This window comes from Veillonella intestinalis, from assembly GCF_943193155.1.
Taxonomy (GTDB): domain Bacteria; phylum Bacillota; class Negativicutes; order Veillonellales; family Veillonellaceae; genus Veillonella_A; species Veillonella_A intestinalis.
Genome location: NZ_CALPDB010000001.1, coordinates 1 through 230686, shown reverse-complemented (window position 1 = coordinate 230686; position 230686 = coordinate 1). Strand labels below are relative to the sequence as shown.

Here is a 230686-nt window from a genome sequence, read left to right as displayed (position 1 = left end):
CCGTGCTCTCTTGTTTAGCCGAATCAGTGTCTGCTTTCTTAGGTTCTACCTCTTTCTTAGCATCTACCGCTTTATTAGGACGAACTATAATCGTTGTTTCAGGGTCATAGGTAGAATTAAAGCTATCTGTTGTAGTCCGCCCATCCTTATACGTCAATTGAACCGTTGTATTTACACTTAAGCCATCATGTCCAGCCTGTTTAACTTCTTCTTTAGTTACGGCTGGATCAATAGTTACTTGAGTCTCATGAGGAATAGCCGTTTCACCACCTACTACAACTGAAGCATTTGTTGGTTCATCAGCCGCAAAGCCCAAAATACTAATTGTCAAAGTGTCACCTATCGTATGGGCTAATACATAAATCGGATGTTCATACGGATTACTAAATACAAAGTCAATGTATCCATAAGCTACTGTTGCATCACGTCCAGCCGAAATATAACCAACTGGTGCATAATGAGGCACCCTTTCTTCAATCGTCATCCCTGATAATAAAGCAGAATTAAATAAAGTAGAGCTAACTTGACAAATTCCCCCGCCAATGCCAGGCACTAATTTACCGTCCATAAATACTGGAGCATCATCATATCCCGCTTCAGCAGTACGCTCACCAACAATTACATTAAAGGAAAACTTTTGGTGTGGCTGTATTACTACATTATTAATTTTATCAGTAGCTAATTGAATATTATGTGTACGACTTGTATCCCCAGAGTTAAAAGTAGTGCTATACGTTCCTAAAACAGTATTAATGCCCTTTAAATCTTCCGCCGTTATTTTAGGATTAGCTTGCTCATCAATTACTAAAGCTAAGGTTGTTACTTCGCCTTTAGCTAATTGTTCTTGCAAATTGGCTACCGTTTTAGCAATGTCTAAACGCTGTCCAGCAATTTCTTTATGCAGTACAACTTTGCCATCTTCTACTGTCAAATAGGCATCATGTCCACTTTTAGCAATCTCTTTATTATAGGTCTGTAGCAACGCTTCTAGGGCCGGAACATTTACATCATACACAATAGATTTAGAAACAGGCTTCACTAATGCTTGCCAACGATTAACAATATATTCTTCCATAGAAGGTTCATAGCCATAAGACATAATGCTTTCAATGGTTTTATTTACATTTGGTTTTACCCCAATATCAGCTAAGGCCACTTTCGTTTCTTTACCATTTTTCCATTTTACAGTCATATGAGTTGGTGCTTTAGAAGCTTCCGACTCTATAATAGCTACTAATTCTTCTTTATCCACTCTAGATACATCTTGTCCAGCTAGTTGCATACCTTGAATCACATTGCCTGTTGGATATAAAAAAGCGCCTGCACTAATCGATACAAGACCTAATACAGCACCTGCTATAATACCAATTTTACGTTTCATATAAACCCCCACAGCCTATTCAGCACAATAGGCTAAACATAAATCTTTAAAATACGACACTGACCCTTCACCACGACGACTATCACGCATTACTTCGTATAAACCACGTAATAATTTCGCCAAGGCACGAATTGAAATTTGTTGACTTTGACGATAAGCAAGTGTAATGGGATATGCTTTTACGTTTGACCCAGCTTCTTTAAACAATTCTTGTACCGCCCGCTCACTTAAGCCACTACTTCTACACTCACTTACCATAAGCTGTAAACGTAATTGACCTTCAATATATGACATAGCCCGTTCTACTTCTTTATTTTGTAGCATATAAGGAAATAGAGCTAATAAAGTGTTTACATCTTTTCTAAAGAGAGCTTCTTTAAATAAAAAAATATTTTTCGCTCCATAGTCACTACCATTAGCAATTAAAAAGTCCTGCGTAATTTGACCTTTTGGTGGTAATAATAAAAAATAACGATCAAATTCAGTCCGTAAAAAGCTAACTGGTACATCTTGCCAAAGTTCTAATAAATGATGAATATATTCCATCCCATCAGCACTCATAGTAAAGCCATGAGATTTACAATATGTTTGTAACCATGTAACAATTTCAGGCCCTTTTAATCGTTCACAGGCCTCATTAGGAACAGCTTTTAAGAAATCCTTATTCGCCTTTAACCGTTTATCTATTGTCTCATGATATAACAATAAAACGGGATGATTCCCATCGTAAGTTAACAACATATCATAAACTTGCTGCCACTCATCACTCACTTTTTTATTCGCTTTAGCAAAAATAGGTATATTGACCAGACAATATAAGGTTGGTTCCCCGAATAAAGAGTCTTCACTTAGTTTTTCACATATACGCCTTGCGCCCACTTCATCATTTAACATTTGAACTGTTAAATCCGAATGGACCTTTAAAAAGGCTTGCTTTTTTTCTTCTATGAGCTGTGACTCATCACCATATAGTAACTGTATCGCCATAGCTTCTCCTACAATAAAAAATCCGGGATCACAGTTGTGCCCGTAATATATCGATTTTCATCGGCTGGATCTACGTCTACTTCACTCCGTTTATTTCCATTCGACCAATACACAAGGACAGGGAAACTATTCGCTTCATCTCGATTATGAGACGTGGCTAAAACGGCATTTGTAGTTCCAACAATATATGATTTCATCTCTTTTAATTTTAGATGTTTTTTACTGTTTTGTCCATTACTGAATAGGAATCCTCCATGCGCGCCCCTTGCAATTACGGCATTAGGTTGCTCCTCAAAAATGCCATTAAAATCTCCAGTCCATTGCCCAATATAAATGTCTTCATTGATTTGACTTTTATGTAAATCCTGAAATGACCAATGCAGTGAAGTCATTAAAGGTTCTAAATTAGTGTCTTCAGTTTGCTTTACTCCCCCTAAAGAAATTTGCTGCGGTTTAGTAATCCCATAATAATGTACAGCATTAACAATGGCGCCCTGTGATACACGAGATAAGGTTTTTCCTTCCGTCGCTACATGAAGCCAACCGACTCGCCCTTTAAAAGGTTCTTCCTTTACCACCAAAAAAGCGGCGCCTTGCGATAGTGGAATTATATGAACATATACAGACCTTTGAAATATACTATGTATTGGTAATAACAATAAGGCCATAAGCCCCATGACAATCATTGCTTCGCGCCACCAATAGAGCATTCTTGATTCTGAAAAATAATAATATAAAAATCGACAACCTAATATATAAAGAGAACCTGCCATAATAGTTAAAGCGCCCCAATAATTAACAAAGCCAGGTATATTAGCAATAGAAAAATTTAAGAATAAGGCTCCTTTTAAAAGCCATGCTAGAACATTCCAACCTAATGATATATCCACTATTAAATTCATTAAAAGTAATATAGCTGCCCCTAAAATAGCTAAATCTAAAATAGGACCTACTAAAATAGCCGCTATAAAAGCGCCTAAGCCCATTAAGTGAAAATAATATAATTGCAATGGATATATCAATAATTGCGCACTTATACATAAACTTAGTGGCCCCATTACATAGGGCCACCCCTTTGGTAACCGCTGGTAGATACTACGACCAAATAACAAAATTCCATAAGTAGCACCAAAAGATAATTGAAAACTAACATCCATCAATAATAATGGCTCCATACATAATAGTACTGCAGCACTTATATGTAAGGCTTGTCGACTTTGATATAATCGCCCTTCAATAATCCCAAGCCCCATAATAATTCCCATGAGAGCAGACCTTACCACTGGTGGATTATACCCAACTATTGAGCAATATAAAATTACGAATATAATAGCGCCATAAGTCGCTCGTCTTTTACTAATACCGAGCCATGAAGCTACTACGAATAAAAAGCCAAATAAAAGTGCTACATGGGAGCCAGATACGGATAAAATATGAATTAACCCTGTTTTTGCAAATGAATCCATAATCGTTTCATCCAATGAATTATAGCCACCACCGAGTAATAAACTTTGACTCATCTCTCCAAGCGCTCCTGGCAAATGAGCCTTCAATACATCACCACATTCATAACGAAGAAACCCTAACATGCCCATTATTGAATTACTTATTTTCGTACCCCAAGGTAACTCTTTCATCGGGACAAGGCCTACCATATCACCTTCATACAAAGTCCCCATTCTATGATCAGTAATATAACGAGCTCGTAAATCAATACGCCCTTCCTCGGGCGCAAACTTTGTTTTGCTAATACTACCTTTAACCGCTATATATTGACCTGGCAAAATTTTGTTAAACAGCACTGTTTTAGACGGCACAATATAAGCAACAATAGTCCCTTCAGCTGGTAATTGACAGTTTCCAATTGTTTCTTTTTGCGGATCCATGGCAACTAATTCACCGGTTAAATGCCAATAAGAATTTCCATTTACAGTAGCTATTTCTGGTAAGTTTGTTACTCGCAAGGTATAAATTCCTGTAGCCCCCACATAATAAGGGTTAATCCCCCTATAATTATCTATTGTTTGTTGAGTTCGATACATGCCAAAGCCTAATAAACTAATTATTATTAAAATGACAACTACTAAACTATGCCATGATGTAGCGCCTGTCCTAACTAACTGATAAGAATTACTAAATTGGAACAAATTAACATAAATATACTTACTCTTGCCATTCTTTTTATATCGCTGTAATAGTAGCCAAATAAAATACCAAGAACTGTTTAATAGAACGATCATAGGATTAGTAAACTCATAAGACATTCCATAAGCTATTACAATCCCCCAGGCTGGTGCTAACCACAACAAAGCACCCCATTCTGTAATAGTAAAAAAATAGAGTCCGGCCTGAATGGCTTGTTTTAAATAGTTATATAGTATGTTAACTTTAGCCTGCACGTCATACTGCCTCCTCTATACTGTCCAATGTAGTTTAAAATTTACAACCAATCATTAAAATACTAAGCTATTAAAATAATACGTAACTCTAAATTAGTTAAATAAATCCAGTTACTACCTTACCTGTTTTAAACCGTTATATGAGGTGCTAATTTTTTAAAGGTAGCTTCACCAATTCCTTTAACCTTCTTTATGTCTTCTATAGACTTAAATAAACCACTTTGTTCTCGATAGGCAATAATTTTCTTTGCCGTTCCAGGTCCAACGCCCGATAGTTTAACTAACTCTTGTTCATTAGCTGTATTGATATTAATTTTCTGCTTCCGTAATAATTCCTCAGGATTGCCCATGAAGTTAAAGGCTACATGAATATGACTACCACTACTTGCCTTTTCAGCTAAATTAATAGTATCCACAGATGCATAAGGTAATAAACCGCCACAAGCTTGAATCATATCGCCTACAGTTTGGCCTTCCTGCAATTTATATAAACCTGGTGTTTCCACCGCACCAGTAATATACACATATTCATTATCACCACTTGATGTTTCAACCTGTTGCGATCTATTTTGTGTTTGTGTTGCTACAGCAGTGGCTTCAGTGCTATTCATTTGCGTCTCTGAATCTGTTATAATAGGCCGTAGTACCAAAAGGTACACTAAGCAAACCAGCCCAAGACAAAGGCAAAATTTTTTATGTGCTTTTATTAATTCCATATTACATTCCTCCTACCTATGGTGATGACTACTAAGAGTTTCTTTTTTATTAAAGAAACTCCTGCTAATTCACACCATTGGTATGAATTCACTCTAGGAATGTGAGTAATATAGAAGCCAGTTTATAAATTTACTTTATACTCATTTATATATATGAAAGGAAACTATCATGGAAACAATTCGTTTACAAAAATATGCCCAAGCCCTCTTAACAACAGGTGTAAATTTACAAAAAAATCAAACCTTAGTAATCAATGTAGATGTAGAAAATCAAGATTTTGCACTCATCGTGACCCAAGAAGCATATGCCTTAGGAGCCAAAGAAGTAGTCCTCAATTGGCGTTCTACAACTATTGGCAAAGAGCGTCTACTTCATGCAGCCGATGAAGTATTAGCTAACCCAGCCCCTTGGATTCCAGAATACTACAAAACCTATGTAGAAGCAGGTGCTGCCTTTTTATCTTTAATCAGCGCCAATCCGAAAGCCCTTGCAGGCGTACCATCTGAGCGCATTGCCAGTCAGTCACGCAATCTTAATAAGGTGCTCCATTTTTATCACGAAGCTATCATGGATTCTACGCTTACTTGGTGTGTAGCTTCTGTAGCCACCTTGCTCTGGGCTGAACTTCTTGGCTTCACTGGTACTAATGAAGAAAAAATTGATGCTCTTTGGAGTGAAATTTTCACTTTATGCCGGATTGAAAATGTAAGTAAGGAAGAAGAATTAGCCCCTCATTTAAAACGCTTGGAATCACGCACCAAAGCCATGAATCAGCATCATTTTCAATCACTACACTACACTTGCTCTAACGGGACGGACTTAACAATTACCTTACCTAAAAATCATCTGTGGCAAGGTGGTGCGGAAGCCTCTAAGAGCGGTATCATATTTGATGCTAACATCCCTACTGAAGAAGTCTTTACAGCCCCTCAATACGATGGTGTAAATGGTATTGTCTATAGTACTAAACCACTCATCTATCAAGGCAATGAAATCAATGAATTCCACTTTACTTTTGAAAATGGTAAAATCGTCGATTATGATGCCAAAGTTGGTCGAGAACATCTTAAACATCTCATTGAAACCGATGAAGGTTCTGCTTATTTAGGTGAAATCGCCTTAGTTGATCACTATTCACCAATTAGCCAATCTAATCGCATCTATTATGAAACGCTCTTTGATGAAAACGCTTCCTGCCACTTAGCCATTGGCGCGGCTTATCCTACTTGCTTAGCCAATAGTGATGGTCTTAGCAAAGAAGAATTAAAAAAAGAAGGCCTTAACTACTCCTTGACCCATGTAGACTTTATGATTGGACATGAGGATATGGATATAGAAGGAATTACGGCTACTGGTGAAGCCGTAACAATTATGAAAAAAGGTCAGCTTCTCATATAATAGTTAAATAAATGCAGTAAGCAAAGCTTCGTTCCGAGTTCTCACGAACAAGTCACTTAGCTTTTGCTTACTGCATTTATTGTCTTATATACATTAGTCTGACCTTTTTCATAATTATATATCTAAACCAGTAGCTATAATTCCTGTCTATATAAGAAGAAGAAAGGACTCTGATTTAGAAAAAGTCGCTTAGATTTTGCTGTCACTTCTTTTTTATTCCTTATTTAGCTAAACAACTTACCCTTCTTCTAATTTCTACTAACTTTTCCAGTAGTTGTAATCCCTTTCTATATAAGAGAGAAAAAAAGGACTCTGATTTAGAACAAAGTCACTTAGCTTTTGCTGTCCTGTTTCTTCTTTATCTACACACACCGCTGTCTTTAACGCTATACTTACTTTGCTACAGTTATTTTCTCTAAAGTAAGTAGAAAGAAGCCGAACAGTGAAATCCGTACGACTTTGTTCGTGAGAACTCGAAGTAAGGATTTGCTGTTCGGCTTCCTTTATCATCCTATTTAGAATACACGTACAGCCTCAAGCTATAGGTTAATATTCAAGGTGCGCCCTGTAGGTATATATTCACTAATCTGTACACCTGCAGTTCGTAACATACGTTTTGAGGCGATTACTTCTGGTGTATCTTTATATTTATCTTGCCAATAAATCACTTCGCGAATACCGCTTTGTATAATAGCCTTAGCACATTCATTACAAGGGAATAAGGTAACATAGATTTTACTGCCTTCCAAAGAACCGCCACGGTAATTTAATATGGCATTCAATTCACTATGAACGATATAAAAATACTTATTATCTTTGTCAGCATCACGGCCCCAAGCAAATTCATCATCACTACAACCGCAAGGCATACCATTATACCCAATGGACAAAATTTTATTATCCTCGCTAACTATGCAAGCCCCTACTTGTGTATTTGGATCTTTAGAACGCTGCGCCGCCAAAATAGCCACACCCATAAAATATTCATCCCATGTTATATAATCACTGCGTTTTGGCATGTGACACCTCCTATATTAATTCACAACTTCTAACTTTTAGAATTTAACTCACTATTTCTAACTTCTAACTTTTAAATTTAACTCATTAATTCTATTCTTATCTGACTACTTATTTATTATTGTATAAAAAAGCTCACAAAGTCAATATATTAACTTTGTGAGCTTTTCGTTTTATTTTACAACAATATTCACAATTTTATTTGGAATAATAATTACTTTAGCCACTGTTTTATCAGTAGTAAATTCTTTTACTCGATCCAAATCTAAAGCTAATGCTTCTAGTTCTGCTTTAGGCATGTCTACAGGAATTGTAATCTTATCACGAACTTTACCATTAACTTGAATAGCAATTTCAATTTCATCAATTACCAGAGCAGCCTCTTCATAAACAGGCCAATCTTGTTGATGAATACTACCTTCAAAACCAACTTCATGCCACAACTCTTCTGTAATATGTGGCGTAAATGGAGCTAAAAGTAATAATAATTTTTGTACTAATTCATTAGCTAACTCAGCTTGTACTGTTTCATGAAAGTCTTTGAACTGGTACATTGCATTAACTAATTCCATAATACTTGAAATAGCCGTGTTAAAGTTGAATTTACCATCTAAGTCTTCAGTAACCTTTTTAATTACACGGTGTAATTCACGACGTAAAGCAAATTCTTCTTTTGATAATTTTTCACTGTGTCCTTTTTTAGCCATTTGCTGATAAGCATCAACAATACGCCATACACGATTTAAGAAACGATAGGAGCCTTCTACCCCTTCATCGCTCCAATCAAGATCACGTTCTACTGGAGCAGCAAATAAAATGAATAAACGAGCTGTATCAGCGCCATATTTAGCTACAATTTCTTCTGGTGAAACAACATTGCCCTTTGATTTAGACATCTTGCTACCTTCTTTAAGAACCATGCCTTGAGTCAATAAGCCTCTAAATGGTTCATCATAGCTAACAAGACCTAAATCATGAACTACTTTTACAAAGAAGCGAGAATATAACAAATGCAAAATAGCATGTTCAATACCGCCAATATACTGGTCAACATTCATCCAGTAATCAGCTAATTTTTTACTAAACGCTTCTTTATCATTACGAGCATCTGCATAACGCAAGAAATACCAAGAGGAATCAATAAACGTATCCATCGTATCGATTTCACGATGTGCTTCGCCACCACAGCAAGGACAAGTAGCTTTTACAAAGTTTTCAGATGTAGCCAATGGAGAGATAGCACCACCGTCAAATACTACATCTTCTGGCAAACGCACTGGCAATTCTTCTTCAGGTACCAATTGTTCGCCGCACTTATCGCAGTATACTACTGGAATTGGCACACCCCAATAACGCTGACGTGAAATCAACCAATCACGCAAGCGATAGTTCACCATTTTGCGTCCAATACCACGTTCTTCAAAATGCTTAATAATGGCTTCACGAGCATCAGCAGATGTCATGCCATCATATTCACCAGAATTAATGAGCACGCCATCTTCATGAACATCACTCGTCCATTCATCAAAAGTCCAATTGTGCTCTTTGTTTTGAACAACAGGAAGAATTGGCAAATTATATTTACGAGCAAACTTATTATCTCGTTCATCGTGAGCTGGCGAACCCATAACAGCACCAGTACCATAATCAACTAATACATAGTTTGCAATCCAAATTGGAATATCTTTGCCTGTCATTGGATGTTTTGCATACGCCCCTGTGAAAAGGCCTTCTTTTTCCACCTCAGTAGAAGTACGATCAATTTCATTTAAATTGCGCACTTTATGAATGAACGTATCTAATTCGGCCTTATTTGATTTATTAGCAATTAATTCTTCCACATATGGATGTTCCGGTGCTAATACAATATAGGATACACCATAAATAGTATCTACACGGGTAGTATACACTTCAATATTTTTATTGATTTCAGGAATTTCAAAGGCAAATTGAGCCCCTTCACTGCGGCCAATCCAGTTTTTCTGCATTGTTTTAACTCGTTCTGGCCAATGATCGAGGGTATCTAAATCAGCTAATAAACGATCAGCATATTCAGTAATCTTCAAGAACCACTGTTTAAGGTCTTTCTTCTCAACCTTATTGTCACAACGCCAGCAAAGACCATCGATAACCTGTTCGTTAGCCAATACTGTATGACAATGATCACACCAGTTAACTTTAGCTTCTTTTTTGTATGCTAAGCCCTTTTTATAGAACTGTTGGAATAACCATTGTGTCCAACGGTAGTAATCTTCTTTACAAGTAGCAACTTCACGGTCCCAATCATAAGAAAGACCTAGTTCTTGTTGCTGACGCTTCATATTCTCAATATTTTCAAGCGTCCATTTACTTGGAGCAATGCCATGTTTAATAGCTGCATTTTCAGCAGGCATACCAAAAGCATCCCATCCCATTGGATGAAGTACATTAAAGCCCTTCATTTTTTTGAAACGGGCCACCACATCACCAATGGAGTAGTTACGCACATGCCCCATATGTAAGTTCCCTGATGGGTATGGGAACATTTCTAATACATAATATTTTTCCTTATTTTCATCATACTCTGTCTTAAAAGACTTATGTTCAAGCCAATAGGCTTGCCATTTTTTTTCAATATCCTGGGCTACATATTTTTCGTTCATGCCACAGCCTCCTACACTCAAATTCCTCTAAAACCTGCTCCGTATCGTTAAACTACAAGTCTTAAATTTAATTATATTACTAATTGTCAACTACCGTCAATATGAGAATATAGTCACTCTGCCTTATCCTATTTCTTTCCTTTAGGTTTATCTATTTCTTTCCCTTAGGTTTGTCTATTTTTTTAGTTTTCGTTGCTGTAAACTCTTTTGCCATATACTGACGGAACTCTGGTGTTTCAAACCCTTTGCGCCACGCGGCAAAGCCTGCTAGTTTAAGTTCAGGGATTAAATTTAATTTATACTGCATAGACATTTCATCTTCAAACCAAACTTCAGAAATTGTTGATTTTTTATTACGTAAACCGCCAGCTATCCGTGGCTCACGACCAGTTTCGGCATACGCAATTAACATTTCACCTAAATTATCATTGCCAAAACGAAGATAATTTACCTTTAACTCATCGTCCCAAGTAACACGATCATTATATTTTGTTTTAAGAGCTTCTGCTTCAGCCATCGGCAGCGTACGACTCTTTGCTGGCCCATAATGAACCTTACCATTAGCATCTACAGAGATTGTTTTCTCCCAAATACGCATATAATATGGAATCCCCAGTACCAATTTTTCAGGAGATATTTCACGAGTTATAGCCGTTGCATTTTCTTTAACCCAAGGATACGACGCAACTGGACCTGCTATTTTACTCCCTGCCGGAGTCTCATCATAAGCCATAAGAACGACATAATCTAGTAATTCACCTAAATGCTTACGATCATATACAAGCGACCAATTCTCACTATCTGAATAGCCTGTTACATCCATAGAAACAAAAAGATTGGCCTCATGTAAACGTTTCACTAAATAGGACACAAAACTTGTCAAATTAGTTTTATCTTTATAATGAATATTTTCAAAATCTAAATTATAGCCATCATAGCCATAGGTTAATGCATAGAGAACTAAATCATCACCAATGAGCGACCAAGATTTTTCATTATTCAGTATTCGGCTTGTAAAATCAGGATTGAATGTATTTGTCACTAAAGGCCATACACGATATTTTTGATCCTTGTATTGATTTACATACGCTAATTGAATATTAGGCTTTACTGTTAATCCTTTTTCACTAATGTCAAACCAAGTTGGAGATATTATGGACGTACTCTTTTTAGCCAATGGCCCTTCATATGCAGTAGTAACAAAAGGATCAAAGACCCAAGCCACAGGACCCTGAATTTCTTTCCGCTCTCCTAAAGGCATAGAACCTAATGGCGCCGATAGTTCAATCCCCTGTTTCGTCTTAGTCGCCATCACACCAATAGCCGGTGAAATACTATTCATATCAACATATAACTGCCCGTCTAGCGTAGTGGTTGCTAACTGAATCTTGCGCTGTCCTTGCCGTGTATCACCAGCATATAACATATCTCCAGCTCGCCGTGGTACAGGTAGTTGTACATATGGTTGCCCTTTTTCAGAATTTATTGGATTTAGATTTACTTGCTTATAAATCGCTAGTGGCACATAAAGATGCTTACCATCCTGTATAGCCAATTCCTCTGTTGGTGATACTTGCCCATATAATGTGCGCAATAAAATAGGCTTCGTATTTACTGCACTGAAAGTACCACTATTAGCAGTCGTGCTATCTTTCGTCACAACTACCTTTGTTTTATCTTTTGATGTAACCGCAGGGGTGGCTTCCTTTGTAACAACTGCATTACGACCTTCTTTTGTAGAAACTACATCAGTGCTTTCTTTAGTTACAACCACATTAGTATCTTCTTTAATAGTAACTACATCAGTGCCCTCTTTAGTGGCGACCACATTAGAACATTCTTTAGTTACAACCACATCAGCGGCGTCTACCGTAGTAACTCCAATAGCTAATGAAGCAATGACTAAAGCACGTAACATCTTATATTTCATAGTACATCCTTTCATTCTATCTACCATTATCTAACTTACTTTATAGTTAAAAACAACTTTAAAATAATGGTAGTTTACTCCACATGATATGTATCATAGGTCCCCAATAATTGTAAAGAAGTTGCTAAAGACCTTAGTTCTTCTAGCGCTTCCTCAATTTGAGACCCATTGTGGGCAATTTGTAAATCTAAGAAAAATTTATAATCTCCTAAGCGCCCTTTTGTAGGACGAGATTCTATTTTAACTAAATTAATTTGTCGTTTAGCAAAAATACCAAGGCATTCCCAAAGAGAACCAGGGCGAAGACCATCTAGTTCACATTGTAACGATACTTTACCTGAAACTTTAGTACTGTCAAAGCCTATTTCATAACTTGGCTTCACTAAAATAAAACGCGTTAAATTAAACGCATTATCTTGTACTTCATCGGTCAATTTAAGGAGCTTATATTGCGCGCCCATAGCTTCACCGCCAATAGCTCCTAATGAAATATCTCCTGTAGACGCCACTATATGTGCGCCCTCTGCCGTAGAGGTAGTCACATGCTGAGCCACTGGCAGTATTTCTTTTAAAAAGTGCTTACACTGTCGTAATGCTTGTGGATGCGAATAAACAGCCTTTAAATTTTGTAAATTCGCCTTAGGAAGCCCCCATACATAATGACGAATCGGCATACTAATTTCTGCTACAATTTCTACATGTTCATGGTCTGCCAAGTAATCCATCGTCGTCAAGACCGTACCACCTAATGAATTCTCTACTGGAACAAAAGCATAATCAACCTTGTTCCCCATAGCCTCTTCAATGGCTTCCTCGATAGTATGAGCTGCCTCAGTATACACAGTCCAACCTTGCCATTGACAAAGACGATGTAGTGCTTCTTCAGTAAAGGTCCCTCTAGGCCCTAAAAAAGATATCGTTTTCACATTCATCGTCTCCTCCCAATTTGCCTCGCTAATGCCATAGCCCCACTCATACAATAATTTTTATTATAACATATGCCCTTTTTATTGTCATAAGAATAGACCTCCGTTATAATGAAAGAGATATTAATTACAGGAGGTTCCTATGCATCAGTATTTATTCTATATCGGTGACTTTCCAGTCCGAGCTTACGGACTACTTTTATCGCTAGGCATTTTTTGTGCCGCTGCCGTTGGTTATTTCTTGTTAAAAAAGGATGGCCGTGGCTGGCATGTCCACATGGTGGATTTTGCCATTTATACAGGCATTGCCGGCATTATAGGGGCCCGTTTATGGGATGTCTTTTTCTTTGACTGGCACTATTATCAACATCATCTACTAGAAATTCCCTTCGTTTGGCAAGGTGGCATGGCTATTCAAGGTGGTGTTATTTTAGGTACCTTAGTCGGCATTTGGTATGTAAAACGACAAGGTATCGATCCTTGGGCATTTGCTGATATCTTTGCACCAGCCCTCATTCTAGGTCAATCCGTAGGGCGCATGGCCAATCTTATGAATGGCGATGCCTTTGGCCACCCTACAGGCGGAAATTTTGGGATTCTCTATCCTGAAACAACCTTAGCCTTTAAAACGTATGGCGCTCAGCCCCTTTGGCCTGCCGAAATCTGGGAAGGCCAAATTGATATCTTAATTTTTGTTATACTTTTACTATTCAATACAACTAAACATAAAAAAGGCCAAACTTTTGTATTATATGCTGTACTTTACTCAGCTGCTCGCTTCTTCCTAGAATTCTTGCGCGGTGACTATGTTAATCTCACTATGGGCCTAAAATCAGCACAAATGACAAGCTTAGCTGTAATAATTGTAGGCATTATCGTCTTTATTATTTTACAAATTAAAGGTAAATATGATGAGCATGTATTATTAGCCCATGAAGCCGCTGACCAAGCAGCTACTTCTAGTAATAGAGCCAAACAAACTACCAATAATCATAAAAATAATGCTACAACGACTAATAATCATAAAAATGATACTACAACAGCTAAGAAACATACTAAACGAAAATAACTACGGCTTCCCAAATTGCATACTATAGTAATTACCTTAAAAGCATATAAAGATTTCTTTATAAAATGCCCCTACTATTAGATTTATTTAGCTAATAGTAGGGGCTAATTCATACTACTTTTTAAAATGTGAGAATATAGACTCAAAATATATGTATACGACAAATTGCTTGTATTTATCACTCATCAATACTATCCTTTCAGTAAGTATATCTTTTTTACAAGAACGCACAATTTTGTAAGGTACTACCTAAAATGAAAGTATTCATCTGATTACTAATCTTAAGTTACTATGGACTCTTATATATTATTTTATATTTATTTCTTATAGTATTTCCCTATATAAACGGTTAAAGCAATTAGTGTATAAGCATCGAAGGACAGAATAAAAGGCGTCACATTAGCTACGCGCATAATTAAATGAACATGTAAGCAAATAAGTAAAATACCAAGAACAATGGCCCTATGTAGCCATCGACATAATTTGGAAGGACGTAACGTCATCATACTTACCATCGCACCTACTACAATGATACCGCCACTTATGCCTGTATATACAATCTCCTCATGCATAGAGAAGCTCATATAATAGTGTATCAAACCAAGCAATACACTCAATGGCCCCAATAGGCGATGTAAATGCAAACTAAAACCTGGCCAAACTTTCGAGGTCATTTGATTTATATAGCTAAGTCCGCTCATTAATACAAGCGCTATTAACCAGGCTACATAGGCTAGAATCGCTATATCATAACTGAGTAAATTATACGTCGTTTCCACCAAGCCTTGACTTAAAAATAGCATTAATGGTAAGGCAAACCCAACAGTAAGTAAAATAGCTACCACTAAAGTTTGTCCATAACGAGCTAAATTCATTTGTAACTCCCCCTACTTCTTCTTTTTCTTCATAATAAAACAACAATAGGCCCTCCAACGTTAACGCAATACATACTGAACCTTTGTAGGAACTACTATTAGCTTACCGCTTGAAGTTAACTCAAAGTCAAGCCTATTTTCAATCAATATTAATAATAAAAAAGCAATCAATATTATCCTTTAGCCTTCCAAAGACTTTAGGTATACTGATTGCTTTTTATTTTGATTTTTAAAACTGGTAATAACCGACAATTAATGACTAGTTACTACTGTACTATAAATAAAACTCTTATTCCTACCCAATTATAAAATGTAATTAGATAAATCTACATCCTGTACAATAGTTCCTAATCGTTCTTCTACCATTTCAGCTGTAATAGTTACATCTACTTCCTCTGCTGGTGGCGCATTAAAGGAGATATCTTGTAATAATTTTTCTAAAATTGTATGCAAACGACGAGCCCCAATATCTTCTGTTTCATTATTGACGCGATATGCCAATTCAGCAATTTTATCAATAGCTTCTTCTTTAAAGTGAATGGTTACTTTATCCGCTTTCAACAACATATGATACTGTTTTAACAAGGCTTGTTGTGGTGTTGTTAAGATTTCTTTAAAATCTTCTTGTGTAAGACTGTTTAATTCTACCCGAATTGGGAAACGACCTTGTAGTTCAGGAATTAAATCAGATGGTTTAGACACATGGAAAGCACCTGCTGCAATAAACAAAATATGTTCCGTTTTAATAGGTCCATATTTAGTATTAACGGTAGCCCCTTCTACGATAGGTAAAATATCTCGTTGCACCCCTTCACGCGATACATCAGGGCCTGATTGTCCATTACGAGCTGCTATTTTATCAAATTCGTCAATGAAGACTATACCTTCTTGTTCCGTTAATTGAACCGCACGGTCATTTACAGCATCCATATCTAATAATTTTTGTGCTTCTTCTTGGATGAAGATTTTACGGGCTTGTCCTACCGTAGTATGACGTTTTTTCTTTTTCTTAGGCAATAAATTACCAAACATTTCTGAAATATCTGTCCCCATACTATCAGGAGCTCCGTTTAAGGGCATAGCAAAAGCTTTCGCTTGCTCTTCTACTTCAATTTCAATCTCACGGCTATCCATAAGACCGTTTTTTAATTGTTCGTAGAACTGAGTCCGCTTCTCAGACATTTCTGGCGTTTCTGGCTCTTTCTTTTCTTCTTCTTTTGTTTCATCAGGATTAGCAAATAGCATTTCTAAAGGATTTGTCATCTTTTTAGAAGATTCATTTTCCTTTTTAGGCCAAAGAATTTGTAATAAACGCTTATTAGCTAATTCTTCTGCTTTTTCTTGCTGGCCTTCCATCATTTCTTCTTTGACCATACGAACAGCATTTTCTACTAAATCACGAATCATTTGATCCACATCACGACCTACATAGCCAACTTCTGTGAATTTAGTAGCTTCCACCTTAACAAAAGGTGCTTTTACCAACTTAGCCATACGACGAGCCAATTCTGTTTTACCAACCCCAGTAGGGCCAATTAAGAGAATATTTTTTGGCGTATATTCTTCACGTACATCTTCTGGTAACTGTTTAGCACGCCAACGATTACGCAAAGCAATGGCTACCATTTTTTTGGCTTCTTTTTGGCCAATAACATATTTATCTAACTCGGCCACAATCTGGCGAGGTGTAAAATTGTTACTATCCATTCAATCCTCTCCTATATCTTATTTAAGTTCTTCAACGATAACATTGTGGTTAGTGTATACACAAATATCAGCAGCAATATGCAATGCCTTTTCAGCAATTTCACGAGCATTTAAATCCGTATTACTAGCTAATGCCCGCGCTGCCGCTAATGCATAATTACCACCAGACCCAATAGCACAAATTCCATCATCAGGCTCAATAACTTCACCATTACCCGATACCAATAAAATTGTCTTGCCATCCGATACTAACAATAGGGCTTCTAAATTGCGCAACATTTTATCACTACGCCATTCTTTAGCTAATTCAACAGCACTGCGCACTAACTGACCATTATACTGATTTAATTTAGCTTCAAATTTATCAAATAAAGTAAACGCATCAGCTACAGAACCAGCAAAACCAGAAATCACTTTACCATTATATAGGCGACGAACTTTTTGGGCCGTGTTTTTCATAACTACACTTTGCCCCATTGTAACTTGTCCATCACCAGCAATAGCAATTGCATCATTACGTTTTACAGCGCATATGGTAGTGGCATGAAATTCTACACTCATTCTAAATGTCCTCCTTAAGGGTTGCTAAGGTCTCTAACGCCCGTTGAGCAATAAGACCATTTTTTTCTTTTTTCTTGCGGACCTTAGTAGGCCATGGTTCCATTATACCAAAATTAATATTCATTGGTTGGAAGTCAGAACCTTCATATTCGCTAATATAGTGACTTAATCCACCTAGTGCTGTTGTTCTAGGGAAACTAATTCCTTCTTTGCCAGCTAATACACGACTTACCTGAATACCTGCCATTAAGCCTGAAGCGGCAGACTCTAAATAGCCTTCTACCCCTGTCATCTGACCAGCAAAGAACAAACATGGATCTACTTTTAATTGGAAAAATTCATTCAATAGTGTAGGTGAATTAATGTATGTATTACGATGCATAACACCATAACGAACAAATTCAGCATTTTCTAAACCTGGAATCATAGAAAATACTCGTTTTTGTTCGCCCCATTTCAAATGGGTTTGAAAGCCTACTAAATTAAACATAGTAGCTTCTTTATTTTCTTTGCGAAGTTGTACTACTGCATAAGATTCTTCACCAGTCCGTTTATCTACTAAGCCAACGGGCTTCAAGGGACCATAGCGCAATGTATCAATACCACGGGAAGCCATAATTTCTACAGGCATACAACCTTCAAAATATTGTTCTTTTTCAAATTCTTTTAACTCTGCCACTTCAGCCGTTGTTAAAGCCTCCCAAAAGACCTTGTATTCTTCTTCAGACATAGGGCAATTTAAATAATCTGCATCCCCTTTATCATATCGCGAAGCAGCAAATACTTTATCATAATTTAATGACTCTGCGGTCACAATCGGAGCCGCCGCATCATAGAAATAGAAATCGCCAGTGCCAGTCTTTGCTTTTACTTGTTCAGCCAATGCTTCGGACATTAAAGGCCCAGCCGCTACGATAACGATTCCATCAGTAGGTAATTCAGTCACTTCTTCACGTACAACCGTAATCATAGGATGATTTGTTAAACGCTCAGTTACCATTTGACTAAATAAATGTCTATCAACCGCCAGTGCGCCACCAGCTGGAACCGCTGTAGCATCAGCACAAGCCATAATAATAGAATCAAGTTGACGCATTTCTTCTTTTAAAAGACCCACTGCATTTTCAATATTACCAGCCCGTAGTGAGTTACTGCATACCAATTCAGCAAACTGTTCCGTATGATGAGCTGGCGAAGTTCGTTGTGGCCGCATTTCATATAAGGTAACAGGAATATTGCGTTTTGCTAATTGCCACGCTGCTTCAGAGCCTGCCAAACCTGCACCAATAATCGTAACTTTCGATGTAGTCACAATAGCCTCCTTTATATTATGCTTCTGTATCAGAAGTCTTTCTTGTTTTAGATGTTTTTGATTTAGATGTTTTTGATTTAGATGTTTTAGTTTTAGTTGTTTTTAATGATTTACTTTCTTTACTTGTTGTAGCTTCTTGAGTTGTTGTAGCTTCTTGAGTTGTTGCAGCTTGAGTTGTAGCTTGAGTTGTTACTGACTCATCAACTACAGTAGCTTCTTCAGCTTTTTTCTTGCGAGTTCGCTTTTTAGGCTGTGTTGGACAGGTTTCATTAGAACAGAATTTCTTAGTTGTTCCATTTTTATATGTTTTTTCTGTCATAATGCTACCACAGGTTTCACAAGTTTCATTAATTGGCTTATTCCAGAGCGTAAAATCACAAGCCGGATAACGATCACAACCATAGAAAATACGACCACGCTTAGACTTACGTTCTACAATGGTCCCTTCTTTACATTTTGGACAGGTCACGCCAGTACTTACAGTAATCGGTTTAGTATTTTTACAATCTGGGAAATTAGAGCATGCTAAGAAGCGTCCAAAACGGCCAAATTTATACACCATTGGACTGCCACAAAGATCGCACACTTCATCACTTTGTTCATCAGCAATTTTTACCCGTTCTACTTCATTCGCTTCATCTAGCTCTTTAGCAAATACAGAATAAAACTCATTTAAAACATCTTGATAGGTTTCATCACCACTGGCAATTTCATCAAGATCTTTTTCTAAATGGACAGTAAAATCTACATTAATGAACTTTTCAAAATGTTCAATTAAGAAATCCACTACTACAAAACCAAGTTCAGTTGGAATAAACTGTTTATCTTGTTTCTCTACATAATTACGCGTCATAATCGTATCAATAATAGGCGCATATGTACTTGGACGTCCGATACCACGCTCTTCTAGCGTTTTAATTAAGCTTGCTTCTGAATAACGAGCTGGTGGTTGCGTAAAATGTTGCTGCGGATCAACAGCTGTATTTGTCACAACTTGCCCCGCTTCCATACTAGGGATTAATTTTGGCTCCTCCCCATCCTTTTTAGTATCTTCATAAACTTCAGTAAAACCTTTGAAGATAACTTTACTGCCAGAAGCTCGCAAAGTATAGTCTCCGCATGCTAATTGAGCCGTTACAATCTCCGATTGTTGTGGCGCCATTTGGCTCGCCATAAAACGATTCCAAATTAAAGTATATAATTTTAATTCATCTTTACTCAAAAATGGCTCTACCATTTTTGGCGGTAATTCTAAAGTCGTAGGTCGAATTGCTTCATGCGCATCTTGGCTACTTTCTTTCGTGCCAAAAACATTAGGTTTTGCTGGGTAATACTCTTTACCAAAATGGCTAATAATATACTCTTTCGCAGCACTTTGCATTTCTTGCGCGATTCGAGTCGAATCAGTACGCATATAAGTAATTAAACCTACATGGCCATACCCACCAATTTCAAGACCTTCGTATAAATGTTGCGCAATCATCATTGTACGCTTAGCCCCAAAATTAAGCTTGCGTACCCCTTCTTGCTGTAATGTAGATGTTGTAAAAGGAGCTGGCGCTTTCCGTGACCGTTTGCGGCGATCAACGATGAGAACCTCCGCCGTTTGTTTGGCTAACTCAGCCTGAATAGCTAATGCAGTAGTTTCATCAGGAATAGTAATCTTTTCCTGTCCTTTATGAGTCAATTCAGCCATGAAACTTTCTTTATTGGCTGTCTCATATTGCCCCTCAATAGACCAATACTCCTCAGGAATGAAGGCTTGAATTTCTCGTTCCCGCTCACAAATTAGTCGTACTGCCACTGATTGCACACGACCAGCACTAAGACCTTTACAGATTTTCTTCCACAATAAAGGACTTAATTTATAGCCAACAATGCGGTCAAGCATACGTCGTGCTTGCTGTGCATCAACCATTTTCTTATCAATCGTACGCGGCGTTGAAATTGCTTCAGCAACAGCATGCTTTGTAATTTCATTAAAAGTAATACGACATTTTGACGCTTCATCTACGTTTAAAATATACGCTAAATGCCAAGAAATAGCTTCCCCTTCTCTATCAGGGTCAGTAGCTAATAAAATAGCTTTTGACTCGTCGGCTTCAGCTTGTAATTCTTCTATTAATTTCTTACGAGTAGCCAAATTAGAATATCGTGGCACGAAACCATTTTCAATATCAATACCTAATTGACTTTTAGGTAAATCTCGCAAATGCCCCATACTTGCTTTAACTATGTAGTCAGGACCTAAAAACTTTTCAATTGTCTTTGATTTTGCTGGTGATTCTACGATAACTAATGTCTTACCATCAGGATTATACGTCCGTGGTGGCATAGTTTTAGCAAGATCGCCTACAGCCTGCATAACAGGCTTAGCTTTGCCCTTAGCTGAAACAGCTACTTTACCTTCCAAGCGACGTTCTTCTTTTTTAGTGGTAGCTTTAGCCCCTTCTTTTTCTCCTATTACAATGGAACGTTTAATGGACAAACTGATTCCTCCCGTATTCCAAGATTATATATCCCTTTGAAGCAGTACGCTCAATACACTGTTTAAGTTCTAAGTTTAACAAACTTAAATGAAGTGCTCCTTCAGAAAGATTTGTCTTCATAGCTAATGTCTCTAATGATGTTTCATGAGCATTTGATAATGATTCTAAAATCTTTCGCTCCTCCAAAGTAAAGCTTAACACACCCATGCCGTTATGGCTACCCATTTTTTGCGATATATCTAAATCTTTCGTATTCCAGTTGTATAAATCAGGCAATTGTTCCGCCTTTGTTAGTAAAGTCGCCCCTTGTGATAATAACCAATGATTCCCCACGAAGTCATCTGTCAACACATTACCTGGCACAGTATATACATCACGGCCTTCATTGTTAGCTATATCTGCCGTGATCAATGAACCGCTACTAGCTTTAGCTTCCACTACTACGACGGCCTTGGCAATACCACTAATAATGCGATTACGCATAGGAAAATGTCCTGACTGCGGTGCTACCCCTGGGCCAAACTCGGATAATAAAAGACCACCCTTTTCTTCAATTTGATGAAAGAGTTTAGCATTACAACGAGGATAACAATGATCAAGACCACAGCCCATGACGGCAATAGTACTTCCTTTTCCCTTTAAAGCCCCTTCATGGGCATACGAATCGATACCTCGAGCCCCGCCACTAACAATAGTAATGCCATAGCGAACCAATTGCGAAGCAAAGACGGTTGCCACATTACGACCATAAGGTGTACAGTTACGAGCTCCTACCATAGCCACTTGTCTAGGGTTTTGTAGGGCCGTAATATCACCACGGTAAAACAGTACTTGCGGTGGGTTAAAAATTTCTTTTAATTGGTCTGGATAGGTTTCATCTGTAATTCCTAACACTGACATATGATAGCGCTCCATTTGGTGGGCTAACCTCTCTAAATCAATTGCCAGTACACCTTTTATTAAAGCATTCTTATAACGTGTTGCCACTGCAATCTTAGGATCAATTGCCTTATCTCGGTGAATGACCGCCCATACAGTCTGAGCATCTTTATAATAGCCTAACACTTCTTTTAAAGTAACACTCCCTACATTCGGTAATGAACCTAGGGCGGCCAACATCAATCGTTCATCTTCCATTTTTTACTCCCTCAAACAGCTATATATACGAATTTATTCCCTATAATAATCTATTTCTTATATTAATAACTTTATATCTGCTAAAATAACAATCACCTCAGCAGAATTAGCTTATGCAATCATGTAAACAGAATTAGTTCATGTAAGCACCTAGTTAAATTAGCTCATACGGTAACTCAAAGCCTCTGCTATATAATCAGCTTCAACTTTAACCGATTCATGTAAGTCCGCAATAGTTCTCGCCACCCGCAAAATTTTATCATAACTACGGATACTCACTTGTAATCGTTGAAAAACTTGAGCTAACATCGTTTCCCCTACACTAGTTAATTCACAAACATTGAGTAATTGACTATGTGACAACTCACTATTTAACAAAGCCCCTGAAAGATTCTTTTGTTTCAAACACCACTCATGAAATTGTCTGGCCTGTATGACTCGGTCTCTAATAACAGCCGACGATTCATTGTCTACATGACCACAAAACTCTTCGTATCTTGGTCGTGATACTTCAATAACCATGTCGATTCGGTCTAATAAGGGACCAGACAAACGACGTATATAATTTTCACGTTGCCAAGGCGTACAAGTACAAACATGACCATCTCCGCTGTGATACCACCCACAAGGGCAGGGATTCATAGCCATTAACAAAATAAATCGACAGGGAAATGTATAATTACCTCTCGCTCTAGCAATGTGAATAACTCCTTCCTCTAAAGGCTGACGTAATACTTCAAGGACTGTGCGTGAAAATTCAGGTGCTTCATCTAAAAACAAGACCCCACTATGACTAAGTGTTAACTCTCCTGGTTTTGGAATTGAGCCACCGCCAGCCATGCCAGCTAGCGTAATCGTATGGTGAGGACTGCGAAAAGGCCGTGCTTGTATGAGTCCTTCAACTGGTAATAAACCTGCCACGCTATAAATCTGACTCACCACTAACTGCTCTTCTTCTGATAATGGCGGCAAAATCGAAGGCATAGCTCGCGCTAACATTGTTTTACCAGCACCTGGCGAACCTAATAATAATACATGATGTCCACCAGCTGCCGCAATTTCTAATGCCTTTTTAGCTATTACTTGCCCTTGCACGTCTTTAAAATCTGATAAACATTCTTTTTCCTGCCCTCTATACATGTGTTTATTGGCTAAACAAAGGGGCGTTTTTCCTGTTACCATATTTACTAATTCAGTCAGGGTATTGGCAACAATAACATCGCCACCAAACCCGCTTTTCACTTCACTACCAATACTAGGCGCTGTATATAGAGTAGTTATACCCTTAGCACGAGCCCCCATAGCCATAGCTAAACCGCCTGTAACACCTTTAATCTTTCCTTCTAAAGAAACTTCACCAATAAAAAGCGATGTCTCGGTCAAAGTTTCTAATTCGGCCTTCTTTATTTTTACGGTACGAGAAGCAATTAATATGCCCATAGCCATAGCTAAATCTAAACCAGATCCATCTTTGCGAATATCCGCTGGCGCTAAATTAATAACGATACGTCGCATAGGAAAATCAAAGCCTGCATTCCGTATCGCTGCTCTTACACGCTCCTTCGCCTCTCTTACAGCTGCATTTGGTAATCCTACAATTTCAAAACAGGGCAAGCCCGCCGCAATATCTACTTCTACTGTTACAATTTCACTTTGCAATCCCCATAGAACTATCCCCTTTGTTTTCGCATACATCCTACTACACTCCTTTTACTGTACATTTTTATGGCAATTGAATACGCTTATATTAATTAAAGCAAACTAAAAGCACCCTTTTAAATGACGTAAATGCCGCACTGTATCAGCTACCACATATACTTCCACCACATCAAAACGAACTTTCCTATTCGCCATATTATGCATAGCCATATATAAAAGCATACTTTGCCGTATATGACGCTGTTTACCTATGTTAACGGCTTCACAAGGTAAACCATATTGTTGCGTGCGGCGCGTTTTTACTTCTACAGCGACTAAAGTGTCTTCATCGTTTACAATAATATCGATTTCACCACAATGTGTACGAATATTGCGACCTACCAAAGTATAATTGTGATGTAATAAATATTCTACAGCAACCTGTTCCCCAAACTGCCCCAACTCTAATGTTGTCAACGTATACACCCCTATCTAAGAGTTTATTTGGTTCTATTTAAGAATTCCCTTTTTACACTTGACTCTTATTGTTTAAATATACTCTATTAAGTATTTACAATATCAGTTTGTTTTTATTCTGTAAAGATAGGAAACTGCTAATATTCCTTATATTTTCTAACTAACCTCCTTATTAAAACTTGACAAAATTTTTTTATTCGTTCTTTATATCTAAGAATATTTATACATAATAAATACTATTTATTTTATCTTTGCCCTATTTACCCTCTAGCAAAATAGACAATATAAAAACCAGCCCTACTGGACTGGTTCTATAAGCATCATTCTACTTATTATTTATTATTTACTACTTGTTACTTAGTATTTATTATGTACTACTTGTTATTTAGTATTTGTTATGTACTCTTGCTATCTACTATTCACTATTTATTATCACTAGGATAGGTAAAACCTACCATACTTTTAATCGGTTCAAAACTCTTACGGTGCAGTGGTGTCACACCCTGCTGTTCTAAAGCCTCTCGATGAAGCGGGGTATAATATCCTTTATGTATGGCAAAACCATAACCAGGATACTCTGCTTCTAACGACTCCATATACCGATCTCGTGTTACTTTAGCAATAATAGAGGCCGCCGCTATGGACGCACTTTTCATATCACCTTTTACTAAAGATTCTACAGGAATCGTTAAATCAGGCAATGGCATAGCATCTACTAGTACTGCTTTAGCGGGTACTTTCAATGTCCTAATCGCTTCATACATAGCTTCTCGAGTAGCACGATAAATATTAAGTTCATCAATTTTTTCAGGACTATACGAAATACAACTAACAGCTACGGCTTGAGCCATAATTTCATCATAAATTAACTCTCGTTTATGAGGCGCAATCTTTTTCGAATCATTAAGTCCAGCAATATGTGTATGGGGTGGCAAAATAACCGCCGCCACAGTGACTGGCCCTGCAATAGGACCACGGCCTACTTCATCAACACCAGCTACTTCATAAATACCTTCTTCATAAAAACTGGCTTCATAGGTATATAAAGCTTCTAAGCGCTGTACCTCTAACAGTTTTTTCTTTTGACGCATCACATAAGCACTAGCTAATTTACGAACTGATGAACGACTATCTTCTTGCGCCCATAATAATACATCAAATTCGAATCGATTTGATTCTAATAAGGCCTTAATATCTTTTACTTTTAACTGTTCAAACTCATTTTTCGTCATTCTCTACAGTATCCTCAATTACAACGGGTTCTTCCAAGACCCCATCCAAGGTTAAATTACCTAATTTTTGATTACGGTAATCCGCCAATACAATTCGACGGGCCTTATCTAAATCAACAATGCCACCACTAACCAAACAACCACGGCGACGTCCAATAGATTCTAATAACTGCTCAGTATCTTCCAATTCTTCTGGTTTAAGTTTATATCGTTCAGCTAGTAGTGCCGGATTATTTTCTTTTACTTGACGCAATAACTGCTTCATGACTGATTCTAAATCATATACATCATCTGAAATGGCACCAGTCATAGCTAGACGAGCTGCAGCCCGCTGATCCTCTAATTTAGGCCACAAAACACCAGGTGTATCTAGTAACTCTAAGTTTTTACCAATTTTTACCCATTGCTGTCCTCGTGTATGCCCAGGCTTATCCGCCGTTCGAGTTGCAGCTGCGCCAGCTAATTTATTTATCAAAGTGGATTTACCTACATTAGGAATCCCTAAAATAATCGTACGAACGGAGCGACTGCGAATGCCTTTTTTTAACCACTTATCAATAATAGGCTGAGAAAGGCGCTCTACAGCCTTCACAAGCTGTTTATTGCCTTTACCAGACTTAGAGTCAATAGCCAATACTGTCATACCTTGTTCAGTAAAATATTCAGTCCAAGCCTTCGTTTCTTTAGGATCTGCTAAATCTGCTTTATTTAATACAATAATATGAGGCTTTTCACCAACAACCTCACTGATTACTGGATTCGCACTACTCCGTGGAATACGAGCGTCCAATAACTCAATGACTACGTCAACCTTTTTTACATATTCCTTTATCATGCGCGTGGCTTTCGCCATATGCCCTGGAAACCAATGCACTACGGGAAATATATCTTGTTTCGTATCTGCCATTACTACGCCTCCAATCGTTTATCTTTACCTTAAATATATACATACAGTCTGTAATTATACTACTAATGATTCACTTACTCTTTAATAATAATTTATATATTTTACCTGTCCTTCAGTAAAATGTCGTCAAAATTATCTCTATTTTTCAACAAAATCTAAAATTATGCAATTCGTTAATTTTAAGTAAATTTATATAAAAAATATATGAATGTATTTTAGACTAATAATTTTATTCACTCATACAGCACTTTTTTATTTACTCATACAAAATAAATTCACTCAATGAATTTAAGCAATAATTTCAGACAATAATTCAGGCAATAATTTTATTAACCATTTCATTCAATACTTATATCTTCATTATAGCAAAAAATAAAGGGCTGCCATAGGCAGCCCTCTATCTTTGTAATTAGCGTTTTTCGCGAATACGCGCAGCTTTACCAGTGAGATTACGTAAGTAGTACAATTTAGCACGACGAACAACACCACGACGCATAACTTCGATTTTAGCCAAACGTGGGCTGTGAAGTGGGAATGTACGTTCTACACCCACACCAGAAGCAATACGACGAACAGTGAAAGTTTCTCGAACGCTACCACCTTGACGGTTGATAACCAAGCCTTCAAAAACCTGGATACGTTCACGGCTACCTTCGACAACCTTTACGTGTACACGAACGGTGTCACCAGCGCGGAATGCAGGAATGTCTGCACGAAGTTGTTCTTGCTCAAGTACGTTAATAATGTTCACTTTTATTTCCTCCTTATTGTAGACATTCTTACCCATACCTCATAGGCAGCGGACTATCTCAAATTAACGTTACTATTTTATCACATACTATGCTAAAATAGCAAGCTTTATTTTCACTTTTATTTTAAAGCGCTAATATTACCAATCACAGCCATCACTTCGTAAGCTAAACGAACTAATTGTAAACGATTAGCTTTAATCGCCGGATTTTCAGCCATAACCATAACTGCTTCAAAGAAATTATTAATAGCTGGCACTAAAGTTTCAGGTAAGGACACCACTTTAGCATAATCCTTAGCTTCTAACGCAGTTTGAGACATTTCATAAGCATTAATAGCTGCTTGGAATAACTCATTTTCAGCTTTATCTTCAAATAAAGTCTCATCAACCGCTGTATAATCTACCTCTTTAACTAAGTTATACATACGAGTAAAGGCTTGTACTAATTCAACATTTTCATCAATGCGATGGTTCATAATGGCTTTAGCTAACCCATCAGCCTTGGCTACAGTAACATCCGCATTAGATAACACTAGTTCAATCACGTCATGAGGAATTTGGCGATCTAAATAAATATTTTTCAAACGAAGAATAAAGAAATGAGCCAACTGAGCCACAATTTCATCATGTTTTGCTTCATCAACGCCAAGCAAAGTTAAATCTTTACGCCATACTGGTTCTAAAGAAACATCTAAAGCACTTTCACTTAGAATATTTAATACCCCAATAGTTTGGCGGCGAAGAGCAAATGGATCTTGAGAGCCCGTTGGAATTAAACCACGGCTAAATGTAGCAGCAATATTATCTACTTTATCAATAATGCTCAATACTTTACCAGCTGGAGTTTGCGGTAATATATCGCCAGCAAACCGAGGTAAATATTGTTCAAAAATAGCTTCTGCTACTTCTGGAGACTCCCTATCTAATAGCGCATATTCTTTACCAATTACCCCTTGTAACTCAGTAAATTCAGTTACCATACCAGTCGTTAAATCAGTTTTAGCTAAAATGGTAGCTCGTTCGAGTTCTACCATAGCATCTTCACCAAGACCACAAGCTTCACCAAACTCTTCGCCAAGAGCTAATAAGCGTTCTGTTTTATCGGCTAAATTACCAAGACCTTCTTGGAATACAATCTTTGTTAAGCCTTCGGAACGATCTGCTAATGCTTTTTTACGATCTTCATTAAAGAAGAATTTAGCATCATCAAGACGCGCCCGTAATACCCGCTCATTACCAGCCGCCACTACATCAAGACTTTTACTATCCCCATTACGAACCGTCAAGAACATAGGTAATAATTTACCCTCTTTAGATACTAATGGGAAATATCGCTGATGATCTTTCATTGGTGTAATAACTGCTGCATCAGGTAAATTCAAATAACTTTCATCAAAAGTGCCACAAAGAGCTGTTGGATATTCTACTAAATATAGTACTTCTTCTAGCAAATCTTCATCCCACACAATAGCAGCTTCTTTGCTAGCCGCTAACTCTTTTAGCTGTTTAGTAATCATATCACGACGTAATTCTTGGTCGACAATGACAAAATTAGCCTCCAAGTTTTGAATGTAGTCCGCAGGATGTTGCACTAAAACACCACGTTCCCCTAAGAAACGATGACCACGGCTAAAATTAGAAGAACGAACACCAGCAAATTCCACTGGAATTACTTCCGTATCTAATAAGGCTAAAATCCAACGTACAGGACGAATAAATTTATCATCTAAATTGCCCCAGTGCATGGATTTAGGAAAACTCAAGTCATGAATTAGTTGAGGCAATACTTCTGTAAAAATATCCATCGCTGCTACGCCAGCAGTTTTAGTTTCCGCATAAATATAGCCATCTTCTACTACTAAATCAGCTACATCAAGGCCTTTACCACGAGCAAAGCCAATAGCGGCTTTAGTCGGATTGCCATCACCATCAAAGGCGATACTAGCAGAAGGCCCCTTATGACGTTCACTCAATTCTTCGGACATATCAGCCACACCATCTACTAACAATGTAATGCGACGTGGTGTTCCCATAGTACGAATGCTACCATAGTTTAAATGATGTTCAGCTAATTTATTCTCTGCTAAAGTTTTAAGCTGGGCTAAAATGCCTGGCATAGCGCCGGCAGGAATTTCTTCAGCGCCAATTTCAAATAATACATCTTTTGCCATATTACTTATCTCCTTTCAACAGAGGGAATCCTAATTCTTCGCGTTTAGCTAAATAAGCTTGTGCACAAATACGAGCTAAATTACGTACACGGCCAATAAAAGCAGTACGTTCACTAATACTAATAGCGCCACGAGAGTCTAATAAATTAAAGGTATGTGAGCATTTTAATACATAGTCATAGGCTGGCAAAATGTATCCTTCACCACAAATGCGCTTTGCTTCTTTTTCATACATTTCAAATAAAGTAAATAACATCTCTGTATCCGCTAACTCAAAGTTATATGCAGATTGCTCAACTTCATTCAAATGCCAAATGTCACCATAAGTAATGGTATCATTCCATCTTAAATCGTATACATTTTCTACGCCTTGAATATACATAGCTAAGCGTTCTAAACCATACGTAATTTCAACCGATACAGGTTTTACATCAATACTCCCTACTTGTTGGAAGTAGGTAAACTGAGTAACTTCCATACCATCGAGCCATACTTCCCAGCCAAGGCCCCAAGCGCCTAACGTTGGCGATTCCCAGTTATCTTCTACAAAACGAATGTCATGATCTTCTGGATGAATACCCAAAGTCTCTAGGCTTTTTAAATATAATTCCTGAATATTATCAGGCGATGGTTTAATAATCACCTGAAATTGATGATGTTGAAATAAACGGTTTGGGTTATCCCCATAACGGCCATCAGCAGGACGACGGGACGGTTCTACATAACAAACGGCCCAAGGTTCTGGCCCAATTGCATGTAAAAAGGTCGCTGGGTTCATCGTACCAGCCCCTTTTTCAATATCATATGGTTGCTGTGAAATACAGCCTTGCTCTGCCCAAAATTTTTGGAGATTCCAAATTATCTCTTGAAATGTCATGTCCATTCCTCCTAAACTATTATCCGTTGCGGACTATAACTTCTGTTACAATACCAAGTCCCGTTTATATTGTCAACTAAAAAACGTTGTGTATTGAGAAGTAACGTATTCTAATATTTTAAAATGCTTTTGCCTTCATGTCATATAAAAATCGTAACGAACTTAACTCCTCACCTAATTGCATCGTAGCATAGGCAAACAAACCTCGCTCTAATTCTTGCCACAAGGAACGTGGTAACTGTACCACTAAATCGGGTTGCCAATTATAATTCAAAATCTCACCTAATGCTGCTTGAGCTTTTGTAGATAAATTAAACCCTGTACTACCTTTAAACTCAGCCATAAAGCGTGTCACTCCATCCGTTTGCGCATAAGCCTTAGCCGATGGAATAAAGCCAGCTATACTCAATAACTGCCAACCTAATAAAATGACCGCTAAAGGCACAGGCTTCGATTGAATTAATTTTGAAAAACGAACCACCAAATCATATAAGGCTAAATCGACTTCGCCTTGTGCAAAGGCAGAACTAATTAATTCACCACCAAAAGCAGCATAACAAATACTATCTAAATCACTTTCAATCGAGCGAATTAAATAGATGCCATCTATTTGCTGCAACTCATAGTATTCACCGTTAGGACTCAAGGTTATATATACCTTACTAAAAGGCTGTAAGTACCCAACATTTTTTAAGGTTTGCCACCGTCGCTGAGGTATGGAACAACTAACAATACCTCGTTGTTTTGTCAAGAACGTCACTATGGAATACGTTTTACGCTTACGCCGATACAATACAATAGCATCACAATTAAGCGTCAGCTTAGCCGTACTCATGAAGATTCTTCCTCAGATAGCACCGCATCATCCTTTGGTGGCGCTGGTGTGGCTTTTAAACGGGCAATACGATACCCTTGCATTTCAGTAACTTTAAAAATATAGCCTTCCACTTCTACGGTATCACCTACTACAGGCGTACGCTCTAAAATCCCGAAAATATAGCCACCAATAGTATCTTCTTCTGGATCATTAAAGTCAACATGCATTGCATATTCAACTTCATCCACTAATACTTTACCATCAAAATCAAATGTACCATCGTCATTAATCATAACTGCTGGTAAATCATTTTCATGTTCGTCTTTAATGTCACCGACTAATTCTTCGATAATATCTTCCAAACAAACAAGGCCTACCATGCCACCATACTCATCAACTACAACGGCCTGATAAATACGTCGTGTACGCATATACTGCAATAAAACAGAGAGCTTCATAACTTCTGGAATTGTCAAAATATCCCGACGCACCAAACGTAAATCCTTACGAGCCTTCTCCTTTTGTTCCATTAAATCTTTGATATGTACCAACCCAATTACATGGTCTTTATCTTCCATGCACAGAGGGTACCGAGTATGACTTGTGGCAGAAATAATCTTTAATGTTTCTTCAAAATCATCTTCCACAAAAATGCAATCCACATCTTGACGTGGAATCATAACTTCACGCGCCATACGCTCTACAAAATCAAATACATTGCCAATGAGTTCCCCTTCCACTTGGTCTAACTGCCCTTCCAAGTGACTGCGGTTAACCATCATACGTATTTCTTCTTCTGTATGAACTAAGTCCAACTCATTCTTATATAAAGTACCAAAACTTTTTAATAAAATAGCACTTACATATTGAGCCACTAAAACAAAAGGCGTAGTAATCGCACCAAGTGCCACTACAAATTTTGAGGTCCAACGCACATAGCGGATGGGAAACGATAAACCTAAGGCTTTAGGAATAATCTCGCCAAAAGTTAAAATAATTAAAGCAAAAAGAGCCAATATAATAATATCAAAGAGGCTCGTAAGCCATTCATTATCTAAGCCTAATTGCTGTTCCCACAAATCAATGTAAGGCGCAATTAAGGAACTACCTACACTGGCTAATAAAACAATAAAAAATAAAATTAAAAATTGCGTCGTATTAATAAAGCGCTCTGGTCGTTGATATAATTTGCGCAAAAAAGTTTTAGCTTCTTCACTTAAATCTTCCATATCATCTAAATGCTCTTCACTAAGACGAGCAAATGAGAATTTAGCTAATACTAAAATATTAATCATTAACAGGCAGATTACGGCTAGCCCAACTATTAACAAGCTAGCCTCAAGGGGGGTATCGATACAAATCAGTCCTTTCTATTATTCATAACCAAATTCGGAGAGCATTCCCGATTTATTACGCCAATCTTTTTTCACTTTAACCCATAAATCAAGATATACTTTTGTCGCTAATAAGCGTTCCACATCAGTACGAGCTTCAGCCCCTAATTCGCGGAGCATACTTCCTTTTTTACCGATTATTATACCCTTTTGAGAGTCTCGTTCGCAATAGATAGTTGCACGAATATACGTCGTTCCATCAGGACGTTGCTTCATTTCATCGACATCTACAGCAATGGCATGAGGAATTTCCTCTCTTGTTTTAAGAAGAATCTTTTCACGGACAATATCCGCAATAATCAAACGCTCTGGCTGATCCGTAATCATATCTTCTGGAAAGTACTGTGGACCTTCGGGTAATACAGTCTCTAATACTTGTAGTACCTCTTGAATATTATCTTTTTCTAAGGCTGAAATAGGAATAATACCTTCAAAAGGATATAAATTTTGATATTCCACAATGACTTCTAAAATTTGTTCTTTAGATAGGGTATCAATCTTATTAATGACTAAAAATACAGGTACATTTACATTTTTAAGTTGTTCAATAATAAAGTTATCCCCTGGGCCACGCTTTTCATTACCCGCTACTAGGAATAACACGGCTTCCACTTCTTTTAAAGAATCAACAGCCGCTTTTACCATAAATTCCCCTAATTTATGCTTTGGCTTGTGAATACCTGGCGTATCCATAAACACAATTTGTTTTTTCTCATCCATATATACGCAAACAATTCGATTGCGCGTGGTTTGTGCTTTATCAGAAACAATGACAATCTTATCGCCAATTAATGCATTAATTAAAGTTGACTTTCCCACATTAGGACGTCCCACTACGGCCACAAAACCCGATTTAAAATGTTTATCTTTATTCATTATATGGTGCATCCTCCCGCACATAACCTAAATTACCTAATACAAACTCTTCTTCCTGACGCATTTCTTTTTTATCCTCGTCAGTCATGTGATCATAACCTAAAATATGTAAACAACCATGGACCGTTAAATAAGCTAATTCCCGTTCAAATGGATGTCCATATTCCTTTGCCTGTTCAGCTGTTCGCTCTAAGGAAATAATTAAATCCCCTAGCAAATGGGATTCTTCTTCGCCATCCTCTTCTTCCCCTTCATTAAGGGCAAAGGAAAGCACATCAGTAGGTCTATCAATCCCTCGATAAGTTTTATTCAAGCCATGAATATATTCATTATCACATAATAAAACACTTAATTCTTCTTCATCACTGAGTCCATATACTTTGCTCACTTCAGCACATACTTTATAAATAATATCTTCATATGCTGTTTCCATCTGTATGCCTTCTGCATAACTGATTGTTACGTCCACAATACATACTCCTTTATACTGTCTTGCCTCACTATATTGAGTAATTAAATCATCAAGGTCCCCATATTCACAATCATTACTCGTTTGTCTCTTTATTCATTGCTTTAGCTGCCTCTTTAGCAATCTCACGACTTGTTTTTATGCCTTCATAGCGCTCGTAGGCACGAATAATTTTACTTACCAAATCATGACGCACTACATCTTCATCGGTGAAATGTACCATAGAAATACCAGCCAAACCTTTTAATACCTTTTCAGCTTCTACTAAACCAGAAATCATCCGACCTGGTAAGTCAATTTGAGTACGGTCACCATTAATAACCATTTTAGAATTATTCCCTAAACGAGTTAAAAACATTTTCATCTGTTCCGGTGTTGTATTCTGGGCCTCATCAAGGATAATAAAAGCATTTTCTAAGGTACGCCCACGCATATACGCAAGAGGAGCTACTTCAATGATACCTTTCATCATGAAACGATCCACTTGCTCTAAACCAAACATATCATTAAGCGCATCATATAAAGGACGTAAATAAGGATCTACTTTCTCTTTCAAATCCCCTGGTAAATAGCCAAGTTTTTCACCCGCTTCTACCGCAGGCCGTGTTAAAATAATGCGCTCTACATCACGATTCTTCAAGTAAAAAGCAGCTAATGCCACGGCTAAAAAGGTTTTGCCCGTACCAGCTGGCCCTATGCCAAAAGTAATCGTATTGCGACGAATACTATCGACATATACCTTTTGCCCTTCAGTTTTAGGAGTAATCATGCGCCCTTTAATAGTCACATTAATTGTATCTTCAAACATGGTATGCAATAAATCAGCTTTACCACTTTTTACCATTTTTACAGCCATACGAATTTGCTGCTCCGTGATGGCACTACTTTCATTATAAAGGAATACTAATTCCTCTAATACTCGCCAAAATTGATTGACAATCTCGTCCTCACCTTTCAGTTGTAACGTATCGCCACGACTCACTACTTGGCAAGGTAACTCTTCTACCATAATTTTTAAATGACGCTCTTGCAAACCTAAAATAGGGCCTGCCATTTCATATCGAGGAAACGTAAATGTTCGTTCCGTCATACACTTCTCCTTTGCTATAAAAATTTACGTACAGCTGAGCCATTTAAGTAATTACATAAATCACCTTGACGCACATCTCGTTCTTCCATGCGCCGTTCTATTTCTTCTTGAATACGCCACCAGCCCATGGACCAATTAGTAAACAAGGTATTTTCTTCTGGAGCTCGGCCAACTAAGCGCTGCAATACAATCTGTTCATCTAGATTGCGCAAAAAGGCAATTACCCGCTCAATATATTCATCAGCACTAATCAAAGTAAACTGCCCTTCTTCATACCACTTCGCCATAAGTGTGTTTTTAACAATATACAGTGCATGAAGTTTCACCTGATCAACGCCTAAAGCAGTCAACATACGGGCTCCTTCTACCGTATCAGTCATCGTATCCCACGGCAAATTAACAATCATATGGACGCACACGCTAAAACCATATCGTTTAGTGCGCAACACCGCATCAATAAATTCAGCCATGCCATGACCACGATTTATTTTTTCTAAAGTATGATAATTGACCGATTGTAAACCGTATTCTAAATATATATCGACACCATAGGTTTCTTTAATATCTTGTAGAATCTCTAAATAGGTATCATTAATACAATCTGGTCGTGTAGCTATAGCCAAGCCAACGGTGCTATCAATACAACCTGCTTCCATATAAGCCCTGAAACGCTCTGGATCTAGATAGGTATTGCTAAAGTTTTGATAATAGGGAATATATTTATACGCCTTATATTTGGGCGCAATGTGGGCAATATTTTTAACGAGTTGCTCCTGAACTGTCATAGAAGCTGGCAAATTCTCATAACCAGCTCCAATTTCACCACAGAATACACAACCACCCACGCCCGCTGAACCATCACGATTCGGACAAGTTAAAGGCAAAGCTACTGGTAATTTATATACTTTTTCACCATATTTTTCTTTTAAAAATGTAGATATTGGTCGATACCGTTTTGGTTTCGTTGTATCACTCATTAACTAGCTACTACCTCCGGTCTTACAAACGGCGTTTGCCGTTGTTTTACATCTATAATTAAGGTCACTTTGGAGAGCCCCGCTTTTTCATAAGCACACATTGACTCCTCTGTAATAGCTCCTAAAATGTGAGCTGTTCCTAAGGTTACTGTATGTTCACAATAATCTTGGCGAATTCGGCGCCATTCTACAAAACGATATGTAGGAATAAATTGCTGTACCAATTCTTCGTCTCGCCAAAAAGCCTCGCCAGCTTGCAATAATTCTTTCGTCTGCTTAGGTAAACCTAACTCATCACCACGTACCTTACCACCAAAGCTAACCAAACAATCATATTCTAATAATTCTTGACTAATCACATCATCTTGAGATTCAAAATAGGCATGCAAAAATGCCATTTGGTCGCGATCATTCAATTTACGCTGATGCAAGCCCTGTTGTAACCAGGCCTTAGTCAATTCTTCAAAATAATGAAAAGCGCTTGCTTTTTCCTTAATAAGGCGCTGGCCTAAATATCCAAATACAGTACGCAAACGCTCACTATTATAAAAACGTTCAAATACATCTTCAAAATGTTTTAAAAAGCGTATGTCCTCATAAGGCATTACATGACTCGCCAATACTTCGTACGGTGCTTTCGGATCATACACATACTCAAAATCATCACTACGTTCTAAACCAGAACCTTGCAATAACTTTAAAAAGCCAATTTGCAGAGCATGAGGCGTTAAACTAAACACATCATTAAAGGACTGCGCAAAGCGTTCATATGGCTCATGAGGTAATCCTACAATCAAATCCATATGTACGTGAGTGCGTCCCGCTTTTATAACTGGTGCAATGACTTCACAAATATGCGCCCAATTATTATACCGACGAATCGCTTTTAATGTATCAGCATTTGTACTTTGTACGCCCACTTCTATCTGCATGCGTCCTTTAGGGGCCGTACTTAACAGGGCCACTTCTTCGGTTCCCATAAGAACAGGTTCCATTTCCAAATGGAAATTTGTATTCGTATCAACATCATGCATCCACTGCATCAGTGGTAAATGATGATGTTTCGCACAGTTAAAGGTACGGTCTACAAATTTAACTTGTTTTACCTTATGGTCTACAAACCACTGTAATTCTTGAAAGGTTCGTTCTTTAGGGAAAAACCGTACCGTATTAGCATTACCAGATAAACAATATTGACAAGAAAATGGACAGCCTCGTGACGATTCATAATAAATTATCTTATGCTCCAAATCCACCATATCAGATTCATCATAAGGAAAAGGAATACTCCCTAAATCAGCTACTTCAGCTATCGTTTCAGATCCCTTAATTTTTGTTATGCCCCTATCAGCAGCCATAGTCACTGCTGCATTATTAGAAGCTAAGATATGAAGGTTGTCACTAGTCTCACGGCCTAGTAGACCCGTAATTTCAGGTTCAAACGGAGATTGATTGGCTTCAAGTCGTGCTACTAATTCAGCGAATACTTCCTCCCCTTCACCTTGTACAATATAATCAATATACGAGTGCGCCTCTAATATGCGTCGAGCCGTATAGGAAACTTCTGGACCACCTAATACGATCTTTACCTCTGGTTTGACGGCTTTTAATAAGTTTGCCACATGAAGCGTCATGTCAATATTCCAAATATAACAAGCAAAGCCAACTACATCCGCTTCATGCTCTGTCAAATCACTAATAATATCCAAAACAGGCATATTAATAGTGTATTCCACTATATCATATGCCTGTCCACGGGTACGCCCATAAGCGCGCAAATAACGCAATGCCAAGGACGAATGTATAAATTTTGAATTTAAAGTACTTAATACAACTTTCATCGATATCCTCATCATATGATCGCAGTAAACTACACTGCCACTAACATAGTTATTTCGCTTTATTATACCACAAACTAAGGCAACTATGATAGTTATAGAGGAAAGACAATACTGTTTTGCCCAAGGTTTTACATAAGCTTTACGGAAAATGAATTTGTTACCCTAATTTGTAGGTTAAAATTTCACAGTTACGAATGACTGGACAATCAAAAAATTCTGCCATCAGCTTACTAGTCGGCGCTGTAGGCTGTTCTAATACCTGAAAAAAGCCTTCATAAACAAAGCATGGGTAAAAAGAGCAACTACCGTATCAGTACCACTAAAGAGTTGCCATATAAATCCTTTCCATATATCAATATTTTCTCTTAAAATATATCAAATATATAAACTTTTTCCTTTTTTAATCGAAAATAAACGGTCTATTAGCGTATATCTCCTTTTATTATATAAACTCTCTTCTACTAGGTCAAATTAACGATAATTAATGTAGGTAAATAAAGCTATTAGTGTTACAATAAAAATACAGTTGACAAATTAAACAATTTTTTTACTAGATTAAACAAAATTGAGTGCTAAATCTTAACTAATGTATCAAAGTAAATGTTGCGTATTGACAGCACAAGCAATATGGGAACATAAAGAATATAAAAATACATTTATTTTACATACTATAATTATCCAGTGAGGTACCTATGCTAAACGAAGCCAGTCTTACCCCAGAACCAATAGAACCAAATATATTCCAAAAAGGCCGTGAATATCTACCGGCCGTGTGCCACATGGTCAATGATACAGCCCAAGGTTCGCTACCAGCGCTCCTACCTTTATTTATTACCAATTATGGCTTAACCTATGAAGAAGTCGCTATCATTATCTTTTTCAACACAGCCCTAGCTACTATAGCTCAGCCGTTTTTTGGCTATTTAGCAGACAAACGAACATTCTGGCCCAGCGTACCTATAGGTATTATGATCTGTTGCCTTAGCATATCAGCCATTGGTTTTGTCAGCTCCTATGAAAGCATTATCTTATGCTCCCTAATTGCCGGTTTTGGCTCAGCCCTCTTCCATCCAGAAGCTGCTCGATGGGTAAATGCCCTTTCAGGACAAAAGAAAGGAAAGATTATGGGCTATTTCTCTGTAGGTGGCCAAGCGGGCTTTGCAGTTGGTCCTATTTTAGCGAGTACTGCTTATATCTGGGGCCCACAAAGCTTGATTCTCTTTTCGATCATGGGGGCCCTTTTAGTTACCTTTTATTTATTAGCCAAACCTTATAAATTAGTAGCGGCTCGCCAACAACAAGCCAAACAAACCCAAACTGTAGTTGCCCAAAACGATTGGCATAGTTTCAATATACTATTTATTGTTATTGCCGCTCGCTCCATTATATTTTCTGTGTTAAATACTTTTATTCCTATTTATTGGATCACCCAATTAGGACAAAATACAGCGTCAGGCAACTTTGCCTTATCAGCCTTTTTTATCTGCGGTGTTATAGTTACCCTTATTGGCGGCACCTTAGCCGATCGCATCGGTTTTGTTAAAGTCATTCGTTATTGTTACATACTACTTGTACCAATCATGTTAGCTTTTACCCTCAGTAATGAATATTGGCTATCTATGTTACTTCTATTACCTCTAAGTTTGGGTGTCTTCTCACAATATAGCCCTATCGTTATTCTAGGCCAACAATATTTAGCCAAAAATATCGGTTTTGCCTCGGGAATTACGCTAGGTCTTGGTATCACCTTAGGCGGCATTGTAACGCCTTTAATTGGTAAATTAGCAGATATCTATGATTTGCAAACCGCTTGGCTAACCCTTAATCCAATATGCTGGCTAGCTCTATTAGCAACCTTTTTAATTACTGATATACCGCGTTTTAAACGTAAAAATAAGGAATAAAACTATTTTTATGGAACTACTAAAACTATATAAGGAGATCTCTATGATTCGAGTTGGAATAGGACAAATTGAAGTTGTCTCTGGCAACCCCCGTAAAAATAAAGAAACCATTCTCCAAGCCATAGCCTACGCTAAAGCACTACGCTTAGATTTACTTATTTTACCTGAACTAGCCATTAGTGGCTATTTAGTTGGCGATGCTTGGGATCAACCATCTTTTGTAAATGAATGTGTAAAAATGGGCGAAGATATTATAGCCGCTACGCAGAATATAGCTCTTATCTTTGGTAATGTTGGTATAGATGCAACTAAACGCAACGCCGATGGTCGCATTCGCAAGTATAATGCTATCTTCGCCGCTCAAAATGGGAAAAAAATTGCACCTCAAGAATCCCCCTATCCCTTTGTAATAAAAACATTAGACCCAAACTATCGCTTTTTTAATGAAGCTCGATATTTTACAAATCTTACAACAGTAGCCTATGAATTACAGCGTCCAATTGAAGAATTTGTGGGCCTATTACCGTTTTCTTTTAAAGGGCAACCATTTACAGTAGCACCTTTACTATGTGAAGATAGTTGGGATGAAAATTACATATTCTCCCCTACGGCAGCCCTTTATGAAAAAGGAAAAAACAGTAATACTGCTATTGATGCTTATATCAATATTTCAGCATCCCCTTTTACCCTTGGTAAAAATGAACGCCGCCATCGCTTATTTCAAGAACGTGCTAATGAATTAGACGGCCCTATTTTTTACATAAATTCAGTAGGTTTACAAAATAATGGCAAATCTCTCTGCACCTTTGATGGCCAATCTACCGTGTATACAGCAACAGGAACTATTAGTGTTCAGTTACCTGCCTACGAAGCAACGGTATATCCCGTTTTGTTGGAACAGTTAGATGGTCGCCACTTTGAGCCTGTCAATTTATTAGAAGGTAAGGCCATAAAAAAAGAGACTCTTAATATAGAGCCGCCTAATGAAATTGAACAAATTTTTAGAACCTTACAATATGGAATTCGTAGCTTTTTAAGTCAAACAGGTATAAAAAAAATAGTGATTGGTGCTTCTGGGGGCATCGATTCAGCTCTTAATGCGGCCCTATTTGCTACTATACTAGATCCAAGTCAAATATATTTAGTAAATATGCCGTCGCGCTTCAATTCTAGTGCTACAAAAGATTTAGCGGCTCAACTAGCACACAATTTAGGTTGCCACTATGCCGTGTGTCCTGTAGAAGATAGTCTCCATTTAACAACTAACCAATTAAGTGAATTGACCTTTAGTCGGCCTTCTGGTGAAACAGAAACACTGACTATCAGCTCATTTGTTAAAGAAAATATCCAAGCTCGCGATCGCTCTAGTCGTATTTTAGCTGGTATAGCAGCTGCTATTGGTGGAGCCTTTACTTGTAATGGCAATAAAACTGAATTTACGATTGGGTATGCAACCCTGTATGGTGATTTAGCTGGTTTCCTAGCCGCTACTGGGGACTTATGGAAATACCAGGTATACGGATTAGCTCAATATTTAAATAAAGAAATCTACAAGCGAGAGGTCATCCCCCAAGGTACGATTGATATAATTCCTAGTGCTGAACTCTCTGAAAATCAAGATATTACAAAAGGACAAGGGGATCCTTTACAATATGAATATCATGACCGTCTATTTCGTGCCATGATTGAACCATGGAATCGATTAAGCCCAGAAGATTTCCTCTTGGCCTATAAAGAAGATTATTTAGAAGAACTACTAACTATACCACAATCAATCCACCATTATTTTAAAACAACTCAAGAGTTTATTAATGACCTCGAGCGTTGGTGGAACTTATTTAGCGGTATGGCGGTAGCTAAACGCATCCAAAGTCCCCCTATTGTTGTAGTCAGTCGTCGTGCCTATGGTGGTGATTTATTAGAGGCACAGATGAAACCATATTATACAGATTTGTATTATACCTTAAAGAATGAACTATTAGAAAATGAACTATAATAAATCCCCTAATACTAGCTTTTTACAGCTTTATTAGGGGATTTTTATTATTCTTTAATTGTTATGTAAGTTCTATCCTATAAACCTACACAATTATAAGTAAAACACGTGTATAACTAGCTATAATTTACATACACTGCAACTCTTCTACTGCTTTTACCTTATTAATAATAGTTTTAACAATGCTTTCTAAACGGCTATTTTCTTCATAATCAGCAGGAGTAATAAAATTCACTCGATTATCCTTTATCAACTTAGTGGCCGATGCTAAACCAGATTCATTATCACGATTATATACCGCAATAGACTGCCCGCCATTCACTTTAACCAGTTTCATACACGGCACGTCAGTTAACCCGTCACCAATATATATCATATTACTAAAAGGTACCCGTCGCTTAGCTTCAGGCGTATATTGATTTAATTCTCTATCACTATGCGTGGTAATATCTAACACACCCTTATTGATGCGGAATAAAAACTGAGTTTTAGCTGTATAATTAACAGCTACCTTAGGCCATTCAATGAGTTCATTATAATCATATTTAAATTCACAGGCATAAATTTTCTTAAAATACTTAGCAACACTAGTGCCATCAATAATTTCTTTTACCCCTGATGATACGATATAATGTTCTACTTCTACCCCCTGTGAAGCACCATAAGCATTAATGCGGTCAAACCAAGTAGCTATACCAGGGAAAAACTCAATGCCTTTACCAAGACTATTAAGTGTTTCTCGGGTAATACGTACTTCATGTCGTTGACTCATTTTAACCATCATGAACATGTATGCTAAAATACCGTCCATCCCTTCACTATCAGTTAAACCATTAGCTTCTTGCCAAAATTCGGCAGGCGTCATTCCAAGCTCAGGAATAAAACCATATTCTTGCATATCTTTAGTACAAAGTGTTTTGTCAAAATCATACATTAACGCCACAATAGGCTTCTTTATTTGCTCCATAGTTTTCCTCATCTATCCACTATTGATTTACGTAGCCTGCGATTAGCTTAGTTCGTAAGCTACTGTTGAATTACATTTAAATTACTTTTGAATTGCTTTTCTAATACTTTATATACATATACAATAGCGAAAATATTGAGGAAACGCAAGCTGTTAACCAATCAAAAAACTCTCGATATAAAAATAAGTTGACATCCGCACTACAGTCTCATAGCAATTGTGTCTGCCTTATTGGCACTTCATCACAAAATCATTTCAAAAAACGCTCGGTATGAAAATAAGCTGACACCGGCACTACAGACTCTTAGCAATTGTGTCTGCCTTATTGGCACTTCATCAGAAAATTGTTTCAAAAAACGCTCAGTATGAAAATAAGTTGGCATCCGTGTTTACACGGCGAGCCAACGCTTTTCATACTGAGCGTTTATCTCCTAAAACAGTTTTCGCAAAAGCGCCAATAAAGCAACACCAATTGCGACTACACTAAACCCAATCAAAAATAAACTACCAAAAAAGAACAACACACCTAAAGCAACGGCCGCCAAGGTAGCCAACACAAGCTTTCCCTTCCAACCTAAAGAACTAAATGTATATACCTTCATCTTAGGAAAGCCTTCATGGGTGCCATAAGGCCCTTCATTCGATCCATAGGCATAGGCCTCTTTAGTTTCCTTTTGCTTAGCACGACGAATATCTTCTTCTGATTGTTCACGGCCTTCTTCATCAATGGTCATACCATCGAAAGCACGACGTTCTTCATCAGATAAGACATTCGTGTTTTTTGTTTCATAAGATTGTTTATTTTCCATAGGCAATCTCCTGTGTCCTTACTATAAGACGAGCAGATTTTTACTGATACAGCTAAATATATCAGTAATTATTTATGCTTTCAAATGTTTCTGTAATAATTCATTAACTACACCAGGGTTAGCACGGCCCTTGCTAAGTTTCATAACTTGGCCCACTAAGAAACCAATCGCTTTACCTTTACCGCTTTGGAAATCTTCAACTGATTTTGGATTATCCGCAATAACTTGTTTTACGATTTCTTCAATAGCGCCTGTATCAGTAATCTGAACAAGGCCCTCTTCTTCTACGATTTTCTGAGGATCCTTACCCGTTTCCCACATAGAAACGATAACTTTCTTAGCAATTTTACCAGAAATAGTACCTTTTTCAATTAAAGCAATCATAGCTGCTAATTGTTCTGGTTTTACTTTAGCTTCAGCGAAGGTAATGCCCGCTTCATTGACCATTTTAGATAAATCACCAAGCATCCAGTTAGCCGCTGTTTTAGCATCCGCCCCTGCTTTTACCGCTGCATCTAAATAATCAGCAGTTTCACGCATAGTAGTCAAAATATTGCTATCTTCTTCAGATAAGCCATATTCTGCTTTGAAACGAGCAATCTTAGCATCTGGCAATTCTGGTAAAGATTGACGAGCTTCTTCAATTTGTTCATCGCTGATTACGATTGGTACCAAATCTGGCTCTGGGAAGTAACGGTAATCATTTTCTGCTTCTTTTTTACGCATAGATAAAGTCATACCTTTACCATCATCCCAAGTGCGTGTTTCTTGTACAATTTCGCCACCATCTTCTAATGTTTCAGCCTGACGAACGGCTTCATATTCAATCCCTTTTTGCAAAGCAGTTAAGGAGTTCATATTTTTAATTTCTGTTTTTGTGCCTAATTTTTCTTCGCCCATTAAACGAACTGAAATATTAGCATCGCAACGCAAACTACCTTCTTCCATACGCACATCAGATACGTCTAAGTATTTAATGATGGAGCGAAGTTTTTCCACATAAGCTCTAGCCTCTTCACCAGAACGAAGATCTGGTTCAGATACGATTTCTAGAAGTGGCACACCCGTACGGTTATAGTCTACATTAGAAGAGTCAGACGTGCTAATGGTATTGCCGCTATGAACTAATTTACCAGCATCTTCTTCCATGTGAATACGAGTAATGCGAATACGACGAGTTTCACCATTCACTTCAATATCTAAATGACCATTGAGACAAATTGGTAAGTCATATTGCGAGGTTTGCCAGTTTTTAGGCAAATCTGGATAATAATAGTTTTTGCGGTCAAATTTATTAAATTGTAAAATTTCACAATTTAAAGCTAAGCCTACACGAATCGCATAGTCTACGACCTTTTTATTAAGTACTGGCAATACCCCTGGAAGTCCTAAACAAACAGGGCACACATGGGTATTTTGGTCTCCACCAAATTCAGTGGTACAACCGCAGAAAATTTTAGACTTTGTTTTTAATTCCGTATGTACTTCCAGTCCTACGACTGTTTCATATTTCATAGTGTTACCTCCCCAATGGATGCTACTTTATTACATTCAGGACGAGCTTGCTCAAAGGTATAAGCAGTGCGTAGTAACACCTCTTCACCCATAGCAGGCGCCAATAATTGCATGCCAATCGGCATACCATTGCTTGCAAAACCAGCAGGGATTGAAATACCAGGAATACCAGCCAAGTTAACTGGGGTGGTACAAATATCTTCCATATACATAGATAATGGATCATTAATTTTTTCACCAAATTTAAACGCTGTATTTGGTGCTGTTGGCGTTAATAATACATCTACATTTTCAAAAGCCGCATCAAATTCATTTTTAATCAAACGACGTGCTTTCAACGCTTTCAAATAATAAGCATCATAGTAACCAGAACTCAATACATAGGTACCAAGTAAAATACGGCGTTGTACTTCAGGTCCAAAACCTTCCGTACGCGTCTTAGTCGACATTTCAACTAAATTATCAGCTGGTACACGTAAGCCATAGCTTACCCCATCATAACGGGCTAAGTTAGAACTAGCTTCTGCTAAGGCAATAATATAATATGCGGACAAGGCATATTTAGACGTAGGCAAGCTAACTTCTACAATTTTAGCGCCTAAATCTTCATAAGTCTTTGCGGCTTTTTCAATCGCTTCGCGGACTTCACTATTAATACCATCGCCAAAATATTCTTTTGGCATACCTATTTTCAAGCCTTTTACATCGCTTACTAAGGCTTTTGTGTAATCAGGACGGTCCCCTGGAATGGACGTAGAATCACGATGGTCATGACCAGTAATCGCATTCAATACAATGGCTGCATCAGTTACATCGCGTGTGACAGGGCCAATCTGATCTAAGGAAGATGCAAAGGCAATCAAACCATAACGAGATACATTGCCATAGGTTGGTTTTAAACCTACTACGCCACAATACGCCCCTGGCTGACGAATCGAACCACCCGTATCAGACCCTAACGCCCAAATAGCACTACCAGCGGATACAGCAGCTGCACTACCACCGGAAGAACCACCTGGTACATATTCTGCATTCCATGGATTCGTTGTTTTAGCTAACGCTGAGTTTTCTGTAGACCCACCCATAGCAAATTCATCCATATTAACTTTACCAAGACTTACATAATCTTGGCTGGCTAACTTTTCAATAACTGTAGCATTATAAGGGGGCACAAAGTTTTCTAACATTTTAGAAGCACATGTAGCCTTTTGATCTTTAATACAAATATTATCTTTAATGGCGCCTGGAATACCTGCCAATGGTGAAATTGTTTCACCAGCTGCAATTTTTTCATCTACTTTAGTCGCTACTGCCAAAGCAGCTCCATGAGAGTCTGATAAGTACGCATGTACGGTTGGCTCAGTTTTTTCTTTATGAGCAATAACAGCTTTGGTTAATTCTACAGCAGATAATTCCTTAGCTGTTAATTTTTGATGTAATTCATGAATTGTCACAGTGCTTCCTCCTATTCCTGTATAACTCGCGGTACTTTGAAGTAACCATTTTCTTCTTCTGGTGCATTTTGTAATGCTAAGTCATGGTCGAGTGATGGTTTAACTTCATCTTCGCGGAATACATTTTGTAACGGCACTGCGTGAGCCATAGGTTGTACCCCATCAAGGTCCAATTCTTCTAATTCTGTTACATATGATAAAACGTCATTTAAGGCTTTTTCTACAGAGCCCATATTCTCTTCACTAATATCTAAGCGTGATAATAAAGCAATCTTCTTGATTTCGTCCCGATTGATTTTCATGCGTACACATCCTTTCATTGTATTATTATATCAAATCAGCTGTAACAATACAAAACAAGCCTACTGCCAGTCTTTAATTAAATCTAAAAACTCAGCTTCATTCATAATACGAATACCTAATGTTTCAGCTTTAGTTAATTTACTACCGGCTTCAGCACCAGCAATAAGAATGGTAGTCTTCTTACTAACCGAACCGGTAATCTTCGCCCCATGAGACGCTAGTAACTCACCCGCTTCTTTACGGCCCATACTTTCCAAAGTACCAGTTAATACAATGGTTTCGCCAGCTAATTCAGTCCCACTTGGTTCAGCTACCTCTTCTTCCATAACAACGCCTACCTTGCGTAAGGACTCAATTAAGGCTAAATTATATGGTTCTTCGAAATAAGCTACTAAGCTTTCTGCCATAGTAGGGCCTATTTCACTAACGGCTGTTAAGGTCTCCACGGTAGCATTTTGTAAGGCTTCCATCGTAGGAAAATGTTCTGCAATTGTACGCCCTGCTTTAGCGCCAATTAAGCGAATACCTAAAGCAAATAACAAGCGACCTAAGCCTCTCGTTTTCGATGCCTCAATAGCATTCAATAAATTCTGGGCTGACTTTTTCCCCATGCGCTCCATCGTTACCAATTGCTCTTCTGTTAATGCATACAAATCAGCTACTGTAGTAATTAATTTATAGGCAATCAAGCTTTCTACAATACTTGGGCCTAAACCATCAATATTCATAGCATCACGAGAGGCAAAGTGAATGATTTTCTCTTTTTCTACCGCCGGACAATGCTCATTACTACAACGAACAGCCACTTCGCCAACACGACGTACCGTAAGCGAATCACAAATTGGGCAATGACTAGGCATAGTAAATTCTACTTCACTACCAGTCCGCTTTTCAGGTAATGATTTAATGACTTCTGGAATAATTTCTGCCGCTTTATGAATCATTACATGGTCACCAATGCGAATATCTTTATCTTTGATAAAATCTTCATTATGGAGCGTAGCACGCGCCACATTCGTGCCTGACACAAATACAGGCTCCAATTCAGCCGTAGGTGTCAACACGCCCGTACGGCCAATATTAATCGTAATATCTTTAACAATCGTCTCTACTTCTTCTGGTGGATATTTAAAGGCTGTAGCCCAACGAGGGTCCTTAACGGTAGCCCCAAGTTGCTCTTGATCTTCAAAAGCATTGACCTTAATTACCATACCATCTGTATCATACGGTAGATTATGCCGTTCTTCATCCCAATAAGCAATTCGTTCAATTATCTCATCCGCTGTATGGCATACCGTATAATTTTGGTTTACATGAAAATGAAAATTGTCTAAGGTATGTAATAATTCACTTTGCGATTGGATATGAGCACCTTCTGAAGATCCCAAAGCATAGGCAAAAAAATCTAAATTACGACTAGCTGTAATAGCTGGATCTAATTGGCGTAAAGAACCAGCAGCCGCATTGCGAGGGTTCACAAAGGTAGGCAACCCTTCCGCTTCCCGTTCTTCATTGATACGCTGAAATTCTTTATGAGGCATATACACTTCCCCGCGAATTTCTATATAAGGCGGTGCCTTCTCAATCCATAAAGGTACCGATTGAATCGTGCGCACATTGTTGGTAACATCTTCACCGACGCGCCCATCACCACGAGTGACAGCCCGCACTAATACGCCATTTTCATAATGTAAATTACATGCCAAACCATCAATCTTAAGTTCCACTACATATTCTGGACGGTGACCTAAATCTCGTTCAGTCCGTTCTATGAAACTGCTCACTTCTTCATATGTGAATACATTACCTAAACTAAGCATAGGTGAGCCATGTACTACTTTTGGAAAATCTCCTTCCACTTTAGCACCCACTCGTTGAGTCGGTGAATACGAGGTAATATACTCTGGATGAGCAGTCTCAAGCTCTACCAATTCACGATACAGCTTGTCATATTCATAGTCCTCCATTTGTGGCACATCTTTAACGTAATACAAGTAACCACAATAGGACAATAATTGTTGTAGCGCATGTGTTTTAGCTTCTTCTGTAGTCGCTACAGCTAATGCCTCTCGTAAGGTTGTCATTGTTGGCATAACATATTCTCCTGCAATCTTACTTTTCTAATCGTTTTACTGGGGCAAATTGCGCCATAATTAAGCGCACACCCTGTGTAGGAAATTCAATTTTAAGTTTCAAACCTGGTCCTGACCCCTGTAATTCTAATACTGTACCATTTCCCCATTTAGCATGAACCGCTGTATCACCTACTTGCCAATCTTCAACTACAGGATTGCGTAAAGTAGGCTTAGTCACAGGGCGTGACATAACAGAAAGATGAGCTGGTACATGTCGCTGTACGTCGTCCCGAACTTTTCGTTTAGGCCGCAATTCTTCTATTAAACCTTCAGGAATTTCTTTTAAAAATCGAGATGGCAAATAACCATTAGTTCGACCAAATACAGTTCGTGTCGTTGCATTTAATACGTACAATTCTTTTTCAGCTCGCGTAATCCCTACATAACAAAGACGGCGTTCTTCTTCAATCTCTTCTGGATTCATAAGAGTCCGACTATGAGGGAATAAACCTTCTTCAAGGCCTGCTAAAAATACAATAGGAAATTCCAAGCCCTTTGCAGAATGCAAGGTCATAAGCGTTACCTTAGAATCGGCTTGTTCGTAAGTATCTACATCATTCACTAAAGCCACTTGCTCTAAAAAGTCCTGCACTGTTCCCGTTGGATTTTCATCTAAAAATACTTTAGCCACGGAAAGCAATTCACCAATATTCTCTACCCGTGCTTCATCTTGTGGATCTGTACTAAGTTCTAACTCTTTTAAATACCCTGTTTTTTCTAAAATAGACTCTAAAATTTGAAGTACATTATGGTCATCCATCATAGCCACTAAGGTAAAAATTAAAATCCCAAACTCTTCTAATTTATCCTTAGTTTTTCCTTTAATAGTAGGAATTTGATTCAACATCGTTAATGTCATAAATAAAGAATTGCCCGTTTCCCGTGCATAATCTTGTAATTTCCCTACTGTTGTGGCCCCAATACTCCGCTTTGGCACATTAATAATGCGCAATAAACTCAAATCATCAAACGGATTAAACAATACCTTCAAATAGGCCAATACATCTTTAATCTCTTTACGATCATAGAACTTAGTGCCCCCTACCATAACATATGGCACACCTCGTTTAATTAGCCCTTCTTCTAACGCCCGTGATTGTGCATTAGTACGGTATAAAATCGCCATATTACCATAAGGTACTTCATGTAAATCGTGCTGTTTAGTAATAGTTTCACTAATAAAAGCGGCTTCTTCCTGTTCAGATTGTGCTTCAAAGTGACGAATCTTAGGGCCCATATCTTGATCAGTCCACAACACTTTATCAGGGCGTCCTTCATTATTATCAATAACCGCATTGGCAGCTTCTAAAATAGTTTTTGTGGAGCGATAATTTTGTTCTAACTTAATCGTCTTACACGCAGGATAGTCTTTTTCAAAATCTAAAATATTTTGAATATCAGCACCGCGCCAAGCATAAATACTCTGATCCGCGTCACCTACTACACATATATTCTGCCATTTAGAAGCTAGTAAATGGGCTAATGTATATTGAGCATGGTTTGTATCTTGATATTCATCAATCATAATATAACGAAAACGATGACTATATTTAGCTAATACATCTGCTTTGCTTTGTAATAGTTTAACAGCTACGAGCAATAAATCATCAAAATCAAGAGCATTATTTTTGCGTAGTTCTCGCTCGTAATAGTCATAAACATCAGCTACTTTTTGACTATAAAAATCACGAGCATCCATACGAAAGTCATGCGCTAATAACAAGCGATTCTTAGCATCTGAAATAGCACTGAGCATAGCTCCTACAGGAAAATATTTGTCATCTAAATTTAATGCTTTTAATGCGCCTTTAATGACGGCTTGAGAGTCACCCGTATCATAAATAGTAAAATTTTTACTATACCCTAAAAAATTATCTAATTCAAAGCGTAAGAATTTAGCGCAGAAGGAATGAAATGTGCTAAGCCAAATACGATCTGCCAAAGAACCTACCAAATCTTCTACACGACTTTTCATTTCTTTAGCGGCTTTATTTGTAAAAGTAATTGCTAAAATTTCATAGGGATTTACCCCTTGCGCTAATAAATGAGCAATTCGATAAGTAAGAACTCGTGTTTTACCGGAACCGGCGCCCGCTACAATTAATAAGGGACCTTCCGTAGTGCGTACCGCTTCTTGTTGCTCTGTATTCAAACCATCAAATAAACTACTCATAACAGTCCTTTCCTTACTTTTAATCGGTAATGAACAAAAACGTTGCAAGAGGCAACGTTTTTGTCAATTCACACTTCAATTAAATAGCTAATCACTACTTAATTGGCTTATTTCATAGCTCCCCAAATTTGAGGAACAATTTGTTTTTTACGAGATAAAGTATTAGCGAGGAATACTTCTTGGTCTTTTGGTTCTTCGCCGAAAGCAGCTTTTACAATATGTGCTACATCACCAGCAAATAATAGATTTGTGCTTTCTTTTAGAATATCCGTTACCATAATATAAGATGCTACATAATTATTAGCAGCCCGTAATTCTTCTAACGCTTTTAATAACGCTGGTTTACGAGTCAACACATCATCAGCATTCATAGTAGATAATTGACCGATTGTAAATACTTGGCCATTAGCACTAAATTCTTTCATATCAGTACGAACAATTTTTTCATCGCTAAAATCAGATACATCAGCACCAGCTTTTAACATTTCAAGACCATATGCTTCTAAATCAACACCAGCAATAGTAGCTAATTTTTTAGCTGTTTCTACATCTTTTGGTGTGCAAGTTGGCGAACGGAATAATACAGTATCAGAAATAATAGCTGATAATAAAAGCCCTGCAATATGTTTTGGAATGTCTTGGCCATATTGCCAGTAGAAATTAGCTACAATAGTACAAGAACAGCCTACTGGCTCGTAATGAATGAAAATAGGATTTTCAGTCACTAAACCACCAATACGATGGTGATCTACGTTTTCTACGATTTCAGCGTCTTCAATATCATCAATAATTTGAACCTTTTCATTATGATCGATTAAAATTACTTTTTGTTTTTCTTTAGGTGCTTCTACATGAGAACGAACCATACCAAAATAGGTATCCCCATCAACTACTGGGAATGCACCATTATGGCCACGATCAAATTCTTTCAATTTTAAATCTGGAGAAATAAGTTGACAACCAGCTTTGGATACTAACTCGCCAGCTGTCACAGTTTTCTGTTCAAGCCAAGCGCCTGCTAATGCTTCAATCAAACGACTTGGTAAAATCACACCTACGAATTTACCATCTTTTACAACAGGAACACGATTCATATCATGTTCTTTGCGCCATGCAAGAACAGCTTCTAAATTAGCATCTGCTTCTACCGCTGGTACAGCTTCTAATACATCTTTAATGCGTACAGCAAAGCTAGTTACGATTTCAGGATGTTCTACTTTAAAATAATCGAGTACAAAGGACGTTTCCTTATTCGCAGGACCAGCACAAATTGCTTTAGCCGAAATGCCCATTTGATTTTTTAAATTAGCATAGCCTAAAGCAGAACAGAAAGAATCAGTATCAGGGCTCTTATGGCCAGTTACGAAAATCACATTTTCACTCATGTATATCACCTCATAAAATATTTAGAATTAACGAAGTTAATTTATCTTATTTATTATATCATAGATTACCCCTTTTCAGTATGGGTAAATAGAGGATGACAAAAAAATCTCCACCCAATGTATCAGGTGGAGATTTTCATTAATTTTTATTGAGCAACTACGCTGTAATCACTCTGTAATTACACTGTCATAACTATGTTTTTACTAACTAGTACTTTACTTATGTTTTAATTATAAGAACATAACAAAGTTAGCAATAACTAATGTAATACCGGCCCCTATCATTGGAATAGCGGTCCGTTTTACCAAATCAAATGGAGATATACCAGCCATACCAGAAGCTACTACAATTACAGCTGTAATTGGTGAAATTGCGCGGAACGCACTGGCAATAAAGTGCATTGGCAAAATCATAAGAGCTGCAGAAACCCCTGTAGATGCTGCAATGGATGGTACTAAGTTAGCAAAAGCGAAGAATGGCGCATTACCAGACCCCATTACAACAGAAGATACACCAATAATTGCTACCATTACTAAGGTAATACCGATACCACCAAAACCAGATGACTTAGCCCAGTTAATTAGCGCATCAATAGTACCAATCGCCATAAGACCTTTAGCAAATAATTCACCTGCTACGATAAGGCTGACTACATTTGCCATTTGACGACCCATGCCGTCAAAGTATACTTGTAAATCGGCAAGTACGGATTTACCGTCTAACGTACGTACATATTGGAAAATCATGCCAATAGTTGTACCAATTAACATAGCCATAATAATGTTCATTTTAATCCAAGAAATCCATAGGCTAGAGAAAGATAAAATTAAAGCTAATGGAATAACTGGTAAAATTGCATAATACAACGGTGCTTCAACTTTTAAGTCTTCATTTGTCATTTTGTCTTCATTAACAGTTGCTTCTTGAGCTACCACTACATGGCCATCACGTTTATCCATGTACTTTTGAGTAAAGTAATGAAGAACTGCTACTACTGGGAATACCCATAGCGCTACTGGCACTTGGAAAGAATGCCAATATGTTACTGGGTCAAGACCTGCTAATTCAGCCGCAAAGATTGTACCTGTATCACTTGGGCTCCAGTCCAAACAAAGAGTAGTAGCAATAGCTGCTGTAGCAGACAATTTACTTACACCTAATGCAATCAATACTGGATACATAGTTACCATCAATAGCATCGCTAAACCAGACGCACTATTAATAGCTAACCCAATTACCATACCTAATACCCAGCAAGCACTTAGTACGATATAAGGTGATTTTAACTTCCGTAAAGGCTGAATTGTTAATGTAACTAACGCACGGGATGCTCCAATATGATCCATATAACGTGCAAAGCCTGCTACCGCCATAATATTAAGACCTAATTTAGCTGCACGTTCACTAAATAAAATACGAATAAGTTCGAAAATATCAAAAATAAAATTCCCCGTTGCTTGTTTAGCCCCTAGAATCGTGCCATACCCTAGTAAATATGCTAATGCCAATAATACCATACCACCAATAAAGAGCACGGCTTGCGCTTTGTACCTTTTAAATACAAGGGTACCAATCCATAAAATAACAATCACTGAAATTAAAATATTCACATGCATACCTCCTTACTTTAATCACAACTTAGTAATTCTTTCAGTGTTATTGCCGATGCATGCTGTCCATCTCATACGCATACACCTAATTTTGTATACATTATATCACGAACTTATTCATCTTAATTATACTTAATATGCATAAATGACATTGACTTTTTCTAAAAATTATGAAGCATAAAACAGCTAAGTATTTCTGTATTCGCTCGTCCTTCCAACTAAAAAACGATGAGCATACCTAAAGGTATACTCATCGTTTCAAATCAAGCAGCGAAATACTCACTTCATAAACTTTCTAAAATAAGGAATTGCTGTCCATATGTAATTGTAATTGTCTATTTGGCAAGCCTAATCAATAAACTAACATATCAATTAATGCTTTTTATCTTTTTTACCAAACCCAATATTTTCAATCAAGATAAATAACATTGGGATTACAAAGATACCAAATAAAGTAGCAGAGGTCATACCAGCTACTACGGTAATCCCCATGGATACACGAGCACCGGCACCAGCCCCACTAGAAATAGCTAATGGAATACAGCCTAGAATAAATGCTAAGGATGTCATCAAAATTGGACGAAGACGAATTTTAGCGGCTTCAATCGCTGCATCAACGAAGCGCATGCCTCGTTCATCAACACGAATTTTAGCATATTCAATAATCAAAATCGCATTCTTCGCTGCTAAACCAACCAAAGTTAACAAACCAATTTGTAAATAAATATCGTTTGTTAAATTATATGTACCAGTCAAGTTAAGCAACCAAGGAATCAACGCGGCCCCTACGATACCAGATGGAACGGAGAACAATACTGCAAATGGAACCTTCCAAGATTCGTATAAAGCTGCTAACACTAGGAATACAAAGATAATCCCCATCCCTAAGATAAGAATAGTCTGTGTCCCTGCTTTAACTTCCTCACGACTTTGATCGGCCCAATCGTATGTATAACCTTGAGGCAAGTTTTTAGCGGCCTCTTCTAATGCTGCAATAGCATCACCAGAACTATACCCAGCCCCCTGAGAACCACCAATTTTAACAGCTGGATAGTTGTTAAAACGAGTAATCGTAGATACAGAAGTGGTAGCTGTTGATTTAATATAGTTGGCCACAGGATATAAAGTGCCACTACTATTAGCTACATACACATTATTATTGTTTTCAGGTGATACACGATAATCTTGCTGCGCTTGGATAACTACTTTATAGTTTTTACCAAACTCATTAAAGTCATTGACCTGAATACTACCATAGAAACCTTGTAGCGTTGTGAAAATGTCAGAAACACTTACACCATCTCTAGCTGCTTTATCACGATTAATTTCAAAATCATAAGTCGGCGTGCCATCACTATAAGTAGTATAAATAGAAGCAAACACTGGCTGTTTACGAGCTTCACCTAAGAAATCATTAACTACTGTCGCCATTTGCTCAGGTGTGTCCCCTGCTTTGTTAATAATATACATGGAGAAACCACCCGTACTACCTAAACCAGGAATTGGTGGCGGATTCATAGGTAAAATAGTTGCTTCTGGCACCGTTGCGGTAAAGCCCATCAATTTGCCAATTTTAGAATCAACATCTTGCCCTGCCCCTTTACGCTCACTCCAGTCAGCTAAGGTAGCAAACATTAAGCCACCACTTGTTTTTTGAGCACTAGATAAAATATCAAAACCAGAAATCCCTGCTTTATCAACAATATCAGAGTCCTCATTCATGAAGGCTGTAACTTTTTCAATAACATCCATAGTTCTTGAAGACGTAGCCCCTTCTGGCAAGCTAATAGCTACCATATAGTAACCATTATCCTCTGAAGGTACGAAGGCTGAAGGTAAAACTCGGAATACACCTACTGAAACAAGTACAAATCCAATTAATACAACAACTGTAAGCCATAAATGTTTAGCTAAGCGAGCTAATTGATAGCCATACCAATCACTAAAACGCTCTAAAGCATCATTAAATTTATTAAGACCACGATGAATGAAGTCTTCTTTTTCTTTAGGCACATGTGGTTTTAACATCATAGCACAAAGTGCTGGTGTTAATGTCAATGCCACAAAAGCTGAAATCGCTACAGAAACAGCTACCGTCAAGGCGAACTGTTTATAAAGAATACCTGTCATACCACCCATAAAGGATACTGGTACGAATACAGAAGCCAATACAAAGGCAATACCAATTACTGGGCCCTGTACATTTTTCATCGCTTCAATCGTAGCTTCATGTGGTTTTAAACCATTTACTTTAATTTCATATTCAACGGCCTCGATAACAACAATCGCGTCATCGACAACCAGACCAATGGCAAGTACCATGGCGAATAAGGTTAAGGTATTAATGGTAAATCCAAGGACTTCAAAGGCTGCAAAGGTACCTAATAACGATACAGGAACCGCGATCATTGGAATTAATGTGGAACGCCAAGACTGTAAGAAGATGTATACAATTAAGGCTACCAATATAAGGGCTTCCACAAAGGTATGAATAACTTCTTCAATAGAAGCTGTAACGAAGTTTGTATTATCTACAATAATCGTATATTCAACACCTGGTGGCAAATTCTCTTTTTGTTGTTCAAGAACTTGTTTTACTTTAGTAATGGTTTCAATCGCATTCGCATCACTTGTCAAAGATACTGCAAAGGCCGCCATCGGCTTGCCATCACTCTTAGCACTAAAGCCATAATCTTTAGACCCTAATTCAATATTAGATACATCTTTAAGGCGCAATAAATTACCCGTTGTATCTGTCTTAATAATAATATTACCGAACTCTTCAGTAGTCATTAAACGACCTTGAATGGTAATATTATGTGATACTTGCTGATTGCTTGGTATCGGCTCAGTTCCTAACGAACCAGCAGCGGCCTGTTTATTTTGCGAAGAAATAGCATTAACTACTTGAGCAATAGTAACATTATGCTGTGCCATCTTAGCAGGATTTAGCCAAATACGCATAGCAAAGTCAGAGCCGAACTCTTGAACACTACCTACCCCATTAATAGACTTAATTTCATCCATCATGTAGTTAGATGCATAGTTTTTCAAGAATGTCTGGTCGTATGAACTTTCATCAAGTGATTTTAACGCAAATACTAAGGACATATCGCCTGTAGATTTAGTTGTGATTACACCAACGTTTTGAACTTCCGACGGCAAAGATGCTAATGCACGTTGTACACGGTTCTGTGTATTAACTGTGTCCATATCAGCATCAGTACCTTGATTAAATTGAACGGTCAAAGAATAACTACCGCTACTACTACTGGTGGACATCATGTAGTCCATATCCTGAACACCAATAATCTGTGACTCAATAACAGAGGCTACTGTATCACTAACAACCGAAGCCGAAGCACCAACATAACTTGTACTAACACGAACTTGCGGTGGTGTAATTTCTGGATAACGTGCAACTGGCAAAGTAAACATAGAAACTAAGCCAACAATCGTAATAATCAAGGACAAAACGATGGCGAATATAGGTCGGTTTATAAAAAATTTCGACACGATATCCCCCCTTATTTACTCTTTTCTACTTGGTCTTTAGTTAGTGCTGTTGCATTAACCTTCACACCATTACGAATTTTAGTTAAACCGTCTACAACAACAGTTTCACCTGCTTTTAGACCACTTTTAACAATAGTATAAATACCTTGTGTGCCACTAGTTACAACAGGCACTTGTTTTACTGTACCAGACTCATCAACAGTATATACAAATGATTTATCTAATACTTGTGTCAACGCTTTAGTTGGTACTAAGATAGCACCTTTAATAATGTCCCCAGGAGATACAACAGAGGCATACATATTAGGTAATAAAATATGTTCTGGATTTGGGAAAGATGCTTTAAAAATCAATTGACCAGAAGAACTATCAAGGTTTTTAGCAGCTTGTACTAAAGTACCTGTATATTGGTAAATGGAACCATCAGACAAACGAAGTTGTAATGGTAGATTATCCATAGTTTGACCTTGTTTATTCTTCATGAATTCAAGATATTCAGATTCACTCATAGCAAATTGAACATATACAGGATCTACTGTATTAATCGTCACTAATGTAGTTGTCCCAGCAGTTACAAAGGAACCTAAGTCAATATCATCCATTTCTAATGTGCCATCAAATGGTGCATAAATTACAGTATCTTGTAAATTATCTTGTGCAATACGAACAGCGGCTTCATTAGCAGCTAAAGCTGCTTTTTGCTGTTCAGTAGTGCTTGCTTGCGTATCTAAAGTCTGACGTGCAATGGCATCTTCATTCGCTAATTGTTGATACCGTTGTAAATCACGTTCTGAGTTTAAATACGATGCATTCGTAGACGCTGCTGTTGCTTGTGCACTTGCTAAATTAGCTTCATATTGTCGAGAGTCCAAACGGAATAAAGGTTGTCCTTTTACGACTTGTTGACCACCTTTTACATACTTTTCAACTACATGACCCGACACACGTGCATGGATAGCCGTCTTATTCTGAGCCGTAATTGTACCATTAAAAGACGTAGCAATTTGTGTGTCTGTTGCTGCTATTTTATAAGTGTTAACAGCCACTTCATTAGGCTTTGCTTCCTCCTTGCCACATCCAGCCACTACTAGCATCATTGCTACAATAGCTACTAGAGCACCTGAAAAACGAAACTTACTCATTCTTTGCCTCCTCATTTAAAATACCATGTAATATCATATTCATCGCTTCTGATAAAATTGTAATACAATCTTCTGGATTACGATGTTCATCATAAAAAACTGTACGCACTACGCCTTTTAACATTAACAACAATACTTCAATATTTCCTGGTTTAATAATTCCCATGCGTTGTTGCTCTTCTAAAAAGCTTCCGAGTAATTCCCAGTCTCGCTCAAATACCCGTAACACATGATCTACTAAAGATGGTACTGATGCAAACATTAACCGATAATGATCACCACTTATAGCCGCATACAAATCAGACCGCACAGAAAAATATTTTTTCAACTTAGTCACACAATCTAATGTAGGGTCTTCAAGGATTTCTTTATGAAGATTATAAAAATCCTGACTTTTCTCAAATAAAATTCGTTCAATAATTTCATTCTTTGAGTGAAAATTCTCATACAACGTGCGTTTGCTAATATTTAACCGCTTAGCTAAATCATCCATCCGAAAGGATGAGCCATACAATTCTATTTCAGCTACGGCAGCTTCAAGAATTCGTTGCTTCATTGTCGCCTCCCTCACTTTACATACAAACTTACTTTCACACCAACAACATATGTTAGACATACACTACACATATACTACACAAAAATTTATAAAGTTTTTCATAAATTATAGTCAATATACGTCAAAAAAAGTTCTCAATCCATTACGCCACTAGCCCACGAAAACCGAATTGAAAACTCTAGTACCATATCTCAGTTTAACTAAAAATAATTCAAATGTCAATATCAAAAATAGCTTTCTAGCAGTATATATCAACTTTTTTCGGCATAAAAATTTTGCACAATTTAATTGACAAAAATATTTTCATCAAGTATAATAAATGAAGTAAATCGAAAAATATAGCAGTCATTACATTTTATCGATATAATCTTTGCACCTTAGTGTGTATTATCTTTTTTGATACCGTATTTTCTAGGAGGAATCTATGAGTTTTTACAATGTAACTAAAGACACAAAATTTGAAGACATTTTCAAAGGTGGCGTTGAAGCCGAATTACACGGAACTCGTGTATATATGACTTTATATCTTTTAGCTAAGGAACAAGGTTTAGACGACGTAGCCGCAGCCTTCCATGAAATTGCTGTACAAGAAGCTGAACACGCAGGTTTTTATGCCCTCTGTAATGGTGAACAAAAACCAGATTTTTGGGCTGTAGCTAAACAAATTCAACAACTGGAAGAACAAGCTGGCGATCGCTTAGACGCCCGTGCTGATGATTTACGTGCGGCTGGCCTTACAGAAGCGGCTGACCATATGAACTTTATTGCCAAACAAGAAGTAAATCACGGCAACATGCTAAAAGCCTTATTTGAAAAATATGGCAAATAATCGAGTAAATACTAATAATTCTACTAAATAATCCCTAATTTAATACATAAAAAGGTCCTCATAGATAGACGCTTACTAATGTCTTATAATCTGTGAGGACCTTTTGTATTTTATTTTGCTAAAAATAAGCATTAATATATACTAATTTAACAGGATTTTATATTATAAAAAGATTATATTTATTTTTAAAAGATAACTAAGCTAAACTATTCAATTTCAATAATTAATGCACTATTTTTAATTCATATTTCCTATATACAAAAAAATATCCTAGTTATGATACAATAAATACAATCATACTACTTAGCATTCAATTAACCAATAAATGCTTACATATAATGTTTTGGAGGATTTGTGTATGAACTGGTTACAGCAAGAACGGCTTGGCCTCGCACTCTGTGCAGCCATTGCCATCCCCTGTTATATATTAGGACAATTCTTTCCTTTGATTGGCGGACCTGTCATCGCTATATTAACAGGCATGGGTATAAACCAATTATCATTTAATCGTCAAGTCGTTAATCCTGGTATTACTTATACTAGTAAAAAAATACTGCAATATGCAGTTATTCTTCTTGGCTTTGGCTTGAATCTACAAGTTGTATTAAAAACTGGCCTAGAATCACTACCTATCATTCTTTGTACCATTACAGTAGCCTTACTTATTGCCTATATATGTTATCGCACTATGTCTATTTCTAGTTCAATGGCTACATTAATTGGTGTAGGTTCTTCTATATGTGGCGGTTCTGCCATTGCAGCTACTGCCCCTATTATAAAAGCTGACGATAAAGATATTGCCCAAGCTATTTCAGTCATTTTCTTCTTTAATGTGCTAGCCGCCTTACTATTTCCTGCACTCGGTACTTTATTAGGTATCTCACAACTATCAGGTGAAGCCTTTGGTCTATTTGCTGGAACGGCTGTTAATGACACTTCATCAGTTACAGCTACCGCCTCAACCTGGGATAGTATGTATGGTCTAGGCAATGAAACCTTAGATAAAGCTGTGACTGTAAAATTAACTCGTACATTAGCAATTATTCCAATTACCCTATTTCTCGCATTTTTAACTAATAAGCAAAACAATGCCAACAATTCAGCTCATTTAAATTCCAATACTACTATTACAGCACCAACTACCCCTTCAATCAAAAAAGTGTTTCCTCATTTTATTCTTTACTTCATTGGCGCTAGTCTTATTACGACCATGGCCTCGATGATTGGCATCTCAATTGAAATATTTACACCTATGAAAAGCTTATCTAAATTCTTTATTGTAATGGCAATGGTAGCCATTGGCCTAAACACAGATATAGTAAAATTGATTCGTAGTGGCTCACGACCGCTATTAATAGGCTTACTATGTTGGACGGGCATTACCATTTCAACTCTTTTATTACAATACAGCTTAGGGCTTTGGTAAATATCAATACAAACATAAAAGGTCCGTAACTAAATGTATTAGTTACGGACCTTTAAGATATGGTGCCGGAGGTGGGACTTGAACCCACACGGTGTTACCCGCTTGATTTTGAGTCAAGTGCGTCTGCCATTCCGCCACTCCGGCACGTTCGGAACATTAATTATTATACGCAAACTTTACAATCATGTCAATATACTTTTACAAATTATTTTTACTTTCTAATTTACAAAACTACTCACTATTTAATAGATTTATTTTTCGTGTCTATTTGACTCTTCTATTGTAGTTGTCATTTGACACGCCTACTACAGTTGTTTATAATATATACACATATATACACAACTATGACTCTACATATAAAATCATAGTTAATACACACTTGGGGACGTAATGGTTTCGACAGGGGTGCGTGTATCATAGATAGCGAGTCGGCGTTCCATGAGGCCGTAAAACGGTGGAACTTTTAAATTAAACGCAAAAGAAAACTTTGCATTAGCTGCATAAGCTACGTCTTACCTTGCTCTGCCCGTGAGCAGGGATAAGGCGTCAAACTACGGGCTCGCCTAATTTATCTGCTCAAGTAAATTAGGTTAAACCTCTGAGCTGGGTTAGTGTAGTTTGTCGTTGTACAATAGCTAACTGAGATTCTAAAACAGCGACTGCACTCGGAGAAGTCTGTGGGGCAACGCTTTTGGACAGGGGTTCGATTCCCCTCGTCTCCACCACAACTAATATAGGCAGTAGGAATAGTCATTGACTAACTCCTACTGCCTTTTTTATATTTCAAATAGTTTTAAATTCCCTATAACCTCTAATTTATCTTCTCCTATTATCCCTTTTACGTTAATAGTCTCGGCTCTGCTCTTTCATACGCCGACGAATATCTCGTTGAGCATCGCGATCAGCTATATCTTGACGCTTATCATAATTCTTCTTACCAGTTACAAGGCCTACTGTCACTTTTATTAATCCATGAGCAAAATGAAAATTCAAAGGGACTAAGGAAAATCCTTTTTCTTTTACTTGACCTAAGAGACGATTGATTTCACTGCGATGCATCAGTAACTTCCTAGTTCTCATCGGTTCATGATTAAACTGATTCCCTTGCTCATAGGGACTTATATGCGCTTGAAATAAAAATAATTCACCATTTTGAATCCCACAATAGCTATCCTTTAAATTCAAGCGACCTTGACGAATTGATTTAACTTCAGTTCCTGTTAAAACAATACCCGCTTCAAATGTTTCATGTATATGATAATCATGGCGCGCTTTGCGATTATCAGCAATTAAACTACTACTATCTTTTTTTGCCTTACTCACTACGTTCCTCCTCAACTTCCATTACTTCTTTTTACTACCTTTTTTCTTACCTTTACTGCCCTTCTTGCTCTGTTTCTTACTTTTCGATTTCTTAGCTACTTTGTTAAAAGAATCTCTACCTGATTTTTTACAACCTTTTCTATCACTACTAGTCGAAAAACGCTCTTTTTTACCAGTCTTACTGTCTTTGGCACTACTATTACGGAAGCTTTTACCTGACGAAGCTAACCGTGTACGACTTTGCAATGACTTTTGAATTAAAGTGGCTGCATCTACATCACCAAGCAAGAAATCTATTTGTTTCTTATCCTTATCGGCTTTTATAAGTGTCACTTGAACCGTTTCACCTAGATGGTATGTCCTGCCAGTGCGACGACCGACTAATAAAAAATGTTCCTCATCAAAGAAATAATAATCATCATCCATAGTGGCAATATGCACTAATCCATCAATGCCATTTTCAAGTTCTACAAACATGCCAAAAGATGTAATAGAACTAATCTTGCCTTCAAACACTTCCCCTACATAAGGTTCCATATATTGAACTTTTTTCAAATCATTAGTATCTCGTTCAGTAGCAACCGCAACTTGCTCTTGAATAGAACAATGTTCAGCTGCCTTTGCTAGGTATTCTTCAGAATCATCATATTTACTATATCCATCAGGCCAATGCAATTGCTTTTTCAAAAGTCGATGGACTATCAAATCAGGATACCGTCGAATAGGTGATGTGAAATGGGTATAACAAGCAGAGGCTAAGCCAAAATGACCCACATTAGCCGAGGAATAGCGCGCTTGTTGCATAGAACGCAAGGTCATAATCTGCGCTATTTGCTCTACATCAGTCCCAACTAAACTATCTAAAAATCGCTGAATATCCTTTGGTTCTACAGCCCCATCAGCTAAATGAAACGGTTTGCCTAAATACGTCACTACAGTCTGTAAAGCTTGCAATTTTTCTTCACTTGGTTGCTCATGAATTCGATAAATAGCTGGTTTATTCGAATCCCGTAAATAGGTAGCTACTGTTTCATTAGCAATTAACATACACGCTTCAATAATCTTTTCCGCAATGGTTCTATCTTTGCGTACAATATTAAGCGGTGTGCCATCATTGGCTAACAATATTTTATACTCAGGAAATTCAAAAGAAATAGCTCCTGATTTTTCACGCATAGCAATTAATATCTTTGCTACTTCATGTAATTCATGCACCATTGGCATAAGTGGTAGTAAATCATCAGGAATAATCTCTTCTTCTAAAGCTTTATATATTTCAGGATAGCTACAACGACGATCTACCCGAATTACCGATGGACTAATGGTAAAATCAACCACTTTGCCTGCATGGTTAATCTCCATAATACAACTCATAGCATAGCGGTCTTCCTTAGTATTTAAACTACAAATGCCATTTGACAATACCGTTGGTAGCATAGGGACTACGCGGTCTACCAAATATACACTAGTCCCGCGTTTATAGGCTTCCTTATCGAGCTCCGTATTGCCTCTTACATAATGGCTTACATCCGCAATATGAACCCCTAATTGGTAATGGCCATTAACTAACTGCTTACAACTGACTGCATCGTCTAAGTCTTTAGCATCTTCCCCATCAATAGTAATCATAGGCACTTCACGCAAATCAAGGCGCTTGCCAGTAGGTAATACGTCAAAACTTACTTCTTCAGCTTCTTTTAAAACAGGCTCTGGAAAGGCAAACGGAATTTTATGGGCTGCCATAATACAGTTAATATCTACCCCTACATCCCCTGTATAACCCAAAATTTCTTTGATTTTCCCTTCAGGACGACGTCCTTTAACATCTGGCCAAGAAGTAATCTCCACTAAGACTTTAGCGCCACTACGTGCCTCCAAAGAATCTGGCAAAGGCACATAAATATCATCACCTAAACGCTCATCATCAGGCACAACAAAGCCAAAATTCTTTTGTCGATCATAGGTACCTACAATCTCCGTATTCACATGCTCTATTATGCTTTCTACACGACCTTCTGGTCGTTGATCACCAACACGACTAAAACGCAATATATAAGCTACGACTTTATCATTATGCATAGCTCCATTACGGTCATCTGGTCCAATAGCCACTTCATAGGTGCCAGTTGGATCTACTACTAAGCCTCGCCCATTGCGCAAACTTTTATAGGTCCCTTCTACAACATTAATTTGTTTCTTGCCAGCCTTAGCCTGTGCGGTCGGTGCTGCTAATTTATAGTAATCACCACTGCGTTTTACTAATAAACCGGCCTCAGATAGTGCTTGTACTTGCTCCATAAAAGTTTCTAATTCATCAGCCCCTTTAATCCCTAAAATATAAGCAGCATCTTCTATATGATACGCTTCTGGACTAATGGCTTTGAAAAAGGCTAAAATCTTGTTTTTCATATCTTCCATAGTTTCTTACCTCTACCAAAAAAGCCTGCACAAGGCAGGCTCCCATTAATATTGATTTAAGTAAATTCCCAAGAATAAGCTTAAGGCGGCAAAAAGAATCCCTAATACGATAGTGCATTTTGATAATAAACCATCAAGACCACGAGCTTTACCACCAAATACGGAATCAGCAGCACCACTTACGGCGCCCCCCATACCAGCACTCTTACTCGATTGTAACACAACCACCAAAATCAATAAAACAGATACTACCACTTCTGCAAACATCAAGAAATTTCTCACAATTGTCATCCTTCCTATGGCTCATTCTTTTTTGCTGAATTACTACGATGCTCTAAATACTTCTCTAACTTTCGTTTCACTCGTTGTAATGCATTATCAATGGATTTAACACTTCGGTTGTATTCAGCCGCAATCTCATTATAAGACTTGCCATCTAAATACCCCATTAATACTTTACCTTCTAAATCACTTAAAATAGATCCCATTTTTTCTTCAATATCGGAAAATTCTTCACGATTAATAAATAACTCTTCAGGATCTGTACCTTGACCTTCAATCAAAACATCCATCAAGGTTCGTTCCGCTTCATCCGCATAAATAGGTTTATTCAAAGAAATATACGAATTAAGAGGAATATGTTTTTGCCGTGTAGCCGTTTTAATGGCTGTAATAATCTGGCGAGTTACACACAGTTCGGCAAATGCTTTAAATGAAGCTAGACGATCACCTTTAAAATCCCTGGTGGCTTTATAAAGGCCTATCATCCCTTCTTGAATAATGTCTTCTTTATCGGCACCAATCAAAAAATAAGATCGTGCTTTGGCGCGCACAAAATTTTTATATTTATTGACTAGATAATCCACAGCTAAGTGGTCATCTTGCTCTTGCGCTAATTTACAAATTTCTTCATCAGATAACTCCACATAACGACGATATTCATCGTTTAAGCGTTCATTAACGCACATGCCAGCCTCCACTTTCCTGTTCTAGCAGAACACAACTAATGTATCTCTCATTATACTTGATAGACCCCAGTTCTGCAAGGCTATTTATTTCCACGTCGCAAGCTTTCCCATTCCTTAGCTACTTCACCATCTAACTGGTGACCGACTTCATTCCGTTGTAAGCGCAAACTATCCCGTTTATGAAGCCCTTTATAATATCTTTGTTCATCCAATTTAGCTCGTTCTACTTGTGCTTTTAACTCTCGCGCTGAAATACGCAAAGCTCCAAATCCTAAGACTTGACTTTGTTCTGCATAATCTGATGTACATACATACACATTAGCATACGTATTTTTAAAAGTAAACACAGTCCGCTCAATATATGAATCAGCCGTTTCACCATCCGCTGTATATACTTCTAAGAAATCATCAGTCATGTATTCTTCGGCCGCACCAGAATTGGCAAATTTTCCATCAAATACCAAAATAACGCGATAGCCTTTATGCTTGCCGTAATTCTGTAAAATGCTCTTAATGCGTGACCGTGCATGTTCTAACGAGCTTTTACTAATTTTCTTTAGCTCTGGCCAAGCAAAAATCACATTATAACCATCTACAATTAAAATGTCTTCTTTCATCTTAAGACCTCATTATTGTCGCTGTCTCACCGCTTCATATAGTAAAACTGCCGCTGCTACTGATGCATTTAACGAATTAAGGCGCCCATACATAGGAATTGTCACTAAGAAATCACAGCGTTCTTTCGTTAAACGACTCAAGCCTTTCCCTTCATTGCCAATGACTAACACTAAAGGACTCGTTAAATCAGCTTGGTATAAGGTCTGTTGCCCTTCCATATGAGCGCCTAGTACCCAAAAACCTTGCTTCTTTAACTCCTCAATCGTTTGTGCTACATTGCCAACTTGCACTAGGGGTATGCATTCCAAAGCACCGGCCGATGTTTTAGCTACCGTAGCATTAATCGGTGCTGTATGACGTTTAGGAATGAGCACCGCCGTAGCACCACAACATTCTGCAGTACGGATGATAGCACCCATATTATGGGGATCTTCAATGCCATCTAATAATACTAAAATAGGTGCTTTTTCCTTTGGCCAATTTGCCAACACTTCATCTAAATCAGCAAACTTTACTTGCGCAGCCAAAGCAACAACGCCTTGATGTACAACACCATTTGCATATTTTGCTAATTGATTATCACCAACACGACGAATTTCAATTCCCTTTGATTTAGCTAGGCCTACTATCTCTTGTAGAGAACCTTGCACTTTATCATTTGCAATAAAAAGGCGCTGAATCGTACGATCAGCTTTTAACGCTTCACGCACCGCATTGCGACCTACAATATAATCACTCATAGTTATTCAGTCTCCTCTATTACATCGTATCTAATGTGTATTGAAATGCTTTCGCCATTAGCTCATGTAAACGCTCTTGCTGATTGGTTCGATACAAATACCCCAATACGGCTTCAAAGGCAGTACTCGCTCGATATTCTTGTACAGTAGCACTTTTAGGTACATGCACATTACTATTGCGAGCACGCTTCGCTACTTGTAGCTCTATATCAGTCAGTATAGACGTTTCTTCCCAAGCTTGTAATACTTTTGCCTGCATTTTAGCACAAATAAAATCTGTTACTAAATTATGTAACACTTGTACTTTCATAATGCCCGCTTCAGTCATACGCTCACGAACAAACAAAGAATATACGGCATCGCCTATATAGGCAAGCATGAGGGAATCCTCAGCGCTAGCTGTTATAATTCCCTCATGCTCCTTTATAGCTTTTAATTTTTCAATGGCCGTAGCCCGTAAAAATTGATAGCGCTTAAAGTTCACGTTTCTTCCACCGTGCCCCTTGTGGCGAATCTTCAATAACTACACCAATATTAGCCAATTCATCACGAATTGCATCCGCTAAGTCCCAAAGTTTACGTTCACGGCAATTCTGACGAACATTCAAAATAACCTGCATTAATTGTTCGTATTCTTCGGCACCAGCCCCTGCATTAGGACCTTCCCAAGCTTGTTCTAAAATACCAAGAATATCTGTCATCATTTTGAAAATAGTTTTTACTTCATCTAATGTTTTATGACATACTTTGCCATTGCAATTTTGTACAGCTTGGTAATAAATGTTAATTTCTTTTGCAAGCCCAAACATTGGAGCCCCTGCCAAAGAGGTATTAAAGTCATCAGCCATAGCATCTTCAAACTCAGCTGCATATTTACGGGCATTATTCAATAAGGCTTTTGCTTCTTCATCACATTCGCCTTCTTCTTGATTTTCTAAGTAGAGAAGATTTTCAATAGCTGTTGTCATACGTTCTAAAGACTTATTAGCTTCTTCCAAGCGTTCATCACTGAAATCCAATGGACTACGATAATGGGTACTTAATAAGAAGTAACGAAGTGCATCAGGACTATATTCTTCTAAAATATCTTTTACTAAGAAGAAATTATTCAAGGATTTGCTCATTTTTTCCTGATTAATTGTAATAAAGCCATTGTGCAACCAGTAACGAACAGCTGGATGATGACCTGTACAACCTTCAGACTGAGCAATTTCATTTTCATGATGAGGGAAAATTAAGTCACTACCGCCACCATGGAAATCAAATTCTTCCCCTAAGTATTTATTACTCATAGTGGAACATTCAATATGCCAGCCAGGACGACCATTGCCCCATGGGCTTTCCCAGAATGGTTCACCTGGTTTTGCGCTTTTCCAAAGAGCAAAGTCCATTGGATTATGTTTACGATCATCTACATCTACACGAGCGCCTGCTTCCATGTCTTCAAGGGTACGACCTGATAATTTGCCATAGTCTTCAAACTTTTCAACACTGTAGTACACATCGCCATCTAATTCGTAAGCAAAACCTTTTTCGATTAAAGTAGCAATCATGGCTACGATTTCATCAATATGTTCCGATACACGCGGATATACATCAGCATGACGCACATTAAGAGCATCCATTACATCAAAATAGGATTCAATATAACGGTTAGCAATAATGTCCCAAGATACGCCTTCACCATTCGATGTATTAATAATTTTGTCATCCACATCTGTAAAGTTCTGTACATACGTTACTTTATAGCCAATATGGGTCAAGTAACGACGAATAACATCCCAAGTAACAAACGGACGAGCATTGCCAATATGAGGATGGTTATATGGTGTTACACCACATACATAAATCTTAGCTTCTCCCTCCTTTACTGGCTTAAATATTTCTTTTTCTCTTGTCATCGTATTGAATACTTTAATTTCTCTCATCGCTACCGATGCCTCACTTCCATAAAAATATAAAAAGCCACCATCTCATTACAGAGACGGTGGCCCGCGGTTCCACTCTGTTAAGTCCTATGTAGCACTCACTCAAACGCATAACGGGCGCAACCGAATAGATCTACTGAATTCAATCTATCAACTCCCGAATGCATTTCCCTTGGCCACACTTGAACCCTTCCACCATTTAGTTCTCGCTGTAAAGCTAGTCACAAAGTACTTATTTCGTTCATCGTCTTTAATAACAATTTTTATCGATATATAGAGTATAATAGCATGAAAGACTGTTAAAGTCAATGTCTCACAAGCATATCTACACAATTTATTGACGATAAATTAAATAGAGCGCAACTAATATATCTTGGTAAAAGTGAAGCCTACTAATAATTGTAATTATAGGTATATAGTAACAGTAATAACAATAATAACAGCAATAACACTAACAACAGTAATAATTGTAATAGTAATACCAATAGTAATACCAATATGTATACTTATTTCTCTATGGACACAATATTTACAATAGTATCAACTGCCAATTGCATATGTTCTACACAAGCAAATTCATGAGGACCGTGTAAGTTTTCTACCCCAGTAAATAGATTTGGTGTTGGAATGCCCATGAAAGAAATCTTAGAGCCATCAGTACCACCACGAATTGGCTGAATTAATGGTGTAACGCCAGCTTTTTCCATAGCAGCTTTAGCTATTTCAACACATTCCATATGATCTTTAATAACATCATACATATTGTAATAGCTATCTTTAAGTGTAAGTGTAATTACGTCACGACCATATCGTTCATTTAATACCTTAGTGGCTAATTCAAAAAGTTTCTTTTTACTTTCAAACAAACCACGATCATGATCACGAATAATGTATTTCATAGTACCAGATTCAATACCTGTCTCATTACTCGTCAACATAATAAAGCCTTCGTAATCTTCAGTTAATTCTGGCACAGCAGCTTGTGGTAACATACGATCAAATTCCATAGCCAATTTATTACAATTAATCATTGTATTTTTAGCTGCACCAGGATGAACAGATACACCATGTAATTCTACTGTTGCTGCACAAGCATTAAACGTTTCATACTCTAATTCACCTAAGCGAGTGCCATCAATAGTATAAGCAAAATCTACTGGAAAATCCTTTACATCAAAAAGATCAGCGCCACGACCAATTTCTTCATCTGGTCCAAAAGTACACATAACAAGACCATGTTTTATTTCTGGATGTTCTTTTAGGTAGCGAAGACTCTCCATAATTTCTACTATGCCCGCTTTATCGTCGCCACCTAACAAAGTCGTCCCATCAGTAACAATCAAAGTCTTACCTTTGTAACTAGATAAATTAGGAAAATCAGCTACGCGACTATATAAGTCTTTATCTTTATTAAGGAGAATATCTGTACCGTCATAGTTTTCAATAATCCGTGGGGTAATATTTTCAGCATTATAATCAGCCGTATCCATATGAGCAATAAAGCCTATGGCTGGCACATCTTCCTCTGTATTAGCAGGCAACGCACCTATAACAAAGCCATTATTTTCATTAATCTTAACACCTTCTAAGCCAAGTTCTTTTAAATCAGCTGCTAAGACCTTAGCGAAGGCAACTTGTGACTCTGTACTTGGTACCGTTGTAGATGCTTCATCAGAGCGTGTGTTTGTTTTTGTGTAACGCAAAAAGCGTTCAACCATGGTTTCCATAATAATCCTCCTTAATAAAAACTATGACTACACCTTAACTATGCCCCCACGCAGTTAAGTAAATATGGAACAAATGAAAAGCAAAATTATATACCTAAAATATATACATAAAAAAGCGGGAGGTTCCCCTCCCGCAGTCAAAATTGGCTTGTCGGAAAACCAATACAGCTTGCACATTATATTTCAGTGCCCTAATTGATATGTTTAAACCAATAACAATTAATTATAGTTTGCTAATTGTTTCATCTAAACGAGCTAATGTTTTATCCTTACCAAATAAAGTAATAATATAATTTAAATCTGGGCCATGCATTTGGCCTGTTGTAGCAATACGAATCGGCATAAATACGAATTTACCTTTTAATTTAGTTTCTTTCATAATGCCTTTAATCGTTGCTTTTACTATATCTGGTGTAATTTCTTCTAACCCAGCTACTGCGTCACGGAATGCCTTAAGCACTGTTGGACAAGACTCTTCTGCTAATACAGCTTTAATATCCTCAGCATGTGCTTCATCTAACACAAACGTATCGTCAAAAATAAGCTTGGCTTCATCCTTAATCTGAGCACCAAAACTAATATGATCCTTTAAGCATACACAAAGCATAGTAAGTTTTGCTTTTTCCGCTTCATCTGGTGTAGCTGATGCATAACCAGCTTCTTGCAAATGAGGCAAGCATAATTCATACAAAGCTTCATCACTTAAATTTTTCATATAGTTAAAGTTAATCCAATTTAATTTATCAATATCAAATACAGCTGGATTTTTTGCTACACGATCCATAGAGAAGTTCTGAATTAATTCTTCAGACGTAAATAATTCTTGTTCCCCTTCTGGTGCCCAACCAAGTAAGGCTAAGAAATTATCAATAGCATCTGGTAAATACCCCAGTTGACGATATTGATCCACAGAAGTCGCACCATGGCGCTTACTCATCTTCTTATAATCTTTGCCAAGAATCAACGAAATATGACCAAAAATTGGTACGTCCCAGCCAAGAGCATTATAAATCGCAATTTGACGTGGCGTGTTAGAAAGATGTTCTTCAGCACGAATAACATGAGTAATCCCCATCGTATGATCGTCAATTACAACAGCATAGTTATATACAGGAATTCCATCAGATTTGACAATAACAAAATCGCCAACGCCATTAGATTCAAAAGACACATGACCACGAACCATATCATTAAAAGCAAAGGTCTGATTTAATGGCACACGTAAACGAACTGTATATTTGCGGCCTTCTTTTTCATAGGCTGCAATCTGTTCGTCTGTTAAATGACTACAATGACCATTATATTTAGGCGTTTCACCCCGTTCTAACTGGGCTTGACGCTCTGCTTCTAATTCTTCTTCCGAGCAATAACAACGATATGCTTTACCTTCATCCAACAAGCGCTGTGTCACTTCTCTATAAATATCAAGGCGTTCTGTTTGACGATATGGGCCGTTTTCACCACCTACATCAATACCTTCATCCCAATCCATGCCTAACCATTTAAGGGCTGCTTTAATATTTTCTTCGCTCTCCCGTGTAGAACGAGCTAAGTCCGTATCTTCAATACGAAGAAGGAAAGTACCTCCTTCTTTACGTGCCAATAACCAGTTAAACAATGCTGAACGAGCACCGCCAATATGAAACGGGCCAGTTGGACTTGGTGCAAAACGCACTTTCATCTTTGCCATGTATATATCCACTCCTTTACTATCATCTTGGCTTTCCTTTAGGGCTATCTCTATATTGAATACTATATAAAACCGTATAAAAACTCCTATACTTTGCCTTTATACAGTATACAAAGTCGCTACAGCTTGCGCGGCCAAACCTTCTAAACGTCCAAAAGCACCTAACTTCTCGTGAGTCGTTGCTTTTACACTAATAAAGTCTTCACCAATGCCTAACACATTCGCTAAATTTGCTTTCATAGCCTGAATATGAGGTTTTAATTTTGGCGCTTCTGCAATAACCATAACATCTACATTATACGCCTTAAATCCTTTTTCGTGTAGTAGCTTCACAACTTGCTTTAATAGCTCCATACTAGAAGCATCCTTGAAAGCTTCATCTTCGGGCGGGAACCAATAGCCAATATCAGGCAAACCGGCAGCCCCTAATAAGGCATCCATCAGTGCATGAATCAATACATCTGCATCACTATGCCCATCCGGACCAAATTCACTTTCAATTTGAACACCGCCTAAAATACAAGGACGTCCCGTTTTAAAACGATGTACATCATAACCAAAGCCTACACGCATCATAGGTTCTGTCACTCCTAAATACTGTTTCGCTTTTACAATATCCGCTGGGGTTGTAAGCTTACAGTTTGTATAATCACTGATTACAATATGTACTGGTTTCCCTTGATGTTCGACTAAAGATACATCATCAGTCCCCAAATAATTTGTTTTTCGTGCATACGCTTGTGCTTCTAACAGCCACTGACGTCTAAACCCCTGTGGCGTCTGCACAGCATACAACTCACTGCGCTTTAGTGTCTGTGCCACAGTCTGGTCTGATTTCACCTGCTTAATAGTATCTACTACAGGTACAGCGGCTACAGCCGCACCATATTGCTGAGCCGTAGTGGCTACAGCTGTAAATAAATCAGACTTAGCCATTGGCCGTGCACCGTCATGAACTAAAATAATTTCTGACGTTTCACTAACAGCCTCAGTACCAGCTATCACTGAATCTTGTCGTTCTGCGCCCCCAAGCACATAAATAGGTTCCCAAGGCAAATCAAGCACTGCCACTTCTTTTTGAACAGCCTCTAATTCACCATCAGCTACCACAATAATAACTTCAGTTAAATTTGGGACTTGCGCCATATGACGAAGGTTCCACTGTAATACAGAATAGGATCCTAAGCGCAAAAAGATTTTATTCGTTTCACATTGCATTCGTTTGCCCGCACCGGCAGCCAATAAAATACAACTAATCATTCTTTAGTTCCTTTCGCTTTAGCGAAAATCATTCGCCCTGCACTAGTCTGCAATACAGACGTAACCATTACATCAATAGAGGTATCTACATATTGAGCACCATTTTCGATAACAATCATAGTACCATCATCTAAATAGGCTACCCCTTGATTATCTTCTTTCCCTTCTTTAATTACCTGCACGCGAATCCATTCACCAGGAATCATAGCTGGTTTTAACGCATTAGCTAAATCGTTAAGATTTAAAATTTCAATGCCTTGTAGACTAGCTACTTTATTTAAATTAAAATCATTTGTCACGATTTTCCATTTTTTATCTAATGCTAAACGCATGAGCTTAGAATCAACTTCAGCAATATCTTCAAAATCATCATCAATCACTTTAATATCAATGAGCTCTTTCTGCTGTAACCCTTGTAAAATATCAAGGCCACGTCGTCCTCTATTTCGTTTTAATACATCGGCAGAATCAGAAATATGCTGTAATTCCTCAAGAACAAACAAAGGAACAACTAGAGGTCCTTCTAAAAAACCAGTAGCACATAATTCAGCAATACGACCATCTATAATAACCGACGTATCAAGTAACTTAGCCACCGAAATAGATTCAAAATCAGAAACAGTAACACTTGCAGTACTTTCAACGTCTTTAGGAGCTGTTTCTTTTTTCTTTTCTTTTACTATCGACCGATTTTGAAGCCAATTAGCATATAACTCAGGCCCCTTGCGAGATGCCAAACGCATACCAATATAACCAAAAATAGCACTTAAAATAATGGGAATATACGATCCAATCAAAGGAACGCGATAAAATGCCAAGCCAATAAGATTTGCTATTATGAGTCCAAAGAGTAATCCGGCTGTGCCGGCCATTAATTCTTGATTAGGTACCCGCGATAAAAGACGTTCCATATTTTTAGCTAAGCGTAATCCTTGACTAATCAGCGGCATAGCGATAAAAAAGCCAATAACAGCACCGATTAAACCACCAAACGCTAATGCTAATATTTTAATAATGGAAATGCCAAAGAACCCCATTGTCCAAAACTTCACATCAATAATCGGTTCCCATACTGGCATAAAACTATCTGTCAACATATATCCCATGATACCCACCAATAAGGCTATGACATAACGTAGAATTTTATATATCATCAATTTCACCTCCTTTCTTATCGTACTCTTCTATTGTACATTAAAATGATAAATAAATCATAAACTTCTGCACTTTTTTTCAATAAATTTAAAACAAATTTAATATCATTGTCTATAAAAGGAAAAAACACACCATATTTTATTGATTATGTAGCCAAAATTTAGCCAAAGACAAGCTTCATCGCTTCTTGCACCGTAGTAACACCATGGATAGTAATACCCTTGCGCGTTGTCTTTACTTGTTTACTATTACCTGCAGGCACTACAAATCGAGTAAAGCCCATCTTAGCGGCTTCAGCAATGCGTTGCTCAATGCGAGGAATGCTTCGAATATTACCAGTTAACCCTACCTCACCAAGTATTACCATATTAGCAGGGACTGGCCGATTTTTTAAATTAGACACAATAGCAACGGCCACAGATAAATCGCAGGCCGGTTCATTAACTTTTAAGCCACCAATAACATTTACATAAACATCTTTATTACCTAAAGTTAATCCACAACGTTTTTCTAACACAGCCAGCAAAATAATCAAGCGATTCAAATCATAGCCAATTGAGGTGCGCCGTGGCATCCCAAAAGCAGTAGTGGACACTAAACTCTGTACCTCTACTAAAATAGGACGAATCCCTTCTAAATAGGCCATAACAGCAGAACCTGTTTCTTCCTCAGTCCGCTCGGCCAATAAAGTGGCTGAAGGATTGACTAATTCAGCTAACCCTTCTTCTTCCATTACAAAAAGACCTGATTCTGAAGTCGAGCCAAAGCGATTCTTAATTCCCCGCAAAATACGGAATTGATAAGACCGTTCCCCTTCAAAATAGAGCACCACATCCACCATATGTTCCAACATACGAGGACCTGCAATATTACCATCCTTAGTTACATGACCAATAATAATAACTGGCACACTTTGCTCTTTGGCAAAGCGAAGAAGTCGCGCAGTACATTCTCTTACTTGACCCACACTACCAGGTGTCGAATCTAAGGCATCAGTAAACATAGTTTGAATAGAATCAATTACTAATAAAGCTGGTTTATGCTGCGCAGCTTCTTGTAAAATAGCATCTAAATTTGTATCAGCCATAACCGCTAATTGATTACCTTCAATGCCTAACCGTTCGGCCCTCAGTTTTAACTGCATCTGTGATTCTTCACCAGATGCATAGAGTACTTTACCGAAGCGATCAGCAACACGGCCTGAAACTTGTAATAAAATGGTAGATTTACCAATACCGGGGTCACCCCCTAATAACATTAATGCACCAGGCACAATGCCACCACCTAGTACACGATCGATTTCATCATATCCAGTAGACATGCGCGGTGAATCTTCTGTTTTAATATCAGATAAAGCCACCGGTTTGGTAGATGAACGATCTACTGGTGCATAAGCAGCCGCACCTTTAGTTGTAGTAGGTCGAACAACTTCTTCAACGAGTGTATTCCATTCCCCACATTGTGGACATTTCCCTAGCCATCTAGGCGATTCAGCGCCACAATTATTACAAAAGTAAACTGTTTTAACTTTAGCCATTATATAATCCCTTTAATAATCAAATTATTGAACTTTATTTTATATTTCCTATGGTATCAATATTGCTACATAATATAAATACCATGCCTAGATAAAAAAATCACGAACACCATCTAAATAGTATTCGTGATTTTATATGCAATATCCTTCAAACAGAAGATAAATTTTATACTTTCATGACTTTAAACAGTTCCCAGTAACCTATAAAGCTCACCAAATAGAACTATACGACCATAGTAATATCTCCATCTACCACATTGGCCTTAATAACAGAACCTTCAGGAGCTTCACCTTTTAAGATTAAATCAGAGATTGGATCTTCAATCAAACGTTGAATAGCTCGTTTTAATGGACGTGCCCCATAGGTGAAATCAGATCCCTCTTTAACTAACAATTCAAGCGCTTCTGGTGTTACTTCTAAAGTCAATTCACGTTCAGCCAAGCGTTTCATAACATCCTGTAATAAGATATTAACAATCTTATTTAAATCATCACTAGTTAATGGGTGGAAAACAACCATTTCATCAATACGATTTAAGAATTCAGGACGGAAATGCTGTTTTACAGCATTTAACGTATTTTTCTTAGCTTCTGCAAATGTTTCTGCTTCATTCTTCTTAGCATCTTCTTTATTTTTAGCAGCCAAGAAGCCCATAGCTGCACTGTCTTCTTTTAAGAATTTAGACCCCAAGTTACTTGTCATAATGATAACCGTATTGCGGAAATCTACAGTACGACCTTGATTATCTGTCAAACGACCATCATCTAGTACTTGAAGTAAAATATTGAAAAAGTCTGGATGTGCCTTTTCCACTTCATCAAAGAGGATTACACTATATGGTTTACGACGTACTGCATCGGTTAATTGGCCACCTTCATCATACCCAACATATCCTGGAGGCGCTCCCACTAAACGAGATACAGTATGCTTTTCCATGTATTCTGACATATCAAGGCGAATCATAGCATTTTCATCACCAAAGAGGTTCGCTGCTAACGAACGAGCCAATTCAGTTTTACCAACCCCTGTAGGCCCTAAGAATAGGAAGGAACCGATTGGACGTTTTGGATCTTTTAAACCAGCACGAGCACGACGAACAGCTTTAGCTACTGCAACTACTGCTTCATCTTGACCAACTACACGTTCATGAAGTTCATCTTCTAAACGAAGCAAGCGAGCGGATTCTTCTTCTGCAATTTTTGCTACAGGCACGCCACTCCATTCTGCGACAACAGCGGCAATATCATCTTCTGTAACAACAAGTTTTTCTTCATCTTCTTTACTACGTTGAGCTTGTTTTGCTTCAATTTCTTCCGTTAAACGCTTTTCTTCATCCCGAAGTTTCGCTGCATCTTCAAAGTTTTGACTTGTTACAGCTGCTTCTTTTTCTTTGCGTACATCAGCCAATCGTTTTTCCAAATCTTTAACATCAGGTGGCGCTGTAAATACTTTCATTCGCACTTTAGAAGCCGCTTCATCCATAACGTCAATCGCTTTATCTGGTAAGAATCGATCAGAAATATAACGATTAGACAATTCAACCGCTGCTTTTAAAGCAGCATCAGTAATCTTTGCTTTGTGGAAAGCTTCATAGCGGTCACGCAAACCTTTTAAGATTTCAAGAGCATCTTCTTCATTTGGCTCACCCACAAGAACTGGTTGAAAACGACGTTCTAAGGCTGCATCTTTTTCAATATGTTTTTTATATTCATCTAAGGTAGTAGCCCCAATAACTTGGAAAGTACCACGTGCTAAAGCTGGTTTTAAAATATTAGCTGCATCCATAGCCCCTTCTGAAGCGCCTGCCCCTACTAAAGTATGAATTTCATCAATAAATATAATCATATCATCATGTTTTTGAACTTCATCAATGGCTTTTTTTAGACGTTCTTCAAATTCACCACGATATTTTGCCCCAGCTAACATAGCCGTTAAACTTAAAGAAATAATTCGTTTATCTCTCAAAATTTCTGGCACATTCTGATTAACAATACGTTGAGCTAACCCTTCAGCAATAGCTGTTTTACCAACCCCTGGTTCACCAATTAGAACTGGATTATTCTTAGTACGACGGCTCAAAATTTGGATAACGCGATTAATCTCTGTATCACGGCCAATAACGGGATCAATTTTACCTTGCTTAGCTAGTTCGTTTAAATCGGTAGCAAAATCTTTCAAATCACCTAAATTACTATTGCCAACACTAGCACCATTAGCAACACCTCCATTAGGCCCTTCACCACCAGATTGTTCTGATCCATAAATACTATTAATAGCTTTCACTACATCAGAACTACGAATACCAAATTTCTGTAATACCGCAACGGCTACACCACCACCATCTTGTAAAATACCGAGCAAAAGGTGTTCAGCCCCTACATAATTGTGTTGCATGCGGTTAGCAATTTCTACCGCTAATTGCAATACTCTTTTAGTTCGTGGCGTTACATACAATTCATTACCACTGCCATTACCGCGACCTACCGCAGCGAGTACAGCTTCTTCAGTAGCTTTGCCTTCCAAACCTAAAGCATGTAATGCTTTGGCCGCTACACTATTAGATTCTTCCAATAAACCTAAAAGCAAATGCTCAGTGCCCACATAGTCATGGCCAAACTCCTTCGCTTTTTCTTGCGCAATACCAAGAGCACGTTGTGCCCCATCTGTATAACGTTCAAACATATAATCACCTCATATCTATACGACAAATCGTAACTGTTATATTTTTAAATTTGCATTATAAACTTATATTGTAAAAATTTATGCCAGTAAATTAACTAACGGGCTAAGCGATCACGAACCACTTTAGCTCGATAGCTGTCTCGTTCAGCCGCTGTCATATTTTCTTTACCTGCATATTTACTTAAAAAATTAGGTCTTGTAGTAACAACTAACTCATTAAATACATCGGCTGAATGTTGTGGTAAAACACCTAAATCCATACCTAGTTGTACATCACTAAGAAGACCTAAGGCTTCTTCACCAGAAAGACGCCGAGCATATTGCAAAGTACCAAAAGCACGCCATACTCGATCTTCAAAGGCTTCAAAATCACCATTTTTAATGGCTTCACGAGCCTTCACTTCTTCTTGTACCAATTTTTCAAGTATTTTTTGCAATTGACTAATTGTATCTTCTTCGCTAATTCCCATCGTCACTTGATTAGAAATTTGATAAATATTGCCAAGAGCTTGAGATCCTTCACCATATAAACCACGCACGGAATAGCCTAATTGAGTGATACTACGAATTAAACGATTAATGCGTCCCGTCATGGCTAACGCTGGCAAATGAAGCATTACCGATGCCCGCATGCCTGTACCTACATTAGTAGGACAAGCTGTTAAATAACCATACCGTTCATTAAATGCATAATCACATTTACTTTCAATAGCATCGTCAATTGTTAGCGCATGATCTAAAGCTTCCTGTAAGCGAAGACCGGGCTCCATAGTTTGAATTCGAATATGATCTTCTTCATTTACCATAATAGCCACTGAAGCATCATTAGCTACTACTAAGCTACGGTATGGTAATTTCTGTCCCATCTGTGGACTCATCAAATGCTTTTCCACAAGAATTTCGCGCTCAATATCCGATAATTTATCTAAACTAATGTTGGAATACTCACGCCCATCAGCGGCTTTTAAAGTGCCTAGCACACCGCGCATTAGACTTTCAACTTCTTGTAAAGAAGCCTCGTGGTTCCGATTAGTAAATTGTAAGCCTTTAAAGTTTCGAGCTAGTCGAATACGGCTGGATAATACAATATGCGAATGTATGTCACCAATAGGATCCGTACTACGTAGCCAACTACTTAACGGTTCGTCTAAAATTTTGTCTAACATAGTGACACCTCCTATTTACTTTCTTTATTTAAGGATTCTTCTAACACTTTAATTTCATCACGTAGGCGAACAGCCTCTTCAAATTGTTCAGCCTTAATTGCTTTATCCAATTCTTGACGCAAACGCTTAATTTGGTGTTTTGTCTTGAAAACGCCGGTACCACGACTTGGCACCCGACCTTCATAAGACAAAGACCCTTGTAAACGTTTTACTAAAGGAGCTATTTGTGCTTCAAAGGTTTCATAACAATGGTCACAACCAAATTTACCAGTTTGATTAAATTCACTAAATGTCATACCACATTGACTACAACGGGCCTCCTGGCGAGTATTTAATAAACTATCTGGATACAAAGTATTAGTAAAGAAGTCGTTGGTAAAAAAATCATTATCTAATAAAGAAGGGCCAAAATTCATAAACCCTTGGCTCCCAAACCCATCACTTGGCTGTTTAGCTGCACAGACATTACATAAATGCCGTTCTGTTTTTTTACCATTAACAACTCGTGTCATATGCACAGTTGCATCATTTTGTTTACAATTATCACATAACATAAACCTTATCCCTCCTTCACCATGGCTACCACTTGTTCAAATAAGCGACGAACTTTAAGTTCCCGTGTCTTACGCTCTGGTTCCTCCATTAATAAGGCAAAAGCTTCATGTAACAAGGCCGCCTCTCGTTTATGCAGTAATTTTTGTTGCATCAACTCAAATAAAGAGTTGTCTATAATTCCCATAGTTAATGGTTTATCATTTGATTCTGTAGTATCTTGTTTATGCTTTGGCGCTTCTAATAAGGCTTTTACTGGAATACGCGTAATGCTAATAAAACCACCAAGACCACGACGAGACTCTACAATAAAGCCACGGTCATTTGAGAACCGCGTACTTAATACATAACTAATTTGTGAGGGCGCACAATTAAGCTCATCAGCTAATTCATTGCGGCGTAATACAATGCCCTCTTCTTTAGCTTGCTCTTCTAACAACTTAGCTAAAATAAATTTTTCAATACGATCTGCTAAAATACCCATAAATCATCTCTCCAAACTTTTTATATATTATCGTGTTGTCTTTCATATACTACCTTCATTCTTTATTGTACTTCGGTTCAATTTGACTTTCTAATCTTTTGACCTTTTGTTCTTTCAACCTTGACTATATAATAATTGACTTTTTGACTTTTGTCAACAGAAAAAGTCAAACTTTTTATAATTTTTGACTTTTTATTTTTTTGACTTTTCAATATATTAAAAAGACGCTCTAAAGAGCGTCTTTTTGCAGCTATCATAAGCTATGTGTAATTTTTTATCGGTTAGTGTTTCCACTTGGAAACGTAGTTTACTATTGACACTAAACTAAGCCAGTTTAGCTAAGTAATTATTGTTGACGAGTACCTAAACGGGCATCCACAAACAATTGGCTAGCACGGCTGTCACCAGCAAATGTAAATTCATCTACCAAGTCACGAGCACTTGCTTCTTCTTCTACCTGTTCTGTAATGAACCAGTTTAAGAAGTTAACAGTTGCATAGTCTTTTTCTTCAGTTGCTAATGCATATAAATCATTAATTTTACCAGTGATTACTTGTTCATGTTTGTATACCATTTCAGCTACTTTCAATGGATCTGTTACTTCAACTGCTTGCGCTTTAATATCGCCTAATGTAGTTGTTTCATTACGAGACTCTAAGAAGTCAATAATTTTGAATGCATGATCCATTTCTTCTTGATACTGCAAACGTAACCAAGCGGATAAACCTTTAAAACGTGCATCAGCCATTGCCAAGGACAATGCTAAATACAAGTATGCAGAGTTAAATTCAAAAATAACCTGTTCATTTAATGCTTTTGCGATATTCTTATTCATAAAATGTCACCTAAAACCTTTCCTATATAATAAATTTTAATTTGGAAACTTAATTAAATAAGCTATAAATAATACTACTAACTTTAATTGATTCTTTATAAGTACTTATTATCGCTTACAATTTAATTATATCACATCGATAATTATAAATCTAGTCTCAATTTTCAATTTTAAAACTAATTGATAATTTGAGACTGTTTATCATTTAAAATCATTACCTTTTTTTATTCCACCTTCTATCTTTTCCTTATGTTTACTATATTCCCCTCACATTAATATAAAATGAAACACTAATGAAGAAAATAGAGCAACTCTTAATAAGCTACTCTATTTTTGATATATATTCTCATTTAAATTTATAAAATATGTTCCGTATCACTCTACTTTAATATCTAAAATTGAATGCAATAATTTTTGAGCATACTCACTTTGTACCCTACTAATATCATCTACTGATACAACTTCTTCCACACGCCCCTTATAAAGAAATAATACACGATCACACATATAGGTTACTGATGGCAAATCATGGGTAATAAATATATAGGTAAAATTATATATTGACTTAACTTTCATCAGCAAATCCATAATTTGCACTTGTGTGTGCGCATCTAAAGAGCTAATAGCTTCGTCAAATAAAACAATCTCCGGTTTTACCGCAATAGCTCTTGCTATGCACACCCGCTGTAATTGCCCGCCTGACAACTGATGCGGATATCGATCAATAAAATCAACCGATAAACCCACCAATTCTAATAATTCAATAATTTCTTTTTCGAAATCCAACTTAGTTTGCGTGCGCCGTTGCAATACAATTAAAGATTCTTTAATAATGTCACGAATCGTAAAGCGACTATTCACTGATGTGGTGTAATCTTGAAAGACTACCGACAAAAAGCCTGGGGAAACTTTATCTTTACCATATAGAGTAGTGCCGCCTAATGTGATATTACCTTCATAAGGCTCTAAAAGCCCACAAATAGCCTTGCCAATCGTACTCTTACCACTACCAGATTCACCAAGAATACCTAAACATTCACCTTTTTTAACAGAAAAAGTAACGCCATGTAATATCGTTTGGTATTCTTTTTTAAAAATCAATTTACTGTGAGGTTTCGGAAATCGCACCACCACATTATCTACTACTAACATGAGGCCCCTCCTTCAGCTACTACCGGCTTATGTAATAACTGACTATAACGATTAGCAACTGCCAGTTTTTGTTCAATCAGCATCTTTGTATATGCATCTTTAGGGTTTGCCATGATGTCCTTGAACGTTCCATAATCAGCTACTTGCCCCTGATTAAGTACCATAATTTCATCAGCTAAATGAGAGATTACACTAATGTCATGAGTAATAAAAATCATAGCTACTTCTTTAGAGTCTTTAATTCGTTTAAATTCCTTAATGATTTCATACTGTGTAATACTATCAATAGCAGTCGTAGGCTCGTCACAAATTAGTATATCTGGTTTCATTGCCATAGCCACACCAATCATAATGCGCTGTAGCATACCACCACTCAATTGGTGAGGAAACTTATTAAGAGTATCTTCTGGCTCACGAATGTGCATTTTTTGTAGAATCTCTACTGCCTTAGCCTGCCATTCGCCTCTTGGAAACAAATCATGTGCTTCAAAGGTCTCAAAAATTTGATTACCAATTTTATATAAAGGGTCAAAGCATGTCATAGGATTTTGCATAATCATGCCAATATCAAGTCCCCGTAAGGATCTTAATTCCAAGGTGGACATAGTTAACAAGTTCTTCTTTTTATAAAGAGCTTCACCAGTAATTTTAAAATCACGACTTAAAATTCCCAAAATAGCTTTAGCGGTCATACTTTTACCGCTGCCCGACTCACCTAATATGCCAAGACAAGCTCCTGCTTTTAGAGAAAAGGAAACATTCTCCAAAATTTGCTTAGACCGCTCTCGATTTTGATGGACAACAGATAAATTATTCACTGTTAAAATAGTCATTCCTGCACCTCCTTTGGATCGAGAGCATCGCGTATCGCATCACCTAATAAATTAAAAGCAGAAACTAATACTACGATAGCAACACCAGGCACCAACATTTGAATCGGGTTAACTGTTAATACATTTTTTGCCTCATTAAGCATAGCCCCCCACTCTGGTAATGGGGCCTGAATGCCTAAACCTAAGAACGATAATGTAGAAATATTAATAATTGTCCAACCTACATCTAAACTAGCTAATACAGCCATTTCAGAACTAATACTTGGCAATAGATGACGAACCATTATAAAACGCTCACTACTACCAATGCAGCGAGAATACAAGATAAAATTTTTATCTCTATATTTCATAACATTAGTCCGAATCATACGCGCATACCAAGCCCATTTAATTAGAACATTGGCAATAATAATATTTTGTACATCCACACCTAAAAGAGCAATGACCGCAAATATCATAATCTGGCTTGGAAAAGAAAGCATCATATCAACAATGCGCATAATAATTTCATCAATAATGCCTCTAAAATAGCCAGATAATAGCCCCATAATAGCGCCTAAGCCAATCGTAGCTAGCATAGTAAGTAAAGATAAAAATAGGGTTGGTCGAATGCCATAGATTAACCGTGAAAAAATATCCCGCCCCAAATGGTCGGTGCCAAACCAGTGCTCAGCACTATAAGGAGCAAATTTCATGAGAATATTGTTTTCATAAGGATCATAAGGAGCAATCCAAGGCGCAAAGATACCTGCTAAAGCTATTAATAAAATAAAAGAGCTCAAACCCACTACCATATTATTTTTTAACAATAAACGAATCATTGGGCACGCTCCTCTCTAAGACGAGGGTCAACAATGTATTGAATAATGTCAAACAATAAGTTAAAGACAACAAATAAGAAACCCACGAACAATACATAGGTCTGAATAATTGGATAATCACGATTAAAAATAGAGCTAATACAAAGTTGCCCCAGGCCAGGCCAAGCAAATACATTTTCTACTACAATAGTACCAGCAATCAACTGAGGGATACTCATACCGATGGCAATAATGCAAGTATGTAGCGAGTTTTTGAGAATATGTTTTGTCAAAATTGTTCGCTGCCGAATACCTCGCACTGTAGCATATGTTACATAGTCTTCTTTCATATTCTCGAGCATATTATTTCGAATTAAACGAATATATGTAGAAATATATGTTAAAGATACTGTAAAAGCTGGCAAAATTAAGTGCTGCCAAGATTCACTGCCACTGGTAGGCAATAAGTCTAATTTAATACTAATTACCCAAATAAGCAATAAACCTATCCAATACGCCGGCATAGAAGTTGTTAAAAACACTAAACCACGCATGATTTTATCAAACCAACCGCCTTTATATACGGCACAGAAAAAGCCGATAGGTAAACTTAAGCCTACAACAAAAAGTAGCGAAGTAAAGGCGAGTACTAAAGTGGCTGGCAAGCAGCGTTGAAACTCTCCCAATACTGTACGCGCTGGATTAATATAACTAACCCCAAAATCTAATTGCAAACATGCAATCAACCAATTAAAATACCGAATCAAATATGGCTGGTCAAGACCAAGTTCAGCACGCACTTGTGCAATGGCTTCAGGCGTTACTACAGGGGTCTGACGAATACGTAAGGCTACTTCAGCCGGATCTGATGGAATTAAATTAATGAATACGAAACATACAAATGAAATGGCCAACATCAAGGGAATAGCCGTCAATGTACGTTTTATAATATACGCCCTCATGGCAATGCCTCCCTAAATCAGAATGAGGCTATTGTAGTCACTCCTACAACAGCCTCAATAACTACCACTAGCTATGTAACTATAACTAGCTTGTTGCAAAACATCCTATTTCAAGGTTACATCTTTAAATGGCACTTCATATAAAGTTGGGGTAAAATGTAATCCTTCTACACGATTATTATAGATTGCTTTATTATTTTCATAGGTCAATGGAATATATACAGCATCTTCGTGTAAGCGCGTTAATACAAACTTATATAAATCTTGACGCTCATCTTCATTAGTAGACGTCAAAATCTTAGTAATCGCATCATCTATTTCTACTTTATCAGCCAATCCTTGTTGCGCTGCATAATCTCCATATACAGGTTTGCGCATCCCCGACAAGGAAGATTGTGGATCATACGGTAAACCCCAAGAAATATTAAATACCATATCAAAATTACCTGACTTCATATTATCTCGATAAGACTGTTCTTCTTCCCCTTTAATATGAAGTATAATACCAATTTTTTTGTATTCTGCTTGTAAAAATTCAGAAATAGCTTTTTCTGTTACACTATCACTGTTATATAACAAGTTCAGTTCTAATGGCTTACCATCTTTTGTTAAAATTCCATCCGCTCCTAATACATAACCAGCAGACGTTAACATAGATTTAGCTGTATCAACATTATATTCATATGGTTTTAACCCTACATCTGCATACGGCACAGTTGGAGCATATAAGGTATCGGCAGGCTTTTCAATGCCATAGAATACACCTTCTGAAATAGCCTCTTTATTCGTTGCATACTGTAAAGCTTGACGAACTAGTTTATCACTTAAATGTGCTTTTGTTGTATTTAAAACAATTTCACGCGTAGACATAGGGTCAGATAAAGCTACACTAAAGCCTTTTTGGTCTTTGAATTTCCGAATTCCATCAGCATCGACCATGTTTTTACCAAAGATTAAGTCCACTTCCCCTTTTTCAAGCGCTAAAATACGTGTTTGATTGTCTGGGATTACCTTAACTAAAATGGTCTTAACTTTTGGCTTTTCACCCCAATATAATTCATTGGCTTCAAAAATTGCATATTTATCAGTAACAACTTCTTTTAATTTATAAGGGCCACTACCAATATATTTATTAACACCATCTTTAGTGCTACCATTTTTCATAGCTTTTGGTGAAATCATAGCAAATGGTCGTGTTACACCAAGTTCTGTTAATAATGGGTAATATGGTTTGGTAAGGTGAATTACAAAAGTCAAATCATCAGTTGCTTCATACTTATCTATAAGACTCATCGACTCTAGCCAAGTATGACGAGATTTATTTTCAAAAATAGCGTCGAAATTTGCCTTAATTGCATGTGCATCAAGAACTTCACCATCGCTGAATTTTACATTAGGTCGAATCTTAAAAGTATAGGTCTGACCATCTTCGCTAATCGTCCAGCTTTCTGCTAATGCGGGAGCATATCCCTTATCAGTAATCTCTACTAATGTATCATAGAGCATTTCTTGGGCATACATTTCACCAGCATATAAATGGGGATTTAAGTCACGCACATCACGGAAATTAACAAATGTGAGCTGGTCACTCTTCGCACCTTGGGAGGCTTGATCACCCGTCGTTCCTGCACAGCCTAAAATGCCAAAAGCACTCGCTGTTAATAAAGCGGCACATACAAGTCGTTTTAATCTCATAGTACAACTCCTCAACTTTTTCCTTCAAAATACACTACTGTCACAAATCACGACAACTTATTTTGATAATAATTCACATTTACATCCATTGTCAATAACAGTTTGTACTATAAATTAACTATACGCAATAACTTATTTTTAATTTTAATTTTTTCGATATCAATACCACAAACCCTATAAATATAGTGTAATTATATTTATTTTATTAAGAAATATAATTAATATAATACTTTCTTCTACTTTTATAAAATCGAAAATAATTATCAAAAACTACCATTTTCGATATACTCTCAATCAAAAAAGAGAGACAAATACTGTCTCTCTTAATCAAAATTTTCAATAATTAATTTTATTATTTTTAATGAGTCCCTTTTAAATTTAATAAAATAACCCCTATAACGATTAAGGCAATACCAATAACGGCAGTAAAAGATACGTCCTCTTTCCAAATATAAACTCCAATAATAGCGGTTATCGCAGTACCAACACCAGACCAAATAGCATAGGCAATACTTAAGGGAATTAAGTTAAGTGCTTTAGATAACATATAAAATGAAGAACTCATCCCTACTACAAAGGTAAGTGATGGTATTAATTTAGTAAATCCCACCGATAATTTAAGCATTGATGTAGAAAAAATCTCTAGTACGATAGCCGCACCTAAAAATAAATAACCAACCATAAAAACCTCCTATATAATATGTTATGAATAATTGTTAATTTTATATTTTATTTTTTATTTCTTATTTCTTATTTCCTATTTCCTATTTCTTGGTTCAACTCAACCTGTTCAAGACCTTCCTTAAAAGCTTGAACAAAATTATTCATCTCCTTTAATAATTCTGCAGTTTGTTGCTCACCTAGGCTCGTCAACGTATGTGCTTCAATAGCTTGTAACTCTTTCATAATAGGTCTAAATATAACTTGCCCCTCTCTAGTCAGAGCCATACACTTTTCCCGATTATCATTATTTATGTGCATATAATAAATAAGACCTTCTCGTTCTAACCCTTTACAAATGGTAGATACTGTTTGTTTAGGAATAGCCCAATCGCTACAAACTTGGCTCTGCGTACCATAAGGGTGATAAAAAAGTGTAGCAATAACGGCTAATTTATTATAGCTAAGACCCTTTGTTTTTGCCCAAGCGGCATATAATTCTACTGTCTTTCCGAAAAAACGACCCATTGCCGTAATTTGGTCTTTCAATATACGATCCATAATTACAAATTCACTCCTTTTACACTATATTGAATGCTCAAAATACAATAAGGTATATATTACTTTTTAAGAGAATTTCTCTAATCCTAATTAGGACTAACTTCCCATTTGGAAGGTGCTATATTACGCCTCTTATAAACAACAAAATAGTCCTAATTCGTACTAAAATCATAAATACATTATAGTACGAATTAGGACTATTGTAAAGGCACGATTTAGGACCATTATAAATTAAGTATTACACAGTTTATACTCTGGTAGCCTCAATTTTAGCAATGAAATCTCGAACTTTTTGTTCAATCTCAGATATGACTAACTCAAATTCTTTATCACTTTTACCAGTTGGATCCGGCAATCCCCAATCTTCAATGCCATGTGTAAACGGTAATCTAGGACAAACTACATTGCACCCCATTGTAATAACATAGTCAACAGCAGGAATATCTTTTACTAATTTAGGGCATTGTGTTTTTTCCATATCAATATTGTACAATTTTTTAATAAGTCGAACTGCATCAGCATTAATATGGTCTTTAAGTTCAGTCCCTGCTGAATATACCTCTAAAATATGTGCCCCGTACTTTTTAGCCAATGCTTCGGCAATTTGGCTGCGACAAGAATTATGCACACATAAAAAAGCTACTTTTATTTTCATTGTAACCTTGTGACCTCTCAAATTAAATTACATGTATTTGACAACTTTTCATAGTTTCAAGTGCAGCTTCATGCTTCTCCGGAGTAACACCTGCACAACATGAACTATCCACAGTAATTGGCACTTCTGGTAAAAAGGCTTTCAATAACAACGCATTAGATACTACACAAATGTCTGTGCAAAGCCCAACTAACTCTATACTCTCAATAGGTTCTACCTCATTCAGATACTGTAAATCTTCAGCCAATTCTACCGAACCAAACTGGCCTTTGCAATATATTTTTTCAGAATCTACTTCCGTTGCTTGAAGCACCTGCTCCGCTAACTGCCAACCTTTAGTTCCCTCTTGGCAATGAGCAATTGGCAACGATTTGCCCTCTTGCGATGTTTCATAGCTTTCATCATGTGTATCCATAGTGAAATATATATCACCGCTGAAATTTGCTATCTTTTCAGCAACTTTCGACACAATACCTTGCGCTTCTTGAGTTCCTAACGAGCCGGAAATGAAATCATTTTGCATATCTACAACGATTAAAATTTGTTTTCCCATAAGATACTCCTTATCTCTATCTCCTTAGATAACACTATACATTCTACAATAGTTATAAAATCTAGGCCACTTACTAGTGCATCCTACTTACTAGTACCTCCCACTTACTAATACACACTACTCACTAGTAATGTCAAAAATACTTAGCTCTATTAGTATTTCATGACTTTCCACAATAAACATTTAAGGTAATTTAAGTATATCATAGTAAAGAAAATAAGTATTAGTATATTTAAATCTAAATTTTAATCAGTCACGCAAATTTACTAGATAAACGATTAGCGATTCTCACTAACAACAACATAATTGGCACTTCAACTAATACACCTACTACCGTTGCTAACGTAGCCCCAGAAGATAAGCCAAATAAAGCTATAGCAACCGCTACCGATAATTCAAAAAAGTTAGAGGCCCCAATCATCGAACAAGGAGCGGCCATAGAATAAGGTAGCTTTAAAAAATACGCTAAACTAAAAGTAATGCCAAAAATAAAAAATACTTGAACAATTAACGGAATCGCAATAAGTACAATATCAAGCGGCTGAGCTAAAATTTTATTTCCTTGAAAGGTAAAAATCATAATAAGAGTCAATAATAAGCCTACCATTGTATAAGGATCAAACTTAGGAATAAATTGTTCTGTTAGATAAGTTTCACCATGTTTTTTAACAATAATTTGTCGTGTAATAACACTAAATGCCAATGGCACGACTACAAATAACACAACAGACACCACTAACGTTTCCCATGGAATGTAAATATCCCCTCGATTTAAAAGAAAGCTAACTATTGGAACAAACGCTACTAAAATAATTAAATCATTACTTGCCACTTGTACTAAGGTGTAAGCACTATCTCCTTTAGTTAATTTACTCCATACAAAAACCATAGCAGTACATGGTGCTGCACCTAATAGAACAGCACCAATTAAATATTCTAATGCAAGAGCATTTGATAAAATATCCTGATAAATAATAAAGAAAAACACATAACCAATAGCATACATAGAAAAAGGCTTTACCAACCAATTAATAGTCCAAGTTAAAAATAGCCCTTTAGGATTATTACTAATATTACGCAAACTTGAAAAATCTACTTTTAATAGCATGGGATATATCATTATCCACAATAGAATAGTCACAGGTATTGATACATTATACAACTCAAGTTGCCCCAGCCATTGTGAAAATTGAGGAAATAATTGCCCCAAAGTAACACCAAAAAGCATACAAAGTAATACCCAAATTGTTAAATTCTTTTCAAAAAATGAAATACCTTCTACTTTCATAACAACCTCCTAAAAATTATAACTCTCCCATCAAATCAAAATATTTTGATTTAATGGTTATTTTTTAGTCACCCTATATTAGGGTGACTAAAATTTATAGTACATGAGTTGCATTTAACAACACATTAACTGCTCGCTGACACCCTTCAGAAGATATATGATAGAATGTCCACTTACCGTCTGGTCTACCAATTACTATCCCTGCATCACAAAGAACTTTCATATGATAAGATAAACCTGACTGTGTCAAATCAAGCTTTTCCAATAATACACAAGAACATTCTTCACCATGTTGCAAAAGTTCTAAAATAGCTAGGCGTTTTTCATCGGAAAAAGCCTTAAATATTTTAGCATTTGCCTTATGATTTAAATGACCTTTTTCTATCATATAAATTCATCCTCCTAACAAATCAAAATTTTTTGATTTGTTATTAGAATACACCTTCATTGACCCTTTGTCAATTATATATTTTACTAAATATATAAACTCCATTGCCTATATTTTCTCCAAAATATACTCCTACATAGATACTCATGCTTAAATAATTATGGTTTTATAATTTTATAGCGAGCCCAAATTGCCCCGCCGTCTTGTGGTAACACATTAATAAGCTCAAAACGTTGAGGTCTATCAGATTCCCCATTTTCAAATGCTGCAAACAAAGCAGGAGTTTTCAAAGAGCCATCAGCCGCTGCCGCTATAACAATACTGACTTCATCACACATTCCCGCCTGAATATACGTCCCCTGCTTTAGCTCCTTCTGGTGTTTCAAAAAATTTTCCCATAATCTTTCCATCTAATGATGTCAGCATATGACAAAAAATATAAGGCCGTTTCATAACTAATTCCTCCGCTGAAAAAATTAAACAAAATTATCAAATGATATGTCTTGAACAATTCCATGCATACATTAACTATAAATGTTAAAGCAAACTTCACAAGTGACTCTTAAAGATTACATAGTTATATCATTGTAATAGCCTTAAAATATTTGTTTATTTCACTTTTTAACATCTATTACTAAAAGGTATTGTCTTATATTGGAGATTTTTGTATACTAAACATGACTACAACATGAAATGGCATACAGTGCAATATTCTATAAACTGTACGTTCATAAGTCTAAGTAGTCAACCATTGTTTGGAGATATGTTTAGTGAAAAGCTGTATTTTAATTAGGAGAGTGATAGTATGAAACAGCTCATGCGTATTTTAACGGTATTATTTATCCCTTTATTTATGGCAACTTTGTATAATCCTGTAGATGCTAGTTGGCTCAGTAAAACATTAGACAAACTGGATCGTGCCTTAGGCATACCAGCTGGTACAACTACAACATCGGATGGGACTATGAAAGCTTCACAACGTGGGGAGCGTTGGATTGAAGTATCTTCAAACAAATATTATACGACCTATGTAGATCGTCGTAGCTTAGAAGCTAGTGGGCAAGCACAAAATCGTAAAGTTAAAGCACATGTAATGCATGTATTTACACCTTTAGGTTCACAGTGGATTGGTAATTCTAGTAGAGGTAATGTAAAGCCAGATGTAATTACTACTTCTATCACTAAATATACAGTAGTATATTCCACTAAAATTTATGAAGGTTCTTCTGCAGAATATTATGATATTCATGGAAATCTCATTTATGATGGTTATTTATCAGATTTTGATTCTGGGTGGAATAAATATGTCCCAATGTCCGAACACGAACAAATCAAAGATACGCTCTTTGCTATGTTCGGCTGGAATTATTAATTATCCGCCCAATTAAATAATTTTCACACACAACAAAAGGACTGAACTAGTTAACTAGTTCAGTCCTTTTACTTATAGGATTCTGGATTAGACAGCTACAGTGTACTCAATTTTTCATATCTTTTATTTTCTCTTAATTAGCTTCTTAATGAGTTTCTTCTTTAGATTCTTTCGCTCTATGTTCTTTTTCTTTCGCCAACATTTCACGGAGTACTTTTTCAAATTCTTCAACGGGCAAAGCCCCTGGTAGTGCTACTTGGTCATTAACAACAAAGAATGGCACTGCCTGAATACCATAACGAGCGGCCAAAGCTTCTTCTTCACGTACTTCGCTAGTATATTCTTCAGAAGTTAAGACAGCACGCGCCTCCGTTTCAGGCAAACCAACTGCTTTAGCAGCAGCCACTAGCACCTCATGGTCAGCTAAGGGTTTACTTTCTGTAAAATAAGCAGCATATAAGCGTTCAGCTAATGCATCGGCCATTTCATAACTTTTGCTCTGTGCCCATTTTGTTAAACGATGTGCATCAAACGTATTTGTAGACTGTGCTTTATCATACTTAAAATCTAATCCAATAGCTTGTCCCATCAAATTAATACCATTTATTTTATCCTCAGCTACTTCACGAGTTAGTCCATATTTCTGAGCAAAACGGTCAACAGTTGTAGTTTCACAAACAGTAGGTGCCGCTGGATCTAATTCAAAGGCCTTCATAATAATAGTAAAAGATATATTTTCTTCTGCTTTAATTTTTTGAATCGCTGCCTCCAAATGGTTTCGTCCAATATAGCAAAATGGACAAGCATAATCTGACCAATATATAATTTCCATACAATTCCTTTCTACTCTTACAGATTTTAAACTATTAGCTATATTTTATCTTTTTATCATTTTAATTTACTTGTATCCCCAATTACATTAGTTTTTAAATCACTTAGTAAACTACTCAAAATCACCAAATTATAATCTTAGTTACTCTATTACCATCATGAACAAAACGAATCCCCTGCATATTATCTGATAAAGGATAAAAAACTCCATAAAACCACATGTTATGACCTTCATTTACGGCATCTGGTCTACCATACAGAGCATATACTTTTTCCAAGGAATCCCCCACCGCAACACCACGATTAGTTACAGCATCACGGTTAACAATTTCTATATAAAACATCTTCTCGCTTCGTTGAAACGTACTAAATGTAATGCCACCATACGTAAGTGAGTCAATCTGATTGCCATACCAAGTAGTAGCGGAAGGTGTTCCTAAACTTCGTTGAATATCTGAAAAATCAGCGCCCAAACTAACACCAGCTATAGTTAAATCACTCTTTGGCAATGGTTTACCATAAGCCCTGCCAGGTCTCGCATTGTCATAAGTCCCTGTCATATTAGCTAAAGCACTTTTCAATTTACTTTGATGTTGTGTTGCCTCATTACTTGAAGCCGCCTGAACCCCACTAAACTCCATAGGTACCCTATTCATTATATCTAATTGCAATGCACTTAATATCCCTAAACTAAGTAATACAGCAAATACTTTTTTCATATTAGCATGGCCTCCTCTCTTAACAAAAGGTGTGATAATACTATTTTCCAATGTATCCCCTTATATAGTATTTCGACATTAAGCTAGTTTCCCCTTTAACAAACTTATAACAACCTTTCTTATAAACAAAAAGCTCTTGAAAGAGCTTTACTTTCAAGAGCCTTTAATGTTTCAATTATGCACTACGCCATTTTAATAACAACGCTGAATTAATGATAACTAATACAGAACCAGCATTATGAACTAAAGCACCAGTTACAGGATTTAAAATGCCAGGAAAGGATAATCCAATAGCAACAAAATTTAAAATCATAGCAAAGGCTAAATTCCACTTAATCGTACTCATCATACGCTTTGCTAAGGCAATCAAGTGAGGCAATTCTTTCACTTCATCATCCACGAGGGCAATGTCAGCAGCATCAACAGCAATATCACTCCCTATGCCACCCATAGCAATCCCTACATTCGACTTTTTAAGTGCTGGCGCATCATTGATACCATCGCCAATCATAGCCACATTCTGCTTAACTTGTTGACGCTGATTAATATAGTTTAATTTATCTTCTGGCAAACAATTAGCTACAATTTCACGAATGCCTAACTGACTGCCAATCGCATAGGCTGCATTTTGATTATCACCAGTTAATAAAACAGTTTGCACTCCTAAGCGGTGAAGCCGATCTACCATCTGTGCACTGTCAGGCCGTACAGTATCTGCTAGAACAAGATAGCCTACTAATGTATTAGCAATGGCAATGTAAACGATTGTACTTCCTTTATCTAAGTAGAGTTGAGCTGTTTTAGCTACACCAGGACTAATAGCAATGCCCTGCTCCGCCATTAAACGGTCATTACCAGCTAAGATTAATTGCCCTCCAATGATGCCAGACACACCGCGTCCTGGTAGCATTTTAAAATCAGAACAAGGCAATAAATAGGCTGATTCTGCCTTCCTTGAATCAACGGCACTAGCGTCTACCTTCAGTGTTGCTGCTTGCTTCTCTTTATAGGCCTTAACAATTGCCTTTCCTAATGGATGTTCTGACATAGCTTCTAAACTAGCCGTTAATTGAAAAATAGCTTGTGCCGTATTAGTTCCATATGTACTAGTACTTTCCTGTGTAACATTAGTTCCATATGTAGCATTAGTTTCATATGCAGTATTAGTTTCATATGTAGTATTAGTTCCAGATACACCATTAGCTCCATATACGGTATTAATCTTATATTCGCCAAGCGCTTTAGTCGTTGCCACTGTATTACCAACTGTTTCAATAGCAACCACAGTAGGTGTGCCATAAGTTAAAGTTCCGGTTTTATCAAACGTAACTTTTGTTACTGTAGCTAATCGTTCAAGAGCATCCCCTTCACGCACTAAAAAACCGTGCTTAGTGGCATTGCCAATGGCTGCCATAATAGCTGTTGGCGTAGCTAATACAAGGGCGCAAGGACAAAATACAACTAAAATTGTTACAGCCCGTAAAATTTCACCAGTAACCCACCAGGTTCCCACAGCAGATAATAAAGCAATAAGAACTACCCAAGTGGCCCAACGATCAGCAAGTCCCACAATCTTTGCCTTCCCCGCATCAGCTGACTGTACTAGTCGAATCATACGTTGAATAGAGCTATCTTCGCCCACTTTTGTTGCTCGCATATGAAATGCCCCAAATTGATTAACGGTCCCACTCGCTACTGTATCACCAACAGTTTTATCTACAGGTAATGATTCGCCTGTTAAAACGGCCTGATTAATAGATGTTTCACCTGAAATAATTTCGCCATCCACAGGAATGGTTTCTCCAGGTAATACGCGAAGTATATCACCAACTTGCACTAACTCCGCATCCACTAAAGTCTCACCAGATGAAGTCATAAGGCGAGCTTCTTGCGGTGTTAAATTAACTAACTTTTCAATGCCAGCCCGCGCCTTTGCTACAGTAATATCTTCTAAAAGAGCACCAATTTGCATAATAAATGCGACTTCGGCCGCTGCAAAAATTTCACCCGTTACTATAGCAGCTATCAAAGCCAACGATACCAGTACATCTGCTTTAATATCAAATTCAGTCACTAGACCAATAATAGCTTCTAAAATGATAGGGACACCACATAAAATAATCGCTACCCAAGCTATATCAAAAGGAAATGGCTGAATATCAAATAAACTAGCTAATACAGCTAAACCTGATAGCACTAAAAATACTATATCTTTTTTAATTCCACCTAATTCTAATATATACTCGACACGACTAAATACAGTCACTTCTAATTTACGAATAGCAGCTTCCATCAGTTTGCCTCCTATAGACACCCATTGCAATTAATTATTATATGTTTACATGATTAATCATTCATATATTTAGGCTAATATACCCATAGAGGTATATCCTTATACCACCAATTATATACCTATGGGGGTATAGGTTGTCAAGATATGCAATAAAAAAAGACGAAGTATACTCCAACGTATCTTCGTCTACATATCTAAATGTTACTATATTAGTATATTACTTATATTATGGCATCACTTATAATTGTATTACTGCATATTAGCAAAACGTTCTACTGCTTTAGTAAATTTATCTAATGTTTTATCTACATCCCCATGCTCTAGACCATCACGCACACAGTGACGAATATGACCTTCCAAAATAACCTGCCCAACGCGATTAAGAGCTGATTTAGCAGCATTAATCTGCGATAAAATATCTTCACATGGCACGTCTTCGTCAACCATTCTATCAATAGCCTGTACCTGCCCAATAATTTTCTTTAGACGGCGATGTAAATTATCCGCATCCATACACTGTTTCATAGGTAGCCTCCATTTTTTATATTATATTTAATGATACCTTTCAAAGCCTAGAATGTCAATAAAAAGGGCATTCTTACCCCTTTTGAATAAAAAAGAATCATCGTTAACTAACTTTTTGCTATATGTAAACAATACTTTCATAGTTAAAACAAATTACTCTCACTATAAAAAATATCGCAGTATATGATTTTTATCATCTTACTGCGATACTCTCTTTAATTCATTATTCCATTGCTTTGTATAGCTCTCACTAAACTGCATTTTAAAAGCTACCTCGCTACTTTCACTCACTACATTCTGAAATTTATATCAAATTATAGTGCTTTGTACCAGTCTTCTAGTAATTGGTTGATTAAAATTAGAATTGCCATCATAATAAAAACTTCCTTTCTTAAAATCTATTTTTACTAGATTCTATAGATTATTTCTTAACTATGATGTTATTCTAAACTATAAAGTAACTTTACAGTCAATAGCTTTTTTTGCAAAATTCCTATGAAATTTGTATGAACTTTCTAAAAAGACTTTTGTTTTTACAAGAACGCATATAAAGTATCACTAGATAGCATTACTACAGGCTTTGTAACTTATACTTCTTAGCCTCCAAAATACTCATTTTTTATCGTTAAGAGGCTTTACAGGAACTTGTAACATAGAAAATACTTCATCATGTAATTCTTCATCAAAAGTCGTATCTAAAAAGCAAGCGTCCACTACATCGCCACAAACTTCATACCCTTCATTTTTAATCCACTCGAGAAGTTTATTCAGTACCGTCACATCATTAGGTCGCCCTCGTTTATAGCGGCATACATAAGCCCCTTCTGGCAACGTAACTAATGTTGATTCGAAGCCCGTTGATTCTACAGGAATTCGAATATAACAACCTCCATCTTTTAAAGGATTGTCCGTAAGCAATGCTTCTTGTTTTAACAAAGTACCAAAACTATAAGCAGGTAAAAATTCATGACTATATAAATCACGCCACAATTCCATCGCGGTCAAATGTATATTTTGCCGATCTACCTCGCCCGTTTCAGTAGCTTGAAATGGATGAAATATAATGCTCCGTGGTTTATAATGCCGTAAAAAGGGCTTTTCTTGTGGCTGTGAAACAGCTAATACAGCTTCTTTATACATATAAAGGCGCTGTTGTAAAGCTAATCGTTTACGCCCCAATTCTTGTAATTCACGTTCAATTTTGCCCTCTTGTGCCACTAATAATTGTAACTCTACTTCAGGATTGCGTTGATTAAGATGTTGTTGAATTTCTTTTAAACTGACCCCTAATGATTTTAAAAAACATATCTCTCGCAATAAAGGAATTTGAATACGACTATAATAGCGATAGCCATTATCAGCTACATATACTGGTGAAAACAAACCAATTGAGTCATAATATAGCAATGTAGGCCGCGTTAAACCGTGTAACTTGGCCATATCACTGATACTAATTAAATCCTCATGCATACATGGTCTCCTCTCATTGATTACAATCATTGATTACAATCTATTGTAAATAACTCTTCCTTTAAATTATTTTGAAAAGCTATCTGTTATTATAGCCTGCCACATTTTTATTTATAGAAATTACTCTTATCCTTTAAAAGGGCTACTATTGTACTGATATTATAACATACTCATACTATAAAGACCCTAGATTAGAAAGATACTTCTACGCCTAATTGGTAATTGCGCCCCGGCATAGTCCACCAATCACGAGAACCACCATAGGCCACATTAGACATTTCAGCATAATATACATCAAAAATATTATTTACACGACCAAAGATGGTAAAATCATCATTCACTCGGTAATTAGAACTAATATTAGTAATCCAATAGGTGATCTTAGGGAAGAAATCTCCCTTATCATCACTTACATAACGGCCAGATCGGTCAATCACACCACGCACATCTAAATGAGCATCCCATTTTTCATCATTATAATCCAAACTAAAATTAACCGAATGCTTTGGTACATAACCATTTGCATTAGCTGCTCGATTAGACGTACCATCAATGTGCGTATATGTATAAGCTGCTGTTGCTGACAAATGTTGGGTAATCTGCTTACGTAAATCCAAACTAAAACCACGCGCCTTTTCAGAATCTACATTAGCATATTTCCAATTTATATAATTGAAATCAATTTTATCCGTGGAATGACGTGTAAAGAAGTTTACATTCCCCCATAGAGAATTACTAAATTGATGATGAACACCAAAATCGATTTCATGGCCTGTTTCAGGTTTCAAATTAGGATTTCCATAATTCTGACTAAATAGCTGATATGGTGTTGGGGCCAAGAAATATTCATTATAAGTTAAATATACATTTGTTTTATCATTCACATCATACCCCAAAGTAATATGAGGTGATGTATGAGTGCCAAATTCAGAATGATGATCAACACGAACTCCTGGCGTCAATGTCCATTTAGGTGCGAATTCCCATGTATCCTGCACATAAACAGAAGTATTACTTAATTTTTTATCACGAATCATTTCAAATGAATCACCTAAACTCCCTACTTTATCTTGCCGCCAATCAATACCACCAATTAACGTATGATTAGCCAATGCATATGTGACTTGGTCACCAATAGCAACTGTCTTAATATCCGTATTATATCCATCATAGGTAGTATCATAATGATTATGTAACATATACAATTGATGGCTTAATCGCTCATTAACTATCTGCTTCCAAATGCCACGGAACGAATCATTTGCTTCATGACCACGCCGAATATTTGTTAAATTATTATTAGAATCTGCATATTTTACATTGGCCCGATATGAATCATAAGAGAACATTACATTATTATCAGCATTAATATCACTCCCTACCATAAAAGATGTGGTATGGCTATCTAAATGCTGAGGTATAGTAAGTCCATGAGCATCTTTATAACTCCCCATCAAATCTTTTTGATAGGAGGCACGCCAATACACGTTGCCCTCTTGCCCTTCATTCATCACTTTATACTGTTCTTGATCATAACTCCCACCAATAACACGCATCGTTGTACGCATTCCTTCATCAGGAACTCTTGTAATAACATTTACAACACCACCGATAGCTCCTGAACCGTATAGTGTGGATGCAGCCCCTTTCATAACCTCAACACGACCTATGCCATCCATATTTTTCATAGTAGTCATCGGAGGATTCACACCAGCCGCATTCATATTGATACCATCAACCATGTATAATACATTGTTACTACCATTAATTCGAAAACTATTCGAATTAGTATACCCAACACCACCACTATAATTGTTAATATCAACGCCTGGCACAATACGAAGAACCTCACCTAAATTATCCTGATGTCGTTCTTGTAAATCCTCACCTTGTAAAACTGTCACACTAGCCGGAACTTTGTCAACTTGTTGTTCTGTACGGGTTGCTGTTACTACAACATCAGGTAAAATATACACTTCATCATTACTTTCAGCAGCCCACACACTTTGGCTACCTAAAGTTGTTCCCATTAAAGCTAATGTTACATATATAGTTAATACTTTTTTGTCCTTTACTACTTGTTTCATTACAAACCCTCCTAATATACAAAAACTCTTCTATTTTATCAAACTCACAGATTTCAACTTCACTGTATTTACCACAGTGAATTCATACACGTTATACACTACATACACTATTTCTTATAGCCATATATATTAGTAGCCATTGCTTCAACAGCATTAACCATAAACTGCGAATAACTCATAATCCAACGAGCATCAATAACATACACTTGTTTATTTTTAACAGCTTTAATAGTTTGCAATGCAGGATCAGTATAAATATTGGTTACATCAAGTTCTTTATACTGATCGAAACTATACACATTCGATGGTACAATAATCACATCCGGATTAATCCTCAATAAATCTTCTCGTTTACCGCTCTCACTTACGTCCAGACCCAACATAGCCGCTGCATTAGATGCATTAATAATTTGGCATATTGTGTCAAACGTGCTATTAAGACCGCCTGTTAAGCCTAACACACCATAAAAGGCTACTACTTTTTTATCGGCAACCGTACTACTAGTAAAGGCTTGAACCTTACTTAATCGCCGTTCCATATCTGTAATAATCATGTCACTCTTAGATTCCACTTGAAGGATAGCTGCCAACTCGTGAATTGTTACTTTAATTTCAGAAATTGTATGTGGCACCTTATATACATACACAGATATTTTTAAAGCCCGTAACATAGTAATCATTTCAGGATCTGCCCAATCAGGAGCAATTACTAAATCCGGTCTTAAAGCCATAATAGCTTCTGTATTTAGCTTTGTACGGTGCTTGATTTGTTTTGATTCCTCAGGAAAATTATTCGGCAAATTACCAATAGCCACTATTCGCTCTGGTCCTACTAACGAAATAACCAAATCTTCCGAACTAACACCAATAGGAATAATTCGTGAAGGTCTATCAGGAATCGCTACTATAACACCTGTTGAATCTCGTACTAAATGAGTTCCAGCCACTGCCTTTGTTTCTTCCAGCAACTTACAGCCCGTAATAGAAATAGTTAACAGGAAAATTAACAAAAATATAAAAAAGCGATTGATTGTCTTTATTCTCATAATTCATCTCGTAACGCTACAGATATATCAGCTGGTAATATATTTTCTGTTCGATATGGTTCTATAGATATCGCGTCTTTAGGAAATACAAAAATACGTTGTTGTTTAAAATAGGGGTCTTTATAAACAGCAGCGGCTAACTGAAAAGCATCTTTTAAATGACCTGCTGTCAGCACTTCTTGTGATGTACCATCAGCTACTAATTGACCTTTTGAAAAAAGTAACAAGCGAGTACAAAACTTAGCTGCTAATTCTAAGTCATGAACAACAATACAGATACCCTTCCCTTGTTCACAATACGTTCTACCTTGACGAAAAATTTCATCAGCATATACTAAATCAAGCGCAGCTGTTGGTTCATCCAATAATAAAAAGTTTGTATCTTGCGCCAATGCTTTAGCTAAAAAAACGCGTTGCCGCTCACCGCCACTCAACTCATTAACAGCACGATTACGAAGCGACCAAATCCCCACGTCTTTCATAACTTGTTCTACAATAGCTTCATCCCTTGACGTTTCATTTTGCCACCACTTTAAATACGGATAACGCGCTGTTAACACAATCTCTCTAGCTGTATAACCAAAATTTATGGTGCTGCTTTGTTGCATATAAGCCACTTGTCGTGCGATTTCTTTATCCTTTAAATTCCTTATATTATAACCATTTAAAATAACCTCACCTGCTTGTATAGGGCAAAGACCTCGCAACGATTTTAAAAATGTCGTTTTACCAGACCCATTGGGGCCAATAATACCTACAAATTCACCACTTCTAATGGTGGCAGACACATTGTGTAATATAGCTTGCCCACCTAAGGATACACTCATTTGATTAACTGTTAGTTCCATTTAAATGCCTCCTTTTTGACGAACTCGACGTAATAAATATAAAAAATAGGGGGCGCCTAATAGAGTCGTCATTATGCCGACTCGAATTTCATTAGGAGCTACTACTATTCGACCTAAGGTATCACAAAATACAAGAAATACGGCTCCAGCTAATGCAGATGTAGGCAATAAAATTCGATGATCTGGCCCAACTAAAATCCTCACAATATGGGGAATAATGAGTCCCACAAATCCAATAGCGCCACTCACACAAACAGCCGTAGCTGTAATAAAAGAAGCCAAAAACAAAAAAAGTAAACGATATAAAATAACGGGCACACCCAGTGCTTTTGCTTCTGTTTCACCAAGAACTAATACATTTAATTGGCGCCCTAACATCATCAAAATAGAACTACAAACTACAAATGGCCCCACAGCCAGCAGAACATGTTCCCACCGTCTAAAATCAAGTCCGCCTACCATCCAAAATAGAAACTCCCGCAAACGATATTCATTCATCAATGTCAACATGCCAGAAGTAAAGGCACCTAACAACATGCTGACGGCAACGCCAGCTAATAATAACGTTGCCGTTTCTATGCGTCCCCCACGTACAGTTAGCATAACTGTCACCGATACAGCTGCGAATGCGCCTACAAAAGCAAATACAGGCATATAAAACATGCCTAATGAGGTTAACCCTAATGAAATAGCTATAACAGCACCAAATGAGGCCCCTGCGGAAACGCCCATAATACCAGGGTCTGCTAAAGGATTTGAAAAAATTCCTTGCATGACAACACCTGCTAAAGCCAAAGAAGCACCTACCATAAGGCCTATCAATAACCGTGGCAAACGAATATACCATAATACAGCTTCCTGTTCTGGCTCTAATGGCAAATTTGCTCCTATTGGCATACCAAAGCCTTGAGCTAAACTCTTTAACCCTCCAATAAACGGTACTTTAATTGTTCCTACATACAAAGCGGTAAATGCTACTATAATCAATAAAATCAGTAAAGTCAAAATACTAATAAATGCTTTTCTTCTTCTCATATATTACTTCCAATTCTTTTATTGCATATCCTCAAACCTATATTTATTGCTACCAATCATCTTAATTGAAACTCTACATTTACGCTTGTTGTTGTGCTTACTGGCTCATTACCTCGTCTAGCCGGTTCAAATCGCCAAGAGTTTACTGCATCTACAGCAGCTTGATCTAGTAGTTCACTACCCGAGGAATCAACTACCCATGCAGATTCTACGCTCCCATCAGCTCCAATGGTTAAGCCTACACCAACACTACCACGAACTCCTTTATTTCTAGCCGCCCGTGGGTATCGTGGTTTTGGTGTGTAGGTCGGTACGGGACGATAAAAAGTAGTATCCACTACTTCACCATTTTCCTCCCCTTGAATACCGGGTTGATTGCCACTTTCAAAGCCAGCGCTACCGCCACTCCCATTATCTACCGCGTCACCACCGAGTGTGCTTTCTACCCCAGCCCTATCATAACCATTTTGCTTAGTATCTTGATGCTTAGTAATAATACTATCCTCATTATTACTCGTTAAAGGCTCTGAATATTCAGGTAAAGCAGCCATAGACGCGATGGTCGGTAAATTAGCCATAAATTTGCCACTACCATCCCCGCCATCACCACCACTATCAGGTAATCCTTTCGGTACTGGACGTTTAATCTCTATATAGTCCACCTCAATATGATTCTCGAGCTCCTCAAATTTTGGTGTTTCAGGCCAAGGTAACAAAGGAATTGATAGCAAAACTATGGCATGAAAAACTAAGGAGGCTATCCAAGGTTTCATCCACATATTTTGATAATTCATTAAAATCGCTCCTATCTCTCCTCAGCAGCGATTGATACTTTTTGTATGCCTGATTTTTTTACTGTATCAATAACACTGACTACGCGCCCGTAATTTACACCAGCATCGCCCCGAACAATAATAGCCAAACTAGGGTTTTTATTAACTTCTGTTTCTAAACGATGTCTTAATTGCCACTCTGGCACAGCTTCTTTTTCTAAATAAATCGTCCCATCTGCAGTCACTGTAATGGGCAAGACTTTATCCAAATTAACTTTAGAGGTAGCGGCTTGTGGCAATTGGATAGGCACGCTTTTTTGAACCACCATAGTAAGCATGCTCATCATAAAAAATACAAGCAAGAAAAAAATAATATCAATCATAGGAATAATCATTAATTTTGGTTGATGCTCTATTTTCATGGATTTAAGCTTCATGGCGATTACCTGCATTCGTATTAATTACATAGATTGATGTTGCATATTCAATATCAGCAATCAACACATTGACTCGTTGTGCTAAATACGTATGAATTACTAAAGCTAAAATAGCTACTAATAATCCTGTAGCTGTAGCAATTAAGGCCTCACCTACACCACCTGTAATAGCAAAAGGTTCACCGGACTCAATAGATAATACACTAAAGGAGCCAATCATCCCCACTACGGTACCTAATAACCCTAATAGAGGCGATAAAGTAACAATTGTCTCCAAATAGTTTAAATATTTTTTCAACTGAAATACTTCATGAGTTGCAATACTTTCAGCTACATCATTAGCTTTTAAATCTTCCGTCCGCTCCGCAATGGACTCTTTAATAATCTTACCGGCTACACCGCCGGCTTTCTCACAAATAACTTTAGCTTCTTCTAATCGATTGTATCGTAGTAGCTCAGGTAAATGCTCTTTTAACAATTCGATATTTGAAATGGCTCCTTTATAACATAAATACCGATTAACCCCGATAGCTACTGCAATGATAGAGACCAGTAAAATAGGGTACATAACTAAACCACCCTTGTGAAATAATGCTAATAAATCCACGACTATATTCCCTCCAGTCTATAGATAAAAATAAAAAGACACATCTAAGAAGATGTGTCTATAACATAATTAAGAAAATTTAAAATTCACAATTTATATTATCGCCAATCCCCTCCCCATCGCTCGTAGGTAAAACGGTGATTCTTCTATAGGCAGTTCTCCTGGCTTAGATTCATCGCTTACCTCGCCTTCCCAGATTTAACCAGTGGCAATGTGAGGTTCGCTCCTCTTACAGTGGCGGGACCGCATCGGCTTATACCGATTTCCCTATTAAGTCTAAATGACACCTATATATTCTCTATTTAATTAACTATTAACTATTAACTATTAACTATTAACTATTAACTATTAACTATTAACTATTAACTATTAACTATTAACTATTAACTATTAACTATTAACTATTAACTATTAACTATTAACTATTAACTATAGTTTATATAACTCCTGTATACCTGTCAACCATATTTCAAATTTCACTTAGTAAAAAGAAAAATTTAAATCTTAACTACCTCTTTAAATCTATACTGCGTAAACTAAGCCCTACTAATATAAAACTCAAAATCCCACAGACTATTCCCGTATAAATACCAATAGGACCATATAATGGTAAAATCAAACAACCAAAAGTTAAAATAAAATTCCCTGCACTTATTGGATACTTAGTACTAACTTTAAACCGAATGCATCGCAATGTTTTACTAAAAGGAACTACTACTAACAAACAGCTCATTACTAAATAAATAATCCAAATACATACTAATATCGGATCCTCATGATTTTTAAAATGTAAATCAATCCCCTTAGCCAACCAACTAATATACCAAGGCGACACCGCTTCATAACGCATCATATTATTATTCCTATAAGCTGATACCCATATATCATCAGTTACTAAATATCCTTGATAAGAATCTGAAATTGCTTCTTTATCTACTAATCTAAAATAATAGGTACTACTACTGGCTTTTGTTAATGCCTTAGCTGATGGAATATAAATTGACACTATTTCTTTCTCTGGATATATATTCTTAACCGCTTCAAACATTTCAGTATAAGAGTAAACAGATCCTTCAACAGATTGTACGCTAAAATATTCCTTAGCTGCTAAATTATGTTCTGAATACTCTAATTTTGAAAAATAAGAATAACCGATTAATAAACCTCCAGAAATAAACAAAACCATGCAATATGGGGCTACTATAGCCCCTAATAGCCTATGGAGTGAATAATAACCTATGGCACTCTTTTTATTACCCAATCTCAGATGTAAAAAATATCCTACAACGCAAGTAACCAAACTCATAAGTGTAAAAAACAGTAATATAATGCGCCCATAATCACCTAACCCTAAATTACTGTGCATCTTAGCCAACCAACGAGTTAGTACATTCAAATACTCATTATTATAATATCCTGATAAAAATTCATTATTTGCTAGTACCCAATCATCATTTTTGTTATAAAAATGATAACGAACTAATCCATCGTTCCCCATTTCTTTAAAACGAATCGTGAGCATCGACTTTTCAGGTCTAATGGTCATGGAATTAAGCTGTAAATTAGGATTTGCCTGTAATACTTCTTGTACTTTAATATCACTATTACGCCACAATGACTCTCCTGTATAAAGCGTTCCAAATTGATTAAAATTCACAAAAGGGATACTTCGAACCATAATCACTAGCCCTGAAACGCAAAGTAAAAAGAAAATTGCTAGGCTAACCATACCAGCATACTTATGTACTCGATACCAACGTTTCATAAATTTATCAACCTTTAATATTCATAACGAACACCTAAAGTATAAGTGCGTCCAGCCGTTGCTTCATTATCGTAAAATTCTCTATCAAATAAATTGTCAATACTGAATTTAACGGTAAAGTCTGGTGTTACACGATAGCCTACACTTGTATTAACTAAGAAATAACCATCATAGGCACCATACTCACCACCTGGCGCATTCGTATTTTGACGCGGACTCACATATTGCATATCTAATAAAGCCGTCCATTTTGCTCTATCATACGTTAGCCCTGCATGGAAAATATGTTTAGGTACACCATAATCAACTTGATTACTATAGCCAGATTGGTTTGTATTTGTAATTTCAGGGCCACTCACTTTCCCCATCTGCCAAGCATAGTTAATATAGGAACTCAAATTATCATTAAATCGATGTTCATAATTAAACTCTATGCCACGACGATTTTCTTCCCCATAGTTAATATATTGTTTGTATTTAACGATACTACTATTAGGCAAATAAAAATATGTATAAGCTACTTTATCTTTTGTTTTTACTTGGTATAAAGAAATATCTAATGTATCTTTATCCGTTAAATGACGTTTCATCCCCAGTTCCCAAGTCTTAGATATTTCAGGATCTAAATCGGGATTAGGAATTACATTCCCCATACCAGAACCACCAAAGCGATAAATATTATACAAAGCCGGTGGATTAAATGATTCACCATAGGATACATAATAATTCATCGTATCATTTGCCTTGTACTCTAATGCAACTTTAGGACTTATATGGTTATATAATTTACCTTCTGAAGTCGTGTCATATCCCTGCTTGCCACTAAGCCAGAATTTACCATCACCTTTTTTGAAACGATCATATCGAGCCCCAACAAATAAAGACCATTCATCATCAAATTTATATTCATCTTGAACGAAAACTGCTAAATTTTTTACTTTACCTTCGTCTTGTGCATATTGCTCAATAATTGAACCTTTATTATGCCAAGAAGATAAATCATAACGTTTTTGAATCATTTCTTCTTCATGATAAGAAAAGCCCGCATTAATAGTATGCTTTCCAAGATCATGCCAGGTTTTCTCAACTTCATACGTCCATTTTTTACCTGGATGTTGTGAATAATCACCAGCTCCCGTCCAATCAATACCAGTATATTTATTCGGAACTGTAGCCGATGTAAATCCATCAACTTTATCATGTACATAACTTGCTCTAGCAAAAAAATCATTAGCCCCATCTTGATACGATAAAATATGTGTATCTCGTTTATTCTCACTATCATATCCTAAGAAGTTTTTAGGAGATAACGTTATATATTTATTCTTACCAACTAATATATTCCCTTTCCAAATAGAGTTTCCCTTAGTATCATGCACATAAGTAAAGGGGTTCTTATAAGAAGACTCACTATTCGTTCTTGAATAGCTATATGTCAATACTCTATCTTGATCAAAATGATAACCTACTTTAAAACCATAATTTTCATGTTCCCACTCTTTTTCACCACGGCCTCCATACAAATAAGATCCATTACTTAATTGTTTCAAATCAGCACTAGCGTCAATTTTAGTACTCGCTTTCACTGTTTTAGCTGAAGCAGCTCGATAAAATCCACGATAACCATCCGATGAACGCTTTTCATAATTCACCCCTAAAAACCACTTATCAGATAATCTAGAGTTGACTATAACAGCTTTTTTCCAAGTATTATTACTACCATAAGATACATCGGCCACTACGGAAGTACCTACCTCAGGTGCGCCTTTTGTAATAATATTAATAACACCTGCTACTGCATGCCCTCCATATAAGGAAGAGGCGCCCCCTCTTAAAACTTCAATACGTTCTACATTCGTAATGGGCACCATATTAAAATTCACTACACCATTGTATGAACTATTTTGTTGTACTCCATCAACTAAGACAAGTACATCTGTTGAATCCATACCACGCATAGTTAAACTACCTTGAGCGCTTTGAGCAATAAAAATACCCGGTAAAAATTGTAAAGCCTCTTGTACTGAGGAAATATTTTTATTCTCTATATCCTGTGATGTAATAACACTTACACTAGCCGGCACATTAGCAATACTCTGATTTGTCTTAGTGGCTGTTACTACAATTGTCCCCAAATCATAATCAGATGGAGCTATACCTTCAGCTCCTGCAATTGAACTACTTAATACAATACCACTACAGCATACCACTGCTACAAATCTTGATTTGCTGATTCCCTTCATGTCACTCCTCCTATATAAAGCCCCATAAAAAATATACCCATACGCCTATATCCTACACGAAAACTTCATATATAGGCCTTATAGCTCGAATTATACTGCCACCTATTACCTCAGTCAACGTAATATAGCTACTAATGAATTATTGTCATAACTCATTGCCGTTTTTTGAATAAACAAGGATTATTTGTAAAAGGAAATAAAAAGAACCCCCAACCTATAGCGGTTGGGGGTGGTAAATTTTAATTCAATATACGTCTATATATTGTTTTAAATATGTCCTTAATTCAGAATCACATGCATATACATAGGTTCCTTTAATTCCTCGAGTTAATAAAACATAATAAATATGTTTAACATACTCAGTTAATTCTTCATCGGTTGCAGTCTTCTTGCCATTTGTATCAAAATAATGTGTTTTATCTGCATATATCTTATGTGTATCTACATCATATTTAATATCAGGTCCTAAAATAACAAAACCATAATTTAAATCATAACCTTGAATACAGTGAATACTACCAACTTCTTTAATAACTTCAGACTTACCTTTTCTAGTTTCCGAACTATTGACCCAGTCTGTAGTTGTAACATTCCATATATATGAATAACCATCAATCTCTATATCATATTCTGACTTATCCTTTTTGCTCTTCCACGGCCATGCATAACCTGCTATCAACCGGACAAGTTTAAATTCTTTACTTTTTTCACTATATAATTCTTGGAATGATTTAAAATCGTCAAATATCTTAAATTCATAATTTTCAGGAATTAATTTACTTTGTACCTTATTATCTAGTTGCAATAGAAATTTTACATAATTTAAATATGTTTCACCCCCTTCTACTCGCATTTGAGTTTTTAATTCAAACGATTTAATTTGTCGACTATGTTCACATTTTAATCGTTTTTCAAATATTTCTTCATTAATGCCAGACGGACCAATAACCTGATTTGTATCAAAAAATAAAACAGGACAATCTGTTTTGCAAAGTATCCAATCTAATTCGGTACTATCTTTAGGTAGCCCTAATTCCTTATTATTTTTATCATGCCCTTTATAATTAACAATGTTTTTACGTTGTCGCAAACGATGAGCTTCATCTACAAATACAATATCATAGCGCTCACTTGATCTAGCTATTTCAGAAGGACTCACTACATCAACTGGATTTAAACCATAAATATTAGCAAATAACTTTTTAATAGTTTTCCTTAATGAAGTCTGAGGAATTACCATAGCCATGCGTTTTATTTTTTCTGTTATTATTTTAGTAGATTCTTGCTTAGCCGCTTCTGAAAGCTCTTCAACCTTATTGGCTTTTATTTCAGTTAATTTGGTATACACATCACTAAGTCGTTTAAACATATAAATTGCAATGATTGTTTTACCACTTCCAGGCATTCCATTGACTATAATAATATCATTAGAATTAGACGAAATAGCTTTCATAATTCCCATTGCGGCTACATATTGCTCCTGATTTAATTCTTTATATGGGGAATATTTAAATAAATCAGAATCTTTAATATGATTCAAACTCTGCTGAACAATTTTCTTTTTTCTAAGACCTTCCCATAACACTTCAAAACCATCATCATAATATGTTTTATTATAATATTTTTTATTAGCTAATCCTCTATTACTATTTAATAGCACATATTTACCATCTGCTGCAAACATCTGAATTAGTTTAGATTCATAATCCAAAGTAACTGACTGATTAAACTCACTCGAAAAAATAAAACTTGCATCACTCAATTCTTTTTTACTTTCACTCTGTAAATGTTGTTTCATTCGTTGAATAACATTAGTGCTTTGTCCAATATATGCTAACGGTTTATCCGATATATTCTTTTTACTTTTCTCCTGACGTAAAATATATAAAATCGGCCAATTTTCAAGATAATCTTGTCCTTTGGTCACTTCTTGCAACACTTTTAAAAAGTTAATTCCATTATTAATATCTCCAGACTTTTGTTTTTGCCTAGCATCATTTAATACTTGAAACAAATTAATTTCATTAAGAATATAACTATACGATTCAAACGATATTTTTAAATTACTATCTTGATTATTTATCTGCTCCACTATAACTTTCATTATCAGCCTCTCAACTAATCATCTAACTCTGTATATTTCAAATTCTTTCCCTTTACTTTTTCTACAGCATACCTCTTATTGTTATATTCCATTTTCTTCTCTAAACAATCTTTTAAATCAAAATGGTTCATTTGAGAAAAACGTAATAAAAAGAAAAATATGTCTGCTAATTCACCGCCAATTTCAGCCCGTTTTGTATCATCCAACAACATTTCTTCCATCTGTTGATTCGTTTTAAATCTAAATAAATCTAACAGCTCATTAGATTCCGTAGATAAACCAATAGCTAAATCTTTAGGTGTGTGAAACTGATCCCAATCACGAGCTTCACAAAAAGTTTGTATTAACTGTGTTAATTCATCTAATGTATTCATAGCAGATTCCTTATTCGCTTCTATCAAAATGACTCTAAATTTAATTCAATTAATGTATTTCTATTAGTTAATAATAATCTCCATTCCCCCTCATTCCTCCAAGGAAGAGCAAGTTCTTTATCAAGGCCTTCATAAATACATCTAAATTCTAGATTTCTTTTAATTTCTTCATCATTCCTAATTATAGTTATTTCAATATTAACAATTGATATCAAAAAACTCTCTTCACGTGCAGAACATAATTTATACTTTTTTAATTCTAATTTTTCAAAAAACTTTCTACATTCACCCGCTCTTTTTCTATCACTAATATTAGAATAAAAAAGAAATGGAAAAAACTTTGATAGTTCACCATAATTTTTACTCTCCCAATATTTCATAGCCTTTATAACTTTAAAAATATAATCAAACCCCTCATAGTCTTCAGGTTCACCAACTTGTGGCACATCCTTACCGATAATAATCTCTTTAGGCTGCCAATTAGAAATTTCTTTAGTTCTTTTCTGTCGGTCCTTTATATTTTCAAAAAAACCTCCAATTTTACTTTTATTAGGCTTATCATTTCTTTTTTCCTTATTAACTTTAATCCAATCTGAAACTGCAAATAATAAGCATACACATTTACAAGCAACATATTCATTTGCATAATTTAAATCTAATCCATGTAAAATTCCATTCCTATAAGGAAAAAATATCTCCCCTTCATTAGTTTTATTTCTTTCTTGATTAAATATATTTTTCAATACTTGTAATCCTTTTTTGTCCCCTACTAAAGAACCCAATGTAATATATTCAGATTCAGAAGAAAAAAATCCTCTTTTTTTATTATAATCATTTATAGCTCCATCAATTATAATAAATGCTAATATGATACTAGCATAATATCGTCTAGAAAAATGATTTTCAAAAAATTCCTCTATTAATTCCTTCCTTATTTTAAAAACATCATCCGCATTTATAACCCACTGAGTAATATATTTCACGTCTGTTTTATAATAATTAATTAAAATTTTCTCACCAGACTCTATTCCTTTTTCCTTACTAACTTGAAGTGCTTTCTTCATTATATGAATATCCATGCTTTCATATGCACACCACCCATAACTTGAAAAAGTTTCATTAAAATACTTTAAAACATATTCAATATCTTTTATATTCTTTTTTAAAGAATTTATATCTTCTAAATATTTACTATTTAAATTTTTATTGAATATACGAATTATAAAATAGTATATATATATAATCATAATCCCAATTTTATACAACTTCACTTTTTTTAAAATATTCTACCAATCCCTTCAGATATATTTACTTAAACAATACACTAGGATTTAATATAATTAATTTCCAAGTGCCAATAGAATCAAATGTATCAGATTTTTCATCATCTTTCCAATAATGAATACAATTAAATTTTAAACTTGTCTTATTTTCTATCTCGTTTTTACACCATTTAACCTCCACTAACACTTCAGACTTAAATGGACTTTTCTCATTCACGTCAACAATTTCATAAGATTTGAATATCTTGTCTTCAAATTGCATTCTACATATCTTAGCTCTCCTATTATAATTATTTTCCATCCCAAATAATGAATAAAATGCCACTCCTAATTCTCCATAATTTTTGTTTTTCCATGAATCCATAGCATTAATAATATTTTTTAAATACGGAATATCTTGATAATTCTCACTACTATTTTCTAACATCATATGTTTTACTTTTATTTTCCTATTATTCCATTTTCTTATAAAATCCTCATCACGCTTTTTTCTAAAATCAGCCTGCCTAATAAAAGTAAATATATCCTCACTTTTCTCTATCACATTTCTTCTATCATTTTCTGTAGACTTATCTTTCATCCAACTAGCAATAGCAAAAAGTAATGCTATACACTTAGAGGAAACTAACTCATTTGCATAATTTAAATCCCGACCATGTAAAATACCATTTCTATATGGTACAGTAATCACATCTGTAGTCGTCTTTTGTCTTGATTTATTTAATAATATTTTAATCTGATTAAGCCCTTCAGAACACCCTATTATACTATCCCAAACTGTATAATTTGCATTTTCAACAAAAAAGCCTTTTATAGATGTAAAATCATTAACTGCTCCATCCGCAACAATTAATGCTAAAGGAATACTAGAATAATATCTTTTAGCTAAATGATCTTCAAAAATAAGATTAATTAACTCATATCTTTGTCTAAAAGCTTCCGAACTATTTTTAATCCAATGCTTAATAGAGTATACCTGTGAAGAGTAAAACTCACACAAAAGTTTGTCAACACGCTCTAACGCTTCTTTCTCATCACTATTATTTTCCTCAAAAATTTCAACACAATTTTTCATCAAATCAAAATTCATTTCAGCATAAGCACACCACCCTGCTTTAGCAAAATACTCATTAAATTTAGTAATTACATCACCTATTAATATAAAACGTTCCTTAATTGTATCGAGCTTTTTAATTTCTTCTAAACTAATTTGTTTCTTTAAATTTAACAATTCATTAATTTGACTAATATTATTTATTATAGTTACTAAATTTTTATCCAAAATAGACTCCTTAATCCTTCCAACATAAAAATCGACCTACTCAAACTCTATATCATCCCCATCAATCTCTTCCAATCCATATTTCTTATCAATTTCTTCCTGCGAAATCAATGTACTAGGATTATAATTTTCTAACCGTTTCAAAGCTAATTGTAATAAACAGTCATCTTCCAACGGCAACAAAAAATTCAATCCCTGTTGAATACTCTTGCCACGTTTTTCATAATTCATAAACTATCCCCCTACTTAAATGACGTCAACTCTCCATTTTTATTATTTACGAACATATATCTACTCTTACTATAAATCCTTTTTAAAAATTCTTCAATTACTATTCAAAATTACCAAATATAAAAAAAGACCGATAGCCTCTATCCCTCTAGCTGCTATCGGTCTTTTCTTATTATGCATTTCAAATATAAACTATCCTACATGCTGTCTATTTAACTTTTGTCAACAATTCCAATTTCCTTCATTTATATCTCCTAGCCTTCATACAATTTTTACTCTTTATCCACCTTAAAACCAAACAAATATATCATTGACTAAAATATTTGTTCGATATATTATTTTAGTAGATATAAAGGAGGGAGCATGATGGGATACATTAATTATGACTTAGAGCCACGGTCTGACATTGCCTTTATCGACATGAAATCCTTTTACGCTAGTGTCGAATGTATTGAACGCGGCCTTAATCCGTTAACAACTTCACTCTGTGTTATGAGTCGTGCTGATAACTCTAAGGGTCTTATCCTAGCCTCCTCGCCCACTTTCAAACATGTTTTTGGCAAACAAAATGTAAGCCGTTCCTATGATTTACCATTCGATATTGAAACACGCCGCTTTAATATGAAACGTGCTCTGCAAGAGGGACTTCCCATTACGTCTAAGTATATTAATTATATTGAAAGCTGGGCGCAACGAACCCTAATTGTACCACCTCGTATGGGATTATATATTGTAAAAAATATAGAAATTCAGCAAATTTTTCGTGAATACGCTGCTACAGAAGATATCTGCCCTTACTCTATTGACGAAGGCTTCATTGATTTAACTCGCTCCATTAACTATTTTATCCCCCAACATCATCTATCACGCCGTGAAAAATTAGATATTATCTCTGCCAAAATTCAACATGATGTATGGCGCCGTACTGGCATTTTTAGCACTGTTGGCATGTCTAATGCCAATCCTCTACTGGCTAAATTGGCCTTAGATAATGAAGCTAAAACAACACCTATGATGCGTGCCAATTGGTCTTATGAAGAGGTTCCTACTAGGGTATGGAAACTACCTAAACTAACAGATTTTTGGGGCATCGGTCGCCGTACAGCACGTCGTTTAGAAAAATTAAAAATCTATACCATTAAGGATTTAGCCCATGCAAATCCAGATATGCTAAAAAAAGAGTTTGGCATTATTGGTGTACAGCTATGGTTTCATGCTAACGGTGTTGATGAGAGTAATGTACGAGAACCTTGTAAAGTACATTCAAAAGGAATCGGTAATTCACAAATTTTACCACGTAATTATACTAAACAAACTGACATTGAATTATTATTATCTGAAATGGCCGAACAAGTAGCTATCCGCTTACGCCGCAGTCACCAGCAAGCCCAATGCGTATCACTCTACATTGGCTTTGCTAAAGATGTACCATTTAGGATAAATTCCTCAACAAGAGCTTCCCATTTCCATACACCTAGCCATGAAACTAACAATAAGACTGCACGTGATTCCTTTCAAGCACAAATGAAGATAGAAGCTACCCAATTAACAAAAGACCTCACTAAATATGTACTCACCCTTTTTCACAAACATTATAAAGGAGAGGCCGTACGGCAAATTGGTGTACGCTATAGCCAACTAGTGCCAGAAACCTTACAGAGCATGTCCCTCTTTGATAATCCTGAAACCATTCAAAAAGCCTATAATTTGGAGCATACCATTGATGATATTCGCCGCCAGCATGGCTTTCTTTCCGTCCAAAAGGCTTCAGCCCTCTTAGAAGCTTCCCGAGCTATTACACGCAGTAAGCTCATAGGTGGTCATGCTGCTGGTGGCGCTGGTGGCTTGGATGGTCTCTTATGACTAATCGATCATATTTACCCTTCTTGTCAGCACGAACCTACAAAGACCGTAAAATGGCTAAATGGATGGGATTCTTTTTATCAGATCATCAAACAGCCCTCTTACAATCTCATTTTTCATTAGAATTAGGGAGTGCTATGAGTCAAGAAGAACGCTTAATCTGGCTAAGTCGCCTTTATGCACAACAATGTAAAGCTACATTTTATATTCAGGAATATTTCAAGAGTGGCTCCACTATACGACAATTACAAGGTTACATTCAAAATATAAGTTTAGAAGAAGTCATTATAAAAACAGTGCCCTCAGATTCAGATTTAAATATAACAAAAGATATAAATCTAACCTCAACATATGTCACTGTTTCATTAGACCAAATTATACGTATTACCACCGAGGAGATGAATACCGATGAAAACTAGAGAGTTTCAACGCAATCAACTACAATTCGCCTATTTTACGCCTAACTATTTGCAATTTGAAAAGGACTTTTACGAATATTCAGCCTTAGATACACCACTAACGTTTTTAACAGATGACATTTTACAAAGCATGGCTCATTCTTAGCAGAACTTTTTTAAATTGAACAAAGAAAATGCTAAAGACAATCAAGATCATTACTTTTATTTTAAAATTCAAACAGTAGAACCTAAACGCTTAATCAGACAGTATGTATATGAAGGCCACTCTGTCGCCAAACACAAGCCTTAATTCTGCCATAGTATAATAAAAAACCAGTAAGCTATAGCTTACTGGTTCTTATTTATAGAGAATGAGTCTAGCTGTTCCACACCTAAGGGCTGTTGCAACCAATTAGGTAAATGGTGACTATATGTCTTAAATAGCCAGCGACAAATATAAATACTTAGACCACCTATTAAAATACCAAGTAGTGTACCAACTAATACGTCCGTAGGATAATGTACATATAAATATATGCGGGAAAATCCCATAATAATAGCACTACCAAGGATTATATATCGACCAGGAATTCTCTCTAGCATTAATATGGTAGCCATGGCAAAAGACGACCAGGTATGCCCTGATGGGAACGAATATCCCTGTGGGGCTGTAATTAATAATTGCACAGCTGATTCCCACTCAAAGGGTCGCAAACGCCCTACTAACGGCTTAATTCCTAAATTACAAATTAAAAAGCCTATGCCTAACGCTAGTACAATGGCCACCCCGGTTTTACGATATGCAGAGTTCCAAAGTAAGTAGGCTCCTATAATCAGCCAAATAAAACCACTGTCACCTAATGTAGTAATACCAATCATTAATGAATCTAACCACGCTGTGTGCCAGTGTAACCAAATATAATTTAAAATAGCAAAATCAAATTGCTGAATATCATTGAACACGCTATGCATTATATACCTCCTTGTAGGCTATTCTGCCAATCATAATAGCCAGTATACCGGAGGATGTTAAACTCCATTTACATCAAATATAAACAATTGTTAAACATTTATTCTTAATGCCAGCCTAAGTGCTCTATAACTTAAACCGATACCCTGCGCCCCATACGGTTTCAATATATCGAGGATTACTTGGATCATCTTCAATCTTTTCACGCAACCGATTAATATGAACAGGAATTGTCGCTACATCACCAATAGCATCAAAGCCCCAAATCCGCTCATATAAAGTTTCTTTATCAAAAACTAAATCACCATTTCGTACTAAAAATAATAAAAGTTCATATTCTTTATTTTTTAAAGTAATTTCTTCATTGCGGACAAATACACGATGTGAGCCAGGTTGGATTCTTAAGTGACCGACTTGAATTTCAGCTAAAGTTTCTTTCTGAGGGCTCTGCTTTAAACGGTCATATTGTGCTAAATTAGCTTTTACCCGAGCTACTAAAATACTTGGTGAAAAAGGCTTTTCAATATAATCATCAGCACCAAGTCCTAACCCACGGATTTTATCAATGTCTTCTTGTTTAGCTGTTACTAATAAAATAGGAATATCTAATGTTTCACGAAGTTGCTTGCAAATAGTAAAGCCGTCCAACCTAGGTAGCATCACATCCAATAATATTAAATCAAATTTGCCTGTCAAAGCCTGCTTTAATCCGGCTTCCCCATCATGGGCTAAAACTACCTCAAACTGGCTAAGTTCTAAATAGTCTCGTTCAATTTCTGCAATGGCTTTATCATCTTCAATGATTAAAATCCGTTTAGCCACAATATATCCTCCTTCTTCGCGTTTTAATGCACGTCTTCACTTTTACTGCTCTTTTTCACTTTTAATGCGCTTTTTCATATATAGGGAATTTCATAGTAATTTGCAAACCATGGGGAACCACTGCCTCAGCGCTAATGGTTCCCTTCATTTGTTGAACCATTTTCTTAACAATAGCCAATCCTAAACCACTACCTGTATGAGGATTACTACGAGCTACATCATCGCGATAAAACACTTCAAACAAGCGCTCCATATTAGCTGCTGTCGTACCAGGTCCGTCATCAGCTAAAGAAATCGTAACAAAATTATCACGATTTTCACAACGCATGTATAGGTGCCCCCTATTCTTTGTTTTATATTTTACACTATTATCTGCAATATTTAATAAAATATGGCGAATTTGAAATGGATCTGCCCATACTGTAAAGTTCTCGCCAACTAACTCATACTGTAACTGCAAACCTTTATTTTCATAGGCTACACTTTCATTGCGTACAAAATTTGCAATCTCTTGCCCCATATCTACTTCTTCTGGGTAATTAGGATAATCATCCATTTCCATTTTAGAAAACGTAAATAAATTGCTAATCATTCGCTCCATTTCATCAGCCTTAGTTTGAATCATGCGGATATATTTAGCTTCTAATTCAGGTGTTGTAGCAATGCCATCTTGAATACCTTCTGCGTATGCTTTAATCGACGTTAAGGGGGAACGCAAATCATGAGATATACCAGCCAACAACTCTTTTCGATTCTCTTCTTGCTTTTGAATAAGCTCAACTGATTCTTTAAGACGACGAGCCATTTCATTAAAATCTTCACAAATAGGCGCAAATTCATCACGCCCCTCATAAGAAAGTTTTACTTCTAAATTTCCATCACGAATTTGGCGAACGCCTTTCGCTAATAAATCAAGTGCACTGCGAATCCGTTGAAATACAAACCGAGTTAAGAAGCGATTTGCAAAAATAACGCCAACAATGACAACGGCAAAAATAAAAATCAAAGTCCATTTAACCGTATCTTTAGCGGGCCATACATGAGGCTGTATTTCAGAGCCAAAAATATACACTCTATAAGTACCATACAAGGTCTGTATATCTCGCAAGGCTACAGCATGTGTCCCCACCGAAATAATGCCTCTATCTTCTAACTGCTCCGCTAATGTTTGTAAATAATTCGTATAAGTGTTAGGCTCCTCGCCCCAAACCCATAACTTCTCTTGTGGATCTTCAATACATACAGTATAGCCTGTTAGTAGGCGCAACGAACTACCTACCTCAGATAGTCTAGGATCTCGACCTTGCGCGGATGTTTCATTTAACTTACCTTCGATTTGTGTCAGTAAAAACGAACTTGTTTTTTCAAAGTCATCTAAATCGCGCACTCCAATATTATTTTCTTGTACAAGAGGAACCCAAAGAGCCGTAATCGTAAAAAAGCTAATAACAAAAGCAATTAACACAGGAATACCAATCATCAAGAAGTTAGATATAGTAAGTCGTTGTTTAATCGTCATTTCTATTGCTCCTGTCCATCATATGTAAGCCAGCGTGTATAAAAATAGTCCATACAAATAGCACCAATCGGTGATGTAATTACAATGGCCATTGCGGAAGCGGCTAATACTAAAGGCCCACTAGCTAAACCTAATGCTAAGGGAATTCCTCCAATCGCAGCTTGCACTGTAGCTTTTGGCGCATAAGAAATAGCACAATATGCTCGTTCTTTTCGATTCAACGGCGTCTTCCATAAGGAAATTACCACACCTATAGTGCGCCCTACTAAACCTAATCCAATAACTGCCATTAAAATGCCACTCATGCTAAGCATATATGTTGTATCAATAGCAGCGCCTACAAGTACAAATAAAATGATTTCTACAGGAATCCAAAGTTGGTTAACCATCCGGTTAAGTCCTTGCCCTAATTCATAAGGAACTTGTCCCTTAACCACACTAGCCATAACCATGACGGCCAATAGCCCCGAAATAGAAATAATAGACTTTAACCAATTCCCCAAAGCTACTAAAACAAATGCAGTGGCAACAATAAGGGTTAATAGTAAGGTAGCTTGCTGTGGCGTCATCATATAGGTCTTCATAGCCTTAGCTTGATTACCTTCTTTATTCTCTTTTGCAGAATTAATAGCTTCTTCTTTTAATAAGTTCTGACTCACTTTTAATACCTTTGCTTTGGCTATAGTAGGCGCACTAGGGCTCATAATTTTCGCAATATAAGCTAATAATACACCACTTAATACACCTAAAAGAATACCACCTAATAAAGCGATAGGAACTTGTGCCATAGCTTCTAATGCCCCTATGCCATCAGGCGTTTCCACATGGGCCTCTACCAAAGTTAACACGAGCGAAAAAACTACAACAACTACAATATCTTCTAATGACGAGGCCACCATAATAAGTTGAGGAATTTTTTTAGCAATCCCGTACCGCTGCTCAATTAAATGAATCATGCGAAATACAACAACAGCTGGTGAAACGGCACATACAGCCGTTGCAAGTAATAAAGCTTCTAGCCCATGTAATTCAAAAACAGTAAGCCCCAAATATGTTAATACAATAAGCTCTAACAGCACAGGCACAGTCGCCATCATAAGTAATGGACGACCTAAGTTCCAAATATCTCGCAAGTTAATAGCTAACCCCGCCTTAACTAGAATTAAAATAAGTGCCATTTGCCGTAAATCTGGCGAAATAGTTAGCATTGTACTATCTAACCAATTATAGCCTTGTGGCCCTAATATAAGACCGGCCACCATAAGCCCTATAATCGTAGGCAGTTGAATACGGCGGCACAGCCCTGCTAGGGCTGCCCCACCTAATAAAATAAAACCTAAAGAGGTTAACACACTAAGACCTCCTAATCTTTATATATTCACCATAGATACCATTAAAACCCCTTCGCCTACTTTAATATGAGCGGTACCTTTCCATTCATTACTCACACCAATAGGAAAAGTATTTTTTAACGTAGCCTCTTTCAACTCATAAGTAGTGCCTGTTACTGTCACATTTTTACACTCATCAGTCATAGCTAATACTGACAAAGAACAATCTTCTCTTGGCTCAATAATAAGTTCTCCATGATTAATAAAATAGCTATCTGTATCATGGTTTACCATACGCACAACCGCACCTCGGCTAGCCGCATACATAGCCGCTTGCACATTGCCCATTAAATGATCAAAACGTCCACCAAATGCACAATACAACGTTAAGTCTAAATACTCATTATCTAATGCATACCGAATGGCTGCCATCGTATCAGTATCATCTTTCATAGTAGGCAAATCAAGAATCGGTATCCCCGCTGTCACAGCCCCATGATATGAGTCAAAATCACCGACTATCAAATTAGGTTCTAAATTATATTCTTTTAAATAGGCATAGCCTCTATCACAAGCAATAATAAAATCAGCTGTATCAATCCCGTCTAAGGTAGAAAATAAACCACCTAATACAATGGCACAATGTTTTTTCATAGCTGCTCTCCTAAGTATATACTAATATATGACCTACTATACACTAAACAGAGAGAGAATGAAATAGATATTACAAAAGAACTTTTAATATTTGTTAAATTTTTCTTAAATTAAAAACAGGCCCTACTAATAGAGCCTGCTTTTCGAGGAATTTTTTATTTATTTTGTTTTTATTTTTTATGCGCTAATTTATAGTCCATACTAAAGCGACCAGGTCCAGCAATTAACAGCATAATAGCACCAAACATCATTTGTGATGGATAGTCCCAAGCCAAGAAACCCTTACCTAGTTCTAATACCGTAGCTACAAATAAAGTACCAATAATCATTAAGGAGCCTAGACGAGTTGCCAATCCTAAAACAAGCAACAGGCCACCTAATAATTCGGCTGTGGCAGCCATAAAACCTAATACAAGATATCCACCAGTAATGCCAAATATTCCTAGCATACTGCCTACACCATATAAGGCTTGCTCACCGCCAGCAAACTTAAAATAGCCATGAGCCATCATAGATAAACCAAATACAATACGATAAAATAATAAGCCACTATCCTGATAACGGAATAAATTTTTCAATAATACATTCATGCTTTACAACTCTCTTTCAAACTTTATTTAACACACAAAATAACAATCTATCGTTGTTTGAGCTCTACAACTAGTAACATCTTTAATTACAAGTAAATTATATAGCAATTAAGTTGTAATGTCAACACATACATCTTAGATTTGTTATTCATTTTCAATATTTTTATTATAAAAAAGGCGCATGATAATTCATGCGCCTTGTCATTTACTACTTTATTCAATTAGTAGCATTTACTATACACACCACTATTGCAGCATATATCAGCTACGCTAAAGAATACTATTGAGCATCCTTTTCAATTTGAGCCTCTGCATCTTCAATTACAGACGCCAAAGTAATACTCTGTAGCTCATTCTCCAATGCATTTTGAATTTGTACCAAGCGATGATCTAACACATCATGAATATGATTCCCTACCGGACAATCCTTAGCTGGATTTTCATGAAAACTAAATAATTGACCATTATCCAAGGACTCTACAGCATTAAAAATATCTAATAAAGTAATCTCTGATGGACATTTAGCAATCTTAATCCCCGAACTCCCTTGACGAGAATCCACAAGGCCATGAGCCTTAAGCATAAGGACAATATTGCGGATAATAACAGGATTTACATTAATACTACCAGCCAAAAATTTGCTGGTCACTTTATAATTTTTTTCAGCAATAGCAATGCAAGTAAAAATATGAACCGCTATAGTAAAACGACTTGATATTTGCATATCATGCCCTCCTCAATTCATGTTACATAATGTGAAGGTACTTCACCTATTTATACTATGGTAAGCTAATCCCGCTTCTTAGATTAGTTCAATACAACCTTGTAATATTAAATATTACATTTTAAGTATAACACGAATTAATATAATTTACTATAGCTGTTCCTATTTGCCTCCTAATTTAAAGAATATAAGCTGAAATATATACTCCAAATAATCTAAAATATATACACTATAAGGTAAAGCTAATAAAACTATAAAGCGAATAAAACTATATGCTAAACTATACACTAAAATATATACTTAATGATCTAAAGCCTATATTTTATTTGCCAACTACACTAATCCGTTGCTGTACATGATGCCCTTTTTCAATTTCATCGACCAAAGCCATGGCGTAATCAGCATAACTAACTACACTTTCACCTCGTTCATTAAGAGTAAACTCTTCACCACTTAATATATATTCACCAGTACGCTTGCCGTCCGCTTCAAATTCTGCAGCAGGACTAACGAATGTCCACTTTACATCATGTCTTTTACGAAGTGCTACTAATTCATCAGCCTGTGCTTTAGCTAATGGATAATATTCCTTAGGAAATTCTGGCGTATCTAATAGCTGCATTGTATGTTCTTTATTTACATACAAGCTACCAGCCCCACCAACAACTAATAAACGAGTGTCCGTATTAGCTACAGCATCTGCTAGATGCATTAATGACTGTGTATGCAGATCTAAAGTATCTGGTGAAAACGTACCAAATGCATCAACAACAGCATCAAATCCAGCTAAATCAGCCGCCGTAATATCAAAAATATCTTTTTGTACAAACTGCTTAGCATCAGATTTATTTTCACTCCGTGCGAAACCAGTTACCTCAAATCCACGACGAAGAGCCTCTGCGACTACCAAACGCCCTACTTTACCATTAGAACTTACTACTGCAATTTTCATAATATAACCTCCTACGATATACATCAAAAATTCGTTTATTGCAAGATTACTTATGAGCCCTTACTAACTAGCTACATCATGTATCGTAATCTCGCACCAGCATGTAACTTTATACATTACATGTTAATTGTAACTAACCTAAGTTGTAATGTCAATATTTACATTTTGTATATAGCTAAATAAATGTTGTTGTATTTTCACACTAAAAACGACTCCTACGATAATACATCGCTAGGAGTCGCTCATACTTTTAAGTATCTACAACTTGATATACACTTATTTTTCTGTAGTTTTAGATTTTCTCATACGTTTTACCATAAGAGCCGCTATTACGACTAATACAACGCCAGCAATTTCAATTACGCGCTCATAGCCCATAATATAAGGTTTCAAGAATGGCTCTGCAGTTACCATTTCACTAGCTACCCACGCTAATAAACTACCACCAATCCAAAGAATAATTGGGTATTTATTAATGATACGTGCTAGTAAACGAGATCCATAAATCAAAAGTGGAACCGTAATTAACATCCCTACAATGACTAATTCAAGATGACCTTTAGCCGCACCAACTACCCCAATTACATTATCTATACTCATCATAGCATCGGCAATAATAATCGTAGTGATAGCCCCTCGCAAAGAATCCTTACTTTCAATATTAGCATCATCATCATCGCCAATGAGTAAATGAAAGGCAATCCATAACAAGACTAAGCCGCCAATAAAGTGAAGGCCGGGTATAAATTCTAAGGCTTCTACTAAAATGGTAGCAAAAATTAATCGCATAGCAATGGCCCCAAAAGTGCCCCACATAATTGCTTTTTCTCGTAACTTAGGCTCTAACTTACTAACAGCCATCCCAATAACAACGGCATTATCACCGGCTAGCAAAATATCCACTACAATAATTTTGCCAATCATAATCCATGTACTTACTTCTAAAAACTCCATATATACCACCATTCTATGTATAAACTGCGTTGTTCTTAACGTGTTACTTTATATGCAATGTGTCATAATCTCATTCTACATAATATACCCAAGAATCCTTACGAGGACTTGCTTTTGGCTCTTTACCATTCACATAACCAATGACACAATGACCGATACCTACATATTCACCAGTAATACCTAAAGATTTTAATAAAGCCTGCCCTTCAAAGGATTCAAATTCTTCCTTAGCGCGATGAATCCAGCAACTCCCTAAGCCTAGAGCATGAGCTGCCAACATTAAATTACCCATGACCAAGGAACCATCATAAACATGTGTAGGTCTTTCTTTAGCCGCTAATACAATTAAAACAACAGGTGCACCATAAAAAGGATCCATGTCAGTACCCATAAGCTGTGCATTTCGCTTAGCTAGTTGGTCCCGCAATTCTTTATTTGTTACGGCCACAATGATAGGTGACTGCTTCCCCATACCAGAAGCGGCATAAGTACCAGCTTTTACTATTTTCTCAATCAATTCTTTTGGCACTGCATCTGGTTTAAAATTACGAATACTCCGCCTTGTTTCAATTAGTTGCAACATATCATCTGCTAACGCCATTTATACTCATCTCCTCAAGGTCTTTTAATGGCCTATTACGTCTCCAAGGTTAAAATAATGCTTATTATTTTACAATGAACCATTCTATTTATTAACAAAAGTCTCTTTTCATTCTATCACAATTTCTCTATAGAAAGTAATACATTATGTCTAATTTTATGAAAACTAAAAATAGCCCCTGCTTACTGCAAGGGCTTAATAAATTTACCTCAATATTCAACTTTATCTTTTATAAATGTGCCATTACGTAATTCTGCAAACGCTTGTTGCACTTCATCTTGTGTATTCATTACAATTGGTCCCGCCCAAGCTGCTGGTTCATGCAATGCTTTAGAACTAATATATAAGACTTGGCCAGCCTTATCGCCCATTTTCAAAGTTACTTCTGTACCTGCGGTCAATTTAACAGCTGTTTTTTCTTCTATAAACTCACCATTTACATATATATTACCTAATAAAGTAAAGAGCATAACGGAATCTTCTTCTTCGGACTCAATGGTAATATTAGCCTCTGCTGCCATATGCACATCATAATAATCTAATGGTAAATGTTCACCTTTATAACCTTGATGATCTTTATATTTACCTGCCAATAAACGAATTTTACCACCTTCAAAAGGTATTTCTTCAATATCAGCCCGCTTTATAGAATGATAACTTGGTTTACTCATCTTTTCAGCTTGTGGCAAATTTAACCATAACTGAACCCCTAATAAACGATCTGATGCTGGCACCATTTCTTCATGTAAAATACCAGAGCCAGAATTCATCCATTGTACTTCACCATCAGAAATACCTTCTTCATTACCTAAGCTATCCCGATGAACCATTCTACCTTGTGAAACATAACTAATCGTCTCAATCCCACGATGTGGATGCATTGGAAAACCAGCTGTATATTCTTCTGGATTTATACTATCAAAAGAATCTAGCATCAAAATAGGATCAAACTCTTCAATTGTATTATTGCCCAAAACACGTACTAAACTCACGCCAGCACCATCTTGTGTTCTAAAACCTTTTACTTTAGTTTTTATTTTACGTTCCATATTTACGTACCTCTCTTTAAATAGTATTCTTTTTTGCTAACCTTGCTACTATAACAAATAATCTGATACTTATTTTTTATATTTTAGTGCAAATTTATTTCAACCTCGCACAATTATATCTAATTAGATATAATTGATGTAGTTATATTATAGTATATCTTTTACTCCATGTAAATAGAGACTTGTAACGATTACTAAGTAACCATTACAAGCCTCTTATCGCCTAACTATTCTTATATCCTTATATTTTATAGCCAATCTCCACTTGCTACAATATGACAAGTGCCACCCACCTCAATTACCCATTCATCAGTAGACTTATATTGAGCATGCACTTGCAAGACAGAAACACGTCCCATATCCTCCCCTTGATACACTGTATAAGTAATATCTGAAGCGTTGAAATAATTATGATGTAATAAATAGCCTGCTAAATCTCCATTAGCGCTCCCTGTCGCAGGATCCTCTACAAAGTCTTCCATTAAACAGCGAGCCGATAATTGCGTCGCACCTTCTTGCACAAAGAAAAGATGATTACAATTACAAGCAGGATGTTTATCAACATAGGTCTTAAATGCCTCTTTATTTACTTTCACTGCCCGCAAAGCTTCTCTTGAAGTCAGTGGTATAATCACAGCTTCTAAGCCTGTGCTCACCCATTGTACAGGAAATTCATTAGCTATATCAGCGTCTATAATTCCAAAAATAGAGGCAATTTCACGTTTATCAATACATTCACCAAAAGTAGGTGCCTTCTGGCTCATAGTCAATGTATCGCCCTTAATTGCTACTGGAATTTGACCGACTTTTAAATTTAAAATAACGTCCTCTGATCGCCCTCCTTTGCTTAATTATAGCAAAAACAACTATAAAGACATACTAATTCATAAAAAACTGTAGCAACCTCTCCCAAAAGAGGTTTGCTACAGCTTTTTATTTTATCTATTTTTTACTACATCAGCTAATAATTGATAGGAGTGAATTTGCGCCTTTGTATCATAAATTAGGCTATTAGCCATAATTTCTTCAAACTCTACGCGCTGTTGTAACTCTTTCAGCTGTTCGTTAGCCGTCTTAGGACTACCAATTAAAGAAACTGAAGCCATTTGTCTTACAATCGCTTGTTCTCTAAATGCTAAATCTTCCGCTCTAAAAGAAATCGGTCCAAAATGAGGTGCTGTTCTAGCCGCTACATAATTATCCCAGATTTCATCTTCTGAATTAACTGGCGGTTGCAACCCTTTGCGACTATTAGTTACAACGCCTAAAAAACTCTGTGTCTGCGTTGTTGCTAACCGAATAGCTTCTTCATCGCTATCCGCTAAAATCGCATTAAGGCCTAAAATAACATACGGTTTATCTAATACATCAGATGGTTTAAAACGTTCTCTATAAATAGCAATTGCATCTTCCATCATAGTTGGTGCAAAGTGAGCTGCAAAGGAATATGGCAGACCTAATTCAGCCGCCAAATACGCACTATCTGTACTAGAACCTAAAATATAAAATGGTACATCAATACCAGCAGCAGGATACGCATGTACTGGATTGGTATCATTAAAATAGCCTTTTAACTCGTCTAACTCACTAGCAAAATCTGTATATAAATTTTGAGTGCGACGCAAAGCTCGTGCTGTTACTTGATCAGTACCAGGCGCTCTACCAAGACCTAAGTCTACACGATTCGGATATAAAGTTTCTAAGGTACCATATTGCTCTGCCACAATATAAGGACTATGGTTTGGAAGCATTACCCCTCCAGAGCCTACCCGAATAGACTTTGTATTTGCTAGTGTATGTTGAATTAACAATTGTGTAGCGCTACTGCCTATGTTCTTCATATTATGATGTTCTGCAATCCAATACCGTTCATAGCCAAAACTTTCAACTTGTTTTGCCAATTCGGTCATATCTTGAAACGCTTCACTATGTGTTTGTCCTTCTCTCAAAGGAACTAAATTTAAAACAGATACTTTCATAGCTGCCTCCTGTTTAAGTTATATGTAAGCTCCCATATATACCTTTTCATACCCTAACTAATCCTATTTTATATCAAATCTATAATTCGAGATTTTTCTATATTAATATAATACTCGCAATCTAATAATATGTCAATTGAAGAAGTTATAAAAAATACCTAATAAAAAAACAGCAATGGCTGTTTAATCAGCACATTACTGTTTTTTATTACAAACTAACATTATTCATCCAACTCATCTTTATTTCGTCCAATTACACTATGTTTTTGGATGAAACACTATATAGTTGGACGAATACATGCAAAACTGAGTAACACATACAAAGGAAAACAACGTAAGCAAAATCTAATATGTAACTAAATCTATTATGCAATTAAATCAACTAAATCACTGAAATAGATTAAGCAAATAAATCATTCAAACTTTCTGACATAGTTGGATGCGTATAGATAAAGTCACGTAATACTTGATAATCTAAATTCTGATCCATAGCCAATTTAATAAAATTAATGATTTCATAGGATTCCGCACAAAATAGCTGAGCCCCCAAAATTTTATTATTGCTGTCTATTAAAGCTTTCAAAACACCGTCTGTTTTACGAATTACTTTTGCTTTTGGAATAGCATTCGCTGCTAAAGTAACTACTCGATACTCAAGATTATTTGCTTTTGCTTCTTGTTCATTAAGACCTACCCGTGAAAATGGTGGATCAATGAATACGGAATAGGCAAACGCACCACGATTATTAATTGTCCGTTCTTTATCACCTTGCATATCTTCTAAAATAATCCGACTATCATCCAATGAAATATAAGTAAATTGTAACTTACCACATACATCACCAGCCGCCCAGATATTGGGAACATTCGTCCGCAAATGTTCATCTGTTTCAATAGCGCCACGTTTTGATAGTCTAATACCTGCTTTTTCAGCAGCCAACTCATCGGTATTAGGACGGCGACCAGTGGCTATTAAAATGGCTGACGCTTCTAAAGAATGTTGTGTTTCATCAACTTTATAATATAAAGTGCCCTCCTTAATTTCTGTTGCCTCAGCGCCTGTTATAATATTTACTCCCTTAGCTTCTAATACAGAGCGAATATTAACTGCTATATCTTCATCCTCCCGCGGCAAGAAAGTATCTCTATCTTGTACTACTGTTACTTTACTACCAAAATTTGCATATAGTGCAGCAAACTCAAGCCCTATATAGCCACCACCTAAAATTGTCAACGTTTCAGGTAAATCATCTAACTCCATAAGCGTTTCAGACGTATACACCTCAGTACTAGCTGCTAACCCTTTAATAGCTGGGATAACTGGCGTCGATCCCGTATTAATAATAAATTGCTTACCTTCTAAGGTGATGTCCCCAGTAGCAGTTTTAACACTAATATGTGTAGCATCAACAAAAGAGGCTACCCCATCAATAATATCAGCACCAGCTTGTGCCACTTTATCATAATTTGCTTTACGCAACGCTGTCGTCAACATTCGTTTTTCTGCAATAACTTGTTTATAATAAGCAGCTTTAGCTGAAAAGTCTGCCTTAGGTGCTAACTCTGCATCTGTTACTAATCGTTTCGACGGCAAACAGCCTACATTGATACAAGTACCACCATACATAAACACATTTTTTTCAATCAACGCTACCGACTTCCCCTGTTTAGCTAATTTACCTGCTAACGTTTTACCTGCTTTACCAAAACCAATTACAATTACATCATACGTTTTCATACTAAGCCTCCTCTACACATTTTTCCATGCCCCTCAAGAACCGTCACGGAAAGTTTTCTAAATATCCATTAGCAATAAAACTTTTCTCATAGTTTACGCTTTATATCTAATATATAGTAACTAGAGCCATCGTACTTTTTCATGATTTGTACTTTAATGATTCTATACACCAGCAAAAACCCTTAGCACACCGCGTATCAGACTCTTGAAAATGATTTCCTTTATTACAAACTAAGGTGCATTCAATACCTTGGCTTTCTAATAATTGAGCCTGCTTTCTTATACAATCTCCTACAGTAGCCATCACTTTATTCTTTGTTCGTTCTTCTTTATCACCCAAACTAAGATAGATAGTATTAACTAAGGGTACATTATTACTTACAAAATCAAGCCATTTAGGAAACCAAACTGATGGAGACATGGCTGCAATAGCAGAAAATCGTGTACTCTTATAAGCACTCCATAAAACAAAAAGCCCAGCTAAAGAATAACCTCCTAATATAGCAGGTATAGTTTCCTTCAATTGATATGCTTCTATTACATATGGTATTACTACATTTTCAATATAATCTAACGTATCAGTAGCTTGATTACCAAAATCAGCATTACCAAACACTGCAGGCGCATACCAAGGAGACAATTCTTCATTCCAATTCTCTATATGTATTGCCACTAGTAACAAATGAGAACCCACTTCATGTGTTAACATATCAACCTCTTTGTCCAGTACCTCTAAATCATGTTCATCAACAGGTTGAATTAAAAAAAACTCTGGATTTTCACCACTATATATAGTGCAAATTTTATTACCTATATTTAACGTCTTTTTATTCATCTCCTCACCTCTTATATCTCTCTATTATCTAACTAATGATAAACTATTAATTTTTATATACAATTTATTTTTTATAACTTTATTATATCAAAAAGAACAGCCTATAAAAGAAGAAAGACATAAAATAAGGAATTTTTTAAATATTTCGCTAAAAAATTATATTTTGTTTATAAAGCAGGAAATAATATATCACCTATTTATACATAATATTAAATTTAATATTTCATTATTTTTTACAATAATTTTACGACTAGAAAATAATTATTACTATATAATTAAAGTATACTATATACACTTATTTAATACATGTCAGTTAGAAACAAGGAGACTAATTATGAATAAAAATAAATCAAGCCTACCTCGTTCACTCAAATATCTACTTCTTTTATCACCTATTATATTCATAGGTCTATTGTTTTTAACTGGTGAAATACGATTTATTCCAACGCTACAAATGGGATATGAAGTGCAAGGTTATTTTGGCCGTCCTGGTACAGTTTTTAAAAGTGCCGAAAATCTTGATCGAATTATCAATGAGCTCACACAAGAAAAAAAATTTAAAGGCCACTCATTTAATATTCTTGATGTATTTGCTACCGAAGATCGTATGGTAGTCACACTTCAAGACCCAATAACTCCAACTCATTTTGATCAATATGTATATAATACAACTAATCTTTTATTTTCTGAATGGGAATACGATAGACCTTATAAAATACCCCTTAAAGAAGATATAGCTGATGTATTCCCTTATGAAAAAATAAATGGAGTAAAATTCTATCAATTTTATAAACTAGTACAAAATCATATAGAAAAAGAAAATATTGAACTTGATTTAGATTTAAGTACAACCTATCATATACGAATAGATTATACCAATAGAGACAGCACCAAGAAAATAAACTACATTGCCTATGTCCATGGTATACGAGAAGATGTTTCTTTTGAAGCTGACGAAGAACTAACTAATGTTATTATTAATACGAATTAGTTCATAGATTATAAATGATTAATATATCTAATTAGCATATAATTAATACCTTTCATCCCAAAAGTAAAACAAACTAATAAATAAAAAACTGTTAAAAATAAAAAATAAACTTCATCATGTGGTAAATATATGTATAATATAAGTAAGTACCCATCTATTAACTTATAACTCATTTTATTGCTTTATAAGGAGGTTTATTATGGCTATGATTAAAGACTATTTGAAAAATGAATTTAAATCTAATATTCTAAAAGGAAATGTGCAATACGGCGTGGCACAAGAAATTCCCTCTGCAGAAGTAGCTGAGATTTTAGCAACCTCTAATTATGACTGGTTATTTGTTGACGGTGAACATGGAGCGCATGACATTAATTCTATTGTATCTATAGCTAGAGCAGTTGCCCCTTACAATGTGAGCCCTGTATTTCGTATCCCTGAAGCTGGCACTGGTATTATTAAGCAATTATTAGATTCTGGCATTCAAAATATTATTATTCCTAAAGTAGAAAGTGCAGAAAAAACAGAAGAAATTATGTACTGGGCCTCTTATGCCCCTCGTGGCAATCGTGGTATGGGCGCAGGCTCTGTACGCGCGGCTCGCTATGGTCGTATTCCAGACTATTTAGAACGCATTGCTGATGAAATTTGTATTTTACCACAAATTGAAAGCAAAAAAGGACTTGAAAATCTTGATGCTATCGCCTCTGTCCCTGATATTGGAGGTATCTTCTTAGGTCCTATCGATTTAGCGGTTGATATGGGCCATGGTTTAGATATATTTCATCCAGAAGTAGAAGAAGCTATGGATTATGCTATCAAACGAGTTCAAGAATATAACATTCCTGTCGGTACTATCGCTTTAAGCCCGGAACAAGCCAAACGCTTTATTGATTTAGGTGTAAGTTTCCTAGGTATTGGCGCAGATACTAAGTTCCTAGTAAGTGGCGCTGATACTACTTTAGAAACCTATAAAAAGAATATAGAAGGTTAGTAAAAACAAAACTCTAAAAGTATAGATAAAACTAAAATAACTGTTGAGATAACATCACTCAGATGAGATCTCAACAGTTATTTTTTAGGCTTCACTATTTTCGCAGAGTTTTAAAATACCTAGGACTATACTAGAACTTCCTAATAATATAATCCCTATAAGTACCAATACGTTTTCTATATTCTTTTCTGCTTTATATCGTTTTACATATAGGGGTATCATTAAAACTAGCCCGAACCCAAATAGTAAAAAAATAATTCCTTTTAGCATTATAGTACCTCAATATAAATAGCTTTCTATACGACTTTCTTTACTAATTCATCAAATGCATTGCCGACTCTTTCTATAATCTTTAGTTTTTCCTATTACCTCAGCTTTATCAAATCACCCAAAATAAGATTTAACAATATTTATTCTCCTGAATCAGTTTTACTAAAAATTCCTTCAATTATTAACTGATTTTCTTTTCATTCATTTTTCGTCCTATTAATATTTAATTACTTTTTAAAAGCAGGTAGCACCATTCCTAAATACTCCTGCCAATAATCATCATCACCTTCCATATCATGTATCCAATAATACATAAATAAAATCTCAAATTCTTGCTTTCTTCCTTTTGTAAAGGATTTTTTCGGCATTTTTCTATATAACGAATCTAGGTTAAAGAGATTACTTTTCTGCTTGTAATCGTAGTCATATTTCCTCCAAGTATCTTGACTCTTCTTCCGGTGAGTTAATGGCCAAAAATCCTCATTATCAAAAAAATTATTTATCCAACTATAAGCAAAGGCAAGAAGATTAACCTGATATTTTGCCCAAGTTTTATCTATCCAATCAGTTATTTCTTCTGTTATTGATGATATTCCAAAGTTAAACACTTGTTCACTTGTTACCCTATGGTAGTCTTTTATAAAAAGAAAAAGCATCTCCGTTTGCCCCTTAAGAAACGGCAACTTTTTAATAAGCTGCGAATAGCAATCATAGGAAACATTTCTAAATTCACTATCAGTATTATATAAAAAGAAAAACTCATTCTCCTTCATAATATTTCCAATGTATCTGTGCATTTGCTTCCCATATTCATTGTAAATCCCCACACCCCAATCTCGAACTTCAGGATCATACTCCCGTAGCTGATTCCGATACTTATCTAGCTTTTTATTATTGAGTATCGTTTTTTCTTCAGCTTCAGTAATATTCAAATAGTTATTAAAATACTCAAATACATAATCAACGCAATTTTTCATATTTTGTGTACGTGCATCAATGTCAAATTCATTAAGTTTATCTTCTTTTTTTCTTCGTGCAATATATTCCTCAATGCTTAGCATTTAAACCACCCCAATCTGTTCGCTCTTATGAAGCAAACAGCTCAACTTCATAACTCACCTATTCTCTCCATAATCATTGCTTTTCTTGCTTCATAAAACTTTTTGAAATTCTCACTTTCAAGGGATACAGTTCCTTTATTTCTATATAACATTAATTTTTTAAATGCATTGTAATTTTCAGCCCTTAATTTTGACAAGTTTTGAGACCACTTCCACATGACTTGTCATCGGGAACATATCCACAGGTTGTACTTCTTTTACTTCATAGCCCAATTCCCTTAGCACAACAATATCTCTAGCCATGGACGCGGGATTACAAGACACATAGACCATACGCGCTGGCTCCATTGTTGCCGCGGCTTTTAGTACTTCTTCTTTACAACCTGCACGAATGGGATCAAACACGACTACATCCGCTTTTACACCGCGTTTCACAAGGGCAGGCATCTCTTTAGCCGCATCAGCGGCAATAAATTCTGCATTAGTAATTCCATTGCGCTTTGCATTAGCTTTTGCATCTACAATGGCAGGTTCTACAATTTCAATACCAATCACATGTTTTGCCTGTTTAGCTAAAAATAATGAAATCGTCCCCGTTCCACAATACGCATCAATCACCGTTTCTTTGCCCGTTAACTGAGCAAATTCTAAGGCTTTCTTATATAGTATTGTTGTTTGTTCTGGGTTAACTTGAAAAAAAGAATGCGGAGATAAACGAAATTCCAATTCATCAATTGTATCTGTAATCGTTTCTTCGCCCCAAAGCAACGTACAGTCACGCCCCATAATTACATTGGTTTTCTTAGGATTGTGATTTAACACAATGCTGGTCACATTCGGTAAATGCTTACGAATTTCACTTACCCAATACTCCGATTGTGGCAATGTTTTGGCAGTGCTAACAATAATCACCATCCAGCCACTTTTACCAATACGACCAATAATATGGCGAATCATGCCTTCGCCTATTAATTCATTATAAGGCTGGCATTTCGTTTCTCGTAACAAGCGTTCACAAACAGCGGCAATCTGATTATTCCCATCATCTTGAATAGCACAGTCTGTACAAGGCACAATAGCATGTGATCCACGAGCATAAAAACCTAACGCGGCTTGCCCTTTTTCAACGCCTACAGGAATTTGCATTTTATTTCGATAGTGCCAAGGACTTTCAGGTCCCAACGCTGGTTCAACTAAATCAGGATTCGTCTTACCAATACGCTCCATAATATCCCGTACATTTTGCGTTTTCAAACGAAGTTGTTCTTCATACGATACATGCTGTAACTGGCAACCACCACAAGTGCCATATACAGGACAAATAGGTGCTACTCGATGAGCGGAAGGTTTCAAAATTTCTATAACTTCCCCTACGGCGTAATTCTTTTTAACCAACGTAATCTTTGCTCGCACTTCTTCCTCAGGCAGCGCAAAGGGAATAAAAACGGTAAACCCGTCATAGCGCCCTACCCCTTCACCACTCGTTCCTAGCCCTTGAATCGTAATCGTATAAATTTGGCCCTTTGCGACAGGCACAGTCTGTTTCATAGCATTTCGTCCTTTCTATCAATACCTACTGTTAAAATCACAACTAAACTATTTCTATCCTCATATATTTTCTACAACAATCATGACTGTATGTAGCTATACTCTTGTCTTTTATTATACCTTGAAATTCCCAAATCAGTAAAAAATAATTGCATAATTTTATATTTTTATTAATCACAAAAAGGGCTGTAAGCAAATGTAAAAAAAATCTACATTTACTTACAGCCCTTTGTCTACGCCTAAGTTATTTTTTATTGAATTGCTTCGTAATTAACCTGCCCCTTATGCATGATTAACTTCGCTTCTATAGGCGTAACAGATTTTTCAAGAACCATATCTTTGGTTTCAGATATATACCATTTAAAAGCCCAAGTATTTCTATGTTTAGCATAGGCCTCTTCATTCGCATAAACTTCAAAGAAATACCAAGTATTCCGATCACCTTTAACACGGCCAGCATACATGGCTAATACACCTGGCTCAGCGGCTATAGATTGTTTCATTTCATCTACAACAATGCGAGCAAAATCATCATTATAACCCGATTTAACAGTTACTTTAGCTAGATTAACTAACACAGTATCCTCATTTACCAACTGTAATGGATCTTCTTTTGTTAACAGAGCTACTGGCTCTAGAGAATAAAAGGCACGACTATTTAAATGACGACCTACTGCATCAACAAAGGCATTATACTGAGGTGACTTTTTATGGGCTTCATAAGCTTTATTATTTTCATAGACTTCGGCTACATACACAAGCTGATTATTGGTTTTATCATTACCTGCATTCATTACCCAAGTCCCTGGTTCATTAGCCAATGATTGTGTAAAGTTTTGATACCCTGTTTCATAAAAGGCTGGTTGTACTTCATCAGCTACTTCAAAAGTAAATAAATTATACACCGGTGTCACATCGGGCACCACTTCTTCCGCAGTTGCCGTCTTAGCGCTAATTGTAGCCCACATTAAACATGCCAAAGAAGCACTTACTAAAGTTAACCAACGTTTTTTCATAAGAATCTCCTTACTATATCCCTACACTACCAATCTTATTTTATGACAATACTACAACCTTTATTTTATATCAATACTACAATCTTTATGTTAGTCCCATACGCCAAAGCTTATTTTAAAGTCGCTACATAGGCTTCTGCTTGTGTTGCCAATGTAGCTTCTTCAATACCTAACGTACCATAGGTTACAAATGGTGCAACCCAAGTGGTACCAATTAATTGACTCGTAGCTTTAAATGGTAACACTAATTCATCAATCGTTACATTAAAACGACTCCCTTTACTGTAATCACTAGCTTGAGCGCCTGTAGAAATGGCTAACATCAATTCTTTACCATGTAAGGCCGTACCATTCGAACCATAGGCCCAACCATGTTCAAACACTTCATCTTCCCACTGTTTCAACAAAGGTGGACAAGAATACCAATACAATGGAAATTGTAATACTATGCGATCCGTAGCTTCTAAGATTTTTTGTTCCGCTTTTACGTCAATTTTCCCATCAGGATACACATCATACATATAGCGAACTTCTACCTGAGTCCCTTCAGCTGCCTTAGCCAAGGCTTTATTAACTACGGAATCATTCATATGAGGATGGAATACAAATACTGTTGTTTTCATAATTAGCTCCTTTATATTATCTATATTTTACCACATTATTTTCTAAATTTTTTATTTTATATACTCATTGACCACGATAAGACGTTATCTGATCAGCAATCAAATTAGCCTGAAACTTACGGACTGTATAAATAGCCTTATCTGGATAATAACTATCCTTAGCAATCAAAGCATCTATAGCATCACGAGATTCTGCTTGTGCCATAACAATACCAGCCGCTTCTTGATCTCGATATGGGCCGACTACTAAAAAATGACCAGCCTCAAATTGTTCTTTAAACCAAGATCGATGCCCGTCCAATAATGTATCAGCCTGTTCCTTTGGCATAGACTCCGTTTTAATTACTATATCAATTAAAAACATAAAAATCACTCCTTATAATAAACTAGTTCTCAATTTACTTTATCAATAACAATAGTACCTTTTAATTGGCTAATTGTTTCCACTGGCGAAATAATATGACCTAACTCATATAATCCTGGATGTGGCCGATACGTACCAAAAAACATAACCACATTCCCCCAAGGCTCAAAATATGCTAAAGTCCCTACTTGAACAGCAGCATGAGGCGTATTAGTAACTGGCAATGCATGAGGTGGATAAAAAATTTTTTCATTATCACTATAATCTTTAACTTCAAGCTGCAATGGTAATTGATTATATAACGCCTTTGCCGCTTCACTATCATTCAAAATAAATTCTACCACTGTATGATTATTATCTGTCACACGTATATATTTTTTACTGCTAAAAGATTCACTATTGATAACTTTATCATCAAACTGACTTACACCTTCACGTGACGCACTATTTTTATTGTGAGCATCTTCTATCAATCGTCCCTCTTCGCTAGCAATTAATTCCTGCTCACTACGTTCTTCATTTTGTAGATTGCCACAAGCCATAACATTCATTGAAAAAAGAAGCAATAAAATACTCAAAAATACAGATTTATTGCAGGTTCTTATATACATTTGAAATACATTAAACCAGTCCATAATAAACTCCTTTATTTTTTTATCCTCTATTCATATCGATGTTTCATTTGTTATAGACCTAATAATACGTGCTGGATTTCCTGCTACAATTACATTCGCAGGTATATCTTTTGTTACTACAGAACCAGCACCCACAATGGAATTGTCACCAATTGTAATGCCTGGTAATACGGTTACATTACCGCCAACCCAAACTCGTTTTCCTACATGAATCGGCTTAGATTGGGTACTTTCTCTACAAAATGGATTTTCCACATGATTTGTAGTTAATAAATGTACGCCTGGACCTATTAAAGTGTAATCATCTAAGAAAATTCCGCCACGATCCATAAAAACACAGTTAAAATTAATAAATACCGATTTACCTATATGTATATTTTGACCAAAATCAGTATAAAAGGGAGGATTCATTCTAAAAGTTTCATCAATCGTAGAATTAGTTAGTTCAGCAAATATCTTACGAATTTCATCAAGTTCATGATGACCCGTATTTAGTTTCGCTGTTAACACTTGCGCCTGCCTAATAATCTTATGAATAGCTGCGTATTCTTCCTCATGAGTTGAAATAACCTGACCTGCTAATTCTTGTTCAAATATACTTTTTACTACATTCTTTTTAGCCATATTACACCTTCTTTTTATGTATATAATTAACCTAATTACCTTAGGTCAGCTATAAAATTTCTTATAAAAAATAAGACCTATTACATCTTTTACTGTAATAGGTCTTTAACTATTCGTCTAATGCTTATTATCTTTATGTTAAAATGCTCTTTAAGCATTTTTAGTAATATGTATATACTTTTCTTTCACAAGACTAATAAAGGCTTGTGCAGCTGGTGAAAAACGGGATTCTTTTTCCAAACTAATACAGCCCCCGTTTCTAATGTGGGAGATAAAGGAATAAACTTCACACCTTTATAGGTAACTGCGAGTTCTAAACATAAAGCATAGGCAACTTTATGAGCTACCATATTCATCGCATTAAACAACAAATTATAATGTCCTACTATATGTATGCTATCATAACTATCTCCAATCCAAGCCTTTAATTCTTTAGAAACCGCTTCACGACTTGGCAATAATAAAGAGGCCTGCTCTATATCTTGATGCGTTATATAGTCCTTACTCGCTAATGAATCTGTTTCATGAACTAACATGCCCCATTGAGATTTTTTATTAAGTCGAAAATATTCATAAGATGCTACATCAACCGGCTCCATCAATAAACCAAGGTCTAAGACGCCTCGCTGTAAGCGCTCTTTTATATCTTCTGCATGCGCGCTATAAATTTGAAACGTCACTAGTGGATGCTTTTCTCTAAAAGTCTTGATACATTGCGAGATAAATGACATATTTTGTGATTCACCACAACCTATAGCAATTTCTCCACCTAAGTTACTCTCTGCATTAAATAATTCAGCTTTAGTTTTATGAGCTAAATCCACCATTTCTTGTGCTCTATGTCGCAACAAATGCCCTTCCGTAGTTAATTAGATACTATGCTTTACTCGGCGAAATAAAGTAACGCCTAACTCATCTTCTAACTGTTGTAACTGTCTTGATAAGGTAGGTTGCGTTATATGTAATAATTGGGCTGCCTTTGTAATATTCTCTTCACGAGCAACTACTAAAAAATAGTTTAATACACGTAATTCCATAGCCTCACCTCTTATTATCCATATAAACGCTATAAATACTTATCTTTAATTATAGCATACCAATTTTTTGAAGCCATTCTTTAACCGCAGCTTTAGCTTCATTAGAAGCAGAATCTCGTCCTTTTATAGCTATACCCGGTAATACGTTTGCATTAGGATATTGTGCTTTTAGCTGTGCTTCAGTATTTCCTAATCCAGACCCCTCATGCGTCGTAAATGGCACTACTACTTTACCATTTAAATCCACTTGATCCATAAATGTGCGCACAACCATAGGATATTCACCCCACCATATAGGACCGCCTACAAATACAACATCATATTGACTCATATCAGGAATAGTACCCTTTAGTGCAGGACGACTATTATTCCGTAACTCTGTCTTAGCTACCTCCAATAATTCATTATAATTTGACGTATATTCAGTAGCTGGCACAATCTCAAAAATATCACTACTTAAATTCTCTTGAATGTAATTAGCCACCCGATGAGTATTTCCTATTGGGAGTGTTTCACCTTCATATACACCTTTAGTTAACGAAAAGAACACAACTAAAGCTCGTTTACCATCCACCGGCTTTGGTAATGATTTTAAAGAGTCTACATTTGTACTGATTATTTTAAAATCACTGGACTCACGGGCTTGATTATAAAAATAATTATACGAAACCAATAAGATACCCGCTAACATTATAATAACACTGACTAAAATTTTTTTATACTTCATTCTATTCACTCCAATCTACTACAATACACACCAATATATCTTTATCTCTATTGTAGTTTTATAAGCAATGAATAGCTAATGCTCTTTTCTTTATTAATTCTATGCTTAAAAAGCATATTTAGGCTACAACAATCTATTTTAAACCTTTAGATATCATCCATTACTCAACTAAGTCATTTTATAGAATTATTTAGAAAACAGTACGAATTATCTCCACTAAAATATAGAACACAATATAATAAAAAATAAAAGGGCCCTTAAGGGCCCTTTTATTTGGTGTAACGTCTCATAATATAATAACCATAACTCAATTCATACTATGATGTTTCAAAACTATTATTTTTTAATCACAACGCGTTGACTAATATCTTCTTTATCCTTAGCATCAGGTTCTGACACAATACCACCAAATGGCATTTGTGCATCTAATACCCAAGTACTCGGTAAATCAAACAACTTTTGTACGGCTTCATTAATTACTGGATTATAATGTTGCAACGAAGCGCCTACGCCTAATTCACGTAAACCTTCCCAAATTGTAATCTGAAGCATACCAGCGGACTGCGCTGCCCAATGAGGGAAACGTTCAGCATACATTGGAAATTGTCCTTGCAAGTTTTCTACAGTTGGCTGATCCACGAAATATAAAATAGTGCCATAGCCAGCTTTGAAACTATCAATTTTTTCACGGGCTACTTTACCTTCAAATACATCATAAATCGTGTCCCACAACGCATCATGCTGTGCTCCAAGTGCTACAACTACACGGGAACTTTTCATATTAAAAGAATCAGGTGTTAACTCAGTCGCCTTTTCTACAAAAGCTACTACCTCATCAACATTAACTGGTAATTCTTTATTAATGTTGTAATACGTACGACGTTTTTCAGCTACTTCTAATGTTTTCATCGGGAACCTCCTAAATAAAAGCAATCAATGTAACAATATTTCAACGTTACTTAATCTCTGCTCTATCAATAAACTACTTGTATCTACAATTGACTACTTAGCCAACTTGTCTTATTCATATTTACAAGTTTATTATACCCCTTATTTCGATAAATTTCAATATGCTATTTTTCTATTAGAGAAAATTTTATTTCAAATAATTTACACATATAAAACATACAAAAAGAGACTCATTACATGAGCCTCTTTATTTTTATCATTTTATTGATTATTCGCTTTATTAGCTGTTAATTTACGCTGCAATAATGCGGCACCTACTACTAATACTACACAGCCGATTTTAAATGGTACAGTAATTGGATCAATATAATCGAAAACATATTTATCAGCGTGAATCATTTCACCGCCAATCCAACCTAAGATACCACCACCGAAGAACAAAATAACAGGGTATTTATCAATTAATTTCACAAATAAAGTACTACCCCATATAATAATTGGTACAGTAATTAAAATCCCGGCTAATACTAAGCCCATATGGCCTTCTGCAGCACCAACTACGCCAATTACATTGTCAATCCCCATGATACCATCAGCAATAACGATAGTAATAATAGCATCACGCAAATTACTTTTCGCTTCAATATTGTGTGACGATTCAGAAGCCGCCATAAGCTTATAACCAATCCACAATAATAAAATACCACCAACTAATCGTAATCCAGGAATATTATTAATGGCTTCAATAAATAAGAATGCCATAATTAATCGCAACGCAATGGCCCCAAAGGTCCCCCAGAAAATCGCTTGTTTACGATGTTTATCTTGTAAATTCTTAGCAGCCATACCGATAACGATTGCATTATCGCCGGCCAACAAGATATCAATAACAATAATTTTAGCAATAGCCATTAAACCTGCAGCTGTAAACAGTTCCAAATTCAATACCCCCATCTTTCAATATAACTTTATCGCATTTTATCAATCTAGCAAAATTATTATATCGAAAAAAACTACGCTTGTCGATAGTTTAGCCTTAGTCAATCATAAATTTTATAAATTTCTACTAATTAGGTTCTACTTTTCATTCCTAAAGGGCTATGTTACAATAAAACTATAATCATTAATTATGTAAATTTTTCCTATAATACTGTTCTCCATACTCATTGGAGATTTTTTTATTGCAATAATCCACGAAGGAGGCGCTATGCACCCAACCTTTAAAATTTTCGAAAAAATTCAACTATTTATACGTTTAGCCTTACCAATTATTCTCACTCAATTTTCGCTAATTGCAGGCTCCTTTGTATCCATCTTATTAACGGGTCAATACAGTACAGTAGATTTAGCGGGCATTTCAGTAGGATATAATATTTGGATTGCTTCTTTTTTTGGTGTTATGGGCATTTTATTGGGCATATCACCTATTATTGCCCAGCTCTTAGGAGCTAATAAAAAAGAAACAATTCCTACCATTATTAGCCACGGTCTGTATTTAGCGGTAGCCCTCGGACTTCTCCTTATTCTATTAGGCGCTATTGCACTGCAGCCAATCTTGACTCTAATTAATTTAGAACCAGCTACGCGTGCCATTACCAATCAATATATGCTCGCTGTAGCCTTCGGTATGGTGCCCCTTATGTGTAGTAGTGTGCTACGTAATACAGTAGACTGTCATGGCTATACCCATTATTCCATGTATATTATGATGTCTAGTTTTTTATTAAATGTACTATTAAATTACGGCTTAATTCTCGGCCATTTTGGGCTCCCCGCACTGGGCGGTATAGGCGCAGGCATTGCTACAGCCATTTGCTCTTGGTATAACTTCTTTGCCTACTTCTTTATTCTCCTATATAATAAAACCTTCAAAGCCTATGGAATTTTCCGCTGGTGGCCTACGTTTCAATTACCTTATGTTATGGAACAGCTAAAATTAGGAATTCCAATCGGTATTGCAATTTTCTGCGAAATGAGTTTATTCAGTGTGGTAGGTTTAATTATGGCATATTATGGAACTGAAATCATAGCCGCTCACCAAGCTGCTATTAGCTTTACCAATCTATTCTATTGTTTCCCTCTAAGTCTAAGTATTGCTTCTACCATTGCAGTGGGGTATGAAGTTGGTGCCACACGCTACCGAGATGCGAAACAGTATGCCTATATTGCTCGCGGAATAGCCCTTGTTATTGCAGGCCTCATCTGTATGTATAGTTTTACACATTTACTAGAAATTGCCGGCTTTTATACCAATGATCCACACATGATTCGATTAATTAGTAGTTTCTTGTCCTATGCCGTATTTTTTACTGTAATTGATGCATTTGGCACGCCCCTTCAAGGCGTATTACGAGGCTATAAAGATGTGCGCATCATTTCTTTAATTGCCCTTACCTGCTATTGGGGACTTAGCCTACCAATTGCCGCCTTTTTCACCTTTGTTATGGATTATGGCCCTTATGGAATTTGGATGGGCCTTCTCGGCGGTGTCGCCTGCTCAGCCGTAGCTTATACATGTCGTGTCTGGTTTATTCAATATAAAAGATATGGTAATTAGCCCTATACACAAAAGCCCTGTGAATCACTCACAGGGCTTTTATTTTTTCTACTAAAGTATAGCTATCATTTAATAAGCCTTTAACAAACTCCATATCAGTAGCTTGGTCAAGAACAATGGTAATCCAGTGTTTCTTATTCATGTGATAGGCCGGAAATATATGATGATTATCCACCAAGGTTTCAATGGTTTCAGGCTTTACCTTTACATTAAGTACATCAATATAGCCTGTTTTATCCTTCATTAAATACGCATATGGAATATTCATAAACAAACCATACCACTTTTTTGAATACTTAGTTTTTAAGGTACAATAAGACGCAAATTTATCCCACGGCTCTTCAGGAATTGTCCCATACTGTTCATACACATAAGCAAGAAGTTCTTTGCGTACATTAAAAGAATCAAAACTATTCGCTACAACATCAGTAAGTAAGGTCTTAACTTCGTCTCTCACTTGGCCAATAAAAGCCCCTTCACTACTTAATACATTAAATAATTCGTATTCTACCTGTTCTGGCATCTCATAAATGGTAACTTTCAAACTATCTTTAGCAATTTCAAAATCAGCCACCAATGAATCTTGACTCAAATGCCTGCGGAGAACATAGACCTGACCTACTTTTTTAAATCCATAGGCTAAGGCTTTCGCTGTATTAAAAATATACGTGTTAAATACTTCATTATAATACATAAAACTAACCTTCTTTACTCACTGTTTGGCCATTTTGCGATTTTTCTATTCTTCGACTTTTCGGTTTTACTATTTTGCAGTTTTACGGTTTTACTATTTTGCGGTTTCACTATTTTACTGATTTACAGCTTTACTGATTTTTAACCTCGCCAAGAATATTGCGCATTTGAACAGTTCCCGCTGCATCTTGTTGTTTCCAAGTTAATGCCACCACAGTAACCTTACCTTCTTTTACTGAGGCTACATCTGTTGGCGTGGCTTCTGGTTCAAATCCTAATTTACCGCCAATCCAATAATATTTTCGGCCCTTACGGTCTTCGCGCGGATCGATAATATCATAATACTGTTGCAAACCCTGATCTAGAATTTCACAATTAGCCCAACCTACTGGTCCTTCTTTAGCAAAATTCATATTTAAAAGGCCTCTATACTGCTGTTTTTCATATACTTCTTCAATAAACTCTCTAATAAATGGCATAATTTCCGCACTGCGCGTTGGACTATAGCGTTCAACAGATACTGCTAAGGCTGGTACATTGTAAAACATAGCCTCCATGGCTGCACTGACAGTGCCTGAATACAAAGCATCAGAGCCTAAATTGAAACCATTATTTACGCCAGACACAACTAAGTCAGGCATATCATTTTTTAAGAAATGAGAAAGCGCAAACTTCATACAATCAGTAGGTGTGCCAGTAACTGCGAAACGTCTAGGATTGTCAGCATCTTCGGAAAATCGACGTAAACGAACTGGCATTTGAATCGTAATGGCATGTGATTTAGCACTCTGCTCTACTTCAGGTGCAATCACCGTTACACGGTGATGCTTAGCTAATTCTGCCCCCAAATCCAATATACCTTTAGCCCATACGCCGTCGTCATTTGTTAATAAAATGTGCATAGTCGTTTATAGATCCTTTCTTTCACCATAAAACAGGCTATTCACTTCTTTTTATAATAGCCAGTATAACTACTTATAATATAGCTCTATTAAAGAGCCTATTATTAATTAATATTACATCTATTATTATATATTAAAAAAGTGCCTATTAATAGGCACTTTTTATAACTCGCTACGATTTATGCGCATTACACAAAAACTCTAATTTCAATTTTATTTTTTTATCTTATGATTCGCATCGCCCATGCGTGTCAATTTCACATCGCCTAAGGAAACCCCACGAGTATGTTCTGTGTGAGCCCATACTTTGTCGTGGCGATTTAAATAGCCTAAGAATGTAACCGGCACCCAACTATACATAAATAGTGGATATACTAAATAATATAACCAAACTTTAGGTGGCACTTTAATACTTGCCAATACAATCAGCGGGAATAAATACTGTCCTATCCCAATAATCGTCCATACCGTAACCGGTAAAATCTGGTAAATAATATTAGTATAAATTGGCACATATGCATTGATATACGTCATAATCAAATAAAAAGTAGATACTAATAAGAAATATGGCTGGCTAATTTGAACAATCCCATCTAAAATACGGAAATTGCCTTGTTTAATCCCTTCGACAAACAATTTAGGAATATAGCGTTCACCACAATCAAAATGGCCTTGTGCCCAACGCTTACGTTGACGCCATGACTGCATAAAGCCCAACGGTTTTTCATCGTATACGATAGCATCATGCGCCCACGTTGTCTTAATTCCATGAATTAATAATTTCATAGAAAATTCCATATCTTCGGTCAAGCAATTACAATCCCAACCATACTCTTTAATAATATCTGTACGAATACACATCCCTGTGCCACCTAGTGCCGTTGACAGGCCTAGATTATATTTCGCCAAATGCCACATATGGTTCACTTGCCAAAAAGCGATGGCAAATGTGCCAGCTACCCATGTATCAGTAGGATTCTTAGCATTTAAATAGCCTTGAATAACTGGTTCTCCTAACTCTAAATGGTGATTCATCTCCAATAAGAAATTAGGATGGACTAAATTATCGGCATCAAATATGACAAAGGCATCGTATTTACGATCCATTTCATAAATCCGATTAAACATCCAGCCCATGGCATAGCCTTTACCGACTTCTTCGCGATTTTCACGCTCATATACACAAGCCCCGGCTTCACGAGCAATGGCCGCTGTTTGATCGGTACAATTATCTGCTACTACAAAAATATCATATAACTCCTTAGGATAATCTAAAATTTTCAGATTTTCCACTAATTGGCCCACAACAGCCTCTTCATTATGAGCACATATGATAATGGCAAACGAGTTCTTAGGCGTATAATTCTTTTTTTCTTTCCTTCGCCACATTCCCGATACAGCTAACACAAAGTAATAAATTGTATAGAAAACAATAATTACTTGTAAGGGAATCATGATAAGGTCAAGAATATAATCCATTTACGTCCTTCACCTCTCACCGTTTTACAAGATTAATAATAGTATTACAAATGCCAAAGACAGCGTATAGCGCAAAGATAAGAACTGGCCAACTATGCCAATCAAGCACTAAGGCGATAATCCCTAAAATGACAACAATAGCTAAGGCTAATGTATTAACTGGATCGGCCCCTTTGCCTTTAAAATCAGGATGATGAACACGGCTCACCATTAAATACCCTACTACAATCATTAATATCATCAATACCCATTCTGGTAATTGAATACCTGATAACACATAGGTTGCAGCCATACAACCGGCTGCAGGAATAGGTAAACCTAAAAAGTAACCATGTACTTCATCCGTCATAATATTAAACCGCGCTAAGCGAAAAGCACCAAAAACAGAAAATGCCAATAATGGCACATAGCCAAGCCAACCAGTATGACTCAATTGATACATATATAACATATATGCTGGCGCTACGCCAAAGCCGACTACATCAGCTAAGGAATCTAATTCGCGCCCCATTGGGCCTGACACGCCAAGTGCTCGTGCTACACGACCATCACAGCCATCAGCTAATAATGACAATAACACACAAATCGCTGCCCATGTAAATTCACCGTTAGCCGCCATAGTAATGCCTACGACGCCAAAGGATAAATTAGCAGCCGTAAACAAATTTGGAAATATTGATTTATCCATTTTTTTGCAGCCTCCCGATAATTGATTCTCCACCTCGTACGTAATCGCCTTTTTTAACGCAAATATCTACTGACTTAGGCACAAAAATTTCCGTACAAGAACCAAATTTAATCATCCCATATAATTGGCCTTTCGCTAATGTATTCCCTAAATCAGTCCACGATACTATACGACGGGCTAATAATCCTGCTATTTGTGTAACTAAAATTTCAATGCGTCCATTGTCAATGCCAATGGAGTGACGTTCGTTTTCATAGCCTACGCTTTTTTTATAAGCTGGTAAAAACCCGCCACATGTATATTGTCGGAACGTAATTTTCCCTTCCATTGGTGCCCGATTTACGTGCACATCAAAAACAGATAAGAAAATTGTTACCTTTTTACATTCTGTATTTAAGAATAAATCTTCATATACTTCACTTACTTCCATGACCTTACCATCAGCTGGTGAAACCAATACATCTGGATCAGTAGGAATCACACGGTTAGGATTCCTAAAAAAGAACGTGAAAAAGCAAGCCAGTATTAAGGGTATAATCGCTACATAAGGAGATAAAAAATATCCCGACAAAATAGCTATCAGAAAGGTTACCCCAATGAAAGGATACCCATCTTTAACAATAAACCCTGTGGGCATCTCGCACCACCTCTCTATTTTTTTGCTTGTTTCACTGCCCACATAAATTTAGGCAGTGCCATCATACGACCAAGCCGTTGAGGCTGATTCAACAATCGATATAACCATTCCAATCGATTGCGTTGCATCCATTCAGGAGCTCGTTTTACCGTACCAGCCATTACATCAAAAGAACCACCTAAACCGATAGCTACAACACCATCTAAATGAGCTAACTTAGTAGTCATCCATTTTTCTTGCTTAGGCACACCTAATGCGACTAATACTAATTTAGTCTGCCCTGCTTCAATCGCCTGAATAATCCTTGTTTCCTCTTGCTCATCAAAAAAGCCGGAGTGGATACCGACTACTTCTAACGAACCTACTTTAGCCTCCATATTTTTTACCGCTTGCTCAGCTACGCCAGGTGCGGCCCCTAAAAAATACACAGGCGTTTTATGTTGCGCTGCTTTTTGCAATAAAGCCACTGCTAAATCACAACCAGCTACGCGTTCTGGAATATGCTGCCCTAGTTGTTCGGCAGCCCATAATACACCAGCCCCATCTGGGACGGCTAAATCTGCTTGTTTTAAAATGTCGTGCAATTCTTTATCATGTCGGGCACGCATAACCATTTCAGCGTTAACCGTGACTACAGTATGTAGCCCCGGCTCAGAATATAAATTCTGTACACGCTGAACTGCTTCATTCATGGTTATAACATCAACCGGCACATCAAGAATGCTCAATTGATTACGCAAAACAAATACACCTCAATAATCAGCCGCTATAGTTAGGCGCTTCCACCGTGATGCTTACATCATGTGGATGACTTTCTTTAAGCCCAGCAGCAGTAATTTGGATAAACTGAGTATCATTAATCATTTCTTGGATATTATGACAACCACAATATCCCATACTTGCACGTAAACCACCTACCATTTGGAAGATAGTGTCCGCTAACATACCTTTATAAGGTACGCGTCCTTCAATACCTTCTGGTACAAGTTTCTTAGCTTCTGTTTGGAAATAACGATCTTTACTTCCAAGTTTCATAGCGCCTAAGCTACCCATACCACGGTACACTTTGTAACTACGACCTTGATAAATAACAGTTTCGCCTGGACTTTCATCAGTACCAGCTAGAATGTTACCCATCATAACAACATTAGCACCAGCTGCAATAGCCTTCGCAATATCGCCAGAATATTTAATCCCCCCATCAGCGATGATTGGAATATTGTAACGACGACCTACGGCTGCACATTCATAAACAGCTGTAATTTGTGGTACACCAATACCAGCAATAACGCGAGTAGTACAAATAGAACCAGGCCCAATACCAACTTTAACAGCATCTGCACCAGCTTCAATTAAAGCCTCTGTGCCCGCTGCAGTAGCTACATTCCCCGCAATTACTGGAATATGTGGGTTCGCTGCTTTTAATTCTTTTAAAGTACGTAACACGCCTGCTGAATGACCATGCGCTGTATCTACGATAATTACGTCAACTTTAGCAGCTACTAAAGCATCCATACGATCATATAAATCTTTACTTACCCCTACAGCCGCACCTACTAACAAACGGCCACTACCATCTTTTGCAGAATTAGGATATTTAGTTGCTTTTTCAATATCTTTAATGGTAATTAAGCCTTTTAAAATACCTGCTTCATCTACCAAAGGTAATTTTTCAATACGATGTTGACGTAAAATCGCCTTTGCTTCCTCTAAAGAAGTTCCTACTGGTGCAGTGACAAGATTTTCCTTAGTCATAACTTCACCAATTGGTCGATTTAATTCATTTTCAAAGCGCATATCACGGTTCGTAATAATACCTACTAATTTACCATTTTCCGTAATAGGCACACCTGAAATGGCATACTTACGCATTAATTCTTCTGCATCCGACAATAGATTTTGTGGACTTAAATAAATTGGATCAACGATGATACCATGTTCGGAACGCTTTACTTTATCCACCTCATGAGCCTGTTCTTCGATGGACATATTTTTGTGAATAACGCCCATACCACCTTCACGAGCCATAGCAATGGCCATCCGTGATTCCGTAACAGTATCCATACCAGAACTAATCATTGGAATATTGAGCTTAATATCACGAGTTAGGTGCGTAGTCAAATCCACTTGGTTTGGCAACACATCAGATGCTGCTGGCACTAATAATACATCATCAAATGTTAGACCACGTAACCCAAACTTATCTTCTCTCATGGTAACTTCCTTTCTCCTTAATTTCTTATCGATTCACTCTACTTAGCCATACAATGTAATTGGCTTATATTACCAATCCATTGTTAATACATCAAAACTGGTAATTCGCTTATTTTTCGCAGCGCATTACACCAGCTTCCATAAAGTTATCTGCTTTCATATCAGTAAAAATAACTTTTACCGCTTCTTTAGGCACTTTAATAATTTCAGCTGTTGCTTTAGTAATCACTTCGCCTAATTCTTTCTTCTGTTCAAAGGTACGCCCTTCTACTAATTCTACATGAATAATTGGCATTCTACTCAACCTCCATCATCGAAAACGTCTTTACCTATACAAACCTTTATCATTTAGCTGTATAGACTTCTCTATCGTATTATTATACTTCAAAAGGCCTATTCTGTACATGCTAAAATACAGTATTTTCTCAAATTCTATCAAGATGAAAGCAGAATTTTTCATTCCCCCATATCATAATTAGCTTAGCTATAAATAATACGCTGAAAACTATCACCAAAACGACGTATCAATTCAGGTTTCATTTGTATAACACCCGCTTCAAAGCCAACTTGCTGTAACCACAATTTAGCATCTTGTCGTGCCGCCACAAGTAAATCTATATCTTTTAAAATATTCGCTAATCTTAAATCAGGTAATCCTGATTGGGCTAACCCAAAAAGTTGACCTGAGCCACGTAGCAATAAGTCTTGTTCAGCTACCACAAAACCATCTTGTGTTTCAGTCATAACTTGTAAGCGCTGGCGACTCTCTTCACTACGGCTATCGCTCACTAAAACACAATATGACTGCGTACTGCCACGACCAACTCGACCACGCAACTGATGTAGTTGGGACAGACCAAAACGTTCGGCCCCTTCCACACACATAATTGTTGCATTAGGTACATTAACCCCTACTTCAATAACCGTCGTCGACACCAACAGCTTAGTTTGCCCTTTATAAAAAGCCTCCATAACAGCTTCTTTATCAGTTGCACTCATACGGCCATGAACAAGACCTACGCCAAATTTACGATTATATTTTTCAGCCAATTCCTCATATAATTGCTCCGCTGCTACTAAATCAAGTTTTTCAGACTCTTCTACTAAAGGACAGACTACATATACTTGATGGCCTGCAGTCATCTCTTTTTCAAAGAAAGTATGTAAACGCTCTTTATACGATGAGTCTACCGCATAAGTAAGCACCGGCTTACGTCCTGGTGGCATTTCTTTAATCAAACTGACCTCTAAGTCACCATAAATAGATAATGTCATAGTCCGTGGAATCGGGGTAGCCGTCATAACTAGCATATGTGGGTTTGTACCTTTACGCTGTAAAGTCGCCCGTTGCTCTACGCCAAATCGGTGTTGCTCATCAACGATGACTATTGCCAATTTCTTAAACTGCACCACCTCTTGAATAAGCGCATGCGTACCAATTACTACATCAATTGTCCCGTCAGCTAGTCCTTCATAAATAGCCTGACGATCAGCTGTTTTAGTAGATCCTGTTAATAGGGCCATCCGCAAATTCGGAGCAATGTTTGTTAACTCCACTACATCACGAGTAGCTATACAGCTATCACCAGGAGTAAATAAATCCTCACTCTCATTTGGTTTAGTGTCTGTAGCTATTGGTTTTAGCCAAGGTTTCATAAGTTCTTGCAAACTCTCATAATGCTGCTGTGCCAAAATTTCCGTAGGCGCCATCAAAGCCCCTTGATAGCCATTCTCTACCGCTTTAATTAAAGCTAATGCCCCCACAACAGTTTTACCAGACCCCACATCACCTTGTAATAAACGGCGCATCGGTCGTTCCGCTTCCATATCTGTAGCAATATCCTGAAACGCTCTACTTTGATCGCCGGTCAATGCAAAAGGTAATTGCTCTAAAAACGCTCTTACCATAGATCCTGAAGGCTGCATTTTAATGCCTTGCTCTTCTTGTTCTTTAGCACGTAACAATAATAGCCCTGCTTGCATAATAAATAATTCTTCATAGGCTAATTGTTTGCGCGCCAATTCATAGCGTTCAACCGTCAAAGGACTATGCATTTCTTTAAACGCTTCATAACGAGACATAAAATTTTGTTCTTGTCTAATCTCAGTTGGTAGCAATTCTGGCAGTGAATCATTAGCTGCCAACCAATTGGCAATAGCTTGGCGAACTACAAATTGACTTACCCCTTCAACCAAAGGGTATACTGGTACAATACCAGCCTCTGCCTGTTGTCCATCACGCAATGTTTCAATATGAGGCGTATTCATTTGTAAAGAGCCATAGGCAAACTCCACCTTGCCATACACATGAAGACGCTGGCCTACTTTATAAAAGTTTTTCTTATAGCCCTGATTAAACAATACTACTTTCATGCGACCAGTAGCATCACCAATGGTAATCTCCAAAATAGATAGACCTCGGCGAGGCTTCTTTTCCTGTATATGTAAAATAGTTCCTTCCGTAGCACCTACAGCTCCTTGCTTCAAAGCACCAATACAATATGTAGCACTACGATCTTCATAAGTGCGGGGAAAATATGTTAACAGTGAAGAGACATCGGTAATGCCCAGCTTATTCAGTTGTTTCACCCGGCTAGGGCCTACCCCTTTAATAGTTAATAGGGATTCTTCCATATATTCACTACACCTCCTAACGTCCACTACCTTTATACAAACTTAAACTACTATCTAAACCTATATTGCACTCTGGAAAATCCATTTATAATCTGTAAATCTATGATATAATAATACTGTTAAGAAAGATAGTACGGCAATTTATATGATTCGTCAACGAATTTAATTATATACTTGCTTTATTCTGTCCCCTTGTGATAGAATACATATGTTATGTTGTAAATTATGCTTGGAGGTGGAAATTATGGCAAACCTTTGCGAAGTATGTGGCAAAACCACCACTAGCGGTATGAACGTGAGTCACTCTCACATCCGCACGAAAAGGACCTGGAAGCCAAACATCCAGAGAGTACGAGCAATTGTAGACGGCGAAACCAAAAAGGTAAATGTATGCACTCGCTGCCTTCGTTCCGATAAAATTACACGCGCGTAAAAAATAAGAAGGTACATGTACTCTAAAAAAACTGCTATGACGTTTGTCATAGCAGTTTTTTATTGCTCTTTTTTAAGCAAAGACATATTTTTAATTCGCTGGATCCCAAATTCTAGGAATATATATCTCTTTAAATAACTTAATAGCATACTGATCTGTTAAACCAGCCACATAATCTACAATATCAGTCAGTGTAATCATGCGCTCTGCATCACCACCATGACGGGCGATTTCATGGCGCAATAATTCAGGATTCTCTAAATAATGTAAAAATAAATATTTCACTACATGAGCCGCTCGATTTCGATCAGGTATTAAAGTAGGTGCTTTATATACTGCCGTAAACATAAATCGCCTAAATTCATTCATCACATTGGTTACATCATCGGACATAAAAATTTCTATTTTGTCCATTGATTCACGCACCATATCCATAACCATCGTGGTAATCATCTGCGATGGTGTAGTGCCCAATACTTCTCGCACTGAACTTGGCAAATCTTCAATGGATAACATCCCCGCACGCTGTGCATCATCAAAATCATGACACAAATAAGCAATTCGATCGGCTAAGCGTATAATTTGCCCCTCCATAGTCATAGGTTTATGAGCACCAGTGTGACCTAAAATACCATCACGCACTTCCTTAGTCAAATTAAGACCTTGCCCATCTTTTTCTAAAACTTCTAACGTTCGCAAACTTTGTTCATTATGATTAAAATGTCCCACCAAATCACGTAAGGCATATTCCCCCACATGCCCAAACGGCGTATGTCCTACATCATGGCCCATAGCAATAGCTTCTACTAAATCCTCATTAAGGCGCAATGCTCGTGCTACAGTACGTCCTATCTGCCCTACTTCAAGAGTATGAGTCATCCGTGTTCTGTAATGATCCCCTGGTGCAATATATACTTGGGTTTTATGTTTTAAGCGACGAAAACATTTACTGTGAATAATACGGTCTCTATCGCGCTGAAAAGCTGTACGCAAAGGATCTGGTGCTTCTTCTCGATCTCGTTTAGCCGTGCTACTTTTAGTTGCCTGTGGCGACAATATTAAGTCTTCTCTCGCTTCAATTTCTTCTCGAATAGTCATGTAAGCCTCCTAACGGCCTTGCTCCTGCTGTTTATTTCGTTCAATAATCTGCATCACAAAAGAAGCTGTTTCTTCAATTGATTTATTCGATACATCCAATACAGGACAATGTACCCGGCGCATAACCGCTTTCGCATATGCTAATTCTTCTTCAATGCGAGCAACGGTAGCATAATTAGCTTCCCCATCAAGCCCCATTGTACGCAAGCGTTCACTACGAATATTATTCAATTTATAGGGATCAATAATAAGGCCCACTACTTTTTTAGGTGGTACTTTAAATAATTCTTCTGGTAATGGTACTTCAGGCACTAACGGTAAGTTAGCGGCCTTTATTTTTTTATACGCTAAAAACATAGATAATGGTGTTTTACTCGTACGAGAAACACCAATAATAACGATATCTGCTTTTTCAAAACCTGATGGGTTTTTGCCATCATCATATTTAACAGCAAACTCTATCGCTTCTACCTTTTTAAAATACTCTTGGTCCAATTTATGAATCATGCCTGCTGTCAAACGTGGGCGAGTATCTGCTACACTCCCTACAGCATCCAAAACAGGTCCCATAATATCAACCGCTTTTACACCTTGATTTTGTGCTTCATTATGTAAATAACGACGCAAAGTAGGCGATACAATAGTATGACAAATAATATGTTTTCCTTGCGCTGCTTCTTTAACTACATCATCAATCTGCGATTCTTGACTAATATAGGGAATACGAATAATATCTATACTTTCTTTATCAAATTGACTAGCCGTTGCCCGAGCCACGGATTCAGCAGTTTCACCTAATGAGTCAGAAATTGCAAAAATAATCTTATTTTTTTCCATGCCACACCTCACTTATGAGAGCTTATTTAATCTACTTGTAATAGCCTAACCAAACTTGTACAAGCTATATACAATCTACATACGCTATATATTTATTATACAATGCTTATTACTATTAATGCACCCAAAAATTATAGGTCTATATTATTTCACACCACAATCTAAAAATAATTTAGTCACGGTTGTTTTAGAAACACGCCCTAATACTTTATAGCGTCTACGGCTATTCTCTGTTTCCAATTCAACAACAGGTAAGCAATCTACTTCATAATCAATCATGCGCTGCGCTGCCTCTACAACGCTATCTTCTATATGGCAGGAAATCATTTTACTTACGGGGGTCATAATCATAGAAATAGGCATTGTTTTAGGGTCATTTTGCCCAATCGCTGCACGCAATAAATCTTTACGTGAAACTAAACCTAGCAAATAACCTTCATCACAAATCAACACGGTTCCCACATCTTCCGTAAACATGGTTACAATCGTATCATACAAATTAGTATCCGCTGTTACCGCCACTGCTTGAGCCATCACTTGCCCTACGGTAAATTGACGAATCTCATTAGCTACTGGGCTAACACCTTGTTGACCAATATAATAATACCCCACTTTAGGTCTTGCATCGAGTAACCCCATCATAGTCAACACAGTTAAATCAGAACGTAACGCCGATCTTGTTAATTCTAATTTTGCGGCAATAGCTTTACCTGTAATAGGGCCTTCTTCCTTTACAATATGAACTATTTTATCTTGCCGTGCGGTTAATTGCAAAGTATATCCTCCTTTCACTTTAGTAACTGAAACATAGTATGCTTTATGTGCTTCCACTGTATATTACATATGTTTCCACACCATGTTTCATATGTTTCCATATTATGTTCCACATGTTTCCATATGATACTTCATATATTTCTATATAACACTTCACATGTTTCAGCGTCTATAAAAAACAGGAGGCTATGTAGCCTCCTGTTTATTTCACATAGTATTATTACCACTCTAATTCATTACCAAGAGTGCGACCGCGACCAGTCACAGCGTCAAGCATAATACGTTGTTCTAACTGAGCCACCATTTTCTTCGTAGCTTTTACAGCATCTGGATTTACAGAAATGGAGTCAATACCACTACGTACCAAGAATTCACAGAAATCAGGATATACACTTGGTGCTTGTCCACAAATAGATACTGTTTTGCCATCACGATGAGCTACTTCGATTAGGTGATGAATCGCACGACGGATTGCCAAATTACGTTCATCATAAATATGTTGTACCGTTTCATTATCACGGTCACAACCAAGAATTAACATAGTTAAGTCATTGGAACCGATAGAGTAGCCATCTACATATTGGTTAAATTGATCAGCTAAGATAATGTTTGCTGGAATTTCAGCCATAAGCCAAATTTTGAAATCAGCACTGCGTGCCAATCCATTTTCAGCCATTACGCGAGTTACTTCTGCAGCCTCTTGCACCGTACGACAGAATGGAATCATAACTTGTAAGTTTTTGAAACCATATTCTTCACGAACTTTACGAATAGCCGCTAATTCCAATTGGAAAGCTGGTGCATATTTAGGGTCATAGTAACGAGAAGCACCACGCCAGCCAAGTAAAGCACTGGATTCATGTGGTTCGTGCTTATCGCCACCATTTAAATCACGATATTCGCTAGATTTGAAATCGCTTAAGCGAAGCACTACTTGACGAGGTGCCAATGCCTGACATACTTTACGCATACCTTCAGCTAATGTATCAATAGCGAATTGGCTACGGCCAGTTTCAATCAAATGCAATGGATGTTCATGGATGAATGTAGTCCAAATAAACTCTTCACGCATCAAACCAATGCCATCACATGGTAAAACACCATATTTTTCAGCTAAATCAGGGTCACCAAGATTCATATATACTTTAGTGCCTGTTACTGGAATATATTCACTTACTACTTGTGCCGAAGCTTCTGCTTTTGGTTTTACAGCATCTTCTAAAATACCATCATATACGATACCATTTGTTGCATCTACAGTAATCATCTGACCATCAGCAATGCGTTTTGTGCCTTCTTCACTGCGGCTCTTAGTACCAACGATACAAGGAATGCCTAATTCACGACTTACGATAGATGCATGACAAGTCATACCGCCCGCATCAGTTACAATCGCTTTAGCTTTTTTCATAGCTGGTACCCAGTCCGGTGCCGTCATTGTAGTAACAAGAATTTCCCCTTCTTTGAAACTATCAATATCAGCTGGGTCTAAAATAACATGAGCTTTACCAGCCGCTTTACCAGGACTAGCTGGTAAACCTTTTACCACGATTTCACGAGATGTTGTAGTTTGTACAGCTTCTTCCGCCGGTTTTTCATCTTTATTTTTACGGGACCAAACTGTTTCTGGACGAGCTTGTAAGATCCAAATCTTATTATCTCGTTCATCAACGCCCCATTCCATATCCATATAGCAACCATAATGTTTTTCAATAGCTTTAGCATAGGAAGCTAACTCAAGAACTTGTTCATCAGTAAGCACTTGTGCCTTAGCTTGTTCTTCTGGAATTACAATTTCAGCACAGTCGCCATCAGGATTACGAACAAGCGCAATATTTTTATCGTTAATCATACGACTTTCGATTTTCATTGCTTTTTTATTAACAGTGAAGTTATCTGGCGTAACTGTCCCTTGTACTACATATTCACCAAGACCCCAAGACCCTTCAATTAAAATACTTTCATCATTACCAGTCACAAGGTCAACTGTGAACATAACACCAGCAGATTTGGAGAATACCATCATCTGAATAGCAGCACTCAAAGCTACAGTCATATGGTCAAAACCTTGTTTTACACGATAGTAAGTAGCGCGATCTGTAAATGTAGATGCGTAGCATTCTTTTACTTTTTGGATAATTACATCAGCACCACGAACATTTAAGTATGTATCTTGTTGGCCTGCAAAGCTTGCATCTGGTAAATCTTCAGCCGTCGCACTAGAACGAACTGCTACGAAAGGATTGTCTTCATTTACTTTCTGTCCCAATTCAGCATAGGCTTTTTCAATAGCTTCTGCTAATTCCTGTGGCATTTCTGCATCACAAATTAATTTGCGAATATTAGCACAAATTTCACGTAACAAAGCAGAATTTTCTACATCATCTAATTTATCAAGTTCTGCTTTAATCTTGTCTTCTAAACCAGTACGTTCCATAAAGAACCGATAGCCATGAGCAGTTGTAGCAAAACCGTATGGTACAGGTACATTTGTGGAGGAAGTCATTTCCCCTAACGAAGAAGATTTACCACCAACTAAGGCTACATCTTCACGCTTCAATTCATCAAACCAAAGTACATATGCATTTTCACGATTCATTATATGAAACCTCCTGAAGAAAAGAAATACATCAACTAGGTAAATAGTACAACACATTTAATAAAATGTCAATTATATTTCACACTTTATAGAATATTATTTATATATTGCATAGCTATTAGCATAGAAACAACTACACTAAATATAGTTACCTATACCTATTAAGCACTATCTAACTATGTAATCAAAATAAAAAGAACCAGAGTTAATTGTACGTTTTAACTCTGGTCCTTTATACATTAAAGCATATTTCTTGTTATAGCTTATCTCATACCGTGTACGCTATAGCTTATATTCATATAATACATGTATAACTGCATTATATAGTGCAACATATTATATAGTGCAGCACATTAATTGAATTTAATTTTGATAAATTTACGTTTACCTACTTGTAGCACCATATCATCTGCTAGTTCAATATTTTCGTCAGCACATTTTTCACCATTAATTTTGAACGCACCAGCTTTAATGGAACGGCGTGCTTCACTATTACTTGCTGTTAAACCTGCATCCGTTAATAACTGTGGTACATATACAGGCTCTGATGATTTTGCCATAGCATATTCAGGAATATCCGTTGGCAAATCATGCTTTTGGAACACTCGAATAAACTGTTCCTGCGCTTCATTAGCCGCCTCTTCACCATGATACAAACGAACAATGGTATGAGCCAATTTCATTTTTGTATCACGAGGATGAGCTGTGCCAGCTTCTAAGGCTTTGCCTAATTCTTCTTGTTCTTCAATAGACATATCCGTTACTAACATAAAATAACGCATCATAAGCTCATCAGGAATTGACATAGCTTTACCATACATTTCTGTTGGCGCCTCGCTAATGCCAATATAATTACCCAAGGATTTACTCATCTTTTGAACGCCATCAAGACCTTCTAAAATAGGCATAGTAATAATTGTCTGTGGTGCTTGACCATATTCTTCTTGTAAATGACGACCCATTAATAAGTTGAAAGTCTGATCAGTACCGCCAAACTCAATATCAGCTTCAAGTGCTACTGAATCATAGCCCTGCATCAATGGATACATAAATTCATGAACTCCAATAGGGCGCCCTTCTGTATAACGCTTTTGGAAATCATCACGTTCCAACATGCGAGCCACTGTATATTTAGCAGATAGTTTTAGTACATCTTCAAAAGATAATTTACTAAGCCATTCGCTATTATAAACAACTTTAGTCTTTGACTCATCAAGCACTTTAAAAATCTGTTCTTTATAGGTCATGGCATTATGTGCTACAGCCGCTTCATCAAGAGGAGGACGAGTTACACTTTTACCAGTAGGATCACCGATACGAGCTGTAAAATCACCAATCAAAATAATAATTTGATGACCTAAATCCTGGAATGTTTTTAATTTACGTAACACTACCGTATGTCCCAAATGAATATCTGGTGCGGTTGGATCAAGGCCTAGTTTAATTTTTAATGGTTTATTTTCAGCAATAGATTTTGCTAATTTCTTTTTAAAATCTTCTTCTGGAAGTAAATTTTCCACGCCATGTTTAATCAGGCGTAATTGTTCTTCCAATGTTTTCATCAATCTTCCTCCTCTAAACTAACTACTCATCTTTACTCGATTTTGATGATTTCTTAGCTGGCTTTTTAGCTGGTTCTTCTTTGCTCTCATCTTCAGAACTCGCAGACTCCTCGCTTACAGCTTCTTCTTTACTATCTTTATCGTCTTTTTTTACTTTATCTTTATCTTTATCTTTCTCCTTAGGATCTTCTTTCTTAGGAGGAGGTGCATAGCCTTGGTTAGCAATAGCTGCAGCCCCTGGCGGCACCGTGAAATCACTAGCTGGAATATCCATAGCTGTTAACGCTTCAGACATAAAATCACGCCAAATTACGGCTGGTACAGTACCACCAGTAATTTCATTCAGTGTCTCAACACCATAGTCATCGCCCATCCAAACAGCAGCGACTAAATCAGGTGTGTAACCTACAAACCACGCATCTTTTGATTCATCAGTTGTCCCTGTTTTACCAGCTGCAGGACGACCAATTGAGGCGCCACCACCAGTACCACCAGACATAACTGATTCTAACATGTTAGTGATAACATACGCATATTTAGGATCTACTACGCGTTTTTCTTCAGTGCTATTTTCTTCAACCACTTGTCCATTGCGATCCACAATCTTCGTAATCGCTACTGGTTTTACTTTAACCCCACCATTAGCAAGGGTACCATAAGCAACAGCCATGTCAATCGGTTTAACCCCTTGTGTTAAACCACCCAAGGCAACTGCCAAGTTATAGTCATTAGGCTCGCCATCTTTAACTAAGGTAGAAATACCCAATGCGGAGGATAAATCAATGATTTTATTCATCCCTACTTTATCCGCTAACTGCACAGCAATGGTATTAACCGAATGCTGTAACGCATAGCGAAGAGTCATATTACCAGAATAAGTGCCTTCATAGTTTTTAGGACTCCAACCATTAAAGTCAAGCTTCTTATCTTCCATAACAGTACCTGGTGTCATGCCATCTTGGATGGCCGCCAAGTAAACAAATGGTTTAAAAGCTGACCCTGGTTGACGTTCTGCTAGCACAGCACGGTTAAAGGAGTCATCACCACGGCCACCTACCATAGCTACAATATACCCATTGTGTGGATTAATCGCTACCAAAGCGCCCTGTGGTTGTTGTAAACCATTAGAATCAGTATAGAAGTCAGGCAAATTATGCATAGCTCTAACAGCTGCTTCCTGAGCTTTCATATCAATTGTAGTATATACTTTCAAACCATCTTTATAGATAGCATCATCACCATATTTTTCAGCAATTTCTGAAATAACATAATCGATGAAGTATGACGCATTTGTATCACTATGAGCTACTTCAGCCTTTTCACGAAGCCCTAAATCAGCTTCTTTAGCTGCATCAGCTGTAGCTTGATCAATATATTCATACTTTGCCATCTGATTTAATACAATAGCTTGACGCGCTTTGCCAGCTTTTAAATTCGTCAATGGCGAATAATAGTTAGGGCTTTGTGGTAAGCCAGCTAACATAGCACATTGTGCTAAATCTAAGTCCTGTACATTTTTACCAAAGTATACATGAGCCGCTGCTTGTACACCATAGGCCCCTTGACCGAAGTATATTTGGTTCATATACATTTCTAAAATTTCTTGTTTTGTATAGTACTGTTCTATGCGCAACGCTAACATAGCTTCCATAATCTTACGTTTAAGCGTGCGGTCTTGCGTTAAAAAGGCATTACGCGCTAATTGCTGCGTAATGGTGCTACCACCTTCAGCTACTCCATCATGAGCAATATTTACCCAAATAGCACGCATAATGCCGACGGGGTCAATACCATGATGACTATAAAAACGAACGTCTTCGGTAGCAATAAAAGCATTTTGCAAGTTTTTTGGTACTTGAGATAATTTTACAGGTAACCGATTTTCCGTAGCATGAACGGTAGTAAGCAGATTACCATGCACATCATAAATTTGCGAGGATGCAGCTGGTTTTACATTGGCCACTTCTGGCAAATCAGACATAGTGGCACCAATAAAGCCACAGCCAGCTCCTGCAATAATCAAAAACAGTAGAATGCCCACAATCCATAGGAAGCGACGGACTGGAGACTTCTTCTTCGGTGATTTACCCGCTGTTGTTCTACTCTTAACTTGTCGCCCTCTTTGGGACGAACGTTGTAAACTCATACGACACCTCTCATTACGAATAATAAGTCATATAGCTCATTATATCATACCTATGCCACATATGGTATCACCTTACACTATAGAAGTAAACAGCTTAAGGCCACATTTCTAACAAAAGTTATCTTTATTTTAAATATACTAAAGTCGCGCCTGCACCGCCTTCATCATAGCCGGCAATTTCATACCGACTAATATGTGGCAATGTTTTTAAATACTGATGAATACCTGCCCGCAACGCGCCTGTACCTTTACCATGTACAATCCGCACTGGTGAAATGCCCGCCATCAAAGCTTGGTCAATAAAATGACCTACATTCTGATTAGCTTCATCCACAGTTTGTCCAATTACATTTAACTCCGTCGTAACATGCTTTTGTCGTTCAACAGCAGAACCACCAGCACGTTTTCGTGGTTTTGGTTGTATCGCCTCTTGCTTACGCCGTAAATTATTAGTTTCTTCACGACTAGCCAGTGCTAAATCAGCCACTTTCACATTCGCCGATAAACCATTCACCGCAACTTGAATTCGTTTGCCTTGAATCGCTTCAACTGTACCCACAGCATTTAAAGACGTCACAAAAACAGTTTGACCCACCTGAAGCTCTTTTATATTCACAGGTGTGCGTGTTTCTTGCTCTAATTCTGGCACATGTACGCCAGAAATATTTTTTCTCGCTTTTGTAATCGCCTCTTGGCGTTTTGTCTTATTAGTTTCAGAGAACTGAGATTTCAACTCTTTAATAATCTGTTCCCCTTCTACACGAATAGACTGTTTCAACTGTTGTGCTTCTTCTTGTGCCTTACTTAAAATTTGCTTGCGCCGTTCATTCAGTTGTTTCTTTTCACGATCAGCTTGCGTGCGCATGCGCCGTGCTTCATCTAATTCTTTCTTAAGAGCTCGTTCCTTCGCCTGATTTTTGCGTAATTGTTCATTTAGGTCGCTCAACACTTCTTCCATGTCACGATGATCTGACCCTTCACGATGTTGTTTCGCATAATCAATCACTTCTCGAGGAACCCCTAAGCGTGAAGCAATACTTAAAGCATGACTACTACCAGCCACACCAATATGAAGTCGATACGTTGGTCGCAAGGTGCGCTCATCAAATTCCACATGACCATTTTCAATACCTTCCGTATTATACGCATAACGTTTTAGCTCATTATAATGCGTACTTACCATCATAAGAGGGCCTCGTTTACGGAAATATTCGAGTAACGCTACGGCCAACGCACTCCCTTCTTCAGGATCGGTGCCAGAGCCCAATTCATCAAGTAACACTAAGTCTTTAGCACCCGCTACTTTTAAAATACGCACTACTTGTGTCATATGAGCGGAAAAAGTACTTAAACTAGCTTCAATACTTTGTTCATCACCTATATCAGCATAAATCGTATTAAATATAGGTAATATCGAGCCTGTATCAGCAGGAATATGAAGACCTGCTTGATTCATTAAACTAAGTAGACCTAAGGTCTTCATAGCTACCGTTTTACCACCTGTATTAGACCCTGTAATCAGCAAAATACGATAGGATGTACCTAATGTAATCGTAGTCGGTACCACTACATTAGCCGGAATCAGAGGATGCCGTGCATTCATCAATTTTACTTCACGAGCACCACTAATAATAGCTGGTGTAGCCTTCATGGCAATAGCCAAAGAAGCCTTACCATATACAAACTCTACATGAGACACTCGTTCACAAGCATCCATCAAAGTATTGCTATCCTTGCGTACTGCTAAGGACAAATCCTTATAAATACGGCGCACTTCTTCTTCTTCTGCCAACATAGCTTCTTGTAAATCATTATTTAAATTAACAAGGCGCATCGGCTCAATATAAAGAGTAGCCCCCGTAGCAGAGCGATCATGAATAAGCCCTTCAAAGGCATACCGATACTCTTGTTTTACTGGAATTACATAGCGATTATTGCGCTGTGTAACCAATGCTTCCTGAAAATATTTCTGATTATCTGGGTCATGAATAATAGCCTGAATATCAGACTTAATCCGTTCTTTCGTACGCACAATAGTTGTTCGCAAATGTTGTAATTTAGGCGAAGCCGAATCCATAAGATTCCCTTTTTTATCAAATACTCGCTCAAATTTGCGTTCCAATCCATCATGGCGTGGCATATCTTGAATCCACAACGAAAGCAATGGATAGGATGTATATTTACTATAAAAAAAACTATACATCCGTTTATACGCACTTAGCGTTGTGTAAATATCCCATAACTCATCATGAGTTAAAATAATCTCTTTACGGCTTTTAGAACAAGCTTCCCGAATATCGCGAGTCCCTCCGATAGGCTGTTCAATCTCCATTTGTAGTGAATTAACAGCTTCTACCGTTTCATCTAAGGCCGTCTTTATGGCAATCGGATCCGTTAAAGGCGTAAGCTCACGAGCTAATTTCTTAGCAATCCGTGACGAACAAGCCTCTGCTAACCGTTCCCGAATTAAATCAAAATCTAACAGTTTTTCACTGTTCATAGATATATCTATCCCTCCTATATTAGGTAATACTCTATATAACTTCTAGAAAATCATGACTTCTAGAAAATCCCTTTAAAATAGTGACCTCTTGTCACTGGTACAGCTTCATTTTTAGGTGGTACTGGTAATGAACCTTGTAAAATCCCTACATAGGCTTGTACCGTTTCTTGCAACCATGCTTTAGATTGTTGTCGACCATCAATACGCAATATAGCAAGCTTACGTTTTATTAAATCTGGTATATACGCTCTCATATCAAGCATGCGACTATTCATTATATGCATGCGACAATACGGATCGGTACGGAGCGGAAATTGCTCACCCAAACGATCTTTTAATACATATGAATCCTTTAAACATGGAGCTGGACAGCCTTCTTTTTTACCAATACCTGCAAAGCTACTGATTACACAATATTCCGAAATCATCAATTCTGTCAAGCCATGGACAATGCATTCAATTGGTAACGACGTCTGTTTTATAATACTACTAATCTGTTTAATCGTCGCTTCTTGTGAAAGCACTACACTTCGCAGCCCAAACTGAGCTACCTGCTGTACTGCTTCTTTATTAAAAAGTTGCAAACTACTATCCCCTTCAATAGCACCTGTATAGCCCAACTCTTGTAACCATTCTAAAGCGCCTAAAAAATGAATGCTAATCCCATCAGGCTTGGCCTCAATCATCGCTTGTAACGTTGGCAAATAGCTTGTTACTTCACTATCTCGCACAATACGAGGCGTTGCTAACACGCACGGTACCTGATGCGTTTTACAAAGAGCCACCACTCGTGCATATACATCTAAATCATAAGGTGTCCGCTGTAAACGATCACCACCAAATATAATTTTTTGTGCCCCCGCTAAAATAGCTGATTCAATTTGCCACTCTTCATCTAACTGTACCGACACTAATGGCAAATCCGGATTCCCCATTAATGACTTAGCCGGTAAATTTGCGGTTGTCATAGAGGCATAATTTGGACGATTGTGAAACTCTTGTTGAATTGCTGATTCTATGCGCTGTAAAGTGATGTCCATTTCCATTTCATGCTGTACTAGTAACAATTCTTCTAACCGAGCAACTCCATCCCGGCGCATCTGATTTAGCACACTGCTAGGCCACATAAACGGCTCATCGGGCATATATAAAGAAGCTAATGAAAAAACAGTCGTACCTAAACGACCTAATTGCTCCATTACTTTTTCACGACTTGTTGGTACTTTTTGTGCCCGTTGCACCACATAATCAGCACTTACAGTAACCGATTTACCATCTTCTAATAATAACGTCAACTGTGGTGCTGCCCCTTCTACACCATCTAAGTAAGCATGCACTTCATATTTCCGACCAAAATCTTGCAAATTTTGCCATACTGTCTTTTTAGGGCCATCATCACTAGGTCCAATTCGCTTACCACGATTACCTGGTGCTACCGCTGTAATCATTTCACGACTCGAACGATTTTCTAAATAAGCTGTTGAAAAACCGCGATTAAATCCTTCCTTTAAACGGGCTTGCTCTTTTTTAGTCGATTTGCCCGCTCGATCAATAATCGTTCGATACGAGCCAATCACTTCACGCACATAAGAGGCCTTTTTCATGCGCCCTTCTACTTTAAATGAGGCAACACCTGCTGCCATGAGTTCACTCATATGCTCACTATAATTTAAATCCTTAGGGCTCATAATATACGCTTCATCAGCACCATTAATAGTTTGGCCTTTGCCATCTAATAATTCATAAGGCAATCGACATGGCTGAGCACAAGCGCCTCGATTACCACTGCGCCCACCGATGAAACTACTCATCAAACATTGACCAGAATAACATACACAAAGAGCACCGTGAACAAAAACCTCAATCTCTGCCTTAGCTTCTTTACAAATATGCTGAATCTCAGCCAAACTCATTTCACGAGCCAATACAACTCGGGTAAAGCCCATTCGCTCTAAAAAACGGACCGTTCCCAAATTAGTGGCAGTCAACTGTGTACTAGCATGTAAATGTAACTTTGGTGCCACCTGCTTTGCTAACTGCGCTACCGCTAAATCTTGCACAATAATAGCGTCTACCTGAATTCGTTCTAACTCCTGCAAATAGGCTTTTAAATCAGCTAATTCTGTGTCGCCAACTAAAATATTTACAGTTACAAATACAGATACATTTAACAAATGTGCTAACCGTACGGCCTCTTCTAATTCCGCTATATCAAAATTAGCTGCATTAGCCCTAGCATTGAATACTTTACCACCTAAGTAAATAGCATCAGCGCCAGCTTCTAAAGCGGTTAAAAAATTCTCCGACGTTCCTGCCGGTGCTAATAATTCCATGAGACCCTCCTTAAGGGTGATTAAACTGTATGTACACTCAAATTATATCACATTCGACAATATCACTGGCACAAAAAAAGGACAAAGAAATCTATCTCTTTATCCTTATTACTTCATATATTATAGCATGAATTACCTATCTCTACCATAAAGCTACTAGGCTTCAAAAAACGTTTCAAAGGTTGAATTATAGGACAACATATATTAACAAAATAAACCTAACGTAAAAAGTACCTGAAATACTCTTTTACATTAGGTTTATCTTTCATTGTAATTTATAATTTTACGTTAACTTACCGCAATTTACAACCGATTTCATTCAACGCTTCAATAATTTCATCAATATTAGGTTGAATGTCTTCATCGGTCAACGTTCCTTCATTACTGCGGAAGGATAAGTTATAAGCTAAGCTACGATGACCCTCTTCAATATGCTCCCCTTCATATACGTCAAAAATGAATGCCCGCTCTAAATGTTCACCACCATGCTGGTAAATAAGACGTATAATATCTTGAGACGTAATTTCTTTTGGTGCCACAATAGCAAGGTCACGACTTGTACCAGGGAATTTACTAATCTCTTTGTACTGTAAATGTCCTTTTGGAATATTAAGAATAGCACTTACATCAATATCAAAGATATAAGCTTTACCAGGTAAGTCATAGGCTTTCATTACTTGCGGGTGTAATTCACCAAAAGTAGCAATTACAGTGCCATCTACTACATATTGAGCACTTACGCCTGGATGTAAATATGGTTCTGTAGAGCGCTCTATAGTCGCTTCAAAACGGCTATCCGCTAACATGCGTTCTAATACACCTTTTACATCATAAAAATCGGTGTCTCGTTGCGCTTCTTCCCATTGTACTTCATTCGTTTTACCCATCATAAGGCCCGTTACACGATAATTTTCTGTTGGTAGTTCCGTAATTGGTAAGCTCTTCGGTTGATATACAGCACCACTTTCAAAAATCCAAAGATCCTGATTTTTCTGTGCAATATTACGAGCTGCTACATCCAAAATACTTGGAATCAAGGTTGTGCGCATAACTGGGAAATCTTCTGTAATTGGATTCATGATTGGCACCGCTTGATAGCGACTATCCGTTTCAGGCAACAATAATTTTTTCAAACTATCTGGATGCATGAAGCTAAATGTAATCACTTCGCTAAGGCCACGATCAACTAAACTATTGCGAATGGCTTTGAATAACAATTTCTTGTCACTTATAGTACCACTGTTAAGATTGGCCCAAGGTGTACGATTTGGAATATTATCGTAACCATAAATACGCGCGACTTCTTCCGCAATATCTGGCATAACCGTTACATCACCACGCCAGGATGGCACGCCAACAGTCACTACACCATTAGCTTCTTCCCATTCGAAAGACAAAGTAGTTAGAATTTCTTTCATGCGATTAGCTTCAATTTGGGTGCCCAAGTATGCATTAATTGCATCTACAGTAAATGCAACCGTACCTGTTGTTGCCTTTACTGGATATACATCCACAACACCTTTAGCAACCACTACATCACTCGCTAATTCTTGTAATAATTGGGCTGCTCGATCTAATGCGACTGGTGTATATTCTGCATTGATGCCACGTTCAAAACGACCAGAGGCTTCACTGCGCATACCAAGCGCACGCGCTGTGCGACGAATAGAAGCACCTTTAAATACAGCAGCCTCTAAAATGATAGAGGTAGTTTGTTCTGTTACTTCGCTATCTAAGCCACCCATCACACCAGCTACACCAACAGGACCATTAACATCAGCAATAACAAGCATGCCTTCTGCCAATTCACGGTCAGTTCCATCTAATGTAGTAATTGTTTCACCCGCTTTAGCAGGGCGTGCCGTTAACTGATGACCTACCACTTTATCATAATCATAGGCATGCATAGGTTGACCAAGTTCTAACATAACATAATTAGTGACGTCCACTACATTGTTTATTGGTCGAATACCACCATTGCGCAAACGGTTTTGTAACCATAATGGAGATGGGCCAACTTTCACATTAGTAATTAGACGAGACATGAACCGTTGACATAAGTCAGTATCTTCAATCTGAATATCTACACAACCTTCAATGGAATTTCCTGTTTCACTAACAGTTACTGCAGGTTCTGTATTTTGCTGATTAGTAAGAACGGCAAATTCACGGCTAAGACCAACCATAGAGAAACAATCCGCCCGATTTGGAGTTAACTCAAATTCGTATACAGTATCATTAAGCATTAAGGCATCACGAATATCCATGCCAATAGGAGTACCTTCTGGCAAAATATAAATGCCTTCTGCTTCACCAGGCATAACCATATCTTTTGGCACACCTAATTCAGCTACGGAACAGAACATCCCATCGGATACTTCACCACGTAATTTACCTTTTTTAATTTCTGTACCATCAGCCAAACGAGATTTGTGATACGCCACAGGAACGACTTGTCCTACAGCCACATTAGTTGCAGCTGTTACAATTTGTTTTATGATTTCCTCGCCTGTTTTATCATCTAAACAAGCTACTTGGCACACTTGCAATTTATCTGCATCAGGGTGTTTAGTAATTTCTACGATTTTACCGGTATAAATCTTTTTCAAACCAGGGTCCATATTAATTACATCTTCTACAGGAATCCCTGCCTGCGTTAATATATCGGCTAGTTCCTGAGCCGGTTTTGTTGTGTCTACAGGAACATAGTCCTTCATCCATGTTAAACTAGCTTTCATTGTCTTACCTCCTAGAACTGCTTCAAGAAACGCATATCATTTTCATAGAATAATCGTAAATCACCAATGCCATAGAGTAACATAGCAATACGTTCCACACCCATACCGAAGGCAAAGCCTTGCACTTCATTAGGATCATAACCATTCATTTCTAATACTCGTGGGTGTACCATACCGCAGCCTAAGATTTCAAGCCAACCAGTGTGTGAGCATACGCGACAGCCTTCACCACCGCACATGCAACAAGAAATATCCACTTCTGCACTTGGTTCTGTAAATGGGAAGAAACTTGTACGGAAACGCACCTTTGTATCTTCGCCAAACATGTGGCGCAAGAAAATTTCCAAAGTACCCTTTAAATCTGCAAAAGTAATCCCTTTATCCACAACTAAGCCTTCTACTTGGTGGAATACTGGGGAATGAGTAGCATCATAATCCCAACGATATACTTTACCTGGTGCAATCATACGCACAGGACTATTTGGTTCTTGGCTCTGTAATGTTCGTGCCTGTACTGGCGATGTATGCGTACGCAATAATACAGAATTTGTAATATAGAAAGAATCCTGCATATCACGAGCTGGATGATCAGCCGGTAAATTCAAGCATTCAAAGTTATAGTGATCACTTTCAATTTCAGGCCCTTCAGCGACGGTGTAACCCATTTTCATAAAGAATTGTTCAATCTGTTCATTAACAGCCGTTAAAGGATGGACATGACCTTTACGAGTTACACGACCAGGCAAAGTAATGTCAACTTTTTCAGCTTTCAATTTAGCTTCCATTACTTTTGCTTCTAAACTAGCCTGTACTTCGCTAATCATACCTTCTAACTCTTCACGTACGGTATTTACAAGCGCCCCCATGCGTGGACGTTCTTCTGGAGATAATTTACCAAGACCTTTCAATAATGCCGTTACTTCCCCTTTTTTACCTAAATACTTAACGCGCGCCTCTTGTAAAACGTTTAATGCATCAGCACTTTTAATCCGTGCTTCAGCTTCCGCTTTTAAGGCTTTTAACAATTCTTCCATTTGTTACGACCTCCTGCTAACAAAAAAACCTCCGCCCCAGCAAGGGGCGAAGGTATAAATTCGCGGTACCACCCTAATTAGTACTCTAAGACCTTAACGCGGTCACACGATGAATCTACTCTTAGTTCAATCCATGGCTCCAAAAGGAAATGCTCTCCACAGGCTATTTATGAAGCTCCCACCAATACTTCACTCTCTGAAAAATACTCATGTGGCGCCAATTTTGTCATCGCCATATTATCTTATCAATATAAACCTAAGTATACCAAGTCTTACTAGTCCTGTCAAAGGTAATTCTATGTACCTTTTATAAACGCCAAGGTAACTGTGGCAATTCAAAGCCATCAATGACATAAAATGTACCCGAGCTCATATAAACTAACTCACCTAAATCATTGTAAATGCGGCCCGTCGTTACCATTGTATTTTTGCCATTATGCTCTACATTGGCTACAGCACGCAAACGCTGTCCTGATTTCACAGCTTTAACAAAGTTCCCCTTCATTTCTAAGGTAACAACTCGCTTCCCCAAAGTGAAACAAGCTACGCCCATAACAGTATCAGCTAAACTCATGTATACACCACCATGAATATTGCCAATAAAATTACCATGTTTTACAGCATCGCTCAAAAAAGTCATTTCCAAATGACCAGGGTCACCACCAGTGACACGTACATATTGTGACCAATCAAAAGTATGTTCATGACACATGTGATCAAAAAAATCGACTAAGGTACGCATTTCTTTTTGCTTACTCATAACCTATCCTTTCATAAAATAAGCGTAGCCACGAATTGTAACTACGCTTATGTGATTACATCTAACTAAGTATTGCTTACTGTTTAATAAACAATTAACCTCAAGCTATATAATCATTATACCTATTCATAATGTAAGGCGTCAATTGGATTTAATTTAGCCGCTTTGCGGGCAGGATATAAGCCAAAGACAAGACCAATAGCCATGGAGAAACCAAAGGATAATAAAATTGGTCCCATAGATACAACGGTTTGCATACCTGTCAATGCACTAATTAATTGTGCCGAGCCAATTCCCACAACAATCCCAATAGCACCACCAACAAGGCTGATTACCACCGCTTCAATAAGGAACTGCATAACAATGACACGATAAGTAGCCCCTAACGCTTTACGAACACCAATTTCACGAGTACGTTCTGTCACAGATACGAGCATAATATTCATAATGCCAATCCCCCCAACTAGTAAGGAGATAGCTGCCACAGAACCTAAGAACAAGGTCATTGTCGCCGTTGTTTGCTCTACAGTTTCCATGATAGTTGCCATATTACGCACATTGAAATCATCTAATTCTGGATTTTTAACATTATGACGAACTCGTAAAATATTTTCTACGTCAGATTGTAAGCGGTCAAGGTCAGCCCCTTCTTTAGCTTTAATATAAATCATCCGCAAATAGTCGACCCCTTGAAGCCGCTCCATGCCAGTAGTATATGGAATGTATATAATATCGTCTTGGTCATTCCCAAAACTACCTGACCCTTTTGCTTCTAAAACACCAATAACTTTGTACGGATTATTTTTAATACGAATATCTTTACCTACAGGGTCTTCCACACCAAACAAATTAGTTGCTACAGTGCTACCAATAACGGCAACACGTTCCCGTCGATCAACTTGAGTGGCCGTAATAAAACGTCCTGATTTTACAGTCCAATTATTAATGTATTGAAAATCAGAATTAACCCCAGTTACAGATGTGGTCCAGTTTTTATTGGTGTAAATCACAATATAAGATGAACCAGAAGATACTGGTGAAGCCATTTCAATATCATCAAGATGTGAAATTGTTGTATAGTCTTCCATCTTTATTGTTTTTTGTGAATCTGCCGTTGGTCGTACCCCTGGTGTTCTTGGCGCCCCTGGATACACCATTAACAAATTACTACCTAAACTGGATATAGAGTCCTGAATCTGACTACGCACCCCATAACCAATTGATACTAAGGCAATAACGGCTGCTACCCCAATAATAATCCCTAACATAGTCAACAAGGAACGCATCTTATTGGCTACTAAGGAGGCCCAGGCCATTAAAAAGCCCTCTTTATACATGGGCAGCACCTCCTTTACGTAGTAATCCTGCCATATTAGGATTTACTGTATCTTCAACAATATTGCCATCTCGCAATACAATATTACGACTTGCATAAGTAGCAATATCTGGTTCATGGGTAACCAAAATAATAGTACGCCCTTCTTTATATAAGTTGGTGAAAATATCCATTACATCAACACTAGACTTAGAATCCAAATTACCAGTTGGCTCATCAGCCATAATAATGGATGGATTATTGGCTAAAGCACGAGCAATGGCAACACGCTGTCTTTGCCCACCGGATAATTCAGCTGGTACATGATCGAGTCGTTCGCCTAAGCCTAAAGAATCTAATAACTCTGCCGCACGCTCATTGCGTTCTTTCTTAGCCACACCAGCATATACCATAGGTAACGCTACATTTTCTTGGGCCGTCAATTTAGGCAATAAATTAAAGCTCTGAAACACGAAACCAATCCGTTTATTACGAACAAAGGCCAACTCATCATCACTCAAATTGGCTACTTCCTCGCCATCTAGTTTGTAAGAACCAGACGTCGGTCTATCTAAACAACCTAAAATGTTCATAAATGTGGATTTACCGGACCCTGATGGCCCCATAATGGATGTAAACTCACCTTCATAAATATTAAGGTCGATCCCATGCAATACAGGTACTACCAACTTGCCATTCACATATGTTTTAGTAATACCTTCTAATGAAATTACTGCGTCTCTCATATATATCCCTCCTAGAACATAGGGCCGCCAGAGCTAGCCTTTTTTGTTGCAGAAGAGCCTACATCACCACTGACTACAATTTCATCGCCTTCATTTAAGCCTTTAGAGATTTCAATCGTCGTTTCACCAGTAATACCGGTTGTCACACTAGTCCGTTCTGGTTTACCATTGCGAATTACATACACATATTCGCCTACTTTATCTGTACGAACAGCGGCTAATGGCACGACTAATACATTACTACGTTCATCACCATAAATAGTGGCACGAGCTGTCATAGTAGGGAAGAAATTCCCCGCATCAGCTTCTGAAATAGCTACTTTCACTGTATAATACACCACACTACTCGAGGTAGTCCCCATATTACCTTTAGTACCTAAAGCAATATCACTTACATAGCCTGTAAAGGTTTTACCAGGATGCGCATCAACAGTAAAATCAACACGAGCTCCTTTTTTTACACTACCAATATCAGTTTCATCCACAGTAAGATAGATTTCAAGATTACTTAAATCAGCTACCGTAGCAATAATCATCTGTGTAGAAATACCTGTACTAATCGTTTGCCCTGCTTTTAGTGGTGTACCAATTACAGTCCCATCCATAGGCGAAGTAATCGTTGTATCATCTAAATTAGCTATTGCTCTATCATATGCCGCTTGTGCTTTTTGATAATTCATCAATGCCGTATCATACGTCTGTTGTGGAATAGCCCCTTGTGCTACCAAGGTTTTATAACGGTCTAAATCAGCTGCCGTATTTTCTAAAGTCGCTCTTGCGTCATCAGCGGTAGCTTGTAATTGACGCGCATCAATCGTTGCAATAACTTGACCTTGCGTAACATGATCATTCTCTTTTACAGATACACTTTCTAATGTACCTGCCACGTTCGTAGAAATATCGACATAGTTTTTAGGGTTAATTGTCCCTGTAGAGGTAATTACTGATGAAATATTCCCTCGCTCTACTTTACCCGTTGTATAGGCCGTAGTTTCACTAGTGTCTTTAGACTTAAACCAATACAATCCCCCTAACACTATAACCAAAATAGCTATGAGGATCCCCCAAAATTTACGTGTTCGCCACATCTTATAAACTCCTTTGCTTCTGACGATATACCTGGAAACTTTAGCTTATCTTAAAAAGACTTTGTATCCTGCTACACCTAAAATCCCCAATGTATACTTACTATATATAAGTCCTAACTGAAGTAAAGCCCTCCTCAAACAACATGAAGAAGGCCATACATCTATATGTATCTATATGGTTATTATAAATTTTTACTGTGAGTTCTTCATGAATCTAAAGCGTATTTAACCACTATATTCACAATTCACTAAAAATTATTTATATTAGCGAGCTAACACAGAAATCAATTCATATTCTTCATCACTAATTGGATAACGTCGCCGTTGTGCCTCTTCATAGGGTATAGCTTCAATCACAGCCCCAGTTAGTCCTATTAAACAATTATAAGTACCAACCTTTAAGGCATCAATAGCACGTTCACTCATTAAGGCCGCCATACTAGCATCTCGTGCTGACGGTGAACCACCACGTTGTAAATAGCCCAATACAGTAACACTAGGGGAAATCTGTAATACTTTGTTAATATATGCGTATACTTCAAAACTATGATACGCCCCTTCTGCTACCATAATAATACTATTTGTTTTACCGGAAGCATGAGAATCACGAAGATGATTACATACAGTATCTAAGCTCATAGGCTTTTCAGGAATAAGCACCAATTCAGCCCCACAGGCAAGACCAGCACGCACTGCTAAGTGTCCGGCATGACGCCCCATTACTTCTACAATAGCTACACGGTCATGAGCCGTCGTAGTATCACGAATCTTACTAACTGCATCTACCACTGTATTTAGGGCTGTATCAAAGCCAATCGTATACTCTGTACCACACATGTCATTATCAATAGTACCTGGAATCGTAATAGTCGGAATTCCTTGCTTAGCTAATGACATGGCCCCCGCCATTGAGCCATCACCACCAATAACGACTAAAGCATCGATGGCGTGTTCACGCAATATCTGTGCCGCTTTTTGCTGTTGCGCTAATTCTGAAAACTCAACGCAACGAGCCGTCTTTAGCATTGTACCACCTTTATTAACAATAGCCCCTACATCTCGACGATCTAATAGCTGAAAATCCCCTTTCAAGAGGCCTTCATACCCTCGATTAATGCCATATACTTCAAAGCCTTCATAAATCCCCTTACGCACTAATGCACGCACAGCTGCATTCATGCCCGGTGCATCACCGCCGCTCGTCAGAATTGCTATTTTTTTCATGTTCCTTTACCCCCGTATAAGGGCGACGTTTTTTAAACATAACGCCCTCCCGTGCTAATATATCATGAATTAATTCAATCAAATTTTCGGTACGGCCGTAGGTCGTATCAATGACACAGTCACACTTCTTATATACTGGCTTCCAACGTTGCATCATAGTTTCTACAAAACCCGGCACATCAGAATAATCCATAGTTGGTCGTTTACCAATGCGACGATTCACACGCTTAACAATACGATATTCTGCAGCACGAATGCCAATAATATACGCATACCGCTGTAAATAACGAACCGTACGTACATCTAAGGGGAAATTACCGCCTACCGAAATGACCGACTCATGATACATACACACTTTTTTAAGTATTTCTCGCTCCGCATGGCGGAACATCTTCTCGCCTAGTTTCTCGTAAATATCAGCAATAGGTAAATTATAGCGACGCTCTAACAATCGATCGGTATCCACAAATTGCCAACCTTTTGCCTCTGCTAGATTGCGCCCTAAGTGGCTTTTGCCGCTCCCCATAGTGCCAATTAATATTATATTTCGCTTCATCACGTAATCCCGCCTAATTTTTATTCTCATAGTTCACCTATGATAGTACTTTGTTTCTATTCTACTACATAATTTTTTAAAATTCAAAATTAACTCGCCCTATACTAAGAGTTATAATTAGCCTATTTACGCTATTTTCCTAACTTATTATTCAGCACATACGTTACTCTAATACATGCTATTTCTGTAGTACTTACTAGTTCTTTAAGCCCTAACAAAAGATAAACTAAGGAAACTATAAAAACTCAATATATACAAAATAACCCCATATACAAAATAACCGCTTACTAAAGTAAGCGGTTATTTTTCTTGATTAAGAAACTTTTTTTCTTTAAATTCAATGTTAACAATTTCTATATCTAATTCTTCTTTTGTCATATTTCATGTATATTTTTTGTCATATTTTTTATATATTCTAAAATCACAATTAAATTATCGATCTCTCATCGCCCACATACTATAAAAATCTGCTGGACACAGTAAATAAAATATGCAACTGCCCATTCTCTTTTTTCAATTCCTTCGGCTTAATTTCAAGCGTTGGATGAGCTTCTGTCAATTCAGTAGTAAAAGTAAAATAGTCCTGCAATGCTCCATTTACTTCTATATTCAACTGATTACCCCGTTTCGTCTCTTGTTCTTCCATCGCTATAATTGTCAAAGCTTTACTCCCGATTATTTGCATAATTACATCTTTTAAATGACTTCCTTCTGAAATCTCATTATCAGTTGACGTAATTAGTTCATAGGCCGGACTTGCTACTACTACTGAATCTCCTTCATTTTGCAAAGACTGTTCTTCTTGAGCGGCCACCAACATTGCTTGTTCACTATGAAACCAAAAAGCAAGCACAGCACCTAGGATTGTAATAAAGCAATAACTACTTATTAGTTTTATTATCAGCTTTCTTGGAATCGTCATTCTTGCCATAGCGTCCTGATAACTGAAACGTATGAACTTTACGAGTTGCATCAATGCCTTGCTTCTCATTAATTGTCACTCCCCTTAATACACTCTTTAATTTTTGACTATATGCCAATACGACTTCTGGAGTTGTACTAATACCTGTAATAGTAAATCCTGTATCCGTAAATGTAATCGTATCTAAAACTATGTGAGAGTTAGCACAATCTACCATATGCACTAACATACTTGCTTCTGTAGTATGACTTAAATCCTTCGCCATTAAACGTTTAAGACGTGCATTATATGAAGTTACAGCTTCGTGATTAGATTGACCCATTTCAACTAATTTTTGTGTACTAGCCTCAAGTTCACAATTTCCCATATACCAATAAAAAACTAAACTCCAACAAATTATCGGCAATAATAACAGAAATACTATTCCTCCTATTAACCGACTTTTATGTAGTTTACATATATATTCTAATCTCATAGACCATGTCATAAAATTCATACAATGCTTAACTACCTTTCTAATGCCCTTAACGATCTTCCAGAATCATGCCTTTATATATAGCTATTATCACTTCCCATAATAAAAAAGCTACCTTTTTGCCCCTATAACACCTCGATAAGCAAGACCTAAGGCCATATCCCATAATACTGGTTTTGCAATAGCTCTAGTCTGTTTACTAGCTACTGTATTTAACATAAGGTCCTCTTCAAAAGGAATCGGCGTCAAACGTCCATATTTTTCATATATAAGCTCCCACTGCAAAGGTTCAACTGTTTCCTCCCTTGCTGCCATCTCTTTTTCCATCGGATTTATCTCACCTAACTCTAGTTTGGACGAATTTGTCATACCCCTGTTCAGTTCAGGGTAATCCACAGTCGTTTCAATTTTCATCGGTTTATAATCATCTTCATAGATTTGAACGCCTGCAATTCCCTGTATACCATAGCTATAGAAATCTACTTCTATTTCATCTAAAGCAGAGGTTATAGCCTGCATATCAAGGGAGACTGAATAGGTACTCATACAAAGACCATTGTACCAACCAGTAAATTCAATTGTATTTTCACTTACAATGCCTATAACAGCGCCGTTCTTTTCTACAAAACGACGAGTTAATGGAGCTGGCGCCGCATCAATAATCTTCAAATTACCACCACCTTTTAATGCGCCTGTAGCTAAATCTGTAATATGTTGCTTTTTAAGTGCTACTACGTAGAGTAATTGCTGTTCTGCTGCATCCACAGCCTCTGAGGGCATATCCTCTAAAACAAAATCATAATAATAAGAATCTTCTGGCCAAGTAACAAATTCAGGTACTGTCCAACGCAACATTTCAGCGACTTCAATTCGTGGTAATCGAGGCAAAATCATGATCTTATCTTGTCGTTCGTCCAATGCTACAATCCCCATTGCTACGCCCTCCAAAGAGTAGGTCTTAATTAACCGTTTACAATCTTCAAACAAACTACCTTGTCGTTCTACAACAATACTATCATTAATCACCGCACCAGTTTTTGTCTTCTCCATCTTAATGGCAACCATTTGCGTAATACCTATAACGATGCCAATAAATTCTGATTTCATATTATTTTCTGTATCCCTTCTACACTTATTGAATCCGTGAAACTCGCTCCACAATCAACGTTTTCTTATCCCCTACACCATACATATTCTCCTTATGTGAAGCGCCCCCTCTATCTTCTAAGGATTTATTTTCTTCTCTAAATACTACATAGTATCTCACTTGTTGTCCCGTCAATTTATTACGATATGCGACTCTAAAATCCCCTTTTTGGTTAAGGGGACTAGGTGGTGTCAAAATATAAATAACAACACTTTGTTCAGACTGCTCATATATTACTTCACGCCCCGTAGGCATAGTTATTCCTTGCTCACTATAAGTCCGCAACAAACAACCAATGATACCTTCCGCATAATAATTCATAGTAGTTAAGCCTATTTCATCATGAGTCATACTCACTACTGTATGCATAGTCGTACTAATAGCGCTCCAAAATAATAATAAAATAGTCCCTAAAATTAAAGCTATATATGTAAAAAATCCACGTTCATTCACATGTAAATCACAGCCTAAGTATTTCATAAGGCTACGTCCATCCCGTTTCTAAACTACACATTCACCAAAATATAATCTTAAAAGTTCTCCTTTGAAAAGCCAAAGTAAAATATATTAGGATATATGACAACATCAGTAATTTTCTCATAATCACTACCTCTAATAGCATTAGCACGCCCATCTACACGAGTTCGCCAACTCATTCGAATAGGTCCTTTTTTCATAAGTTGAGAAAAAGGGGGCATTCCTTTTATGGGTGCCACAATCAGCTCACCCCATTGTGGGCTTAAGGAAGATGATGAAATAGCTTGTGCCTGACCATCACTCAAAATACGGCTGGCTTCGCCACCAACAATGCCATATTGTCTAAAACCATCTTGCAATACATAATTGCCCATACGACTTACCGTCATTTGTTTTGGACTTTGCTTCGTATAATTAGCAATTGTCAAACGAGTTGTTGTTGCATCTAAATATACTTCATTACTAATTTGCCATTGTTGCCACCATTTTACTGATGTTCCCATAAGACTTAGTAACGCTAATAAAGCCATACAAATAATAGTAGAACTTATAAGTAACTCAGCTAATAAAAAACCGCTAGCACGGTTCCCATAATATCGTGCATGACGATTTATTCTAATCAGAAATCCCTTCCCAGATATATGTTTTGAAATGAACCAATTCCTGTTGTTCATAATATCCTATAACCTCTAATTCTTTAACCTCCATATCATGCGCTGTCGTACTATGAACTGTACGTTCCAATCTATAAGGAACTTCTACCTTTGGTATATGCCCTAATGTGCCTGTATGTTGATAATTATATTTTCCCTCTTCCATAGCTGTTATAGCTACTTGAATCAATTGTTGTTGTATATTAGCTTTACGCCATTGCATTATCAAAGACCCCATCAATGCAGTAATCGTTAAAATAAATAATACTGTAATTACAGTACCGCCTAAGGCTTCGGCATAGAGATAACCGGCTCTATAATCTTCTCTATGATCTTCTTTATAATCTGCTTTGCGCATATCCAATTTGCTAAATAATTCCCTAATACACCGCACTGTCATAGTCAAAAACTCCCCTCCACCCATCTAATACGAGGTGTTTGCTGTGAAAAAATAAATTTACGATATAAGTGCAATGGATAATCATAAAGTTCATAACTAAATACGTCATTTTGACCATCATAACTACCTAGGTATACCGCTTGCTGTAATCTTGAATTATTAACAAGTTTCATAGTATTCGGTAAATGTATATACTGCGTCCCCCAAAGTTCGCCATATAAATTACTACTATATTCATCTGGCCTAATATACATTGTATTTACCGGACTTATTATAGCCCCTGTACTGCCATTAAAAGATATAAACTGCATTCGTTTTAATGTATAGTAAAACTGTCGACTCACCTCATCAAAACGCCTTGTCTCACTCAAGTTAGGAGATAAAGCTAAATGAGCCATACTAAGTAGTAAACCGAGCAATGTTAAATAAATTAAAACTTCAACTAATAAAAAGCCTTGTTGAGATTGTTTAAATACACTATATTTATGGCCTATCTTTTTTCTTCTAGTTAGTAAATCAATATCTGGCCACCTCCCTGCTCCCAAATATACAAACACCAAGCAGCCATACATAAAAAAGGACCAAAGGGTAGTATATATAGTTTTTTTCTAGTTAATAGCCAATACATAAGAAGCCAACAGGTACCACTAATAAAAGCCAATACTATTGCATACCAAAGAGCTACTGGTGATAACCATAAAGCAAATGTACTGCACCATTTTATATCACCTAATCCTAACCCTTCATTTGATACTTTTCGAAGTAAGAAACCACCTAACCAAACTAAGGCTGCTGAAATTATTACACTCTTCCAAGCTCCATTTATTAGCCATATTCGACCTAACCCACTTATAGACAATAAAATAGCACCTTCATCAGGAAGAATCAGATACTGCTTGTCGATGGTAGCGCCTATAAAAAGAGTAACTCCGAAGATTATGGTTAAAAATAACTCACTTAAAGATTTCATAAAATATGCACCACTTAATCCAACTAGTAAACCTATACATACACAAAGTAGATAAAACTTATCAGAACGCCGTTCTCGTCCTACAATAAATTCCCTTAAGAGATAGAAACTACCCATACCTGCTAATAGGCCACATATACTGCCAATACTAATTTGAAACCACATATACTAACCACAACGTCCCTTTTATACAATGACAGGCCTGCTTAAAACCTATAGATATTTATAAATAGATGTAACCTATACATTTAATAAGTGAATATAAATAACCATATATTCTAAATCTATATGTTTTAATTATTTAATAATATTCTTTAATTAGTTTCACTAACACTGTCCGAAGCTGTTACTACAATATGGCTACCAGCTCCGCCTCCATTGCTTTCAGAAGTAACTGTATATTCACCACCTTTAGGTGTTTTAACGGCTTCAGATAAATAACCAGCTTTATATAAATCATCAACTGATGGTACTTGATTAGTTGATTTATCTACCATATAAAGCTGAGCTGCATTAGCAATCGTTTGTGTATCAGCTTTGATTTTAGCATCTCGCGCCTTATCACCAGCCGATAAAAATTGTGGCATTGCAACTGCTGCTAAAATTGCAATAATAGCAACTACTACCATTAATTCAACTAATGTAAAACCACCTTGTTTCTTGCGCTTCATTTGTATAGCTTTACGATACGCCATCACCCATTGTTTCACACGTTCTGTAATTGACATCATAGATATTGTTCCCATAACTAACAATCCTTTCTTAACCTAATATTTTTATACATTTTGCATTGCTGTCACAGCATTAAACATTGGTAACATAACAGCAATTACTAAAATAGCTACCCCTATCCCCATAAGAGATACCATGATAGGTTCTAACATTTGTTGTAGTTTATTCATATAGCGATTAGTCAATTGTTCATAATACGTAGCGCCATGATGTAACATGTCGCCCATATCCCCTGTTTCTTCCCCAATCATCACTAACTCCCATAAAAATTCATTACCCAGCTTAACTTCTTTCAAAGATTCCCCCAATGTACGGCCATGACTAATTTCTTCACATACCCTATGCTGTAATTGTTCTGCATACAGATTTCCCCAAAGTGAACCTGTTAAGTTGAGCATTTCTGTAATCGTCAAACCACTATCTAGTAAAATAGCCCATACCTTTGTAAGCCTAGCTAAATAAAAACAATCAAACCATTCGTGACCACTGCCACATTGCCAAAACTTTCGCAATATTTTAAAACGAAACTTCGATTGTTGCCAGAGCCACCATATAAAAGTCCCTACACTTAATAACAATGCACTACAAAGCCCTGCATGAAGCGTAACAAAATCACCAAAACTAAATAGTAATTTTGTCAACCACGGTAATGGTACTTGCATGGACATAAACACTTTTTTAAAGGCCGGTAAAATAAAACCTACAGCTACGCCAATAAATAGCAACATTAGGCCTAGTAAAAACAAAGGATACGCTGCTGCACTACTAATTTGGCGTTGCCAAACCATTTGTTTCTCATAATACCCTTTAATCTGTCCAAAGCTATTGCCTAAAGTCCCTGCCGCTTCACCAGCTTGTAATAAAGCACAACCTATGGCAGGAAATCCTAACTGTCCCAATACTTCGGATAATACATGCCCCCGCTGAACCGCTTCATTAATAGCCTTATAAGGAATTCGCTTTGTCGGCTTATCACTCAAAAATTGCATAACACGACGTATAGAAATCCCCGCCTCTAATAAAAGTGACATGCGATAAGAAAACTCTACAATATCCTTATAAGCCCACTTTTTATTACCTGACTTTGTTTCCTTAATAATATGCAATGATAAAATCTGAAAACCTCTATGTCGCAACTTTTGCACGACTTCTTCGCTAACTTCTGCCCACATGGTATCTTCTTGTATCACCCCCTTTGCATCGAAGGCGCGATAACTATAACATTTCATAACTCTGTTCCAATACCTCCTTAAATTCAGGACGAGAACCCCACTCTTTTTCAAGCGCTGCCACTGCCATTTCCATCGTTTGCATCGGCGGCTGCGTTTCTTGAATAGAAACAATTTGAGGTTCCTTGCGTTGCCTAATTAAATTGGCTACTGCTGGCGTATTCAATAAAATATCCCGCGCCACAATAAATTGATTGTCTATACGAATTAAACGTTGACACAATACAGCACGCAAGACTTGCGATAACTGAGCACGCACCTCTTCTTGTTGTTCCGCTGGAAATACAGATATCATTCGATTAATAGCCATAACAGCCCGCTGCGTATGCAAGGTAGCAAATACTAAATGCCCTGTTTCAGCTGCATGTAAAGCCGCCTCCAATGTTTCTCTATCCCGCAATTCCCCAATCATAATCACATCTGGATCTTCCCGAAGTGCATCACGTACACCTTCTGCCATAGAAACCATATCTTGCCCCAACTGTCGCTGATGGATTAAACTTCCTTTATTGTGAAACGTAAATTCAATAGGATCTTCTAATGTAATAATATGTTTATGAGCTTCCTCATTAATACACGCCAAGCAAGATGCTAATGTATAGCTTTTGCCAGAGCCTGTAGCCCCTGTAATGAGAACTAACCCTTCTTGTAATTTCACTATATGATGCAATAATTTACCTGCTTCGCCTTTAGGTAACGCTAAAGATTGATTATATAAAATACGCAAAGTGCCACACATTGTCTGTTGTGACTTATATAAATGAACGCGAACACGAACTGTTTGAAAGGTAAAAGCACTATCTTTTGATTTAGATTTCGTCAATCCCTTATCACTCATTAAGTCATCTTCATTCTTTAGCTCCCCCCGTTCACAAGCAAACTGAATCTCATCAAATACACAACTCGAAACACTACTATTTTCACCTACTTGTAGGTCACGACCTAATCGAAAATAAGGCTCTTTTCCCGTTTCCAAATGAATATCGGTAGCCCCTATGGCTATAGCCTTATTTAATAATTCAACTAACTTCATCCGCTCATCCCTTACTATCCGTATGCTCTGCTTATTCACAACATTCTATGTATTCATAATTTTCTACTACTCACAATATTTAACTTATTCACACTGAAAGAATTCGTATCTAACTATATGTCTATACAAATTCCACTTTGAAGAATGGCTTGTTGCGTAGTTAAGCCCTGTTGTACAACAGTCTTAGCTGATGTTTGTAATGTTGGTTTTACATATCTTGCTAAAGTGTCTGTATTCCAACTACTTAAATTAGCTGGTACCGACCATAATTCATATAAAGCTAAACGTCCATGAGTACCCGTGGTAGTAACTCGGCGTACCAACCGCTGAGCTAAAGCCCCTAATAAAGTTGCCTTTAATAAATAATCTTCAATACCCATATCTAGCAAACGTTCCCTCACACCAAGAGCAGTATTCGTATGAATAGTCGCCAGTACACGATGCCCCGTAAGCGCTGCTTGAACAGCCAATTCTGCGGTTTCTGTATCACGAATTTCACCAACCATAATCGTATCCGGATCTTGTCGCAATACAGCCCGCAAAGCTCTAGGAAATGTCAACCCAGCTTTAGGATTAATCTGTACTTGAATAGCCCCAGGAATATCTGCTTCTACAGGATTTTCTAAGGAAATAACATTCTCAGCCTTAGTATCCAATAATCTGAGCAATGCATATAAAGTACTCGTTTTACCCGATCCAGTAGGGCCCGAAATCAAAAACAAACCATACGGCCGTTGTAAAATTTCTCCAACAGCTTCTCGCACCTCTGCTGACATGCCTAATTCAGCTAAACTCTTATAACAATTTTCATTCCCTACAATACGACATACAATCGTTTCGCCATAAATTGCCGGCAACGAAGACACCCTAAGTAACACTTCCTTAGCAGATACTATTTTAGAATTATTGGTAGCACCTCCCACTTTCTCCACATCTACACTAGTAAGACTTCTCGATTTATCTACAATGGATGAATCATGCCAACACCAACGACCATCTTGAGGCAAACGCTTTTCACTAATATCTAGGCCACTTAAAATTTTAATACGATTTATAACTTGTTCCGCTTCACGACCAGTTATAGTTCGATACGCTTCCAATACTCCATCAATACGAAAACGAATTAAAATCCCCTCTTTTATCGCATCAAAATGAATATCACTAGCTTTTGCCACCATTGCCTCATGAATAATGGCATCTAGCTCAAATTCTACTTGAAACATAAAAATAACAACACCTCCCTGTCGTCTACCAAAAATATCAACTCTATAAAAGCAACTTACAACTCAACCTATTTCAAATATCATACATACACCTTTAAAAATCACTGCTAACGAAGAATTCTCGAAAAAATTTTTAACTCCTGCCAAATCGCACTAATGGTATGAACTCGCACTGACAGTGTGAATAAACTAAATAAAAATATAAAAAAAGTGCCAAAAGCAATAAAGCCTTTGGCACTATAAAATCATAAATTCAATTTTACTCATCAAACCTACGCTTGATGTACTACTTTACCTTTTTTAATAACAGTTTCCACAATATTCACACCCGTATGGTATGGCAAGAATTTATAGGAAGGATATTGAAGAATCACAATGTCAGCTTGTTTTCCCTCTTCAATGGAACCAATCTGATCCGCCCGTCCTACAGCAGCTGCCCCATTTAGGGTAAGTGCTGTAATCGCTTCTTCCGCTGTCATCCCCATATAAATAACTCCAAGAGCAATCATAAGTGGTACAGAATTTGTAAAACCACTGCCTGGATTAAAATCAGTTGCTAATGCTACGGCACAGCCTGCATCAATCATTTTACGAGCTGGTGCAAATTGTTCTTTTAAACAGAATGCGGTTGTCGGCAATAAAGTTGCCACTGTATCACTGTTCGCTAACGCCTTGACACCTTCATCAGAAGCATGCAATAAGTGATCCGCCGAATGACATCCTAGTTCAGCACCTAATTCAGCACCACCTAAGGTTACAATTTCATCGGCGTGAATTTTCAAATCGAACCCCATATTTTTAGCTTGTTGCAAGAACTGACGACTCTCTTCAATAGAGAATACACCTTTTTCACAGAAAATATCACAGAATTGTGCTAAATCTTTTTGTTTTACTTCTGGCATTACCTCATCAACTAAGAATTGCAAAAATTCTTGATTCCGCCCTTTAAATTCAGGTGGAATAGAGTGAGCCCCCATAAAGGTACGCACAATTTCAACAGGTTGACGATTTTCAAGCTCTTTCATTACTTCCAACTGGCGAATTTCAGTATCATGGTCCATACCATAACCACTTTTACCTTCTACCGTAGTAATACCAAAGGCCAACATTTTATTTAAAATATCTAAGCTATGATCAATTAATTCCTCAGCCGATGCATTACGAGTAGCCTGCATTGTATTATTAATGCCACCACCACGTTCCATGATTTCCATGTAGGTCATGCCTTCCATGCGCCACAAGAACTCATCAGCACGATATCCACCAAATACAAAATGAGTATGAGAATCTACAAAACCTGGTAAAACTGTTTTTCCAGTAGCATCAATTTGCTTATCTGCTGGTACGCTTGCTTCCCAACTTGGGTCATTACCAATCGCTTTGATACGTCCATCTTCAATAAGTACTGACGTATTTTCATAAATACGAACATCTTTCATAGCAGTACCTTTAAGAGCAGTATGCCCTAATGGGGTTACTACTTGAGCTGCATTTTTTACTAGTAATTGTTCTGACATATATCTCTCCTTAAATGGAACAGTAACCACTGCTAGGCTAAATAGTCCTAACAGTGGTTGCTATTATAATAAACTACTTAGTATATAATTTTTCTACCGTGTCTAAATCCTACCGAGCTGTATTTATATATGACTAACGGTATCTACCGAGCATTAATGACTAAGTAGAACGTTAGCTGTTAGAGCTAACATTTTTAGTGTATCACTTAATTGCTACTTTGGCGAGTAGTTATGATAGTTGCGAGTCAATCATAACTATTTAATAAGTAGACAATGTAAGCTTAGTCTTTAATCACTTTAGCAGTGGGATATACTTTAGCTACAGCGGCTTTTACTTTTGCATCATCAGCTACAAACGGAATTGTAATATGGCCTACCCCTGCTCGTGTTTTATTAAATTCCACAGCAGTTTCCATAGCATGTTCATTACGAGCCCAAGAACGACGAGCTACACCACCAATTACGTCCCAAGACATAGCAGAACGAATAATTTCATCCACACGATGGCTACCATCAAGCACAAGACCAAAACCACCATTGATAGCTTTACCAATACCAGTGCCGCCACCATTATGAAGAGCAATCAAACTCATGCCACGAGCTGCGTTACCTGCATATGTTTGAATCGCCATATCAGCCATTACATTAGAACCATCTTTAATATTTGATGTTTCACGGAATGGGGAATCTGTGCCAGATACGTCATGATGGTCACGACCAAGCATAACAGGGCCAATTTCACCTAAACGAACTAATTCATTGAAACGAAGAGCAATGCGTACACGCCCAACTTCATCTTGGTATAAAATACGAGCTTGTGTACCAACAACCATCTTGTTTTCTTCTGCATCACGAATCCAGTTATAATTATCGCGGTCTTGGTAACGACGATCTACTTCAATACATTCCATAGCTGCTTGGTCTGTTTTATGTAAGTCTTCTGGCTTACCACTTAAGCAAACCCAGCGGAATGGACCATACCCATAGTCAAAGAGATGTGGCCCCATAATATCTTCTACATAACTTGGCCAAATGAAGCCATCTTTATCATCAATACCATTTTTAGAAATTTCTTTTACGCCCGCATCATAAACAGCTTTCATAAAGGAATTACCATAGTCAAAGAAGTAAATACCTTTGCCAGTTAACTGTTTTAAAGCTTCAAAATGAGCTTTCAAGGTTTCATCAACTAAACTACGGAATTTAGCTGGATCCTCTGCCAATAAACGAGTCCGTTCTTCAAAGGAAATACCTTGTGGGCAATAACCACCATCATATACATTATGGCAAGATGTTTGGTCAGAAATTAAATCTACATGCACATCATTAGCTGCAATATATTCTAATAGGTCAACAATATTGCCATGGTAAGCATAAGCTTTACCTTCTTTAGCGGCCATAGACTCTTGCGCCATCTTAATAATTTCAGGTAAAGAATCAGATACGCCTGAAATCCAACCTTGATCTAAACGAGTTTTAATACGAGAGTAGTCAACTTCAGCTACAATAGCTACACAATTAGCAATTTCAGCCGCTTTACCTTGTGCACCACTCATACCGCCAAGACCAGATGTAACAAATAATTTGCCACTTAAATCGCCATCTACTGGGATACCAAGTTTCATACGACCCGCATTTAAAATGGTATTAAAGGTACCGTGTACAATACCTTGTGGGCCAATGTACATCCAGCCACCCGCTGTCATTTGACCGTAGTTAGCAACGCCCATTTCTTCAGCAATTTCCCAATCTTTAAGATTATCAAATAAACCTACCATCATACCATTCGTAATAATTACGCGTGGCGCTTCTGGTTTAGATTTGAATAAACCTACAGGATGTCCAGAAGCTACAACTAATGTTTGATCTTGAGTTACTTCTTCTAAATAGCGTTTAATTAATAAATATTGCATCCAGTCATGGCAAACGCTACCAGTTTCACCATATGTAACGAGTTCATATGGATATAAAGCAACTTCAAAGTCTAAGTTATTATCAATCATAACTTGGAACGCTTTACCTTCTACACAATTGCCTTTATATTCATCAATTGGTTTGCCATATAAACGACCTTCTGGACGGAAACGATACCCATAAATACGTCCTCGTGTAGTCAATTCTTCTAAGAATTCAGGAATCAATTCATCATGATATTCTTCTGGAATATAGCGAAGTGCATTTTTTAATGCCACTTCCGTCTGTTCTGGTGTCAAACGAAAACCACGATCAGGGGCCCGTCGAATCCCTTCTTCAAAGGTTTTCTTTGGCGGTAAGCCTTGAGAAAAATCAAGTTTAATGGTCATAGCGTCTTGTACAATTTTGTTATTCATAGGTCCACCCCTTTTGAAATGACTACAATATTTGCTTACGCATTGTATAGACTATACTGATTACATTTATTGTATACATTACTCATCTGAAAAACGTCTAACACTATTCGATTTATCTTGATTTCTAACATTGATTTTTATTTATATATATTAATGCCATTAATTCAATTAGACATAACTGTTAGACACATCAAAGAAAGATTTTTATACATAATTATAATCAAAAGCAAACTCCAATTATTTGATTACATTACAGAAGAAAACGGAAAATTAAAAATCAGCCTCTACCCATAAGATAGAAGCCGATTTCTTAACACCGAAATATTATTTTAATAACTATTTTATTTAGATAAATATTCATCAATCGCTGTAGCAGCTTGTTTACCCGCACCCATAGCTAAAATTACAGTCGCAGCCCCAGTCACTGCATCACCACCAGCAAAGACGCCTGGCCGTGAAGTAGCGCCTGTACTTTCTTCGGCAATAATACCACCCCACGATTGCGTATCAAGCCCTTTTGTAGTGGAGCGAATCAATGGATTTGGATTAGTTCCTAAAGACATGATAACTGTATCACATGGAATAACAAATTCAGAGCCTACAACCTCTTGTGGACGACGGCGACCGGATGCATCAGGCTCACCTAATTCCATCTTAATACATTTAACACCTGTTACCCAACCTTTATCATCATGAAGAATTTCAATTGGGTTTGTTAATAAGTTAAACTCAACTCCTTCTTCCTTCGCATGATGCACTTCTTCAGCACGGGCTGGAATTTCATCTTCACTACGACGATATACAATCTTAGACTCGGAGCCTAAACGCAACGCTGTCCGCGCAGCGTCCATAGCCACATTACCAGCCCCTACAGTAACACATACTTTGCCAATAGCAATCGGTGTATCATAACTATCATCATAGGATTTCATAAGATTGGCGCGCGTTAAAAATTCATTAGCCGATAATACACCATTAGAAGATTCACCAGGGATATGCATAAATTTAGGTAAACCTGCCCCAGAACCAATGAATACAGCTTTAAAGTTTTCTTTATCCATCAATTCGTCAATAGTCACGGTACGACCAATAATTACATCCGTTTCAAACTTAACGCCTAAATTTTTAATATTTTCTACTTCTTTATTTACAATGCGGTCTTTTGGTAAACGGAACTCAGGGATGCCATAAGCTAATACGCCACCTAATTTATGCAACGACTCAAATACTGTTACCTCATAGCCCTTCTTAGCTAAATCACCGGCACAACTAAGCCCTGCTGGACCAGAGCCAATAACAGCCACCTTAATACCTTTAGCCGGCTCTTTTTCACCAAAGACTACACCATTTTGAAGATTGGTATCCGCTACAAAGCGCTCCAATTTACCAATCGCTACTGCTTCATTGCGTATCCCCATAACACATGCGCCTTCGCATTGTTCTTCTTGTGGACACACTCGACCACAAATAGCCGGTAAAGCACTTTGCTGTGCTATAATACGACCCGCTTCTTCAATATTCCCTTGCTTTAAGGCTTGAATAAAGCCTGGAATATTAATATGTACTGGACAAGCTTGTACGCAACGAGGTACTTTGCAATCTAAACACCGTTGAGCTTCCAGCATAGCTTCGGTTTTACTATAACCATAACATACTTCTTCAAAGTTAGTAGCGCGCACCGCTGGATCTTGCTCGCGTACTGGAATTCGTTTACTCTTATCTGTCAATTCCGTGGTTTCAACACTATCCTCCGCTTTACAAGTACAATCAGGATTAGGATGAGCTTTATCCATTTCACGAATTAGTTTACGCCCTTCCTCCGATTTATACATAGTCTGACGTTGCATAGCATTATCAAAATCAACTAAATAGCCATCAAATTCAGGACCATCTACGCAGGTAAACTTAACTTCATCTCCAATAGTAACACGGCAAGCACCACACATACCGGTACCATCAACCATAATTGAATTTAAGGACACAACAATCGGAATCCCCAATTCTTTAGCTGCTAAGGTAGCAAATTTCATCATAATCATGGGACCAATGGCAACAATATGATTATATTCTTTACCTTTGGCAATTAAATCCTTCATACAAGCTACTACATTACCATGAAAGCCCGTAGAGCCATCATCAGTCGCTAAATATAAATTACCCGCTACCGAACGCATATGCTCTTCATAGATAATTAAATCTTTATTACGAGCCCCTATAATCACATCGGCTTTACAGCCACGAGATCTTAAATATTTAACCTGCGGATACACAGGCGCCGTTCCAACCCCACCGCAAAGGAATAATATTTTCTTTTCTTTTAATTCTTCATCAGAAAGTTCTGCCAAATCAGTTGGATTCCCTAAAGGACCTACAAAATCAGAAAGCAAGTCCCCTTCTTCTAATTTAGCTAATTTTTGAGTGGAGTCACCTAAAGTCTGAAATACTATACTAACAGTACCAGCTTCACGGTCATAGTCAGTAATAGTCAATGGCACACGTTCACCGTATTCACCATGTTTTACAATAACAAATTGACCAGGCAAAGCAGATTCCGCCAAACGGGGGGCTAAAATATCATACTGATACATATTAGCATGTAAAACTTCCTTTTTGACAATTTTATACAAGAGAACTCACTCCTTTAATACTAAATACCTATTAGAGCATTGACAAAAGCTATCAACACCTTACCTCATCCCTGAAGTTACATCAAATACTATCTGTCAAACGTGAACGCCATAACTATCAAGCTTTGATGTCATTACTATCATTTTACACCCATTATAGTAATAATTAAAATTACATTTGCGCATAATAACTGTATTATATTTATCAAAAACAGTTGCAGGCTACAACATTTGTCATAAAAAGTATACCTTACTATGTATTCCACTGTTGGCCCTTAGAGTAAATGCTGAAAAAAACAGAGCAGTCACAACATGCCTGCTCTGTTTTACTGTCAACACGGTTTATATATTATAAAACAACTTTACTTAATAAGCCTTGTTCTTTTTCATCGACACTATTTTCAATAGCTTCCATTTTAGCTGTTAAATCAGCTACAAAGGCTTCATCTTTAATGCTGCCCAAATTGATCTTTACATTTAAGAATGCACCATGCACGGAAGTACGTGCATTCATAGTGGCTACAGCACCATCAGTAATAGCGTTTTGATTACCTTTTTCAATAACAGTCGCTGCCATTGGTAGTAATTCATTCGCTAATTCGCCAATTTTAAATGGCACCAAAGCGGCCCCTTTAGTGGCTTCTTGAATCGCTGCGGAGCGAGCTTTTTTATCTTCGTCACTTTCTTTTGGTAATTTGAAAGCATCCATAATTTTATTAAATGCTGCACTATCTTCGTCAATATATGCCAAGAATTGTGCTTTCATTTCATGTGCTTTAGCTTGAATGTCTTTCATTTCAGCTTCTACAGCTGCATATTTTTCTTTACCAATGGTCAAAGATGCTACCATTTCAATCAAAGCAGCTGCCGCTGCACCATTAAGGGCTGCTACACTACCGCCACCAGGAGCTGGTGAACTTGAACCAGTTTCATTAATAAAACCTTCTACGGATAATGCTTTTAATTCCATTGTGCCTCCTATAATTGAAGTATGTTTTATGATATGTTTTATAATGTGTTTTATAATTAGTGGTTTACCATAACCGAACTAGAATAAACCTGAAATCTTGCCATCTGCATCAATATCCATATTTAAAGCTGCTGGTTTCTTAGGTAAACCAGGCATTACCATAATATTGCTAGTTTGACAAACAATAAACCCAGCCCCATTAGCTACACGGACATCTTGCACATTAATAGTAAAGCCTTTTGGTGCCCCTAATAAGGCAGGATCATCGCTCAAAGAGTACTGTGTTTTAGCAATACATACTGGTAATTTGTCAAGACCCCATTCTTCTAATTGCTTAATTTGTTTTTTAGCATTAGCAGTAAACTCTACACCTGTACCACCGTAGATTTTTTGTACAATCTTAGTCAATTTTTCAGGAATAGACTCTTCTTTATCATACATTGTAACTGGTTTAAGATTAGTACCTTCTACCATAGCCGCTACTTGCTTAGCCATATCGATACCACCATCGCCACCTTTTTCCCAACATTCATTGAGTGTTACATCCACGCCATAGCTATCACATTTTTGTAATAACTTTTCAATTTCAGCTGGTGTATCTGAGGAGAATTTGTTGATAGCTACCAATACAGGTAAGCCATAGGCCCGCATGTTTTCCACTTGTTTAGCAAGATTTACGAAACCTGCATTAACAGCCTCTACATTTTCTTCACCTAATTCAGTTTTCTTAACACCACCATGCATTTTTAATGCACGGATAGTCGCTACGATAACAACTGCTTTCGGAAAAATATCGCCATATGGGCATTTAATATCAAGGAATTTTTCAGCCCCTAAATCAGCACCAAAACCCGCTTCAGTAATAACAATATCACCTAATTTAAGAGCCATCTTAGTTGCTAAAATAGAGTTACAACCATGCGCAATATTAGCAAAAGGACCACCATGTACTAAGGCTGGTGTATGTTCTAAAGTCTGTACCAAGTTAGGCTTAATAGCATCTTTCATGAGCATTGCCATAGCCCCTTCACAGCCTAATTGATGTACATATACTGGATCTCCTGCATAATTACAACCAATTACGATACGACCAAAACGTTCTTTTAAGTCTTCAATGCTAGTTGCCAAACAAAGAGCCGCCATAATTTCAGACGCAACAGTAATCATAAAATGGTCTTCACGAGGGAAACCACATACTTTACCGCCCATGCCAACAACTACATTACGTAACGCACGGTCATTCATATCCATAACGCGCTTCCACGTAATTTGACGCACATCAATATTAAGGTCATTCCCCTGATGGATATGGTTATCAATCATAGCCGATAATAAGTTGTTCGCCGCTGTAATCGCATGCATATCACCAGTAAAATGTAAGTTAATATCATCCATTGGCACAACTTGTGCATAGCCGCCACCAGCAGCACCACCCTTAATCCCAAACACAGGCCCTAAAGATGGTTCACGCAAAGCTACAATGGCATTTTTACCAATTTTATTAAGCGCTTGGGTTAAACCAATACTTGTAGTTGATTTACCTTCCCCTGCTGGTGTTGGGGTAATGGCTGTAACAAGCACTAATTTACCATCTGGTTTGTCTTGTAACCGTTTTAACACATCTAAGGATACTTTGGCTTTATAATGGCCATATTGTTCCAACTCTTCTGGCAAAATGCCGCATTTTTCGGCAATGGCAGTAATTGGTTCCATCTGATTCGCTTGCGCAATCTCAATATCACTGAACATGAATGCACCTCCTATAGGGCTGATATGCGTTTGAAAAATAACTTTATACATTCTAATTTACACTAAATATGCACTTTTTTCAACTCCTATTACACATATAGGCGTTATAATCGACCCTAAATCGGCACTTACGCATCAAATCAAACCCTAATATGATAATATAAGCAGTTTTATTGTGAATTAGTCTACTCTTAGTCTAATAATTGTTTTTCTAAAATTTGATTAATATCAAAGTTTTCTACTTGTAAATAATATTCTGCAGCCATCATTAATGCAGCCATTGGTACAGTACCAATAATTTCACTACCTACAATGGATACACCATAGCGTTTAGCTTCCATTTTAATCATTTCAAATGCTTGATATACTGAGGATTTTTGGTAGTTTACTAAGTTCATGGACACTTGTACTTGATTACGTTCTTCTAACATAACGCCCATAGCTTTTACATAACGTAAACCACCGCCAATATGACGAATTTTCTTAGCAATCGCATCAGCTACAGCTAAATCGCTAGTGTTCAAATTAACATTAAATGCTACCAAAGATACACGAGCGCCTACAGCGGAGCAACCAGATTTTTCATTCATTTCACTTGGACCATAATCAGGTTTCCAGTTTTCATCTTTAATTTTTTCAAAGAAACCTTCATACTGACCTTTACGAACAGACGCTAAATTACGACGATCTTCTTTAGTACAAGCATCTTCATAAAGGTATACAGGAATACCCATTTCACCATATGCTTTACCAACTGTATTCGCAATTTCTACACATTCTTCCATTGTTACTTCAGAGATTGGTGTAAATGGAACTACGTCAACAGCACCGAAACGAGGATGAGCCCCTTCATGAGTACGCATATCAATTAATTCTACAGCTACTTTAGCCATATTAATCGCTGCTTCAGTTACAGCTTCTGGAGAACCAATTAAGGTCACTACGGAACGGTTGTGATCAGCGTCACTTGAATAGTCAAGAATTTTTAAATCTTTAATTTTGCGCGCTTCATCAACAATTTTCTCAACCTTTACCTTATCGCGACCTTCACTAAAATTTGGAACAAATTCAACTAACTTAGCCATACGATTGCCTCCATTCTGAAATGAACTCACTATAATCATGATGTTATAAAACAAAACATGAATTCTATACGTCCAATATACATCAACTATAACCAAAAAAACATCAAATTTTTTATATTTTAAAAAATTTTTGATTTTTGACACTTTTTAGACGTAGCTGACTTATAGTGTATATAGCGAATAGATGAAGTACCCAATAGGAGGCTTTATGGAAATTACAGTGATTGCTCGTCACCAAGCGACTACTTCTACCTGGTCCGGTGGCTCCACAACAGAGTTCTTTATATATCCACCGCAAAGCTCTTATGCACGAAGAGATTTTGCTATTCGGATAAGCTCAGCAACTGTGGATGTAGAATCATCTGAATTCACCTTACTTCCGGGGTATACCCGTCTAATTACTCCGCTAACAAATCAATTATACCTATCTTTTAAAGAAACAGCAGACACATATCATTTAAAACCGTATGAAGAAGCTTACTTCGATGGTGCTTATCACACCTTTTCAAAGGGGAAAGCAACTGACTTTAATGTTATGGTCCAACAAGGAATGAAGGTTAACTACTCTGTGTTAACTTCTTCTTCTCAACTTAATCCTCACGAACATAGATTTATCTATGTTCCCAACTTACCTTTTGTACCCTCTGCCAAGGCTCGAATAGGTAACCTCCAAATACAACCGGATACATTATATTATTTATCCGATTGCACGGAAACGGTTCCTTTATTCCTTGAGGATGCTGCTGTTAAGGTTCTCTATGTTGAAATATCCTCTTAGGATACTCTATACAAACTTCATCTTCTTTACAAAACGGCAAAACCCCTAAGTCTCCACACTTAGGGGTTTTGTTACGTTATAAAACTATTAATTATTTAGCTTCGAATTCTAAAGCTTCCAATTCTTCCTCAGTAAATGGTTCTTTCATTCGCTTAGTTAATTCTTCTGGCGAAATTTCATTTTCCCAACGTGCCACAACAGCGGCTGCTACACAGTTACCTGTTACATTACAGAAGGTACGCGCCATATCTAGGATACGATCAACACCAAGAATAATAGCAATCCCTTCAACTGGCAAGCCAAACGCTGCAGCCGTACCAGCAATAACGATTAAGGACGCCCCCGGCACAGCAGCAATCCCCTTCGTTGACAACATCAAGGTTACTAACATCAAAAGTTGAAGTTCTAAAGGAAATGGAATGCCATACACTTGAGAAATAAATACAACGGCTAACGCACTATATAATGTAGAGCCATCTAAGTTAAAAGTATAACCTAAAGGTAATACAAAGCTTACAATATGCTTAGGTAAACCCGCACGTTCTAGCTTTTCCATAGCAATTGGCAGAGCCGCTTCACTCGCTGCTGTAGAGAAGGCTAATACTAATGGCTCTTTCAATACTTTTAACAGCGGGAATAAATTTGTTTTTGTCAAAAATGAAGCAATAGAAATAACAATAACTAAGAATAAAATTAACGCTGCATAAAGACATAAAACAAGTTTTAACAATGGCAATAACATGCCAAGGCCAAATTCACCAACAGTATAGGCAATCGCGCCAAAGATACCAATAGGCGACACATACATAATATAATGAGTCACTTTGAACATTATGTGTGCCAAGTCCTTAGACAGATCGATAATTTGACGGCCATCTTTACCAGTACTAGCTGCCGCAATAGCAAACAAACAACTAAAAAAGATAATCTGTAGCATATCGCCACGTCCCATGGCATCCACAATATTCGTTGGTACAATATTAACCAACATTTGAATATGGTCTACCCCTTGAGCTGAAGCGACTTTATTAACCACTTCAGAAGCTCCATTTTGCGTTAACGCAACACCTACACCTGGTTCCATCACATTAACCGCAAATAAACCTACAATAAGAGCTAAGGTTGTGGCAAATTCAAACCAAAGAATGGCCTTACCGCCTAATCGTCCTAGCTTTTTGAAATCACCAGTACCAGCAATCCCCATAACTAAAGAGCTGAAAATTAAAGGGACTACAATCATCTTAATCATACGAATAAATACATCGCCTAATGGCTTCATGGCTTTACCAACCTCAGGTGCTACCCCACCAACAAGGACACCTGCTAATAAGCCAATTATAATCCAAGAGGCAAGGCTTAATTTTTTTAGGATTTGCATATTTCACTTCCTTTACTAACACTAGACTACTGTCCAACATACATTTTTTCATAAATAATATATAATACCAAGCTATTTTTAAAAGTCACCTTAAAATAGCATCACTGAATTATTATATATTTATAAATTTAGATTCGTCAACCAATTTTTAAGGTCACTCCCTCTTAAGTATTCCTATTTAACAATTGTCTACACTAGCTTTACATGATATTATGAGAATATATTTATTAACCTATATTTTTAGTAGAGAATAGTATTTATATACACTTTTATGAGAAATTAATGCGATTTACGCAAGGAGGTTTTCCTATGTACTCTCTATCAGCTACTAATCATTATGAATGCATTTCCTATCGACAAGGTGACGGTGCTAAGCAAGAACAGCTAGATATTTCACAAGAAGTGGCTTACAAATTATATATAGAAAATAAGCTCATCTCTACTTTAATTGCTTCGCCCCATGATTTTCGCGATTTAATTATCGGTTATTGCCTCATGGAAGGGCACGTAGAAAATGCAGATGATATTGCTTCTATTTTTATGAATCGTGAAACTCATCGCATTGATGTAACCCTCTCTCATGATATTCAATATTTCCATGATGCGGCCCCCACTTCACGGCCTCAAAAAAATAATACCTTCACCGTAACAGCTGATGAAATTTGCAGTTATGGTGGTCTATTGGATTCTATTACCAAAGCGCATCATACCTCTCATGGTGTTCACGAAGGTGCTATCGTGAAAGATGGTGAAGTGATTGCCTATGCCGAAGACGTAGGTCGTCATAATGTACTAGATCGTTTATTAGGTATTATCGTAACTAAACAAATTGATACGTCTGATAAAATTTTAATCTTTAGTGGCCGTGTACCTCAATCCGTTATAAAGAAAGTCAATCGCATTGGAGTTCCTATCATGTGTTCTCGAGCAATGCCAACAGCCTTAGGTATTGCGTTAGCTGAACAATACAATATTACCCTATGTAATGTGTTACGCCCTGATTCGTTTAAATGTATGACCCATCCCGAACGGATAAAAGACCTTTGTCGTTAATAAAAAAGCCCTATTACAATCGTTCAATATATCCTGGAAACGATTGTAATAGGGCCTTATTTATTATTGATGATGTTTAGTTATGATTTTTAAGCAATATAACAGGTACTATATCGCCAGCATCATAACTATGTATTCCTTGCTCTAATTTAGCCAAACCATTAGCCTTTGCTAACCCTAGCAACGCACTAGAGGTAAATACACGATTCGGTATAAAAGTAGCACCTTCTTCAGTATAGGTAATAACGCCTTGTACATACCGATCAAATGGATTTTTCTTATGAATGGCTACGCCTAAAGGTAAGGATACACTCATAAGTTCAGACACAGCATAACCTTGGCAAAAGCGTAAAATTGGCAACACTAATAAATGGAATCCATTATAAGCCGCTGTCGGATTACCTGATAGTCCAAAACAGAGTGTAAATTTACCTTCACCACGGTCAATTATACCACCATAGGAAGCGGCACCAGGCCTCATAAGAACCCTGTTATATAATTCTCGAGCGCCCAACGCTTCATAAATGGCTGGCATAGAATCAAATAATCCAACTGATACGCCACCAGTGCTCATGATTATATCAGCCTGCTGACTTAACTCTGTTACTGCTTTGATTTCCTGCTCTAATACAGCTGGATCATCACTAACATGATATGTCACCACTTCATAAAAACTGTGTTCGGCTAATAAATTTGTCAGCATAAACAAATTTGAATTATAGATTTTACCGGCCGTAAGTGGTTCTCCTACAGGTACTATCTCTCGCCCAGAGGTCAATACCAGTATTTTTAAAGGTACATACACCGGCACCGTAGCATAACCTAGTCCTACCGCTACTGCAATAACACCAGCATCTAAATAAGTGCCAGCTGCAATTACAGTCTCACCAACACTACATTCTTCACCTTGTGGCACAATATTGTCACCCTGCGTAATTTGTCCTCGCACAGTGATATATTCCCCATCAAAATCACAACGCTCCTGCATAATCATAGTGTCACAATCATCAGGAATAGGTGCCCCCGTCATAATTCGAACTGCTTCGCCAGCTCTAACTGGCCCATCATAGACTTCACCAGCACCAATCAAGCCAATTACTTTAAACCGTTGTTGATTTGCCACATAGGGAATCACAAATCCATCATAAGGCGATTTGCGAAATGGTGGCATATCACTTTGTGCTGTTAAATCCTGTGCTAAAACTCGTCCTAAAGCCTGAGACAGCGGTATATATTCAACAGCCTGTTTAGACCGTTTGGCTAATTCTGTATGCCATTTTTGCTGACTTGCTTCTACTGTAATTGCCTCCATATATTCCTGCTCCATGCCTCAAACTATACTACTATAAACTAAATACTCAACTATGCAAATGTTTTTCGTTTATGATCAATACACTCTTTCATAGTTTCTTCTGTCACTAATGTAAGTGCTTTTTTAGGGCAACCTTTTACGCAAGCTGGTGTGCCCGCTTCTGTATCAATACATAAATCACATTTTGTTGCTACCGTGCGGCCATCTTCTAATGGTGCCATACGCACCGCACCAAATGGACAAGCCAATACACATTCACGACAGCCAATACAAATATCTTCATCCACAAATATCATATTGTCATTGCGTTTGGAAATAGCATTAACTGGACAAGCAGCCATACAAGGTGCATTTTCACAATGACGGCAATGAACTGCTACTTTCAATTCTGGTTGTCGATAGGCTTTACACCGCGCCCGATGTAATGGATTATCCAACTGCACCTCAGCCATTCCCAAACCCTGATGTGACATAATACACTGCCGTTCACACATGCCACAGCCAATACATAAACTTACATCACAAAATACGAATCGATTCATGCTTGTCCCTCCTTTGCAGCCCATGCTTTTCTCGCTGTTTGGAGGTTCTTCTGACTAGCAATATCAGCGATACTATCTTCTACATAATACGTCAATGCTTCAGTTGGACAATGGGAAACGCAGGCTGGCGAGCCTTCTTCCGTATGGGCACAGAGGTCACATTTATTAGCTACCACCCGCACACCCGATTCATCCGAAAGCTTTTTCATCTGAATGGCGCCAAATGGACAAGCCATAGTACATTGCTGACAACCAATACAACGTTCTTCGTGAAGAAGAATGCTATTAGGTCCTTTTTCAAGCGCCCCTACTGGACATACAGTAACGCAAGGTGCATTTTCACAATGATGACATTGTACTGTCATTGTTTTTGTTTTAGTTTTTATTACATGAATACGTGGGAAAAAGTCTTCACTATCTGGATCTGTAGTAAAAATACCATTACCACGATGAGAAACTACACAAGCTACCATACATGTACGGCAACCAATACAAAGTAAGGGATTTCCTTTTACAAAACGATTCATGCGCCGGCACCTGCCTTTTCTATACCCATTTTTGCTCGAATAAGAGCATATTGTGATTTCACATATTCTTCTGCTTCTGCTTGATTGTCTAACTTTTCTACACGACAAGCACAGTACTTATATTCTGGTGTTTTACTCTTAGGATCTAATACGCCATTAGTCAACTCATTACAAGCACCAATCCACCATTGGTACGTCATATAAGTCGCCCCTTCTTTAGCCCGTTCTGTTGGCAAGCATCGTGTAATTAAGCTACCACGACGAGACCGTACACGCACTAAATCGCCTTGTTCAACGCCTAATGCTTCACAATCTTTAGGATTCATAGCAATCCAGCCTGGTTCATCTTCTAGTTGACGAAGCATACGACAGTTACCAGTCATAGTTCGTGCTGAATAATGACCTACTTCACGAACTGTACAGAAGGAAAGTGGATATTCATCATCTACTTCTTCTTTTACTGGCTGATAGTCATGAAAAACTAAGTTACCACGGCCATCGGCGGTTGCAAAATGACCATCTTTATGCAAGTACATAGTCCCTGTATCTTCCATACTTTCATCATAACAAGGCCATTGAACACTGCCAAGAGCTTCAATTTTCTCATAAGTTGCACCTGTAAATTTAGGTGCTAACATACGCATTTCATCCCAAATCTCTTTTGTATTATTGTAATGCATTGGATAACCCATAGCCGTAGCTAATAAACAGAGAATCTCCCAGTCTGTTTTAACCCCAGCTGGTGGTTCAATCACTTTGCGCACACGCTGGAACCCTCTATCACAACAAGTATAAATCGCATCATGTTCGCCCCAAGCTGTAGCTGGTAACAATACATCAGCATATTCAGAGGTACGATTCATGAAAATATCTTGTACGATAATGAGGTCAATCTTTTGAAATGCCTCACGCAATTCTTCTAAATGTGGGTCAGACTGAGCAGGGTCTTCACCGATAATATAATACGCATGAATTTGTTTCTTTGGATCTGTTTCTTCTAACACTTGTTCAGGCACTTGCGTTAGCTTTAACCCTACGGTTGGCGATAATTTTACGCCCCAAGCTTTTTCAAACTTTTCACGAATTGCATCATCTGTTACATCTTGATAGCCTGGATATTCATTAGGCAATACCCCCATATCACAAGTCCCTTGTACATTGTTTTGTCCACGCACAGGACCCACGCCAGTAGCATAACGACCATAGTTACCAGTTAACATAGCTAAGTTAGAGCAAGCCGCTACACTATCAACACCTTGTGAAAATTGGGTAATACCCATGCCCCAAAGGATTACAGAGTGTTTAGATGATGCATATAAACGAGCTGCTGCACGAATTTGCTCAGCTGGTACACCTACTTGTGCTGCAACTGCTTCTGGGGCATAGCCAGCCAATTTAGGAGCAAACTCCTCATAACCATTTACATAATTATTGACAAACTCTTCATCCACTAAGCCTTCTTCAACAATCGTATAAGCTAACGCATTTAATAATAATAAGTTAGTGCCACCTTTTTGTTGCAGATGAATATCAGCAATACGAGCAGTTTCAGAAATCTGTGGGTCTGCACAAATAATCTTAGCCCCTTTAGCTTTAGCTTTTACAATACGACGGGCAACAATAGGATGCGATGTCGCCCCATTATAGCCAATATTTAAAATAACTTCGGCATCTTCAATTTCGGGCACGCTTAAGGACATAGCCCCTTCACCAATGGTTTGCTTTAAGCCTGCTACAGATGCAGCATGACAAATACGCGCACAATGATCCACATTATTAGTACCAATAACAGCACGCATAAATTTCTGAGTCATATAGCCCGCTTCATTCCCTGGGCCACGAGCAGAACCGGCTGCCATAACAGAATCTGGACCATATTCTTTAATAATTGCTTTTAAACGTTCGGCGGTGAACTCAATAGCTTCTTCCCAACTAACTGGTTCTAAAGGACTACCTTTCCCGCCTTTACGAATCATAGGTGAGGTAATACGACGAGTTAAAATTTGTGGGTCATTTAAGTAATCCCAACCATAGAAGCCTTTTAAGCAAAGACGAGCCTCATTCGTACGCCCTGGCGCTCCCTTAGCTTCAATAATTCGATTGGCCTTCTTATCTACAGTAAACTCAATTTGACATCCCGATCCACAATACGGACATACTGTAACAATCTTCTCATAGTTACGCTGCATAGGGTACCCTCTCATTCACTTGAATATAAAAATCCGTGTATAACCTAATACCTATATTGCAATATTACCTTAAGGGTTTGGTAAAATCTGTTGCTTTAACCACATAGCCAGCTCATCTATTTGCGCCAATGAAAAATGAGCCCGCTCTAAATCTTCAGATTGAGCCGCTCCTTCTTTAACATCAGCTACTACGATAGATCCCTTCACAACCGAACCGGTAGCTATTGAACCTTGCTCTAAAAGCTCCATATGGCTAGGTAATACCTCAATACTAGGCAACATACCTCGACTTCGTGTTTCAATAATCACTAAGTCTACTAATAAGTTCTCCGCCAAGGTTGCAATATCCTTCTTTTTATTATGCGAAACTAGCATAGCATATTGTTGAGGTCCACTAATTGCAATCGCTTTGGCCCCTGCTTGTGACGCTAACCATGTATCACTTCCCTCTCTATCCATCGTAAAACCATGCCCATCACTTTTAGCATAACCTACTTCATATCCTAAATTAGTGAACGCCCTAATTAATTGTGTAGCTACCAACGTCTTGCCTGTCTTAGACTGCTCTGCTACAACAAATATAAAAGGCACCTTACGCTCCTGATTAAGGACTAAGGACTGCACTAATTTATAATCTAACGGCGTATTAACATTACGATAATCTAACGCTCTATCATCTACTGAAATATATTCTGTTTTTACTTTATCAAATAAGGCCCTTACATGTAATTCCCCTTGTTTTAACAAGTTTTCAATGTGTGTAATGCAACGACGACTATATAATGCCGCCAAGGGCTCTAATCGTCCATTAAGAGTTGGCACCACACAATCAATAGGTTCTTTACCTAATTGTTTTAACATGTCACAGGTGCTGCCAAAAGAAAAGTTATTAAAAAAAGGCATATCAATGGACACAGCTAAATACACTTCACTTTGCCCCGCTTCTAAACCAGCCCATAAACCACTTAATGGCCCCTGACTTTCTCCTTGATCAGGTACAACATAAATAGTTAATGTCGGTTCATCGCCTATCTCCCATTGATAACGCATACTCTTATCAGGCTTAATGGCCCCTACCTCAGTTTCACTAAGCGCTACATGACCTTGGCGATCACTAAGTGGATGAGAGGCGTACAACTGCCCTGGCAAGAGTCGTAAATCAACTGGTTCATTAGAGGAAATAACAATGTCAATAGGATCTACAGCCCTTGTTTTTTCAAGTAACTTTGTTAAAAAAGTGCCCCCTTGCCAAGGTAAATTCGCTTTATTTTGTCCCATACGAGAGCTTTGACCGCCCGTTAAAATTAAAACGCCCCGCTTATATGCATGATGACCATCAGTGCGTTCTAAAACCAGTCGTTTCATAGCATCACCTTCTTTGCAAGCCCTTCATAATGCGTGTATAAAACAACACAATGACCAATAAATTAATGGCTAATTCTGGCACCATATAGCTAGCATTATAAATCATGGAGTATAGCCAAGGATTTTGACCTGCTGGTGCATAGGCAGCAAAAACAACAGCCCCTGAAACAACGGAACAAAGCCAGCGCAATGAACAGCCAACTAATACACCACCAATAGCACCGCTACGCGTATTCGCAAAAAAGCCCGCCATACCAATAGCACCATAACCTAAAATATAGTCTAATAAAATACTCAAAAAATGAAGGGAAAATTTAAAACCTAAAAGAAATTCAATAAGTCCATAAGCCATACATGTAATTAGGCCCCATTTACCACCCCAACGAAGGGCAAATATAATCAGAGGCACTAAATTGGCAGCATTCACCGAGCCACCTTGTGGCATTTGAAATAATACAACAAAATGCAGAACATATGCGATTGCAATGGAGAGTCCTGCTTCTACTAACATCCGTGTCCGTTGTTTCTGTTCCATATTTTCTCCTTTGAGCCTAAGCTCAGCTACATCAAAACAACTAAATAGTAAGCATTTGCCTCTCCTTAAGCGTATGTTTACCCAATACCTGCAAATATACTTTAATTATACGTCTTATACTTCTGAAAAGGCAAATCAGAACGTTTTACAAGAAAGCATAAATAATGTTCGTCTAAAGCTTGCCAAAGCATAACCTTTCCTATATAATGTCTAATGGATTATTATGTTATTACAAGGAGGCATTCCATGATTAACACAACAAACATCTTTGATTATGAAGACATTCAGTTAATTCCTAATAAATGTATAGTAAACAGCCGCAGTGAGTGCGATACTACGGTTAAACTTGGCAACCGCACATTCCGTTTACCAGTTGTACCTGCTAACATGCAGACTATTATTGACGAAGAACTAGCTGAAAAGTTAGCATCTGAAAACTACTTCTACATTATGCATCGTTTCGCGCCACATACTCGTCTCGATTTCATTAAACGCATGAAAGAAAAAGGCTTATATGCCTCCATTAGTATTGGCGTTAAAAAAGACGAATTCAAATTTGTTGATGAAATTAAAGCAACTGGTTTAACTCCAGAGTATATTACAATTGATATTGCTCATGGCCATTCTAATTCTGTCATTGAAATGATTCAACATATCAAAAAACAATTGCCAGAAAGCTTTGTTATTGCTGGTAACGTAGGTACGCCTGAAGCAGTGCGTGAACTTGAAAACGCTGGCGCTGACGCTACTAAAGTAGGCATTGGCCCTGGTAAAGTATGTATTACCAAATTAAAAACTGGTTTTGGCACTGGTGGCTGGCAGTTATCTGCTGTTCGTTGGTGCTCCAAAGCAGCAACTAAACCAGTTATTGCCGATGGCGGTATTCGCGATCATGGCGATATTGCCAAATCCATTCGTTTTGGTGCTACCTTTGTTATGATTGGTTCCCTCTTTGCCGGTCACACTGAATCTCCTGGCAAAGAAGTGGAAATCGATGGCAAACCATACAAAGAATATTTCGGTAGTGCTTCTGAATCCCAAAAAGGTGAAAAAAAAAACGTAGAAGGCAAAAAAATGTACATTCCTTCTAAAGGCAGCCTATTTGATACCTTAACAGAAATGGAACAAGATTTACAATCCTCTATTTCATATGCTGGTGGCAATAATTTAACTGCTATCCGCAAAGTGGATTATGTAATCGTGAAAAACTCGATTTTTAACGGGGATCGCTAAGTAGTAATTGGCGAAGCCTGCGATAAAAAGAGGCTCATAGCTAATAAGAATATAGAAAGCCCTTACGAATACGTTCGCTCTCGACGAGACAAGCTCTGACGGTCGCTACACATATTCGTAAGGGCTTCTTATTTTTCCTTGAATCTATCTTGCCTCTTTTTATCAATGATTCACCACATTTCTACTGACGCTTTCTGGCAAGTGTACCAGTATGTTCGCTCTCGACGAGACAAGCTCTGACGGTCGCTACATATACTGGTACACTCTTTTTTTATATTCAATATCACTTCTTAGCTTGGCCTCTTAAAGACTTGCCACTGTCCTACTGGCGCTAAGAGAGAAAAGAAAAGCCCCCTATATATGTGCAGCGACCATTCGATCCCTTCCCATGCGCGATGGGCTATGACTTTGTAAAAGTCATATACACTACTTCTGCAATAAAAAAGATGTCACATATACGGAGCGAACATTTAGCTTGGCTAAATGAGAACAAGTATAGGTGACATCTTTTAATCCCCCACAAGGAGGCTATATTATTTTTTACAAAGTAAGCACTAGACGATACAACTTACTTCCCTTGGAAGTTCGGTCTCCGTCGCTCAGCAAAGGCGCGTACCCCTTCTTTAAAGTCTTCAGAGAAACCTAAATGTGTCTGTAGAGCTACTTCCAATTTAGCATATTCATCCCAACCGCTAAAGAAGGCAGCCCACATTTGTTCTTTCATGGCTTTAAATGAAAGTTCTGGCCCTTTAGCTAAACGAGCACAAAGTCGATCAGTCGTTTTCACCAATAGTTCTGGTTCACACACTTTGTAGACAAAGCCATATTCTTTTGCTTTTTCAGCAGTTACAGCTTCACCCGTCATAGCTAGATGCATAGCACGATTCATACCAATCGCACGAGTTAACAGGAACATACCACCTGCATCAGGTGCTAACCCCACATTAACAAAGGCTTGAATAAAACGGCTATTCGTAGAAGATACACACATATCGGCCGCTAATACCATATTAAATGCGGCACCTGCTACCGCACCATCAGTACTCATAACAACTGGTTTAGACATTTTTTTCATGGCAAATGAAATCTGCATAACAAGTTCTGCAATCGCTACCAAAGACTGTTGATCATCTTCTTCCACGGCACGTTTCATTTCAGATAAATCGCCACCGACAGAAAACACTTTGCCTACTGCGTTAATAAGTAGTACTCGTGCTTCTGGATCCGCTTCAGTCCGTTCAATAGCTTCTAAAATTTCATTGCACATAGGAATGTTGAAACCATTTTGTACTTCTGGACGATTAAAGGTGATTGTTGCAATTTTATTTTCTACTGAATACAAGATATTAGTATATTCCATCAATAACTCCATTTCTAATTCGCGGAAACAAATGCGGTCCGTAACATTTACAAAAAATTTGACATTATATCTCTCTTTGTTACTAGTATACCGAATTTTTTCGATAATGAAAAGAGTTATATAGGGGTTTCTATTTAAGAACCTTCTCTTTCACTTCATTTACAGTATCTTCACTTGGTTTGCCATTCCCATAAAGAAATGCCATACCTACAAAGACGATGCCACCAATCATATTGCCTAGTGTTACTGGCAATAAGTTTTTAGTGAAAAAAGTACTCCAATTTAATTGTTGAAGTGCCTCTGCAGTTATGCCTAATTTAGCGGCTTGTGCTACATAGCTTGGATCAGACGCTGCAAAGATACCTGCTGGAATGTAATACATATTAGCTACACAGTGTTCAAAACCAGACAACACAAACATAAAGATTGGTAAATAAATAGATAATATTTTCCCAGAAGTTGACGTTGTGCCAAAGCTCAACCATACAGCTAAGCATACTAACCAGTTACATAATATCCCTAAAACAATTGCTGCTGTAAGATCTAAACTTACTTTACCTAACGCGAGTTTTATTGTCATAGCACCGGCTAAATTAGCACCACCATGCCATAACCCAGATTGACTCATCAACCAAGCAATAAAAAATGATCCTAAAAAATTCCCAATATATACATATACCCAATTTCGTAACATGGCAACACTTGATACCCTACCACATAGCCAAGCATTGGTAATCAATACATTGCCAGTAAAAAGTTCTGCCCCAGATAATAACACAAATACAAGACCACAACCAAAAATAATACCTGCTACTAATCGTCCTAGCCCATACCATTCTGGTTGAGCCAATAAGTTAAAAGCTCCCATCGTTGATGCTTGCGAAGCAAAAGCAATAAATGCGCCTGCTAAAAAACCTAATATTAAAAGTTGTACGCTCCCTAAACTACTTTTCTTTTCTCCAATGGCTAACGCCGCTGCCATCGTTTCTATTGGTTTTAATAACATTGGTCCTTTCATATAACTCCCTTCCGTATACCCTATCTAAGGATAGGTATACTTAAAAATCTAGAAACTATGATAACCAACTTCACCTAACTATATCGGCAATGTAGTAAAACCTCCTTACTGCTTTTTTAAAACGCACAAAACCCTATTCTTTCAAAAAACGCATACAATGAATAACTTATCTTCATTTATAAGCATAAAACAATATTCTATAGGAATTGTCAAGTATACTTTGCCTTGATTCTTCATCACTTTTTTATAATAATTGTCTACCAATACATGTAATTACTGGCTTAATTACACATTACAGTTCCTTTACAAATAATTTACTGCCTTTTTTCTGTATCTTTTATAAGCCCTTTCTTAGGATAATAACAGCAGATGTTCATTCTTTTTTGATACATTAGGAGGTATTTTCATGAATGGCAAGCAGCATTTACGTAAAATGGTATTTTTTGCTTTAGCAGGCGCCTTAGCCTTTGGTATTAATGCACCTATGGTAAAGGCCGATGCACCAGCACCAGCAGTTACTCTTAGCTCACAAGCAGAATTGCCAGCCACAGCTGTAATAAGTAAAGACATCAAAGTATTACCAATCAATCAGGCTAAATTCTGGCAAGGTCAGCGCTTTGACTTTGAAGTAGAGCTTCCATTAGGTACTAAGCAAGTAGCTGTTACTATCAATGGTGAAGATGCAAGCAAAGTATTTAAAGAAACACCTACCCTAACTCAACATAGCACTCATATTTCATACCGTATTAATGATGTGGCTTTTAAAGAGGTCGGTGATAAACGTGTTAATGTGGTTGCTGCTACGAACCAAGGTACCTTAAAACAATCGGCAAGTTACAAAGTAGTTAATGAAAAAGCACAAAAGAAAGCAAAGAATGTAATTCTTTTTGTAGGCGACGGTATGAGCATGCAGGCCAAAGAAGTAGCCCGTATCCTTTCTAAAGGTTTATCGGATGGTAAATTTAACGATGTATTAGCTATGGAAAAAATGCCTCACATGGCTTTAGTAACAACATCCGGCTATGATTCACTCGTTACAGACTCTGCCAACAGTGCCTCTGCCTATAATACAGGTAATAAATCCGTAGTTAACGCTATGGGTGTCTACGAAAATAGCACAGCTGACCCATTAGATGATCCAAAAGTAGAAAATATCTCTGAAATTATTTCACGTAGCAAAGATATGTCCTATGGTATGGTAACTACAGCAGCAGTAACAGATGCAACGCCAGCAGCCGTAACAGCTCACACCCGTCGTCGTGGCGAGCAAAACTTTATTGCTACAGACTTTTTAAATCGAGCAAAACCACCAGCTGTTATCTTAGGTGGCGGTTCCCAGTTCTTCTTGCCATTGAGCACACCAGGCTCTAAACGTAAAGATAATGTAAATGTTATCCAAGAATTTAAAGACAAAGGCTATCAATTTGCAGGTAATAAAACAGATTTAGCTAAAACAACAGCAGATAAACCACTTCTTGGTCTTTTCACCTTAAATACTATGAACGTATATATGGATCGCCAATTCTTACCAGAAAATCCTGCAGTGCTTAAAGGTTTCAATGACCAACCAGGCCTAGTGGATATGACTAAAAAAGCAATTGAAGTCCTTGAAAAGAATCCAAATGGTTTCTTCCTCATGTCAGAAGCTGGTTCCATTGATAAACAACTTCACACTATGGATTGGCAACGTTCTGCTTACGATACTATCGAATTTGACCAAGCTATCAAATATGCGCAAGACTACTCCAAAGCTCATGGCGACAACACTTTAATTATCGTCGTAGCTGACCATGCTCATGGCATCAGTATTACTGGTACTTACAGTGAACAAGATGGTAAAGTAGGTCGTGAAGCAGTTCGTGTATATGGTGAAGCAGGCTGGCCAACCTTCATCGATGCAAATCGAGATGGTTTCCCAGATAACCCAGATGCGGATGTAACATTAGCTGTACAATATGCTAACTCCCCTGACCACTACGAAAATTACCGTTTCCAAACAGAGCCACATGATCCAGCTACTGCAGGCAAAGATGGTAAAGTAATTGCTAATCCAAAACGTGCTCCACAAGGTGCTCGTCTAGTAGAAGGCAGCTTACCAACTACAACTGGTGAAACTAGTGAAGTTCATTCCGCTGATGATGTAGTACTCATGGCACAAGGCCCTGGCTCTGAATACTTCAGTGGTGTTATGGATAATACCGAAGTATTCTTTGGTATTCTTCGTGCCCTTGGCATTGATGGCAACAAAGATGTATTAAAAAAATAAGTAAAAAATAATTAAGGATGTGACTAGGAACATGATGCAATTAAAACAATGGTTGCGCCCACTTATACTCTGTTTCGCCTTACAACTTTTGACAATTTCGCTACCACAAACAGTGCTAGCAAATTGGCTTAGCTTTGGCGATATGTATGCAGGTGCTACTTCAGAAGGGCTTATCTTATCGGACAGCTTGTTATCCCAAAATGGACAAACGGTAACTATGCAAGGTTATATGGCGCCACCGCTAAAACCAAGCATTAACTTCTTTGTTCTTACAGAAACGCCTATGTCCATATGCCCTTTCTGCTCTACTGATGCCGATTGGCCTAGTGACATTGTAGTCGTTTATCTGGATGATGCGGTAACAGCACTTCCTTATGATCAAGATATTACCGTAACCGGCCAACTCGATGTAGGCAGCTATGTAGATGGTGAAACAGGCTTCGTTAGCCTTGTTCGCATCTTAGGTGCTGAGGTAAATTAATATGATTCACATTGAAAGCTTAACCCATCAGTTTCCTGATGGCGAAACCTCTGTGACAGCACTAGATTTACCTAATTTCTCCGCCACTACTGGCAGTCAATGGTGTATTACCGGTGTCAGTGGTAGCGGGAAATCTACCTTATTACAGTGCCTAGCCGGTCTTTTACAACCTACAACAGGTATACTTCAAGTTGAGGACATGTATCTTAATGAAGCATCATCTAAAGAGCTTGATACTTGGCGTGGTAAAAAAGTAGGCTATATCTTTCAAGACTTCAATTTGCTCAACTTTTTAACAGTTGAAGACAATATCCTAAGCGGTGCTTTCTTTGCCAATCGGTTCACGCACAAAGAAATGGTGCAAGAAATGGAGCAACTCACTAATCTTATGGGCATTGCCCCTTTACGCCATAAAAAGCCTACCCAATTGAGCAAAGGTGAGCAACAACGTGTTGCTATTGCTAGAGCGCTTATCAAAAAGCCCAGCCTCCTCTTGGCTGATGAGCCTACAGCTAGCCTAGATGAAGCAAATAGTCGTCTTGTTATTGATTTATTGAAAGCCTATAGTGAAACACTACAAGCTACCCTACTTATTACGAGCCATGAAGAACCTGTCATTTCTCAATTTTCCAATCGACTTCACTTAACAAAGCGAGGTACCCATGATTCGTAAAATAGCCTGGCAACAACTTTGGTCCAAACCATTGACGACCACCCTACTTCTACTCGTCATGGCCTTAGCCGTTGCGTTAAGTGTATTAGTCGTTTCCTTAGGGAGCGGGCTTCAGCGGGGACTCATTGCTGCGACTGAACCCTTTACGCTCCTAGTAGGTTCCCCTGGCAGTAGTCAGCAATTTGTATTAAATACCGTCTTTTTACAAGATAAACCCTTAGCTAATCTCCCCTATAGCGAAGTAGAGCAATTGCGTAATAAACCAAAATTAGTAAAACAAGCTATACCCCTAGCCTTTGGGGATAGTATCAAAGGCTATCGCCTTGTTGGTACTGAACCTGAAATTTTTACTATTCGTCCTAGTGCTAGTCAACCTGAATGGTTACGCCTAGCAGAAGGAAAGCCTTTTGCCAAACATTTTGAAGCCGTGATTGGACAAGATGTGGCTAAACATACAGGGCTTAAAGTAGGTGATACCTTCCACTCTACCCATGGCACCTTAGCCAAAGGAAAAGCGCACGAAGATCATCCTTTCACAGTCGTAGGAATTCTAGCTGACACCAATGGCCCCTATAACCAAGCTGTACTGACGTCCATTGACAGTATTTGGGATTTACATGCCCATGGTCATGACCTTTCTACCAAAGGCGATGTGACTGCTATCATGGTCGAGCCAGTCGGCTATGGTCAGGCCTATACCTTAGCTAGCCTCTACACTAAACAAAAAGATGCGCAACTCGTATTTCCTGCACAAGTTATCACGCAACTCTTTAATCTAATGGGACGTGGTGAAAAATTATGGCAGCCTATTGGCTACTTGCTAATTATACTAGCCATGCTAGTCGTATTAGTTACAGCCTATTTAGCAACTCTTAATCGTTTACGAGATTATGCAATTTTAAAAGCCCTAGGAGCTACGCAAAAACAACTGTATAGTATCTTAGGTCAACAAACGGTTTATATTATTAGTTTAGGCGCTATTATGGGATGGGGACTAGGCTTTGGAGCCTACCTTGGCATAGCTCATTGGCTCAATGCAAGTTCTGCCATTATCATGCCCCCTAGCATTTCCCTCGCCTCACTTCAATTAACCCTATTATGTATCATCGTTGGTCTAGTGTTTGGCTTATTACCTATTCTCGCCTTTCATCGAAAGACTAAACACCTCCACGATGTTATGAATTAACCTCACAAAAAAAGATATACCTCGTGAGTCTAAGTAAAACGAACTTATGAATACATAAGTCGATGTCTTACTTATACCGCTTGGTATATCCTTTTTTGTTATATGCTATTTTTTATTACCTTAAACTTATCAAAATCAATATATTGCATATATTATTTAACAATGACTAAGGCACCACTATTTACTAGTTCAAACAACTTTGGAAGCGCCAATTCATCATATGTATTTGGCTCTTGTGTCATAGTAAAAACAACCTGCCGCTGATTGCGAATTAACGCTTCAAATAAGCGGTGTAAAGCGCGCTGAGATAATTCATCCGCTTCCCGTACTACATAATCAAATTCACTCACTAAAAGCATATCAATCTTAACAAAAGTTTCCATAAAATCAGCAACATAGCCATAGGTTACGCTATCCGTATAAGCCTGTACTAATTCTTGTCCATTTTTTTCTAAAATCACTAAATTTGGTTCAATCGTTAACGCTTCTCGTTTAACAATCTCCCCTACATGAGCCATACGATCTTCCGTGCCCACTACAACTAATGGATTATGTTCTTCAGCTCCTAAAGCAGCCGCTACTGTATCAAACGTATGACGCGCATCCGCTTTCACAATCGTATCTGTTCGTTTTAAAATATCGGTATTAATTGTATCTTTCATGTTAAAACTCCTCATAATATAAACTTTTAAGCCTTAAATTATCTAATAAGCCCCTGTAGCTTTCTATTTACCTATATTACTCATCATTGCCAATATACAAATGAGCATATTCCCATTATAACAGAAAAATCGGTAATCGAATACTTCGATTACCGATTTCCTTATACCTATCTACTCCATGATTAAACCATAAGTAGCTAAAGACCCTCTCCTCGCAGCTAATGATCTAACTCTGAGCAAACAATACTGGGCTTCTCCCCACTCCTCAATTAACTATTTCGCTTTAGATGCCAAAGCTGCCGCTTCAGTACGTTTACGAATTGCGTCAATTAAAGGTTTAACTTCTAAAAATTCTGCATCCGTTAATCGGAATGTACGACCTTTACGGTCAAATAATGATTTTTTGCGACCTGCGCCCGCGCGTTTGCCGCCCCACTTGTTACTTTTCATAACGTTCCTCCCTTGGGATATGCGTAACACTGCCATGCAAAAAAATAACTATTCTTCTCTGTTTATAGTATATACTATTCAAGCGCTAAATATCAATATTCTAATTCATGTATTCCCTAAAGTTTTACATATTTTTTACATTAAACGCCACTATAATTCAAATTCCTTTGATTTTCTACACGATTAACTCTATACACTAGTTAAATCAAGGACTTTATTACTTTATCGCTCTGCCAGTTCAAGCCAGCGCATTGTTTTTAACTCTAATTCTTCCGCCACTTTGGCTCGTTCTGCCATAGTCTGTTCCATCGCTTCATAATCCCCACCAGCTTGGTTCAACATAGCATCATAGGCCTTTAATAAGCCTTCTAATTCAGCCACTTTCAACTCCAATTCCTCCAACTCAGACTGCTCAGCTTTGGTAAGAGGCTTAACTTCCTTATTAGCAGCTAACTCCTTCAAATTACTGCCCTTATCACCAGTGTTTGCCGCCTCTACGTCATCTGAAATAGTTGTGCCTGACCCCTTTGAACTACTTTGCGGCTTAGCTGTTTTACTTAACCCATGTGATTTAACATCTTCCACTGACGCGTCTTCCGCCTCTACTAGTTCTCGATATTCAGAATAAGCACCATGAATAATATCTATTTGCCCGTCCCCTTTAAAGACAAATAACTTATCTACTACACGATCTAAGAAATACCGATCATGGCATACTGTAATCACTACACCACTAAAAGAATCTAAAAACTCTTCCAACACTTCTAAGGTAGGAATATCCAAATCGTTAGTCGGTTCATCTAATAACAATACATTAGGCGCACTCATGAGCAACTTTAGCAAATATAGTCGTCTTTTTTCACCACCAGATAGCTTGCGAATGGGAACACCGTGAAGTTCTGGGGTAAATAAGAACCTCTCTAGTATTTGTCCAGCGCTTAAGGTGCTACCATCAGCTAATACCATATAGCGGTGATCCTCACGAATATAATCTAAGACCCGTTGCTCCTCATCAAAAGGTGGTAACTCCTGTGTAAAATGCGCAGTTCGCACCGTTTCACCACGTCCTACAGTCCCAGCTAAAGGTTCATATGTCCCATCTAATAAACGCATGAATGTAGATTTGCCAATCCCATTAGGTCCTACGATGCCAATACGATCATGACGAACGACATGATAGGTAAAATCTTTTACTAAGGTCTTCTCCCCTAAGTCAAAAGATAAATGCTCTATATCAAAAATTGTTTTCCCCAAACGACTCTTTAAGGCAATCGGATCTAGTGTATCAGCACGGCGTGCCACATCTTGAGCTTTGAGAGTTTCATAACGCTGCAAACGAGCCTTTTGCTTCGTTGAACGAGCTTGAGCACCACGCCGCACCCACGCTAACTCCCGTTTTAAAAATTGTCTACGCTTTTCAGCCGTAGCTGCTTCACGTTCTTCTCGCTCTGCCTTTAATGTAAGAAAGGTTTCATAGGTACCTTCATAACTATAAAAATGTCGGTCAGATAGCTCTAAAATTTCATCGCTTAAAGCATCTAAAAAATAGCGGTCATGAGTACTAATTACTAGCCCACCCTTACGGGCTAATAAATATTTTTCAAGCCATTCAATACTAGCTTCATCAAGATGGTTAGTCGGTTCATCGAGAAGTAAAAGATCACTAGGGTATAATAAAGCCTGTCCCAATGCTAACCGACGTCGTTGTCCCCCTGATAAATGTTTCACTGGCTTAGTTAAATCTTCAAACCCTAATTTAGTAAGAATCGTACGTGCTTGTTGCTCAACTTGCCAGCCCCCTTCTGCATCCATACGCCCCAATAGGCGCAAGTGTTCAGCGCTACCTGGCGCTTGTTGATCCACACGCTCATATTCACGAACTAAACTCAACACAGGATGATGAGCTAAAAATATATTTTCTAACAACGATGCTTCTTCATCAAATTCAGGAGCTTGTGATAAATAATAAATAGACGCCTTGCCATTTCTCAAAATAGTACCTTTCTCAGGTTCTATTAGGCCTGCCAAAAGACGCATAAAGGTAGATTTGCCCGTACCATTTACACCGATAAGACCAATTCGTTTTGTATCCGTAAAAGTCATGCTGGCGCCTTCAAATAAGCGGCGGGTACCATATGATTGACTTACATCTTGTAAGGTTAATACATTCATAAATTAATATTTCCTTTCAAAAAGAGCTGTCCAGCAAAGTTAACTACAGAACGTAAGCACTTTGTGGATAGCTCTTTTTCATTAGTCTAGGCTATCGTCATAACGAGCCATATTTTCTTGTCGAATATCTTTCAAATTAGAAAGTAATTCATCCGTATCTTCTACGCGAGTAAATAATTCACCAAAGTATTCAGAATCTTCTACTGTCACACTCCACTGAAACGAATCATTTTCATCATAGAGAGTAAAGATAATTGGTTCTTCCATAGAAGTAGGTACATTCCCATCTTCATCGGTAATGGTCGCATAAGCACCATCATCATTGACCTGATAAAATAAAGTCTCACGGTCATCAATTTCCACCAATTCAAATCCTAAATTCTCATAAAACGATTCCAGCGCGTCGCCGTCCATACGAATCCTCCTTTAATACATAACCCCGAATCCCCTTTTGGGTGTTGAGTACATTGTACAAAAATTTCTAGCTCTTAGCAAGAGACTTTTATAAGACTCCCCTTGCAAACTATGCATACTATCCCTATTCACTACTAAATAAATATTAACGACCTAATAGCTTTTTAGTGGCCGACACAATATTAGCAGCCCCATCAATTTGCCACGTCAGTTCTTGCGCTGACATTTGTTCAAGTCGCTCTGGATTATTTAAAAGTACCGTTACCACATCATCTAGATTGTGAATATCACGAGCCCAACGGGCATATCCTTGCTGTTCAAAAAATGTAGCATTTCCTTCTTCTTGCCCTGGAATCGCACTAAAAAATACCATAGGCACACCAACAGTCACACCTTCCATACAAGTTAACCCTCCTGGCTTTGTTACCAATAAGGTGGCTTCTTGCATAAGTTTGGCCACTTCTAAAGTATATCCATATACTGTAGTCGGTGTACGCATAGAATGACTCATAGCCACTAAGCCTTCATAAAGATCAGCATTACGTCCAGTAATTACAATGAGCTCATCAATCCCCGATACCTCATCTAACCGCTGTAACGCCGTTTCTAAGCAACCTAAGCCAAGGCCGCCCCCCATTATTAATACCTTCACTGGATAAGAAGTCTTATATTTAGTTAAACGATGCTCAAAGAAACTTCGGCGCACCGGAATGCCTGTAATTGTAATCTTATGTGCTGCAATGCCCGCTTCACATAATTCATTAACCATGCCCGAGGTACCCACATGATACGCATCGATTTGATTATATACCCAAAACTGATGTACCTGAAAATCTGTAATTACCGCAACTAATGGTACATTGATTAAATTTTGTCGTTTTAAAATACACGCAGCGCCACAAGGAAATGGATGCGTAAAAATAACTACATCTGGTCGTTCTCGATTGATGAGTTTTAACATACGACGCTTTAACATCCAAGCCAAAGCTGTCTGTACGGCACTCCCTTTCTTATCTCCTTGTGATAGACGATAAATAACATCATATAACATAGGAAATACGTCAATCATTTTTATATATGTTTCTTTTAATAAATTATCAAACGAAAAGCTATTTGTATCTAAAAAGTCTACATGGGTAATAATAGCATCTGGGTTTTTGGCTGCCCAATACTCTTCAATCGCCCGTGCCGCTTGTGTATGCCCCGTGCCAATAGAAGCCGATACAATGAGTATACGTTCCTTCTTGCTCATGATTGTCTCCTTCCCTGTCGTCTTATTATATCACATTTTACAATCTAACAAGCAGGAACACTTCGTATTTTTGCATAGAAAAAGAGACCCTCTGCAAGCCTGATAGCGACGGCCGTAGCCGTCTATACCATCAAAGGCACACAGTGCGGTCTCTTTTGAGTTCCTAACAAAATTATTTTTTGCGAGGTTTAACTTTAGTTGTAACATTAACTAATTCTTTTAACTGTTTACCAGCTTTGAATGCAGGGGATTTGGAAGCTGCAATCGTAATAGCTTTACCAGTTTGTGGGTTGCGGCCTTCACGAGCGGAACGTTCGCGAACTTCAAAAGTACCGAAACCAATTACTTGAACTTTTTCGCCTTTTGCCAATTCTTCAGCTACTGTGTCGAACACAGCTTTAACTGCTTTTTCAGCATCCTTTTTAGTTAATTCGGCTTTCTGAGCAACGCTTGCGATTAATTCTGTTTTATTCATGACAGAACCTCCTTAAAAAATAGAATGTATCCATTCATCAATAATGACTTGTAAGAGTATATCACGCTTTGCCAATCATTTCAATGAATGTTTTTGTTCAGACACCTTAGCCGAGTCCCAAAATGAGTCCAATTCATCAAGTGAAAACTCCTCCCATGATCGTCCGCTGTCTTTAACACAACGCTCCACATAAGAAAAACGACGACGGAACTTATTATTGGTGCGGTTTAGTGCATTTTCACCGCCTATTTTATACCATCTTAGAAGATTAATCAAGGAAAAAAGCACGTCTCCCCCCTCTAATTCTGCATTTTCATAATCACCGAGGGCTACGGCTTCCTTAAATTCAGCAATTTCTTCCTCAAATTTTGCCCAAACAGGAGGCTCAGAATCCCAGTCAAAACCTACCTTCGCAGCCTTTTCTTGTAATTTTTGAGCCCCTAATAGAGCAGGTAATCCTTTTGATACACCAGCCAATAAATTTTTTTTACGATGACCTGGCTCTTGAGCCTTCAAAGCCTCCCAATTTAGCTGAGTAGTACCTATCTCTTCCACATTTGCTTGATTAAATACATGAGGATGGCGACGAATCATTTTTGCGCTAATGTCATCAATTACATCTTGTACCGTAAATAAGCCCTGCTCTTCCGCCAAACGAGCATGAAATACAATTTGTAATAATACATCGCCCAATTCTTCTCGTAAATTTGCCATATCGTGATTATCAATCGCTTCTAACACTTCATAGACTTCTTCTAATAAATACCGTCGTAAAGTACTATGGGTTTGTAAGCGATCCCATGGGCAACCATTAGGTGCTCGTAATGCAGCCACAACCTCCACGAGCGGATTCAAATCAAACGAGGAAGTCGCCACTCCATCAGATTGCGATTGGGAACGCTGTAATGGCTTAATAAATAACCACTGAACAATATTATCTAATGAGGCTTCTTGGTCCATAATATATGTTTTGCCAATTGTTACTAATTGACCAAGTGTTACCTCTTTTGGTCCTACTAATTGCTCTGTTTCAGTAATACCCGTTAATAAAAAGGTCGTCGACTCCTCAAATCGCCCCGTTAAAGCTTCTAAAATGCGTTCTAAGGCCGTTTTCTCCCCCTGCACATCTGTTACTACTAAAACGCCAGTTAAATCGAAAGGAACATAATCTATTTGAGCTGTAGAAATAGTAAATACCCCACAAGTCTCATCGAGCTGTAAATCCGATATAACTCGGCTAACTACTGTTAATGACATAGGTCCTCCTTACTCACTTTTTGCGGCTCTTCTTTGTTGTAACCGCTTGCCAATAAACGGCATGGCACACCATTCTTCCTCTTTAACTGCCTTACTAATAATTAAACCAGCACCATATACAACAACAGCCACTATAATCGCCCCAATAACCGCTAAATTACCGCCTATTAGCGAACTTAAAAAGGCGTAGGTAATAACAGTAGCACCACCCATAGCAAAGGCGGCAAAAGAGATTTTACCAAGTTCTAGCCATGGCACCTGATATTGGATGTATTTACGCACAAAAATCATATTTAATAAGGCGGCTAAGCCAAAATCTATATTTGTAGACCAAGCGGCCCCATTAATGCCCCATTCTGGTAAAGCTGTTAAATACCAGCTAAGAGGAATTTTGATAAGGGTACTAAAAAATAAATTAATCATAGGAATGGCCGTATGACCTAACCCTTGCAAAATGCCCGTACTAACTTGTTGTACCCCTAGCAAGAAAATACTCAAGCTCATTACGGCTATGGGACCACCTGCATGAGGTGTTGCATATAATAGTTCTGAAATAGGTGTAGCTAATACACAAAGACCTACAAATGCCGGCACTGTAATAAGAGTTGTTATTTTTAATGCCACATGACTTCGATTTTGAATCTCTAGCATATCTCGTTTAGTATAGGCTTCTGATATAGCTGGTACTAAACTGGCGGCTAAGGAAGTTGTCAAAATAATTGGCAAATTCACTAAAGATGTCGCCATCCCAGTTAAATACCCAAATAGAGTAGTCGCTTCTCTCATAGAATAACCTGCATCAATCAAGCGCTGTGGCACGACCCCTAAATCAATCCCCGATACGATAGGCATCATAATATTAGCCATAGACACAGGAATAGCCAAGACTAATAACCGTTTCATAATCTGCGAAGACGATTCAATCACTATATCAGGGGACTGCTTAGCTCTTAATTCAGCACGTAACCGACGTTGTCGATGGTAAAAATATAACAACACCAGTACGCCACCAACCACACCAGGAAAGGTTGCTAAGGTCGCGCCTGCCGCTGCCATAGGCAATCCATACGGTAATAAAAACAAAGCAAAGCCTACCATACAGGCAACCCGTAGAGACTGTTCCATCACTTGGGAAGCGCCCGTAGGTAACATATCTTGAAACCCTTGGAAATAGCCGCGCAGGCAACTTAAAATAGTGACGACAATAATAGCTGGCGCCAAAGCCATAAGCGCATAGCTACTCCGTGGATCAGTGAGCCACTCGGACTCTACGAGCCAAGGTACGGCTAAAAATAAAGCAATACTAAAAAAGGCACCTAAACCAAAGAGAACTGTAGCGGACACTCTAAATATTTTAGAGGCCCCTCGAATATCTTGATGAGCTAATTTATCAGCAATCATAATTGAAATAGCAACGGGCAAGCCTGCTGTGGCTAAGCTAACAATAATCTGATAAATCGGATAGGCCATTTGGTATAAGCCAATTCCTTCGCCACCTAAAATACGAGCTAATAATACTTTACTGAAGGCCCCAATAATTTTCACAATAATACCGGCTAAGGTAAGAATCATGGCTCCTTTTAAAAATCGATTCATTGGTTCCTCCTTATGTATCTGCTACTAATAAACTGGGGTCCCTCTTTTCCAGTTCCCCTAACAAGCCTTCGGTCCGCCCCATTACATCAGCCTCACGTTCCAAAGTATACCGAAGCACATCATTTTTCATCTTCACATGTTGCCAAACCGCTGTACTTGGTAAGCCTGGATGCCAACCTGCCATACGCGAAATATCACCCCAATGGATGGTAATCATATTCTCTCGTACAATTAGACTTTTAATCCCTAATACACGCGCTCGTTCTTTAATGCGAGCTAATTTCAACAATCGTTCCACCGGTGCCGTAGGCGTGCCAAAACGGTCAATTAACTCGTCCGTAAATTCATCAAAGTCTTCTAATTTACGTATCTGTAATAAACGCTGATAAATTGTAATTTTACGAGCTGTATCATTAATGTATGCATCATCAATAAAAGCATCAATCCCTAAATCGATTGTCGGATCTATTTCTATCGTCTTTGTTACTGTCTTATGCTGAGCTTTAGCGATAGCTTCTTCTAGCATGGAACAATATAAAGCAAAGCCAACGGAAGCAATATTGCCATGCTGTTGAGAACCTAATAAATTGCCGGCACCACGAATTTCAAGATCGCGCATAGCTAACTTAAAGCCAGCCCCTAATTCAGTAAATTCTTCAATTGCCTTTAAACGCTTTTCCGCTGTTTCACTGAGCATTTTATCAGGACGATATAAGAAATACGCATATGCTCTACGCCGTGAACGGCCTACTCGACCGCGCATCTGATATAGTTGCGATAAGCCAAGTCGATCTGCATCATAGACGATTATCGTATTTGCGTTTGGAATATCTAGCCCTGTCTCAATAATACTAGTACAAAGTAATAAATCATAATGGCCTTCATAGAAATCCACCATAATCGCTTCCATCTCACTGCCAGCCATTTGACCATGGGCAATAGCAAAGCGAAGTTCTGGCATAGCTGCTTCTAAAAATTCGCCCATATGATCAATGGAAGCTACTCGATTATATACAAAATATACTTGACCACCACGCTGAATTTCACGTCGAATGGCTTCAGTAATCAACTTCATATCATATTCCACCACATAGGTTTGCACAGGCAAGCGATCTTCTGGTGGAGTATTAATAACACTCATTTCTCGAACCCCAACTAAAGACATATGCAAGGTGCGAGGGATTGGCGTAGCGCTCAATGTTAATACATCAATATTTTGTGCCCAACTCTTCCATTTTTCTTTCTGGGCTACACCAAAGCGTTGTTCTTCATCAACAACTAGTAAGCCTAAATCTTTAAATGTAACCTTTTTATTTAATAAGGCATGCGTACCAATCAGTACATCCACATCTTTACTGGCTACTCGTTTTATAATATCTCTTTTTTCAGCTGCTGAACGGAAACGATTTAATACTTCAACTTGTACCCCAAATGCTCCTAAACGGTCTGTAAAAGTCTGGAAATGCTGTTGCGCCAACACAGTAGTAGGTACTAACACGGCCACTTGTTTACCACTTTTAACGGCTTTAAAAATAGCCCGCATAGCCACTTCAGTCTTACCAAAACCTACATCGCCACAAAGTAAACGGTCCATAGGATGTGGTTGCTCCATAGAGGTTTTAATTTCTTTACTAGCTTGTAACTGATCTTCTGTTTCTTCATAGGGAAAAGCTTCTTCAAACTCAGCTTGAAAGGTATCATCTGGCTCAAAAGCAAAGCCATCAACGATTTCACGTTGGGCGTACAGTTCAACTAATTTTTCAGCTAAATCATCAATAGATTTTTGTGCCTTTTGACGAACTTTTCCCCATTCACGACCACCCATTTTATGAATCTTAGGCACATCGCCCTCGTTGCCAATATACTTTTGTAACTGGTCTAAATTATCAGCCGGTAAAAATAGTTTGTCCGTGCCAGCATAGGCAATCTCAATGTAATCCTTATGAATACCTTCCGTTTCAATTGTTTTTAACCCAATATACTTACCAATCCCATGAAGTACATGTACCACATAGTCACCAGGTGTTAAATCAGTAAAGTAAGTAATTTCTTGGCCTTTAGGTACTTTTTTGCGTAATTTGCGCTTCTGCTGCCCAAAAATATTACCTTCTGTAACTACTACTAAATTACATAAAGGTAATTCAAAACCTTCCGATAAAAGCCCGCTCACAATTAACACAGACGATCCTGTATAAGTTACTGCATCACCATGCTCATAGGAAATGTTTTCCTCCCGTAAAGCTCGTTCTAAGCCTTCTCTACGTTGCAAATTATTCATGACTAACGCCACTTGACGGCCCTGAGACAGCCATACTTGGATTTCATCTATCAATAATGGCATTTGTCGTTCAAAAGACATCATAGATTTGCTTTGTAAGCCAATTGTATCAAAACCTGGCAGGCCACTAATTCGTTGCTGTAAAAAATTAAAGGCCACTTCACAGCTACATTGATTCGTCTGCATAAATTCGGACCAAGTAAAATGCCCTTGACGATGCATAGAATCTTCTTTTAAAAAGCCCTTTAAGGTATCTTGCAAACGGTTTGGTTCATCATAAAGTAGCAATGCCCCTTTACCATAACTTAATAACGATGCTTCTTCAGAAGAATTTGCTAAATGAAAAGGCATAACTGTCATACCCGTTACAGTTTCAATGGAGCGCTGTGTATCAATAGCAAAAGTACGAATTGTATCTATTTCATCATCAAAAAACTCAATGCGATATGGATTGTCACTATTTACGGGAAAAATATCAATAATATCTCCACGCACGCTAAAATGACCACGTTGTTCTACCTGGTCTGTTCGCTCATAGCCTAAAGCCACTAATTTATCTAGTAACGCCATGCGCTCTACAATATCATTGGCCTGTAATCGTATTACATGGTCTTTTAATTCTTCAGGTGTTAATAGTCGCTGCGTAGCTTCGTCAATCGTCGCCAAAACAACAACAGGTTCCTCGTGGAGCAAAGCACCTAAAGCCCTCATCTGCAAGCCTTGATTTTCTAAGCTACGAGCTGCTGTAACAAAGGTTACTTTTTCTGTAATAGGAAAAGGCATAACATCAACCTTTGGCAAGAAAAACGCTAAATCACGCTCCCATTGCTCCTTATGAGCCCTATCATAAACCAATATAATTGTAGGTCGTACCTGCTGATTAGTCGCCATAGCAGTGCTATATATAAAAGGCTTTTGTGAGCCTCCTAAACCTGAAATGACATGCTTACCAGTTCCTATTAGCATTTGCTCTGCTTCTTTATAGGCGGGATATTTATATAATAATTCTTGTAAAGCTGTCACGAACATCCCTCCATTGCTAACTCATCCTATATAACTTATCCTGCATCTTATTATTTATTATCTAATAAATTTTCTTATTTTATCAAACGACAAAACGGGCTTTAGCAATGCCAAAGCCCTTTTTAATTCTTTACTTATAGTATCATACCACACTTAAATGTGCAATAAAAAAGAGCCCCTAAGGACTCATAGTGACTTAACTGGTGCGGGAGAAGGGACTTGAACCCCCACGCCCGAAGGCGCCAGATCCTAAGTCTGGTGCGTCTGCCAATTCCGCCACTCCCGCAACACAGTTATATTACCACATAACCAAGTGCATCGTCAATATATTTTTTTAATTTTAATAATAAAATTAAAAACCAAAAACGCTAAGAATACCCATCACAGTATCTTAGCGTTTCAGGTTAGGAGATGATGAAAATGTACGCCCATACATTATCATGACAATATATTAACACTTACGTGATAATACCAACATATAGACCATGAGCTGTATAGGTTTCATCATATGCACGGTTAGAATTAAGCCAATAAAAAAGCCTTTTCCGACACATGCGAAAAAGGATCTATAATTCTCCTCCCTATCGCTCGTAGGTCAAATGGTGAATGATGAATAGGCAGTTCTCCTGACTTAGCTTCACCGCTCCTCTCGCCTTCCCAGTGTTACCCAGTGACTTAATGAGATTTGCTCAGCTTTACAGTGGCGGGACCGTGTCGGATTTACACCGACTTCTCTATTATGCATATCTGCACCTATTCCCAACTATGTATTTTATTTATTGTTTACTTTCTACATACGTATAGTAACATGATTTCTATAGATTGTCAATACGAATGAAAATATGTAGTTTAACGCTTAGAGGGAGTTCTTCCAGTCCTTCAAAGCCGGTTCACTACTTTTCCCAGCTTCTGGTCGGATAGAAAGCTATACAAAAAAAGACACACCATTCGGTGTGTCTTTTAAGTTTAATCAGCGACTACCTATCCTCCCAGGCCGCTTCCAGCCAAGTACTTTCGGCGTTTACGAGCTTAACTACTGTGTTCGAGATGGGAACAGGTGGGCCCTCGTAGCTATCGCCACTGAATCTGTCAGAGCTTGTACTCTGAAAACCACATAGAAGTGTAGATCTTGTAAGTTACACATTAGATAATTCGTTGATTGAAGTTTGTCCCTACAGTCTAGTGACTACCATTTTAATCTGGTTCACTATTTAAAAGTAAAGCCCTCGATCTATTAGTACCAGTCAGCTCCAAGCCTCACAGCTCTTCCACACCTGGCCTATCAACCATGTCGTCTACATGGGATCTTACTAACTTTTGTTATGAGAAACCTCATCTCAAGGCTGGTTTCACGCTTAGATGCTTTCAGCGTTTATCCGTCCCGAACGTAGCTACCCAACTGTACCCTTGGCAGGATAATTGGTACACCAGCGGTTCGTCCACTCCGGTCCTCTCGTACTAGGAGCAGCCCCCTTCAAGTTTCTTGCGCCCGCGATGGATAGGGACCGAACTGTCTCACGACGTTCTGAACCCAGCTCACGTACCACTTTAATCGGCGAACAGCCGAACCCTTGGGACCTACTTCAGCCCCAGGATGTGATGAGCCGACATCGAGGTGCCAAACCTCCCCGTCGATATGGACTCTTGGGAGAGATTAGCCTGTTATCCCCAGGGTAGCTTTTATCCGTTGAGCGATGGCCCTTCCACTCGGCACCACCGGATCACTAAGCCCGACTTTCGTCCCTGCTCGACCTGTCCGTCTCGCAGTCAAGCTCCCTTCTGCCTTTACACTCTTCGAGCGATTTCCGTCCGCTCTGAGGGAACCTTTGGGCGCCTCCGTTACTTTTTCGGAGGCGACCGCCCCAGTCAAACTGCCCGCCTAAGACTGTCCGGAAGGTCGTTACTCTTCCCGTTAGAATTCAATTAGTGAAAGGGTGGTATCCCAACAGTGACTCCACTAAGACTGGCGCCCTAGTTTCTACGTCTCCCACCTATCCTGTACATTCAATAACTAAATTCAATCTTAGGTTGCAGTAAAGCTCCATGGGGTCTTTCTGTCCAGTCGCGGGTAACCTGCATCTTCACAGGTACTTCAATTTCACCGGGTCCCTCGTTGAGACAGTGCGCAAGTCGTTACACCTTTCGTGCGGGTCGGAACTTACCCGACAAGGAATTTCGCTACCTTAGGACCGTTATAGTTACGGCCGCCGTTTACTGGGGCTTCAATTCAGAGCTTCGGATTACTCCTAACCCCTCCTCTTAACCTTCCAGCACCGGGCAGGTGTCAGCACCTATACATCAGCTTTCGCTTTAGCAGGCACCTGTGTTTGTGGTAAACAGTCGCTTGCGCCTCTCTTGTGCCACTCATTCATGCTCCGAGCGTTGCTGCTCTTCACACTACATGAGTCCTCCTTTTCCCGAAGTTACGGAGGCATTTTGCCGAGTTCCTTAACGAGGGTTTTCCCGCGCACCTTAGGATTCTCTCCCCGCCCACCTGTGTCGGTTTCGGTACGGGTAGTATGTCTCTACCTAGAAGCTTTTCTCGGCAGTGTAGAATCAATCAGTTCGTCACTATCTCTAGTAACTCCTCATCACGCCTCAGCTTT

At 37.4% G+C, this 230686-nt stretch carries 195 protein-coding genes, 2 tRNA genes, 2 rRNA genes, 1 other RNA gene, 3 pseudogenes, 2 riboswitches and 1 other annotated feature (1 of these 206 cut by a window edge); of the genes and pseudogenes, 22 read left to right on the top strand and 181 right to left on the bottom strand.

Annotated features, from left to right (window positions below; translation table 11 throughout):
• From NFR44_RS01015 to NFR44_RS01000, 4 genes are all read right to left on the bottom strand, one after another.
• On the bottom strand, positions 1–1381 hold the 5' portion of the coding sequence (locus NFR44_RS01015) for a VanW family protein (RefSeq protein ID WP_251440197.1). Its footprint begins 56 nt before the window's first position; the window shows 1381 of its 1437 coding nt (coding positions 1–1381); it begins with the start codon at positions 1379–1381; the stop codon falls past the left edge of the window.
• 15 nt (positions 1382–1396) lie between these two features.
• A complete protein-coding gene (gene holA, locus NFR44_RS01010) occupies positions 1397–2368 on the bottom strand; it encodes a DNA polymerase III subunit delta (protein ID WP_251440194.1) in 972 nt (323 codons plus the stop codon).
• Positions 2369–2376: 8 nt separating this feature from the next.
• Positions 2377–4767 (bottom strand): ComEC/Rec2 family competence protein, encoded by a 2391-nt coding sequence (locus tag NFR44_RS01005; RefSeq protein WP_251440191.1) that lies wholly within the window; start codon positions 4765–4767, stop codon positions 2377–2379.
• 128 nt (positions 4768–4895) lie between these two features.
• Entirely contained in the window at positions 4896–5483 is a 588-nt protein-coding gene (locus tag NFR44_RS01000) for a ComEA family DNA-binding protein (protein WP_251440188.1), read from the bottom strand.
• Between the two features lie 169 nt (positions 5484–5652).
• Between NFR44_RS01000 and NFR44_RS00995 the strand changes: the two genes are divergently transcribed.
• Positions 5653–6882: an aminopeptidase gene (locus NFR44_RS00995; protein WP_251440185.1), complete on the top strand. Its 1230-nt coding sequence runs from the start codon at positions 5653–5655 to the stop codon at positions 6880–6882.
• Positions 6883–7421: 539 nt separating this feature from the next.
• Here NFR44_RS00995 and NFR44_RS00990 read toward each other — a convergent pair.
• The 4 genes from NFR44_RS00990 to pheA all read right to left on the bottom strand — a co-directional run bounded on the left by NFR44_RS00990 (position 7422) and on the right by pheA (position 13403).
• Positions 7422–7901 carry a deoxycytidylate deaminase gene (locus NFR44_RS00990; protein WP_251440183.1) on the bottom strand — a complete coding sequence of 160 codons (480 nt, stop codon included), beginning with the start codon at positions 7899–7901 and terminating at the stop codon, positions 7422–7424.
• Positions 7902–8072: 171 nt separating this feature from the next.
• Positions 8073–10541: a leucine--tRNA ligase gene (gene leuS / locus NFR44_RS00985; RefSeq protein WP_251440180.1), complete on the bottom strand. Its 2469-nt coding sequence runs from the start codon at positions 10539–10541 to the stop codon at positions 8073–8075.
• Positions 10542–10692: 151 nt separating this feature from the next.
• Positions 10693–12471, bottom strand: coding sequence for a glycosyl hydrolase family 18 protein (locus NFR44_RS00980; protein ID WP_251440177.1), 1779 nt, complete (start codon positions 12469–12471; stop codon positions 10693–10695).
• Between the two features lie 74 nt (positions 12472–12545).
• Positions 12546–13403, bottom strand: coding sequence for a prephenate dehydratase (pheA, locus tag NFR44_RS00975; protein ID WP_251440174.1), 858 nt, complete (start codon positions 13401–13403; stop codon positions 12546–12548).
• Positions 13404–13539: 136 nt separating this feature from the next.
• Between pheA and lgt the strand changes: the two genes are divergently transcribed.
• Positions 13540–14466, top strand: a complete 927-nt coding sequence (gene lgt, locus NFR44_RS00970) for a prolipoprotein diacylglyceryl transferase (RefSeq protein ID WP_251440171.1) — start codon at positions 13540–13542, stop codon at positions 14464–14466.
• 317 nt (positions 14467–14783) lie between these two features.
• Here lgt and NFR44_RS00965 read toward each other — a convergent pair whose 3' ends face one another.
• The 20 genes from NFR44_RS00965 to NFR44_RS00870 all read right to left on the bottom strand — a co-directional run bounded on the left by NFR44_RS00965 (position 14784) and on the right by NFR44_RS00870 (position 38064).
• Entirely contained in the window at positions 14784–15341 is a 558-nt protein-coding gene (locus NFR44_RS00965; protein ID WP_251440168.1) for a ferric reductase-like transmembrane domain-containing protein, read from the bottom strand.
• 303 nt (positions 15342–15644) lie between these two features.
• Entirely contained in the window at positions 15645–17048 is a 1404-nt protein-coding gene (hslU, locus tag NFR44_RS00960; RefSeq protein WP_251440165.1) for an ATP-dependent protease ATPase subunit HslU, read from the bottom strand.
• A gap of 18 nt (positions 17049–17066) precedes the next feature.
• A complete protein-coding gene (gene hslV, locus NFR44_RS00955) occupies positions 17067–17609 on the bottom strand; it encodes an ATP-dependent protease subunit HslV (RefSeq protein ID WP_251440160.1) in 543 nt (180 codons plus the stop codon).
• Between the two features lies 1 nt (position 17610).
• Complete coding sequence (gene trmFO, locus NFR44_RS00950) at positions 17611–18921, bottom strand: methylenetetrahydrofolate--tRNA-(uracil(54)-C(5))-methyltransferase (FADH(2)-oxidizing) TrmFO (protein ID WP_251440158.1); 1311 nt, start codon at positions 18919–18921, stop codon at positions 17611–17613.
• Between the two features lie 16 nt (positions 18922–18937).
• Positions 18938–21409 (bottom strand): type I DNA topoisomerase, encoded by a 2472-nt coding sequence (topA, locus tag NFR44_RS00945; protein ID WP_251440155.1) that lies wholly within the window; start codon positions 21407–21409, stop codon positions 18938–18940.
• Entirely contained in the window at positions 21399–22547 is a 1149-nt protein-coding gene (gene dprA / locus NFR44_RS00940) for a DNA-processing protein DprA (protein WP_251440152.1), read from the bottom strand. Before dprA ends, topA begins: the two co-directional genes overlap by 11 nt.
• Positions 22548–22706: 159 nt before the next feature.
• Positions 22707–24242, bottom strand: a complete 1536-nt coding sequence (locus tag NFR44_RS00935; RefSeq protein ID WP_251440149.1) for a YifB family Mg chelatase-like AAA ATPase — start codon at positions 24240–24242, stop codon at positions 22707–22709.
• A 66-nt stretch (positions 24243–24308) separates the two neighbouring features.
• The gene (locus tag NFR44_RS00930) at positions 24309–24662 is read right to left on the bottom strand and encodes a YraN family protein (RefSeq protein WP_251440146.1); all 354 of its coding nucleotides are present in this window, start codon (positions 24660–24662) and stop codon (positions 24309–24311) included.
• Between the two features lie 422 nt (positions 24663–25084).
• The gene (gene rnhB, locus NFR44_RS00925) at positions 25085–25894 is read right to left on the bottom strand and encodes a ribonuclease HII (protein ID WP_251440145.1); all 810 of its coding nucleotides are present in this window, start codon (positions 25892–25894) and stop codon (positions 25085–25087) included.
• Entirely contained in the window at positions 25881–26801 is a 921-nt protein-coding gene (gene ylqF, locus NFR44_RS00920) for a ribosome biogenesis GTPase YlqF (protein ID WP_251440143.1), read from the bottom strand. The genes rnhB and ylqF overlap by 14 nt, the downstream gene beginning before the upstream one ends.
• A gap of 409 nt (positions 26802–27210) precedes the next feature.
• Positions 27211–27552, bottom strand: coding sequence for a 50S ribosomal protein L19 (rplS, locus tag NFR44_RS00915; protein WP_115309782.1), 342 nt, complete (start codon positions 27550–27552; stop codon positions 27211–27213).
• A gap of 119 nt (positions 27553–27671) precedes the next feature.
• On the bottom strand, positions 27672–29723 hold the full coding sequence (gene glyS / locus NFR44_RS00910; RefSeq protein WP_251440141.1) for a glycine--tRNA ligase subunit beta: 2052 nt from the start codon (positions 29721–29723) through the stop codon (positions 27672–27674).
• Position 29724: 1 nt separating this feature from the next.
• Positions 29725–30600 carry a glycine--tRNA ligase subunit alpha gene (gene glyQ / locus NFR44_RS00905; protein ID WP_251440139.1) on the bottom strand — a complete coding sequence of 292 codons (876 nt, stop codon included), beginning with the start codon at positions 30598–30600 and terminating at the stop codon, positions 29725–29727.
• Between the two features lie 118 nt (positions 30601–30718).
• Entirely contained in the window at positions 30719–31435 is a 717-nt protein-coding gene (gene recO / locus NFR44_RS00900; protein WP_251440137.1) for a DNA repair protein RecO, read from the bottom strand.
• Entirely contained in the window at positions 31432–32742 is a 1311-nt protein-coding gene (locus NFR44_RS00895) for a hemolysin family protein (protein WP_277612523.1), read from the bottom strand. Before NFR44_RS00895 ends, recO begins: the two co-directional genes overlap by 4 nt.
• A 48-nt stretch (positions 32743–32790) precedes the next feature.
• Positions 32791–33687 (bottom strand): GTPase Era, encoded by an 897-nt coding sequence (era, locus tag NFR44_RS00890; RefSeq protein ID WP_251440133.1) that lies wholly within the window; start codon positions 33685–33687, stop codon positions 32791–32793.
• On the bottom strand, positions 33680–34156 hold the full coding sequence (gene ybeY / locus NFR44_RS00885) for an rRNA maturation RNase YbeY (RefSeq protein WP_251440130.1): 477 nt from the start codon (positions 34154–34156) through the stop codon (positions 33680–33682). Before ybeY ends, era begins: the two co-directional genes overlap by 8 nt.
• 76 nt (positions 34157–34232) lie before the next feature.
• Positions 34233–35246 carry a PhoH family protein gene (locus tag NFR44_RS00880; RefSeq protein WP_251440127.1) on the bottom strand — a complete coding sequence of 338 codons (1014 nt, stop codon included), beginning with the start codon at positions 35244–35246 and terminating at the stop codon, positions 34233–34235.
• 14 nt (positions 35247–35260) lie between these two features.
• Positions 35261–36223: a tRNA modification radical SAM protein MnmL/YtqA gene (gene mnmL, locus NFR44_RS00875; protein WP_251440122.1), complete on the bottom strand. Its 963-nt coding sequence runs from the start codon at positions 36221–36223 to the stop codon at positions 35261–35263.
• On the bottom strand, positions 36223–38064 hold the full coding sequence (locus tag NFR44_RS00870) for a B12-binding domain-containing radical SAM protein (RefSeq protein WP_251440121.1): 1842 nt from the start codon (positions 38062–38064) through the stop codon (positions 36223–36225). The genes mnmL and NFR44_RS00870 overlap by 1 nt, the downstream gene beginning before the upstream one ends.
• Positions 38065–38756: 692 nt before the next feature.
• On the opposite strand from NFR44_RS00870, the gene NFR44_RS00865 reads away from it, so the two are divergent.
• Both NFR44_RS00865 and nadE read left to right on the top strand, forming a co-directional pair.
• Positions 38757–39968, top strand: a complete 1212-nt coding sequence (locus tag NFR44_RS00865) for an MFS transporter (protein WP_251440119.1) — start codon at positions 38757–38759, stop codon at positions 39966–39968.
• Positions 39969–40011: 43 nt separating this feature from the next.
• On the top strand, positions 40012–41964 hold the full coding sequence (gene nadE / locus NFR44_RS00860; RefSeq protein ID WP_251440117.1) for an NAD(+) synthase: 1953 nt from the start codon (positions 40012–40014) through the stop codon (positions 41962–41964).
• Positions 41965–42091: 127 nt separating this feature from the next.
• On the opposite strand, the gene NFR44_RS00855 is transcribed toward nadE, so the two are convergent.
• The 12 genes from NFR44_RS00855 to NFR44_RS00800 form a co-directional block, all read right to left on the bottom strand.
• Positions 42092–42931, bottom strand: a complete 840-nt coding sequence (locus NFR44_RS00855) for an HAD family hydrolase (RefSeq protein ID WP_251440115.1) — start codon at positions 42929–42931, stop codon at positions 42092–42094.
• A gap of 431 nt (positions 42932–43362) precedes the next feature.
• The gene (locus NFR44_RS00850; RefSeq protein ID WP_251440113.1) at positions 43363–43740 is read right to left on the bottom strand and encodes a hypothetical protein; all 378 of its coding nucleotides are present in this window, start codon (positions 43738–43740) and stop codon (positions 43363–43365) included.
• A 72-nt stretch (positions 43741–43812) separates the two neighbouring features.
• Entirely contained in the window at positions 43813–45255 is a 1443-nt protein-coding gene (gene gatB, locus NFR44_RS00845; RefSeq protein WP_251440111.1) for an Asp-tRNA(Asn)/Glu-tRNA(Gln) amidotransferase subunit GatB, read from the bottom strand.
• Complete coding sequence (gatA, locus tag NFR44_RS00840; RefSeq protein ID WP_251440108.1) at positions 45252–46709, bottom strand: Asp-tRNA(Asn)/Glu-tRNA(Gln) amidotransferase subunit GatA; 1458 nt, start codon at positions 46707–46709, stop codon at positions 45252–45254. The genes gatB and gatA overlap by 4 nt, the downstream gene beginning before the upstream one ends.
• An 11-nt stretch (positions 46710–46720) precedes the next feature.
• Entirely contained in the window at positions 46721–47011 is a 291-nt protein-coding gene (gene gatC / locus NFR44_RS00835) for an Asp-tRNA(Asn)/Glu-tRNA(Gln) amidotransferase subunit GatC (protein WP_251440105.1), read from the bottom strand.
• Positions 47012–47071: 60 nt separating this feature from the next.
• Entirely contained in the window at positions 47072–49096 is a 2025-nt protein-coding gene (ligA, locus tag NFR44_RS00830) for an NAD-dependent DNA ligase LigA (protein ID WP_251440784.1), read from the bottom strand.
• Between the two features lie 28 nt (positions 49097–49124).
• Positions 49125–51320 (bottom strand): DNA helicase PcrA, encoded by a 2196-nt coding sequence (gene pcrA, locus NFR44_RS00825; protein WP_251440102.1) that lies wholly within the window; start codon positions 51318–51320, stop codon positions 49125–49127.
• Positions 51321–51427: 107 nt separating this feature from the next.
• Positions 51428–52705: a manganese-dependent inorganic pyrophosphatase gene (locus tag NFR44_RS00820; RefSeq protein WP_251440100.1), complete on the bottom strand. Its 1278-nt coding sequence runs from the start codon at positions 52703–52705 to the stop codon at positions 51428–51430.
• A 231-nt stretch (positions 52706–52936) separates the two neighbouring features.
• Positions 52937–54322 carry a C4-dicarboxylate transporter DcuC gene (dcuC, locus tag NFR44_RS00815; RefSeq protein ID WP_251440098.1) on the bottom strand — a complete coding sequence of 462 codons (1386 nt, stop codon included), beginning with the start codon at positions 54320–54322 and terminating at the stop codon, positions 52937–52939.
• A gap of 366 nt (positions 54323–54688) precedes the next feature.
• Positions 54689–57832 (bottom strand): efflux RND transporter permease subunit, encoded by a 3144-nt coding sequence (locus tag NFR44_RS00810; RefSeq protein ID WP_251440096.1) that lies wholly within the window; start codon positions 57830–57832, stop codon positions 54689–54691.
• Between the two features lie 11 nt (positions 57833–57843).
• Positions 57844–58974, bottom strand: coding sequence for an efflux RND transporter periplasmic adaptor subunit (locus NFR44_RS00805; protein ID WP_251440094.1), 1131 nt, complete (start codon positions 58972–58974; stop codon positions 57844–57846).
• Positions 58967–59530 carry a TetR/AcrR family transcriptional regulator gene (locus tag NFR44_RS00800; RefSeq protein ID WP_251440092.1) on the bottom strand — a complete coding sequence of 188 codons (564 nt, stop codon included), beginning with the start codon at positions 59528–59530 and terminating at the stop codon, positions 58967–58969. Before NFR44_RS00800 ends, NFR44_RS00805 begins: the two co-directional genes overlap by 8 nt.
• 424 nt (positions 59531–59954) lie before the next feature.
• On the opposite strand from NFR44_RS00800, the gene NFR44_RS00795 reads away from it, so the two are divergent.
• Positions 59955–60359, top strand: a complete 405-nt coding sequence (locus tag NFR44_RS00795) for a ferritin family protein (RefSeq protein ID WP_251440090.1) — start codon at positions 59955–59957, stop codon at positions 60357–60359.
• Positions 60360–60717: 358 nt separating this feature from the next.
• Positions 60718–61785 carry a YeiH family protein gene (locus NFR44_RS00790; protein WP_251440087.1) on the top strand — a complete coding sequence of 356 codons (1068 nt, stop codon included), beginning with the start codon at positions 60718–60720 and terminating at the stop codon, positions 61783–61785.
• Positions 61786–61845: 60 nt separating this feature from the next.
• Here NFR44_RS00790 and NFR44_RS00785 read toward each other — a convergent pair.
• Positions 61846–61929 (bottom strand) — tRNA-Leu (locus tag NFR44_RS00785).
• A 237-nt stretch (positions 61930–62166) separates the two neighbouring features.
• Between NFR44_RS00785 and ssrA the strand changes: the two genes are divergently transcribed.
• Positions 62167–62510, top strand: a transfer-messenger RNA (tmRNA) gene (gene ssrA / locus NFR44_RS00780).
• A gap of 118 nt (positions 62511–62628) precedes the next feature.
• Here ssrA and smpB read toward each other — a convergent pair.
• The 30 genes from smpB to NFR44_RS00630 all read right to left on the bottom strand — a co-directional run bounded on the left by smpB (position 62629) and on the right by NFR44_RS00630 (position 92826).
• The gene (gene smpB / locus NFR44_RS00775) at positions 62629–63108 is read right to left on the bottom strand and encodes an SsrA-binding protein SmpB (RefSeq protein WP_251440084.1); all 480 of its coding nucleotides are present in this window, start codon (positions 63106–63108) and stop codon (positions 62629–62631) included.
• A 21-nt stretch (positions 63109–63129) separates the two neighbouring features.
• Complete coding sequence (gene rnr, locus NFR44_RS00770) at positions 63130–65517, bottom strand: ribonuclease R (protein WP_251440081.1); 2388 nt, start codon at positions 65515–65517, stop codon at positions 63130–63132.
• A gap of 54 nt (positions 65518–65571) precedes the next feature.
• Positions 65572–65808, bottom strand: coding sequence for a preprotein translocase subunit SecG (secG, locus tag NFR44_RS00765; protein WP_251440782.1), 237 nt, complete (start codon positions 65806–65808; stop codon positions 65572–65574).
• A gap of 14 nt (positions 65809–65822) precedes the next feature.
• Entirely contained in the window at positions 65823–66494 is a 672-nt protein-coding gene (gene sigH, locus NFR44_RS00760; RefSeq protein ID WP_251440079.1) for an RNA polymerase sporulation sigma factor SigH, read from the bottom strand.
• A gap of 80 nt (positions 66495–66574) precedes the next feature.
• Positions 66575–67111, bottom strand: a complete 537-nt coding sequence (locus tag NFR44_RS00755; protein WP_251440077.1) for an NYN domain-containing protein — start codon at positions 67109–67111, stop codon at positions 66575–66577.
• A gap of 12 nt (positions 67112–67123) precedes the next feature.
• A complete protein-coding gene (gene rlmB, locus NFR44_RS00750) occupies positions 67124–67852 on the bottom strand; it encodes a 23S rRNA (guanosine(2251)-2'-O)-methyltransferase RlmB (protein ID WP_251440075.1) in 729 nt (242 codons plus the stop codon).
• Between the two features lie 19 nt (positions 67853–67871).
• The gene (locus NFR44_RS00745; protein ID WP_251440073.1) at positions 67872–68336 is read right to left on the bottom strand and encodes a Mini-ribonuclease 3; all 465 of its coding nucleotides are present in this window, start codon (positions 68334–68336) and stop codon (positions 67872–67874) included.
• Positions 68326–69780, bottom strand: a complete 1455-nt coding sequence (gene cysS / locus NFR44_RS00740) for a cysteine--tRNA ligase (protein ID WP_251440071.1) — start codon at positions 69778–69780, stop codon at positions 68326–68328. The genes NFR44_RS00745 and cysS overlap by 11 nt, the downstream gene beginning before the upstream one ends.
• A 49-nt stretch (positions 69781–69829) precedes the next feature.
• Positions 69830–70034: a binding site (T-box leader), on the bottom strand.
• Between the two features lie 252 nt (positions 70035–70286).
• Positions 70287–71507 (bottom strand): peptidase T, encoded by a 1221-nt coding sequence (gene pepT, locus NFR44_RS00735; RefSeq protein WP_251440069.1) that lies wholly within the window; start codon positions 71505–71507, stop codon positions 70287–70289.
• A gap of 223 nt (positions 71508–71730) precedes the next feature.
• Positions 71731–73197 (bottom strand): glutamate--tRNA ligase, encoded by a 1467-nt coding sequence (gene gltX / locus NFR44_RS00730; protein WP_251440066.1) that lies wholly within the window; start codon positions 73195–73197, stop codon positions 71731–71733.
• A 99-nt stretch (positions 73198–73296) separates the two neighbouring features.
• Positions 73297–74457, bottom strand: a complete 1161-nt coding sequence (ispD, locus tag NFR44_RS00725; protein ID WP_251440063.1) for a 2-C-methyl-D-erythritol 4-phosphate cytidylyltransferase — start codon at positions 74455–74457, stop codon at positions 73297–73299.
• Positions 74454–75611: a PIN/TRAM domain-containing protein gene (locus NFR44_RS00720; RefSeq protein WP_251440060.1), complete on the bottom strand. Its 1158-nt coding sequence runs from the start codon at positions 75609–75611 to the stop codon at positions 74454–74456. The genes ispD and NFR44_RS00720 overlap by 4 nt, the downstream gene beginning before the upstream one ends.
• A 161-nt stretch (positions 75612–75772) precedes the next feature.
• Positions 75773–77149, bottom strand: coding sequence for a DNA repair protein RadA (radA, locus tag NFR44_RS00715; protein WP_251440057.1), 1377 nt, complete (start codon positions 77147–77149; stop codon positions 75773–75775).
• Positions 77150–77372: 223 nt separating this feature from the next.
• Positions 77373–79832, bottom strand: coding sequence for an ATP-dependent Clp protease ATP-binding subunit (locus tag NFR44_RS00710; RefSeq protein ID WP_251440054.1), 2460 nt, complete (start codon positions 79830–79832; stop codon positions 77373–77375).
• A 95-nt stretch (positions 79833–79927) separates the two neighbouring features.
• Positions 79928–80998 (bottom strand): protein arginine kinase, encoded by a 1071-nt coding sequence (locus tag NFR44_RS00705; RefSeq protein ID WP_251440050.1) that lies wholly within the window; start codon positions 80996–80998, stop codon positions 79928–79930.
• Positions 80999–81009: 11 nt separating this feature from the next.
• Positions 81010–81552, bottom strand: coding sequence for a UvrB/UvrC motif-containing protein (locus NFR44_RS00700; RefSeq protein ID WP_251440048.1), 543 nt, complete (start codon positions 81550–81552; stop codon positions 81010–81012).
• A 5-nt stretch (positions 81553–81557) separates the two neighbouring features.
• Positions 81558–82034, bottom strand: coding sequence for a CtsR family transcriptional regulator (locus NFR44_RS00695; protein WP_251440044.1), 477 nt, complete (start codon positions 82032–82034; stop codon positions 81558–81560).
• Between the two features lie 346 nt (positions 82035–82380).
• Positions 82381–82869: a ferritin gene (locus tag NFR44_RS00690; RefSeq protein ID WP_251440042.1), complete on the bottom strand. Its 489-nt coding sequence runs from the start codon at positions 82867–82869 to the stop codon at positions 82381–82383.
• A gap of 375 nt (positions 82870–83244) precedes the next feature.
• Positions 83245–84021: an ABC transporter ATP-binding protein gene (locus NFR44_RS00685; RefSeq protein ID WP_251440040.1), complete on the bottom strand. Its 777-nt coding sequence runs from the start codon at positions 84019–84021 to the stop codon at positions 83245–83247.
• Positions 84015–84854: an ABC transporter ATP-binding protein gene (locus NFR44_RS00680; protein WP_251440038.1), complete on the bottom strand. Its 840-nt coding sequence runs from the start codon at positions 84852–84854 to the stop codon at positions 84015–84017. Before NFR44_RS00680 ends, NFR44_RS00685 begins: the two co-directional genes overlap by 7 nt.
• Positions 84851–85675, bottom strand: a complete 825-nt coding sequence (opp1C, locus tag NFR44_RS00675; RefSeq protein WP_251440036.1) for a nickel/cobalt ABC transporter permease — start codon at positions 85673–85675, stop codon at positions 84851–84853. Before opp1C ends, NFR44_RS00680 begins: the two co-directional genes overlap by 4 nt.
• Positions 85672–86616 (bottom strand): nickel/cobalt ABC transporter permease, encoded by a 945-nt coding sequence (opp1B, locus tag NFR44_RS00670; RefSeq protein WP_251440034.1) that lies wholly within the window; start codon positions 86614–86616, stop codon positions 85672–85674. Before opp1B ends, opp1C begins: the two co-directional genes overlap by 4 nt.
• Before the next feature lie 105 nt (positions 86617–86721).
• On the bottom strand, positions 86722–88311 hold the full coding sequence (nikA, locus tag NFR44_RS00665; RefSeq protein ID WP_251440031.1) for a nickel ABC transporter substrate-binding protein: 1590 nt from the start codon (positions 88309–88311) through the stop codon (positions 86722–86724).
• Between the two features lie 358 nt (positions 88312–88669).
• A complete protein-coding gene (locus NFR44_RS00660; RefSeq protein WP_251440027.1) occupies positions 88670–88993 on the bottom strand; it encodes a DMT family transporter in 324 nt (107 codons plus the stop codon).
• A gap of 68 nt (positions 88994–89061) precedes the next feature.
• Entirely contained in the window at positions 89062–89532 is a 471-nt protein-coding gene (locus tag NFR44_RS00655; protein WP_251440025.1) for a MarR family winged helix-turn-helix transcriptional regulator, read from the bottom strand.
• Positions 89533–89779: 247 nt separating this feature from the next.
• On the bottom strand, positions 89780–90187 hold the full coding sequence (locus tag NFR44_RS00650) for an arsenate reductase ArsC (RefSeq protein WP_251440022.1): 408 nt from the start codon (positions 90185–90187) through the stop codon (positions 89780–89782).
• A gap of 22 nt (positions 90188–90209) precedes the next feature.
• A complete protein-coding gene (locus NFR44_RS00645; RefSeq protein WP_251440020.1) occupies positions 90210–90740 on the bottom strand; it encodes a cysteine hydrolase family protein in 531 nt (176 codons plus the stop codon).
• A gap of 253 nt (positions 90741–90993) precedes the next feature.
• Positions 90994–92028: an ACR3 family arsenite efflux transporter gene (gene arsB / locus NFR44_RS00640; RefSeq protein WP_251440017.1), complete on the bottom strand. Its 1035-nt coding sequence runs from the start codon at positions 92026–92028 to the stop codon at positions 90994–90996.
• Between the two features lie 94 nt (positions 92029–92122).
• Positions 92123–92416 carry an ArsR/SmtB family transcription factor gene (locus NFR44_RS00635; RefSeq protein WP_251440014.1) on the bottom strand — a complete coding sequence of 98 codons (294 nt, stop codon included), beginning with the start codon at positions 92414–92416 and terminating at the stop codon, positions 92123–92125.
• 158 nt (positions 92417–92574) lie between these two features.
• Positions 92575–92826, bottom strand: a complete 252-nt coding sequence (locus NFR44_RS00630; protein ID WP_251440012.1) for a hypothetical protein — start codon at positions 92824–92826, stop codon at positions 92575–92577.
• Between the two features lie 395 nt (positions 92827–93221).
• On the opposite strand from NFR44_RS00630, the gene NFR44_RS00625 reads away from it, so the two are divergent.
• Positions 93222–93788, top strand: coding sequence for a hypothetical protein (locus NFR44_RS00625; RefSeq protein ID WP_251440010.1), 567 nt, complete (start codon positions 93222–93224; stop codon positions 93786–93788).
• A 145-nt stretch (positions 93789–93933) separates the two neighbouring features.
• Here NFR44_RS00625 and NFR44_RS00620 read toward each other — a convergent pair whose 3' ends face one another.
• The 19 genes from NFR44_RS00620 to NFR44_RS00530 all read right to left on the bottom strand — a co-directional run bounded on the left by NFR44_RS00620 (position 93934) and on the right by NFR44_RS00530 (position 115741).
• Positions 93934–94620: a DsbA family oxidoreductase gene (locus NFR44_RS00620; protein WP_251440009.1), complete on the bottom strand. Its 687-nt coding sequence runs from the start codon at positions 94618–94620 to the stop codon at positions 93934–93936.
• A 121-nt stretch (positions 94621–94741) separates the two neighbouring features.
• Positions 94742–95338, bottom strand: a complete 597-nt coding sequence (locus tag NFR44_RS00615) for a TonB-dependent receptor (protein ID WP_251440008.1) — start codon at positions 95336–95338, stop codon at positions 94742–94744.
• A gap of 175 nt (positions 95339–95513) precedes the next feature.
• On the bottom strand, positions 95514–97631 hold the full coding sequence (locus tag NFR44_RS00610; protein WP_251440007.1) for a heavy metal translocating P-type ATPase: 2118 nt from the start codon (positions 97629–97631) through the stop codon (positions 95514–95516).
• A 249-nt stretch (positions 97632–97880) separates the two neighbouring features.
• The gene (locus NFR44_RS00605; protein WP_115309838.1) at positions 97881–98156 is read right to left on the bottom strand and encodes a metal-sensing transcriptional repressor; all 276 of its coding nucleotides are present in this window, start codon (positions 98154–98156) and stop codon (positions 97881–97883) included.
• A gap of 612 nt (positions 98157–98768) precedes the next feature.
• Positions 98769–99626: a MerR family transcriptional regulator gene (locus NFR44_RS00600; RefSeq protein ID WP_251440005.1), complete on the bottom strand. Its 858-nt coding sequence runs from the start codon at positions 99624–99626 to the stop codon at positions 98769–98771.
• Between the two features lie 191 nt (positions 99627–99817).
• A complete protein-coding gene (locus NFR44_RS00595; protein WP_251440004.1) occupies positions 99818–101713 on the bottom strand; it encodes a TonB-dependent receptor plug domain-containing protein in 1896 nt (631 codons plus the stop codon).
• 107 nt (positions 101714–101820) lie between these two features.
• Positions 101821–102759, bottom strand: coding sequence for an ABC transporter substrate-binding protein (locus NFR44_RS00590; RefSeq protein WP_251440003.1), 939 nt, complete (start codon positions 102757–102759; stop codon positions 101821–101823).
• On the bottom strand, positions 102756–103607 hold the full coding sequence (locus NFR44_RS00585) for an ABC transporter ATP-binding protein (protein WP_251440002.1): 852 nt from the start codon (positions 103605–103607) through the stop codon (positions 102756–102758). The genes NFR44_RS00590 and NFR44_RS00585 overlap by 4 nt, the downstream gene beginning before the upstream one ends.
• The gene (locus NFR44_RS00580; protein WP_251440001.1) at positions 103608–104642 is read right to left on the bottom strand and encodes a FecCD family ABC transporter permease; all 1035 of its coding nucleotides are present in this window, start codon (positions 104640–104642) and stop codon (positions 103608–103610) included.
• A gap of 56 nt (positions 104643–104698) precedes the next feature.
• Positions 104699–105436 carry an energy transducer TonB gene (locus NFR44_RS00575; RefSeq protein WP_251440000.1) on the bottom strand — a complete coding sequence of 246 codons (738 nt, stop codon included), beginning with the start codon at positions 105434–105436 and terminating at the stop codon, positions 104699–104701.
• Positions 105437–105447: 11 nt separating this feature from the next.
• Positions 105448–105837, bottom strand: coding sequence for an ExbD/TolR family protein (locus NFR44_RS00570; protein ID WP_308795175.1), 390 nt, complete (start codon positions 105835–105837; stop codon positions 105448–105450).
• Between the two features lie 4 nt (positions 105838–105841).
• Complete coding sequence (locus NFR44_RS00565; protein WP_251439996.1) at positions 105842–106459, bottom strand: MotA/TolQ/ExbB proton channel family protein; 618 nt, start codon at positions 106457–106459, stop codon at positions 105842–105844.
• Positions 106460–106593: 134 nt separating this feature from the next.
• Positions 106594–106765: riboswitch (cobalamin riboswitch) on the bottom strand.
• A 202-nt stretch (positions 106766–106967) separates the two neighbouring features.
• Positions 106968–108224 carry a PepSY domain-containing protein gene (locus NFR44_RS00560; protein ID WP_251439994.1) on the bottom strand — a complete coding sequence of 419 codons (1257 nt, stop codon included), beginning with the start codon at positions 108222–108224 and terminating at the stop codon, positions 106968–106970.
• Between the two features lie 14 nt (positions 108225–108238).
• On the bottom strand, positions 108239–110467 hold the full coding sequence (locus NFR44_RS00555) for a TonB-dependent receptor (protein ID WP_251439991.1): 2229 nt from the start codon (positions 110465–110467) through the stop codon (positions 108239–108241).
• Between the two features lie 244 nt (positions 110468–110711).
• Positions 110712–112571 carry a DUF2075 domain-containing protein gene (locus tag NFR44_RS00550; RefSeq protein ID WP_251439987.1) on the bottom strand — a complete coding sequence of 620 codons (1860 nt, stop codon included), beginning with the start codon at positions 112569–112571 and terminating at the stop codon, positions 110712–110714.
• Positions 112572–112585: 14 nt separating this feature from the next.
• Positions 112586–112945 carry a nucleotide pyrophosphohydrolase gene (locus NFR44_RS00545; protein WP_251439985.1) on the bottom strand — a complete coding sequence of 120 codons (360 nt, stop codon included), beginning with the start codon at positions 112943–112945 and terminating at the stop codon, positions 112586–112588.
• A 23-nt stretch (positions 112946–112968) separates the two neighbouring features.
• Positions 112969–114192, bottom strand: coding sequence for a hypothetical protein (locus tag NFR44_RS00540; RefSeq protein ID WP_251439983.1), 1224 nt, complete (start codon positions 114190–114192; stop codon positions 112969–112971).
• A gap of 61 nt (positions 114193–114253) precedes the next feature.
• Positions 114254–115510, bottom strand: coding sequence for a hypothetical protein (locus NFR44_RS00535; RefSeq protein WP_251439981.1), 1257 nt, complete (start codon positions 115508–115510; stop codon positions 114254–114256).
• 36 nt (positions 115511–115546) lie between these two features.
• Positions 115547–115741 (bottom strand): hypothetical protein, encoded by a 195-nt coding sequence (locus NFR44_RS00530; RefSeq protein WP_251439979.1) that lies wholly within the window; start codon positions 115739–115741, stop codon positions 115547–115549.
• A gap of 363 nt (positions 115742–116104) precedes the next feature.
• Here NFR44_RS00530 and NFR44_RS09475 point away from each other — a divergent pair, with 363 nt between their 5' ends.
• The 3 genes and pseudogenes from NFR44_RS09475 (at position 116105) to NFR44_RS00515 (ending at position 118312) form a co-directional block, all read left to right on the top strand.
• Positions 116105–117604, top strand: a complete 1500-nt coding sequence (locus NFR44_RS09475; RefSeq protein ID WP_251439977.1) for a Y-family DNA polymerase — start codon at positions 116105–116107, stop codon at positions 117602–117604.
• Complete coding sequence (locus NFR44_RS00520) at positions 117601–118023, top strand: hypothetical protein (protein ID WP_251439975.1); 423 nt, start codon at positions 117601–117603, stop codon at positions 118021–118023. The genes NFR44_RS09475 and NFR44_RS00520 overlap by 4 nt, the downstream gene beginning before the upstream one ends.
• Positions 118013–118312: pseudogene (locus NFR44_RS00515) on the top strand (DUF5960 family protein). The gene NFR44_RS00520 and the pseudogene NFR44_RS00515 overlap by 11 nt, the downstream one beginning before the upstream one ends.
• Positions 118313–118350: 38 nt before the next feature.
• Here NFR44_RS00515 and NFR44_RS00510 read toward each other — a convergent pair.
• The 15 genes and pseudogenes from NFR44_RS00510 to NFR44_RS00440 all read right to left on the bottom strand — a co-directional run bounded on the left by NFR44_RS00510 (position 118351) and on the right by NFR44_RS00440 (position 132720).
• On the bottom strand, positions 118351–118974 hold the full coding sequence (locus NFR44_RS00510) for a phosphatase PAP2 family protein (RefSeq protein ID WP_251439973.1): 624 nt from the start codon (positions 118972–118974) through the stop codon (positions 118351–118353).
• 124 nt (positions 118975–119098) lie between these two features.
• Positions 119099–119794, bottom strand: a complete 696-nt coding sequence (locus tag NFR44_RS00505; RefSeq protein ID WP_251439970.1) for a response regulator transcription factor — start codon at positions 119792–119794, stop codon at positions 119099–119101.
• Between the two features lie 61 nt (positions 119795–119855).
• Entirely contained in the window at positions 119856–121313 is a 1458-nt protein-coding gene (locus NFR44_RS00500; RefSeq protein WP_251439967.1) for a sensor histidine kinase, read from the bottom strand.
• A 2-nt stretch (positions 121314–121315) separates the two neighbouring features.
• Entirely contained in the window at positions 121316–122665 is a 1350-nt protein-coding gene (locus NFR44_RS00495; RefSeq protein ID WP_251439964.1) for a cation:proton antiporter domain-containing protein, read from the bottom strand.
• Between the two features lie 18 nt (positions 122666–122683).
• A complete protein-coding gene (locus tag NFR44_RS00490) occupies positions 122684–123298 on the bottom strand; it encodes a thiamine diphosphokinase (protein ID WP_251439963.1) in 615 nt (204 codons plus the stop codon).
• A gap of 170 nt (positions 123299–123468) precedes the next feature.
• Positions 123469–123888: a DoxX family protein gene (locus tag NFR44_RS00485; RefSeq protein ID WP_251439961.1), complete on the bottom strand. Its 420-nt coding sequence runs from the start codon at positions 123886–123888 to the stop codon at positions 123469–123471.
• Positions 123889–124168: 280 nt separating this feature from the next.
• Positions 124169–124612 carry an Rrf2 family transcriptional regulator gene (locus NFR44_RS00480; RefSeq protein ID WP_251439959.1) on the bottom strand — a complete coding sequence of 148 codons (444 nt, stop codon included), beginning with the start codon at positions 124610–124612 and terminating at the stop codon, positions 124169–124171.
• A gap of 322 nt (positions 124613–124934) precedes the next feature.
• Entirely contained in the window at positions 124935–125564 is a 630-nt protein-coding gene (locus NFR44_RS00475) for an NAD(P)-dependent oxidoreductase (RefSeq protein ID WP_251439957.1), read from the bottom strand.
• A 276-nt stretch (positions 125565–125840) separates the two neighbouring features.
• On the bottom strand, positions 125841–126518 hold the full coding sequence (locus NFR44_RS00470; RefSeq protein WP_251439955.1) for a TerC family protein: 678 nt from the start codon (positions 126516–126518) through the stop codon (positions 125841–125843).
• 70 nt (positions 126519–126588) lie between these two features.
• Entirely contained in the window at positions 126589–127119 is a 531-nt protein-coding gene (locus NFR44_RS00465; RefSeq protein ID WP_251439953.1) for a nitroreductase, read from the bottom strand.
• Positions 127120–127328: 209 nt separating this feature from the next.
• The gene (locus NFR44_RS00460) at positions 127329–128168 is read right to left on the bottom strand and encodes a pirin family protein (RefSeq protein WP_251439951.1); all 840 of its coding nucleotides are present in this window, start codon (positions 128166–128168) and stop codon (positions 127329–127331) included.
• Positions 128169–128416: 248 nt separating this feature from the next.
• Positions 128417–128992: pseudogene (locus tag NFR44_RS00455) on the bottom strand (PhzF family phenazine biosynthesis protein); the annotation flags it as partial.
• A 114-nt stretch (positions 128993–129106) separates the two neighbouring features.
• The gene (locus NFR44_RS00450; protein WP_251439948.1) at positions 129107–130147 is read right to left on the bottom strand and encodes an LLM class flavin-dependent oxidoreductase; all 1041 of its coding nucleotides are present in this window, start codon (positions 130145–130147) and stop codon (positions 129107–129109) included.
• 400 nt (positions 130148–130547) lie between these two features.
• Positions 130548–131885, bottom strand: a complete 1338-nt coding sequence (locus tag NFR44_RS00445; protein ID WP_251439946.1) for an FAD-dependent oxidoreductase — start codon at positions 131883–131885, stop codon at positions 130548–130550.
• Positions 131886–132024: 139 nt separating this feature from the next.
• On the bottom strand, positions 132025–132720 hold the full coding sequence (locus NFR44_RS00440) for an alpha/beta hydrolase-fold protein (protein ID WP_251439943.1): 696 nt from the start codon (positions 132718–132720) through the stop codon (positions 132025–132027).
• A gap of 334 nt (positions 132721–133054) precedes the next feature.
• On the opposite strand from NFR44_RS00440, the gene NFR44_RS00435 reads away from it, so the two are divergent.
• Complete coding sequence (locus NFR44_RS00435) at positions 133055–133711, top strand: hypothetical protein (protein WP_251439940.1); 657 nt, start codon at positions 133055–133057, stop codon at positions 133709–133711.
• A 199-nt stretch (positions 133712–133910) separates the two neighbouring features.
• On the top strand, positions 133911–134702 hold the full coding sequence (locus NFR44_RS00430; RefSeq protein WP_251439937.1) for an HpcH/HpaI aldolase family protein: 792 nt from the start codon (positions 133911–133913) through the stop codon (positions 134700–134702).
• Positions 134703–135199: 497 nt separating this feature from the next.
• On the opposite strand, the gene NFR44_RS00425 is transcribed toward NFR44_RS00430, so the two are convergent.
• The 12 genes and pseudogenes from NFR44_RS00425 to NFR44_RS00370 all read right to left on the bottom strand — a co-directional run bounded on the left by NFR44_RS00425 (position 135200) and on the right by NFR44_RS00370 (position 144455).
• Positions 135200–136033 (bottom strand): hypothetical protein, encoded by an 834-nt coding sequence (locus tag NFR44_RS00425; protein WP_251439933.1) that lies wholly within the window; start codon positions 136031–136033, stop codon positions 135200–135202.
• A 177-nt stretch (positions 136034–136210) separates the two neighbouring features.
• Complete coding sequence (gene rlmD, locus NFR44_RS00420; RefSeq protein ID WP_251439930.1) at positions 136211–137581, bottom strand: 23S rRNA (uracil(1939)-C(5))-methyltransferase RlmD; 1371 nt, start codon at positions 137579–137581, stop codon at positions 136211–136213.
• 251 nt (positions 137582–137832) lie between these two features.
• The gene (locus NFR44_RS00415) at positions 137833–138597 is read right to left on the bottom strand and encodes an antibiotic biosynthesis monooxygenase (protein WP_251439928.1); all 765 of its coding nucleotides are present in this window, start codon (positions 138595–138597) and stop codon (positions 137833–137835) included.
• Positions 138598–138707: 110 nt separating this feature from the next.
• Positions 138708–139220 carry an NAD(P)H-dependent oxidoreductase gene (locus NFR44_RS00410; protein WP_251439925.1) on the bottom strand — a complete coding sequence of 171 codons (513 nt, stop codon included), beginning with the start codon at positions 139218–139220 and terminating at the stop codon, positions 138708–138710.
• A gap of 64 nt (positions 139221–139284) precedes the next feature.
• Positions 139285–139584, bottom strand: coding sequence for a YciI family protein (locus NFR44_RS00405; RefSeq protein WP_251439923.1), 300 nt, complete (start codon positions 139582–139584; stop codon positions 139285–139287).
• Positions 139585–139613: 29 nt separating this feature from the next.
• Positions 139614–140219, bottom strand: coding sequence for a cyclophilin-like fold protein (locus NFR44_RS00400; RefSeq protein ID WP_251439921.1), 606 nt, complete (start codon positions 140217–140219; stop codon positions 139614–139616).
• 57 nt (positions 140220–140276) lie between these two features.
• A pseudogene (locus NFR44_RS09470) lies at positions 140277–140426 on the bottom strand (DapH/DapD/GlmU-related protein); the annotation flags it as partial.
• Positions 140427–141028: 602 nt separating this feature from the next.
• Positions 141029–141694: a LysR family transcriptional regulator substrate-binding protein gene (locus tag NFR44_RS00390; protein WP_251439917.1), complete on the bottom strand. Its 666-nt coding sequence runs from the start codon at positions 141692–141694 to the stop codon at positions 141029–141031.
• An 18-nt stretch (positions 141695–141712) separates the two neighbouring features.
• Positions 141713–141880, bottom strand: coding sequence for a LysR family transcriptional regulator (locus NFR44_RS00385; protein ID WP_277612774.1), 168 nt, complete (start codon positions 141878–141880; stop codon positions 141713–141715).
• Between the two features lie 49 nt (positions 141881–141929).
• Positions 141930–142607, bottom strand: a complete 678-nt coding sequence (locus NFR44_RS00380; protein WP_251439915.1) for a flavodoxin — start codon at positions 142605–142607, stop codon at positions 141930–141932.
• A gap of 336 nt (positions 142608–142943) precedes the next feature.
• Entirely contained in the window at positions 142944–143516 is a 573-nt protein-coding gene (locus NFR44_RS00375) for a nitroreductase family protein (RefSeq protein WP_251439913.1), read from the bottom strand.
• Positions 143517–143777: 261 nt separating this feature from the next.
• On the bottom strand, positions 143778–144455 hold the full coding sequence (locus NFR44_RS00370) for a TerC family protein (RefSeq protein ID WP_251439910.1): 678 nt from the start codon (positions 144453–144455) through the stop codon (positions 143778–143780).
• A gap of 268 nt (positions 144456–144723) precedes the next feature.
• Here NFR44_RS00370 and NFR44_RS00365 point away from each other — a divergent pair, with 268 nt between their 5' ends.
• Positions 144724–146073, top strand: a complete 1350-nt coding sequence (locus NFR44_RS00365; protein WP_251439908.1) for an MATE family efflux transporter — start codon at positions 144724–144726, stop codon at positions 146071–146073.
• A 28-nt stretch (positions 146074–146101) separates the two neighbouring features.
• On the opposite strand, the gene NFR44_RS00360 is transcribed toward NFR44_RS00365, so the two are convergent.
• From NFR44_RS00360 to recG, 9 genes are all read right to left on the bottom strand, one after another.
• Complete coding sequence (locus NFR44_RS00360) at positions 146102–146767, bottom strand: MmcQ/YjbR family DNA-binding protein (protein WP_251439905.1); 666 nt, start codon at positions 146765–146767, stop codon at positions 146102–146104.
• Positions 146768–146897: 130 nt separating this feature from the next.
• Positions 146898–147668, bottom strand: a complete 771-nt coding sequence (gene surE / locus NFR44_RS00355) for a 5'/3'-nucleotidase SurE (RefSeq protein ID WP_251439902.1) — start codon at positions 147666–147668, stop codon at positions 146898–146900.
• A gap of 213 nt (positions 147669–147881) precedes the next feature.
• Positions 147882–149147: a glycosyltransferase family 2 protein gene (locus tag NFR44_RS00350; protein WP_251439900.1), complete on the bottom strand. Its 1266-nt coding sequence runs from the start codon at positions 149145–149147 to the stop codon at positions 147882–147884.
• A gap of 16 nt (positions 149148–149163) precedes the next feature.
• On the bottom strand, positions 149164–149835 hold the full coding sequence (gene pssA, locus NFR44_RS00345; protein ID WP_251439897.1) for a CDP-diacylglycerol--serine O-phosphatidyltransferase: 672 nt from the start codon (positions 149833–149835) through the stop codon (positions 149164–149166).
• Positions 149828–150472: a phosphatidylserine decarboxylase family protein gene (locus tag NFR44_RS00340; protein ID WP_251439895.1), complete on the bottom strand. Its 645-nt coding sequence runs from the start codon at positions 150470–150472 to the stop codon at positions 149828–149830. Before NFR44_RS00340 ends, pssA begins: the two co-directional genes overlap by 8 nt.
• 14 nt (positions 150473–150486) lie before the next feature.
• Positions 150487–151212, bottom strand: coding sequence for a WecB/TagA/CpsF family glycosyltransferase (locus NFR44_RS00335; RefSeq protein WP_251439893.1), 726 nt, complete (start codon positions 151210–151212; stop codon positions 150487–150489).
• Between the two features lie 19 nt (positions 151213–151231).
• Positions 151232–152686 carry an IMP dehydrogenase gene (guaB, locus tag NFR44_RS00330; RefSeq protein WP_251439891.1) on the bottom strand — a complete coding sequence of 485 codons (1455 nt, stop codon included), beginning with the start codon at positions 152684–152686 and terminating at the stop codon, positions 151232–151234.
• A 109-nt stretch (positions 152687–152795) separates the two neighbouring features.
• Positions 152796–152981: a 4-oxalocrotonate tautomerase gene (locus NFR44_RS00325; protein WP_251439890.1), complete on the bottom strand. Its 186-nt coding sequence runs from the start codon at positions 152979–152981 to the stop codon at positions 152796–152798.
• 185 nt (positions 152982–153166) lie between these two features.
• Positions 153167–155320, bottom strand: a complete 2154-nt coding sequence (gene recG, locus NFR44_RS00320; RefSeq protein ID WP_251439888.1) for an ATP-dependent DNA helicase RecG — start codon at positions 155318–155320, stop codon at positions 153167–153169.
• A 244-nt stretch (positions 155321–155564) separates the two neighbouring features.
• Here recG and rpmB point away from each other — a divergent pair, with 244 nt between their 5' ends.
• Positions 155565–155753: a 50S ribosomal protein L28 gene (gene rpmB, locus NFR44_RS00315; RefSeq protein WP_251439886.1), complete on the top strand. Its 189-nt coding sequence runs from the start codon at positions 155565–155567 to the stop codon at positions 155751–155753.
• Between the two features lie 90 nt (positions 155754–155843).
• Here the strand turns inward: rpmB and NFR44_RS00310 are convergent, their stop codons facing one another.
• The 34 genes from NFR44_RS00310 to ftcD all read right to left on the bottom strand — a co-directional run bounded on the left by NFR44_RS00310 (position 155844) and on the right by ftcD (position 198605).
• Positions 155844–156851: a deoxyguanosinetriphosphate triphosphohydrolase gene (locus tag NFR44_RS00310; RefSeq protein WP_251439883.1), complete on the bottom strand. Its 1008-nt coding sequence runs from the start codon at positions 156849–156851 to the stop codon at positions 155844–155846.
• A 9-nt stretch (positions 156852–156860) separates the two neighbouring features.
• Positions 156861–157688 carry a pyruvate, water dikinase regulatory protein gene (locus NFR44_RS00305; RefSeq protein ID WP_251439881.1) on the bottom strand — a complete coding sequence of 276 codons (828 nt, stop codon included), beginning with the start codon at positions 157686–157688 and terminating at the stop codon, positions 156861–156863.
• Positions 157689–157832: 144 nt separating this feature from the next.
• Entirely contained in the window at positions 157833–158462 is a 630-nt protein-coding gene (locus NFR44_RS00300; protein ID WP_251439879.1) for a helix-turn-helix transcriptional regulator, read from the bottom strand.
• 220 nt (positions 158463–158682) lie between these two features.
• Positions 158683–161061 (bottom strand): phosphoenolpyruvate synthase, encoded by a 2379-nt coding sequence (gene ppsA / locus NFR44_RS00295; protein ID WP_251439877.1) that lies wholly within the window; start codon positions 161059–161061, stop codon positions 158683–158685.
• Between the two features lie 353 nt (positions 161062–161414).
• On the bottom strand, positions 161415–162623 hold the full coding sequence (gene tyrS, locus NFR44_RS00290; protein WP_251439875.1) for a tyrosine--tRNA ligase: 1209 nt from the start codon (positions 162621–162623) through the stop codon (positions 161415–161417).
• 22 nt (positions 162624–162645) lie between these two features.
• The gene (locus tag NFR44_RS00285) at positions 162646–164769 is read right to left on the bottom strand and encodes a transglycosylase domain-containing protein (protein WP_251439873.1); all 2124 of its coding nucleotides are present in this window, start codon (positions 164767–164769) and stop codon (positions 162646–162648) included.
• 124 nt (positions 164770–164893) lie between these two features.
• Positions 164894–167269, bottom strand: coding sequence for an endonuclease MutS2 (locus NFR44_RS00280; protein ID WP_251439869.1), 2376 nt, complete (start codon positions 167267–167269; stop codon positions 164894–164896).
• A gap of 62 nt (positions 167270–167331) precedes the next feature.
• Complete coding sequence (locus NFR44_RS00275) at positions 167332–169605, bottom strand: U32 family peptidase (protein WP_251439867.1); 2274 nt, start codon at positions 169603–169605, stop codon at positions 167332–167334.
• A gap of 293 nt (positions 169606–169898) precedes the next feature.
• On the bottom strand, positions 169899–172343 hold the full coding sequence (gene pheT / locus NFR44_RS00270; RefSeq protein WP_251439863.1) for a phenylalanine--tRNA ligase subunit beta: 2445 nt from the start codon (positions 172341–172343) through the stop codon (positions 169899–169901).
• 11 nt (positions 172344–172354) lie between these two features.
• Positions 172355–173377, bottom strand: coding sequence for a phenylalanine--tRNA ligase subunit alpha (gene pheS, locus NFR44_RS00265; RefSeq protein WP_251439860.1), 1023 nt, complete (start codon positions 173375–173377; stop codon positions 172355–172357).
• 307 nt (positions 173378–173684) lie between these two features.
• Positions 173685–174137, bottom strand: coding sequence for a PaaI family thioesterase (locus NFR44_RS00260; RefSeq protein ID WP_251439857.1), 453 nt, complete (start codon positions 174135–174137; stop codon positions 173685–173687).
• Between the two features lie 122 nt (positions 174138–174259).
• Positions 174260–175474, bottom strand: coding sequence for an ABC transporter permease (locus tag NFR44_RS00255; protein WP_251439854.1), 1215 nt, complete (start codon positions 175472–175474; stop codon positions 174260–174262).
• Positions 175467–176198, bottom strand: a complete 732-nt coding sequence (locus NFR44_RS00250) for an ABC transporter ATP-binding protein (protein ID WP_251439851.1) — start codon at positions 176196–176198, stop codon at positions 175467–175469. The genes NFR44_RS00255 and NFR44_RS00250 overlap by 8 nt, the downstream gene beginning before the upstream one ends.
• Positions 176199–176209: 11 nt before the next feature.
• Complete coding sequence (locus NFR44_RS00245) at positions 176210–177286, bottom strand: efflux RND transporter periplasmic adaptor subunit (RefSeq protein ID WP_251439848.1); 1077 nt, start codon at positions 177284–177286, stop codon at positions 176210–176212.
• Positions 177287–177550: 264 nt separating this feature from the next.
• Positions 177551–178510: a 6-phosphofructokinase gene (pfkA, locus tag NFR44_RS00240; protein ID WP_251439846.1), complete on the bottom strand. Its 960-nt coding sequence runs from the start codon at positions 178508–178510 to the stop codon at positions 177551–177553.
• Entirely contained in the window at positions 178476–179066 is a 591-nt protein-coding gene (locus NFR44_RS00235) for a shikimate kinase (RefSeq protein WP_251439843.1), read from the bottom strand. The genes pfkA and NFR44_RS00235 overlap by 35 nt, the downstream gene beginning before the upstream one ends.
• A 457-nt stretch (positions 179067–179523) precedes the next feature.
• On the bottom strand, positions 179524–179919 hold the full coding sequence (locus NFR44_RS00230; RefSeq protein ID WP_251439840.1) for a hypothetical protein: 396 nt from the start codon (positions 179917–179919) through the stop codon (positions 179524–179526).
• 28 nt (positions 179920–179947) lie between these two features.
• Positions 179948–180355: a PilN family protein gene (locus tag NFR44_RS00225; RefSeq protein ID WP_251439838.1), complete on the bottom strand. Its 408-nt coding sequence runs from the start codon at positions 180353–180355 to the stop codon at positions 179948–179950.
• Positions 180356–180574: 219 nt separating this feature from the next.
• Positions 180575–181570: a hypothetical protein gene (locus NFR44_RS00220; protein WP_251439836.1), complete on the bottom strand. Its 996-nt coding sequence runs from the start codon at positions 181568–181570 to the stop codon at positions 180575–180577.
• Positions 181571–181595: 25 nt separating this feature from the next.
• A complete protein-coding gene (locus tag NFR44_RS00215) occupies positions 181596–182090 on the bottom strand; it encodes a hypothetical protein (RefSeq protein ID WP_251439834.1) in 495 nt (164 codons plus the stop codon).
• Between the two features lie 50 nt (positions 182091–182140).
• Entirely contained in the window at positions 182141–182617 is a 477-nt protein-coding gene (locus tag NFR44_RS00210; protein ID WP_251439832.1) for a hypothetical protein, read from the bottom strand.
• Between the two features lie 85 nt (positions 182618–182702).
• The gene (locus NFR44_RS00205) at positions 182703–183146 is read right to left on the bottom strand and encodes a hypothetical protein (RefSeq protein WP_251439830.1); all 444 of its coding nucleotides are present in this window, start codon (positions 183144–183146) and stop codon (positions 182703–182705) included.
• Positions 183143–183484 carry a hypothetical protein gene (locus NFR44_RS00200; RefSeq protein WP_251439829.1) on the bottom strand — a complete coding sequence of 114 codons (342 nt, stop codon included), beginning with the start codon at positions 183482–183484 and terminating at the stop codon, positions 183143–183145. The genes NFR44_RS00205 and NFR44_RS00200 overlap by 4 nt, the downstream gene beginning before the upstream one ends.
• A 164-nt stretch (positions 183485–183648) precedes the next feature.
• Positions 183649–184275 (bottom strand): prepilin peptidase, encoded by a 627-nt coding sequence (locus tag NFR44_RS00195; protein WP_251439827.1) that lies wholly within the window; start codon positions 184273–184275, stop codon positions 183649–183651.
• A 149-nt stretch (positions 184276–184424) separates the two neighbouring features.
• The gene (locus NFR44_RS00190; protein ID WP_371875153.1) at positions 184425–184856 is read right to left on the bottom strand and encodes a competence type IV pilus major pilin ComGC; all 432 of its coding nucleotides are present in this window, start codon (positions 184854–184856) and stop codon (positions 184425–184427) included.
• A gap of 30 nt (positions 184857–184886) precedes the next feature.
• Positions 184887–186071, bottom strand: coding sequence for a type II secretion system F family protein (locus tag NFR44_RS00185; RefSeq protein WP_251439825.1), 1185 nt, complete (start codon positions 186069–186071; stop codon positions 184887–184889).
• Complete coding sequence (locus tag NFR44_RS00180; protein WP_251439823.1) at positions 186058–187104, bottom strand: type IV pilus twitching motility protein PilT; 1047 nt, start codon at positions 187102–187104, stop codon at positions 186058–186060. The genes NFR44_RS00185 and NFR44_RS00180 overlap by 14 nt, the downstream gene beginning before the upstream one ends.
• 113 nt (positions 187105–187217) lie before the next feature.
• Entirely contained in the window at positions 187218–188327 is a 1110-nt protein-coding gene (locus NFR44_RS00175) for a GspE/PulE family protein (RefSeq protein ID WP_251439820.1), read from the bottom strand.
• Positions 188328–188599: 272 nt separating this feature from the next.
• Entirely contained in the window at positions 188600–189844 is a 1245-nt protein-coding gene (gene hutI, locus NFR44_RS00170) for an imidazolonepropionase (RefSeq protein ID WP_251439817.1), read from the bottom strand.
• Positions 189845–190125: 281 nt separating this feature from the next.
• Positions 190126–192174: a urocanate hydratase gene (gene hutU / locus NFR44_RS00165; RefSeq protein WP_251439814.1), complete on the bottom strand. Its 2049-nt coding sequence runs from the start codon at positions 192172–192174 to the stop codon at positions 190126–190128.
• Positions 192175–192515: 341 nt separating this feature from the next.
• Positions 192516–194801, bottom strand: coding sequence for a bifunctional dihydroorotate dehydrogenase B NAD binding subunit/NADPH-dependent glutamate synthase (locus NFR44_RS00160; RefSeq protein WP_251439811.1), 2286 nt, complete (start codon positions 194799–194801; stop codon positions 192516–192518).
• A 349-nt stretch (positions 194802–195150) separates the two neighbouring features.
• Positions 195151–195771: a cyclodeaminase/cyclohydrolase family protein gene (locus NFR44_RS00155; RefSeq protein WP_251439808.1), complete on the bottom strand. Its 621-nt coding sequence runs from the start codon at positions 195769–195771 to the stop codon at positions 195151–195153.
• Positions 195772–195849: 78 nt separating this feature from the next.
• Positions 195850–197520 carry a formate--tetrahydrofolate ligase gene (locus NFR44_RS00150; RefSeq protein ID WP_251439805.1) on the bottom strand — a complete coding sequence of 557 codons (1671 nt, stop codon included), beginning with the start codon at positions 197518–197520 and terminating at the stop codon, positions 195850–195852.
• A 191-nt stretch (positions 197521–197711) separates the two neighbouring features.
• Positions 197712–198605, bottom strand: coding sequence for a glutamate formimidoyltransferase (ftcD, locus tag NFR44_RS00145; protein WP_251439802.1), 894 nt, complete (start codon positions 198603–198605; stop codon positions 197712–197714).
• 208 nt (positions 198606–198813) lie between these two features.
• Here ftcD and NFR44_RS00140 point away from each other — a divergent pair, with 208 nt between their 5' ends.
• Positions 198814–199383 (top strand): HutD family protein, encoded by a 570-nt coding sequence (locus NFR44_RS00140; protein ID WP_251439800.1) that lies wholly within the window; start codon positions 198814–198816, stop codon positions 199381–199383.
• Positions 199384–199474: 91 nt separating this feature from the next.
• Here the strand turns inward: NFR44_RS00140 and NFR44_RS00135 are convergent, their stop codons facing one another.
• Positions 199475–200761 carry a dicarboxylate/amino acid:cation symporter gene (locus tag NFR44_RS00135; RefSeq protein WP_251439797.1) on the bottom strand — a complete coding sequence of 429 codons (1287 nt, stop codon included), beginning with the start codon at positions 200759–200761 and terminating at the stop codon, positions 199475–199477.
• 309 nt (positions 200762–201070) lie between these two features.
• On the opposite strand from NFR44_RS00135, the gene NFR44_RS00130 reads away from it, so the two are divergent.
• Positions 201071–201814, top strand: a complete 744-nt coding sequence (locus NFR44_RS00130; protein WP_251439792.1) for a formate dehydrogenase accessory sulfurtransferase FdhD — start codon at positions 201071–201073, stop codon at positions 201812–201814.
• Between the two features lie 76 nt (positions 201815–201890).
• On the opposite strand, the gene NFR44_RS00125 is transcribed toward NFR44_RS00130, so the two are convergent.
• The 6 genes from NFR44_RS00125 to thiT all read right to left on the bottom strand — a co-directional run bounded on the left by NFR44_RS00125 (position 201891) and on the right by thiT (position 208284).
• Positions 201891–203126: a molybdopterin molybdotransferase MoeA gene (locus tag NFR44_RS00125; RefSeq protein WP_251439790.1), complete on the bottom strand. Its 1236-nt coding sequence runs from the start codon at positions 203124–203126 to the stop codon at positions 201891–201893.
• Positions 203127–203176: 50 nt separating this feature from the next.
• Positions 203177–203668, bottom strand: a complete 492-nt coding sequence (locus NFR44_RS00120) for a 4Fe-4S dicluster domain-containing protein (RefSeq protein ID WP_251439787.1) — start codon at positions 203666–203668, stop codon at positions 203177–203179.
• Positions 203665–204195: a 4Fe-4S dicluster domain-containing protein gene (locus NFR44_RS00115; protein WP_251439784.1), complete on the bottom strand. Its 531-nt coding sequence runs from the start codon at positions 204193–204195 to the stop codon at positions 203665–203667. Before NFR44_RS00115 ends, NFR44_RS00120 begins: the two co-directional genes overlap by 4 nt.
• Positions 204192–206384, bottom strand: coding sequence for a formate dehydrogenase subunit alpha (gene fdhF, locus NFR44_RS00110; protein ID WP_251439781.1), 2193 nt, complete (start codon positions 206382–206384; stop codon positions 204192–204194). Before fdhF ends, NFR44_RS00115 begins: the two co-directional genes overlap by 4 nt.
• Before the next feature lie 69 nt (positions 206385–206453).
• Complete coding sequence (locus NFR44_RS00105; protein WP_251439777.1) at positions 206454–207749, bottom strand: molybdopterin-guanine dinucleotide biosynthesis protein MobB; 1296 nt, start codon at positions 207747–207749, stop codon at positions 206454–206456.
• Between the two features lie 4 nt (positions 207750–207753).
• Positions 207754–208284: an energy-coupled thiamine transporter ThiT gene (gene thiT, locus NFR44_RS00100; protein WP_251439773.1), complete on the bottom strand. Its 531-nt coding sequence runs from the start codon at positions 208282–208284 to the stop codon at positions 207754–207756.
• 246 nt (positions 208285–208530) lie between these two features.
• Between thiT and guaC the strand changes: the two genes are divergently transcribed.
• Positions 208531–209517, top strand: a complete 987-nt coding sequence (guaC, locus tag NFR44_RS00095) for a GMP reductase (RefSeq protein ID WP_251439770.1) — start codon at positions 208531–208533, stop codon at positions 209515–209517.
• A 568-nt stretch (positions 209518–210085) separates the two neighbouring features.
• Here the strand turns inward: guaC and fabM are convergent.
• Both fabM and NFR44_RS00085 read right to left on the bottom strand, forming a co-directional pair.
• A complete protein-coding gene (gene fabM / locus NFR44_RS00090; RefSeq protein ID WP_251439767.1) occupies positions 210086–210877 on the bottom strand; it encodes a trans-2-decenoyl-ACP isomerase in 792 nt (263 codons plus the stop codon).
• Positions 210878–211007: 130 nt separating this feature from the next.
• Positions 211008–211895, bottom strand: a complete 888-nt coding sequence (locus NFR44_RS00085; RefSeq protein ID WP_251439764.1) for a formate/nitrite transporter family protein — start codon at positions 211893–211895, stop codon at positions 211008–211010.
• A gap of 406 nt (positions 211896–212301) precedes the next feature.
• Between NFR44_RS00085 and NFR44_RS00080 the strand changes: the two genes are divergently transcribed.
• The 4 genes from NFR44_RS00080 to NFR44_RS00065 are packed head-to-tail and all read left to right on the top strand — an operon-like array spanning position 212302 to position 216501.
• Entirely contained in the window at positions 212302–214161 is a 1860-nt protein-coding gene (locus NFR44_RS00080) for an alkaline phosphatase (RefSeq protein ID WP_251439762.1), read from the top strand.
• Positions 214162–214192: 31 nt separating this feature from the next.
• Entirely contained in the window at positions 214193–214642 is a 450-nt protein-coding gene (locus tag NFR44_RS00075; RefSeq protein ID WP_251439758.1) for a hypothetical protein, read from the top strand.
• 1 nt (position 214643) lies between these two features.
• The gene (locus NFR44_RS00070) at positions 214644–215315 is read left to right on the top strand and encodes an ABC transporter ATP-binding protein (protein WP_251439756.1); all 672 of its coding nucleotides are present in this window, start codon (positions 214644–214646) and stop codon (positions 215313–215315) included.
• Positions 215305–216501, top strand: coding sequence for an ABC transporter permease (locus tag NFR44_RS00065; protein WP_251439751.1), 1197 nt, complete (start codon positions 215305–215307; stop codon positions 216499–216501). The genes NFR44_RS00070 and NFR44_RS00065 overlap by 11 nt, the downstream gene beginning before the upstream one ends.
• A gap of 152 nt (positions 216502–216653) precedes the next feature.
• On the opposite strand, the gene NFR44_RS00060 is transcribed toward NFR44_RS00065, so the two are convergent.
• The 12 genes from NFR44_RS00060 to NFR44_RS00005 all read right to left on the bottom strand — a co-directional run.
• Positions 216654–217163 (bottom strand): DnaA ATPase domain-containing protein, encoded by a 510-nt coding sequence (locus tag NFR44_RS00060; RefSeq protein ID WP_251439748.1) that lies wholly within the window; start codon positions 217161–217163, stop codon positions 216654–216656.
• A 273-nt stretch (positions 217164–217436) separates the two neighbouring features.
• The gene (locus tag NFR44_RS00055) at positions 217437–217613 is read right to left on the bottom strand and encodes a hypothetical protein (protein WP_172460549.1); all 177 of its coding nucleotides are present in this window, start codon (positions 217611–217613) and stop codon (positions 217437–217439) included.
• A gap of 222 nt (positions 217614–217835) precedes the next feature.
• Positions 217836–219785: an ABC-F family ATP-binding cassette domain-containing protein gene (locus NFR44_RS00050; protein WP_251439741.1), complete on the bottom strand. Its 1950-nt coding sequence runs from the start codon at positions 219783–219785 to the stop codon at positions 217836–217838.
• Positions 219786–219866: 81 nt separating this feature from the next.
• Positions 219867–220199, bottom strand: coding sequence for a hypothetical protein (locus tag NFR44_RS00045; RefSeq protein WP_251439732.1), 333 nt, complete (start codon positions 220197–220199; stop codon positions 219867–219869).
• A 145-nt stretch (positions 220200–220344) separates the two neighbouring features.
• Positions 220345–221451 carry an MGDG synthase family glycosyltransferase gene (locus NFR44_RS00040; protein WP_251439730.1) on the bottom strand — a complete coding sequence of 369 codons (1107 nt, stop codon included), beginning with the start codon at positions 221449–221451 and terminating at the stop codon, positions 220345–220347.
• Between the two features lie 172 nt (positions 221452–221623).
• Complete coding sequence (gene hbs / locus NFR44_RS00035; protein WP_115309959.1) at positions 221624–221926, bottom strand: non-specific DNA-binding protein Hbs; 303 nt, start codon at positions 221924–221926, stop codon at positions 221624–221626.
• Positions 221927–222001: 75 nt separating this feature from the next.
• Entirely contained in the window at positions 222002–223183 is a 1182-nt protein-coding gene (mazG, locus tag NFR44_RS00030; protein WP_251439727.1) for a nucleoside triphosphate pyrophosphohydrolase, read from the bottom strand.
• A 9-nt stretch (positions 223184–223192) separates the two neighbouring features.
• Complete coding sequence (locus NFR44_RS00025) at positions 223193–224779, bottom strand: putative polysaccharide biosynthesis protein (protein WP_251439725.1); 1587 nt, start codon at positions 224777–224779, stop codon at positions 223193–223195.
• Positions 224780–224789: 10 nt separating this feature from the next.
• Positions 224790–228086 (bottom strand): transcription-repair coupling factor, encoded by a 3297-nt coding sequence (mfd, locus tag NFR44_RS00020; RefSeq protein WP_443098516.1) that lies wholly within the window; start codon positions 228084–228086, stop codon positions 224790–224792.
• A 195-nt stretch (positions 228087–228281) separates the two neighbouring features.
• A tRNA-Leu gene (locus NFR44_RS00015) sits at positions 228282–228366 on the bottom strand.
• Positions 228367–228679: 313 nt separating this feature from the next.
• A riboswitch (cobalamin riboswitch) is annotated at positions 228680–228852 on the bottom strand.
• A gap of 196 nt (positions 228853–229048) precedes the next feature.
• Positions 229049–229165: ribosomal RNA gene (rrf, locus tag NFR44_RS00010) — 5S ribosomal RNA — on the bottom strand.
• 128 nt (positions 229166–229293) lie between these two features.
• Positions 229294–230686, bottom strand: a 23S ribosomal RNA gene (locus tag NFR44_RS00005); the annotation flags it as partial.

What these genes read in the sequence shown, in the direction of transcription:
- holA (WP_251440194.1), bottom strand. Translation starts at nt 2,368, where the DNA reads ATGGCGATACAGTTACTATATGGTGATGAGTCACAGCTCATAGAAGAA.
- NFR44_RS01000 (WP_251440188.1), bottom strand. Translation starts at nt 5,483, where the DNA reads ATGGAATTAATAAAAGCACATAAAAAATTTTGCCTTTGTCTTGGGCTG.
- NFR44_RS00995 (WP_251440185.1), top strand. Translation starts at nt 5,653, where the DNA reads ATGGAAACAATTCGTTTACAAAAATATGCCCAAGCCCTCTTAACAACA.
- NFR44_RS00990 (WP_251440183.1), bottom strand. Translation starts at nt 7,901, where the DNA reads ATGCCAAAACGCAGTGATTATATAACATGGGATGAATATTTTATGGGT.
- leuS (WP_251440180.1), bottom strand. Translation starts at nt 10,541, where the DNA reads ATGAACGAAAAATATGTAGCCCAGGATATTGAAAAAAAATGGCAAGCC.
- NFR44_RS00980 (WP_251440177.1), bottom strand. Translation starts at nt 12,471, where the DNA reads ATGAAATATAAGATGTTACGTGCTTTAGTCATTGCTTCATTAGCTATT.
- pheA (WP_251440174.1), bottom strand. Translation starts at nt 13,403, where the DNA reads ATGAATGTGAAAACGATATCTTTTTTAGGGCCTAGAGGGACCTTTACT.
- lgt (WP_251440171.1), top strand. Translation starts at nt 13,540, where the DNA reads ATGCATCAGTATTTATTCTATATCGGTGACTTTCCAGTCCGAGCTTAC.
- NFR44_RS00965 (WP_251440168.1), bottom strand. Translation starts at nt 15,341, where the DNA reads ATGAATTTAGCTCGTTATGGACAAACTTTAGTGGTAGCTATTTTACTT.
- hslU (WP_251440165.1), bottom strand. Translation starts at nt 17,048, where the DNA reads ATGGATAGTAACAATTTTACACCTCGCCAGATTGTGGCCGAGTTAGAT.
- hslV (WP_251440160.1), bottom strand. Translation starts at nt 17,609, where the DNA reads ATGAGTGTAGAATTTCATGCCACTACCATATGCGCTGTAAAACGTAAT.
- dprA (WP_251440152.1), bottom strand. Translation starts at nt 22,547, where the DNA reads ATGGAAGATGAACGATTGATGTTGGCCGCCCTAGGTTCATTACCGAAT.
- NFR44_RS00935 (WP_251440149.1), bottom strand. Translation starts at nt 24,242, where the DNA reads ATGTATGCGAAAACAAAGGGGATAGTTCTATGGGGATTGCAAAGTGAA.
- rnhB (WP_251440145.1), bottom strand. Translation starts at nt 25,894, where the DNA reads ATGACGAAAAATGAGTTTGAACAGTTAAAAGTAAAAGATATTAAGGCC.
- ylqF (WP_251440143.1), bottom strand. Translation starts at nt 26,801, where the DNA reads ATGGCAGATACGAAACAAGATATATTTCCCGTAGTGCATTGGTTTCCA.
- glyS (WP_251440141.1), bottom strand. Translation starts at nt 29,723, where the DNA reads ATGGCAAAAGATGTATTATTTGAAATTGGCGCTGAAGAAATTCCTGCC.
- glyQ (WP_251440139.1), bottom strand. Translation starts at nt 30,600, where the DNA reads ATGACATTTCAAGAGATAATTTGGAATCTCCAAAAATTTTGGGCAGAG.
- recO (WP_251440137.1), bottom strand. Translation starts at nt 31,435, where the DNA reads ATGAGTACGGCTAAGCTGACGCTTAATTGTGATGCTATTGTATTGTAT.
- era (WP_251440133.1), bottom strand. Translation starts at nt 33,687, where the DNA reads ATGAATAAAGATAAACATTTTAAATCGGGTTTTGTGGCCGTAGTGGGA.
- NFR44_RS00880 (WP_251440127.1), bottom strand. Translation starts at nt 35,246, where the DNA reads ATGACGGAACGAACATTTACGTTTCCTCGATATGAAATGGCAGGCCCT.
- mnmL (WP_251440122.1), bottom strand. Translation starts at nt 36,223, where the DNA reads ATGAGTGATACAACGAAACCAAAACGGTATCGACCAATATCTACATTT.
- NFR44_RS00870 (WP_251440121.1), bottom strand. Translation starts at nt 38,064, where the DNA reads ATGAAAGTTGTATTAAGTACTTTAAATTCAAAATTTATACATTCGTCC.
- NFR44_RS00865 (WP_251440119.1), top strand. Translation starts at nt 38,757, where the DNA reads ATGCTAAACGAAGCCAGTCTTACCCCAGAACCAATAGAACCAAATATA.
- nadE (WP_251440117.1), top strand. Translation starts at nt 40,012, where the DNA reads ATGATTCGAGTTGGAATAGGACAAATTGAAGTTGTCTCTGGCAACCCC.
- NFR44_RS00855 (WP_251440115.1), bottom strand. Translation starts at nt 42,931, where the DNA reads ATGGAGCAAATAAAGAAGCCTATTGTGGCGTTAATGTATGATTTTGAC.
- NFR44_RS00850 (WP_251440113.1), bottom strand. Translation starts at nt 43,740, where the DNA reads ATGGAAAATAAACAATCTTATGAAACAAAAAACACGAATGTCTTATCT.
- gatB (WP_251440111.1), bottom strand. Translation starts at nt 45,255, where the DNA reads ATGAAATATGAAACAGTCGTAGGACTGGAAGTACATACGGAATTAAAA.
- gatC (WP_251440105.1), bottom strand. Translation starts at nt 47,011, where the DNA reads ATGAAAATCAATCGGGACGAAATCAAGAAGATTGCTTTATTATCACGC.
- ligA (WP_251440784.1), bottom strand. Translation starts at nt 49,096, where the DNA reads ATGACAACCTTACGAGAGGCATTAGCTGTAGCGACTACAGAAGAAGCT.
- pcrA (WP_251440102.1), bottom strand. Translation starts at nt 51,320, where the DNA reads ATGAGTAGTTTATTTGATGGTTTGAATACAGAGCAACAAGAAGCGGTA.
- NFR44_RS00820 (WP_251440100.1), bottom strand. Translation starts at nt 52,705, where the DNA reads ATGAGTGAAAATGTGATTTTCGTAACTGGCCATAAGAGCCCTGATACT.
- dcuC (WP_251440098.1), bottom strand. Translation starts at nt 54,322, where the DNA reads ATGCATGTGAATATTTTAATTTCAGTGATTGTTATTTTATGGATTGGT.
- NFR44_RS00805 (WP_251440094.1), bottom strand. Translation starts at nt 58,974, where the DNA reads ATGAGTAAGTTTCGTTTTTCAGGTGCTCTAGTAGCTATTGTAGCAATG.
- NFR44_RS00800 (WP_251440092.1), bottom strand. Translation starts at nt 59,530, where the DNA reads ATGAAGCAACGAATTCTTGAAGCTGCCGTAGCTGAAATAGAATTGTAT.
- NFR44_RS00795 (WP_251440090.1), top strand. Translation starts at nt 59,955, where the DNA reads ATGAGTTTTTACAATGTAACTAAAGACACAAAATTTGAAGACATTTTC.
- NFR44_RS00790 (WP_251440087.1), top strand. Translation starts at nt 60,718, where the DNA reads ATGAACTGGTTACAGCAAGAACGGCTTGGCCTCGCACTCTGTGCAGCC.
- rnr (WP_251440081.1), bottom strand. Translation starts at nt 65,517, where the DNA reads ATGAAAAACAAGATTTTAGCCTTTTTCAAAGCCATTAGTCCAGAAGCG.
- sigH (WP_251440079.1), bottom strand. Translation starts at nt 66,494, where the DNA reads ATGTGCGTTAATGAACGCTTAAACGATGAATATCGTCGTTATGTGGAG.
- NFR44_RS00755 (WP_251440077.1), bottom strand. Translation starts at nt 67,111, where the DNA reads ATGAAAGAAGACATTTTAATTGTAGATGGTTATAATGTGATTTTTGCT.
- rlmB (WP_251440075.1), bottom strand. Translation starts at nt 67,852, where the DNA reads ATGAGTGATTATATTGTAGGTCGCAATGCGGTGCGTGAAGCGTTAAAA.
- cysS (WP_251440071.1), bottom strand. Translation starts at nt 69,780, where the DNA reads ATGAGAGAAATTAAAGTATTCAATACGATGACAAGAGAAAAAGAAATA.
- pepT (WP_251440069.1), bottom strand. Translation starts at nt 71,507, where the DNA reads ATGGAAACCATGGTTGAACGCTTTTTGCGTTACACAAAAACAAACACA.
- gltX (WP_251440066.1), bottom strand. Translation starts at nt 73,197, where the DNA reads ATGGCAAAGATGAAAGTGCGTTTTGCACCAAGTCCAACTGGCCCGTTT.
- ispD (WP_251440063.1), bottom strand. Translation starts at nt 74,457, where the DNA reads ATGATTAGTTGTATTTTATTGGCTGCCGGTGCGGGCAAACGAATGCAA.
- NFR44_RS00720 (WP_251440060.1), bottom strand. Translation starts at nt 75,611, where the DNA reads ATGATATATAAAATTCTACGTTATGTCATAGCCTTATTGGTGGGTATC.
- radA (WP_251440057.1), bottom strand. Translation starts at nt 77,149, where the DNA reads ATGGCTAAAGTTAAAACAGTTTACTTTTGTAATAATTGTGGCGCTGAA.
- NFR44_RS00710 (WP_251440054.1), bottom strand. Translation starts at nt 79,832, where the DNA reads ATGTTTGAACGTTATACAGATGGGGCACAACGTGCTCTTGGTATTGCG.
- NFR44_RS00705 (WP_251440050.1), bottom strand. Translation starts at nt 80,998, where the DNA reads ATGTTAGACAAAATTTTAGACGAACCGTTAAGTAGTTGGCTACGTAGT.
- NFR44_RS00700 (WP_251440048.1), bottom strand. Translation starts at nt 81,552, where the DNA reads ATGTTATGTGATAATTGTAAACAAAATGATGCAACTGTGCATATGACA.
- NFR44_RS00695 (WP_251440044.1), bottom strand. Translation starts at nt 82,034, where the DNA reads ATGGGTATTTTAGCAGATCGTATTGAAAAATTTATTTTAGCTAAGTTG.
- NFR44_RS00690 (WP_251440042.1), bottom strand. Translation starts at nt 82,869, where the DNA reads ATGAATAAGAATATCGCAAAAGCATTAAATGAACAGGTTATTTTTGAA.
- NFR44_RS00685 (WP_251440040.1), bottom strand. Translation starts at nt 84,021, where the DNA reads ATGTTAGTAGTAGATAATGTGGTGGTGCGATTTCCGAAACCTCACAGT.
- NFR44_RS00680 (WP_251440038.1), bottom strand. Translation starts at nt 84,854, where the DNA reads ATGACTATTTTAACAGTGAATAATTTATCTGTTGTCCATCAAAATCGA.
- opp1C (WP_251440036.1), bottom strand. Translation starts at nt 85,675, where the DNA reads ATGATTCGTTTATTGTTAAAAAATAATATGGTAGTGGGTTTGAGCTCT.
- opp1B (WP_251440034.1), bottom strand. Translation starts at nt 86,616, where the DNA reads ATGAGGGCGTATATTATAAAACGTACATTGACGGCTATTCCCTTGATG.
- nikA (WP_251440031.1), bottom strand. Translation starts at nt 88,311, where the DNA reads ATGAGATTAAAACGACTTGTATGTGCCGCTTTATTAACAGCGAGTGCT.
- NFR44_RS00660 (WP_251440027.1), bottom strand. Translation starts at nt 88,993, where the DNA reads ATGGTTGGTTATTTATTTTTAGGTGCGGCTATCGTACTAGAGATTTTT.
- NFR44_RS00655 (WP_251440025.1), bottom strand. Translation starts at nt 89,532, where the DNA reads ATGGATCGTATATTGAAAGACCAAATTACGGCAATGGGTCGTTTTTTC.
- NFR44_RS00650 (WP_251440022.1), bottom strand. Translation starts at nt 90,187, where the DNA reads ATGAAAATAAAAGTAGCTTTTTTATGTGTGCATAATTCTTGTCGCAGC.
- NFR44_RS00645 (WP_251440020.1), bottom strand. Translation starts at nt 90,740, where the DNA reads ATGGGAAAACAAATTTTAATCGTTGTAGATATGCAAAATGATTTCATT.
- arsB (WP_251440017.1), bottom strand. Translation starts at nt 92,028, where the DNA reads ATGAAAGTAGAAGGTATTTCATTTTTTGAAAAGAATTTAACAATTTGG.
- NFR44_RS00635 (WP_251440014.1), bottom strand. Translation starts at nt 92,416, where the DNA reads ATGATAGAAAAAGGTCATTTAAATCATAAGGCAAATGCTAAAATATTT.
- NFR44_RS00630 (WP_251440012.1), bottom strand. Translation starts at nt 92,826, where the DNA reads ATGGAAAGATTATGGGAAAATTTTTTGAAACACCAGAAGGAGCTAAAG.
- NFR44_RS00625 (WP_251440010.1), top strand. Translation starts at nt 93,222, where the DNA reads ATGAAACAGCTCATGCGTATTTTAACGGTATTATTTATCCCTTTATTT.
- NFR44_RS00620 (WP_251440009.1), bottom strand. Translation starts at nt 94,620, where the DNA reads ATGGAAATTATATATTGGTCAGATTATGCTTGTCCATTTTGCTATATT.
- NFR44_RS00615 (WP_251440008.1), bottom strand. Translation starts at nt 95,338, where the DNA reads ATGAAAAAAGTATTTGCTGTATTACTTAGTTTAGGGATATTAAGTGCA.
- NFR44_RS00610 (WP_251440007.1), bottom strand. Translation starts at nt 97,631, where the DNA reads ATGGAAGCTGCTATTCGTAAATTAGAAGTGACTGTATTTAGTCGTGTC.
- NFR44_RS00605 (WP_115309838.1), bottom strand. Translation starts at nt 98,156, where the DNA reads ATGAAACAGTGTATGGATGCGGATAATTTACATCGCCGTCTAAAGAAA.
- NFR44_RS00600 (WP_251440005.1), bottom strand. Translation starts at nt 99,626, where the DNA reads ATGCATGAGGATTTAATTAGTATCAGTGATATGGCCAAGTTACACGGT.
- NFR44_RS00595 (WP_251440004.1), bottom strand. Translation starts at nt 101,713, where the DNA reads ATGAAACAAGTAGTAAAGGACAAAAAAGTATTAACTATATATGTAACA.
- NFR44_RS00590 (WP_251440003.1), bottom strand. Translation starts at nt 102,759, where the DNA reads ATGAGAATAAAGACAATCAATCGCTTTTTTATATTTTTGTTAATTTTC.
- NFR44_RS00585 (WP_251440002.1), bottom strand. Translation starts at nt 103,607, where the DNA reads ATGGAACTAACAGTTAATCAAATGAGTGTATCCTTAGGTGGGCAAGCT.
- NFR44_RS00580 (WP_251440001.1), bottom strand. Translation starts at nt 104,642, where the DNA reads ATGAGAAGAAGAAAAGCATTTATTAGTATTTTGACTTTACTGATTTTA.
- NFR44_RS00575 (WP_251440000.1), bottom strand. Translation starts at nt 105,436, where the DNA reads ATGAATTATCAAAATATGTGGATGAAACCTTGGATAGCCTCCTTAGTT.
- NFR44_RS00570 (WP_308795175.1), bottom strand. Translation starts at nt 105,837, where the DNA reads ATGAAAATAGAGCATCAACCAAAATTAATGATTATTCCTATGATTGAT.
- NFR44_RS00560 (WP_251439994.1), bottom strand. Translation starts at nt 108,224, where the DNA reads ATGAAACGTTGGTATCGAGTACATAAGTATGCTGGTATGGTTAGCCTA.
- NFR44_RS00555 (WP_251439991.1), bottom strand. Translation starts at nt 110,467, where the DNA reads ATGAAGGGAATCAGCAAATCAAGATTTGTAGCAGTGGTATGCTGTAGT.
- NFR44_RS00550 (WP_251439987.1), bottom strand. Translation starts at nt 112,571, where the DNA reads ATGAAAGTTATAGTGGAGCAGATAAATAATCAAGATAGTAATTTAAAA.
- NFR44_RS00545 (WP_251439985.1), bottom strand. Translation starts at nt 112,945, where the DNA reads ATGAATACATTAGATGAATTAACACAGTTAATACAAACTTTTTGTGAA.
- NFR44_RS00540 (WP_251439983.1), bottom strand. Translation starts at nt 114,192, where the DNA reads ATGATTATATATATATACTATTTTATAATTCGTATATTCAATAAAAAT.
- NFR44_RS00530 (WP_251439979.1), bottom strand. Translation starts at nt 115,741, where the DNA reads ATGAATTATGAAAAACGTGGCAAGAGTATTCAACAGGGATTGAATTTT.
- NFR44_RS09475 (WP_251439977.1), top strand. Translation starts at nt 116,105, where the DNA reads ATGATGGGATACATTAATTATGACTTAGAGCCACGGTCTGACATTGCC.
- NFR44_RS00520 (WP_251439975.1), top strand. Translation starts at nt 117,601, where the DNA reads ATGACTAATCGATCATATTTACCCTTCTTGTCAGCACGAACCTACAAA.
- NFR44_RS00510 (WP_251439973.1), bottom strand. Translation starts at nt 118,974, where the DNA reads ATGCATAGCGTGTTCAATGATATTCAGCAATTTGATTTTGCTATTTTA.
- NFR44_RS00500 (WP_251439967.1), bottom strand. Translation starts at nt 121,313, where the DNA reads ATGACGATTAAACAACGACTTACTATATCTAACTTCTTGATGATTGGT.
- NFR44_RS00490 (WP_251439963.1), bottom strand. Translation starts at nt 123,298, where the DNA reads ATGAAAAAACATTGTGCCATTGTATTAGGTGGTTTATTTTCTACCTTA.
- NFR44_RS00485 (WP_251439961.1), bottom strand. Translation starts at nt 123,888, where the DNA reads ATGAATGTATTATTGAAAAATTTATTCCGTTATCAGGATAGTGGCTTA.
- NFR44_RS00480 (WP_251439959.1), bottom strand. Translation starts at nt 124,612, where the DNA reads ATGCAAATATCAAGTCGTTTTACTATAGCGGTTCATATTTTTACTTGC.
- NFR44_RS00475 (WP_251439957.1), bottom strand. Translation starts at nt 125,564, where the DNA reads ATGAAAATTGCAGTAGTAAGTTCTAATGGTAAAGTAGGGCGTTTGGTA.
- NFR44_RS00470 (WP_251439955.1), bottom strand. Translation starts at nt 126,518, where the DNA reads ATGGAGTTTTTAGAAGTAAGTACATGGATTATGATTGGCAAAATTATT.
- NFR44_RS00465 (WP_251439953.1), bottom strand. Translation starts at nt 127,119, where the DNA reads ATGGCGTTAGCAGATGATATGTTGCAACTAATTGAAACAAGGCGGAGT.
- NFR44_RS00460 (WP_251439951.1), bottom strand. Translation starts at nt 128,168, where the DNA reads ATGGAACGTAAAATAAAAACTAAAGTAAAAGGTTTTAGAACACAAGAT.
- NFR44_RS00450 (WP_251439948.1), bottom strand. Translation starts at nt 130,147, where the DNA reads ATGAAAGTATCTGTTTTAAATTTAGTTCCTTTGAGAGAAGGACAAACA.
- NFR44_RS00445 (WP_251439946.1), bottom strand. Translation starts at nt 131,885, where the DNA reads ATGAAAACGTATGATGTAATTGTAATTGGTTTTGGTAAAGCAGGTAAA.
- NFR44_RS00440 (WP_251439943.1), bottom strand. Translation starts at nt 132,720, where the DNA reads ATGAATAAAAAGACGTTAAATATAGGTAATAAAATTTGCACTATATAT.
- NFR44_RS00435 (WP_251439940.1), top strand. Translation starts at nt 133,055, where the DNA reads ATGAATAAAAATAAATCAAGCCTACCTCGTTCACTCAAATATCTACTT.
- NFR44_RS00430 (WP_251439937.1), top strand. Translation starts at nt 133,911, where the DNA reads ATGGCTATGATTAAAGACTATTTGAAAAATGAATTTAAATCTAATATT.
- NFR44_RS00425 (WP_251439933.1), bottom strand. Translation starts at nt 136,033, where the DNA reads ATGCTAAGCATTGAGGAATATATTGCACGAAGAAAAAAAGAAGATAAA.
- rlmD (WP_251439930.1), bottom strand. Translation starts at nt 137,581, where the DNA reads ATGAAACAGACTGTGCCTGTCGCAAAGGGCCAAATTTATACGATTACG.
- NFR44_RS00415 (WP_251439928.1), bottom strand. Translation starts at nt 138,597, where the DNA reads ATGAAAAAACGTTGGTTAACTTTAGTAAGTGCTTCTTTGGCATGTTTA.
- NFR44_RS00410 (WP_251439925.1), bottom strand. Translation starts at nt 139,220, where the DNA reads ATGAAAACAACAGTATTTGTATTCCATCCTCATATGAATGATTCCGTA.
- NFR44_RS00405 (WP_251439923.1), bottom strand. Translation starts at nt 139,584, where the DNA reads ATGTTTTTAATTGATATAGTAATTAAAACGGAGTCTATGCCAAAGGAA.
- NFR44_RS00400 (WP_251439921.1), bottom strand. Translation starts at nt 140,219, where the DNA reads ATGGACTGGTTTAATGTATTTCAAATGTATATAAGAACCTGCAATAAA.
- NFR44_RS00385 (WP_277612774.1), bottom strand. Translation starts at nt 141,880, where the DNA reads ATGGAATTACGTGTATTAAACTATTTTTTAGTAGTTGCTCGTGAAGAG.
- NFR44_RS00380 (WP_251439915.1), bottom strand. Translation starts at nt 142,607, where the DNA reads ATGAAGTATAAAAAAATTTTAGTCAGTGTTATTATAATGTTAGCGGGT.
- NFR44_RS00375 (WP_251439913.1), bottom strand. Translation starts at nt 143,516, where the DNA reads ATGAAAACATTAGAAGTAGCTGAAAAACGTCGTACGTATTACAACATT.
- NFR44_RS00365 (WP_251439908.1), top strand. Translation starts at nt 144,724, where the DNA reads ATGCACCCAACCTTTAAAATTTTCGAAAAAATTCAACTATTTATACGT.
- NFR44_RS00360 (WP_251439905.1), bottom strand. Translation starts at nt 146,767, where the DNA reads ATGTATTATAATGAAGTATTTAACACGTATATTTTTAATACAGCGAAA.
- surE (WP_251439902.1), bottom strand. Translation starts at nt 147,668, where the DNA reads ATGCACATTTTATTAACAAATGACGACGGCGTATGGGCTAAAGGTATA.
- NFR44_RS00350 (WP_251439900.1), bottom strand. Translation starts at nt 149,147, where the DNA reads ATGGATTATATTCTTGACCTTATCATGATTCCCTTACAAGTAATTATT.
- pssA (WP_251439897.1), bottom strand. Translation starts at nt 149,835, where the DNA reads ATGGATAAATCAATATTTCCAAATTTGTTTACGGCTGCTAATTTATCC.
- NFR44_RS00340 (WP_251439895.1), bottom strand. Translation starts at nt 150,472, where the DNA reads ATGCCCACAGGGTTTATTGTTAAAGATGGGTATCCTTTCATTGGGGTA.
- guaB (WP_251439891.1), bottom strand. Translation starts at nt 152,686, where the DNA reads ATGAGAGAAGATAAGTTTGGGTTACGTGGTCTAACATTTGATGATGTA.
- NFR44_RS00325 (WP_251439890.1), bottom strand. Translation starts at nt 152,981, where the DNA reads ATGCCAATTATTCATGTAGAATTAGTAGAAGGGCGTACCTTTGAACAG.
- recG (WP_251439888.1), bottom strand. Translation starts at nt 155,320, where the DNA reads ATGGAAGAATCCCTATTAACTATTAAAGGGGTAGGCCCTAGCCGGGTG.
- rpmB (WP_251439886.1), top strand. Translation starts at nt 155,565, where the DNA reads ATGGCAAACCTTTGCGAAGTATGTGGCAAAACCACCACTAGCGGTATG.
- NFR44_RS00310 (WP_251439883.1), bottom strand. Translation starts at nt 156,851, where the DNA reads ATGACTATTCGAGAAGAAATTGAAGCGAGAGAAGACTTAATATTGTCG.
- NFR44_RS00305 (WP_251439881.1), bottom strand. Translation starts at nt 157,688, where the DNA reads ATGGAAAAAAATAAGATTATTTTTGCAATTTCTGACTCATTAGGTGAA.
- ppsA (WP_251439877.1), bottom strand. Translation starts at nt 161,061, where the DNA reads ATGAATCGTGAAAATGCATATGTACTTTGGTTTGATGAATTGAAGCGT.
- tyrS (WP_251439875.1), bottom strand. Translation starts at nt 162,623, where the DNA reads ATGAAAACATTGGAAGAACAATTACGCCTGATTAAACATGGCGTGGAA.
- NFR44_RS00285 (WP_251439873.1), bottom strand. Translation starts at nt 164,769, where the DNA reads ATGAGTTTACAACGTTCGTCCCAAAGAGGGCGACAAGTTAAGAGTAGA.
- NFR44_RS00280 (WP_251439869.1), bottom strand. Translation starts at nt 167,269, where the DNA reads ATGAACAGTGAAAAACTGTTAGATTTTGATTTAATTCGGGAACGGTTA.
- NFR44_RS00275 (WP_251439867.1), bottom strand. Translation starts at nt 169,605, where the DNA reads ATGGAATTATTAGCACCGGCAGGAACGTCGGAGAATTTTTTAACCGCT.
- pheT (WP_251439863.1), bottom strand. Translation starts at nt 172,343, where the DNA reads ATGAAAGCTAGTTTAACATGGATGAAGGACTATGTTCCTGTAGACACA.
- pheS (WP_251439860.1), bottom strand. Translation starts at nt 173,377, where the DNA reads ATGGAAGAATTGTTAAAAGCCTTAAAAGCGGAAGCTGAAGCACGGATT.
- NFR44_RS00260 (WP_251439857.1), bottom strand. Translation starts at nt 174,137, where the DNA reads ATGAGTAAGCAAAAAGAAATGCGTACCTTAGTCGATTTTTTTGATCAC.
- NFR44_RS00255 (WP_251439854.1), bottom strand. Translation starts at nt 175,474, where the DNA reads ATGTATAAAGAGGGCTTTTTAATGGCCTGGGCCTCCTTAGTAGCCAAT.
- NFR44_RS00250 (WP_251439851.1), bottom strand. Translation starts at nt 176,198, where the DNA reads ATGAGAGACGCAGTAATTTCATTAGAAGGTATTACTAAAACATATGTG.
- NFR44_RS00245 (WP_251439848.1), bottom strand. Translation starts at nt 177,286, where the DNA reads ATGTGGCGAACACGTAAATTTTGGGGGATCCTCATAGCTATTTTGGTT.
- pfkA (WP_251439846.1), bottom strand. Translation starts at nt 178,510, where the DNA reads ATGAAAAAAATAGCAATTCTGACGAGCGGCGGTGATGCACCGGGCATG.
- NFR44_RS00235 (WP_251439843.1), bottom strand. Translation starts at nt 179,066, where the DNA reads ATGAAGCGAAATATAATATTAATTGGCACTATGGGGAGCGGCAAAAGC.
- NFR44_RS00225 (WP_251439838.1), bottom strand. Translation starts at nt 180,355, where the DNA reads ATGGGAAATTGTGAACTTGAGGCTAGTACACAAAAATTAGTTGAAATG.
- NFR44_RS00220 (WP_251439836.1), bottom strand. Translation starts at nt 181,570, where the DNA reads ATGAAATCAGAATTTATTGGCATCGTTATAGGTATTACGCAAATGGTT.
- NFR44_RS00215 (WP_251439834.1), bottom strand. Translation starts at nt 182,090, where the DNA reads ATGAAATACTTAGGCTGTGATTTACATGTGAATGAACGTGGATTTTTT.
- NFR44_RS00210 (WP_251439832.1), bottom strand. Translation starts at nt 182,617, where the DNA reads ATGGCTTTATTAGCGTTACTAAGTCTTATGGGAACATCAGTAAAATGG.
- NFR44_RS00195 (WP_251439827.1), bottom strand. Translation starts at nt 184,275, where the DNA reads ATGTGGTTTCAAATTAGTATTGGCAGTATATGTGGCCTATTAGCAGGT.
- NFR44_RS00190 (WP_371875153.1), bottom strand. Translation starts at nt 184,856, where the DNA reads ATGGGAACAATATCTATGATGTCAATTACAGAACGTGTGAAACAATGG.
- NFR44_RS00185 (WP_251439825.1), bottom strand. Translation starts at nt 186,071, where the DNA reads ATGAAATGTTATAGTTATCGCGCCTTCGATGCAAAGGGGGTGATACAA.
- NFR44_RS00180 (WP_251439823.1), bottom strand. Translation starts at nt 187,104, where the DNA reads ATGAAGTTAGTTGAATTATTAAATAAGGCTATAGCCATAGGGGCTACC.
- NFR44_RS00175 (WP_251439820.1), bottom strand. Translation starts at nt 188,327, where the DNA reads ATGTTTCAAGTAGAATTTGAGCTAGATGCCATTATTCATGAGGCAATG.
- hutI (WP_251439817.1), bottom strand. Translation starts at nt 189,844, where the DNA reads ATGTCAGAACAATTACTAGTAAAAAATGCAGCTCAAGTAGTAACCCCA.
- hutU (WP_251439814.1), bottom strand. Translation starts at nt 192,174, where the DNA reads ATGAATAACAAAATTGTACAAGACGCTATGACCATTAAACTTGATTTT.
- NFR44_RS00155 (WP_251439808.1), bottom strand. Translation starts at nt 195,771, where the DNA reads ATGGAATTAAAAGCATTATCCGTAGAAGGTTTTATTAATGAAACTGGT.
- NFR44_RS00150 (WP_251439805.1), bottom strand. Translation starts at nt 197,520, where the DNA reads ATGTTCAGTGATATTGAGATTGCGCAAGCGAATCAGATGGAACCAATT.
- ftcD (WP_251439802.1), bottom strand. Translation starts at nt 198,605, where the DNA reads ATGGCTAAGTTAGTTGAATTTGTTCCAAATTTTAGTGAAGGTCGCGAT.
- NFR44_RS00140 (WP_251439800.1), top strand. Translation starts at nt 198,814, where the DNA reads ATGGAAATTACAGTGATTGCTCGTCACCAAGCGACTACTTCTACCTGG.
- NFR44_RS00135 (WP_251439797.1), bottom strand. Translation starts at nt 200,761, where the DNA reads ATGCAAATCCTAAAAAAATTAAGCCTTGCCTCTTGGATTATAATTGGC.
- NFR44_RS00130 (WP_251439792.1), top strand. Translation starts at nt 201,071, where the DNA reads ATGTACTCTCTATCAGCTACTAATCATTATGAATGCATTTCCTATCGA.
- NFR44_RS00125 (WP_251439790.1), bottom strand. Translation starts at nt 203,126, where the DNA reads ATGGAGGCAATTACAGTAGAAGCAAGTCAGCAAAAATGGCATACAGAA.
- NFR44_RS00120 (WP_251439787.1), bottom strand. Translation starts at nt 203,668, where the DNA reads ATGAATCGATTCGTATTTTGTGATGTAAGTTTATGTATTGGCTGTGGC.
- NFR44_RS00115 (WP_251439784.1), bottom strand. Translation starts at nt 204,195, where the DNA reads ATGAATCGTTTTGTAAAAGGAAATCCCTTACTTTGTATTGGTTGCCGT.
- fdhF (WP_251439781.1), bottom strand. Translation starts at nt 206,384, where the DNA reads ATGCAGCGTAACTATGAGAAGATTGTTACAGTATGTCCGTATTGTGGA.
- NFR44_RS00105 (WP_251439777.1), bottom strand. Translation starts at nt 207,749, where the DNA reads ATGAAACGACTGGTTTTAGAACGCACTGATGGTCATCATGCATATAAG.
- thiT (WP_251439773.1), bottom strand. Translation starts at nt 208,284, where the DNA reads ATGGAACAGAAACAACGGACACGGATGTTAGTAGAAGCAGGACTCTCC.
- guaC (WP_251439770.1), top strand. Translation starts at nt 208,531, where the DNA reads ATGATTAACACAACAAACATCTTTGATTATGAAGACATTCAGTTAATT.
- fabM (WP_251439767.1), bottom strand. Translation starts at nt 210,877, where the DNA reads ATGGAATATACTAATATCTTGTATTCAGTAGAAAATAAAATTGCAACA.
- NFR44_RS00085 (WP_251439764.1), bottom strand. Translation starts at nt 211,895, where the DNA reads ATGAAAGGACCAATGTTATTAAAACCAATAGAAACGATGGCAGCGGCG.
- NFR44_RS00080 (WP_251439762.1), top strand. Translation starts at nt 212,302, where the DNA reads ATGAATGGCAAGCAGCATTTACGTAAAATGGTATTTTTTGCTTTAGCA.
- NFR44_RS00075 (WP_251439758.1), top strand. Translation starts at nt 214,193, where the DNA reads ATGATGCAATTAAAACAATGGTTGCGCCCACTTATACTCTGTTTCGCC.
- NFR44_RS00070 (WP_251439756.1), top strand. Translation starts at nt 214,644, where the DNA reads ATGATTCACATTGAAAGCTTAACCCATCAGTTTCCTGATGGCGAAACC.
- NFR44_RS00065 (WP_251439751.1), top strand. Translation starts at nt 215,305, where the DNA reads ATGATTCGTAAAATAGCCTGGCAACAACTTTGGTCCAAACCATTGACG.
- NFR44_RS00060 (WP_251439748.1), bottom strand. Translation starts at nt 217,163, where the DNA reads ATGAAAGATACAATTAATACCGATATTTTAAAACGAACAGATACGATT.
- NFR44_RS00055 (WP_172460549.1), bottom strand. Translation starts at nt 217,613, where the DNA reads ATGAAAAGTAACAAGTGGGGCGGCAAACGCGCGGGCGCAGGTCGCAAA.
- NFR44_RS00050 (WP_251439741.1), bottom strand. Translation starts at nt 219,785, where the DNA reads ATGAATGTATTAACCTTACAAGATGTAAGTCAATCATATGGTACCCGC.
- NFR44_RS00045 (WP_251439732.1), bottom strand. Translation starts at nt 220,199, where the DNA reads ATGGACGGCGACGCGCTGGAATCGTTTTATGAGAATTTAGGATTTGAA.
- NFR44_RS00040 (WP_251439730.1), bottom strand. Translation starts at nt 221,451, where the DNA reads ATGAGCAAGAAGGAACGTATACTCATTGTATCGGCTTCTATTGGCACG.
- hbs (WP_115309959.1), bottom strand. Translation starts at nt 221,926, where the DNA reads ATGAATAAAACAGAATTAATCGCAAGCGTTGCTCAGAAAGCCGAATTA.
- mazG (WP_251439727.1), bottom strand. Translation starts at nt 223,183, where the DNA reads ATGTCATTAACAGTAGTTAGCCGAGTTATATCGGATTTACAGCTCGAT.
- NFR44_RS00025 (WP_251439725.1), bottom strand. Translation starts at nt 224,779, where the DNA reads ATGAATCGATTTTTAAAAGGAGCCATGATTCTTACCTTAGCCGGTATT.
- mfd (WP_443098516.1), bottom strand. Translation starts at nt 228,086, where the DNA reads ATGTTCGTGACAGCTTTACAAGAATTATTATATAAATATCCCGCCTAT.